147 protein-coding genes, 2 tRNA genes, 1 other RNA gene and 1 riboswitch are annotated in these 183,867 nt (G+C 57.1%); of the genes, 93 read left to right on the top strand and 57 right to left on the bottom strand.

Annotated features, from left to right (window positions below; genetic code table 11):
* Window positions 1–52: 52 nt before the first annotated feature.
* From AD949_RS09225 to AD949_RS09250, 5 genes are all read left to right on the top strand, one after another.
* Window positions 53–3,250, top strand: coding sequence for a plasmid replication protein, CyRepA1 family (locus tag AD949_RS09225; RefSeq protein WP_048835774.1), 3,198 nt, complete (start codon window positions 53–55; stop codon window positions 3,248–3,250).
* A 1,643-nt stretch (window positions 3,251–4,893) separates the two neighbouring features.
* Window positions 4,894–5,229 (top strand): hypothetical protein, encoded by a 336-nt coding sequence (locus tag AD949_RS09235; protein WP_048835772.1) that lies wholly within the window; start codon window positions 4,894–4,896, stop codon window positions 5,227–5,229.
* The gene (locus AD949_RS09240) at window positions 5,229–5,432 is read left to right on the top strand and encodes a hypothetical protein (protein WP_048835771.1); all 204 of its coding nucleotides are present in this window, start codon (window positions 5,229–5,231) and stop codon (window positions 5,430–5,432) included. Before AD949_RS09235 ends, AD949_RS09240 begins: the two co-directional genes overlap by 1 nt.
* 40 nt (window positions 5,433–5,472) lie before the next feature.
* The gene (locus AD949_RS09245; RefSeq protein WP_141325413.1) at window positions 5,473–5,838 is read left to right on the top strand and encodes a hypothetical protein; all 366 of its coding nucleotides are present in this window, start codon (window positions 5,473–5,475) and stop codon (window positions 5,836–5,838) included.
* On the top strand, window positions 5,835–6,473 hold the full coding sequence (locus AD949_RS09250; RefSeq protein ID WP_048835769.1) for a hypothetical protein: 639 nt from the start codon (window positions 5,835–5,837) through the stop codon (window positions 6,471–6,473). The genes AD949_RS09245 and AD949_RS09250 overlap by 4 nt, the downstream gene beginning before the upstream one ends.
* Before the next feature lie 647 nt (window positions 6,474–7,120).
* Here the strand turns inward: AD949_RS09250 and holA are convergent.
* The 9 genes from holA to AD949_RS09300 form a co-directional block, all read right to left on the bottom strand.
* Window positions 7,121–8,134: a DNA polymerase III subunit delta gene (gene holA / locus AD949_RS09255; RefSeq protein ID WP_048835768.1), complete on the bottom strand. Its 1,014-nt coding sequence runs from the start codon at window positions 8,132–8,134 to the stop codon at window positions 7,121–7,123.
* 24 nt (window positions 8,135–8,158) lie between these two features.
* Window positions 8,159–8,857, bottom strand: a complete 699-nt coding sequence (locus tag AD949_RS09260; protein ID WP_048835767.1) for a lipoprotein — start codon at window positions 8,855–8,857, stop codon at window positions 8,159–8,161.
* Entirely contained in the window at window positions 8,857–11,517 is a 2,661-nt protein-coding gene (gene leuS, locus AD949_RS09265; protein ID WP_048835766.1) for a leucine--tRNA ligase, read from the bottom strand. The genes AD949_RS09260 and leuS overlap by 1 nt, the downstream gene beginning before the upstream one ends.
* Window positions 11,518–11,567: 50 nt before the next feature.
* The gene (locus tag AD949_RS09270; RefSeq protein ID WP_048835765.1) at window positions 11,568–12,107 is read right to left on the bottom strand and encodes a DUF3576 domain-containing protein; all 540 of its coding nucleotides are present in this window, start codon (window positions 12,105–12,107) and stop codon (window positions 11,568–11,570) included.
* Between the two features lie 64 nt (window positions 12,108–12,171).
* A complete protein-coding gene (locus AD949_RS09275) occupies window positions 12,172–14,334 on the bottom strand; it encodes an AfsR/SARP family transcriptional regulator (protein WP_048835764.1) in 2,163 nt (720 codons plus the stop codon).
* A 141-nt stretch (window positions 14,335–14,475) separates the two neighbouring features.
* On the bottom strand, window positions 14,476–15,609 hold the full coding sequence (locus AD949_RS09280) for a lytic transglycosylase domain-containing protein (RefSeq protein ID WP_048835792.1): 1,134 nt from the start codon (window positions 15,607–15,609) through the stop codon (window positions 14,476–14,478).
* A 94-nt stretch (window positions 15,610–15,703) separates the two neighbouring features.
* Window positions 15,704–15,964: a hypothetical protein gene (locus AD949_RS09285; protein WP_052944557.1), complete on the bottom strand. Its 261-nt coding sequence runs from the start codon at window positions 15,962–15,964 to the stop codon at window positions 15,704–15,706.
* Window positions 15,965–16,248: 284 nt separating this feature from the next.
* The gene (locus AD949_RS09290; RefSeq protein ID WP_048835763.1) at window positions 16,249–18,690 is read right to left on the bottom strand and encodes a membrane-bound PQQ-dependent dehydrogenase, glucose/quinate/shikimate family; all 2,442 of its coding nucleotides are present in this window, start codon (window positions 18,688–18,690) and stop codon (window positions 16,249–16,251) included.
* 663 nt (window positions 18,691–19,353) lie between these two features.
* On the bottom strand, window positions 19,354–19,554 hold the full coding sequence (locus tag AD949_RS09300; RefSeq protein WP_048835761.1) for a hypothetical protein: 201 nt from the start codon (window positions 19,552–19,554) through the stop codon (window positions 19,354–19,356).
* 239 nt (window positions 19,555–19,793) lie between these two features.
* On the opposite strand from AD949_RS09300, the gene AD949_RS09305 reads away from it, so the two are divergent.
* A complete protein-coding gene (locus tag AD949_RS09305) occupies window positions 19,794–21,443 on the top strand; it encodes a carbohydrate porin (RefSeq protein WP_244463358.1) in 1,650 nt (549 codons plus the stop codon).
* 34 nt (window positions 21,444–21,477) lie between these two features.
* Here the strand turns inward: AD949_RS09305 and AD949_RS09310 are convergent, their stop codons facing one another.
* The gene (locus AD949_RS09310) at window positions 21,478–21,999 is read right to left on the bottom strand and encodes a DUF721 domain-containing protein (protein ID WP_082064703.1); all 522 of its coding nucleotides are present in this window, start codon (window positions 21,997–21,999) and stop codon (window positions 21,478–21,480) included.
* A gap of 10 nt (window positions 22,000–22,009) precedes the next feature.
* Here AD949_RS09310 and mutY point away from each other — a divergent pair, with 10 nt between their 5' ends.
* The 4 genes from mutY (at window position 22,010) to AD949_RS09330 (ending at window position 26,286) form a co-directional block, all read left to right on the top strand.
* Entirely contained in the window at window positions 22,010–23,068 is a 1,059-nt protein-coding gene (gene mutY, locus AD949_RS09315; protein WP_048835760.1) for an A/G-specific adenine glycosylase, read from the top strand.
* Between the two features lie 8 nt (window positions 23,069–23,076).
* Window positions 23,077–24,114 carry a ferrochelatase gene (hemH, locus tag AD949_RS09320; RefSeq protein ID WP_048835759.1) on the top strand — a complete coding sequence of 346 codons (1,038 nt, stop codon included), beginning with the start codon at window positions 23,077–23,079 and terminating at the stop codon, window positions 24,112–24,114.
* Window positions 24,115–24,444: 330 nt separating this feature from the next.
* Complete coding sequence (locus AD949_RS09325; RefSeq protein ID WP_048835758.1) at window positions 24,445–25,896, top strand: alkaline phosphatase family protein; 1,452 nt, start codon at window positions 24,445–24,447, stop codon at window positions 25,894–25,896.
* A gap of 18 nt (window positions 25,897–25,914) precedes the next feature.
* Complete coding sequence (locus AD949_RS09330) at window positions 25,915–26,286, top strand: c-type cytochrome (protein ID WP_048835757.1); 372 nt, start codon at window positions 25,915–25,917, stop codon at window positions 26,284–26,286.
* 9 nt (window positions 26,287–26,295) lie between these two features.
* Here AD949_RS09330 and nth read toward each other — a convergent pair whose 3' ends face one another.
* Entirely contained in the window at window positions 26,296–27,114 is an 819-nt protein-coding gene (nth, locus tag AD949_RS09335) for an endonuclease III (protein WP_082064698.1), read from the bottom strand.
* Window positions 27,115–27,290: 176 nt separating this feature from the next.
* On the opposite strand from nth, the gene AD949_RS09340 reads away from it, so the two are divergent.
* Together AD949_RS09340 and AD949_RS09345 are read left to right on the top strand one after the other, a co-directional pair.
* The gene (locus AD949_RS09340) at window positions 27,291–29,084 is read left to right on the top strand and encodes an ABC transporter ATP-binding protein (protein WP_048835756.1); all 1,794 of its coding nucleotides are present in this window, start codon (window positions 27,291–27,293) and stop codon (window positions 29,082–29,084) included.
* A gap of 342 nt (window positions 29,085–29,426) precedes the next feature.
* On the top strand, window positions 29,427–32,084 hold the full coding sequence (locus AD949_RS09345) for a TonB-dependent receptor plug domain-containing protein (RefSeq protein WP_244463357.1): 2,658 nt from the start codon (window positions 29,427–29,429) through the stop codon (window positions 32,082–32,084).
* A 202-nt stretch (window positions 32,085–32,286) separates the two neighbouring features.
* On the opposite strand, the gene AD949_RS09350 is transcribed toward AD949_RS09345, so the two are convergent.
* Together AD949_RS09350 and AD949_RS09355 are read right to left on the bottom strand one after the other, a co-directional pair.
* Window positions 32,287–33,933, bottom strand: coding sequence for a dihydroxyacetone kinase subunit DhaK (locus tag AD949_RS09350; protein ID WP_048835755.1), 1,647 nt, complete (start codon window positions 33,931–33,933; stop codon window positions 32,287–32,289).
* A 473-nt stretch (window positions 33,934–34,406) separates the two neighbouring features.
* Entirely contained in the window at window positions 34,407–35,288 is an 882-nt protein-coding gene (locus AD949_RS09355; RefSeq protein ID WP_048835754.1) for a LysR substrate-binding domain-containing protein, read from the bottom strand.
* Window positions 35,289–35,412: 124 nt separating this feature from the next.
* Between AD949_RS09355 and AD949_RS09360 the strand changes: the two genes are divergently transcribed.
* Entirely contained in the window at window positions 35,413–36,942 is a 1,530-nt protein-coding gene (locus AD949_RS09360) for a UxaA family hydrolase (RefSeq protein ID WP_048835753.1), read from the top strand.
* A 351-nt stretch (window positions 36,943–37,293) separates the two neighbouring features.
* Here the strand turns inward: AD949_RS09360 and thiC are convergent, their stop codons facing one another.
* Entirely contained in the window at window positions 37,294–39,165 is a 1,872-nt protein-coding gene (gene thiC, locus AD949_RS09365; protein WP_048835786.1) for a phosphomethylpyrimidine synthase ThiC, read from the bottom strand.
* A 452-nt stretch (window positions 39,166–39,617) separates the two neighbouring features.
* Between thiC and AD949_RS09370 the strand changes: the two genes are divergently transcribed.
* The gene (locus AD949_RS09370) at window positions 39,618–41,108 is read left to right on the top strand and encodes a sugar porter family MFS transporter (protein WP_048835752.1); all 1,491 of its coding nucleotides are present in this window, start codon (window positions 39,618–39,620) and stop codon (window positions 41,106–41,108) included.
* A 93-nt stretch (window positions 41,109–41,201) separates the two neighbouring features.
* Here the strand turns inward: AD949_RS09370 and AD949_RS09375 are convergent, their stop codons facing one another.
* Window positions 41,202–41,993: an acetoin reductase gene (locus AD949_RS09375; RefSeq protein WP_048835785.1), complete on the bottom strand. Its 792-nt coding sequence runs from the start codon at window positions 41,991–41,993 to the stop codon at window positions 41,202–41,204.
* Window positions 41,994–42,432: 439 nt separating this feature from the next.
* On the opposite strand from AD949_RS09375, the gene AD949_RS14135 reads away from it, so the two are divergent.
* A complete protein-coding gene (locus AD949_RS14135) occupies window positions 42,433–43,236 on the top strand; it encodes a glycosyltransferase family protein (RefSeq protein ID WP_158319952.1) in 804 nt (267 codons plus the stop codon).
* Between the two features lie 266 nt (window positions 43,237–43,502).
* Here AD949_RS14135 and accC read toward each other — a convergent pair whose 3' ends face one another.
* The 3 genes from accC to aroQ are packed head-to-tail and all read right to left on the bottom strand — an operon-like array spanning window position 43,503 to window position 45,759.
* Window positions 43,503–44,846 (bottom strand): acetyl-CoA carboxylase biotin carboxylase subunit, encoded by a 1,344-nt coding sequence (gene accC / locus AD949_RS09380; protein ID WP_048835751.1) that lies wholly within the window; start codon window positions 44,844–44,846, stop codon window positions 43,503–43,505.
* Window positions 44,846–45,307, bottom strand: a complete 462-nt coding sequence (gene accB / locus AD949_RS09385; RefSeq protein ID WP_048835750.1) for an acetyl-CoA carboxylase biotin carboxyl carrier protein — start codon at window positions 45,305–45,307, stop codon at window positions 44,846–44,848. Before accB ends, accC begins: the two co-directional genes overlap by 1 nt.
* Window positions 45,304–45,759 (bottom strand): type II 3-dehydroquinate dehydratase, encoded by a 456-nt coding sequence (gene aroQ / locus AD949_RS09390; protein WP_025829366.1) that lies wholly within the window; start codon window positions 45,757–45,759, stop codon window positions 45,304–45,306. The genes accB and aroQ overlap by 4 nt, the downstream gene beginning before the upstream one ends.
* 268 nt (window positions 45,760–46,027) lie before the next feature.
* Here aroQ and AD949_RS09395 point away from each other — a divergent pair, with 268 nt between their 5' ends.
* Complete coding sequence (locus AD949_RS09395) at window positions 46,028–46,645, top strand: septal ring lytic transglycosylase RlpA family protein (protein WP_048835784.1); 618 nt, start codon at window positions 46,028–46,030, stop codon at window positions 46,643–46,645.
* A gap of 108 nt (window positions 46,646–46,753) precedes the next feature.
* On the opposite strand, the gene AD949_RS09400 is transcribed toward AD949_RS09395, so the two are convergent.
* Window positions 46,754–47,740, bottom strand: coding sequence for a YihY/virulence factor BrkB family protein (locus AD949_RS09400; RefSeq protein WP_048835749.1), 987 nt, complete (start codon window positions 47,738–47,740; stop codon window positions 46,754–46,756).
* A 452-nt stretch (window positions 47,741–48,192) separates the two neighbouring features.
* On the opposite strand from AD949_RS09400, the gene AD949_RS09405 reads away from it, so the two are divergent.
* Window positions 48,193–49,323, top strand: coding sequence for a type III PLP-dependent enzyme (locus tag AD949_RS09405; protein ID WP_048835783.1), 1,131 nt, complete (start codon window positions 48,193–48,195; stop codon window positions 49,321–49,323).
* 170 nt (window positions 49,324–49,493) lie between these two features.
* Entirely contained in the window at window positions 49,494–50,210 is a 717-nt protein-coding gene (locus tag AD949_RS09410; protein ID WP_048835748.1) for a YfdX family protein, read from the top strand.
* A gap of 68 nt (window positions 50,211–50,278) precedes the next feature.
* On the opposite strand, the gene AD949_RS09415 is transcribed toward AD949_RS09410, so the two are convergent.
* On the bottom strand, window positions 50,279–51,154 hold the full coding sequence (locus AD949_RS09415) for a sulfurtransferase (RefSeq protein WP_048835747.1): 876 nt from the start codon (window positions 51,152–51,154) through the stop codon (window positions 50,279–50,281).
* Window positions 51,155–51,363: 209 nt separating this feature from the next.
* On the opposite strand from AD949_RS09415, the gene AD949_RS09420 reads away from it, so the two are divergent.
* Window positions 51,364–52,410: an aldo/keto reductase gene (locus AD949_RS09420; protein WP_048835746.1), complete on the top strand. Its 1,047-nt coding sequence runs from the start codon at window positions 51,364–51,366 to the stop codon at window positions 52,408–52,410.
* A gap of 136 nt (window positions 52,411–52,546) precedes the next feature.
* On the opposite strand, the gene ccmB is transcribed toward AD949_RS09420, so the two are convergent.
* The 3 genes from ccmB to AD949_RS14140 are packed head-to-tail and all read right to left on the bottom strand — an operon-like array spanning window position 52,547 to window position 54,080.
* Window positions 52,547–53,215, bottom strand: a complete 669-nt coding sequence (ccmB, locus tag AD949_RS09425) for a heme exporter protein CcmB (RefSeq protein WP_082064697.1) — start codon at window positions 53,213–53,215, stop codon at window positions 52,547–52,549.
* Complete coding sequence (gene ccmA, locus AD949_RS09430; RefSeq protein WP_082064696.1) at window positions 53,212–53,880, bottom strand: heme ABC exporter ATP-binding protein CcmA; 669 nt, start codon at window positions 53,878–53,880, stop codon at window positions 53,212–53,214. The genes ccmB and ccmA overlap by 4 nt, the downstream gene beginning before the upstream one ends.
* A 50-nt stretch (window positions 53,881–53,930) precedes the next feature.
* Window positions 53,931–54,080 carry a hypothetical protein gene (locus AD949_RS14140; RefSeq protein WP_156475927.1) on the bottom strand — a complete coding sequence of 50 codons (150 nt, stop codon included), beginning with the start codon at window positions 54,078–54,080 and terminating at the stop codon, window positions 53,931–53,933.
* Window positions 54,081–54,143: 63 nt separating this feature from the next.
* Between AD949_RS14140 and acnA the strand changes: the two genes are divergently transcribed.
* From acnA to AD949_RS09450, 4 genes are all read left to right on the top strand, one after another.
* The gene (gene acnA, locus AD949_RS09435; protein ID WP_048835745.1) at window positions 54,144–56,837 is read left to right on the top strand and encodes an aconitate hydratase AcnA; all 2,694 of its coding nucleotides are present in this window, start codon (window positions 54,144–54,146) and stop codon (window positions 56,835–56,837) included.
* An 82-nt stretch (window positions 56,838–56,919) separates the two neighbouring features.
* Window positions 56,920–57,666 carry an amino acid ABC transporter ATP-binding protein gene (locus AD949_RS09440; RefSeq protein WP_048835744.1) on the top strand — a complete coding sequence of 249 codons (747 nt, stop codon included), beginning with the start codon at window positions 56,920–56,922 and terminating at the stop codon, window positions 57,664–57,666.
* A 62-nt stretch (window positions 57,667–57,728) separates the two neighbouring features.
* Entirely contained in the window at window positions 57,729–59,216 is a 1,488-nt protein-coding gene (locus AD949_RS09445; RefSeq protein WP_244463361.1) for an ABC transporter substrate-binding protein/permease, read from the top strand.
* A gap of 228 nt (window positions 59,217–59,444) precedes the next feature.
* Entirely contained in the window at window positions 59,445–60,350 is a 906-nt protein-coding gene (locus tag AD949_RS09450; protein WP_048835743.1) for a LysR family transcriptional regulator, read from the top strand.
* A 50-nt stretch (window positions 60,351–60,400) separates the two neighbouring features.
* On the opposite strand, the gene AD949_RS09455 is transcribed toward AD949_RS09450, so the two are convergent.
* The 3 genes from AD949_RS09455 to AD949_RS09465 form a co-directional block, all read right to left on the bottom strand.
* Entirely contained in the window at window positions 60,401–61,369 is a 969-nt protein-coding gene (locus AD949_RS09455) for a hypothetical protein (RefSeq protein ID WP_048835742.1), read from the bottom strand.
* 61 nt (window positions 61,370–61,430) lie between these two features.
* Window positions 61,431–62,714: an AAA family ATPase gene (locus AD949_RS09460; protein ID WP_048835741.1), complete on the bottom strand. Its 1,284-nt coding sequence runs from the start codon at window positions 62,712–62,714 to the stop codon at window positions 61,431–61,433.
* Entirely contained in the window at window positions 62,711–63,304 is a 594-nt protein-coding gene (locus AD949_RS09465; RefSeq protein ID WP_048835740.1) for a hypothetical protein, read from the bottom strand. Before AD949_RS09465 ends, AD949_RS09460 begins: the two co-directional genes overlap by 4 nt.
* Window positions 63,305–63,531: 227 nt before the next feature.
* Here AD949_RS09465 and rimP point away from each other — a divergent pair, with 227 nt between their 5' ends.
* The 5 genes from rimP to rbfA are packed head-to-tail and all read left to right on the top strand — an operon-like array spanning window position 63,532 to window position 69,509.
* Window positions 63,532–64,116 (top strand): ribosome maturation factor RimP, encoded by a 585-nt coding sequence (gene rimP, locus AD949_RS09470; RefSeq protein ID WP_048835739.1) that lies wholly within the window; start codon window positions 63,532–63,534, stop codon window positions 64,114–64,116.
* Window positions 64,117–64,146: 30 nt separating this feature from the next.
* A complete protein-coding gene (gene nusA / locus AD949_RS09475; RefSeq protein WP_048835738.1) occupies window positions 64,147–65,679 on the top strand; it encodes a transcription termination factor NusA in 1,533 nt (510 codons plus the stop codon).
* 25 nt (window positions 65,680–65,704) lie between these two features.
* Entirely contained in the window at window positions 65,705–66,358 is a 654-nt protein-coding gene (locus AD949_RS09480; RefSeq protein ID WP_048835737.1) for an RNA-binding protein, read from the top strand.
* Complete coding sequence (infB, locus tag AD949_RS09485; RefSeq protein ID WP_048835736.1) at window positions 66,355–69,042, top strand: translation initiation factor IF-2; 2,688 nt, start codon at window positions 66,355–66,357, stop codon at window positions 69,040–69,042. Before AD949_RS09480 ends, infB begins: the two co-directional genes overlap by 4 nt.
* Complete coding sequence (rbfA, locus tag AD949_RS09490; protein WP_048835735.1) at window positions 69,039–69,509, top strand: 30S ribosome-binding factor RbfA; 471 nt, start codon at window positions 69,039–69,041, stop codon at window positions 69,507–69,509. Before infB ends, rbfA begins: the two co-directional genes overlap by 4 nt.
* A 12-nt stretch (window positions 69,510–69,521) precedes the next feature.
* On the opposite strand, the gene AD949_RS09495 is transcribed toward rbfA, so the two are convergent.
* Entirely contained in the window at window positions 69,522–69,974 is a 453-nt protein-coding gene (locus AD949_RS09495) for an Lrp/AsnC family transcriptional regulator (RefSeq protein ID WP_048835734.1), read from the bottom strand.
* A 135-nt stretch (window positions 69,975–70,109) separates the two neighbouring features.
* Here AD949_RS09495 and alr point away from each other — a divergent pair, with 135 nt between their 5' ends.
* The 3 genes from alr (at window position 70,110) to AD949_RS09510 (ending at window position 74,557) form a co-directional block, all read left to right on the top strand.
* A complete protein-coding gene (gene alr / locus AD949_RS09500) occupies window positions 70,110–71,255 on the top strand; it encodes an alanine racemase (protein ID WP_371277375.1) in 1,146 nt (381 codons plus the stop codon).
* Between the two features lie 26 nt (window positions 71,256–71,281).
* On the top strand, window positions 71,282–72,541 hold the full coding sequence (locus AD949_RS09505) for a D-amino acid dehydrogenase (RefSeq protein WP_048835732.1): 1,260 nt from the start codon (window positions 71,282–71,284) through the stop codon (window positions 72,539–72,541).
* Between the two features lie 507 nt (window positions 72,542–73,048).
* Complete coding sequence (locus tag AD949_RS09510; protein WP_082064700.1) at window positions 73,049–74,557, top strand: glucoamylase family protein; 1,509 nt, start codon at window positions 73,049–73,051, stop codon at window positions 74,555–74,557.
* Between the two features lie 43 nt (window positions 74,558–74,600).
* Here the strand turns inward: AD949_RS09510 and AD949_RS09515 are convergent, their stop codons facing one another.
* From AD949_RS09515 to AD949_RS09535, 5 genes are all read right to left on the bottom strand, one after another.
* Window positions 74,601–74,993: a VOC family protein gene (locus tag AD949_RS09515; RefSeq protein WP_048835731.1), complete on the bottom strand. Its 393-nt coding sequence runs from the start codon at window positions 74,991–74,993 to the stop codon at window positions 74,601–74,603.
* A gap of 59 nt (window positions 74,994–75,052) precedes the next feature.
* Window positions 75,053–76,708: a fumarate hydratase gene (locus AD949_RS09520; RefSeq protein WP_048835730.1), complete on the bottom strand. Its 1,656-nt coding sequence runs from the start codon at window positions 76,706–76,708 to the stop codon at window positions 75,053–75,055.
* Window positions 76,709–76,750: 42 nt separating this feature from the next.
* Entirely contained in the window at window positions 76,751–77,299 is a 549-nt protein-coding gene (locus AD949_RS09525) for an SspB family protein (protein WP_048835729.1), read from the bottom strand.
* 238 nt (window positions 77,300–77,537) lie between these two features.
* Window positions 77,538–77,871, bottom strand: a transfer-messenger RNA (tmRNA) gene (ssrA, locus tag AD949_RS09530).
* Window positions 77,872–77,938: 67 nt separating this feature from the next.
* Window positions 77,939–78,628, bottom strand: a complete 690-nt coding sequence (locus tag AD949_RS09535; RefSeq protein ID WP_052944556.1) for an HPP family protein — start codon at window positions 78,626–78,628, stop codon at window positions 77,939–77,941.
* A gap of 247 nt (window positions 78,629–78,875) precedes the next feature.
* Between AD949_RS09535 and thyX the strand changes: the two genes are divergently transcribed.
* From thyX to AD949_RS09550, 3 genes are all read left to right on the top strand, one after another.
* Window positions 78,876–79,787, top strand: a complete 912-nt coding sequence (thyX, locus tag AD949_RS09540; protein WP_048835728.1) for an FAD-dependent thymidylate synthase — start codon at window positions 78,876–78,878, stop codon at window positions 79,785–79,787.
* 10 nt (window positions 79,788–79,797) lie between these two features.
* Window positions 79,798–80,073, top strand: a complete 276-nt coding sequence (locus AD949_RS09545; protein WP_048835727.1) for a hypothetical protein — start codon at window positions 79,798–79,800, stop codon at window positions 80,071–80,073.
* A gap of 150 nt (window positions 80,074–80,223) precedes the next feature.
* Window positions 80,224–80,505, top strand: coding sequence for a hypothetical protein (locus AD949_RS09550; RefSeq protein WP_048835726.1), 282 nt, complete (start codon window positions 80,224–80,226; stop codon window positions 80,503–80,505).
* A 132-nt stretch (window positions 80,506–80,637) separates the two neighbouring features.
* Here the strand turns inward: AD949_RS09550 and AD949_RS09555 are convergent, their stop codons facing one another.
* Window positions 80,638–81,795, bottom strand: a complete 1,158-nt coding sequence (locus AD949_RS09555) for an Mrp/NBP35 family ATP-binding protein (RefSeq protein WP_048835725.1) — start codon at window positions 81,793–81,795, stop codon at window positions 80,638–80,640.
* A 207-nt stretch (window positions 81,796–82,002) separates the two neighbouring features.
* On the opposite strand from AD949_RS09555, the gene AD949_RS09560 reads away from it, so the two are divergent.
* The 10 genes from AD949_RS09560 (at window position 82,003) to AD949_RS09605 (ending at window position 95,798) form a co-directional block, all read left to right on the top strand.
* On the top strand, window positions 82,003–83,139 hold the full coding sequence (locus tag AD949_RS09560; RefSeq protein ID WP_048835724.1) for an OpgC family protein: 1,137 nt from the start codon (window positions 82,003–82,005) through the stop codon (window positions 83,137–83,139).
* Window positions 83,140–83,222: 83 nt separating this feature from the next.
* Window positions 83,223–84,791, top strand: a complete 1,569-nt coding sequence (locus tag AD949_RS09565; RefSeq protein WP_048835723.1) for a DegQ family serine endoprotease — start codon at window positions 83,223–83,225, stop codon at window positions 84,789–84,791.
* 49 nt (window positions 84,792–84,840) lie between these two features.
* Window positions 84,841–85,866, top strand: coding sequence for an FUSC family protein (locus tag AD949_RS09570; protein ID WP_048835722.1), 1,026 nt, complete (start codon window positions 84,841–84,843; stop codon window positions 85,864–85,866).
* An 86-nt stretch (window positions 85,867–85,952) separates the two neighbouring features.
* Window positions 85,953–86,936 carry a quinone oxidoreductase family protein gene (locus AD949_RS09575; RefSeq protein WP_048835721.1) on the top strand — a complete coding sequence of 328 codons (984 nt, stop codon included), beginning with the start codon at window positions 85,953–85,955 and terminating at the stop codon, window positions 86,934–86,936.
* Between the two features lie 531 nt (window positions 86,937–87,467).
* A complete protein-coding gene (locus tag AD949_RS09580; RefSeq protein WP_048835720.1) occupies window positions 87,468–88,226 on the top strand; it encodes a hypothetical protein in 759 nt (252 codons plus the stop codon).
* Between the two features lie 134 nt (window positions 88,227–88,360).
* On the top strand, window positions 88,361–89,551 hold the full coding sequence (locus AD949_RS09585; RefSeq protein ID WP_048835719.1) for an acyltransferase family protein: 1,191 nt from the start codon (window positions 88,361–88,363) through the stop codon (window positions 89,549–89,551).
* A gap of 696 nt (window positions 89,552–90,247) precedes the next feature.
* Entirely contained in the window at window positions 90,248–91,939 is a 1,692-nt protein-coding gene (aspT, locus tag AD949_RS09590; protein WP_048835718.1) for an aspartate-alanine antiporter, read from the top strand.
* 26 nt (window positions 91,940–91,965) lie between these two features.
* Window positions 91,966–93,555, top strand: coding sequence for a bifunctional aspartate transaminase/aspartate 4-decarboxylase (locus tag AD949_RS09595; RefSeq protein WP_048835717.1), 1,590 nt, complete (start codon window positions 91,966–91,968; stop codon window positions 93,553–93,555).
* Window positions 93,556–93,672: 117 nt separating this feature from the next.
* Window positions 93,673–94,776, top strand: coding sequence for an asparaginase (locus AD949_RS09600; protein ID WP_048835716.1), 1,104 nt, complete (start codon window positions 93,673–93,675; stop codon window positions 94,774–94,776).
* A gap of 32 nt (window positions 94,777–94,808) precedes the next feature.
* Window positions 94,809–95,798 carry a hypothetical protein gene (locus AD949_RS09605; protein ID WP_052944555.1) on the top strand — a complete coding sequence of 330 codons (990 nt, stop codon included), beginning with the start codon at window positions 94,809–94,811 and terminating at the stop codon, window positions 95,796–95,798.
* Window positions 95,799–96,431: 633 nt separating this feature from the next.
* Here AD949_RS09605 and ilvD read toward each other — a convergent pair.
* Window positions 96,432–98,315 (bottom strand): dihydroxy-acid dehydratase, encoded by a 1,884-nt coding sequence (gene ilvD / locus AD949_RS09610; RefSeq protein ID WP_048835714.1) that lies wholly within the window; start codon window positions 98,313–98,315, stop codon window positions 96,432–96,434.
* 268 nt (window positions 98,316–98,583) lie between these two features.
* On the opposite strand from ilvD, the gene pstC reads away from it, so the two are divergent.
* The 5 genes from pstC to AD949_RS09635 all read left to right on the top strand — a co-directional run bounded on the left by pstC (window position 98,584) and on the right by AD949_RS09635 (window position 103,079).
* Window positions 98,584–99,567 (top strand): phosphate ABC transporter permease subunit PstC, encoded by a 984-nt coding sequence (gene pstC, locus AD949_RS09615; RefSeq protein ID WP_052944558.1) that lies wholly within the window; start codon window positions 98,584–98,586, stop codon window positions 99,565–99,567.
* An 80-nt stretch (window positions 99,568–99,647) separates the two neighbouring features.
* Complete coding sequence (pstA, locus tag AD949_RS09620; protein WP_371277376.1) at window positions 99,648–100,460, top strand: phosphate ABC transporter permease PstA; 813 nt, start codon at window positions 99,648–99,650, stop codon at window positions 100,458–100,460.
* Between the two features lie 20 nt (window positions 100,461–100,480).
* On the top strand, window positions 100,481–101,287 hold the full coding sequence (pstB, locus tag AD949_RS09625; protein WP_048835776.1) for a phosphate ABC transporter ATP-binding protein PstB: 807 nt from the start codon (window positions 100,481–100,483) through the stop codon (window positions 101,285–101,287).
* Between the two features lie 17 nt (window positions 101,288–101,304).
* The gene (phoU, locus tag AD949_RS09630) at window positions 101,305–102,009 is read left to right on the top strand and encodes a phosphate signaling complex protein PhoU (protein WP_048835712.1); all 705 of its coding nucleotides are present in this window, start codon (window positions 101,305–101,307) and stop codon (window positions 102,007–102,009) included.
* Window positions 102,010–102,056: 47 nt separating this feature from the next.
* Window positions 102,057–103,079: a retroviral-like aspartic protease family protein gene (locus AD949_RS09635; RefSeq protein ID WP_141325407.1), complete on the top strand. Its 1,023-nt coding sequence runs from the start codon at window positions 102,057–102,059 to the stop codon at window positions 103,077–103,079.
* A gap of 97 nt (window positions 103,080–103,176) precedes the next feature.
* On the opposite strand, the gene AD949_RS09640 is transcribed toward AD949_RS09635, so the two are convergent.
* On the bottom strand, window positions 103,177–104,526 hold the full coding sequence (locus tag AD949_RS09640; RefSeq protein ID WP_048835710.1) for a hypothetical protein: 1,350 nt from the start codon (window positions 104,524–104,526) through the stop codon (window positions 103,177–103,179).
* Window positions 104,527–104,747: 221 nt separating this feature from the next.
* Between AD949_RS09640 and rplM the strand changes: the two genes are divergently transcribed.
* The 3 genes from rplM (at window position 104,748) to AD949_RS09655 (ending at window position 111,071) form a co-directional block, all read left to right on the top strand.
* Window positions 104,748–105,224: a 50S ribosomal protein L13 gene (rplM, locus tag AD949_RS09645; protein WP_048835709.1), complete on the top strand. Its 477-nt coding sequence runs from the start codon at window positions 104,748–104,750 to the stop codon at window positions 105,222–105,224.
* A 5-nt stretch (window positions 105,225–105,229) separates the two neighbouring features.
* The gene (rpsI, locus tag AD949_RS09650) at window positions 105,230–105,715 is read left to right on the top strand and encodes a 30S ribosomal protein S9 (protein WP_025827670.1); all 486 of its coding nucleotides are present in this window, start codon (window positions 105,230–105,232) and stop codon (window positions 105,713–105,715) included.
* A 376-nt stretch (window positions 105,716–106,091) separates the two neighbouring features.
* Complete coding sequence (locus tag AD949_RS09655; protein ID WP_082064699.1) at window positions 106,092–111,071, top strand: Hint domain-containing protein; 4,980 nt, start codon at window positions 106,092–106,094, stop codon at window positions 111,069–111,071.
* 112 nt (window positions 111,072–111,183) lie between these two features.
* On the opposite strand, the gene AD949_RS09660 is transcribed toward AD949_RS09655, so the two are convergent.
* On the bottom strand, window positions 111,184–112,749 hold the full coding sequence (locus AD949_RS09660; RefSeq protein ID WP_048835708.1) for a S10 family peptidase: 1,566 nt from the start codon (window positions 112,747–112,749) through the stop codon (window positions 111,184–111,186).
* Window positions 112,750–112,900: 151 nt separating this feature from the next.
* Here AD949_RS09660 and AD949_RS09665 point away from each other — a divergent pair, with 151 nt between their 5' ends.
* Entirely contained in the window at window positions 112,901–113,749 is an 849-nt protein-coding gene (locus AD949_RS09665) for a type 2 periplasmic-binding domain-containing protein (RefSeq protein ID WP_061504656.1), read from the top strand.
* Between the two features lie 71 nt (window positions 113,750–113,820).
* Here the strand turns inward: AD949_RS09665 and AD949_RS09670 are convergent, their stop codons facing one another.
* Both AD949_RS09670 and AD949_RS09675 read right to left on the bottom strand, forming a co-directional pair.
* Window positions 113,821–115,590, bottom strand: a complete 1,770-nt coding sequence (locus AD949_RS09670) for a DEAD/DEAH box helicase (protein ID WP_048835039.1) — start codon at window positions 115,588–115,590, stop codon at window positions 113,821–113,823.
* Window positions 115,591–115,704: 114 nt separating this feature from the next.
* Window positions 115,705–117,561, bottom strand: a complete 1,857-nt coding sequence (locus tag AD949_RS09675) for a hypothetical protein (protein ID WP_306453598.1) — start codon at window positions 117,559–117,561, stop codon at window positions 115,705–115,707.
* 257 nt (window positions 117,562–117,818) lie between these two features.
* Here AD949_RS09675 and AD949_RS09680 point away from each other — a divergent pair, with 257 nt between their 5' ends.
* The 12 genes from AD949_RS09680 to AD949_RS09735 all read left to right on the top strand — a co-directional run bounded on the left by AD949_RS09680 (window position 117,819) and on the right by AD949_RS09735 (window position 128,110).
* Complete coding sequence (locus tag AD949_RS09680) at window positions 117,819–118,220, top strand: VOC family protein (RefSeq protein ID WP_048835040.1); 402 nt, start codon at window positions 117,819–117,821, stop codon at window positions 118,218–118,220.
* A gap of 58 nt (window positions 118,221–118,278) precedes the next feature.
* On the top strand, window positions 118,279–119,091 hold the full coding sequence (gene dapF / locus AD949_RS09685) for a diaminopimelate epimerase (RefSeq protein WP_048835041.1): 813 nt from the start codon (window positions 118,279–118,281) through the stop codon (window positions 119,089–119,091).
* The gene (gene mtaB, locus AD949_RS09690; RefSeq protein ID WP_048835042.1) at window positions 119,088–120,332 is read left to right on the top strand and encodes a tRNA (N(6)-L-threonylcarbamoyladenosine(37)-C(2))-methylthiotransferase MtaB; all 1,245 of its coding nucleotides are present in this window, start codon (window positions 119,088–119,090) and stop codon (window positions 120,330–120,332) included. The genes dapF and mtaB overlap by 4 nt, the downstream gene beginning before the upstream one ends.
* Before the next feature lies 1 nt (window position 120,333).
* A complete protein-coding gene (ftsY, locus tag AD949_RS09695) occupies window positions 120,334–121,278 on the top strand; it encodes a signal recognition particle-docking protein FtsY (protein ID WP_048835043.1) in 945 nt (314 codons plus the stop codon).
* 133 nt (window positions 121,279–121,411) lie between these two features.
* Window positions 121,412–121,711: an AtpZ/AtpI family protein gene (locus AD949_RS09700; RefSeq protein ID WP_048835044.1), complete on the top strand. Its 300-nt coding sequence runs from the start codon at window positions 121,412–121,414 to the stop codon at window positions 121,709–121,711.
* A gap of 58 nt (window positions 121,712–121,769) precedes the next feature.
* Complete coding sequence (locus AD949_RS09705) at window positions 121,770–122,519, top strand: F0F1 ATP synthase subunit A (RefSeq protein ID WP_048835045.1); 750 nt, start codon at window positions 121,770–121,772, stop codon at window positions 122,517–122,519.
* A gap of 53 nt (window positions 122,520–122,572) precedes the next feature.
* On the top strand, window positions 122,573–122,797 hold the full coding sequence (locus tag AD949_RS09710) for an ATP synthase subunit C family protein (RefSeq protein WP_003624142.1): 225 nt from the start codon (window positions 122,573–122,575) through the stop codon (window positions 122,795–122,797).
* A 48-nt stretch (window positions 122,798–122,845) separates the two neighbouring features.
* Window positions 122,846–123,427: a F0F1 ATP synthase subunit B family protein gene (locus tag AD949_RS09715; protein ID WP_082064614.1), complete on the top strand. Its 582-nt coding sequence runs from the start codon at window positions 122,846–122,848 to the stop codon at window positions 123,425–123,427.
* Between the two features lie 33 nt (window positions 123,428–123,460).
* Window positions 123,461–123,955 carry a F0F1 ATP synthase subunit B gene (atpF, locus tag AD949_RS09720; RefSeq protein ID WP_048835086.1) on the top strand — a complete coding sequence of 165 codons (495 nt, stop codon included), beginning with the start codon at window positions 123,461–123,463 and terminating at the stop codon, window positions 123,953–123,955.
* 25 nt (window positions 123,956–123,980) lie between these two features.
* Complete coding sequence (locus AD949_RS09725) at window positions 123,981–124,736, top strand: glycosyltransferase family 2 protein (protein WP_048835047.1); 756 nt, start codon at window positions 123,981–123,983, stop codon at window positions 124,734–124,736.
* Window positions 124,730–126,409 carry an ArnT family glycosyltransferase gene (locus AD949_RS09730; protein WP_048835048.1) on the top strand — a complete coding sequence of 560 codons (1,680 nt, stop codon included), beginning with the start codon at window positions 124,730–124,732 and terminating at the stop codon, window positions 126,407–126,409. Before AD949_RS09725 ends, AD949_RS09730 begins: the two co-directional genes overlap by 7 nt.
* 291 nt (window positions 126,410–126,700) lie before the next feature.
* The gene (locus AD949_RS09735; RefSeq protein ID WP_048835049.1) at window positions 126,701–128,110 is read left to right on the top strand and encodes a hypothetical protein; all 1,410 of its coding nucleotides are present in this window, start codon (window positions 126,701–126,703) and stop codon (window positions 128,108–128,110) included.
* Between the two features lie 164 nt (window positions 128,111–128,274).
* Here AD949_RS09735 and AD949_RS09740 read toward each other — a convergent pair.
* Window positions 128,275–128,350, bottom strand: a tRNA-Thr gene (locus AD949_RS09740).
* Between the two features lie 170 nt (window positions 128,351–128,520).
* On the opposite strand from AD949_RS09740, the gene AD949_RS09745 reads away from it, so the two are divergent.
* From AD949_RS09745 to AD949_RS09755, 3 genes are read left to right on the top strand one after another with little or no spacing between them, the layout of a single operon-like run.
* On the top strand, window positions 128,521–130,002 hold the full coding sequence (locus AD949_RS09745; RefSeq protein ID WP_048835050.1) for a paraquat-inducible protein A: 1,482 nt from the start codon (window positions 128,521–128,523) through the stop codon (window positions 130,000–130,002).
* Between the two features lie 44 nt (window positions 130,003–130,046).
* Complete coding sequence (locus AD949_RS09750) at window positions 130,047–131,702, top strand: PqiB family protein (protein WP_048835087.1); 1,656 nt, start codon at window positions 130,047–130,049, stop codon at window positions 131,700–131,702.
* Window positions 131,703–131,705: 3 nt separating this feature from the next.
* Window positions 131,706–132,416, top strand: a complete 711-nt coding sequence (locus tag AD949_RS09755; protein ID WP_082064611.1) for a PqiC family protein — start codon at window positions 131,706–131,708, stop codon at window positions 132,414–132,416.
* A 92-nt stretch (window positions 132,417–132,508) separates the two neighbouring features.
* Here AD949_RS09755 and purF read toward each other — a convergent pair whose 3' ends face one another.
* From purF to metH, 4 genes are all read right to left on the bottom strand, one after another.
* Entirely contained in the window at window positions 132,509–133,987 is a 1,479-nt protein-coding gene (purF, locus tag AD949_RS09760) for an amidophosphoribosyltransferase (protein ID WP_048835051.1), read from the bottom strand.
* Window positions 133,988–134,033: 46 nt separating this feature from the next.
* On the bottom strand, window positions 134,034–134,558 hold the full coding sequence (locus AD949_RS09765) for a CvpA family protein (protein WP_048835052.1): 525 nt from the start codon (window positions 134,556–134,558) through the stop codon (window positions 134,034–134,036).
* A gap of 15 nt (window positions 134,559–134,573) precedes the next feature.
* Window positions 134,574–134,978 (bottom strand): hypothetical protein, encoded by a 405-nt coding sequence (locus AD949_RS09770; protein ID WP_048835053.1) that lies wholly within the window; start codon window positions 134,976–134,978, stop codon window positions 134,574–134,576.
* Between the two features lie 151 nt (window positions 134,979–135,129).
* The gene (gene metH / locus AD949_RS09775; RefSeq protein ID WP_048835089.1) at window positions 135,130–138,636 is read right to left on the bottom strand and encodes a methionine synthase; all 3,507 of its coding nucleotides are present in this window, start codon (window positions 138,634–138,636) and stop codon (window positions 135,130–135,132) included.
* Window positions 138,637–138,724: 88 nt separating this feature from the next.
* On the opposite strand from metH, the gene AD949_RS09780 reads away from it, so the two are divergent.
* The 7 genes from AD949_RS09780 (at window position 138,725) to AD949_RS09810 (ending at window position 150,927) form a co-directional block, all read left to right on the top strand.
* A complete protein-coding gene (locus tag AD949_RS09780) occupies window positions 138,725–139,147 on the top strand; it encodes a hypothetical protein (RefSeq protein ID WP_048835054.1) in 423 nt (140 codons plus the stop codon).
* Between the two features lie 140 nt (window positions 139,148–139,287).
* A complete protein-coding gene (locus AD949_RS09785) occupies window positions 139,288–141,543 on the top strand; it encodes a peptidase domain-containing ABC transporter (protein WP_048835055.1) in 2,256 nt (751 codons plus the stop codon).
* Window positions 141,544–141,546: 3 nt separating this feature from the next.
* On the top strand, window positions 141,547–143,001 hold the full coding sequence (locus tag AD949_RS09790) for an HlyD family type I secretion periplasmic adaptor subunit (protein ID WP_048835056.1): 1,455 nt from the start codon (window positions 141,547–141,549) through the stop codon (window positions 142,999–143,001).
* A gap of 46 nt (window positions 143,002–143,047) precedes the next feature.
* Entirely contained in the window at window positions 143,048–144,835 is a 1,788-nt protein-coding gene (locus AD949_RS09795) for a tetratricopeptide repeat protein (RefSeq protein ID WP_048835057.1), read from the top strand.
* Between the two features lie 47 nt (window positions 144,836–144,882).
* On the top strand, window positions 144,883–147,963 hold the full coding sequence (locus AD949_RS09800; protein ID WP_048835058.1) for a glycosyltransferase: 3,081 nt from the start codon (window positions 144,883–144,885) through the stop codon (window positions 147,961–147,963).
* 94 nt (window positions 147,964–148,057) lie between these two features.
* Entirely contained in the window at window positions 148,058–149,317 is a 1,260-nt protein-coding gene (locus AD949_RS09805) for a hypothetical protein (RefSeq protein ID WP_048835059.1), read from the top strand.
* A gap of 74 nt (window positions 149,318–149,391) precedes the next feature.
* The gene (locus AD949_RS09810) at window positions 149,392–150,927 is read left to right on the top strand and encodes a glycosyltransferase (RefSeq protein ID WP_048835060.1); all 1,536 of its coding nucleotides are present in this window, start codon (window positions 149,392–149,394) and stop codon (window positions 150,925–150,927) included.
* Window positions 150,928–150,966: 39 nt separating this feature from the next.
* Here AD949_RS09810 and AD949_RS09815 read toward each other — a convergent pair whose 3' ends face one another.
* From AD949_RS09815 to AD949_RS09830, 4 genes are read right to left on the bottom strand one after another with little or no spacing between them, the layout of a single operon-like run.
* Entirely contained in the window at window positions 150,967–151,560 is a 594-nt protein-coding gene (locus tag AD949_RS09815; protein ID WP_048835061.1) for a PqiC family protein, read from the bottom strand.
* Window positions 151,557–152,513 (bottom strand): MlaD family protein, encoded by a 957-nt coding sequence (locus AD949_RS09820; protein WP_048835062.1) that lies wholly within the window; start codon window positions 152,511–152,513, stop codon window positions 151,557–151,559. Before AD949_RS09820 ends, AD949_RS09815 begins: the two co-directional genes overlap by 4 nt.
* Before the next feature lie 6 nt (window positions 152,514–152,519).
* Window positions 152,520–153,302, bottom strand: a complete 783-nt coding sequence (locus AD949_RS09825) for an ABC transporter ATP-binding protein (RefSeq protein ID WP_096430441.1) — start codon at window positions 153,300–153,302, stop codon at window positions 152,520–152,522.
* A gap of 1 nt (window position 153,303) precedes the next feature.
* Complete coding sequence (locus tag AD949_RS09830; protein WP_048835090.1) at window positions 153,304–154,467, bottom strand: MlaE family ABC transporter permease; 1,164 nt, start codon at window positions 154,465–154,467, stop codon at window positions 153,304–153,306.
* Window positions 154,468–154,653: 186 nt separating this feature from the next.
* Between AD949_RS09830 and truB the strand changes: the two genes are divergently transcribed.
* The 4 genes from truB (at window position 154,654) to AD949_RS09850 (ending at window position 159,804) form a co-directional block, all read left to right on the top strand.
* The gene (gene truB, locus AD949_RS09835; protein ID WP_048835064.1) at window positions 154,654–155,571 is read left to right on the top strand and encodes a tRNA pseudouridine(55) synthase TruB; all 918 of its coding nucleotides are present in this window, start codon (window positions 154,654–154,656) and stop codon (window positions 155,569–155,571) included.
* Window positions 155,572–155,595: 24 nt separating this feature from the next.
* Window positions 155,596–155,865, top strand: coding sequence for a 30S ribosomal protein S15 (rpsO, locus tag AD949_RS09840; protein WP_043549310.1), 270 nt, complete (start codon window positions 155,596–155,598; stop codon window positions 155,863–155,865).
* A gap of 307 nt (window positions 155,866–156,172) precedes the next feature.
* Window positions 156,173–158,323, top strand: coding sequence for a polyribonucleotide nucleotidyltransferase (pnp, locus tag AD949_RS09845; protein WP_048835065.1), 2,151 nt, complete (start codon window positions 156,173–156,175; stop codon window positions 158,321–158,323).
* Window positions 158,324–158,385: 62 nt separating this feature from the next.
* The gene (locus tag AD949_RS09850) at window positions 158,386–159,804 is read left to right on the top strand and encodes an NAD(P)H-dependent flavin oxidoreductase (RefSeq protein WP_048835066.1); all 1,419 of its coding nucleotides are present in this window, start codon (window positions 158,386–158,388) and stop codon (window positions 159,802–159,804) included.
* 214 nt (window positions 159,805–160,018) lie between these two features.
* Here AD949_RS09850 and AD949_RS09855 read toward each other — a convergent pair whose 3' ends face one another.
* Window positions 160,019–160,204, bottom strand: a complete 186-nt coding sequence (locus AD949_RS09855; protein WP_048835067.1) for a YqaE/Pmp3 family membrane protein — start codon at window positions 160,202–160,204, stop codon at window positions 160,019–160,021.
* Between the two features lie 210 nt (window positions 160,205–160,414).
* On the opposite strand from AD949_RS09855, the gene gyrA reads away from it, so the two are divergent.
* The 4 genes from gyrA to AD949_RS09875 all read left to right on the top strand — a co-directional run bounded on the left by gyrA (window position 160,415) and on the right by AD949_RS09875 (window position 164,777).
* A complete protein-coding gene (gene gyrA, locus AD949_RS09860; protein WP_048835068.1) occupies window positions 160,415–163,264 on the top strand; it encodes a DNA gyrase subunit A in 2,850 nt (949 codons plus the stop codon).
* Window positions 163,261–163,794: a pantetheine-phosphate adenylyltransferase gene (gene coaD / locus AD949_RS09865; protein WP_048835069.1), complete on the top strand. Its 534-nt coding sequence runs from the start codon at window positions 163,261–163,263 to the stop codon at window positions 163,792–163,794. The genes gyrA and coaD overlap by 4 nt, the downstream gene beginning before the upstream one ends.
* Before the next feature lie 43 nt (window positions 163,795–163,837).
* On the top strand, window positions 163,838–164,332 hold the full coding sequence (locus tag AD949_RS09870; protein ID WP_048835070.1) for a peptidylprolyl isomerase: 495 nt from the start codon (window positions 163,838–163,840) through the stop codon (window positions 164,330–164,332).
* Between the two features lie 369 nt (window positions 164,333–164,701).
* Window positions 164,702–164,777, top strand: a tRNA-Lys gene (locus tag AD949_RS09875).
* 162 nt (window positions 164,778–164,939) lie between these two features.
* Here the strand turns inward: AD949_RS09875 and AD949_RS09880 are convergent.
* On the bottom strand, window positions 164,940–165,863 hold the full coding sequence (locus AD949_RS09880) for a LysR family transcriptional regulator (RefSeq protein WP_048835071.1): 924 nt from the start codon (window positions 165,861–165,863) through the stop codon (window positions 164,940–164,942).
* 108 nt (window positions 165,864–165,971) lie between these two features.
* Window positions 165,972–166,094 carry a hypothetical protein gene (locus AD949_RS14640; protein ID WP_257007555.1) on the bottom strand — a complete coding sequence of 41 codons (123 nt, stop codon included), beginning with the start codon at window positions 166,092–166,094 and terminating at the stop codon, window positions 165,972–165,974.
* Window positions 166,095–166,350: 256 nt separating this feature from the next.
* Between AD949_RS14640 and AD949_RS09885 the strand changes: the two genes are divergently transcribed.
* From AD949_RS09885 to gcvP, 6 genes are all read left to right on the top strand, one after another.
* A complete protein-coding gene (locus tag AD949_RS09885; RefSeq protein WP_048835072.1) occupies window positions 166,351–168,645 on the top strand; it encodes a tetratricopeptide repeat protein in 2,295 nt (764 codons plus the stop codon).
* A 155-nt stretch (window positions 168,646–168,800) separates the two neighbouring features.
* On the top strand, window positions 168,801–169,265 hold the full coding sequence (gene speD / locus AD949_RS09890) for an adenosylmethionine decarboxylase (RefSeq protein ID WP_025825026.1): 465 nt from the start codon (window positions 168,801–168,803) through the stop codon (window positions 169,263–169,265).
* A gap of 94 nt (window positions 169,266–169,359) precedes the next feature.
* Window positions 169,360–170,232: a polyamine aminopropyltransferase gene (gene speE / locus AD949_RS09895; protein WP_048835073.1), complete on the top strand. Its 873-nt coding sequence runs from the start codon at window positions 169,360–169,362 to the stop codon at window positions 170,230–170,232.
* 60 nt (window positions 170,233–170,292) lie between these two features.
* A riboswitch (glycine riboswitch) is annotated at window positions 170,293–170,382 on the top strand.
* Window positions 170,383–170,553: 171 nt separating this feature from the next.
* Complete coding sequence (gcvT, locus tag AD949_RS09900) at window positions 170,554–171,687, top strand: glycine cleavage system aminomethyltransferase GcvT (protein ID WP_048835074.1); 1,134 nt, start codon at window positions 170,554–170,556, stop codon at window positions 171,685–171,687.
* Window positions 171,688–171,739: 52 nt separating this feature from the next.
* Window positions 171,740–172,105 (top strand): glycine cleavage system protein GcvH, encoded by a 366-nt coding sequence (gene gcvH, locus AD949_RS09905; RefSeq protein ID WP_048835075.1) that lies wholly within the window; start codon window positions 171,740–171,742, stop codon window positions 172,103–172,105.
* 57 nt (window positions 172,106–172,162) lie between these two features.
* Window positions 172,163–175,081 (top strand): aminomethyl-transferring glycine dehydrogenase, encoded by a 2,919-nt coding sequence (gene gcvP / locus AD949_RS09910; protein WP_082064613.1) that lies wholly within the window; start codon window positions 172,163–172,165, stop codon window positions 175,079–175,081.
* A gap of 104 nt (window positions 175,082–175,185) precedes the next feature.
* On the opposite strand, the gene AD949_RS09915 is transcribed toward gcvP, so the two are convergent.
* The 7 genes from AD949_RS09915 to AD949_RS09945 all read right to left on the bottom strand — a co-directional run bounded on the left by AD949_RS09915 (window position 175,186) and on the right by AD949_RS09945 (window position 180,824).
* Window positions 175,186–176,316, bottom strand: a complete 1,131-nt coding sequence (locus AD949_RS09915; RefSeq protein ID WP_048835076.1) for a metallophosphoesterase — start codon at window positions 176,314–176,316, stop codon at window positions 175,186–175,188.
* Between the two features lie 72 nt (window positions 176,317–176,388).
* Window positions 176,389–176,958, bottom strand: coding sequence for a TetR/AcrR family transcriptional regulator (locus tag AD949_RS09920; protein ID WP_048835077.1), 570 nt, complete (start codon window positions 176,956–176,958; stop codon window positions 176,389–176,391).
* A 5-nt stretch (window positions 176,959–176,963) separates the two neighbouring features.
* The gene (locus AD949_RS09925) at window positions 176,964–177,428 is read right to left on the bottom strand and encodes a nuclear transport factor 2 family protein (RefSeq protein WP_048835078.1); all 465 of its coding nucleotides are present in this window, start codon (window positions 177,426–177,428) and stop codon (window positions 176,964–176,966) included.
* A gap of 144 nt (window positions 177,429–177,572) precedes the next feature.
* Window positions 177,573–178,355 carry a CHAP domain-containing protein gene (locus AD949_RS09930; protein WP_048835079.1) on the bottom strand — a complete coding sequence of 261 codons (783 nt, stop codon included), beginning with the start codon at window positions 178,353–178,355 and terminating at the stop codon, window positions 177,573–177,575.
* Between the two features lie 304 nt (window positions 178,356–178,659).
* The gene (locus AD949_RS09935) at window positions 178,660–179,010 is read right to left on the bottom strand and encodes a RidA family protein (protein ID WP_048835080.1); all 351 of its coding nucleotides are present in this window, start codon (window positions 179,008–179,010) and stop codon (window positions 178,660–178,662) included.
* A gap of 84 nt (window positions 179,011–179,094) precedes the next feature.
* Window positions 179,095–179,736, bottom strand: a complete 642-nt coding sequence (locus AD949_RS09940; RefSeq protein ID WP_048835081.1) for a nucleotidyltransferase family protein — start codon at window positions 179,734–179,736, stop codon at window positions 179,095–179,097.
* Complete coding sequence (locus AD949_RS09945; RefSeq protein WP_048835092.1) at window positions 179,730–180,824, bottom strand: XdhC family protein; 1,095 nt, start codon at window positions 180,822–180,824, stop codon at window positions 179,730–179,732. The genes AD949_RS09940 and AD949_RS09945 overlap by 7 nt, the downstream gene beginning before the upstream one ends.
* Window positions 180,825–180,987: 163 nt before the next feature.
* Between AD949_RS09945 and AD949_RS09950 the strand changes: the two genes are divergently transcribed.
* The 4 genes from AD949_RS09950 to AD949_RS09965 all read left to right on the top strand — a co-directional run bounded on the left by AD949_RS09950 (window position 180,988) and on the right by AD949_RS09965 (window position 183,716).
* Window positions 180,988–181,401 carry a host attachment protein gene (locus tag AD949_RS09950; protein ID WP_048835082.1) on the top strand — a complete coding sequence of 138 codons (414 nt, stop codon included), beginning with the start codon at window positions 180,988–180,990 and terminating at the stop codon, window positions 181,399–181,401.
* A 102-nt stretch (window positions 181,402–181,503) separates the two neighbouring features.
* Entirely contained in the window at window positions 181,504–182,157 is a 654-nt protein-coding gene (locus AD949_RS09955) for an MBL fold metallo-hydrolase (RefSeq protein ID WP_048835093.1), read from the top strand.
* Window positions 182,158–182,191: 34 nt separating this feature from the next.
* Window positions 182,192–182,671, top strand: coding sequence for a DUF192 domain-containing protein (locus tag AD949_RS09960; RefSeq protein WP_048835083.1), 480 nt, complete (start codon window positions 182,192–182,194; stop codon window positions 182,669–182,671).
* A 64-nt stretch (window positions 182,672–182,735) separates the two neighbouring features.
* Window positions 182,736–183,716: an NAD-dependent epimerase/dehydratase family protein gene (locus tag AD949_RS09965; RefSeq protein WP_048835084.1), complete on the top strand. Its 981-nt coding sequence runs from the start codon at window positions 182,736–182,738 to the stop codon at window positions 183,714–183,716.
* Window positions 183,717–183,867: the final 151 nt, after the last annotated feature.

Here is a 183,867-nt window from a genome sequence, read left to right on the forward strand (position 1 = left end):
TTGAATCACACTTCAGCGAATTTCCAAACAGGCTCTTAGAGAATCCGAGCGGATGTTTCGTCTGTTCACGGGTAATCCGGCGGGGCACGGCACCTATGTGGCGGAGGCTTCCGGGGCGACCACGTCCCGGAAGAAGGTCGAGATCAAGAAGACTGCTCGGACCATTAAGACGCCTCCGACAACCGACCTCTGGCAACAGCATATTGATGGCACCCGGCCCTTGGGCATCGTTCCCGTTATGCCGGATGGTACTTGCCATTGGGCCGGTATCGATATCGACGAATACGATCTCGTTCATACGGACATCGTCAAGGCACTGGCCGAAAGAGATTTGCCGGGTATCGTCTGCCGGTCGAAGTCGGGCGGGGCGCATATCCTGTTCTTCTTCAGCGAACCGATAAATGCCGGGAAGGTAAAGGCTAAGCTGAAGGGTGTGGTGGCCGATTTGGGTTGGCCTGCTGATACAGAGGTATTTCCTAAACAGGATATCCCCAATATCGGGAACTGGCTTAATATGCCTTACTTCGATGCCGAGCACGGGACGCGCTATGCAGTTCTTGCAGACGGCAGAGGGATGTCGCTCTATCAGTTTCTCAAAGTGGCTGAAGCGGGCCGGATCACAGAGGCGCAATTCAATATCCTGAACGCGGCAGAGGTAGCCCCGTCCTTTCAACGGGAAGCAATACCTCTGCGTGAACTGACTGACGAAGAGAAGGCTCTTGTCGAACGGACTGGGGGCACAGAAGCGGCTCTCGGGGAACTGGACGCAGCGGTTGCCCGTATCACAGATACTGCTGAGGGCGGTCGAAATAGCCGCGTTTTTGCCTGCTCCGCACGTATCGGAGAGCTTGTTGGTGGTGGAGAGATAGACCGCCCCTTTGCTGAGAAGAAACTAATTGCAGCGGGAATTACGACCGGATTGCCTCCGGGGGAAGCCGTTCAGGTCGTCCACAATGGGCTGAACACGGGGATTAGGAATCCCCGTAACGCTGTGACCGTTGATTGGAAAAAAGCCGGGATGTTGTCCCGTCGGGTTCCTTTCCTTGTAGATATAGACAGCGCCGCACAAGGAAGTCCGACAGCGCGTGCGTGGGTAGAAAGACTGGTTGCGGAGCGTAAGGCGTTCATTCTCAGCACCATGAGTATTCCGCCCGAGGCACGGCAGAGGCACCTTTATGAACAGAGAGCTTCGTTGCCTGACTTGAAAGCGGAGGACTACCGGGGTGTCATCATTCTGCGTGCGCCCATGGGGCAGGGGAAAACTAAGGTTGTGGGAAGACGCTTTGCTGACTGGGCCAAGAGCCGTCCTGCTGCTGAGGTGCCTGATCCTCTGGGCGACGGTATGCGGACGCAGAAGCCGGGATTCATTGCGCTCTGTCATAGGGTCACGCTCACGGGGAGTCTGTCCGGTGTTCTTGATGTCACTTATTATAAAGATGCTGATGGGCAGGAGAGTGATCTGGCAACATGCCTTCCGTCATTGAAAAAGTCGGAGTTTTCCGGAGTAAGGGACGCCTGCGAGTATATTTTCATTGACGAAGTCTCGCAGGTTCTTCGGTTTCTTGCTTCTGACATCAACGACAGAGCCATTTACGAGGCGCTCAAGGATGTGGTCCGTCAGGCAAAGTGTGTGATTGCAGCCGACGCGGGGGCAGATGCCCGGACCGTCCGCTTCCTTGAGGAATGCCGACCGGGAGAAACCTTTCGTATCATTGATGTGACCCCAGAACAGCGACCTGAGCTGGATGTCGAATATCTGGTGCATAGTGGTCGGGGAGCCGCCTCTGCCATTTGGGGCAGAATAGATGCTGAGTTGGATGCAGGCGAGCGGCTATGGGTTTCATGTGAGAGTGTGAAAGAAGCCAAGGCCCTGACAGAGCATCTTGTTAATCAGGGGCGCAGAGTATTGGGTATCTGGGCAGAGAATAAATTCAACCGGGACCAAGAGACTTTCCTCCTCGCGCCGGAGACCGAAAGCCGGAAATATGATGTGGTCGTGCACTCTCCGGTAATTAGTTCCGGCATTTCTATTGAACATGGAAAGAACGAACATTTTACCTTCGGGGTGTTTATTGGGGCAGGTTATACCGCAACCCCAGCAGATGCGGCGCAGATGATGCGGCGAGTTCGTTATCTGAAAAAGTTGATTGTCTCTCTTCCGGAAATAAATAATCTCAAGCAGCGCGATGACCTTGAAGGCTACCTGAAAGGGCAGCGGGAAGCGGCGCGGCTGGCCGGGGTAGATGTCCTCTCTTATGATGAATTCCGTGCGGAGGTGTCTGTTGATGATGCGAACAGTAGAGCAGACTTTGGCAACGGGCTCCTCTGGGTGTTGGAGGAGATGGGAGCCAGTATTCGTAGGGGTAATGCGGATACGGATGCAGTCCTTGCGGAGGAACGCACAGCACTTCGGGTAGAGGGTGAGGCAACCTATGTGCTTGGCGTGCAGAATGCGTCAGTGATTGATGGTGATCGCTTCAATGAGTTGAAGCTGACGGAAAGGATTACTGAAGAACAGCGATACGAGCTGGAGGCATTCCGTATTAGGGAAGGCCTGAATGTTGCTGACCTTGATGATGCGACTATTGCGCTGTGGGATCATGGCCGTGGGGTGGGTGTGCTGGACCGCATGGCGTCGGCCAAGGGGAAAGAGGTGCCGGACAGCGGGGAGATGACCATCTCGAAGCGAAAGCTGTGGAGCCAGATACGAGAAGCCTATGGACGCATTCTTGCCGGAGTGGACCTGAAGGAAGGGGTGCGGGTTAGCAAGGAAGAGGCGCAGGGGATAGCAGACCGAGCTTGGGATGAACGGTTCTTGATGGCACATCTCGGCGTTGTGCCTGTGAGGTGGCGAGTGGATGCGAAGCGGCGCTCTGCTTATCTTGAAGTCAAGGATATTTTCCTCCGGTTGGGACTGACCTGCAAGACCATCCGCAACCGGCGTGCCGGGACCGAATCCTACGCGGTGGCCGGGGTCGATACGGTGTGCCAGATGGTTGGGTATCGATGGGCTCCCGAACGCTGGGACGGGCCGCTTTTCGGGGGTTCTAATATAAGAGAATTTAAAAAACCGGCCCGTCAGACTACGCCGGAACAACTCCCGCTACTGCTCCCGGCTAACGATGACCCGAACCTTTGGCCGGAGTTTACGGAAAAGCCTTCTGCAATCTTTCCATGGATGGAAATCAACCCGGCAGATCTCCCGGACTTCATCCGGAGCGATCCCGCATTCTGGCAGATGGCAACGTAATCAGACGGACGAATTCCATTTCGATACAGCAACTGTCGTAGTAAAATAATCCTTGTGAAAAGGAGAGCATGAGATGAATGAAGATACTGTCATCATGCGCATGCGGGAATAGAAAGACTGACTCAGTGTGATGGCGACCCACGCTTCGAACGCGCAGACAGGATTGCCGATGCCATTCCGGCATTTCACAGAATATACGCGGACCCCGATCGGATGGACCTTTGCGTTCCCGCCGACCAATATTTTGGCTACATGCTGGGGATCATGAATAGTCTTCCTGAATGGCTGCGAGGCGGCTTGATGGACGCACATGAAGCCCAAATACACCGCCGGTTGGCTCTGCTGCCACGTAAGACAGTCGGATGATCAAGGAGGCGGAATGGGAGTCATCCCTGCGAGAGCGTAAGCAGTCCGCAGGGCTCCTCCTACCTCCGGTTCGGTAAGGGGTAGCGCGTTACGTGGGCCATCCTTCCTGCGTCTGCTCTGTCCTTTGGGGAGTCTGTATCGTTGCGAAATATGCCTTTAGGCACTCTCGGTCTCCCCGGCTTATTCGGGAGCCACTGAGATGGACCGTCCCTATCGCTTTGCAGCCCCATAGGGTGCCTTTGCGGGCAAGCACCCGGCCTTTCTCCCCGTGCAAAGACGGTTCGCTCTGAGTCAGCCAGTTAAACGTCCCCAACCCTATAACAATCAGGCATTCTGGTCGAAGTGCCCGCACAATACGTTCTGCATTTTTTCGGCTGAAAATCTCAAGATCAATGCGTAGTGTTTTCGGTATCCTATTCCAATCAGCGATACTTGGAGCTCGAAAGAAAATAGCGTTAAGCCCGGAGCATCGCGCCACCACTTCCGGCTCCCAAATCGCCCTCACTTGTCTGGCGAGCGGCCATTCCTCTGTCGCGTAGTCGCAGGTCTCCGGCCACGTCTCATGATGATCGGCACAGTCAATTGTTCGTCCACCCGGCTGATACCCAAGAAACAGAAACGGTGCATCGACCACCGGAGGGCCGTATAAGATGCGAAAGCCAAGGGCGTATTTACCAAGAGATTCTTCACATTGACGATAGTAATCATTGGTGGCCGCATAGACACTTTGGCATATGTCCTCGGCAATTTGGTTGTACATTACTTTGCCTTTCTGTTGGCAAAGGCGAGCATTTTCCGGTGCGGGGGTCAAGACTGGCGTTGCAAGCGCCGTAGCAGACCGCTGGGTCGGTTGTAGAAAGGGATAGACCTAAGTCCTTCGGAAATTCCTGTGAGGAACCTGTGGCCTGCTGGCATCCTCTAGCGCTGATGCACGATAAAATGGGTTAGTAAACATTACCTATTTTCGACCATACTTACGCCACTCCCGCCCTTCTGTTTACTGCTCTGATTGGTTGTTACCAAGAGCGGCTCTAAGGCTGGCTGTTACATATCTGTTCTCTTAACTCACTGTCAAAGAATGCTAATCATGGAAAAATTGGCTTCTAGAGTGGCCTCCAAACCTTCTGAATTGTTTCTCAAGAAAAATAAAAATTCTTTTTCATATCAAATAATATCAAAATACGTTTCGATTACTTTTTAATAATTACACGCTAAATAGAGGGTGGTTAGACCCGATTACCATCGTGTTAGGGGATGATTACAATTGGAGGCCCTAGATGGCAGTTTCAAAAATTAAGAAAGAACTGGGACCTTTTACCAAAAGCGACAGTCGATTGATCGCTGATGGCAGAAGCGCACCGGCTCGTCGGTATCGTAAATATATCAAGGCACTCAAACAGGATTTTGGAGAAAACCTTCAGCCGACTCAACAGCTTCTTGTCGAACGCACCGCCATGATGCTCACCCGGTTGCATTACCTCGATAATCGCATTCTCATGGATGATGAGTTCGGGCAGCACGATAATAATCAATATATCGCGTGGCAGAACGCTGTGCGTCGGAATCTTGCCGAGCTGGAAGCAACCCGTAAATCAGTATTGGGAGTGTGGTGATGAGTGTTCCCGGCGATGACTACGTGCAATGGAGCCAAGGACAGATTCCCGGTCTGACCGGGAAAGAATCCCATATCGAACTGGTTAAATACCATCTCGAAGCAGCTCAAACATTTCTGGAAGAAGCAGATTCTGCCTCAGATGTCGTGGGATTGGTGATTGAAGCGCTCGATCTTCTTTATGGCGTTAGGCCGGGAGGATAGCCGATGCTACGATTTCTGAAGAAAAATTATGGATTTTCTCATGGCTTTTAAAAAAGCGAGATCTAATTCTGTTCGGCGTATCCGAACTTTTGATGCGCCAATCACGGCCTTTTTTCGACGGAAGCACGAACGCACAGGAGGTCGCGGTAGCACCAAAGATAAACCGATGCCTATGTGGACGCAGCATGTCGCCCCGACCAATTCAGAGGTCAGCATCCCGTCCATTCGGAAGAACAGCTCTTCTGCCGTGGGCTTGGTTCTGAAGAAACAGCAGGACCGAGCAGACGAGATCCACAACCCAACCCCAGAAGCGAACAGGCCGCAACTTATCCCCCAGAAAGGCGACGAAAACGCCACCCGGCTTCAATACATCATTCGCCGCGCTAAAGAGTATTGGAATAAATGATGAACAAACTACAGACCAATCTGGCAGCGGCTAAGAACCGCTATCAGGATACTCTCAAGGCTTTGGACGAAGTCGGTGCCAGGCAAGTCAAGGCTACTAAAATCGTCTCCGCGCTTCAGGCTGAGAAGGACTCTCTTGTTGCCGTCCATGAGCAGGTCAACAACATCCGGCTTGATGCGATGGAAACAGGTAAGACCACGGTTTATCTCCCGGTTGAGTTGTCAAAGAAATATGAGCGGTTGCGGGAGATTGACGAAGTCCTTCCGACAGCTCTTCGCCGGAAAGAATCCCTTGCTAAGGAAAGAGCGGTCACTGCGGCGGCTGTAGAGGATGCGAGTGAGGCTGTTCGCCGGGAAGCCGGGAGTATCCTTGCAGCGGAGCAGGCAGATGTCTGGGAGCGAGCCAAGGAGCTATGGAGCGAGTATGTTGAGACGATCCGAGAGGTTCTTGTTCTTGGCTCTACCGGGCATGGACGTTATCCATGGTCCGAGATAGCTGAACATCTCAATTCTTTGACGCCTTCTGCTTACAGGGAACTGAACGGGGAAGGGGTAGCTAAAACCAATGTTGGGCGAGAGAAGGTCCGGCAGAGGTATGCTGATCTCATCGCTCCGTTGGGTGCAGCACCCTCCTGAAAGAAAAAACCCCTCCGCCGTGAGGGCTGCGGAGGGGTTTCATCGAAGATTCACAGAAAGAAACCCGACCGGGAAGAGCCGGTCGTTAGCCCCTTTATAGCCCGACAAGCGCCCTGCGACTAATTCATATTTTACGGCGAGTAGATAGTTGGCCTTGCGTCTGTGCCGTTTAGCGAGCGGAGTCGTAAAGGCGGGCGTTAAGAGGGGCGGGTAATACGGCCATCCAATTAATCTATTGTTTTATAAAGAAATTTTTCCAAAGATTGGTGTCCGCGACGGGATTCGAACCCATGGCCCCAGGATTCTTGCCACTTCGGTTTTCACCGCCACCCGGCTTTGCTCCCTGTATGAAGGGGCCGGGTGTTTGTGGTCTGGACTGTCCCTTTGCCTTAAGCTGTTTCCAGCCCGTAGGCACCGCCCGTCCAGTCTCTACACCTTCCGCCTCTGTTGCCAGAGGGCGGCTTGGCTCGGGATCGGCACGGCCTGAGCAGGCCAGAGCGTTCCCCGAATTTGAGCGGATACACCATGGAGTTTCCCGTCATGGCGCCCAATTACCTTAGGAATCCTGTGCTCTATCCTGCTGAGCTACGCGGACACACGCTGGCGTTTATACTCAAAGCCCTGTGCAGGAGCAAGGGTAAGGGTGCCTAGCGGCGGGAGGCGAGCACCGCCCGGGCCGCAAGTCCGGCCACGTAGCGTTTGCAGAGGAGTTCGTCCGGTGCGCCAGTCTGCTTGCAGGCAAGCTCCAGAGCCTGTGTTTCCTGCACCGCCTTGGTCAGGGCATGGAGTGGCCAGAGATCGACTGCCCGGTTGAAACTGGTAGTGCGTTTGAAAAAAACAGGGGGACGTAGGCTTTTGATGGCGTCACTCCGGCTAGCGCCATCCTCCATGGCTGCCCGCACACGCCGCAGGCGGTGCAGGTGGGAGAGAAAAGTGCGGGCAATGGCAATCGGGCTGATGCCCTCCGCCAGTGCGCGCTCGATGGCCAGATCCGCTTCTGTCCGGCGCCCTTCCGTGGCGGAAAAAGCGGCGTCTTCCACGGAAACGCTGCCCGCATCGCCAATGCAGGCATGCACATCGTCCAGTGTAAGAGTGCCTTTGTCGCCTGCATAGAGCGCCAGTTTTTCCACCTCGCTCCGGGCAGCACTCCGGTCTGCGCCCAGTCGGCCTGTCAGCCAGTGCAGGGCGTCCTGATCGATGCGGACTGTGTGGCTGGCCAGCATCTGGGTGATGGTTGTTTCCAGCGTGCGGCCTTCTTCGGGGTAGCAGCCTACGCTTGCGCAGTCTGGATGCTTTTCCAGCAAGGCGCGCAGTTTGGAGCGCGACGGGAGGCCCGGTGCTTCCAGCACCACCAGCGTATCCGTCTTCTGATCCAGCACATGGGTGATGGCTTTCAGCAGGCCATCTCCGGCATCACGCACCCGCACGGCGCGCCGGCCGCCCATCAGGGAGAAAGCGGTGGCTTCCTCTTCCAGCCGGTCATGCGTTTCCTTGTCCAGAACCGCTACACGGAACGGGTCATCAACCGATCCAGCAATTTGTTTGACGGCATCCTGCGCGCGTTCACGGATCAGCCCTGTATCCTCACCATGCAGCAGGATTACCCGCCATGCGCCGGGGTCCCGGGTTACGCGGGGCAGGGTTCGGGCATCAATTTTCATGGGGCCGCCTCCCGCCCGGAACGGTTACAGACCGCCGGTCGGGCTGGGGGAGCCACGCCCTGTGGCCATGTCTGGAATAGCATCATCGCCTTCCTGCTCCATGGGCGCATCCTTTTCAGAATTTGGAATGGCATTGGGCATGGGGTAGAAAGCTTTGGGGCCTTGTGTGCGTTTTTGCGCCGGTGTGACTTGTGTGCGGAACCATGTTGCCACCTGCTGGGTGACCTGATCCGCCAAAGTTTTGGCAACACGGCCCGTTGTCGTTTCCCCATTCAGGGTCTGGGCAAAATACTGTTCGTAGGTTGCTGTGTATCCATCCAGCGCGGAGGCATCGCCCTGTGCCAGAAGTTTGGGATACTGTTCCACGCTGAAGAGTGTCCAGTGCGCATGGGCGTTCATACGCACACGGCCGGACGTATTATCCGAATGGATATCCAGAGATTCCCACCCTATGGAGGGCTGGACAACCAGCTTGTAGCCGTCTGGATCCTCCGGGCCATCTCCTGCCATGTTCTGTTGCAGCGCAAGACGAACCTGTTGGCCCATCCGTTCCGGAATATTGGCAACGTAAACGCGTTTGAGTTCCGCATTGATTTGCGGCGCATCTTCGCGCTCACCATAAAGAGGCTGAAAGCCGCACCCGCTCAGCGCAAGAGGGGCTCCTAGCAGTAAAACTGCCAGCGAGCCATTCAACAGAGAGTGCGTGAAGCGGGGTCTGGACATTAGCCTGCCGTTACAAAATTGACGATACGGTTGGGCACGTGGATACGTTTGACAATCCGTTTGCCCTCCAGCAACCGGGCCACGTTGGGTTCGGCTTCGGCACGGGCGATAACGGCCGCACTGTCTTCATCCGGCGCGGCATCAATCTTGCCGCGCAGCTTGCCCATAATCTGCACAGCCAGCGTGACCTGCGTGGCGGCCAGCAGGCTCGGATCTGCTTCCGGCCAAGGCAGTTCCACCACCATAGTCTTACCCGGCTCCAGCAGCGCAAACATTTCCTCCGCCAGATGCGGCATCATGGGGGCGCAAAGCTGGCAGAGAACGCGGGCGGCTTCACGCCGGGCAAAGGCGATGCCGTCCAGTTCCGGTGTTTTTTCCGCATCGGCAAGGGCCGAGGTCAGTTCATGAATACGGGCCACGGCCACGTTGATGGTGAAGGCTTCCAATGCTTCCGTGACGGCCGCAATGGTGCGGTGTGTGGCACGGCGTAATGTATCGGCTTCCGAGGCGATATCTGCCGGGCACGTATTCTGAGCCGGGACGGTTTCTGCTACAGTGCGAACAAGGCGGAACAGGCGCTGCGCAAAACGCGCGGCACCGGAAACCCCGGCCTCTGTCCATTCCATGTCGCGTTCAGGCGGGCTGTCAGACAGAACGAACCAGCGGGCAGTATCTGAACCAAAGCGTTCAATAATCGCTTCGGGGGAGACGGTGTTGCGCTTGGACTTGGACATTTTTTCCACGCGGCCAACCGTCACGGCGTCTTCCGTGCCGCGTTTGACAGCACCCTCGGGGCGCAGATCAACCTCTTCCGGATACAGCCAGTTGCCTGCCGCATCCTTGTAACTCTCGTGGTTGACCATGCCTTGCGTAAACAGTCCGGCAAACGGCTCGCTCAGGTCCAGATGGCCGGTCTTACGCATGGCGCGGGTAAAGAAGCGCGCATAGAGCAGATGCAGAATGGCGTGCTCAATCCCGCCAATATATTGGTCAACTGCCAGCCAGCCATCGGCGGCGTCGCGCACGGTCGGGGTTGGGGCATGCGGGGCGGTGAACCGCGCAAAATACCATGAACTGTCAACAAATGTATCAAACGTGTCGGTTTCACGCACCGCAGGCTTGCCGCATTTGGGGCAAGCCACATGCTTCCATGTTGCGTGGTGGTCCAGCGGGTTGCCGGGTTTGTCGAACGTCACATCTTCCGGCAGTTTGACGGGCAGTTGCGCATCCGGCACCGGCACAGGGCCGCAGCTTTCACAATGAATGACTGGAATGGGGCAGCCCCAGTAGCGCTGGCGGGAAACACCCCAGTCACGCAGACGCCAGTTGACCACACCTTTGCCAACGCCAAGCTCTTCCAGCCGGGTAATGGCTTCCTTGCGGGCCTCTTCCGTGGAGAGACCATCCAGAAAGCCGGAATTGATCAGGGTACCGTCGCCAGTAAAGGCGTTTTTGGTAATCGCGAAGTCGGCCTGATCTTTTCCCTGCGGCAGGACAACCGGCGTGACGGGCAGATTATATTTGTGCGCGAAGTCCAGATCGCGCTGATCCCCCGAGGGGCAGCCGAACAGCGCGCCGGTGCCGTAATCCATCAGCACGAAATTGGCGATCCAGATCGGAAAGCTTTTGTCCATGAAAGGATGGTTAACGCGCAGGCCCGTATCAAAGCCGCGCTTTTCAGCCGTTTCCACAGCCTCAACTGATGTGCCGAGGCGGCGACATTCCGCGATGAACTCGGCGGCGTCTTTATTGCTCTGGGCAACGTAAGCAGCCAGCGGGTGGTCCGGCGCAATGGCCAGAAAGGACATGCCGAATAGCGTATCCGGGCGGGTGGTAAAAACCTCGACCGCGTTCAGATTGCTGTCCAACCCCTCATTGGTCAGCCCTTGCGGGGGCTGATGCAGGGAGAAGGTGATATGCGCGCCTTCCGAGCGACCAATCCAGCGTTCCTGCATGGTGCGCACGCGGTCCGGCCAGCGATCCAGCGTTTTCAGGCCATCCAGAAGGTCTTCCGCAAAATCAGTGATTTTGAGAAACCACTGGGAAAGTTTCTTCTTCTCAATCAGAGCACCGGAGCGCCAGCCGCGCCCCTCCACAACCTGCTCGTTCGCCAGCACGGTCTGGTCAATCGGGTCCCAGTTCACCCAGCTTTCCCGGCGTTCCACCAGACCAGCCTGAAGGAAGTCCAGAAACAGCTTCTGCTGCTTGCCGTAATACTCCGGCAGGCAGGTGGCGATTTCACGGTCCCAGTTAAGGGAGAAGCCAAGGCGCTGGAGAGTGGCGCGCATGGCGGCAATATTTTTCAGCGTCCAGTCTTGCGGGTGCACTCCGCGTTCTCGCGCGGCATTTTCGGCAGGCAGGCCGAACGCGTCCCACCCCATGGGGTGCAGCACGGCATAACCACGGGCGCGCTTGTAGCGGGCGACCACATCCCCCAGCGCATAGTTGCGCACATGGCCCATATGGAGCTGGCCAGAGGGGTAGGGGAACATTTCCAGCACGTAGTATTTGGGCTTATCGGCCGGAGGGACATCCGGCACGGTAAATACACCGGCCTCATTCCACGCTTTCTGCCACCGGGGCTCAACGGTCTGAAAATCGAAGGAGACCCCGGTTGCGGGGTGCGCCGGGGTGGTGGACGTGTTGGCAGGCTGTGTCATGGAACTCGCGCGGGTCAAATTTTAAAATTCAGGCCGGAAAAGCCGGGACGTTAGTCGTCCCGGTTGCCGTTATCCGCGCGCAGCTTGCGTGCGCGGGAGAGAATGCGGGCTGCAATATCGGAAGCCGTATTGGCAGCGGGCGGGGTATCCACCCACTCATTCCCCTGCTGGACCTGCCGGAACACGGTCAGGCGCAGCGCATCGGACCGCAGGCGGCGGTCAAGGATGAACGCTGTCATTTTAAAGCGTTCGCCGTGGGCGGCGGGCGGGGTGTACCAGTCTGTCAGGATAATACCGCCTTCCGCATCCGCCGTGGCGACCGGCATGAAGGAGAGCGTATCCAGCGTGGCGCGCCACAGATAGGCGTTTACGCCGCCTTTCAGCACATCTTCACCCCCTGAAGCGCCGCGATCTTCATGCAGAAGATGGTTGCGCGGGGCGGTCAGGTCATTACTGCTGTGGGGGCCGCTGGAGCAGGCCGGCAGAAGCAGGAGGCTGGAAAGGGCAACGCCGGCCAGCCAGAAAGCAGGCCGTGAGCCGCTGGAGGCAGAACCGGAAGCGGAAGGGCAGGGCATGGGGCGACGTGGCATAATGTCGATACGGCTCCTTCGGCGGTGGGGCGCCGATGTTCCCCGGCCTGCCTGCTGCTCAGGGTCAGGTCCGGCTCATGGTCGGGTGGGTCTTGGCTCCCTTCATATCCTGTCGGGGCAATCCCGCCAAGCGTCTGCTTGCGCTCTCTGCGGACAGGGGGCGTAAGGGGGCTGGGCCACTTTCTAGAAAGCCCCCTTTTTTCAGGGCATCAGTCAGCAGTTTCAGGTGCTGGGGCTGTAGATAAGTATAGTGGGCTTCAATGCGTGAGGCTGTAAGTTCTGGTTGGAGCAGGTTGAGCCGCTCGGCATATTCATCCGCCAGCGCATGTTGGCCCAGCACACAGGCCGCTGCCAGTGCAGGGAGCAGAATGGCTGTGCGATTCGGGTTTGTAATCAGCATGTTTCGGGCTTTTTCCAGCGCCATTTCATGCTGGCCAGCCAGAAAGCAGGAAACAATCAGATTATGGTCCGCTGTTATGGTGATTGGCATAAACGGCACCATGTTGAAAAAGTCCATGTAGATCTGCGCGGCAGGAACCAGCTCTCCGCCTGTCAGCGCGTAAAACCCTTTCAGCAGGATAAAGAGACTGTCCTGCGGGTCGTCCAACTCCGTCTTTATCTGCTGGAGGAGCGCGAAGGCTTCATCCCGCCGCTGCGTATAGAGCAGGCCTACGGTCAGCAGGTAACGTGCGTTGATGCTGGTAGGCATTAGGGTCAGAGTTTTGCGCATCAATTCCACAACCGGGGCCATCAGGCTGGCTATGGGAGCATCCCACTGCTCAAAGGCGCTTAGAAGCAGGTAATTGCCGTGTACATACAGGATAAAAGCTTCCTCCGGCGCGCGGGTTTCCGCGCGGTGCAGGAGGTCCTCAATCACACCACTGATAGTCGGGTCATGCCGCTGGCTGAGGTTGAAGGCGCGCAGGGCCATGCCGATGGGAGCGAGTTCGGCCAAAGGTTTGCTGCCCAGCCTGCGGGATTCTGTCAGCAGGAGGGTCCAGACCAGCACGGAGGAGATACGGTTGGACAGGCTGTTGAGGTTTTCCTGCGTAAAGGCCAGCCGGTATCCCCAGACAATGGCCCCGTTCAGGCGTGTGTCAAACGCTTGAAGGGTAAGGTGCGCTTTGCCATCCTGCTGCGATGTCAGCGTGACGCTGAGAATAAAATCCGTCCCTTTCTGTTGGAAAACGTCCAGATCCTCAGGCGTGGTGGAGGGGAAGCGCTGCGGCAGCATGATCACATCGAGAATACCATGCCGGACCATGGACAGGCACAGTTCATCCCGGAAATCTTCCGCAAGGCTGATAACAGCCGGATCCGTTATGCTGTCAGGGCAGGAGAAGAACACAAGCGTGCTGATATGCGTGTTGCCGTACAACGGCTGGCGCGGGGCGGGTATGGCTTCCGGTTCTACGGGGCTTCTGCTTGCCCAGATTGGTAGGCGGCGTTCACCCGGCGCGGCAAGGGGGGTGACAGTTTTATAGCGTGTGCTGCGAATTTCAGAAATCAGCCGCATGGTTTCTTCACCCGGCGGGGCGCCCACGGCGTCCTGAAAGGCGCGAATGCAGGTTTCCGCGCTCAGAAGGGCAGTACCCTGTTCCCCGCAGAGCGTTTCCGAGAGAATACGAGTCCGCCATGCGGCTTCATGCAGCGGTTCCATACGCAGCAGACGGCGGGCGGCATCCCGCGCTGTCGTGGGGTCCGGCGTTGTGACCAGCAAAGCTTCCAACTGATGCAGAACATGCTGGCGCATGCGGGTGCGCTGGTCCGCCAGCCAGAGCGTAAAGGCCGGGTCTACGGTGCTCAGGTTTTCCAGCAGGGGGGACGGAGCATCGGGCAGATTCAGCACGTTGCCCGGTGTGCATGTCAGAAACCGTTCAGCATCCACACTGGTCAATCCCGGCAGAAGGGCAAGAGACTGGCGCTGCACATCCAGAACCGATACGCCGAGCGGGTTGAGCGCGTCTTGCAGGCGGTGGATTTCCTGCCGGAGGGACGCCCGAGCCTGTTCGGTGGAGCGTTGGCTCCACAGGAGTTCCGCCAGCCGTGTACGGGCTACGGGCCGCCGGTCCGACAGGGCGAGGATAGCCAGCAGCCCCTTGGTTTTTGTCCCGTTGGGCAGCAGCGAATCATCCGCAAGAGAGATGACATCCATGTGGCCCAGAAGGCGCACACGCAGGATGGCGGTTTCAGTCTTGTGAAACCCCGGTCTGTTTACAGTGGGCATGACTCATAATGTCCGTTATCTATAACCGCATTATCCAAAGAATACCTAGGTAATGCGAACAAGATTATGGTCTTGTTAAGGTGATCTTATATAAGAGCTATAGTCTTATAAGAAAAATCTTAACAAGCAGTGGAAAAAATATTATTGCTCTACAACCAGAATACAGGACAAACCCTGTTGACGAAGCTGTGAGCAGACGGGGCCGGCCTGTGTCGCAGGCAGGCCCGCCAGCCGTGTTCGCCAGATCTGGCGGCCATTTGTGGCAGGGATCATCTCAATCCGGTTCACCGCGCCAGCCAGAGTGCTGGAAGACTGTCTGGCAAGGGCCGCAGCTTGAAGAGCGCGTTCCTGCGTGGAAAACGCCCCGATCTGGATCATGGCATTCCCGCCCGTATCCTGCTGCCAGACTGTAGTGGCAGCAGGAGGGGGATCGCCGGCCTGAGCAACTTCAGGAGCCGTCAGCGCCTGTCCGGCGGCGGCAGTGCCTGAACCGGATGAGACCGCAATATCTCCATCAGACGTGTAGGGCACTGGGGATGCCAGAGTATTAGGCTGTAACGGTGGCGCTCTGCCAGTAACCGGGGTGGCGGAGGCAAGCTGTGTGGCGGGGGCCGTCGCCGCAACCACACGATAGGCCGGTGTGCCCACCGGGATACCGCTCGGCCCGGAAAGGACAGGGCTCGGCGCAGGCGCATACGCCATTTGAGGTGTGGTGGTGATGGCCGGAACCGGGTCATTCAGATGCGGGCTGACAGCCGCCAGATAGGTGCGCGCGTAGGACGGCAGGCTTGCGCCACGGCTACGATGGTTTTCCTCGCATTGCGGGCCGCAATTATAGGCGGCTACAAAACCCGGAGACCCAAAGCGGTCATAGAGTTCACGAATATAGCCACTCCCCGCCATGATGTTGTCATGCGGGTTGTAGGGGTCCGAGCCCAGACGGTAGCGTCTGGCGAGTTCTCTGTAGGTATCAGGTTTGATCTGCATTAGGCCGACTGCTCCGTGAATGGAGCGGGTGAGCCTGCCGTGCATATACTGATGGCCGCCGGATTCCTGCTGCATAATGGCGCGAATCCATGACTGGGGAATGGAAAAGCGCGTAGAGGCTTCCTGAATGTATGGTCTCCATGCATCAACAGCCGGGCCGGGTGCACGGTATGAAGAGCGTGTTGGCCCGGCGCAGGCAGACAGTGCCGCCAGCCCGCCAAGAACCAGCGTGCCAAGCGCACGCTTTCTCTTCTGGGCTGTTTCGGGAAGAAGAAAAGTCCGAACCATGCGGGCATGGTGCCTCTCCTGAAAGCTGGATGCAATCACAACCTGTGCCGGTTGCCGCATTGCCGTGTGGGGAAAAGCGCAGGGCTTGAAAAAATCAGGTTGTCCGGCGCGGGGGTTTTGCCCGGGTCTGCTTATCCGCGGACTGGTGGATGCTTGTGGTGATATCGCGCATCAGCTCCGGGTTCGTGCGGCGGATCTGGCCTGCTCGCAGGATGCTGGCGGCGTCATTGTTGGGGGTGGTTGCCCACTCTTCCAGAAACTGAAGGTCTGAAAGGCTTTCCCGCCCGTGGCGGCGTAGGGCGCGGCGGGCAGCAGTGGTACGAATTGTCGGAGCGTGCTCCGTTTTCATAAGCATAGTCTGGGTCCTGTTGGTCGTCTGATCATGCGGCTGGCTGCTTTCTGGCAGGACAACCGCGAGGCTCGGACACAGCACTTTTTTATTGAAAGAGGGTGTGCCGAAGGGTCCTGCTGGACCTGTTTGCGGAGGCTTTAACGCACCAACAATGTGTCATTTTAAAGAAAAATCTAAAAATAAAACAAAAACCTATGAGGAACATTACGCGCTTTTGCGGTCAGGACAAAAAAAATCCCCACAAAAGTGGGGATTTTCTTGGAGTCTATGCTTTATCTTTCAAGCACTTACTTGGCAGTAGCGTCATCCGGCAAAGTGTAGGCGATAATATAGTCACCAACATCCGGAGAATGACTCATGCCGCCGGCAGAGATGACCACATATTCCTTACCCGTCTTGGGAGACCGGAAAACGAGAGGGGCAGCCACAGCACCAACCGGCAGGCGTTCCCGCCAGACTTCCCTGCCTGTGCCAGAGTCCAGCGCGCGCAGGTAATAGTCCTGAGTGCCCGCAAAGAAGACCAGACCAGAGGCGGTGGAGGTCGGCCCGCCCAGAGTTGGCATGCCCATGGGGACCGGCAGATGGGTTTTGATACCCATCGGACCCAGATCTTGCGTTGTGCCCATGGGCACCTGCCACAGCATCTTTCTGGTATGCAGATCAATGGCGCTCATGGTGCCGAAGGGCGGCGTATTGCAGGGCACTTGCAGCGGAGATTGCAGGATATCAATGCGCACCCCGGCATAAGGGCCAGCCACCTGCGGGCGGATAGTGCCCATAAAGCCCGGCACTTCATCCGTTGAAACCTTATATTTTTTGGCTTCTTCACGGTTTACCAGCGTCATGCGCAGGGGCATGCGCATGTCATTCACAAACAGGATACCGCGCGCTTCATCAATGGAGATGCCGCCCCAGTTCATGCCGCCCAGCAGGCTGGGCCACTCGATATAGGGTTTTTCACCCGGCGGGGTGAACGGACCTTCATAGACCGAATCCTTGAACATGATCCGGCAGTAAAGCTGGTCAAACGTGCTGACACCCCACATGGAGCTTTCCGTCAGCGGGTCTGCGCCGATGGTCGGCATCCCGACAGAGAAAGGCTGGGTGGGAGACAGATGCTCGCCCTGTGCGGATGGAGAGGTCGCCACGCGGCGTTCCTGCACTTCCGTTACTGGCTGGCCGGTACGGCGGTCCAGAACAAAAATATGTCCTGTCTTGGTGGTCTGGATCAGGGCGGGGACTTTTTCTCCCTGCGCATTGGTCACATCATACAGCACGGGCTGAGACGGCAGGTCATAGTCCCACACGTCATGATGCACAGTCTGGAAAACCCACTTCGTTTTTCCGGTGGTAGCATCCACGGCCACAATAGCCGCCCCGAATTTTTCCTTTACCGCGTTGCGGTCTCCACCCCAGTAATCGGGCGGGCCATTGCCGGTGGGCAGGTAGACGAGGTTCAGGTCTTTATCATAGGTAGGAATGGTCCACACATTGGGGGTTTCCAGCGTGTAGGTCTGTCCTTCTGCAGGTGCGCCGGTATTTTCCGGGTCTCCCACATCCCACGCCCAAGCTAGAGCGCCGGTCCGCACATCATAGGCGCGCACAACGCCGGAGGGTTCACCGTGGACAATATCACGGACCCAACCACCAATAACGGCAACATGCCCCATCACAACCGGAATGGAGGTGGGGTGGTAGCGTTTGCTCCCTTCAACGGGGCCCATCTGCTTTTTGAGGTCAACAGTACCGTTTTCGCCAAAACCTGAGCACAGTGCTCCGGTATGCGCATCCAGCGCGATAAAGCGAGCATCCACTGTGGAAACCAGAATACGCTGGTGGCACATGGGGGCGGCTTCATCCGCAGTCTTGTCTTCAGCGGTCAGGCTGGTGTCCTTTGTGGCATCGTAATAGCCAACACCGCGACAGGTCACATGCTCAGCCGTATGGGCCTTGGGGTCAAACTTCCAGATTTCTTTCCCTGAGTCGGCTTCCAGAGCGGTAATCAGGTTTTCCGGGGTGCAGGAATACAGCACATTGCCAATCTGCTGCGGGGTGTTTTCATCCACGCCAGCGCCCGGACCATGTGTTCTTCTGCCCGTATGGTAAACCCACGCGACTTTCAGCTTGCTGACATTTTTCGGCGTAATCTGGGTGTAGGGTGCATAACGCGTTCCCTGCGCATTCCGTCCGAAAAACTCCCAGTCATCAGATGCGTCAGGTTTGCCCGCCTGTGCAATCTGGGAAGGGGATGGAGCAGCCGCGGGGTTGCTGATCTGCCCATGGGGGTAAAAGGCTTCCACGAGTGTAACCAGAAGACACCCGACAAGACCAAGGCCACCAAAGACGCTGCCGCGGCGAATAGCCGTGCGTGTTGCAGGGAAGGTCGCAACAGCCCACAGGCTGAGGGCAAAGAGAATAGCCGGCACAACAAGACGCGGCAAAAGAGCCCAGTAGCCAATTTCTGGCGTGTCACACAGCGCCCAGATAAAGGTTGCGGCAAAAATGACCACAGACACAGCAAGTGTGGCGCGATGTTTGATGAAAACAAGAAGAGCCAGCGCACAATACGCTAACCCGGCCAGCAGATAATAAGCTGAGCCACCCAGCATCAGCAGCTTTGCGCCACCATAGGTAAGAGTCAGACCCGCGGCGAGGCTGAGGACTGAAAAAAGGGCACGATAAATGCCACCGAGTGGAGAATGGTGAACTGCGTGTTGAGTGCCACCCATGCTATCCCTCCAATATGAAAATCGTCCTGACAGCAAGGTGCCCGGCCGAGGTTGCGACTAAATCCAGATGCGCTGGTTTCTTGATGAAGACGCCTCTCGACGGACCATGGCCTGCGTGAAAAGTCTTTATCATTTTGCCCAGAGAAGCGGAAAATGCTCTGTGTCTAAAATGTCTGATCCTGTCAAGAAGGAGGCAAGGTAAAACCATTAATAAAAATGGAGATTTTTTCATGATTTTTTTTGATATGGAGGAGATGGCTCCCTTGAGTGCAAGGTTCTGCCGAGGATCAGGTTTTTTGCTTTGTGGTGAGGATAACGTTTCGGTGAGAGAGGGGGGCTTTACCATTATCTGCTCTCTTGGAACAAGTAGCCTATTTTGAGGGCTTATAAATTTATAACTATATGATAAACAATAATTTTATTTGAATATTTGGAAAATTCAGAAGGGTGGGAAACAGTCTTATCCATATAAAATAAATATGGACTATCCCTGTTTCATATATTGGACATTATCCGGGTTTCAGCGTTTTAAGAGCCTCATGCATAGCAACGAATGACAGCTAAAGTTTTTAGGAATGAACATGCCTTCTTCTCGCTGAGTTGTCTTACCTTTGCGTAAGGAGGCATAAGGGCGAGTAGGAGAGTATTGTCCTAATAATAGATTTATGGTTCACGGCTTTTAGAGATAGCCTTCCATGAATTTTTCCATGTGCGTTTCTCATCTTGATAGATAGTAAAATCTTGGCGTGCCTGTGCGGCTTCTTTGTGGGTATTTCCATACATTTTGAAAAATAACATATTTGTGTTGTAAGTTTTTGATATTTTTAAAAAGTTTTTATAAAAACATGCTATCGCACCTTCCATTCTTTACTGATGAAAGGTGCTGCGTTCTGGCTAAGGAATATTCTTGATATTTGATGATTTTCACAGAAAAATTTTCTGTTTTTTGTGAAAAAATGAATACAGAATTCGTCGCCCAGAACACCGATCTTGTTAGGTCATATCGGCATTTTTCCATCGGATAACTGAGTGCTTTCTGAGCAGAGTGCTCATACTTAACCTATGGTCATGTCATGTATCATAAACGTTGTGCAGGCTTTTTCATGCCTGAATGTTCATTGTCTTTATGGAGCGTTCTGTATGCGGGGTGCCTGCTAACAAGCCTTTCAGTTAGTGTTGCGCATGCCGATGGCACTGTTATGCAGCAGGACCAGAACAAGAAAACTGTTTATAAACCGTTTGTTTCTGCAAAAAAAAATCAGGGTGATTTGTCTCTTCCAGAGGCTAGTGTACTTGTGCGGCCCAAGGATTCTCCGCTTCCGGCAAGCGGTGTTCCCGTAGCCCCATGGCCCGGTCTGGCAACAATGGATGTTCCCAGTGTGGATGAATACCAAAGTGGCAAGACATTCCACAAAATGGAGCTGGATGCCCTGACAGGGAAAGAAGGAGTATCGTGGCTTCTGCCCTCGGAACTGGATGCCCAGCGCCGGACTGATATGGATGACCCCTATTATGTACCCACGGCCGGGAGCGGCCATCTGGTTCCACAAATTATGCCATTCCGGGAAAGATTACAGAAAAAAGGGTTTGTTTTCTCCTTTGCATATAAAGGAGAGGCCATGGCTAATATCCATGGCGGCATGCAGCGCGGTATGGATTACGTGCATGAACTGACCCTGCAAATGAATTTTGATCTGGGAAAAATGGCCGGGTGGAATGGCTGGTCTGTCCATACTTTGTTGATGAACCGCGCCGGGCGTGAGGTCTCGCATGATCGCGTGGGAGACTATTACGTAAATCTTATGGAAGTGTATGGGCTTTCCGGGCACGTTGTCGCGCATCTGGTCGATTTTTATGCGGAAAAGAAATTTCTTCAAAATCGCATGGATATCACATTCGGGCGTATGTCTCTGACGCATGTTTTTGCAACATCACCCCTGATCTGCTCCTTTATGGTGACATGCTCTGCCCCTGTGGCGCTCAAGGTCGATCCGGGCTTTGCTGTCTATCCCAAAGCAACATGGGGTAGCCGTGTACGCTTTCGCCCCACGCGGGATACGCTGGTGCAGTTGGGGGCTTATCAGGTCAGTCCTCTTTCGGGTAACCCGAGTGGCTGGGCATGGGGGAGTGAGAACACTACCGGCCTGATGTTGCCGGTGGAGTTTACATGGCAACCCTTCCTGACACGAAACCGTCTGCCCGGACATTATGTTTTTGGGTATGCGCATGATACGTCACGTTACCCGGACGTTCTGGGGGCGGCACCGGCAAACCGGGTGATTGCAACAGGGCGACTGCACAGCGCGCCAATGGATATGTTCTGGTTCGAGGGCGACCAGATGATTTACCGTAAAGGTGGCCGTAACCAGATGGCGGGCGGGTATCTTATGGCGGGGTATATTCATAACACGCCGCACGTGTCCTCCATTTCAGATGAGGCTTATGGCGGCCTTTCCTTCAATGGTGTCATTCCGTCTCGTGTTACAGACAGATTGGGTATTTTATATTCTTGGTATCATGTTAGTCACCGGAAAGAGCTGGGGCAGATCTATGCGCGGGATGCTGGGCTTTCTCTAGGAGCACAGGTTCTGGCCCCGCAGACAGACTCTCATGTGATTGAGGCTTATTACGCGATTGATACCGCGCCCGGTGTGCTCATACAGCCTGAGTTCCAATATATGATCCGCCCCGGAGAAACCTCTCGCAGGCCGGATGCTGCATTGGTCGGATTGAAAGTAATCTCTAACCTATAAAAATTTTTCAAAAAAGAAAATTCAGGAAAGGTTTTCAGCGTTTTCCCTTTTCCTGCGCAATGTGCGCGCCTAAGGATTCCAGAGCGTCGCGCAGCGGGCTGTCTTCCATCTCTGGTAAAGGGTAGGGGCGGGAGGGCGTTACTGGCTTACGGCGTCCCGTCAGGCGCTGTCCGGCGGCCGGGTCCTGCACAAAACGCAGGCGGGCCACCAGAGCCTGCCCGCACCATGTGTTGATCCGGGCAATGAGCGCATCGCTCAGGTGCTGAAGTTCCATGGCGACGGGCCCCGCGCAGGCAATGCTGAGTGTCCCGGCAGAAAGTTTGCGCGGAGTGGTAACGGCGGCATGGGCGGGGCCAACAATATCCCCCCAGTCCGTAAAAAGCTGCACTCCGGCGGGTGAGCGTTTTTTAAAAGCTGGGGCCGTCACGTTGGGTAGCAGGGCCGCCAGACTGCGGGCCGTCATGGCGCGGCGGGGCGGCTCAGGCGGCGCTTCCGCTTTTTTGGTAGAGGCAGTTTTGCGCCCGGTTGTCTTGCCGGGGGCACTCTCCTTCGTCATAACACTCTCCGTGAAAAAGCCATCCGCCCAACCCCTGCTTGACTGGTATGACAGACATCGCCGCACTCTGCCATGGCGCGCGGAGGTGGACCAGCAGGCTGATCCGTACCAAGTCTGGCTGAGCGAGATTATGCTCCAGCAGACAACGGTTAAAGCCGTTGGCCCCTATTATCAGCGTTTTCTGGAAAAATTTCCGACCGTTGAGGCACTAGCCGCGGCGGAGCGGGATGACGTGCTCTCCGCATGGGCCGGGCTGGGCTATTACTCCCGCGCCAGAAACCTCCATGCCTGCGCGCAGCAGGTCATGGCGCTGGGGGGCTTCCCGCAGGATGTTGCCGGGTTGCGCGCATTGCCGGGGGTCGGGGCTTATACCGCAGCGGCAGTGGCAGCCATTGCTTTCGGGGTGCCGGTCGTGCCGGTAGATGGCAATGTGGAGCGCATTACCGCCCGTCTGTTTGCGGTGGAAGAGCCTCTACCTGCCGCCCGCAAGAGACTGGCGGAACTGGCGGAAGGCCTGAATACGGAGAGAGCCGCACAGGCGCGTCCATCTGATTTTGCCCAAGCACTGTTTGATCTGGGGGCGTCCTTATGTTCCCCGCGCACCCCAGCCTGTAGCCTGTGCCCTTGGCGGGAGAACTGCGCGGCTTACAAGGCCGGAATTGCCGCCACCCTGCCGCGCAAGGCTCCCAAAGTGGCCCGCCCCGTGCGTTATGGCGCGCATTTTCTGGCAGTAGATGCGGCGGATCAGGTTCTGCTGCGTAAAAGGCCGGAAACCGGGCTGCTGGCAGCTATGACGGAACTGCCCGGCACGGACTGGCGTTCGGAGCCTTGGCCGGAGAGCGAGGCTGTCGCGCAGGCACCCTGCGCGGCGGACTGGCAGGTCTGTGGCGTGGTCCGGCATGTCTTTACGCATTTTACGCTTGAGGTCACGGTATACGCTGCGCGGGTGAAGCATTTTTCCAATCAGGCCGTGCAGTCGGGGTTTCTGGCACCGGTAGGGGGCGTTGGCGGGCTGTCATTGCCCTCCGTCATGCTCAAGTGCATAAAACTGGGGCTTAAAGCTCTGTAAGAGGTTCCATGGTCTTCCACCACATCCCTGCTCGCAAACATCCCGCTGGTGCCGTGCCGCCTGAAGGCCGTCCGGGTATTCTGCTGCTTAATCTGGGCACACCGGATGATACGGGTTATCGGGCCGTGCGGCGGTATCTGTCTGAGTTTCTGTCAGATAGGCGGGTAATTGAAGGCTCCCCAGTGCTCTGGCAGCCAATTTTGCAAGGGGTTGTGCTGACAGTCCGCCCCGGCAAGAGTGGCAAAGCGTATGAACGTATCTGGGATAAAGACAAGAACGAAAGCCCTCTGCGCGGCTATACACGCGGGCAGGCCGACGGGCTGCGGGCGCGGTTTGCAGCAGAGGATGTGCCGGTTGTCTGGGGGATGCGCTATGGCACACCGTCCGTTGCCGCAGGCGTGCAGGACCTGCTGGAACAGGGATGTGACCGTATTCTGGTCATGCCGCTTTACCCGCAATATAGCGCCACAACCACCGCCACGGCGAATGACCAGTTATTCCGGGCTTTAATGCAGTTACGGAACCAGCCCGCCCTCCGCACGCTCCCGGCCTTCCCGGATGATGCAACCTATATTGAGGCGCTGGCCAACTCTGTCCGCAAAACCATGGCGGAACTGGCAGCCCCCCCGCAAATGCTGGTCGCGTCCTTCCATGGTCTACCGCAGGAGTATGTGGATAAAGGGGATTCTTACCTCGCCGATTGCCAGAGAACGGTAAAAGCCTTGCGTGAAGCGGTAGGAATGGATGAGGCAACCCTGCCGCTCACCTTCCAGTCCCGTTTTGGCCCGACCAAATGGCTGGAGCCTTACACCGCGCCGTTTATTGCTGGCCTGCCGGAAAAAGGCGTTAAGCTTATTGCCGTGATCACGCCCGGTTTCATGACGGATTGTATTGAAACGCTGGATGAAATTGGCAATGAAGTCTGTGAGGATTTCATGAAAGCGGGCGGAGAAGAGTTCACCCTTATCCCCTGCCTGAATGACAGTGTGGAAGCGATTGACGTGCTGGAGCAGTTGGCGCGGCAGGAACTAGCCGGCTGGCTGTAACGATGCTTCATCCTGTTTTCGGGGGAGGAGGAATAGTATCCTTTTCCCCCATTATAAATAATAAGAGGATTTCTAAAACAGCGTTATTTTAGAAGATTAAAATAAAAATTATAGATTTTTGTGACACTTTTGTTGCATGCGGTCTCATCGGTTGCAAAATCTCATTAAGGGGTACACTGCGTAGCCTGAATGGATACAGACTTGGTTTGTATCTTATCCGCAAAACACACATTATTTTTGTGTCTCGTTATTGTTGCCGGTCATGATGCGCAGGCTTTTCTGCTGAAGAGATCGGCATGGATAGATGATAAATTCAGGACGTATCGTGCCATGTTTCGCTCAGGTTCCTCAACGCGCCGCCGCCTGATAACCGATGCCGCGCGTCTGGCCGCTTTTGCCTCCGCGGCTACTCTTATGCCGCCCAATGTGCGCAAACTCATGGCCCAAACGCCTAAACGAGCAGGTTCACTCAAAGATATTAAGCATGTCGTGCTGCTCATGCAGGAAAACCGGTCTTTTGATCATTATTTTGGCACGTTGGCCGGTGTGCGTGGGTTTAATGACCCGGACGCCCTGACACTTAAAAACGGTAAAAGCGTTTTTTACCAACCGGACCCAGACAATTACCATTCAGAGTATTTGTTGCCCTTCCATCTGGATACCAAAACAACCAACGCCCAGAAGCTGCCCTCTACCAGCCACGCATGGAACGTCCAGCATGCGGCATGGAATGGCGGCAGAATGGATCAATGGCTGCTGGCGCATCGGGTGGTTGATCGGGATAATGCCCCTTACGTCATGGGGTATTTCAAGCGTGAAGACATCCCTTTCCATTATGCTCTGGCAGACGCGTTTACAATTTGTGACGGCTACCACTGCTCGGTTCTTGGGCCCACGGGGCCTAACCGCCTGTATTACATGAGCGGCATGATCGACCCGGCTGGTACAGGCGGTGGTCCTATTACCAGCAACATCCAGCCCGAAGAGGGCTTTGGCTGGAAAACCTACCCGGAACGGCTGGAAGAAGCTGGAGTAAGCTGGCGGATTTACCAGTGCGGCAAACCGGGGCACGGTCGGCCGTTTAACCAGTTGCAGCATTTTCGGCAGTTTATGGATGCCCCGCGGAGTTCACCCCTTTACCGTAAAGGTGTGCCAGACCCCTCAGAAGGGGAGTTTGAATACGATGCCCTGCATGATCGTCTGCCAACGGTCTCTTGGTTGTGTCCTCCCGGTTGGGCGTGTGAACACCCGGATCATCTCCCAGCCGCAGGGGCCGAGTTTATCGCACAAAAACTCAACGCTCTGGCCGCCAACCCGGATGTTTGGGCAAAAACAGCCTTTATTTTGAACTATGATGAAAATGACGGCCTGTTTGACCATGTGCCGCCGCCTTTTGCTCCCCGTGGCACCGCCGGTGAATATGTTGAGGACTGGCCTATCGGGGCTGGTTTTCGTGTGCCCTGCCTTATCATTTCCCCTTGGACTGTGGGTGGCTGGGTGTGCAGTGAAACATTTGACCACACATCAACCATTCAGTTCATTGAGCAGATTACGGGCGTGCGGGAACCGAATATCAGCCAGTGGCGTCGGGACACGTTTGGTGACCTGACATCGGCTTTCCGGTTTGGTGCCGCTCCGGAAGCTGCCCCAACACTGCCACCTACAGCAGACCTGCTCAAACAAGCCGAATATGCAGCGCAACATTTTGATGATCCGGTTTTTCCCGACAAGCATCAGGTTGAACCGATGCAGGAACCCGGCACACGCAAGCGCATAGACTAGTTAAAGGGGAGCGAGGCCATGCACGCCATCACCTACGCCACGCGCGTTCTGGCGTTCTGTCTGCTCTCGGTCCTGCCTGTGCAGGGCTGGGGTGCAGAACAGACGGAGGGCGGCACCACTGCCCAACAGCAGGTGGCTCAGGGTATTGCCTTATACAAACAGCGTTGCGGGGTCTGTCATGATGTTCCCTCCCGCAGTCTGGATGATGCCCCACGCCTCGCAGGACGTGCCTTCGCGCATAAATGGCTGACACGACCCGAGGCGTTGTTCCTGAAAATCCGCTACGCGATGCCGCAAGACAATCCCGGCACCTTGAGTGATGAGAACGCCAAAGCGCTGGTCGCGGCCTTATCCAGCGGCCAGATTAGCGGGAAGGCTCCTGTAAAATAACGTCAGACCTTACAGTGCTTGACGCGGTAGTGTCTGACGTGGGGGCTTGATAACCGGCCGGTCAGTTTTTTCCGGATACAGGCAGGGCTCGCTGGCTGCACACCGCCAGCATTCCGGCTTGCGGGCTTTGCACACGTAACGGCCTTGCAGGATCAGCCAGTGGTGAGAATCGCGGATCATCTCCTGAGGGATGCGGCGTTCAAGGGCTGCCTCTACGGCTTCCACTGTCTTGCCTCTCCCCAGCCCCGTGCGGTTGGCAAGGCGGAATACGTGCGTATCCACCGGCACGGTTGGTTGATGAAAGGCCACATTCAGCACCACATTGGCTGTCTTGCGGCCTACCCCGGCCAGAGCTTCCAACTCTTCCCGCGTGCCGGGCACCGTTCCATTGTGGCGGTTCAGTAACTGGCGGGAGAGTTCCACCACATTTTTTGCCTTGTTGCGCCACAGGCCAATGGTGCGGATCAACTCACCCACCCCGTCCTCTCCCAAAGTCACCATGGCTGCTGGGTCGGGTGCTGCGGCAAACAGAGCCGGTGTGACGCGATTGACGGAGGCATCTGTTGCCTGCGCGGAGAGCACGACGGCAATCAGCAACGTAAAGGGCGTGCTGTAATGCAGTTCTGTTTCCGCATCTGGCCATGCGCGCTCTAGGTCAGTCAGAAACTGCCTGATTTCAGGCTGCGTCATGTCGCGCGGCGCTGTCGCCTTGCTCTCTGCTGCGGCAGACTTCTCGGGTGCTGCGGTTTTTGCGGTCTTGCGTTTAGCCGCAGGGGGTTTTGTAAGTTTTGTCTCTGCCTTGGCAGGGGAGCGTGTCGGTCTGGCCATGCGAAAACTCTACTCCGCGGAGGGGTGCCGCGTCCATCTTCGGGCAGCGTGAGCCGGAAAATCGCACAGTCCACAGCAAAGCCGGACTGTTTGCCAAAGACTGGCCCGCACGATACAGACAAGGACCGAGACCTCAGCCGGGGTCCGCCAGTTTTCCCTTTTTTCGGATTGTTCTGATGAGTACCTCCTCTTCCGATGCGGGTCGTGCCGTGCGGGGGCCAAGCCTGTTTGTGGATGTCCTGAAGTTTGTCATGCGGCGCTGGATGGACTTTCCGCGCCCGCTGGCCGCAACGCTCATTGGCGTTCTATTCGCGACTGTGCTGGATGTGCTCATGCCCGTTCTGGCCGGGCGTCTGGTGTCCGATGTGGCGCAGCCTGCCGAGCAATCCGGCCTGACGCGGGATGCGTTGTGGATGCTGGCGGGCATGGCGGCCTGCGGCGTAGGTAATGTGCTGGGCAAGCGCGCGGCGTATCTGGGCATTACGCATCTCACCACGCAGGTCATGCAGAAAATTATCGGGCAGGCCTTTGCGCATGTGCAAAAACTGTCCACGGACTGGCATGCCAATACGTTTGCAGGCTCTACCGTGCGGCGGCTGACACGCGGCATGTGGGCCGTGGATATGCTGGATGACACCTTATTGCTGATGCTCATCCCGGAAGCCTGCCTGCTGGTGCTCACGACGCTAGTGCTGGCATGGCACTGGCTGTTTATGGGCTTGCTGCTGGGTGTGTTGTCAGTGGTGTTTATTACCTGCTCCTGCTTGCTGACGCTGCGTTATGTCGCGCCGTCCTCCCGGCAGGCCAACCAGTGGGACAGCAAGATGGGGGCGGCGCTGGCGGATTCCATCACCTGCAATGCGGTCGTGAAGGCCTTTGGCGCGGAAGAGCGTGAAGAAGCGCGGCTGATGCAGGTGGTGTCTGAATGGAAAAAGCAGACCTGCCACACATGGACACGCGGTACCAACAGCGCCAGCATTCAGAACCTGATGGTCACGGGGATGCGCGTCATTCTCTCCGGCGCTGCGGTGTGGCTATGGCTGGATGGTCAAGCCGGACCGGGTGATCTGGCCTATGTGCTGACCATGACCTTTCTGGTGCAGGGCTACCTGCGCGACATTGGCCAGCAGGTTTCCGTGGTGCAGCGTTCCGTGAATGAAATGGAAGAACTGATTGAACTGTGGCGGACTGAACCCGGCGTGAAAGATCAGCCTGTGGTGCAGCCTTTTGCCATCCGCGCGGGGGAAATCCGGTTTGAACATGTCTCGTTCCAGTATCCCGGCCAGAACCGCCCTATTTTTACAGACCTCACCCTGACTATCGCACCCGGCAGTCGCGTTGGGCTGGTCGGGCCATCCGGCTCCGGTAAATCGACCTTTACCAAACTCTTGCAGCGGCTTTACCCGCTGAATGGTGGCCGGATTGTCATTGATGGCACGGACATCGCCACCGTCAGCCAGTCCCGCCTGCGGTCGGAAATCGCCATCGTGCAGCAGGAGCCGACCCTGTTCCATCGCAGTCTGGCAGACAATATTGCGTATGGTCGCCCGGAGGCCACGCAGGCGGATATTGAAGAAGCCGCCCGTCTGGCCAATGCGTCTGACTTCATTGCGCGTCTGCCTGATGGGTATCAGACGTTGGTGGGGGAACGGGGCGTGAAGCTCTCTGGCGGGGAACGCCAGCGCGTAGCTATCGCCCGCGCTTTTCTGGCGGATAATCCCGTTCTGGTGCTGGACGAGGCCACAGCCAGCCTTGATTCAGAATCCGAATCTCTGGTGCAGGACGCCATGCAACGGCTGATGGAAGGCCGCACGGTGATTGTCATTGCGCATCGTCTGGCCACGGTGGTTGATCTGGACCGTATTCTGGTGTTCGAGCACGGGCAGGTGGTGGAAGATGGCCCGCATGCCCAACTGGTGCAGAAACCGGATGGTCTGTATCGCAGGCTCTATAACCTCCAGTCTCTGTAGAAAATAAGGCGGTTTCAAAACGTCAGAGGTTCGGGCTGGCGAGGTGCTTTTGTGGCGGCACTGGTGTCTTTACGGCCACGAGGCTGTGGCATCGGGGCCAAAAGCCAAGCCTTTCAGGTGCTAAAAAGCACGCCGGACCCAATATAAAAACGATATCGAAACAATATCTTGCGGGTGTCTGAGCCAGAGCGGGGCGTCTCCTCTGCTCTGTTGCAGGATCACCACACATCCGTAACAATACGAAAAAAAACGCACCTTCCCTAATTGCGCATTTTTTGGAGTGTTATACATAAATAACACGAGATGTCTGCTTGTCAGGTATGGGTTGAGGAGCGTTCTGCTGTGCGCAAAAATTTTCCGTCCGATAGTCTTGTTCTTCAGGTCCATTCAGCGCAGGGACGCTCACTGGTTGGCAGTCGCGGCTTTTCCTTTGCATTGCTGGCAGCCACTCTGCTGTCCGGCGTTGCCGGAGGGCAGGCGCTTGCTGCGGAGGCACAGCATTCCGGTAAAGCCGTAAAACATACGGCCCGTGCTGTGGTGCCCCATAAGGCTGCCGGGCAGGCTGCGGCGCCTCCAGCCTCTGGCACGGTTTCTGTCGGGGCTGCTCATGGGTCCGCTTCCTCCTCACCGGCCACGCGTTCTGCCAATCTGCGCACCGTGCGTGGTGCAGTCGTCGCTCCCGGGCCCGTTGCGGCGGAAGGCGAAGAATCTGTGGTTGTAACCGGCACGCGTGAGGCCGGTGGCCGTAAGGCGCGGGAAAGTCTTTCTCCTATTGATGTTGTGTCCGCCAAACAGCTCAGCCAGACCGGGCAGCCCAATCTGCGCGAGGCTCTGGCCCAGCTTTTGCCATCCCTCACTATGCCGACCGGCGGGTTTGATAGCGGCGCGCTGACGGATTCCATCAGCCTGCGTGGCCTGAACCCGAATGAAACGCTGGTGCTGGTGGACGGGAAACGTCGCCACACCACAGCCAATATCTATGCTGACCCCGGCCCCCAGCAGGGCTCTACTGCTGTGGATATCGATATGATCCCCATGGCGGCCATTGACCATGTGGAAGTGCTGCGCGACGGGGCCTCCGCCCAGTACGGGTCAGACGCCGTGGCGGGTGTGGTGAACATTATCCTCAAAAAGCAGGATCATGGCTTTCATGCGGAATCCATCTCCGGCATCACCGCCGCCAAGGATGGTTTCCAGCAAGGCGTGTATCTGGATGGCGGCGCGAAGCTGGGCGACCGTGGCTTTGTGCATGTCAGTGGTGATTTTTATCACACGGATCATACCTTCCGCAGCGCGCCGGACGCTCGAACCGGCCAGAAGAACAACTATGTTCTGGGCCAGCCGGAACAGACGCGGGAAAGCGTTGCGATCAATGCCGGATATGACCTGACGAACAGCATCCAGCTTTACGCAACCGGGACTTATGCCCATCGCCATGCGGAATCTTTCCAGAATTTTCGTCTGGGCAGCTCTCTTGCAAAATATCCCGGTTATGCCGCCATTTATCCGTGGGGCTATTCCCCCGTGGAAACCAACGAAGAAAACGATTTTGGCATAACTGTTGGCGTTAAAGGGAAACTTATTGGCTGGAACTGGGATCTTTCCACAGTTTACGGGCGGGATTTTGACAGTATCGGGCTGAACAATTCTGCTAACCTCTCTCTTGAGAAAGATACCGGCCGCACTCCCACGCATTTTGATGTGCAGGGCTTTAACAACTCCCAGTGGAGCAACAATTTCGACCTGTCCCGCAAGTTCAAACTCTCGGGCTGGCCACATGCCATCAACGTCGCGGGTGGAGCGTCCTACCGGTATGAAAGCTATTCCATCGGCACCGGCAGCGCGGACTCCCTCTATGGCGGCGGGTCCGATGCTATGGCGGGCACCAACGCGGGCAACGCGGGCAATTTCAGTCGTGATGTTGTGGCCGGGTATGTGGATGTTTCCACAAATCTGACACGCCACTGGCAGCTGGATCTGGCTGGCCGCTACGAGCATTATACGGATGTAGGGGATACGGAAACCGGCAAGGTCTCCACGCGCTATGAGGTCTCCCCGCGTCTTGCCTTCCGCGCTACCATTTCCAGCGGTTTCCATGCGCCGACACTGGCGCAGGAGCATTACAGCGCGCTGGCTATTTCTCCCACGGCGGCGCGTGGCCTGATTGCCGTCAACTCACCCGGTGCGCTGGCCAATGGCGCGTCTCCCCTCAAGTCGGAACGCTCAACCAACGCCAGCGGCGGTATCGTCATGGAGCCGTTCCACAAACTGCATGTGACTGTTGATGTGTATCAGATCAACCTACGGGATCAGATCATGCCGGGCGGGCAGGTGTATGGTGATCAGGCGCGTAGTGCCCTTCAAATGAACGGCTTTAGCCTGCCGGATGGTTCGGGGGCATGGGCTCCGGCCTCTCTCTCTACCCACTGGTTTGCCAACGTCGCCAGTACCCGCACGCAGGGGCTGGATCTGACAGCCACTTACCCGACCCAGTTGGGTGACATTGGGCGTATTGACTGGGATGTGGCGATTAACCTCAACCGGACCCGCCTCTCGCATCAGGGGACGGACGCGCAGGGGAATCCGTTGATGAATGCGCAGAGCGTTGCGTATCTCACCACAGCGTATCCCCGGAGCAAGATGATTTTTGGCGGACGCTTTACAAGTGGCAAATGGACCGTAGGCGTGCATGAAATCCGGTACGGCCAGACCACCTCTCAATTGACCTATTACGGCGGTGCAGGGAACACCAACTCTCTGTCCAGCACACAGTTCAGAGAATTCCATAATACGCCAAAATTTATCACTAATCTGGAAGTTACCTATCGCGTGCATCCAAGACTGGCGCTGACACTCGGTGGGAACAACATGTTTGACGCACGCCCCAGCCGCGTGCCGGACAACAACCGTTACCTCGGTGCGCCGCAATATTACATGAGCACGTCCCAACTCGGGATGAATGGCGGATTTTACTACCTGCGGGGCGATGTCAATTTCTGATCGTGGTGTGTGTAAAGGCTTAAGAAACACCCCGGTTAAATCAGACACTATCCGGGCTCTGCTGCGGATATGTGTCTGAAGACCGTGCGCCGAATGGTCTGACGACGTTTCAGGTTGCAGTCATAAAAAACGCCTGTGTGCTTTGGAAAAATCCTCTGCACACAGGCATTTTTTATGATGATTCTGAAGAGGGTAAAAACGGTCAGTCCCTGCTGGCAAGGGCTTCAAACAGGCGGGCAATGGCTTCCGCGCCGGGGTCGGGCACGTTGGCCAGTTTTGCATCCGGCACATAGGAGGCGCGGCCCGCGTTGGCGTGTGTCATGCGCCCGGTGGCGTCAGCGCCTGCACGCGCAGCCTGAGCCGCCTCCGCCAGTGTGCCACGAGCAGCTAGAACCGTAAAAGCCGGGTGCAGGGCATCAATCATGGTGCGGTCACCGGGTTTGGCTCCTCCATGCTGCTGCATGGTGGTCAGGCCCTCCAGCAGAGCGGCGCTCCACGAACCTGTGCTGCGTCCGGCGGCGGAGAACATGATGGAGAGCAGCACACCGCTGGACCCACCCGCATGGCGGGCCAGAACGGCGCCAAAGGTGGCGAACAACTCCTGCGGGTTGGCCAGCGGCAGGCGGTCAACAGTTTTCAGAATTTCCTGAGCCCCTTCTGCAAAGGTTGACCCGGCATCTCCATCCCCAATCTGGGCATCCAGAGCGTTCAGGGCGTCCGCGTTGCTGATCAGGGTCTGAGCGGCGTGCCGGATCATCGCCTCAACCTCGGGTGCGCTGGAAGGCGGGAAGCGGAAGGTTTCCGGCAGGGCGGGCAGCGGGCGCACGGTGGGGGGCGCAAAGGGGGCTGCTCCCGGCCATGCAGCGGGTTCCACCGGCGCGTTCAGGGCAGCGCGGATCTCCTCGGTCAGCGGGATGGCGGTCAGGGAGAAGCCGTTCATGTCCAGCGCTGTCATCATCGGGGCTGGGCCGATGATCAGGTCCGTCATACCAGCCAGATCGGTTTTGGCAAATGCGTTGAGCAGCAGTGTCATTTCAAGAGGCGGCACGCTGCCGAGCATGTTGAGCAGAATCCCGTAGCGTTCATGCTTGCCAGAGGCGTTTTTGGCCGGGAGCGCCCGTGCCAGCGTGTCCGCTGCGAGTGCCATCAGGTCGTCCGCCTTTGCCAGCGCAATCTGCTGTGCGCCCGGTTCCCCGTGAATCCCAAGGCCCAGTTCGGCCTGTTCCGCTGTCAGGCGGGTTGCGTGGGCGGGGTCATAGGCGTTGCAGTCTGTCAGCGAGAGGCCGATGGAGGAAATTTGCGCGGCCGCAGCGCGGGCGCGTTCCGCAACACGAGCCAGAGGTTCACCCTGACTGGCGACATACCCGGCAACTTTATGCACGAGAAGCGTGCCCGCCAGACCGCGAGCAAAGCGGTTATCGGGCAGGGCAATATCATCCCCCACCACAACGGTTTCCACCTGATAGCCCATGCTGCGGGCCTGTTCGGCCGCTAGAGCAAAATTTAGACGGTCGCCCGTATAACTTTTAATCACCAGAAGGCAGCCGGCCTCGCCGGTTACGGCCAGAATACCTGCCAGAATGGCGTCCACACTGGGGGAGGCAAAAAGGGAGCCGGAAACGGCGGCATCCAGCATACCTGCGCCAACAAACCCGGCGTGCGTGGGTTCATGCCCAGCCCCACCGCCGGAAATAAGAGCGACATGCTCAGGATTACGGTCTTTTCGCAGCACAACGCGAATATCAGGGTATCCATCCAACCGACACAGATGCTGCCCCATGGAAGAGCGCAGCAGGCCATCCAGAGAGTCCGTGACAAGGGTTTCGCGAGTGTTGAAAAAACGCTTCATTAACTGTCTAGTCCTGTCATTGCGCTGAAAAGCTGATGTTATGCCAAATAATCATCAGCATAGGGTTAGCATGTTCCGGCTCAAAGAGCGCGCGTGTTCAATGATACATGCCTATTTTTATCTATCTGAACCAGCGCGATACGTAAGAGTCTATTGGGAAATTTTTTCTGATATGAGTCAAGCTCTGGATAGGGGCGCTAGGGCATCAAGACGCCTGATGTAAAAGCAAGAGATTGTGATACTGGAAAAAGGTCATCGGACGCACGCGCCAGAGTGCCGCTCAGATGGACGGGCCCCCAGATTGTCAACCTGACCCCGGCAGCGTCCAAAAAATCTAAGAGCGTCATCCTCCACGTGCCGGTTATTCCATGCAAACCGCAAGATCCGGTCGGGCACGCTCAAACCATAAACGACTATCAAGAAATCAAATATAGTCGGTCGCCCATGAGAGTGGCAAAACAGGCTTAAACACCTTATGCCATATGTATAACATTCTGTAGCCATTCTAGTAAAAGATGCACATTCTCATTCTTCACCTTCTCTTCTCGATAAACAATGTAATACCCGTATTCGGGGATGGCTTTAATAGGGGTGATGGGAACCAACTGTGAACTATGATCGAAGCGAGCGAGCAACGAGGCACGGACCAAGGTTACTCCCCGTCCTTCCTGAGCAGCCTGATACATCATAGAAAAATCACCAAAATATGGACCATCTATAGGCTCTGGCCATGATAAACCTGCGGCTACAAACCATGGTTTCCATGGCTCCAATGGACTTCTTAGTATGGTGCATCGGGCTAAGTCTTCTGCCGTGGAAAGATTATACGAGGTTATGAAATCTAGTGTTGCAGCAGGAAAAATATCTGATTTCGTAATCATAATGCTCTTCATGCCGGGATAATTCCCAGTTCCAAAGCGGATATAAATATCTGCCTCTTCTGCCGTGATATCCAGTCCAGAAGAGCTGAATTCAATGCTAATCTGAACTTCAGGGTGTTTCTGAGTGAAATGCTGTATTTCGGGCCATAAAACGAGACGAGCAAAAGAGGGTGGTGTGCTGATTGTCACATTAGTTTCGGGTGTCTGCGTCAAAAGAGGAAGTTTTACTTCCTCTAGGGCTGCAAGAGCGCGGCGTACAGCAGGAATATAAGCCTCCCCTGCCGAAGTAAGGACGAGTGACCGAGCATGCCTGTGAAAGAGAGGAAAGCCGGTCAGTTCTTCCAGAAGCCCGATACGATGACTGACGGCGCTTCGTGTCAGAAGTAATTCTTCTGCCGCTTTACTGAACGATTTATGCCTGACGGCACTTTCAAATGCGTAAAGTGTATGGAGCGGGGGAAGGCGGCGTTGCATCGGAGGCGTTTACCTTCGGTCTATGGGTGAAAAAACTTTGACAGATAGGTGCAACGATTTCAACCCAATGAATTTTAAATTGCTCTTATAAATCAAGAAAGAAATTTAAAAAGGTGTGAGAAAAATGTCTGAGAATACACGGATCATAAAATTAAATCCTGTGGACGAGGTTGCGATTGCTAAAGTGACCATTCCCTCTGGTAGCGTTCTAGAGGATGCAGGGGGAGTGCGTACGGTTACCGAGATACCCGGGGGACATAAAGTTGCTTTAAGAAAAATACAGAGCGGTGACCCTGTACACAAATATGGCCAGATAATAGGCTTTGCCACACAGGATATTGAGCCCGGTCAGCATGTACATGTTCAAAACCTCTCTATGGGACATGATTTTGAGCGTGATTATGCTTTTGGCAAAGGGGTGAAGCCGCCACTTGAGGTTAATGAACAGCTGACTTTTAACGGCTATTTACGCCCGGATGGTCGGGGAGCGACCCGGAACCTCATTGGTATTGTCAGCACGGTTAATTGTTCCGCGACGACAGTAAAGAAAATTGCTGAACATTTTGTTCGTTCAGATAGTCTTGACCGATATCCCAATATTGATGGGGTTGTTCCAGTTACTCATGGCTTTGGATGTTGCATCGATACTAAAGGGGAGGGTATTCAGCAACTCCGGCGGACAGTTGGCGGTTATGTGGTGCATCCAAATTTTGCGGCCGTCCTTGTTATTGGGCTGGGGTGCGAAGCAAACCAAATGGACGCTATATTCATGACGGAAAAAGTGAGCCCCGGTGCCCGCTTGATTCCTCTTGTCATGCAGGAAGAAGGCGGAACCCAGAATACTGTAGATGCTGGTATTGCTGCTATTGAAAAAATTCTTCCAGAAATTAACGATGTTAAACGTGAGAAGCTTCCCCTGTCACATCTTGTGCTTGCTTTACAGTGTGGTGGGTCAGATGGCTATTCCGGCATTACGGCCAATCCAGCACTTGGGCATGCGGTTGATCTGTTGGTTGCGCAGGGAGGGTCAGCGATTTTAACGGAAACGCCAGAAATTTATGGTGCGGAGCATCTGCTTACCCGCAGAGCTGTAAGGCGCGATATTGGTGAAAAACTGGTGGACATTATCCATGGGTGGGAGCGTTACGCAGAGCGTGAGCACGGGAGTATTGATAACAACCCCACGCCGGGAAACAAAAAGGGGGGGTTAACAACCATTTTGGAAAAATCTCTTGGTGCCGTAGCCAAAAGCGGCTCCACCGCGCTAAAGGGCGTTTACAAATACGCTGAGCCTGTTGATGCGCAGGGATTACTGTTTATGGATGCTCCGGGATACGATCCTATGGGGGCGACGGGGCAGATCGCCAGCGGTGCAACTCTTTTGGCTTTTACAACAGGACGAGGTTCTTGTTTTGGGTCACGGATTGCCCCGACAATCAAAATCGCCACCAATACTGATATGTATAATCGCATGCAGGATGATATGGATATTAACTGCGGTCGTATTTTGGATGGAAAGTCCAGTGTTACGGAAATGGGTGAAGATATTTTCCGCGCCATCATGCGTGTTGCCTCAGGTGAACAGAGTAAAAGTGAAGCCCTTAATGTTGGCAATGAGGAAATGGTCCCATGGATGATTGGTGCTCAGATGTAATGCCGTTTGTCGTTAAAATTCGTTATATAATTGATGGGTTTGTGATCTGATGTCAGTGAACTGATGTCTGCGGGCAGGATGCAGCGAATGTATCCTGTCTGTTCGAGTGGTAAGCGCAAAGGATTAGCACGAGTAAAGCTGTTCGTTGCCCGTCTCTCCAACGCGCCCACGCGATGCTTCTCTTTCAGGAGCCTAACAATCTGCTCCTGCGTAAAGCATGCTTTTCTTGACCGCCTGCCTTCAATAAGCCGAGCGGACTTCGGTTTGAGGATATTTTAGCGGGCAAGGTCAAGTTTTTGGAAAGATCAGGATCCCCCCACTGCATTTTTTGCAGCGGGGGGTAGGGAAACCTTATTCCGCAGGAACGTAGACTTTGCCGCCTGCTTTACGGAACTCTTCGTTTTTCTGCTCAATGCCTGCCATACGGGCGGCATCTTCTTTCAGATCTTGACTGATGCGCATGGAGCAGAATTTCGGGCCGCACATGGAGCAGAAATGCGCGGATTTATGCGCTTCCTTCGGCATTGTCTCGTCATGATACGCACAGGCCGTATCCGGATCGAGCGACAGGTTGAACTGATCCTGCCAGCGGAAGGAGAAGCGGGCGCGGCTCAGGGCATCATCCCGCGATTTTGCTGCCGGGTGTCCTTTTGCAAGATCGGCCGCATGGGCTGCAATACGGTAGGTAATGACGCCAGTTTTCACGTCATTCCGGTCTGGTAGGCCCAGATGCTCCTTGGGTGTCACATAGCAGAGCATGGCCGTGCCAAACCATCCGATCATGGCGGCACCAATGGCTGAGGTAATGTGGTCATACCCCGGTGCAATATCGGTTGTCAGCGGACCAAGCGTATAGAACGGGGCCTCGCCACAGTCCCGCAACTGCTTGTCCATATTCTCTTTGATCTTGTGCATGGGTACATGGCCCGGCCCTTCGATCATCACCTGACAGCCTTTGTTCCACGCAATTTTGGTCAGTTCACCCAGCGTTTCTAGTTCGGCAAACTGTGCCGCATCGTTCGCATCGGCGATGCTGCCGGGGCGGAGGCCATCGCCTAGAGAGAAAGAAACGTCATACTGGCGCATGATGTCGCAAATCTCTTCAAAATGCTCATACAGGAAGCTTTCCCGGTGGCCGTTCAGGCACCAGCTTGCCATGATGGAGCCGCCGCGAGACACAATGCCGGTCACGCGGTTGGCTGTCAGCGGCACATGCTGGAGGCGAACACCAGCGTGGATGGTGAAGTAGTCAACTCCCTGTTCGGCCTGTTCAATCAGCGTATCGCGGAAGACGTCCCAACTCAGTTTACTGACATCTCCCCCCACTTTTTCAAGTGCCTGATAAAGTGGCACGGTGCCGATGGGGGTGGGGGAATTGCGCAAAATCCAGTCCCGAATATTGTGGATGTTGCGACCTGTGGACAGGTCCATAACCGTATCCGCACCCCAGCGGATGGACCAGACCAGCTTTTCCACTTCTTCCGCAGCGGAGGATGTGACCGCTGAGTTACCGATATTAGCATTCACTTTCACAAGGAAATTGCGGCCAATAATAACAGGCTCAAGTTCCGGGTGATTGATGTTTGCCGGAATAATGGCCCGGCCACGGGCAATTTCTTCTCGCACAAATTCCGGTGTAACGAAGGACGGAATGGCGGCATCAAAAGAGTTGCCATCAGCAAGCCTTCCTGCGGCCTCTTCAGCAGCTTTCAGGCGGCCCAGATTTTCGCGGTGGGCCACATAAATCATCTCTTCTGTGATGATCCCGGCTTTTGCAAACTCATACTGCGTAACCGGCTGACCAGCCTGCCCCTGAAGCACGGTGTGCGGGGCGGGGCAGGGAGCAACAAGCTGTTCACCCTGCGCGCCCCCATTATCTTCCGGTTTGACCGCGCGCGGCGTGGCCTGCACCAGATTGCGTTTGGCAAGCCATTCCGCGCGGGGTTTGGTCAGGCCAGCGCGGACGTCAATCTGCGCGCCTTCATCCGTATATGGGCCGGATGTATCATAAACCCGCAGTGGCGGTTCATTGGCGGACGAGTCCAGCAGAATTTCGCGGAACGGCACGCGGATGTCAGGGCGCCCTTCCGGACTGGAATAGATTTTTCTGGAACCGCGAATAGGGCCGGTTGTCACTTGGCCGGGGGCCGGTGCGGCGGTGTTAGCGGGCTTCGGGTTGCCCGTAACAGCCTGTGTGGCTGTTGTAGTATCAGTTTGGGTCACAGCGTTCTCCTCTGCCCAGAGGAGGACAGAGGCCGGAAGCGGGACTGCTGCATGGGGCGCGTAATGCGGTCCTTCAGCGGCAGCATCTTCTGGCACCAGTCCCTCCGCCGGTATGATCCGGATCAGGTTCCCCACCAGAGGCAATATGCTTCTGGTGGCAGGGTCACCACGCGTCCTTGCGGGACAAAGTGGACTCTCAGTTCCTTGCCGGAACCCCCCTTGGTCTATGCGGATGAGCAGATAGCTATCAGGGCTGACCTGTCAAGAAAAAATAGGTCGAGGTGTGGTGTTGTGATGGGGCGTTGAGATGTGTCTGGCGCACTCCGGAAAAACTGTTTTGAAGACGAAAAGAAAGCGTTGAAAATCCAGATCAGAAGACCTGTCTGATTTCCAAACAATAAAAAAATTTCATTTCCGATGCAATCGTTACAGAAGTGTGGTATTAAGTGACTATGCAGTCAGAAACAAGCAAAGCTCAGGACGCAATTTCGAGCGTCGAAATCTCCCCTCATGCGCATCGTGTCTTATGGGTCGCGGCAGTTGTTGCTGCGATATGCGGAGGACTTTACGGATATGATACGGGTATTATTTCCGGCGCCCTTCTTCTTATTACAAAAGATTTCCATTTAAGTGCCGGTCAGGCAGAACTGGTAACCTCTGCCATTCTTGTTGGGGCGGTTATTGGGGCGTTGTGTGTCTCGTGGCTGTCTGAACGGTTTGGCCGGCGTAATTCCGTCATGGTCGTGACAGGCGTCTTTGTGGTGGGGGCTGTCGCCTGTTCCCGCGCACCGGATGTAACATCTTTGATTATTGCCCGCGTTTTTCTAGGGCTTGCCGTTGGTGGTGCCACGCAGGTGGTGCCGACCTATATCTCGGAACTCGCCCCGGCCAGTAAGCGCGGCAATCTGGTCACCATGTTCAACGTCGCGATTGGTGTCGGGATTTTCCTTGCAAATCTCGTTGGTTTTACCATGCGAGATGCATGGGGCTGGCGTCCGATGATTTCCGTTGCGGCCCTGCCTGCGGCATTTGTTTTTGTGTGCATGTTTTTTCTGCCCAAAAGCCCGCGCTGGACAGCGGAAAATGAAGGGCTCAGCTCTGCTGTTGAACAGCTCAGTCGTGTTCGGAATTCCCGCAAGGCTATCCGTCGGGAAATCCGGGAAATTCATGAAAACGCTTCCGGAATTGAGGAGGATGAGCGCGGCTGGAAAGGCTTAATGCTGCCATGGGCCCGCCCGGCAGTTATCGCTGCTCTTGGCATTGCCTTCTTCACGCAGGCCGGTGGTCTGGAGATGATGATTTATTACGCCCCGACCTTCCTTTCGGATGCTGGGTTCGGAAATTCCGCTGCCCTTATGGCCAGTCTGGGTATTTCCGTGGTCTATCTTGTCATGACTCTGCTTGGCTGCATTTTTGTGGACCGGATTGGCCGCCGACGTCTGGTGCTTATCATGGGGCCGGGCTCAGTGCTGAGTCTGGTTGGGCTTGGCATCATGTTCGCCCTCCATCCGGATAAGGGCAGCGTAGGGAGTTGGGCGATTATCGCATTCCTGCTGCTGTTCATGATGTTCAATGCGGGTGGTATTCAGGTTGTGGGTTGGCTGCTGGGGGCAGAACTGTTCCCGCTGCCCATGCGTGCCGCTGCAACCAGCGTACATGCCGCCATGCTGTGGGGGGCTGACCTGCTGGTGACGTCCACGGCGCTGACCCTCGTGCAGAGTGTTACGCTGGGTGGCACCATGTGGATTTACGCAGGGGTTAATCTGGCGTCCGTTCTCTTTGTCTATTTCTTCGTGCCGGAAACAGCTGGGGCAACGCTGGAGGATATCGAGATTGCCCTCCGCCGCGGCGAGTTCAAGCCGCGTGTCGGGCAGGACCCGCGTATTCGCTCTTACGATGAGGAAGAAGACGAGCAACCTGCTCAGGCAACCTCAGCAGCCTGAGGCAGGCACCGTAGAACAGAAATGGAAGAAAGGCTCCTGCGGGGGCCTTTCTTTTTATCTGCACCTATGAGTGCAGAGGGGCCAGACTGTTCCTCAGCGGAAAACCAGTCCGCCATCAATCATCACGGACTGGCCTGTCATATAGTCTGCATCCGTGCTGGCCAGATAGGAAACAAAACCGGCCACGTCCTCCGGTGTCTCAACGCGGCCCAGAGTGATACCCTCAACATATTTCTTGTAGGTTTCGCCAATTTCGGCACCCGTTGTTTCCGCCATACGGCGGTCAATTTCCGTCCACATGTCCGTGCCCACCACGCCGGGGCAATAGGCGTTAACGGTAATGCCGGAGGAGGCCAGTTCCTTGGCGGCTGCCTGTGTCAGGGCGCGCACGGCAAATTTTGTGGCGGAATAGATGCCCAGAAAAGCATAGCCTTCATGTCCGGCAATAGAGCAGGCATTGATAATTTTGCCACCACTCTTCTGGTTTTTAAAAGCTTGCGCCGCCGCCTGAATGCCCCAAAGCGTGCCCTGCACATTGATGCGGAATATGGTCTCCACGTCCTCCGCTGTGGCGTCCAGCACCGCGCCCACCTGTGCGATGCCGGCATTATTGACCATGATATCTACATGCCCGAACACTTTGGCGGCGTCCTGCACCGCAGCAAAAACATCCTCGCGCTGGCTGACATCCGCCGTCTGCACATGGGCCTTGCCACCAAATGCTTCAATTTCCGCCGCAACGGCCTTCAGCTTGTCTTTTTTGAGGTCTGTCAGCACGACGGCAGCGCCGTCACGCGCCAGACGTAGGGCGATACCGCGCCCAATTCCCTGAGCAGCCCCGGTGACAATGGCGGTTTTCCCAGCCAGTTTTTCTGAAAGAGACATGGTCTGATCTTTCTCCTGAAAGCGCATTCTGCGCGGTTTTCAACGCAGGAAAAGCCAGCGGGTTTGAGCGCGGTCAAAAAAGGGGCTTATCACAGGTTTCTGAACTTTCACGAAACCCTGTCAGCTTTGCAAATCCTGAAAAGAAGATGGCTCATAAGATGCGGTCTTTTGATGAAATGGTCTTCTGGTACCATCCAGCAGTATGCAACTCGCTTGCAGTCAACATCTCACTGAAAGGCATATATTTGATATTTGGCGGTTGTGGCTCACATATGCCGACAGCACATCACCGACATTGCCGAAGCCCGATTTTCCGGACCTGTTGAATGGGAAATAAGCAATCATGTTGAGAGAGGATGGGTTTACGGGTTAGGTTATGAGTATTCCCCTCTAACGAACATTAATCGTTATGAAAGTCTGACCAATAATGACACCAGCCATGCCCCGAGTAGCTGTAATGACCAAAGCGTATCAAGAGCATACGATGCTACCGCTTTGGGTAAAGCATTATGAAAAATTGGTCGGTCGTGACAATCTTCTGGTGCTCGATCATGGTAGCAGCCCTGCTATCAACATCAACGGCGTACACACTGAGCGTTTACCTCGTGGCCAAGTTGATGAGTATGATTATATCGAGATATTATCATTTTGGCAGCGTAAGCTGCTTTCAGACTATGACTGGGTTATTACAACAGATACGGACGAATTTATCGTTCCTAACCCACAACTTTTTCCGAGCCTACACGCAATGCTGCGAGATACCCCGTCGGGGACACGTCGCTGCGTGGGCTGTGAGGTCATTGATCCCGGCAATTCCAGTCAGCCACTTGATTGGTCTTTGCCAATTTTGCGTCAGAGACCGCTCGGTGTGCTGTCAAAATGGTCTTCTAAGCCGGCGGTTTCTTCCGTTCCGACTGACTGGATGCCGGGTTTTCATACGGCACATACACCATCGACCTTTGATCATGCGCTATGGCTATTTCATCTAAAATACGCCGATGAACAGCATCTTATGGCACGGTTGGCACTGACTCGTACACTAGACTGGAGTGTCAGATCAGTAAAGGAAGGTCTGGGTGGTTCGCATCGCGTGCCGGATATCGCCATGCGTCGTGCTCTAGCGCGTTACCGGTCGACCATAGCACCGGGAACTCTTGATGATGTTTTAAGAAAACACTCAGATCCTGATACGCTTACTTCTCCGATGATGGCGATTCCCGACGTTTTTCTTGATTGCCTTTAAGTCTGGCCAAACGTTCTGGGGGCTTCAACGGGTAGGCGTTTGCCCCTTGCCCCTTGCCTGCTGTTGAATGGGTGGCCATAGCCCCCTTCCATTCCGCACTTGTTTGTTTGCCCATCGCGCAGGAGCGGTGAGGGGGAGCAAAGACAGTCTGCCTGTCTTCGGTCGTTAAATCGGAATGTTTTAGATTTCTGTGGCGTCCTGCGGGGGTTTGAACCCGGCCTGCGGTTCCCTGTTAAGGGGCGCAGGCCGGGGGAGGCGGACCCGTGTTAGTGCGGGCGCGCGGTAAACTGTTCCAGCCAGTGGATGGTGTAGTCCCCCCGCTGGAATTCAGGGTCGGCCAGAATGCGGCGATGGAGCGGAATGACGGTCTTGATCCCTTCCACCACAAATTCATCCAGCGCACGATACATGCGGGCAATCGCCTCGGCCCGTGTAGGGGCGTGGACAATCACTTTCGCAATCATGCTGTCATAATACGGCGGCACCTTGTAGCCAGTGTAGAGTGCGCTATCGATACGCACGCCCAGACCGCCCGGTGCGTGATACACTGCCACGGTGCCGGGGCACGGGGCGAAGGTATCCGGGTCTTCCGCGTTGATACGACATTCAATGGCATGGCCGGAGAAGGTCACGTCGGACTGGGTGTAGCCCAGCTTTTCCCCGGCGGCGAGGCGGATCTGCTCACGGACCAGATCAACATCACACACCATTTCCGTCACCGGATGTTCCACCTGAAGGCGGGTGTTCATCTCAATGAAGCAGAACTGGCCATCCTGATACAGGAATTCCAGCGTGCCCGCATTGCGGTAGCCCATTCTGGACAGGGCTTCCGTCACCGTTTTGCCAATGGTGTCCCGCTGTTCCGCCGTAATGGCCGGAGAGCCAGCTTCTTCCAGCAGTTTCTGGTGGCGGCGTTGCAGGGAGCAGTCACGTTCCCCGAAATGCACCACGTTGCCGTAGTTATCGCCCAGAATCTGGAGTTCGATATGCCGGGGCTTATCGAGGTATTTTTCCAGATACACGGCATCGTTGCCGAAGGCCGTGCGGGCTTCCGTACGGGCAACACTCCAGGCTTCCTCAATCTCGCTGGCGTTGTGCGCGACTTTCATGCCGCGCCCGCCGCCGCCTGCCGTCGCCTTGATCAGGACGGGATAACCCACCTGTTCTGCTACGGTCCGGGCTTCTTCCAGACTTTTCAGTTCCCCGTCAGAACCGGGGACCAGCGGCACGCCGAGCGCTTCCATGGTGGTCTTGGCGGTAATTTTATCGCCCATCATGCGGATATGCTCCGCCGTCGGGCCGATAAAGGTCAGGCCGTGAGCTTCCACCGTTTCCGCAAAATCTGCGTTTTCAGACAGAAAGCCATAGCCGGGGTGAATGGCTTCCGCCCCGGTGATGGTGGCCGCGGAGAGAATCGCAGCTACGTTCAGGTAGGAATCCCGTGCGGCTGGCGGCCCGATGCACACGGCTTCATCCGCCAGACGCACATGCATGGCGTCTTCATCCGCTGTGGAATGAACCGCTACGGTTTTGATGCCCAGCTCCCGGCAGGCGCGCAGGACACGAAGAGCGATCTCGCCGCGATTGGCGATGAGGATTTTGGAAAACATCACTCGATAATGGCGAGCGGCTGGCCAAATTCCACCGGGTCACCGGAGGCGACGAGCAGGGTTTTCACCGTGCCGGCTTTGGGGGCTTTGATCTGGTTGAAGGTCTTCATCGCTTCAATCAGCAGCAGGGTCTGGCCAGCGCTGACAATCTGCCCTTCGCTGACAAACGGGGGAGAGGACGGGTCCGGCGTGAGATACGCCACACCGACCATCGGGCTGTTGACCGCACCCGGATGGCGGGAGAGGTCCGCAGGGGCTGCGGCCACGGGGGCGGCGGGCGCTGCAACGGGAGCCGGCGCGGCGGCGACTGCGGCCGGAGCAACAGCCTGCACGGTCGCGGGGGCGCGGGCCACCCGGATGCGGCTGTCTTTCTCCGAGACCTCGATTTCAGTCAGTCCGGTGTCGGTCAGAATTTCGGCCAATGCCCGAATGGCATCTGCGTCCACGAGCAATCCGCTCATTGGTCATCCTCATCTAGAATAAGATCTGTCATTGCCTGCAATGCCAGAGAATACCCCGCCACGCCTAGCCCACAGATAACGCCAACAGCGGCGCGGGAGACATATGACATGTGGCGGAACGGCTCACGACGGTGAATGTTGGAAATATGAACCTCAATCACGGGCAGGTCTGTGGCTAGCAGAGCATCCAGCAACGCCACGGATGTATGGCTGTATCCCGCCGGGTTGATGATAATGCCGCGCGCGCGCTTGCGGCATTCCTGCACCCAGGAAATCAGCTCCCCTTCAATGTTTGTCTGGCGGAAGTCGATCGCCAGATCCAGCTTGTCAGCCGTCTGAATGCAGATCTGCTCCACGTCATCCAGAGTGGCGCGGCCATAAATTTCAGGCTGGCGCTGGCCAAGCATATTCAGGTTGGGGCCGTTAAACACAGCGATGAGGGGTCTTTCCATAGTGTTCCGGGCCGTAGCACGAATGCTGGACCGCATCCAAGAGAAGAGATGCCTTACCCCCTTAATCCTGATTAAAAACGTCTATAACCTTTTATAACGGCCTCGACCGGTTGCGGTGGAATGGAGGCACGGATGCCACGTTTTTGCCACGCCGGCGGGGCATGCAGGGGGAGAGCTAAAAGGTTTCGGCAGGCAGAAAGCAGTTGCTTTTTGTGCTGTGTCCCGGCTTTACTGGCTGGGTGAAACGGAAAACGGAGTAAACAAGCGGATGTCAGCCCTACGCCGGGCACTTCTGGGAAGTGTGATTGTTATGGCCTCCATGGCTTCTGTCTCCACTGCCAAGGCAGCGGGTGAAGGACAGGGGAAGACCGCTTGGGCCGACTCCGTTCAGCAGGCTCTGTCCTCGCGCGAGGAGCAGGACCCGACATTCACCGCGCCTGAAACAGGGCTGCGTGCGCATATGCACCGTTTCCAGAAAGGGATGGCAAGCTGGTATGGTGGGCGTTTTCACAATCGCCATACATCCTCTGGTTCCCTGTTTAATAAAGCCAACCTGACGGCTGCCCACCCGACGGCCCCGCTTGGCAGCAAGCTGCTGGTGACGTCGGAAGACACCGGTCGCTCCGTTGTCGTGACGGTGAATGACCGCGGTCCTTACAGCCATAACCGGATTATTGATCTGTCACAGGCCGCAGCGGCCCGCATTGGTATGTTGGGCGCAGGTGTTGCGCATGTGAAGATTGAAGCAGCACCGATTGAAGTGGCGTCCGCACCGCAGGACGGCGCAGAGTCTCTCGAAGGCAGCACGTTGCAGATGGATGCCGCCAGCGCGCCGCACGCCGTGCTCGCTCTGCACCGTGCTCGCGTAAAACACCTTCGGCATTAATAGGTAGCGTCTTCGGACGTTACAGAGAGATTATAAAGAAGGCCGGTCAGGACTAACCTGACCGGCCTTCTTTATATGTGCCTGTCGGGCCTTGCCGCCCGAATCCGTTTAGAACGTCAGGGGCTTGCGGCGTTCCCCGCGCGCATAGATTTCCATTTCAGCATTGAGTTCCGCCCCCATCAGCACAACCCATGCGCTGACGAAAAACCACATCATAATGGCAATCACGGCACCCAGAGGTCCATAGGTCGCGTTGTAGCTGGCGATATGGGCCACGTAATAAGAAAAGCCAAATGCCACGATAATCCATGTGCAGGTGGCAAACAGTGCCCCCGGCATCACCCAGCGCCACAGGCCCGGCGTTTTACGGTCTGGCCCGAATCGATATAGCGCGGACAGGGCCAGAATCTGGAACAGGAACATGATCACCGGGCCGCTCGACCGCGCCAGAAATTCAATGGACCCCGGCGGTGTAGGAATGTGCAGCCACGCGGGCAGGTTGAGCAGCAGCGGAAGGGCCACCATCAGGGCCAGCGTGAGGGCAGCCCCCAGAACGGCGGATAGGGTCATGGCCAGTGCTGTGAGTTGAAACACAAAGAAATTTCGATTTTCCTGTGTGTTGTAGGCAATATTCAGCGCTGACAGAATGGATTTTGTGGCGGCGGACGCGGACCACAGCGCGACACTCAGGGAAATGACAAGGTTAAGGGTCAAAGAACTGTGCGGCTCTGCCACCAACGTCTGGATACGGTCATAAATCAGCGCATAAGCCCCCGGTGGTAGCAGGCTTCGCAGCACTTCCAGTTGGGGGGTGACTGTCTGTACATCAAACGCCAGTCCGTAGATGGAAATCAGCGAACTGATGGCCGGGAAAAGCGACAGCGTGGTATAAAAAGCGCAGCCTGCGGCCACCAGCGTCGTGGGGCCAGAAATCAGGCTTTTAAAGGTCAGCGTGAAAATGGCCTTCCAGTCCTTCCACCGCATGGCGGAAGGGCGAGAAAATTTGGGACCATTTTTTGAAGTCTCCGCACTCTCACCTGCTGTCTGGGTAAGGTCATGCTGACGCGGAGCGGCTGGATCACAGAGAACCTGCATCGTTTGGGAAGCATCCTTTTTTGGCGTGTGGCATCGCGCCTGAGGGGGCCGAACCGTGGGATGCCGGGCCGGGGGCCGGGCGTGCTGTAACGGGCGGTTCCCTTCACGGAAGAAAAGGGCGTTCTGCAAGAAACAACGGTGCTCTGCAGACGTGAAGAAACCGAATGCAGCCGGTTTTATAGGCCTTAAAGCTCGTTTTCCATGTTTTTTTAAAATGCGCGATTTTTTCACTTGCGCTTGTGGCGCTCTGGCCTCATATGCACCCCCCTACGCAGCAACGCACGTGCCACTGGCCCTTTGAGGTTACGCAACGACGTCAAGCGTTCTGGCAATCTGGGTTTTTCTTGTTTTGGAAAGCCCTTCTCTGGTCGCTGGTCCGTTAGACCGTTTCGCAACTCCTCCTCGCGTATTTCTTAAAAAGCGATGGAGCCTTTTATTGGGGAATGGGTGGGATGAATCCCAAAATCGCCCGTTTTTTCGCTGAGCAAAAGCCAGCAACGCCTTGCCTCGTCGTCGATGTCGATCAGGTTGAGGCGCGTTATCACGCCCTGACACGCGCTCTGCCGCATGCGCGGGTATATTATGCCGTCAAAGCGAATCCTGCCATGCCGATTCTGAATCGGCTGGTGGGGCTTGGCTCCTGCTTTGATGCCGCCTCTTGGGAGGAAGTGTCTCTGTGTCTGGAAGCCGGTGCTACGCCAGACGCTATTTCTTTTGGCAATACAGTTAAAAAAGTCACCGCTATTCGCGCAGCATATGACGCTGGCGTGCGGATGTTCGTTTTTGACTGCCGGGAGGAACTGGAAAAGCTGGCGGCCCATGCGCCGGGTTCCCGCGTTTATTGCCGCCTGCTGGTGGATAATGACGGCGCGGAATGGCCGCTGTCCCGCAAGTTTGGTACCACGCTCGACTCCGCGCGGGAGTTGATGCTTCTGGCGCGGGAACTAGGGTTGGACCCGTATGGCCTGTCCTTCCATGTTGGCAGCCAGCAACTGTCTTCCGATGCGTATGAGGTCGCGATTGCGCGTGTGGCCGCGCTATTTACAGACCTCAGCGCAGCCGGGCTGGACCTGCGGATGGTGAATCTGGGCGGCGGATTCCCGGTGCGTTACCGGGCCGATGTGCCGGAAATTGACCATTTCGCACAGGCTATCAGCCACGCCATGACCACTCATTTTGGCAATGCGTTGCCGGAAATGCTGGTGGAGCCGGGCCGCTTTATTGTGGGTGAAGCCGGCGTTGTGCGCTCGGAAGTGGTGCTGGTCAGCCGCCGTGGGCGGGAAGACGGGCCGCGCTGGGTGTATCTGGATATTGGCCGTTTTGGTGGCCTTGCGGAAACGGAAGGCGAATCCATTCGCTATGCTATCCGCACGGCGCGGGATGGGGCACCCACCGGCCCCGTCGCTATTGCAGGCCCAACCTGTGATGGTGCGGATATTATGTATGAAAAGACAGCCTACGACCTGCCGTTGGGGCTGGAAGCAGGTGAACAGGTGGAACTGGACGCCACCGGCGCTTACGTGTCCACCTACTGCTCTACCCGGTTCAATGGTTTTCAGCCGCTGACCGAGTATTATATCTGATATGTTCTAAATGGGAGGCAGCCGGATAAGCGGCTGTCTCCCCCGGTTTACGCCTCTCCCGCGCTGACCAGACAGCACCACAGCCCAGCCTTGTGCGGGGCTGCCTTTGCAGATCGGCTGATCTGGCTCAACACTTGTCCGAACTTTGACGATGAGTCTGGAGAGATTTCATGAAAAAAACAGGACTGCTGCTCGCGGCCCTTCTGGCCTCTGCACTGCATGTGGGACCGGGTTTTGCTCAGACACCCAGCCCCGCAACGCCTGCGGCCTCCGCTTCTTCCGCTGGAGCGGACGCTGCGGCGCAGGATTTTGGCCGTCTTTCAGTCGATGGTGGTACGGCTTCAGAAGATATCGCGCTGGCGCGTCAGGCTATCTTTGATGGGGCTCTGGATGCTGCAAGCCGTCTGATTGACGATGCCAGCATGGCGCTTGAGCGGGCGCGGGTGGATAATACGGCTTTCCAGAAAGCGGAAACGGACCTTCAGCCAGCCAGAACCAAAACGACGCATTCCACTCATACATCTTCTGCCAGCAGCGCTCCCGTGGCTTGGCTGCCGGTTGATGGAGAACTGGTGCTGAATGAGTCTATTGAGCCCACCCCGGAAAAGACCGCAGCAGTTGCTGCCGCCAACCGCCATCTGCGGGCAGGAAACACCGCGCGGGCAGGGGAAGTGCTGAAAGTCTCCGGCATTGATGCGGATTATATTATTGCCGCCGTGCCGCTAGAACAGACCCGCAAAGACGTGGCCCGCGCCGCAAAATTTATCAAAAGCAATCCGTATAAAGCTAGTGAAGCTCTGCGTGATGCGCAAAACGCTGTCCGCTATGCCGCGGTCAATGTGCAGGCCGCATCCCAGCAGCCTTCACCAGTTCCGCAGGCAAAATAAGTGCGCTGTTAAAGGTGGATGAAGTGGGGAGAGCCTCTGGTTACACTACGTAACCAGAGGCTTTTTCTTTAGGCTTTCAGCAGGCGTGCAGCAGCTTTAGGTAGGCCGTCTTCAATCGGTAACGCGGTGTTGCGTGACCATTCATTCCAAGACCCCATATAAATGCGCAGCTTTTTAAAACCAGCCTGAGAGAGCGCCACATAGGTATTCGCAGCGCGTGCGCCCTTGAAACAGTAGATGATAATATCATCTTCGGGCGTCAGCCCACGTGAGGCGGCGAGGGCAAGAATCTCTTCGCAGAACCGAAAAGAGGCCTGCCCATCTGATATTTTCATGAAATCATACCATTCGATCCACACAGCGCCCGGAATGCGACCCTTGCGCGGTGCGAAATCGACCCCGTAAGGAGAAGAGCTTTCCCCCAGCCACTCCACCTTGTCCCGGTTATCAAGCAGATGGATCGCAGGATCAGTCAGAGCAGTCAGCACATCTTGGTAGGTGGCCATCAGGTTAGACTGAATGCTGATGGGGAAAACGGTTTTTTCAGGCGTGGTGGTTTGTGTTGTCAGGGTGCCACCAGCCTGCTTCCATGCCATCAGGCCGCCATCAAGAATGCCGACTTTCGGGTAACCGAGATAGTTCAAAATCCAGTAGCCACGGCAGGACCCGCCATAACGTGTATGCAGGGCGTCTTCATAAATAATAGCGGTTTTCTTGCCGTCGAGACCATAGCTGGAGAAGAGGTCAGCAAATTTGTCCTGAAGGGTTTTAAGGCCTTCTTCGGTTGTTTCAGCAAGATAGGTGAAAATATCTGGCATATTCACCGCGCCGGGCAGGTGGCCAGCTTCAAAATCCTTGCGGTCACGCACGTCAATAAAAACGGCGTCTCCGGTAGAGATCAGGTCCTGAATCTGTTTGGGTGAAAAAAGGACAGAGTCCGGCATTCGATTTCTCCAGATTTGTTGGGTGCGTGGAGTTTATCAGCCTTGGCGCGGTGGCTCCAGAGGGCTCAGAGGCGTTGCCGTTATGAGATTTATCGTGGGCTCTTAGTCGGCTGTCATCATAGTTTCAAAGAAGCTTTGGCGGCGGTGGGTGGGAAGATTGCCCATTTCAGGATATAATTTTTGTTCCCCATCCCCCAAGGAGCTTTCCCATGCAGTATCGTGAACTTGGCCGTACCGGCATTCTGGTCAGTGAACTCTGTCTGGGTACTATGACATTTGGCCAGCAGAATACAGAAGCGGAGGGGCATGCCCAGCTTGATCTGACGCTCGAACATGGCGTCAATTTCCTTGATACCGCCGAGCTTTATTCCATTCCCCCGCGTGCTGAAACCTATGGTGCGACGGAAACTATTCTGGGGAGTTGGCTGAAAGCGCGTGGTGGCCGGGATAAACTTATTCTGGCCAGCAAAGTGGTGGGGCGGAGTGCCTCCCCGTGGTTCCGGCCCGGTGGAGAGGAAGTGCGTCTTACACCGCGCCAGATCCGCTACGCGCTGGAGCAGTCTTTACGGCGGCTGGGTACGGATTATCTGGATCTCTACCAGTTGCATTGGCCAGACCGAAAAATCGGTTTGTTTGGAGAAGGTGGCACAACTTTTACAACCGTGTCAGACGTGGATGAAGTTCCATTGGAGGAAACGTTGGGTGTGCTGGGCGACCTTGTGGCGGAAGGTAAAATCCGTCATGTCGGTCTTTCCAATGAGACCGCGTGGGGTGTCGCAAAATCTCTTGCCTGCGCTAAAGAGGGTGCTCCTCGTGTCGCGTCCATTCAGAATGCTTACAATCTGATTAATAGAACTTTTGAAATTGGTCTGGCGGAAATGGCGCTGCGGGAAAAAGTTAGCCTGCTGGCCTATTCCCCGCTGGCACAAGGGTATCTGACCGGTAAGTATCTGAACGGCGCGCGCCCAGCTGGAGCACGCACCACTCTGTTCAACCGTGGGCAGCGTTATGAAAAGCCGGGTGTGGATGTGGCGGTGGAAGCGTATATCAACCTTGCGCGGGCCGAGGGGCTCGACCCTGTGCAGTTGGCGCTGGCGTTTGTGACCTCGCGCCCGTTTGTCACGTCCAACATCATCGGTGCGACAAGTCTGGAGCAACTCACCACAGCCCTGACATCCGTAACGGTGCAGATCACGCCGGAACTGGAAGCAAAAATCAACGCGATCCATCAGGTTCATTCCAACCCGGCTCCTTGACGGGAGCTAGTCCAGACAACTGACGCGGGCGTTGAAATCGATAAAGGCCCATCTGCCGGACTTTCAGCGGATGGGCCTTTATGTGGATTTGTTTATGAGACAACCGGCTTGATAGAGCCCGGCGAAACCCTGAAGATTATTCCACCGCCGCCCGCAGCCCCGCCCCGGCAGCCAGTGGGCATAAGGGAATGGCGGCGGTAAGAAACGCGCCCAGTAATTCCAGATCGGGTGCCCACGGTAGGCCGGTGCGCGCGGCGTCAATCGCTGCCGCTCCAAAAATCAGCGCGGGTGTGATGAGTGGCAGCACCAGCAATGGTAGCAACACGCCGCCCCGGCGCGCGCCCAGAACAATGCAGGCCCCCATGCCGCCGATCAGAGACAGCACCATGGACCCCAGCAGAAGGCCCGCCAGCAAAATAGGCAGTGTGGTGGTGGGCAGCCCGAGCATGATGGCTAGTGGCACGGCCGCCAGCAGGAGCGGCACACCTGTGGTCAGCCAGTGCGCGGTTATTTTGGCGAGGGCGACCAGTGATGGCGGTAGGCCTAGCAACAGGAGTTGATCGAGCGATCCATCTTCCAGTTCCGCCCCAAACAGACGGTCCAGCGGCAACAGGGCGGCCAGCAGGGCACAGACCCAGATAATGCCGGGGGCCATATGCCGCAGCAGGTCCGGCGAGGGGCCAAGGGCCAGCGGGAACAGCGTGCCCGTTAGTATAAAGAAGAGAACGGCTCCCAGCGTATCAGCCCCATGCCGCAGCGCGAGCCGAAGGTCCCGCTGCACAACCGCGCAAAACAGTTCCATCATGCGGCGTCTCCTGTCAGGTCGGCCTCATCCGCGCCCCACCAGCCCCGACTTTGGTCCGGCATGCCGGGCAGGTTCAGATGGCTGACGTCTCCCAAAGGGAGCGGCACATGCGTTGTAGCAACCACAAGGCCGCCCTGCGCGCGGTGCGTGGCGATGGCGGCTCCCAGTAGGTCTACGGCAGCGGCGTCAAGCCCGAGGCTCGGTTCATCCAGCAGCCAGAGCGGCGCCTGAGCCAGCAGCACACGGGCCAGAGCGGTCCGGCGTTTCTGGCCCGCAGAGAGCAGGCGCGCAGGCAGGGTGGAGAGATGGAGAAGGTCCACAGCTTTGAGAGCTGTCTTTAGGGCAGCATCTGTATCCCCGCCACCCGCGCGGGCAAACAGGGCCAGATTTTCCTGCACGGTCAGACTCGGCTTCAACGCGTCCTGATGCCCCAGATAGGCAACGCGGGCGGCGTGGGCAGTTCTGTCCTGCGTAATGGGCATGCCATCCCAGAGCAGCGCACCGCCGTCCGGGCGGCGCAGTCCGGCCAGCACGCGCAGCAGGGTGGATTTGCCCGCGCCGTTGGGGCCAGTCAGCAGCAGCGCGCCGCCGCGCTCAAGGCTCAGGCTGACATCATCCAGCACCAGCCGGTCTCCCCGGAAAACCGAGAGAGACTCTGCCACCAGCCGGGGAGAGGCCTCTGAAAAAAGCTCGGAGATGGGACTTCTCCTTATTGTTACCAGTTAAAGACCGCAAAAGCGGGGGAGTTCGCGTTTTCGTGGTCACGCGCCCGCTTGTGCCGCGCCAGACTGCCGGTATGTTCTACCGTCATCGGGATATCAAGTCGGCCGCCCGGAAGACCGGGTGAGTGCAAAACGCCGCACATGGCGGCGTGCCGGCTCCGGAACGTATCACCAGCCATGGGCTGTGATCGGGGAGAAGGGTTACTATGAAGACGGTTGGGCACGATTCACTTAAGACAGGTCGCACGCTCTCGGTTGATGGCAAGACCTACCATTATTTTTCCATTCCCGAAGCGGCAAAGACCATTGGCGATGTAAGCCGTCTGCCTGTTTCGCTGAAAGTGCTGCTGGAAAACGTGCTGCGCTTTGAAGATGGCCATTCCTATAACGTGGATGACGCCAAAGCGATTGCTGGCTGGCTGCCGCAGGGAAGCAGCACGAAGGAAGTGCCGTTCAAGCCTTCCCGCATTCTGATGCAGGACTTTACCGGCGTGCCGGCAGTGGTCGATCTGGCCGCCATGCGCGACGGGATTGTGAAGCTGAACGGCAACCCGCAGAAGGTGAACCCGCTGGTGCCGGTCAATCTGGTGATTGACCACTCCGTGATGGTGGATGTTTACGGTTCTCAGGACGCGCTGCAGAAAAATATCACGCTGGAATTCGAGCGGAATGGTGAACGCTATGCGTTCCTCCGTTGGGGTCAGGAAGCGTTTGAAAACTTCTCGGTTGTTCCGCCGGACACGGGCATTTGCCATCAGGTGAACCTCGAATACATCGCGCAGGTCGCATGGACCGCCGAGGTGGGCGGTAAAGAATATGTCTATCCGGACTCCCTGTATGGCACGGATAGCCACACGACCATGATCAACGGTCTGGGCGTTCTGGGCTGGGGTGTTGGCGGGATCGAGGCTGAAGCCGCCATGCTCGGCCAGCCGATTGCCATGCTGGTGCCGGACGTGATCGGCTTCCGCCTGACAGGTAAGCTGCCTGAAGGCGCGACCGCAACCGATCTGGTGCTGACGGTTACGCAGATGCTCCGTAAAAAGGGCGTTGTGGGCAAGTTTGTTGAGTTCTTTGGCCCGGCTCTGGACCACCTGCCGGTGGCTGACCGTGCGACTATCGCCAACATGGCTCCGGAATATGGCGCAACCTGCGGCTTCTTCCCGGTTGATACGCTCACGCTCGACTTCCTGCGTGAAACTGGCCGTGACGAACACCGCATTAAACTGACAGAAGAATATCTGCGTGCGCAGGACATGTTCCGCACGGCAGAAACACCAGAGCCGGTCTTTACCGATGTTCTGGAACTCGACCTGTCCACCATTGTCCCGTCCATCTCTGGCCCCAAGCGTCCGCAGGACCGCGTGGTGCTGAAGGAAGCCAAAACCGCCTTTGAAAAAGAGCTGACCTCTTCTCTGGGCGTTCCGGCTAACGACGCGAACAAGAAAGTGCCGGTTGCCGGGACCAATTATGAAATTGGTCAGGGCGATATCGTCATTGCTGCTATTACCTCATGCACCAACACGTCCAACCCGGCTGTGCTGATTGCCGCAGGGCTCGTGGCCCGCAAGGCCCGCGCACTGGGCCTGACGCCGAAGCCGTGGGTGAAGACCTCTCTGGCTCCCGGTTCTCAGGTGGTGACGGACTATCTGGACCGCTCCAAGCTGTCTGAAGATCTGGACGCTCTGGGCTTCAACACCGTGGGTTATGGTTGCACCACCTGTATCGGCAACTCCGGTCCGCTGCCGTCTCACATTGTGGACGCCATTGAGAACAACGACCTTGTGGCCGTTTCCGTTCTGTCTGGTAACCGCAACTTTGAAGGCCGTATTTCCCCCAACGTGCGCGCCAACTATCTGGCCAGCCCGCCGCTGGTGGTTGCCTACTCCCTGCTGGGCACCATGCGGAAGGACATCACGACCGAACCGCTGGGCACCTCCAAAGACGGCAAGCCGGTTTATCTGAAAGATATCTGGCCTTCCAACAAGGAAATCGCGGACCTGATCGGCTCTTCCATCAACCGTGAAGAGTTTATCAAACGCTACAAGAACGTCTCCAAGGGCACCAAAGAGTGGCAGGACCTCAAAGTTGCCACCGGGTCTGAAACCTACAAGTGGGACCCGAACTCCACCTACGTGCAGGATCCGCCGTATTTCAAAGACATCACACCGGAGCCCGCTCCGCGTGGTGGCATTGAAAACGCCCGTATTCTGGCCCTTCTGGGTGACAACATCACGACCGACCATATCTCTCCCGCCGGTGCCATCAAGAAAGATTCACCTGCTGGCCGGTATCTGATGGAACACGGTGTGGAACCGCGTGACTTCAACTCCTACGGCTCACGCCGCGGGAATGACCGCGTGATGGTCCGTGGCACCTTTGCCAATATCCGCATCAAGAATGAAATGCTTCCGGGCACAGAAGGGGGGCTGTCCAAGCACTTCCCGGATGGCAAGGAAGGCGCGATTTATGATGTCGCCATGGAATACAAGAAAGAGGGTACTCCTCTGGTTGTGTTCGGTGGCAAGGAATACGGCATGGGGTCTTCCCGTGACTGGGCTGCCAAAGGCACTCTGCTGCTGGGCATCAAGGCCGTGATTGCGGAAAGCTTTGAGCGTATCCATCGGTCCAACCTTGTGGGCATGGGCGTGCTGCCCCTGCTGTTCAAGGAAGGCACAACGCGCCAGACCCTGAAGCTGAAGGGTGATGAAACCATCACCATCAAAGGTCTGGAAAAAATCACCCCGCGTATGGACGTCACCATGACGATCACACGTGCGGATGGTTCCACGCAGGATGTACAGCTTCTGTGCCGCGTCGATACACTGGACGAAGTTGAGTATTACCGGCATGGTGGCATTCTCCAGTATGTGTTGCGTGGGATGACCAAAGCTGCCTGACGATTATCCAGTTCCCTCGGGACCTCAGAACGCCGGCCCGGATAACTCCGGGCCGGCTTTTTGCCTTGAAAATGAACCTGTTGTGCTAGATGCACACAATATTCATAAAAGCTTTGGCGAGGGTGCCATTCTGGGGGGCGTGTCCCTTCAGGTGCGTAAAGGGGAACTGGTTTCCATTATCGGTCCCTCCGGCTGCGGAAAATCCACGTTTCTCCGCTGCCTGAATTTTCTGGAAATTCCTGACCGTGGCACCATTAATGCCATGGGCGTTACCATAGCGCGGGATGGCGGCCCGTGGCGGCGTGCGGATGAGCATGTAGCCCACCGGCTCCGTACCCATGTCGGCATGGTTTTTCAAAACTTTAATCTTTTCCCTCATCTCAGTGTGCTTGATAACGTCCTGCTTGCCCCGCGTGTTGTGAAGGGTGAGACCGGACCGACCGAGCGAGATGAAGCCATGGCATTGCTGGAAAAAGTTGGGCTGGGCCGTGTGGCGCAGCGGTATCCTGTCTCTCTGTCAGGCGGCCAGCAGCAGCGGGCGGCCATTGCGCGTGCGCTCGCCATGCGCCCCGAGATCATGCTGTATGACGAACCGACTTCCGCACTTGACCCCATTGTGGCGGAGGAAGTGCTGGGGGTGATGCGCAAGCTGGATGATGAAGGCATGACGCAGATTGTGGTGACGCATGACATGCGGTTCGCACAGGTGGCCTCGGACACAATCGTGTATATGGATGGTGGCCATATTATTGAATCCGGTCCACCAGAAACACTCTGTGTGGACCCGGCGGATGATCGGACCCGGCGTTTTTTAAGGACTGTTTTGTGAGACACGGCATGCGGCGCCATCTGGCCCGTTTTTTAACCGTTCCGCGCTGGATTATGTGCGCAATGGTGGTGCTGCTGGCCGGGGGAGTTATGTCTCAGGCAGCCCATGCGGATCAGCCATTGCGCTGGGCGGCGGATGCCTCAGCCGATGTGCCCTTTACGTTTCATGACCCGAATGACCAGTCCCGCCTGACCGGGTTTGAATATGACCTGATGCAGTCTCTGGGGGAGCATCTCCATAAGCCTCTGCAATTCGTGCAGAATGACTGGGACGGGCTGATTCCCGGTTTGCAGCGCGGCCTGTATGAAATGGTGATGTGCGGAATTGAAATCACGTCCGAACATGCCGAAGGGATTGATTTCAGCGCACCTTATTATGTGACGTCTGAGCGGATTGTCACGCGCCGCAATGGTCCGGCCCTGACGGGGCTGGAAGCGTTGAATGGTCATGCGGTTGGCACCATCAAAGCGACGCAGGCCGAGCGCATTCTGGCCAACCATCCTCAGGTGCAGATGCGCACCTATGATGAAGAAACCAATGTTTTTATGGATCTGGTCAATGGTCGCACGGATGCCGTGCTGATTGATGGCCCGATTGCCCAGTATTATGGTGCTACCAACCCGGACCTTCAGGTTGTGGGGCAGCCGATTGGCACAGTGTCTTACGGCATTGCCTTTGCCAAAGGGCAGAATGCCGCGCTGCGGGAGCAGGTGAATGCCGCTCTGGAAGTCATGAAAAAAGATGGCAGCCTGCATCGTATTCTGGCGCGCTGGAATTTGTGGACTCCGCAAACAGCGGCTTGGGCGGAAGATACCTCCACACCGACGATTGAGCCCGTAAACTGGAATGACTACGTTGCCGCCCTGCACGGTTCTTCCGGCTGGCGGGCCAAAACCGCGCGTTATGTCAGCTTTTTACCGCTTCTGGCCAAAGGCGCGGTGCTAACACTTCTGGTTTCTCTCTGCGCTATGGTGTTGGCGGTCGGGCTGGGGCTGACACTGGCATTGTTGCGGTTGTATGGACCGGCACCTCTGGCCACACTCTCTTCGCTGTATGTCGAGATTGTGCGGGGTACTCCCCTGCTGATCCAGATTTTGCTGATCTTCTACGGTCTTCCACAATGCGGCTTGAATCTGTCTCCCTTTGTGGCCGGGGTGCTGGCCCTTGGACTGAACTACGCGGCGTATGAAGCTGAGAATTACCGGGCCGGATTGCAGTCCGTTGCGCGTGGGCAGATGGAAGCGGCTCTTGCGCTGAATATGACGCATGTGCAGTCCCTGCGTTATGTCGTGGTGCCGCAGGCCTTCCGGTTGGTGATGCCCGTCATGACGAATGACTTCATCTCCCTGCTGAAAGATTCCTCGTTGGTCAGTGTGATTACGCTGACCGAACTCACACAGACCTATATCCGGCTTTCTTCCACCTATTTTGATTATTTCGGGACCGGTCTCATGGTCGGTGGAGCTTATCTGCTGCTGGGTCTGCCCTTTGTCCGTCTGGCCCGCATGGCGGAGAAAAAGCTTTCACAACCCCACATCAGGCGGCGTTAAACCCGCCTGCCAATGCGCTTAGGGCATGGCGGAGCAGAGAACACACACACTTGTCTCGCCAGAGGGCATGCGCCACACATAAAACAAATAACCTAATAGGTTTGGGTTATCATCTGTTTCTGTCTGAGGATATGGAGCGCACGGGTAAAAGCCGAACTGCGCTGGTCTGACATTTCCTGAGGCTGCGGCGGGTTATGGCGGAATTTCTGCAAAAAAGTCCGGGATTTAATGGATCTTCTTTCAGCATTGCACAGCTTTGTCCGTGTTGCGGCCACAGGCTCCTTTTCTGCTGTCTCCAGAGAGACAGGGGTTAGTCAACCAACAATTTCCCGCCACATTGCGTTGCTGGAAGCGCATTACGGAACAACGCTGTTCGCGCGCACCACCCGCAGCCTGATGATGACGGAAGATGGCCGCAGCCTGCTTCCGCACGCCTATGAAGTGCTGGAAATTCTGGAAACGGCGGAAACCGTGCTGGGGCGCAGACGTGCTTCTGTCTCCGGTTTAGTCCGGCTGGGGATGACCACCGCTTTCGGCTTATACTTCACCAGCCGTCTGGGGGAGTTGCTGGAGCGGCATCCTGATCTTTCCGTTGAAGTCGTGATCAGGGACGGCTTTGGCGATCTGGTGGAAGAGGGGCTGGATCTGGCAGTACGTGTTGGAGATATTGCTGAAGGTTCTCTGATTGCCCGTAAGCTGGGTGTGGTCCGCAAGTGGCTGGTCGCGTCCCCCGCCTGTCTGGCACGCTGTGGTACGCCACAGCACCCTAGAGAACTCCCCGAATATCCCGCTATTGTCTATAATTACGGCGGAGGTCGGCATGACTGGAATCTGTTCCGGGATGAAGAAGAAAGCGTGATTGCGCCCTCCACTGTCTTCCGCGCCAATAGTAGTGAGGCCGTTCTGTCCGCCGTTCTGGCGGATATCGGCATTGGCCTGTTGCCGGAATTTCAGGTGCGCGCGGATGTGGAGGCTGGCAAGCTGGTCAGGCTGTTTCCAGACTGGCGTATTCCAAACCTGCCGTTCTACGCCGTGCATACCGGCCCACGGACGCTCCCGCTCCGTACCCGCACGGTGATGGATTTTCTGGTGGAAGTTTCTTCAGAAGTGCTGCGGGACGATCTGCCCGCCTGATTGATAAAGCGGGCAGCGGCAGTTTAATCGTCTGCCGCTCCGTCGGGGTTTTAACCGTGAAAGCCGGGGTCTGCGGCAGCAGCGCGCGGGAGTGGTTCTGTACTGTCCAATTCCCCTTTGTAACTTTTGCGCAGATAAGGCAGCCAGCCTTTCAGCCACGTATCCGTCCGACCCACAAAATCGGCCACGACAGGGGCATCAGCCATCCCGGCATGGGACCAGTTCTCCGGGGACCCCGGCACAACCGCTTTTGGTCCCGGAATGGCTGGGCTGATCAGTGTGTGGATGGTCGCAAAATCCACGCCTTTGCCGGATGTGCTTTTTTCAATATGCGTCCATCCGGCATCCACCAGCACCGGCGGGAGCTGAAAGCCCATCATGCCCAACCGTTGTAGAGCGGGCGGGATAAAGAGCGGACTGCTTAGCATGCCTTGGAGTGCCTGATTGGATGTCATGAACAGATTGTTCACCACCTTGATGGGTGAGGTCATCCAACATTCTGTCCGGCTTCCATCCTGCGGCAGGTCTCCAATCGTAAAGTTGAAGGTGCTGTGGCACTGGGCTTCGAGTTGTTCCGTCGCGGCGGCAGGAAGAGACTGCGTTGTAGCCTGCGCGATCAGGAAGCCGGTGACCGCCCCCTGCTCGGAGCGTACAAAAATGGAGGTTAGAACCTCCCCGTGTTCCACATCATCCTGATAATTCAGAACCGGGTGCCATTTGCCCGCAGGTAGCGGAAGCTGGCGGCCCGCAAAGGGGATTACGCCTTCAAACTGCGCATCCATGGGCGGCTGGGACACCATGCGCCGCCCTTCATCCTCAGCATTGGATTGAGCGTCTGTGCCCGGCGTAGATCGCCCCAGCATGTGGCTGACTTTGGACGTCAGGCTTCCGTAATAAGGCAGACGGTTGACGAGCCACGGGGCCGGAAACAGCACGGAAAACACCCCGCACACACCGGTGGTAATCAAAGCCGTGCGCCACAGGGGCGCCCGTTGCCAGAGGCGGGTAAAAGCGGACATGCCGGGTGCTCAGTTCAGAAAGAAAATCAAAGGCGGAGGGTGGTCAGCAAGCAGCCCGCCCTCAGGGTGTGAGGCGCGCATGAATGGCGTCCCCGTTGTCAGGCGTGCCATCGGCAATTTTGGCGGTAATCGTGCCGTCATCTTCCCGTACAATGCGCACCATCTCGGCTCCCTGCTGGCGGGCCACAATCAGGGACTCACTGATCATATCTTCAATAGAGCGTACCAGATCACGCGCGGAGGCCGCATCGCCCATACGGCTCTGGCGACGCATTACGTCCATCAGCAGCCCGGCATCAATGCCGCCGGTTTCCACTTTCAGGCCGTAGCTTTCAATCATGCCTTCAATTTCCAGAGCGGAAACGCGGGCAATATCCAGCCCCTTCAGCGCACGGAACACAAAAATGCGGTCCAGACGGTTGAGCACTTCCGGCGCAAAGCCAGCCTGACGCAGGGCTTCAACCGATTCGGCGCGCATGCGGTCCGGGTCATTGTGCAGGCGGTCGGAAATTTCCGTCAGCGCATCTGTCGCGATGTTGGACGTCAGCACAAAAATGCAGCGGACAGTGGAAATCTGCTGGCCGGTGGAGGCTTCTGTCACATGGCCGTCATTCCATGCGGTCAGGAATTTCTTGAAGACATCCGGATGCGCTTTTTCAATTTCATCCAGCAGCACCACGGCATCGGGCTTTTCCTTCAGGCCGCCGGTCAGCTTTCCGTAGGTGTCGGAACCCACATAACCTTTGGGGGAGCCAAAAAGCTGGGTGGCGGCATGCGGGCTGCTCATTTGCGTCATGTCAAAATGTAGCAGGGGGCGCTCAAGCTGGCGGGCCAACTGTTTGGCAAGATAGGTTTTGCCGGTGCCGGGGGGGCCAGCCAGCAGGAAAATCCCGACCGGCTTCCCCCGAACCTGCAACGCCAGACGGCGGCGGAGCTGGGTGGCAATATCCTCACAGACCTGATCCTGCCCAATCACGCGCGCGCGCAGGTTGGCGGCCAGTTCCTCGGCATCAATCGTTGTTTCCCGCTGTTCACGCGCCAGCATTTCTTCCAGCGCGTTGCGGTTGGTCAGTCTGGCAAGAACGTCCATCATCCATCCCCGTCGGCGTAACAGGCCTTTGCGTGCGAGTCGCTCAGCACGAGTTTCAAATAATAGCCCCCCGATTGTCAGGAGCCCGCCAAAAGTAGCCAGTACGGGCCAGGCAGGCGCACACCACTCCATAAAGTGGGTAAAGGAGGCTAGCGAGAGATGCAGGCTGATGGCCATCTGGACGCTGGCGAGCACCAGAAAGATAACCATCATCAACGGCATCAGCCGGTTGAGAGCCGGGAGAAGGCCTTTCATTGTGCAATCACCGTCAGGCCAAGTGTGTCGCCCTGATGCATAATGGGCAGAGCCTGCGGGCCAAACATGGTCACAACGCCACTCCCTATCCCGACAATGCCGGGGTCTGATGAGGGAATGATATCAACATTTCCGCTAACTGTAATGGGCAGAATGAGCACGGTCGGTTTAGGCTGGAGCAGCACCGTCTGGCGTGTCGTGCCACAGAGAACAGTCACGGTGCCGCCCGCGCCGGTGGCATCAAAAATTGGCATGGCTACCAGTCGGAGCTCCCGTCTTTTCACGCCTGCCAGAATGTCGGCTTTTTCCTTTTCGGAAAAGCTGGTCATGGCCAGAGCCTCTTCGGCTTTGTCCTGTGAAATCAAGGAAAACTGCACACCGGGGCGTGGTTGGCTTGAACCCGTAGTCTGGTCAGTGCTGCCTCCAGCAAGAGGGGCTGTGGTGTTGCCGTTGTCTGAGTCTGCATAATGATAGCCAGCTCCGGCCACCAGAGCGCAGGTTGCCAGCGCGACCATGATGAGGCGCAAAGGAGAGGATTTTTCCTCTTTTTGGGGCTGTGCCTTGTATGCGGGGTCAGGCGAATGAGTCATGGACTAATCAGACATATCCACGCGGAAAAGCGCAAGGGCTGAGGCCGCAGCAAAAGCGGGAAAAAGGGATAAGTCTGATTAATTTCTTTTTCACGAATTCGGAAGTGTGCAGCAAGCGACTCTCACTCTGCTCTTGCAGCATGGCGGTGTATCCCCTACATGGGGGATCATCCTTTCATTGAATTCAGAAATTTGGGGGGTGGCCTTGACGGGCCGCCTTTTTTGCATTGGACGCTGATCTGCCTGCCCATTCCGGCCTTGAGGCCCGGCTTGTCGCCCTTGTGGCGCCAACGCTGGAAGACATGGGCTATGAAATTGTCCGCATTGCGGTACTGGGGCGTGAAAGCCCGACCGTGCAGATCATGGCGGACCGTGCCGATGGTTCCCTGATCAATGTGGACGACTGCGAACGTATCAGCCATGCCGTAGGCGCTGTGCTGGATGTGGAAGACCCCATTCCGGGAGCGTGGACGCTGGAAGTCTCCTCTGCGGGAATCGACCGGCCGCTCACCCGTGCCAAGGACTGGAACCGCTTTGCCGGGCATCAGGCCAAGGCGGAAGTGCTGGTGCCGATTGATGGCCGCCGCCGGTTTTCCGGTGTTGTGCTTGGGGCGGAAGATGGTATTGCCCGGCTGCGGCTGGATGATGGCACCGAGGCCGCCCTGCCGCTGGAGGAAATCCGGCGCGCAAGACTGGTCCTGACAGATGCCCTGATTGAGGCGAGTGCGCAGATGGCGCGCCCGGTCGAGACGGGTGAAGAAGAAAAGAGCAAGGTCGGGGAAGAAAATCCGGCCGGGCGCAAGTTACACTGATCAAGCCGCCTGCTTTGGAGAGCTGAGAGTATGGATACCTCTGTTTCCCGTCCTGAACTGCTGCTGGTTGCAGATGCTGTCTCACGCGAGAAAGGAATCGAGCGTGAGGAAGTTCTGGAGGCCATGGAACAGGCCATCCAGAAGGCCGGTCGTGCAAAATACGGGCACGAAAAAGATATTCGCGCGACTATTGACCGCCGGACCGGGGACGTACGCCTCTCCCGCTGGACGGAAGTTGTCGAGACGGTAGAAAACGAAGAAACCCAGATCCTGCTGGCGATTGCCAGCAAGTTCCAGCCTGAGATCAAGGCGGGTGAATATCTGGTTGATCCGCTGCCGCCGATTGATTTCGGTCGTATTGCCGCCCAGACCGCCAAGCAGGTGATTGTCCAGCGCGTGCGTGAATATGAGCGCAAGCGCCAGTATAATGAGTTCAAGGATCGCGTAGGCGAAATCATCAACGGCACCGTCAAGCGGACTGAGTATGGCAACCTGATGGTTGAAATCGGGTCCGCGGAAGCGCTGCTGCGGCGTGATGAGCTGATCCCGCGTGAAAGTTTCCGCAACTCGGACCGTGTGCGCGCTTATATCTATGACGTGCGTGACGAACCGCGTGGCCCACAAATCTTCCTCTCCCGTACGCATCCGGCCTTTCTGGCCAAGCTGTTTGCGCAGGAAGTGCCGGAAATCTACGATGGCATCATCGAGATCAAGGCCGTGGCGCGTGACCCCGGCTCCCGTGCGAAAATGGCTGTTATTTCCCGTGATGCGTCCATTGACCCGGTCGGTGCCTGCGTTGGGATGCGTGGCTCCCGCGTGCAGGCTGTTGTGGCCGAATTGCAGGGTGAAAAAATCGATATCATCCCATGGAGCCCGCAGGCTGCTACCTTTGTGGTGAACGCCCTTGCTCCGGCTGAAGTCAGCAAGGTGGTGATGGATGAGGAAGCAGGCCGCGTTGAAGTCGTGGTGCCGGACGAGCAGCTTTCTCTGGCTATCGGGCGTCGTGGCCAGAACGTGCGTCTGGCCAGTCAGCTAACCCGCTGGGATATTGATATTCTGACGGAAGCCGAAGAATCCGAACGCCGTCAGGAAGAATTCCGTCGTCGGACCAACCTGTTTGTGGAAGCGCTGGACGTTGATGACGTCATTGCAGGGCTGCTGGTCACAGAAGGATTCCACACGGTTGAAGAACTGGCCTATGCTGACCCGGACGAACTGATCGGGATCGAAGGGTTTGACGAGTCGGTCGTTGCAGAGCTGGTTCAGCGTGCTGAAGGGTATCTGGTGCGTCAGGAAGAAAACCTTGATGCCAACCGCCGTGAACTTGGTGTGACGGACGATATTGCCAATCTCGGGGTCTTCACAAACCAGATGCTTGTGACGTTGGGTGAAAAGGGTGTAAAAACCCTTGACGACCTCGCGGACCTTGCTGGTGACGAGCTTGTCGAGATTCTCGGGTCCGATGCCATTGAGGAAGAGGCTGCCAATGAAATCATCATGGCGGCACGTGCTCACTGGTTTGATGGAGAAGAGGGTAAGCCTTCCGATCAGGACGAGGGCTAAGAGGGTACTTCGGGCCTGACGAACAATGAGTGGTGATTTGCCCGAAGCGTATGATGATGAGAAAGGTCCTCTGCGGCGTTGTGCAGTCACGCGCGAGCAGGGGCAGCCCTCCCAGATGATACGGTTTGTGGTGTCACCCTCTGGTGTGGTGGTGCCGGATCTGGACGCGCGTCTTCCCGGTCGGGGAATATGGTTGAGCGCGCGGCGGGATGTGTTAGAACAAGCCCGCAAACGTGGTGTGTTTGCACGCGCCGCGCGGTGTCAGGTTACGGTGCCGGAGGATCTGCCTGCTCAGGTGGAGGTAGGTCTGCACCGGCGGATGGTGGAACTTCTTGGGCTGGCGCGGCGTGCCGGGCAGTCCATAAGCGGTTTTATGAAGGTGCGGGAGTGGGTTACACAGCGTCGTGCTGGTGTGATTGTTCACGCATCGGATGGAAGCAGGGATGAACTTGGGCGGCTCCTATCGGGTGCTCGGGACCTTCCTGTGGTTGAGGCGCTTTCGACAGAAGACCTTGCAAAGGTTTTCGGGCGGGAGCGAGTTGTGAATGCGGCGCTGGCGGCCGGGGTTCTGGCCTCGCGTCTGTGTTGTGAGAATAAGCGTTTTTCGGGGGTTGCTGATGGCGGCTCCCGGGTTCGTCGGACCTTTCCGGCGGATGGGTGTGAACAGGCGGGTCAATGAGCGAAGGCAAGGATCAGGATCAGGGCAAGGGACGTTTGTCCCTTCGACCGGCAGGGCGTTCGGAAGTCGGACGGACGGTCGATGCCGGGTCCGTGCGGCAGAGTTTCAGCCACGGGCGTTCGAAGGTTGTACAGGTTGAGGTGCGCAAAAAGCGTGGCCCCGGTACTCCTGGTGGCGCTGGTGGTCGAGGTGCCGGTGGACGGGCCGGGGGTGGTCGTACCCTGACGGCTGCTGAACTGGCCATGCGCCAGCGTGTGCTGGTGGAACAGGCAAATGCAGCCGCTGAGGCTGAAAAGCGTGAAGCTGAACGGCGCGAGCAGGAAAAAATTCAGATCCTGTCTGCGGCGGAAGAAGCGCGTCGTCGGGAAGAAGACGAAAAGCGCGCCGTTGAAGAACAGGCTGCGGCACAGGTTGCTGCGGAAGAAGCCGAGCGTAAGGCTCGTATCGACTCCATCAAGCCGATTGAGTCGAAAGGCCCTGTTGTATCGGCCACGCCGATCCCCGGAGAAGTCACGCTTGCTCCGCCGGTCAGCCGCCTGAAGCCTCTGGCTGAACGCGCCATCATGCCGGCGCGTCCGCTTAAGCCGGCAACGCCGCGCCCGCAGCCTGCTGCGAGTGCTGCGACTACTGATGAAACATCCGCTGCCCAGACTCTGCGTTTGCGTGGTCGTGGTACCGAAGGGGAAGATGAACCCCGTCGTGCGCCCGCGCGCCGTCCGGGTGGGGGTGGCGCTGGTGCTCCGCCAAACCGCAAGAGTGCTAGCCCGCGTAAAGGGGATGCTGGACGTCGCGCAGGCCGGATTGACGTGCAGGCCGCGATTGAAGGGGATGATGACAAGACGCGTTCACTCGCATCTGTCCGTCGCCAGCGTGAGCGTGAACGCCGTCAGGCTGAACTCGAACGCCTGCGCGCCGATCAGGTCCGCGTGGTGCGTGACGTTATTCTGCCGGAAACCATCACTGTACAGGAACTTGCCAACCGTATGGCGGCCCGTCAGGGTGAAGTCATCAAGGCGCTGATGAAAAACGGCGTTATGGCAACTGTCACGCAGAGCATTGATGCTGATACGGCTGAACTGATCGTGGAAGAATTCGGCCACCGTGTGCGCCGTGTTTCTGAAAGCGACGTTGAGCTGGGCATTGAAGGCCTTGATGATCAGCCCGAAGAGCTGAAGTCTCGTCCGCCAGTTGTGACCGTTATGGGCCATGTTGACCATGGTAAAACCTCTCTGCTTGACGCGCTGCGCACCACGGATGTGGCCGCAGGGGAAGCGGGTGGCATTACCCAGCATATTGGCGCGTATCAGGTAACGTTGAAGTCCGGTGCGAAAATCACGTTCCTTGATACCCCCGGTCATGAAGCGTTTACCGCCATGCGTGCCCGTGGCGCGTCCATTACGGACGTGGTGGTGCTGGTGGTGGCAGCGGATGACGGCGTGATGCCGCAGACGATTGAAGCCATCAAACACGCCAAGGCTGCGAATGCGCCGATTATCGTGGCGATCAACAAAATCGACAAACCGGGTGCCAATCCGGAGCGTGTGCGGCAGGAATTGCTGAACTACGAAATTGTTGTGGAATCCATGAGCGGTGATGTGCAGGACGTTGAAGTGTCCGCCACTAAGCGTATGGGTCTTGAGCAGTTGGAAGAAGCCATTCTTCTGCAAGCCGAGATTCTGGACCTGAAGGCAAACCCGGATCGGTCTGCTGAAGGTGCGGTGATTGAAAGCCGTCTGGATCGTGGGCGCGGTTCTGTGGCCTCTGTGCTGGTGCAAAAAGGCACCCTGCGCAAAGGTGACATTGTTGTGGCCGGGTCTGAATGGGGCCGTGTGCGTGCGTTGATTGATGACCGTGGTCGTCAGGTAACAGATGCAACACCGTCCATGCCGGTGGAAATTCTGGGCCTGACAGGCGTGCCGTCTGCCGGTGCACCGTTCGTGGTTGTGGAAAATGAAAACCGCGCCCGTGAGATTTCCGAGTTCCGTCAGCGGAAGCTGAAAGAGCATCAGGTTGCTGGTCAGGTTGCCGCGCGCGGCACGCTGGATCAGATGCTGGCGCGTATTCAGGCTGGTGAGCAGAAGGAAGTCGCGGTTCTTATCAAGGCCGACGTGCAGGGCTCTGCTGAAGCTATTCAGACAACGGTCCTTAAGCTGGCGCATGAAGAAGTCGCGGTGCGGGTGCTCAACGCAACGGTGGGGCAGATCACGGAAAGTGATGTGCAGTTTGCCAAAGCGTCTGATGCCATCATCATTGCCTTCAACGTGCGTGCCACGGCGCAGGCCCGCACACTCGCCCAGCGCGAAGGTGTGGAAATTCGCTACTACTCCATCATCTATCAGGTGGCGGATGACGTGGAACAGCTGGTGCGCGGCAAGATTGCGCCCAAGCATCGCGAGAAGTTCCTGGGTTATGCCGAAATCCGTCAGGTTTTCGATATTACCAAGGTCGGCAAAGTGGCCGGGTGTTACATTACGGAAGGCGTGGTCAAGCGCGGCTGTGGTGTGCGTCTGCTGCGTGATGGCGTGGTGATCCATCAAGGTGATCTGAGCCAGTTGAAGCGCTTCAAGGACGATGTGAAAGAAGTGGCCAAAGGCTACGAATGCGGTCTGTCTTTTGCGGGGTATAATGACCTGCGCGAAGGCGACGTGGTCGAGTGCTTTGAAAGCGAACTGGTGCCTGCATGAGCCGTCGCAACGGATCAGGCGGAGCAGGGAATACGGGACCGGCGGGATATCTCGCCGGTCTTTCTCCTTTAGGGCCATCCCAGCGCCAGTTGCGCGTGGGGGAGGAAGTGCGGCGTGTGTTGGCGGAACTTTTCGCCCGTACCACATTCCGGGACCCGGATTTGGCGGATGCCACGGTAACGGTCACGGAAGTGCGGCTGTCACCGGATTTTAAACACGCGACAGTTTTTGTGGTGCGTCTTGGCCGCAGTGATATTGATACGCTGCTGCCTGCCCTCAAACGGGTCTCACCATGGCTGCGCACACAGATGTCGCACAAGTTGCGTCTGCGGGCAGCACCGGAACTGCATTTCCAGCCAGACACCACGCTGGATGTCGCCATGCATATGGATTCTCTGCTGAAATCTCCAGATGTACAGCGGGATCTGACAGCCAAAGAGTTGAATGAGGAAGAGCCGGAAGACTGACCTTCTGGTTCTTCAGCTTTTCCATGGCTGAACAACGGGGCGGATTGCAAAGTTGCTTTGAATCCGCACTACCCCCGGCATCCGGGAGAGTTCTTCCTTATGAATGCGTTCGTAATCTGACATGTCACGTGCTTCCACGCGGAGCAGGTAGTCGGCATCCCCAGTCATGAGATAGCATTCTTTCACGTCCGGACATTCTCGCACGCGGCTTTCAAAGCGGCGCAGGCAGTCATCCGTCTGGCGTTCCAGTGTGATCTGCACAATGACCGTGGACATGCTGTGCACCGCGTTCTTATCCACAATGGCGCGGTAGCCCTGAATAATGCCTTCCTGTTCCAGAATTTTCACCCGCCGCAAACAGGCGGACGGGGAGAGCCCCACTTTTTGCGCGAGCTCGGCATTGCTGATGCGCCCATTGTGCTGAAGGTGGCGTAAAATCGAGTCTGTCAGCCGGTCGAAGATCATAGGGCGATATCCTGCTTTTTTTCGCAGATTATAGAGGTATATGGCAAGCTTGTCGTATTTTATGCGGCTGATCGACAGGATATTCCATGGGCTTTTTGCTAAAGTTTTGGAATCGGAATATTTTGGATGGTTGCTGTGGCGTCTTCCTGTGCTTCTGTTTCTTCCGGCTGGCCGGCGCATCGGGCCGGGGCAGTCCTGACTATTGATCTTGCGGCCATAGCGGCCAATTATCGCCTGCTGGATGCCAGAACGCCGGGTGCTGTCTGTGCCGCTGTGGTCAAGGCGGATGCCTATGGTCTGGGGGCTGCACAGGTGGCTCCAGTGCTGGAACAGGCTGGGGCGCGGCATTTCTTTGTCGCGCATGTGGATGAAGGTCTCGCTTTGCGCCAATGGGTTTCTCCCGCGGCGCATATCACTGTTCTGCATGGTGCGCGCCCGGAGGCCGTAGAGGATTGTGTGCAGGCCGGCCTGCGTCCGGTTCTGAACTCTCTTGAGCAAATCAGCCAGTTACAGGAACTTGCCAAGAAGCTTGGTCGCCCTCTGGATGCGGCGTTGCAACTGGATACCGGGATGTCCCGCTTTGGCTTATCCGGGCAGGATGTCCACACGCTGGTGCAGGAGCCGCACCGGCTGGATGGGCTGACACTCAGCCTTATTATGAGCCATCTGGCCTGCTCAGATACACCAGCTAATCCTGCAAATGCCGCCCAACTGCAAACATTGCGGGCCTATGCAGCCCAGTTACCAAAAGCGCCGCTGAGTCTGGCGGCATCGTCGGGTATTTTTCTGGGGCAGGCATTCCATCAGAATCTCGTCCGTCCCGGTGCTGCTTTGTATGGCATTGCCCCTAATACTTATGGACCTAATCCACTTGCCTCAGTTGTGAAGTTGCGTGCGCATATCCTGCAAATTCGTCACCTCTCCAAAGGTGAGAGAGTGGGATACGGGCTAACGTGGCAGGCGGATGGCCCGCGCCGCGTGGCGACCATTGCCACGGGGTACGCGGATGGCTTTGCACGGCAAGGCGCGGAAAAGGGCTGTGCATGGTTTAAGGGCCAGCGCCTGCCAGTTCTTGGCCGGATTTCCATGGATTCCATGACCGTGGATATTTCCGCTATTCCAGAAGGGCAGATTGCTGCTGATGATAGGGTGGATCTGCTGACCGATACGTACGGCGTTGATGCCGTGGCAGCAGCGGAAGGCACCATAGGGTATGAGGTGTTAACGTCTCTTGGGCGGCGCTATCATCGCATTTACAAAAATACCCAACAGAACATCTGAATTTTTAAAATACAAAGGTTAAGGCCATGAAGGTTATTGTTCTTGGTGGTGGTGTTGTCGGTGTGACATCCGCTTGGTATCTGGCACAGGCCGGGCACGAGGTAACGGTTGTGGAACGCCAACCAGAATCCGGTATGGAAACAAGCTTTGCCAATGCCGGGCAGGTTTCACCGGGCTATTCCGCGCCATGGGCCGGGCCGGGTGTGCCGCTGAAATCCATAAAATGGCTGATGATGGCGTACCGCCCCTTTGTGTTCTGGCCCATGCCGGACCCGCATTTGTGGACATGGCTGGTGCAGATGCTGGAAAATTGCACCTCCGCTGCGTATGACCGCAACAAGGGCCGCATGGTGCGTCTGGCGGAATATAGCCGGGACGTGATGATGGACCTGCGGGCCAACACAGGTATCAAGTATGATGACCGGCAGCAGGGAACTCTTCAGGTCTTCCGCACCCAGAAGCAGCTTGATGGCGCGGCGCAGGATATTGCGGTTCTTAAACAATATCAGGTGCCCTACGAAGTTCTGGATCGGGCGGGTTGCGTGCAGGCTGAACCCGGTTTGGGGGAGACCGCCAATAAGATCGTAGGCGGCCTGCGTTTGCCGGGTGATGAAACGGGGGATGCCTTTAAATTCACGCAGCGTCTGGCCGCCATGGCGGAAGAGGCTGGCGTTACGTTTATGTATAATACCCGTATTAAACAGCTTTTATCTGAAGGGGGCCGTATTACGGGTGTGGACACCAATAAAGGTGTTCTTTCCGCAGAGTCGTATGTGCTGTCTCTGGGGAGCTTCTCACCGGCTCTGGTGCGTTCTCTAGGGATAAAACTGCCGATCTATCCGGTAAAAGGCTATTCTCTGACAGCAGATATTACCAATGCAGACCACGCGCCGGTTTCCACAGTTATGGATGAAACTTTCAAAATCGGCATCACTCGTCTGGGCGACCGCGTACGTGTTGGCGGAACGGCGGAGTTGGCCGGGTTCAGCCGCCGTCTGCGTGCCCCGCGTCGCGCAACGCTGGAACATTCCGTGACAGATTTGTTCCCCGACTGCTGTGATGTACCGGGTGCGTCCTTCTGGACCGGCCTGCGCCCCATGACGCCGGATGGCACGCCTGTTATCGGGCGCACCGGGTTTGAAAACCTGTTTCTCAATACGGGTCATGGTACGCTGGGTTGGACCATGGCCTGTGGTTCTGGCCGGGTTCTGGCTGATATCATGTCTGACAAGAAACCGGACATTGCGTATGAAGATCTGAACATTTTCCGGTATAGTCATTCATAAATATTTTTTCATGACGATGGTATTTTTATAAAGAGCATCGTCCTTCATGCTCTGACATGCGCCGCTTGCCCAAAAGGCAGGCGGTTTTGTTACGTCTTCGTATTGGGTATGTTGGCTATGCATTGGCGTGGGGTCTGCCTTTTTTCAAAAAACTGTAAACCCAACGACGCAGGAAAAATGCTCTCCTGCAAAAAAAATGTTTTCCGCTGGCGGATGACATGGATCCGCCTGTTTTCCCTGTTGATGTAGAAGGCGAATAAGGTTGTTCATGTTGCTCCTGATGTCGTCATAGGATGGGCCTTGGTCGTTATGCTGCCAGACTGGTTTTTCTTACCTTCCCGTTTTGCCTCATCTTTTCTTCAATCCTGTCGTCTGATTCCTCCCTGTGTTGGGCGGTGTTCTTCTGGTGTCAGCCTGCTTGCTGTGGCGGCAGGGCTTGCTCTGCACCCTGTAGGCGCACAGGCGGTAGACGCCCCTGATACGGAAACTCCCGCTGTTCAGCCCGCCATGCCGCCCATCCCGGCATCGCCTTCCACCAGCCAGCAGCGGCAGGCAGCCCGTCTTTCCACCAGTGTGGTCTTCAAGCCAACGCGCGCGGATATGGCGCTGATTGAAGATTTGGAACATCGGACATTTCTCTGGTTCTGGGAGGCGGGAGATGCACAGACAGGGTTGGTGCCGGACCGGTATCCGTCAGACCAGACTCAGGCTAGTGTCGCGTCTGTCGGCTTTGGGCTGACAGCTTATGGAATTGGTGTGGAACGCGGTTACATTACCCGCCAGCAGGCCATTGAGCGCACGCTTAATACCCTACGTTATCTCTTCAGATTGCCGCAAAATGACAGTACAGAAAACGCTTCAGGCTATCACGGATTTTTCTATCATTTCCTGAATAAAGATACAGGCCTGCGCTTTAATAAAGATATTGAACTCTCCAGTATTGATACCGCTTTGCTGATGCAAGGTATTCTCTTTGCGGAAAGTTATTATACGCAGAACACACCGCAGGAAGCGGAAATTCGCACTCTGGCCAATGCACTTTACCAGAATGTTGACTGGACATGGATGCGCCGCCCCGATTTGCGGTTGAGCATGGGGTGGTCACCCGAGCGCCAGTTCCTGCCCAATTATTGGGAAGGCTATAGCGAAGGGATGATGGCCTATATTCTGGCACTTGGCGCTGAGAAGCATCCGTTGCAGCCGGCTTCATGGCAGGTGTGGTTGACGACGAATGACCGGCGTTGGGGCGAGTATTATGGTCAGACCCTCCTGAATTTCGCGCCCATGTTCGGCCACCAATACACCCATTCGTGGATTGATTTCCGCGGTATTCAGGATGATTGGAACCGGGAGAAGGGAATCGACTATTTTGAAAATAGTCGTCGCGCGACGTACGCCCAGCGCACTTATGCCATGACCAACCCCGGCAGATGGCAGGATTATGGGAAGGATGTCTGGGGTCTGACGGCCAGTGACGGGCCGGGGGAATTGACGCAGACGGTTGGTGGTACGCCGCGCCGGTTCATGTCCTATGCCGCGCGTGGAACCGGGCGGGATTACACGCAGGATGATGGCACCATTGCCCCGACAGCGGCTGGTGGGTCCGTTGCCTTTGCGCCCGAAATCGCCATTCCGGCCCTGCGGGAAATGAAGCACCGTTACGGGGGGCGTATCTACAGCCGATATGGATTTGTAGATGCGTTCAACCCCAGCTTCCACACAGCAGACAAGTCTTTCTGGTCTGACACCGCCTATCTTGGCATTGATCAGGGGCCGATTCTGTTGATGATTGAAAACTGGCGCAGTGGACTGGTGTGGAACACCATGAAACGTAATCCCGCCATCCGGGAGGGGCTGCTGAAAGCTGGTTTCCGGGGTGGCTGGCTGGGGGATAGAGCGGCAACGCCTGCTCCGGCCATTCATGCCAGTGCCCCAGCCTCTGTACCGTCTGCTCCGGTCAGCCAGCATGCTCATGCCCATCTGCCTGCGCATAACGGCGCACAGCAGACTGGCTGATCTCAACTGCCTGAGACCGAGACCGCTTCCGCTTCCGGGGCGATTATCCCTGATAGGACGCGATTTCGATCAGATTCTGGTCTGGGTCGTGGCAATAAACGGATGTGATAGGCCCCAGTGCGCCCAGCCGGGCTATGGGGCCTTCCACAATGGCGACGCCACATTTTTCCAGATGTTCAATGATGTCATCACTGGTCACGGCGGTGACAAAACACAGGTCATTCCCGCCGGGCAGGGCGTGCACGGCGGTGTTCCATCCCGTGGCATCCTGCGGCCGGAGGTTGAGTTTCTGGCCGCCAAAACGTAGGGCTGTGCGGTTGTTGCGCCCGTATTCCTCCCGGTCCATACCCAGCACACGCTGGTACCATGAGGCAGAAATTTCGAGGTCTCTTACGGTCAGGACGGCATGATCCATCCGGTCAACGGTAAAGCGCATGAAGCAACCCGGCTCCTCTGGCTGGCCCGCCTTCCCATAAGGCGGGCCGTCTGACCCTGTCAGCTTAGTTCAGCGTAGAAGTCATTTCCTTTGTCGTCGATAACAATAAAGGCGGGGAAGTCCTCAACCTCAATTTTCCACACGGCTTCCATGCCGAGTTCGGGATACTCCAGCACTTCCACCTTGCGGATGCAGTCCTGCGCGAGCCGTGCTGCCGGGCCACCGACAGAGCCGAGATAGAAGCCGCCGTAGGTCTGGCAGGCATCTTTGACAGCTTTTGAGCGGTTGCCCTTGGCCAGCATGACGTAGGAACCGCCAGCAGCCTGAAACTCGGCCACATAAGAGTCCATGCGTCCGGCTGTGGTGGGGCCGAAGGAGCCAGTGGCCATGCCTTCCGGCGTTTTGGCGGGCCCGGCGTAGTAAACCGGATGGTCCTTCAGATATTGCGGCAGGCCCTCACCCCGTTCCAGCCGCTCACGGAACTTGGCGTGGGCAATGTCACGCGCCACAACAACCGTGCCGTTCAGGGCAAGGCGGGTTTTGACCGGATAGCGGGAGAGTTCCTTGCGAATTTCGTCCATCGGGCGGTTGAGGTCGATTTTAACGGCCTCGCCTTCCAGATGTTCATCCGTGGTTTCGGGTAGGAAGTGGGCCGGGTCGTGTTCCAGCTCTTCCAGAAAGACGCCTTCCACCGTGATGCGCGCCTTGATCTGCCGGTCAGCCGAGCAGGACACACCCATGCCCACCGGCAGGGATGCACCGTGGCGGGGCAGGCGAATCACGCGGACATCATGGCAGAAATATTTACCGCCAAACTGCGCGCCAATGCCCAGCTTGCGGGTGAGTTCCAGCACCTTCTGCTCCATCTCCACATCCCGGAAGGCATGGCCGGTCATGCTGCCGCTGGTGGGCAGGCTGTCATACCAGTGGGTGGAGGCCAGCTTGACGGTTTTAAGCGTCTGCTCGGCGGACATGCCGCCAATCACAATGGCCAGATGGTACGGGGGGCAGGCGGAGGTGCCGAGCGTTTTGATCTTGCTGTCCAGCCATGAGAGCAGTTGCTGCTCGGACCCCAGCAGGGCGCGGGTTTCCTGAAACAGGAAAGTCTTGTTGGCGGAGCCGCCACCCTTGGCCACAAACATCAGATCAAACTGTTCATCATGATGCGTGGCGGGGCTTGCGAAAATATCGCACTGCACCGGCAGGTTGGTGCCGGTGTTCTTTTCCTCGAACATGCTGAGGGGGGCCATCTGCGAATAGCGCAGGTTGGTGCGGGTATAGGTTTCATACACGCCTTTGGAGAAGGCGACTTCCTCATCGCCCTCCACCCACACGCGCTGGCCTTTCTTGCCAAAAACAATGGCTGTGCCGGTGTCCTGACACATGGGCAACACGCCCCCTGCGGCAATACAGGCGTTTTTCAGCAGGTCCAGCGCCACGAAGCGGTCATTGTCCGAGGCTTCCGGGTCTTTAAGGATACTGGCAAGCTGTTTGAGGTGGGTAGCGCGCAGATAATGCGCCACTTCATGAAAGGCTTGCGCCGTAAGTTCCGTCAGGGCTTCCGGCGTGATGTGCAGGATGGTCTTACCGCCACATTCCGATGTGCTGACACCGGCGATATCCACCTTCCGATAGGACGTTGTGTCCTCTCCCAGCGGGAAAATGGGGGAGTAGGTAAAGGCGGGTACCGGGGGGCGAGGGGGCTGGCTGGTCATGATATGCTGAACTCTCCATCGGCCTGCCCCGAAAAATGGGGCTTAACCGGGTGATGGCCCCTTCTTGCGAAAGGCGTCAAGACTGACAACCTGTGAGGAGGTGTCACTTTCCGCTGAGCCACTCTCTTCTTTTTCAGCCAGAGCTGTTGGCGTGGCCTCCGCCAGAGGGGCTGAGGCTTCTTCTGGTTCCGCAGGCATGAAGTGCAGGCTGAACTGAATGGAGGGGTCCGCAAAACCGGTAAAGGCACGCACGGGAATTTCCAGAATCGAGCCCACACCCCCAAAGGACAGCCCAACGGAGACCTTGCCTGCTTTGCGGTCCACAGTCAGGTCCCAGAACTGATGTTGCAGCACGATGGTCATTTCGTGCGGATACTGGGCACGGAGGCGGTCAGGGATGATGACACCGGGCACATCCGTGCGGAATGTCAGGTAAAAATGGTGTTCGCCCGCAAGGCCTTCGCGGCTGACATGCTCAAGGGCGCTCAGCATCACGCCGCGATAGGCGTCTTCCAGCCAGCGTTCATAAGGCAGCAGGCTCTCGGGCGGGAAGGCGCCGTTTTCGGGGGTGTTATCGTGGTCATCGGCCATGACAGCTCTCCTCGTTCTCGCCAGCGGACGGGGCCAGCGTCTTGCAATATCACGTCTGCCGTCAGCCATGCGTGAAAGAGGGGGGAAGTGCAAGTCGGCACGGCATAATTCTGCAACACGGCGGACTGTTAAAGAGTCGATTCTGGCGTGTTCAAAAATGCTTGAGCTGCCTTCGGTCAGCCCTACGATTTTTGGAAAAACCTGATTTTGAGCAGGGAGCCCGCCATGTAGGCGGTAAAGTGGGAGGACTTCTGTTGCCCGGTGCCCTCCCGAACCGCGCTTATCGCTTATGCAGCGACAGCGAGCACCTCAGTGTTATCATTGGCACTTGTATGTTTAGCCCGATAACGGCGGTACAATGCCGGGCAAAAGGAAGGTCTTTACCACGCGTGTCGAGCCTGTTTCGTCCCCATCCGTCCGAGCCTGAAAGGCCGGATTGTAACTGGTGGAGACGCCGGGTACTGCCCCCGGGTCCACAACGATTATTCCACGTTCCGTTTATCACCATAGCCAAGGGGCAAGCCCCTCCTGCAGTGCTGAACATAAGGAGTGCTAGGAGCTTTTGCAAGAGTGACCGTAACCGTTCGTCCGGGCCGGGTTAGCAGGGTTTTAGAGCCGCACCCATGGCGCGTGGCGGCTTCAGGTTGGCAGACGTTCTTTTTTATGGGCTTCCGCCAGCACCAGAAGCCGTTCGAGATCTTCTATTTCAATATCGAATGTTTCCCCGGTTTTCTGGAGTGCGGCCAGAATGTCCTCATGCAGCAATCCGGCGGCAGTTTCCGTCTGGGGGGAGACCGGAACAGCATGATGCGGATAGCTGTGGCCAGAGAACCGATGAAACAGCATGCCCGTACAAACCAGAACGACGGAGTTCACCCCAACAGGCACCAACGGGAACAGAAAGGCCGTCTCCAGCCCTGTCGTGGACGGATGCATCAGCACAGCCGTTAGAGCAGCAGCGCCACCCGGCGGGTGGAGCGAGCGCGTGACACTCATGACGAAAATTGCCAGCCCGACGGCCAGCCCCGCTGCAAGCATCGGCTGAGAAACCACCAGACTGACCAGTACACCAACGGCTGCGGACAGAGTATTGCCCATAATCACAGCCCGAGGTTTGGCGAGCGGGCTTGCGGGCACGGCAAAAACCAGTACGGAGGAGGCCCCAATGGGGGCGACAATGGCAGGCAAGCTGGCAGGCGCTACAAGGCCTGTTAGCGCTAGACAAGCGCTAATACCGCACACAGCACCGGGGCCTGCCGCCAGAGCAAGCGGGGGGATGGAACTGCCGCGTGCCGGAAATGACGGCAGAAAGGGGAAAAAATTGCGCATACCTTATAAGTATCCGTCCGGCTTTGTCGGGAGTGCCGCGTTATGGGCTGGAATTATGAAGTTCGTTGTTTATATCAGCAGAATAAACAGTCTGTGCAAATTCTAAAATCCGGTGCCATGCTCTGCCGGAAACTGTCTAATCAAATATCATTATGAATTAATAAACATGGTTTATGATGATCTACCAAGCACGATGTGCGCGAGATCACTCATTCCCGAACCGCGTATTTTGCGCTAGGGAGAAGACATGTCACTGACCGATGCTCAACGCGCCGAAATTGCGGCGCACGCCCAAGAAACCAGTTCCACCCGCCGGCCGACCGTGCCCGCGCTGGAAGCCATGCTGTATGAACCGCAGGAGGTGCTGGACCACGGCTTCCTCCGCGTGATCGACTATATGGGGGATGATTCCGCCATTGTGCAGGCCGCCCGCGTTTCTTACGGGCGTGGTACCCGCAAGGTGTCGGAAGATGCCGGGTTGATCCGGTATCTGATGCGGCACCGTCATTCCTCGCCGTTTGAAATGTGCGAGATGAAATTTCACGTCAAACTGCCGATTTTTGTGGCGCGGCAGTGGATTCGTCATCGGATGGCCAGCGTGAATGAATATTCCGCCCGCTACTCCATTCTCGACAGTGAATTCTATATCCCCGCACCAGAGCATATGGCCGCCCAGAGTGCCGTGAACCGGCAAGGCCGTGGTGACGTGCTGGCCCCGGATGACGCCGCTGCGGTCATGGATATTCTGCGTGATGACGCCATCCGCACCTATCGCAATTATGAAACCATGCTGAGCACGGAAGAAGACGGGTACGGTCTGGCGCGTGAACTGGCGCGTATCAATCTGACGGTGAATACCTATACCCAGTGGTACTGGAAGATAGACTTGCATAACCTGATGCATTTTCTGGCCCTGCGGTTGGACCCGCATGCCCAGTATGAAATCCGGGTGTATGCGGAAGCCATGCTGAAAATCCTGCATGCGTGGGTCCCCCAGACGGCGGCGGCTTTTGAGGATTATCGCCGTGGTGCGGTGACATTCTCCGCCGGAATGCTGAAAATTGTCCGGCGCATGCTGGCGGGCGAGGCTGTGGAGCAGGCTGGCTCTGGCCTGAGCAAGCGTGAGTGGGACGAAATGATGGCCGTCCTGAAAGGCTGATTTCCAGCCCATGAAGGAGAGCCCCTTTCAGGATGAAGAGTTTGAGGAGGATGCGGAGGGAAAAACCGCATCTTCTCCGCTGCTTGCGCCTTCTGGGGAACTGAGCGGATTGCGCCCACCCTCTGCGCGGCTGCCGAGCTTCACGCCGTTTATTATAGTCGCTGTTTTGCTGATGCTGGTCTCGGCTGGTTTGTTTTTTACGGCACCGAAAAATATGAAGCCTCAGCACCTGCATGTGTGTGAAACACAAGGGCCAGAGAGCCATAAAACGCTCTGTCTTCATTAAAAATTGACAGAAGTATTCGGTTCCGTGTTTGCTGCGCAGGTCAGCCTGTCAGGATGGAAACTGGTGGCGCGGCTTTGCTTTTCTGTATGGTCAACAACGTCAGCATTTCGCGGTTGACAGGTCTTTGCACAGAAAACGGATTACAGTGAAATGTCTCTTTTTACGCCAAAATTTTTACGCACATTTTGTCTGGCTGCTGGTGGAGCAGCCCTGCTTGGCACTTTGACCCCGGCGCATGCAGAGGATGATCTGCGCAAGAAACAGACAGAAGCCTGCAAGGGCGATGCCATCAAACTGTGCGCGCTGGCCATTCCGAATGAAAAGAAAATTACAAGTTGCATGGAGCGCAAGAAGGACAAGCTCAGCCCGCAATGCAGAGCGTTTTTTGATAAACCTGCCGGGAAAAAGAAAGCACCTGCCGCAAAGCACTAAAAAAAGCGGTCAGCCCCATTCTGGAGAAAAGGGCTGACCGGCAAAAGTGTCTAGCGGAGGCGGTAAGACAGTCTTGGGAATGCTCCTGCGCGGTGCAGGAGGAAGCACTTCAAGGACTGTATCGGTTTTTTGTTATTGAGAGTGTGCAACCGATATTTTCTCTGCGTGCAGAAGAGCCTTTGCCGTAACCTGTGCAATACGGCGGAAGGCTTGTGCGCCCTCGCTGTCTGGCGCGCTGGCAACAATCGGTGCACCGGCATCGCCCGTTGCGCGGATATCGGCCAGCAGCGGGACTTCCCCAAGGAAGGGAACGCCCAAAACTTCCGCTTCCTTCTTTGCGCCACCATGGCCAAACAGTTCCGTGTTGTGGCCACAGTTCGGGCAGCAGAAATAGGACATGTTCTCTATCAGGCCGAGAACAGGAACCTTCATTTTCTCAAACATGGTCACACCACGCCGGGCATCAATCAGGGCGATGTCCTGCGGGGTGGAGACAATAATGGCGCCTGCCAGCGGCACCTTCTGCATCAGGGAAAGCTGGGCGTCCCCTGTGCCCGGAGGCATGTCCACCACCAGCACATCCAGCGGGCCCCAATCCACATCCGTCAGAAACTGATTGATAGCTCCCATCACCATCGGGCCGCGCCAGATCATGGCCTGTTTTTCATCCACTAGCATACCGATGGACACGGCGCGGATCCCCCAGATTTCCATGGGTTGCAGGCGGCCTTCCCGTGCTTCCGGCTTGGTGCTTGTGCCCAACATGCGGTGCAGGGAGGGGCCATGAATATCCGCGTCCATCAGCCCCACGCGCAGCCCTTCCTGCGCCAGACCAATAGCCAGATTGGTAGCGGTGGTCGATTTACCGACCCCGCCCTTACCGGATGCGACGGCGATAATGGCTTTTACATCCGGCAGTACCTGCGCATCGGCAGCCGGGGGCGTGCCACCAAACGGGCGATGGCCACCACCGCCCGCGGCTTTGGGTCGTGCAGGCGGCGGGGCTGCCGGGGCGCTGCCGGGTGCGGCGGGAGCCCGATGGGCGGTGAGAATAACCGTGGCTGTTTGCACACCCGGCAGTTTTTCCAGCGCGGCTTTTGCCTCATCACATAAAGGGGCTAGGGTTGTGGCCTGCTCTTTGCTGGCGGCCAGCGCAACACTCAGCCGACCGTCTTCCAGCCGAAAGCCGTCCAGTTTGCTCAGGGCCAGCAGGGAGTGGCCGGTGTGTGCGTCCCGCACGGAATCCAGCACACGAGCAATGTCATCATGATGAAGGGGGGAGGATACCATTGTTTTTGTCCTGACTCTGGCTGGCGGTGTGGCACAAGGGGCCTGTTGCTCTGTTGGCAATAGCATGAGACTGCTGCCGTCAAGGGGGAGATGAAGCCCTGTGATACTGCCCCCATAGTTTTGACGCTTTTTTCGGAAATTCGGTACGGGTAAGGAAAGAAGCAACCACCACCCCGCACACTCCGCCCCGCGATTGAAAGCTCCGCTTTGTCCTCAGCCGTAACGCCTTCATCTCTGCCTCCTGTTACCCGTTCCGTGCGGGATCACCGGATTGATGCCATGCGGGGCGTGGCTCTGCTGATGATGTTTGTGGACCATATTCCACAAAACCTGCTCAACCGTTTTACCATGCGGAATATCGGCTTTGCCGATGCGGCGGAAATTTTTGTGCTGCTGGCAGGCTATGCGTCGTGGCTGGCTTACGGGCGCGGGTTCCGGAAATACGGGGTTGCTGTGTGTCTGGGCCGGATCTTCCGCCGCTGTGTGCATCTGTATATCGGCCAGACCCTGATGGTGATGGTCTATGTCCTGACAGTGCGTGTGTGGCGGCATTATACGCTGGTGCCGGTGGATTTTCTGGAGCCGGAACTGGCGCACGGGTTGAGTTGGGTCTGGCGCGTCATGATGTTTGATGCCCTGCCGAGCAATCTGAATATTCTGCCGCTCTATATCGTCCTTCTGGCCGGTTTCCCGCTGTTTTATGTGCTGATGCGCATCCATCGCTCTCTGGCGTTGCTGCTGTCAGGGGCCATGTGGATGCTCGTCAATCTGGATCCCGGCTTGAATCTACCCAACTGGCTGGACCCGGATGGCTGGTATTTCAACCCCTTCGCATGGCAATTCCTGTTTGCGCTGGGGGCGTCCGCCTCTGCTGAAACAGAGCGCCGCGGGGCGGACTTCCCGCGTATGGACCTGCTGGCCGGGTGCTGTGTGCTGTATCTTGTGTTTTCAGCGCTTCAGGCGTTTCCATGGTTGCTGTGGGGGCTGCCAGACCTGCGGCCTTTCGGCGCGATGATCATGCCGGAAAAAAGCTGGCTCTCGCCTTTGCGCCTGCTGGATGTCATGGCTATTTTCTACCTCGTGCAGTCTTCCGCCAAAGCGCGCAAATGGGCGGCGGAGACCCGTACTGGCCAGCTACTGGCGCGCGTGGGGCGGCATTCTCTGGAGATTTTTGTGGTCGGCACGGTGCTGGATCTCTATGCGCGCCTGCTGTTCAGCACCTTTGGCGATGGCTGGCTGTTGCAGATTGTGGTGAACGTCGCAGGTCTGAGTATTCTGTTCGCTCTGGCAGCCGGACTGGATAACTACCGTAAGCGCAAGCGCGCCGCACAGGCGGCCGGATAAGCAAAACAGGCTGACGGTGGAACAGGATCGTGCGATAGACTAAGGTCAGCTATGATTTCTGTCGTTTGAGAGTATTTTCACCCATGCGTCTGTCCAGTCATCTCCTTCGTGCCGGTTCTCTGTCCTGCCTGCTGCTGGGCGGGGTTTCTGGCCCGGTTACGGCATGGGCGGCGGAGGGGGCGGCTCTACCTGCCGCGCCGCAGGCTCCCGCTCCAGTGCAGGGGGCGGGCCGGTTGAGTGGTGCGCCGGACAGTTTTGCGGATTTGGCTGCTCGCCTGCTGCCTGCCGTGGTGAATGTCTCCACAACGCAGACCGTTAAAAGCGGTTCGGATGACGATGAGGAGGGGGACGGCGGGGATGACCAGCTTCCCCAGATGCCCAACTTCCCGCAGGGGTCTCCCTTCGAGAAGTTTTTTCATGACTTCATGAACCGGCAGAACAGCCCGGACGCGCCGCCGCGCCGGATGCAGGCGCTGGGTTCGGGTTTTATCGTTGATCCGGCAGGCTATATCGTGACGAATAATCACGTCATCCGCCATGCCGACAAGATTACGGTCACCCTACAGGACAATACAGTGCTGACAGCCCGTGCCGTAGGCTATGATGACCGCACCGACCTTGCGCTGCTGAAAGTGGAAAGCAAGAAGCCGCTACCCGCCGTACATTTTGGTGATAGCGACAAACGCCGGGTGGGGGACTGGGTTCTGGCCATTGGCAACCCGTTTGGCCTCTCTGGCACTGTCACTGCCGGGATTATCTCCTCCCGTGGCCGTAATATTGACCAAGGCCCGTATGATGACTTCATCCAGACGGATGCGCCCATCAACAAGGGCAACTCCGGCGGCCCGCTATTTGATATGGATGGCAACGTGATTGGCGTGAACACGGCAATTTACTCCCCGTCCGGTGGGTCTGTCGGGATCGGGTTTTCCATTCCGTCCAACGAGGCGAAGGGCATTGTGGAGCAACTCCGCAAGACCGGCAAAGTCTCCCGTGGCTGGCTGGGTGTGCGCATCCAGAACGTGACGCAGGATATTGCGGATGGTCTGGGCCTGAACCCGGCGCGGGGCGCGTTGGTGGCCGGGGTGGAAAAGGACGGTCCTGCGGCCAAAGCCAAGTTGCAGACTGGGGATGTGATCCAGACGCTGGATGGCCAGCCGATTGAAGGCAAGGCGCTGCCACGCCTGTCCGCGCAGTTGCCGGTGGGGACTGTGGCGCATTTGGGCGTGTGGCGTCATGGCAAGATGGTGGATGTGCCCGTAACCATCGGGATACTGCCGGAACCAGCAGCGGAACCGGATGCTAAACCGGCTGTTGCCCCTAAGGGCGCTGCGGAAGTTAGCCTTAACGTGCTGGGCTTTTCTGTCGGGCTGCTGGATGCGGCTGCGCGCCAGAAATACAACCTGCCATCCAGCCAGAAAGGCGTGCTGGTTACTTCCGTGAAAGATGGCGGTCTGGCTGCTGACCGTGGCCTGCGGGAAGGGGATGTGGTGACGGAGGTGCAGCAGGCGGAAGTCACCAGCCCGGCAGACCTCAAGAAACGTATTGAAGCCGCACAGAAGGCCCACAAAAAATCCGTTCTCCTGCTGGTGCATGATGCGGATGGTCTGCGCTGGGTGCCGTTCCCACTCAATGGTGAAGACACGCCCTGAGCCGGTTTTGCGTTCTCTGCCGGTCTTGTAAAAGCAGCACAGGGTTTTGATGTCTCTGAAATTTTTGTCGGCACCTTGGCTGGGCAACCCTGTTGTCCGCCAGACCATCAGACTTCTGGTGTCCGTTGGGCTGTGCGGGTTTGTCACGCGGCTCACGCATTTGCAGGAGCCGGGGTGGGCGTTGATCACCTCGGTGATTGTGACCCAAAGCAGCATCAAGGAAACGCTATCCAGCGGGCGCTACCAGCTTGTCGGCACGCTGATCGGGGCGGCGGCAAGCATTCTGCCTATCACGCTCATGCTGTATCGCTGGCCGCTCTGGGAGTCCTTTGCGCTGGCCTTTGTGCCGCTGGCAGTTCTGGCCTCATGGAAGCCTGATACGCGCATGAGCGTGGTCACGCTGATGATCGCCACCCTGTTTGCCACGCCGAATGACCCCTATCTAATGCCGGTTGAGCGCGTGCTGTCCATTCTGATAGGGGTGGGTGTTTCTATGTTGGTGACATATGTTGTGCTGCATGAACAGGCACGCCGGGATGCGTTCCGCAATGCGGCGGCGACTGTGCGCCAGATTGTCGAAATGCTCACACAGGCGCACACTCATGAAATGGACTGGTCGCAGATTCAGGATCTGAATGATGCCAGCGTAGCCTCCCTGCGCAAGGTGCAGAGTGCGGTGGAGGAAGCGCGCCGTGAACATTGGCGACCGTTGGAAAAACGGGACCCGATGTTGGCGGAACTGCCCAAAATTCTGCGGCAGTTGCAGATGGATGCGCTGGTGGTAACCCGTGCGGTACTGATGGCTGGCCAGACGCCTGCACACGGAACGGATGATGCGATAGACCCGCTCAGCCCCGGCCTGATGCGGGCGTTTGGCTGGATTATCGACCGGTGTGAAAGCGAGGGCGTTGCCCGTACGGGTGAGGAATATCGCGTTGCGGCGGGCGTTATGACCGGCTTGCCGGATGATGACGGGCAAGGTGAAGAAATCATGCGGTTTGTCATGGGGGTTTTACGGACGGACCTAAAAACCCTTATCCAGCTTCTGGCGGATGATGACACAAAAAAAGCCTAAGTGCGGCAGGGTCGCGGCACACATCTTTCAGGCTTTGAGGCACTCAGGTCCGGTTGAGGCTTTTTTGGTGCAGGGAGTATTTTACCATGAGTGATGAAACCAATACCGTCATCCGCGTGCATGACACAGGTGGTCCCGGTGTCCTGAGTGTGGAAAGCCAGCCCGTGCCCAAGCCGGGGGCGGGCGAGATCCTGCTGCGGCAGGAGGCGATCGGGGTCAACTTTATTGATACCTATTTCCGCTCCGGCCTGTATAAATTTCCCTCTCTTCCCGCCATTCCGGGCATGGAAGGCGCTGGCGTGGTTGTGGCTGTGGGGCCGGGCGTTACGGACCTCAGCCCCGGTATGCGGGTGGCCTATGCCGGTGTGGCAGGAGCCTACGCGCAGTATCGGACGATTGCGGCGGAGCGCGTGGTCGTGCTGCCGGACAGTGTGTCCAGCCAGACCGCTGCCGCTGTCATGCTGCGCGGGCTGTCCGCGCATATGCTGCTCCGGCAGGTTTATCCGGTGCGGCAGGGGGAGACCATTCTGGTGTATGCGGCAGCCGGAGGGGTTGGGCAGTTGCTCTGCCAATGGGGCCGGCATCTGGGTGCCCGAGTTATTGGTGTGACCTCCACCAAAGAAAAAGCTGAGCTGGCCCGCGCCTGCGGTGCGTCGGATGTGGTGATTGGCACGGATAATCTGGTCCAGAGCGTGCGGGACTTGACTGGCGGCGCCATGCTGCCGGTGGTGTATGACAGCATCGGCCGGGATACGTTTGAAATCAGCTTGTCCTGTCTGGCCCCGCGTGGGCTGATGGTCAGCTACGGCAATGCATCCGGCCCGGTAACGGGGCTGGATGTCGGCACATTGGGAACACACGGGAGCCTCTATCTCACGCGGCCTGCCCTGACGACCTATATTGCTGAAAGATCAGACCTTCTGGCGTCTGCGGCGGAACTGTTCCGCCTGTTGGAGGCGGGGGTATTGCAGCCCTCCATCGGGCAGCGTTTTGCCCTGACAGAGGCCACGCAGGCGCACCGTGCTCTGGAGTCGCGCAAGACAACCGGCAGCACCATTCTGTTACCTTGAAAGGGGCAAGGACCGCCTGTGTGGTGATGGGTCAGGGAACGATGGGGTGCCCGATGTGTTTTTTAAAGAGGTGCCGATAAGGGCGCTGGCATGTGTCTGTTAACGCATGACGGGCTCTGGCGGATGGGTTAGACTAATCCGTCTGCCCGAAGCATCGGGTGGCCAAAAAGAATACAAGGATCGTTTGATATGCCGAAATGTCCGGTAAAATGCCCGAAATCCCCCTGTATGCGCGGTCTGCTGATTGCTGGTCTGATTGCAACAGCGGTTTATTTCTTCCGTAAGAAAAAGTGCTGCGGCTAAGTCTGATTGCTTATCAGGCGTCCCCAGATTTCAAAGCCCGCCCGGTGCACGCCGGACGGGCTTTTTTCTGTTGGTGCATAGGGCAGGGCGCAGGAATAATCTGTTGAGGCAAAGCAATGTGCTGGCGGTGGGTTGTGTTATAATCCCGGCCCTGTATCAGACTAAATTCAGTGTAACTGCTGTCTGCATCCCTGTGTTGTCAGACTGATTTCAGAAAGGATAAGGGCGTTGCATCCTATCGTCTCCCGTCTTGCTTCTCTGGCTGCAGGGTCCGTGGCTGCATGTGCGCTGACAGTTGGTGGCGTTGTGGCCGCTGGCCTGCCATCAACAGCACATGCGCAGGCTTCCGTGCTGCTCAAGAACCAGACCGCAAAAGCTGTTGTGGAAACCGTTGACCATGAGGCCCGTGAGCTTCTGCTGCGTGAAGCCAACGGGCACCTGATCACCATTGAATACGGTGCGTCCGTGCGGGACCTGCCGCACGTGAATGCTGGTGACAAGCTGAGCATCCGTTTTGTGGAAACACTGGGCGCAGACATTGCTGCTCCGGGCAGTCCGCTGCCGGAGTCCACCCTGACAACCGCTAAAGGCTACGTGCATGGCCACCCGCGCGGTGTGATTGCTGCATTCCGTCGTGAGCGTGCCACCGTGCAGAGCATTGACCTGCCGACCCACACCCTGTCCTTCGTGACAACGGATGGCGAGTCTCACGTTGCTGTGCTGCGCATCAAGGCGATGCAGGAGTTCATGGCATCCCTGAAGGTGGGCGATGTGATCGACATCACCCGTATGGAATCCATTTCCTACGTGATCCTGAACGACACAACCGCTCCGGCGGCAGATGCAGCGTCTGCTGCGGGGGTTACGGCCCCGGCAGTTCCCGCAGCTTTGAGCGCCCCAGTGAACGCCCCAGTGAGTGCTCCAGTGAGTGCTCCAGTGAGCACCCCTGCGGCACCGTCTGCTCCGGTCGCTGCTCCGGCTCAGTAACGCTCCGTATTTTTGCCGAGCGTGCAGAAAGGCGTCCCATTCGGGGCGCCTTTTTCTTTATGGGTAAAGCACCACAAATTGACCTGATTTTTTGTCGTAAAATCGACCTGTTTTTGATGGATCTGTGATGTGTGATGACACTGTTCATTCTCCCCCTCGCAAATCAGGGCAGAAACGCAGGAATTGATGTCCTGCGCGGTCTGGCGATACTCATGGTTGTTGTGAATCATGTTGCAATCAGACTGCCGCTGGAAAAAACCAGTGTCGCGGCCATTCTGCCCTACCGTGTGATGCGTTTTCTCACACATCAGGGTTACCACAGCGTTTTTGTGTTTTTTGTCATTTCCGGATTTCTGATTACATCTGGAATACTCAGGCGCTGGGGCCGTTTGCGGTCTATTCAGCTTCCATTTTTCTATGCTCGGCGCTTTTCCCGTATTGTTCCCTGTCTGCTTGTCCTGCTCAGCATCCTTGTTGTGCTGGATGCCTGCGGTGTGCCGGACTTCACGATTGATGGAGCAGGGCAGACTCTTGGCGCGGCTCTGGCATCAGCATTGGGGCTCTATCTGAACAAGTATGAATGCTGGACAGGATACCTGCCTGCAAACTGGGATGTTCTGTGGTCTCTTTCCATTGAGGAACTGTTCTATCTCATTTTCCCCGTGATCTGCCTGATGCTGCCACGGTCTGACACATGGCAGATGATCCTGTTTGGAAGCGCGACCCTCGCTCTGCCCATTGCCATGCATCTGATGGCCGGAGAGACTGATATCTGTCGACATAAAGCCTATCTTCCCGGCGTATCGGCGCTCTCCGCCGGTGTGATCGCGGCTCTTCTTCTTACCCGGTCGGATTGGATGGGGCGGTCCGCTGTCACGCTTCTGGGTTGGATGGGTGTTGTCGGGATTTTTCTAAGCTGTGTTCAGGTGTATTTTCTGCCTGACCCTGTAGCGGATGATCTGACAGTCGGATTAACACTGAGCACCGGGGCGTTGCTGATTGCCCTCTCCAAAGGCTGGGGTGCCGTGTTGAGGCATAGAACCTTGGCGTGGGTCAGATCCTGCGGCGTCATGAGCTATGAGATTTATCTGACCCATATGTTTTTTGTGCTCGGCCTTGTGCGGGCGTATCACGCTACCGGATTTTCAGAGCGAGCCGCATGGGTCTGTTACCCGCTGGCTCTTGGGGGCGCATGGTTGCTCGGATATGGAACGGATCGGTTCTTATCCTATCCTGCGGAGCATAGACTACGGGCTCTGTTCACGCGGTGGTTTCCAACTCCGGATAAGCGGCTCGGGGAGCACGAAGTAAATCCATCCCCTTAAACTAACTAGGTATATTTAGGGTTTTTGCTACGAAGTGTGCCAGTCGGTTCCACGAGCTTAGTGCTATCAGGCAGAGAAAAAGGCGAGCGCATCCGTTGGGTGTTTCATGGAATTGGTAGTCAACGTGCCCAAACAGGAGTCGTAGGTGGGCACTCAATAGCCTGTGCATTCACTTCACTCACGCTGCGGTCAGAGGTCGCAACGGGAGTGGAAACGTAGAGAGTGATGTCTTGCTCTACGTCAGTGCCCACAATGGAGCGGCAGCCTTCGCTGAGAGCAGCATGTCGCTTGCGGACGTATGCCGGTGGGTAAAATGTTCATCAACATCCAGAAACTGGATAGCCGTTTATTTAGAGCATGATGAAAAAATACAGGTCACAATTCAAAGTTGGGATATTTTTATATTTTTCCAGAAGCTGAAATGCAGAGAGACTGCCTTTTCATTAAAAAGCCAATAAGGAATAATTTTTTACATAGCCAATTAACATATTATTAATGATTTTGGTTTGCCTCATACCTCTAGCATGAAGTGATATAAATTAAAAATTTATAGAAATTCATAAATAAAAATAGATTGTTATTTTATCAGAATGTAAAAAAGAAAAATTAATTTATTGTCATTGACTTTAATCATTTACCTTTGAATTTCATAAGTATTAGAGTTCACTCGAAAATATATTACAAGGGAACTTTATTGTGCACGCATTCACTGCATTATTATCTAATTTGTTTAGTGCGTGTCCGGAAATTGCTTTGTTCCTTGCCCTCGTTCTGGGGTGCTGGGTTGGGCGGTTTCGCTTTGGCTCATTCCAGCTTGGTGGGGTGGCGGGATCGCTCCTGATGGCAGTCCTTATCAGTCAGGTCGGGGTGCATATTGATTCTGGCATCAAGGCCGTCCTGTTCGCTCTTTTTATCTATGCTGTCGGTTACCAGAGTGGGCCGCAGTTCTTTCGTTCCTTGGGGCGGCAATCGCTCAAGGAAATTCTGATGGCTGTTGTGCTGGCTGTTACGGGTCTGATTACCGTTGTGGCTGTGGCCCGTCTTTTCCATCTCGATAAAGGGCTCGCTGCGGGGCTGGCCGCTGGTGGGCTGACCCAGTCCGCTATTATTGGGACGGCGGGCTCTTCTCTTGAAAAAATAGGTCTTCCGCTTGCACAGGTGCAGCAGCTTCAAGGCAATGTCGCTGTTGGGTACGCCGTAACGTATATTTTCGGCTCCATTGGACCCATCCTCCTGTGTGTCAATGTGCTGCCTTGGTTTATGAAGCGCAGCATCCGGGAGGACGCGATCCGTGCGGAGGCCGAACAGGCCGGTGGCGTGCATGTGATGGGGGAAGGCGAGGTTTCTGCTTTTCCAGACCTTGTGGGGCGCGCCTATCGTCTCACACAATCTGATCTGACAATCGCGCATGTCGAAGGTCTTGCTTCCGGCGTGACGGTGGAACAGGTGCTGCGTGACGGTAAGCCGGCTGGCGCGGCACCAGATGTTGCCCTCCTTCCGGGAGATCAGCTTCTGCTCGTCGGGCACCGTCAGGCGGTGCTCGCTGCGGGCCAGCAGATTGGGCAGGAGATTGGGGATGTCGCTGGTCTGGATCTCTCGCTGATCCGCCGGGATGTTGTTTTGTCTCGCAAGGACTTTGTGGGGAAAACAGTAGATCAGTGCGTGCAGTCTCTTTCTGCTTCCGTGCGGCATGGCGTTTATCTTGTCGCCCTTTCTCGCGCAGGAAAGACTCTGCCTGTGACCGGATCAATGCAGGTCAAGGATGGAGATATGGTGACCCTCCTTGGTACATCATCCGATGTGCAGCGGGCTGCAACACAGATTGGCACCATTCTTCTCCCAAGCATCAAGACCGATCTTGTTTTTCACGCGTTGGGTGTTGCTCTTGGGCTGCTCATCGGGCTGGGCGTGGTGCATATGGGTTCCGTGCCTCTCACACTGGGGAGCGGCGGTGGGGCTCTTCTCTCCGGCCTGTTGTTTGGCTGGTATCAAAGCCGACATCCGACTGTGGGAAACATGCCGCAGGCAGCATCAAGTTTTCTGGTTGATTTCGGTCTGGCTGGTTTTGTGGCCGTTACGGGCCTGCAAACAGGTCAGCAGGCTATTGCCACCATCATGCAGCATGGCATCACGCTTTTTCTGCTTGGCGTCGTTGTCACGCTCGTGCCGCTTATTATAACCATGTTCTTTGGCCGTTATGTGCTGCGTTACAATAATACGGCCATTTTTGCTGGTGCTCTGGCGGGGTCTCGCAGTGCCAACCCAGCCTTTGGCGAGGTGCTGAACAAGGCCGGTAATGCTGTCCCCACCACACCGTTTGCCATTACGTATGCAGTTGCAAACGTGCTGCTTACGCTCCTCGGGCCACTCGTGGTCGCATTTTCCTGAATACTGACGAACAAGGAAACGTAATAATGTCTATTGATTATTCGAAATTTCGCGACCTTAGCCCATTTGAGCTGAAAGATACGCTCATCAGTCTGGCTTCCTCCAAAGCTGATCGCGTTATGCTGAATGCTGGCCGTGGCAACCCGAATTTTTTAGCAACCCTTCCGCGCGCCGCGTTTTTCCTACTTGGGCAATATGCCTTGTCTGAAGCACGGCTTTCTCTGTCCTATCTGTCTCCGGGGCTTGGTGGCACGGTGCGTATCAGTGGGATTGAAGCGCGTTTTGACCATTTTATTGAAAGCAATAAGGATAAAGAGGAAGCAGCACTTCTCGGGCACGCGCTAAGCTATATTCGTGACCAGATGGGCCTGCCTGCGGATACGTTCCTTGTGGAAATGGTGGAAGGTATTCTGGGTTGCTATTATCCCACGCCGCCCCGCATGCTGGCGCTGAGTGAAAAAATTGTGGCGCAATATGTGCTGCGTGAAATGGTGGGTGGCAGAGTTTCTCTGGAGTCCACAGACCTTTTCGCGACCGAAGGCGGCACCGCTGCCATGGCCTATGTGTTTCATTCGCTCAAGCAGAACAATCTTATCAAAAAGGGAGATAAGGTTGCCATTGGTATGCCGATTTTCTCTCCCTACATCGAAATTCCGCAGCTCGAAGAATACGGTCTCGAGGTTGTGCCCGTGCAGGCAGACCCGTCTCTGGACTGGCAGTATCCGGATAGCGAGCTGGAAAAACTACGTGATCCCGCCGTTAAGATATTCTTCTGCGTTAACCCGAGCAATCCTCCATCCGTCAAGATGAATGACGAGTCTTTGGAGAAAATTGCGACCATCGTCAAAGATCGTCCGGATCTGATGATTCTGACAGATGATGTGTATGGCACGTTTGCTGATGGCTTCCGGTCTCTGTACGCAGTTTGTCCGCGCAATACGATTCTTGTTTATTCCTTCTCCAAATATTTTGGTGCGACAGGCTGGCGCTTGGGCGTGATCGGAATGCACAAGGATAACGCCCTTGATGCAAGCCTTGCTCAGCTTCCTGCTGACGTTAAAGCCGCACAGGCAAAGCGTTATGCCAGCCTGACGATGGAGCCTGAGAACCTGAAGTTTATTGACCGTCTGGTTGCTGATAGCCGTGCTGTGGCTCTTAATCACACCGCCGGGCTTTCCACGCCGCAGCAGGTCCAGATGGTTCTGTTCTCGCTCTTTGCGTTGATGGATCATGAAGGCCGTTATAAAGCGACCCTTAAAAGTGTTATTCGCAGACGTGAAGAAGCACTTTATCATGAACTGGGTGTGGCCCCGGCAGAAGATGCAAATGCGGTGGATTACTACACACTGATTGATCTGGAAGATACGTGCCGCACTCTGTATGGCGAAGACTTTGCCAAATGGATGCTTGAGCGTGCTAGCACAGGTGAAATCCTGTTCCGTGTTGCGGATGAAACAGGCATTGTTCTGCTGCCGGGTGCCGGGTTTGGCGCAACACGCCCCTCAGCTCGGGCGTCTCTCGCTAACCTGAATGAAGTGCAGTATGCAGCAATCGGACGCTCGCTGCGTAAGATGGTTGATGAATATCACGCTGAATTTGTAAAAAATAAATCCTGATAACAGGGTCAATCCGGAAGAAGAGTGTTCTTCTTCCGGCAGGCGTGTTCATTTTAAATTGTGAGGCAGGGGCTCCAGAGTATCCCGTTATCACTCTTTACTGGAAAGACTGATTTTATGGTTTCTGTGCGTGTCCTGTCTCTTCTCGGTACAATTCTGACCGCCGTGAGTATGCAACCCGCTCTTGCTCATGCAGGACAAGTGGGATCTGCCATCGCGACTATGCATAAACAGGATTCCTTGCCTCGTGTGTTGGTTCTGGCAACCGGAGGCACGATATCTGGAAAAGCCGATACACGTTCAGCTATTGGCTATGATGCGGGTGCGGTGAGTGGCCAGCAACTGATTGCAGGTGTGCCGGGCGTGGAAAAGCTGGCACAGTTACAGGTGGAGCAGGTTTCCAATATCGCCTCCCAGAACATGAACAATCAGGTCTGGTTCAAACTTGCGGAGCGTATCCGGCAGGCATTTGCAAAAAATGAAGCAGATGCTGTCGTCATCACGCACGGAACCGACACAATGGAAGAAACCGCTTTCTTTCTTGATAACGTGATTAGGGTTTCCCGTCCCGTTATTCTTACTGGGGCCATGCGGCCCAGTACGGCTATCAGTGCGGATGGTCCCGCCAATATGTATGAAGCCGTGAAGGTCGCGGCAGATCCGCAGGCTCGTGGGCGTGGTGTACTGGTTGTTTTGAATGACGCAATACAGTCTGCGCGTGGTGTAAGCAAAATGCACACCACAGAACTGCAAACATTCCACTCACCAAATCTTGGCGTGGTTGGTTATGTGGACCCGGCAACAGTGCGTTTCATTACTGCCGTTAAACCACGGCAGCCTCTTGCCCTTCCGGTCGATCATATGCTGCCGCAAGTGCAGATTGTGTATGGGCACGCAGATATGGATGCACGGCAGATTGATGATGCTGTGAAAGATGGTGCGCGTGGCATCGTTATTGCCGGAATGGGAGACGGCAATGTTTCTGATACCGCTTTGGCCGGAATGGAGCGGGCGCGAAAGGCGGGCGTTGTTGTTGTGCGATCTACGCGCGTTGGCAGCGGCTTTACCAATCGGAACGTGGAAGTGGATGACGACCGGTACGGTCTGGTTGCGTCCATGGATCTCAATCCACAAAAAGCACGCATACTCCTTCAGCTTTTATTGGCTAATGGAAAAACCACACCTGAAGATATTCAGTCGGCCTTTCAGGCAGGTTTATGAACCGGTAAACTGGAACGAGTGAGTTTAAGTCAATGAGAGTAGACAGTAAGCAGAGGAGGGCGAGAGGCGGAAAAGTCTCTTTGAAAAAAGCTTTTGTCTGCCTTTTTGTATTTCCTGCAAGTGTGGCTTCTGCGCATGCTGCGCAATGGTATACAGGGTCACTTGTTTCCCCATCCGGCACAACGACAAAAGGGGTTCTGAATGTTGAACCCTATTTTTCCTATAGTCAGCCATTAGGTAGTTTTGGGCCACATGGCACGACATTGCCTGCAACACATCCCATGCAGCGCATGTTTTCTAACTCTACTCTCTGGAAATACGGAATTTTTAAAGACTTCAGTATCCAAGTGCACACTGTTGTTAATTATGGTTGGAAACATGGAGATGGTCATTCTCACGGTCCTAAAACCGGAGATGTGCCTGTTGATCTGATTTATCGCTTGGTAAGGCCAGATGCCAAGCGTTACATTCCAGCATTCAATCTGTTTGTCGGAATGATTTTTCCAACAGGTGATTACAATAAACTTGGCGATAAACAGGATGGTGTGGGGAGTGGTGCGTATGTGTTCCGTACTGCCCTAACAGAACAATCGACATACACACTGCCCGGCAACCATGAACTACGCCTGCGTGTGTGGAACTGGTTCCGCCGCGCCGTGACATCCGCAAAGCTCGTTGATACGACGGGTTATGGCACCGCGCATGGTTTTCGTGGGCGGGGGCAACCGGGTATGAGTGGCCAGTCGGGTTTTTCACTGGAATATGGGCTCAGCCAGAAGTGGCTTCTGGCAATGGATATTGCGCGGGACTGGTCGAACGGTTCTACGTTGCGCGGGCATGACGCAGAAGGCAAATATATCCACAAGATAGGCTCGGCGGGAACAGATTGGCAGATTGCGCCAGCCTTTGAATATAACTGGAATGCTAACTGGGGCATTATTGCCGGATCCGCTTTTTATTTTGCTGGCCATAACAAAAGTATTCAGGTGTCACCGCAGTTTGCTATTAATGCCATGTTCTAGCTGTTTGGTTCCTGTATTTATCTGTGCTCTGCATGAGTGGAACGCAGCATTGCTGCGTGGAGACTTCATGGGAGCGTCACGGTTGGACGCTGCACGGGCAACAATACGGTGATTGGCGGCTTTGCTCGTAACGTTAGGCTACGAGTGCGGAATAATCCAAAAGCGGAGGAGAGATGGCGGGTCCTCACACGATCTATGAGCGAAAGGTCTGCTCTCAAAAGCCTGCTCGGTAGCCTTGTTCGATGAGGCGGAGCGACGGGCATGGTGTTTCGTCGGGATACGCTACTTTCTCGGTGTGATTACATGATCTTCAACATCCCGCAGAACATTTCATGGTCAGTTTGCCATTCAAACGGGCAAACTGAACGCTGGAGTTTTAAGCATTCTCTCCATCCATGAAGCAATGACTTGGTCGTGCGGATAAGCCGCTCGACCAAGGATGCAATTTTGGTAGGCGTTAGGAGGTGAGGGTAAGCCTCAATGATTTTCAGAATTTCGCGCGAAGACTCATGACCTTGAGAGCTCTCATGTTCTATAAGCCATCCGCAAAATCTGGGTGTCAGACCCTGCTAATTCATTATCAATCGAACCATCAAATCCCGACACCCAAAAGAGAGGCTTGTTCTTACGAGCTTACCGCGGCGTACGCCGGGTCAACTGCCCGACATCCCGCACGGCGCCACGGGCCGCGCTGGTGGTGAGGGCCGCATAGGCTTTCAGGGCGGTGGAAACAACACGGTCCCGTTTCGGCTGCCATGCGGCGTTGCCTTTGTCATCCATCCGTTCACGCCGAGCGGACAGTTTGCTGTCTGGCACGGCAACGGACAGGCGACGGTTGGGAATGTCGATCTCAATCTGGTCACCTTCTTCCACCAGACCAATCACGCCGCCTTCTCCGGCTTCCGGGGAGATATGGCCAATGGACAGGCCCGAACTACCACCGGAGAAGCGGCCATCCGTAATCAGGGCGCATTTTTCCGCAAGCCCTTTGGATTTCAGGTAGCTGGTCGGGTAGAGCATTTCCTGCATGCCGGGGCCGCCTTTGGGGCCTTCATACCGGATGAGGACAACATCACCCGCCTGAATTTTATTTCCCAGAATGGCGGCAACCGCGTCATCCTGACTTTCAAAAATGCGGGCAGGGCCAGTAAAGGTTTCAAGGCCCGCAGCCACACCGGCGGTTTTCACAATCGCGCCGTCCTCGGCCAGATTGCCGTACAGTACGGCCAGACCGCCATCCTGATTATAGGCATGCGTCCCGGCCCGAATGGCGCCGTTTTCCTGATCCGTATCCAGTTCCTTATACAGGCTGGACTGGGAGAATGCCTGCGTAGTGCGCACGCCACCGGGGGCAGCGCGGAAGAAGTCCCGCGCCTTCGTGTTGTGCGCGCTTTCGTTCTCTGCGTTTCCAGCGCCGCGGATGTCCCATGCGGCCAGCCCGTCTTTCAGCGTGGCGGCATGGACCATCGGGATTTCATTATGCAGCAGGCCGAGCCGATCAAGTTCGCCCATAATGGCGGGAATACCGCCAGCCCGATGCACATCTTCCATATGCACATCAGAGCGGGAGGGGGAGACCTTGCACAGATGGGGCACCTTGCGGGAGAGGCGGTCAATATCCTGCATGGTGAACGGCACCTCGCCCTCATGCGCCGCAGCCAGCAAATGCAGCACCGTGTTGGTGGAGCCACCCATGGCGATATCGACAGACATCGCGTTTTCAAATGCCTTCATGGTGGCGATGCTGCGGGGGAGAACGCTGGCGTCATCCTGCTCGTAATAGCGCCGGGCCAGATCCACAATGCGTTTGCCGGCTTCCACAAACAGTTCCCGGCGCGCAGCGTGGGTCGCGACAAGTGTGCCATTGCCGGGCAGGGAGAGGCCAAGGGCTTCCGTCAGGCAGTTCATGGAATTGGCGGTGAACATGCCGGAGCAGGAGCCGCAGGTGGGGCAGGCTGAACGCTCAATGGCCTGCGAGTCCGCTTCACTCACACTGGGGTTAGCGGCAGCGACCATGGAGGTCACAAGGTCAGCCCGCTGCTCGATGTCATCCAGCGTGACGCGTCCGGCTTCCATTGGGCCACCGGAGACAAAAATGACCGGGATATTCAGCCGCATGGAAGCCATCAGCATGCCGGGGGTGATCTTGTCACAATTGCTGATGCATACCAGCGCATCCGCGCAATGCGCGTTGACCATGTATTCCACGGCATCGGCAATCAGTTCGCGTGAGGGCAGGCTGTAGAGCATCCCGCCGTGGCCCATGGCAATGCCATCATCCACCGCAATGGTGTTGAACTCGCGGCCAATGCCCCCGGCTTCCGCAATGGCTTCGCACACAAGCTGGCCCATGTCCTTAAGGTGTACGTGGCCGGGCACAAACTGCGTAAAGGAATTGGCAACGGCAATAATCGGTTTGCCGAAGTCGGAGTCCTTCATACCTGTGGCGCGCCACAGGCTGCGAGCGCCAGCCATGTTGCGGCCATGAGTGGTGGTGCGGGAACGATAACCGGCCATTGCGGGAGTCTCTCTGGTCAAAACTGCAAAACGATAAATTAAGCGGCCCGATCTGAAGCGGGCCGACAAAGCGGGCACATACCCTACGCCATAAGTGGGGCTGTGTCAGCGGATGTGGAAGAGGTTTCGGACATATTTGGTTTAAAAGTGCTACAATTTCATGACATTTGTTGCGTAAGGTGGAGTTTGTTAAGGCCTCTGGTTGCAGGCAGCCGGGTGGTTCAGTATTGCTCCCAATTCCCGGCCTGAAGATCGGAACGGAGTGCAGATGAACGGAATAGCAGAGCAGCCAGTGCAGGCTGCACCGCCTCAGATAACCCGGCGCTGGGACGGCGATGCCCTGTTCAGGACGCTGGTCGTTTTGACAGGGGTGAGTGTGCTCATTGCATTGGGCGCTATTATTACCGTCATGGTCACGGGGGGCTGGAAAGCCTTTTCCACCTTTGGGCCAAGCTTTTTCGTTACCGCCATCTGGAACCCGGTCACCCAGCATTTTGGCGCTGTGGCCCCCGTGTTCGGCACATTGGCTAGCAGCTTTCTGGGGCTGGTTATTGCGGTGCCGCTGGCGTTTGGCACGGCCTTCTGGCTGACCTCTCTGGCGCCACCTGCGGTCTCCTCCGTTATCGGTATGGCCGTGCAGCTTCTGGCTGCTGTTCCCTCCATTATTTTCGGCATGTGGGGCTTTTTTGTGTTGGTGCCGGTCATGGCGCATTATGTGCAGCCGACCGCGCGCCATCTGTTCGGCCATGTGCCTGTTCTGTCCGCGCTGGTCAGTGGTGCCCCGTTTGGCACCGGTCTGCTCACAGCCGGTCTGGTGCTGTCCGTCATGGTCGTGCCGTCCATTACCGCCGTTATGCGGGATGTGTTTGTGTCCATGCCGACCGTGCTGCGTGAGAGTGCTTACGGTCTGGGGGCTACCCGCTGGGAAGTCATGCGTCAGGTCGTGCTGCCGTGGTCCCGGCAGGGCGTTGTGGGGGGCATTGTGCTGGGTATGGGCCGTGCCATGGGGGAAACCATGGCGGTGACGTTTGTTATCGGGGATAGTAACCATATTGGCTGGTCCCTGTTTGCTCCGGCTAACACCATTGCGTCTCTTATTGCTCTGGAATTTCCAGAAAGCCCGGCAGGCAGCCTCAAGCTGTCCTCGCTGATGGCGCTGGGTGCCATCCTGATGGCCATTTCCTTCGTGACGCTCTGGATCTCCCGCATTCTGCTGGCCAGAGGGGAAGCACAGGCAGGAAAACGCTCATGACGAGTTCTTCACTGTCTCCGTCTCTGTCTCAGCCCGCGGACCGGCCGCAACGTTCCGGCGTACAGGCTTTGCGCCGCAAGATGGTCGATAAGCTGGCAACCGGCATGAGCTGGCTCGCTATGCTGATTGTGGTGTTTGTACTGGGGTCCATTTTATGGACACTGCTTAAAAACGGCCTGCCGGGACTCACGCTCTCCCTCTTCACCCACTCCATGGGGGCGCCGGGGGGCGGGGGTGGTCTGGCAAACGCGATTGTTGGCAGTCTGCTGCAAACGGGCCTGTCCATTCTACTGGGTGCGCCTGCTGGTCTGCTGACCGGGATTTTTCTGGCTGAATACGGGGCGGATAGCAAACTGGCGCGCACGGTCCGGTTTGTGTCGGACATGCTGCTTTCCGCGCCGTCTATCCTGATCGGCCTGTTTATTTACATGCTTCTGGTTGAGCCGTTCGGCCACTTCTCCGGTTTTTCCGGTGCGGCTGCACTCTCCCTGATGGCCATGCCCATTATTGTTCGCACAACGGAAGACATGCTGCGGCTTGTTCCTGTGTCCATGCGTGAGGCCGGGATTGCGCTGGGTGCGGCGAAATGGCGCGTTATTCTCTTTATCTGCGTTCGGGCCGCGCGCGGCGGCATCATGACCGGCGTGCTGCTGGCTATTGCCCGTGTTGCGGGGGAGACGGCACCGCTGCTGTTTACCTCACTCGGAAACTCCGAATGGTCTCTGGATATGCGGCGGCCCATGGCCAGCCTTCCGGTGGCTATTTATCAGTATGCAGGCTCCGCTTATCAGGACTGGATGCAGCAGGCATGGACGGGTGCCCTGCTGGTCACGATGGGTGTGCTCATTATTAATATTGTTGTGCGGGTCGGCATCCGCGGAGGACGGTCATGAACGAGAAACCCACGCAGGCTATGCCGTCGGTTGAGGTGGCGGCTGAGGCATCCGCATCTGCGGTCTCAGGCCGTCCCATTGCCATTCAGGTCAATAATCTGGACTTTTATTATGGCAAGGCTCACGCGCTGCATAACATCACGATGGGCTTTCCCGAACGCAGCGTGACGGGGATGATCGGCCCGTCCGGCTGCGGCAAATCTACCCTGCTGCGTGTGTTGAACCGGATGTATGACCTGTATCCGGGCCAGCGCGCTACGGGGGAGGTTATGTTTGCCGGTCAGAATATTCTGGGAACCGGGCTGGACCTGAACGCTCTGCGCTCCCGCGTAGGCATGGTGTTTCAGAAGCCGACACCTTTCCCAATGTCGATTTATGACAATATTGCCTTCGGTATTCGTCTGCATGAGCGTGTTTCACGCTCGGAAATGGATGGGCGGGTGGAAGATGCGCTGCGTCGTGTCGCGCTGTGGCCGGAAGTGAAAGACCGCCTTCAGGCGTCCGCTACGGCTCTGTCCGGTGGTCAGCAGCAGCGTTTGTGCATTGCCCGTACCATTGCCGTGCGCCCGGAAGTGATTTTGCTGGACGAGCCGACCAGTGCGCTGGACCCCGTCTCCACAGCCCGTATTGAAGAGCTTCTGGACGAACTGAAAACCGAGTTCACGATTGCCATTGTGACGCACAACATGCAGCAGGCGGCCCGCTGTGCGGATCAGGTCGCGTTCTTCTATCTGGGAGAACTGGTGGAAGTGGATAGCACAGCGCGGATGTTCACCACCCCGCGTGAGAGTCGTACGCAGGATTACATTACCGGCCGCTTTGGCTGAAGAGGGAGGAGACACTCATGGGCAACGAACCCGCGCATACCGTCACCCGATATGATCAGGAGCTGGACCGTCTGCGTGGGCTTGTCGCCCGCATGGGTGGTCTGGTGGAGCGCCAGACGGCACGCGCCATCGCCGCTGTCGTTGATCAGGATGAAGACGCCGCTCTGGAACCGCCGGAACTGGATGTGGAGGTTGATGCTCTAGAGCGTGAGGCGGAAAGCCTTGCCATCCGCATTCTGGCCCTGCGTGCGCCGATGGCGGTGGACCTACGCGTGATTATCGCTGTGCTGAAAATCACCGGGGATTTTGAGCGGATTGGGGATTATGCCTCCTCCATCGCCCGCCGGGCGCTGAAAGTAGAACCGCTGGATGGCGCGCTGTCCTTCGGGGCGCTGCGCAACATGGCGCGTCTGGTGCAGGAAAACCTGCACCGTGCGATTGAAGCCATGGTGAATAATGACAGCGAATGCGCCATGCAGGTCTGGGGTTCCGATACCGCAATTGATGAACTCTATACCGCCATGTTCCGTGAGCTGGTGACGTATATGATGGAAGACCCGCGCAAGATTAGCCCCTGCATCCACCTACTGTTTGTAGCCAAAAATCTGGAACGCATCGGGGATCACGCCACCAATATTGCGGAGCGTGTTTATTACGCAGTGACAGGGGAAATGCTCCCGGCACTGCGTCCGCGCGGCGGAGCCGCTAAAAAACCCGGCTGAGGTGTTCTACTTACGTCCTGCCGTGACGACTGGAAGAAGGACAGGGCGTGCGTAAAAGAGTGTTGATCGGCATGGGGTCTCTGCTGGCATTGGCCGCGTGCGCAGAGCAGGATGGTGTGTGTCAGATTGAGACGCTGGGTGATCTGCCGGTTCTGAACAAATACGGCTCACCAATCGTCGGGGTGACAATCAACGGGCATGATGCCGCGATGATTGTGGATAGCGGTGCCGATCTTTCCATGATTTCAGAAGGGCCGAGCAAAGCTTTCGGGCTATCGGATACCGGGCGTATCCTTAACCTCAGCGGCGTGACAGGAGGAATGCTCGCTCCTGTTATGGAGGCTGACAAGATGGGCCTTGGGTCCGGCACGAGTGGTAAGGTGTATCTCACTCAAGCCAAACGCTCGTTTGGTGGTATGATCGCGGGTCGGCCTATAGTGGGGTTGTTCGGGGCGGATTTTCTCGGAGCCTATGATGTCATGTTCGACCTGCCCGCCGGAAAAATCGGGCTTTATAAGCTAAGCGGTTGTAAAAATCCTACCCCTACATGGGAAGGCCCGTCTTCAAAAGTGGACTGGTATCGTCTTGGCTTGCATGGGCGCCGGATTGGCATGACCATGCGTCTGAACGGAAAAAATATTGATGCCATGCTGGATAGCGGCTCTTGGCACACGACTGTATTGCCGGGGCAGGCTCGCAGGGCTGGTGTTTCCAAGGACGCGCTTGCACAGGATTTTCCCCTGACATCCAGTGGGGTAAATGGGGAGCGTAAAAGCGGTGGCCGTCTACACCGCTTCGCCAGCCTTCAGATCGGGGATGAGATATATCCCAACCCGATGCTGGGCGTGGAAGCTCTTGAAACGGATGGCGATGCTCTTCTGGGGGCAGATTTCCTGCGGCACAACCGGGTGTGGATTTCCTACCGGCATGAGGAACTCCATATTCAGCGTCTTAAGCCGCCGGAGCAGGATCACACGTTTGAGCTCAAGATAAAGCGTAAAAATACGCCCGGAGCTGTGGTCGTGCCGGTCCAGAGGCTTCCTTCCGCTCCGCCTGTGACCAGCCCTTAAAAGACAATTTCAGCAAAGAACGGTAGCGCCAGAGGGAGCCGTGCCAAAGGGAGCAGGGTCAGGGGAAAAAGGCCTGACACTGCTCTTTTTGTTGCTTTCAGGGCGCTTTAATTGTCAGGCCAATCTGCTGCGCAATCTGCGGTGCGGAGGGCAGCATGCTCAGGCTGGCGGCAATAGCCATGAGAGGCACAGGTTGCTGCGGGCGGAGCGTGAGGGTGAGCGGTCCGTTCCCCGGATGAGCCAGATAATTAGCAAGCTGGGGCATAGGGGCGTTTGGCGCACTGCCTTGCGGAACCAGACTGCTCTGGAGGGATGCCGTAAAGTCCTGCGGGGTCATGCCGCGCGTTCTGGCAAGATTTTCCAGAACCTTGGAGACAAGACCATGATCCTTGTAAGAGAGGTTCATGCTCAGCACCTGCATCTCCGCAGCACCTGCGGAGAGCATGGCGAGAGTCGTCGTCTCACTGAAGTCCCCATCCAGTGTCAGGCGGCCCATATCCGGGGCTTCGATACTGAATGTGTCAACGTGAAGTTTGTTGCTCTTATAATCATGCGTCACGTTGAGCACGAGCGAGCCCCGGAAATGGTCATAGCCCAGCGTAGGCAGCAGGGAGAGGCTAGGGACGGCAGGCCAGAGTTCCAGCCCCTGAAGGCTTGAGACTTCCTGTTCTGAAGCGTCCGAATGTGTTGCGTGGGAAGACAGTTTGGCAACACGCAGCAGAGGGCTGGTGCTGTCTATGCTCAGCGCTTCCACCTGAATATCCCGCACACCATTAAGCGGCTTGTACGGCGTGTTGTAGGTGACGCTGTTGTAAAGTCCTGCCAGATCCACACCGTCCAGCAGCAGAGATTTTGCAGCAATCTGGCGCTGCGGGGCAACGCTGGTGGCGAGCCGGAGGTCTCTGGCATCCAGATGAGAGGCTTCACCAATCCCGTAATTATCCAGCGTCAGGCTGGACGCTGTGATATCGGATTGCAGGCTGGCGATGAACCCGTGCAGTTTCCCCGCAGAGACATGCCCGATTTCCAACGTCTGGGGCGGGGTGCCGTGCTTGTCATCCCCGTTGCCCGGCAGTGTGACATCCTCCAAAGCAAGGTTATCCAGACGCACGTTGCCGGACGTGTCGGTAAACTGGAATGTATGGAAGGTGAGATGACCGATTCGTTTCGTCTCATCCCCTGCGGTGCTGACTTTGGAAATTTCCGCGTCATCCGCCGTAATGGTTTGCTGCCCCTGCCGGAAGACCAGTGCGGTGAATTTTACACTCCGCCCCAGCAGGCCGGGCCATGCCTTCTTATAAGTGAGGGAAGCATCCGGACCCAGTGTCTGACGGAAGCTGTCGATACTTTTTTCCAGCATGACATGCTCGGCGTGGCGGGCGGCCAACCAGCCAACACAGGCAAGGGCTGCAACACCAGCTACTGTAACAGGGACATGTTTCTTCACCCGGTAGGAATCCTGCTTGTTTTAACAAAGGAAGTCTTCAACGCCTTCTCCCTGTAATGCACAGGCGGGGGGTGCTGCAAGTCTGGGAACGGTATTATATTACCGTATGAAAAACTGTTGATTTTACGGGGGTGAACGCCGATTGCTCTTGACGAAGTCGGTTTGCGCCCGCATAAGGCGCCCATCTTCAAAGCCTATAGTCTTAACGGAATCACACTCTCATGAAGACCACCCTCTCGCTGAAACCCGCGGAGGTGACGAAGAACTGGATCCTGATCGATGCCGAAGGCCTCGCTCTTGGTCGTCTGGCCGTCATCATCGCGAACCGCCTGCGCGGCAAGCACAAAGCTCAGTTCACCCCGCACGTTGACTGCGGTGACCACGTTGTTGTCATCAACGCCGAGAAAGTGGCGCTGACGGGCAACAAGGCTGGCCAGAAGCTGTTCCACTACCACACGGGTTATCCCGGCGGTATCAAGACCCGCACCATTGCACAGCGTCTGGGTGGCAAAAACCCTGACCATGTTGTGGTGAAGGCTGTTGAACGCATGATCACCCGTGGTCCGCTGCAGCGCCAGCAGATGCGCAGCCTGCATGTTTATGCCGGTGCTGAGCACCCGCATGACGGCCAGCAGCCGCAGACGCTGGACGTGGCTGCCATGAATCGCAAAAACGTCGTTAACGCGCAGAAAGGCTGAGCATCATGTCTGAAACTCAGGAACGTACAGGCACGCTGGCTGATCTGAAAGACGTGGTTCCCACGGCTCCGGAAGCCCCTGTGTATGAAGTTAAACGCGATGCGCAGGGCCGCTCCTACGCAACGGGCCGTCGTAAAGACGCTGTAGCCCGCGTGTGGATCAAGCCCGGCAAAGGCGACATTACGGTTAACGGTCGTCCCGTTGGCACGTATTTCGCACGCCCCGTGCTGCGCATGCTGCTGACTCAGCCCTTTCTGGTAGCTGACCGCTACAACCAGTTCGACGTGGTTTGCACGGTCGTTGGTGGTGGTCTGTCCGGTCAGGCTGGCGCTGTTCGTCACGGTATCAGCCGCGCGCTGACGCATTACGAACCCGGCCTGCGCAGCATTCTGAAAGCTGCTGGCTTCCTGACCCGTGATTCTCGTCAGGTTGAACGTAAGAAATACGGCCGCGCCAAAGCCCGTCGTTCCTTCCAGTTCAGCAAGCGCTGATCCGGCAAGGGCGAGCAGCTTACACGCTACGCCAGAAAAAGGCGGGAGAGGGAAACCTCTCCCGCCTTTTTTGTTGCCTGACTGTTCCGCGTGGATGTTATTTTTCTAATGCCCACAATGTCAATATTAATATGACATTTAACTACCAAATATTCATTCGTTAAATAAAAATGGCATTGAGAGCAAAAAAGTCCCGTTCGTCCAGCGTCAAGATATGTTATAGCTATATAAAATTAAATAAAAGTAACTGCATGACATAAAAGAAAGAAATTATAAGGAAATCAAGATCAAATTAACGAACTGAAAAAATATGACCGTTTATATTGTATCCAGTGGTGTGGTCGCTTCTTCTGTAGTTCTCACGTCCGGAGTGGGGATGGAGGTTCTTTCCGGAGGTGTTGCCAGCAACACAACCCTGTTCTCCGGGGGGATTGAAGTGATTTCCGCTGGCGGGACGGCGGTCGAGAACAACGTGGCGGGCGGCCGTGTCCAGACGCTGGGGCTGGATAGTCATGCTTCTGTCGTGGCTGGAGAGATTGACGCTCTTGCGAGCGGCGCTGTTGTTTCCGCGGCCAATGTCACCGCACAGGGAACCATTGCGGCTATCTCCGGTGGCATTCTTTCTGGAAACACTATTGGTCTCGTGGGAACTGCTTATGCAGGTCCGGAGGGAATTGCTTCCGGCAATGTGATAGACGGAGGCTATGAAATTGTAGGCGCGGGAGGTCTCGCGCGTAATGAAACCGTTATTGAAGGTGGCCGGGTTATTGCCACAGGTGCGGGTGCGTTAGTTGATAACAGTGTTGTCAGTAATGGTCTGATTTTTGCACAGAGTGGTGCTGTTGTTTCTGGAAATCATGCCTGTTCTACCGGACAGATTAATGCCAGTTCTGGTGGTTCTGTCACCGGCAACACATTTGACGAGAACAGTATTGGTGTTGCGTTTACGGGCGGCTCTGTTTCTGCCAATAATTTTCATGGCAGTGCGCAGGCCCAGGCCAGTTCTGGTGGTTCTGTCACCGGCAACACATTTGACGAGAACAGTATTGGCTTTGCGTATACCGGCGGTTCTGTTTCCTCCAATAACTTTCAGGGCAATGCACAGGCGCAAGCTAGTTCTGGTGGCTCTGTAACAGGTAATACCTTTAACGATGACAGTATTGGTGCTGCGAATATCAGCGGCGTTGTTTCCGCCAATGATTTTCATGGCAAGGCACAGGCCCAGGCCAGTTCTGGTGGTTCTGTAACCGGCAACACTTTTGATGAGACCGGCCTTGGCATTGCGTATACTGGCGGTTTTGTTTCTTCCAATAGTTTTCATGGTAGTGCGCAGGCCCAGGCCAGTTCTGGTGGTTCTGTAACCGGCAATACATTTGATGGGACCAGTATTGGTGTTGCGTATACTGGCGGTTTTGTTTCTTCTAATAGTTTTCACGGTAGTGCGCAGGCCCAGGCCAGTTCTGGTGGTTCTGTAACCGGCAACATATTTGACGGGAACAGTATTGGCTTCGCGTATACTGGCGGCATTGTTTCTTCCAATGATTTTCATGGCAAGGCACAGGCTCAGGCCAGTTCTGGTGGCTCTGTCACTGGCAACACATTTGACGAGAACAGTGTTGGCGCTGCATTTATGGGCGGTTTTGTTTCTTCCAATAATTTTCAGGGAAAGGCACAGGTCCTAGCCAGTTCTGGAGGTTCTGTAATAAGCAACACATTTGACGGGAACAATGAAGCCTTTGCGTATACTGGCGGCATTGTTTCTGCCAATAATTTTCATGGCAATGCGCAGGCACAAGCCAGTTCTGGTGGTTCTGTCACGGGTAACCTTTTTGACGGGAGCAGTATTGGTGCCGTGTTTGCGAGCGGTCTTTTTTCTTCCAATAATTTTCATGACAATGCGCAGGCACAAGCCATTTCTGGTGGTTCTGTAACAGATAATACATTTGACGAGAAAAGTGCTGCCTTTGCGTATACGGGTGGTTTTGTTTCCTCCAATAATTTTCAGGATAATGCGCAGGGCATAGCCAGTGCCGGTGGTTCTGTCACGGGCAACCTTTTTGACGGGAACAGTATTGGTGTCGCGTTTGCGGGCGGTCTTGTTTCTGCCAATACCGTGCAGGGCATGGCACAGGCGCAGGCGAGTTCAGGTGGTATTATCGAGAATAATACACTTCTTGGTTCGGCAAAGGCGGTGGTTTTTTCTTCCGGTGTCTCTCAGAATAATATTCTGGGTGGGTCTTCCTCAGAGACCGTCTCTGCTGGTGGTCTGGCTGTTGGTGAAATTCTGCGCGATTCCGGCACGGAACTGGATGTCATTGGCGCAGGTGCCGTGGCGTCTGGCACGCAGGTTCATTCTGGAGCCAGACTGTGGGCTGGATCTTCAGGTTTTCTGTCTGCGAACATGATTTCCGGTGGAACCGAGCAGGTTGACAGTGGTGGGCAGGCTCGCGGAGATACGTTGTTGTCGGGTGCCTTTCTGGATGTGTTCGGGAGTGCCGACCACATGACGCTCGAAAACAGTATTGTGGGCGTTGAATATGGCGGCACACTGACCAATACGGAGATCACCTCTGGCTCTACTCTGGAGATGCTTGATAGTGGGACGACCACGCTTAGCAATGTATCCATCGACATTGGGGCGAAACTTCAGTCATGGAACCAGACTGATGAACCGTCCCAGTTCACCGTAAGCGGTAATCAGCTCATTATCAGCAATCAGGGTGGGCAGCAGACGAAGACCCTTACCATCAATGCCACACCGGAGCAGCTTCTTCAGGTTGCTGTGGTTGATGGGAGCACCGGTCTGTTTGAGCTGGAAGAAGGCACACCCTGTTATTGCCGTGGGACGCTGATTGCGACGGACCGGGGTGACGTGCCGGTTGAGTATCTGAAAATAGGAGATCAGATCCGCACATTGCGTCATGGGTTCCGGCCTATCCGCTGGATCGGGCGGAGGGCGTATTCCGGGCAGTTTGCCGCCGGTAACCGGGACGTGCTGCCGGTGACGTTCCGTGCGGGCTCGCTGGGCAAAAATCTGCCGCAGCAGGACCTGTCTGTCTCCCCGCTGCATGCCATGTATCTGGATGGTGTTCTGGTGCCTGCCGCAGCTCTGGTGAATGGCCGTTCCATCGTGCAGGCCAAAGCGATGGATGAAGTGGCGTATTTCCATATCGAACTGGAAAGCCATGACGTCATTTTCGCGAATGGGGCGGAATCGGAAACCTTTGTGGATGATGGCTCGCGCGGCATGTTCCATAACGCCGCGGAGTATAACCGGCTTTACCCGGACGCCGTGCAGCAGGCGGTGGCTTACTGTGCGCCGCGTGTGGAGGAAGGGGCGCGTCTGAATGCCATTCGCCGCAAGCTGAATGCGCTGACTGGCAAGGTCAGGCCGGGTAAGGGGCCGCTGGAAGGGTATCTGGACAGCGTGACACGCACCCGCCTCGCGGGCTGGGCCGTCAACCCGGAAACGCGCAAGCCGGTGCGTCTGCAAATTCTTGATCGTGGCGTGGTTCTGGGAGAAGTAGTGGCGAACCAGCCGCGTGCTGACCTTGGCCGGGATTGCGGGTTTATTTTTGAGGTTCCGGGCGGTCTCTCCCCACTGGAGAGGCATGTGCTGGAAGTGCGCCGGGTAGACGACCACAGCGTGCTGGGCAACTCGCCGTGGATGCTGGATCAGGCCGGTATGCAGCCTCTTAACGCCGTGGTCGCGTCGCGACCGGCTTCTCCGCTCAAAGGGTATGTGGATACGGTCAGCCGTGACCGTCTGGCGGGTTGGGCGTTCAGCCCGACGACACCGGATGAACCGGTTGCCCTACAGATTCTGGATAATGGCCAGCTTGTGGCGTCTGTTATCGCCAATGCGCTGCGCCCGGATGTGCGGAACGCCGGGGCATGCCCCACGGCGCAGTGCGGGTTTGATGTGCTCTTCCCGGCCATGCTTTCCCCCTTCACCCGGCATGTGCTGGAAGTGCGGCGGGAGCAGGATGGCGCGATGCTGGGTAAACCGCATGTGCTGGAACCTGTCGGTGCGTTTGACCCGGCTCTGGAAGATGCGGTGAGCCGCGCTGTGGCGTCGGTTTCCGGAACGGCGGATCAGGACCATATCCTGTCCTTCCTGTTCGGGCAGGTGGAAAAATTGGCTCAGGCCAGAGCACAGGCGGATAGCGGGCAGTATGAGCGTGATATGCGCGGGCTGCGGGCGCGGCGCGGGCTGGCGACGGCGGCTCTTCCGCCCCGGCGTCGTCTGCTGGTAATTGACAGCCTGCGGCCCGATACCGGGCGGGATGCTGGCTCCCACGCCGTGTTATCCCATATTCAGGCGTTTCAGGCGCTGGGGTATGAGGTCAGTCTGGTTGCGGCAGACCAGATGACGGGTGCGGAAACCCTGCGTGATGCGCCGGATGTGAAGGTTCTGGTTGGCCCGGTCTATCATTCGGTGGAAGATGTTCTGCGCCGTCAGGCTGGTAGTTTTGATGTGGTCTATCTGCATCGTGCGGACAATGCGACGCGCTATCTGGCTCTGGTACGGATGCACCAGAAAAAGGCCCGCGTAGTCTACAACATTGCCGATCTGCATTACCTGCGTCTTGCCAGACAAGGGCAGGTGCAGCAGCGGCCGGAAGTGCTGGCGCGTGCGCAGCGGATGAAGCTGGCGGAATATGCCACCATGCTGCAGGCGGATGTCGTGCTGACGCATTCCGTCACGGAAGCTGAACAGATCCGGGCGGATGTGCCGCAGGCCAATGTGCATGTTGTGCCCTGGGCTGTGCCGGTGCGTGGCAGGGTGCCGGGTTTTGCCAGACGCTCCGGTGTGCTGTTCCTCGGGAACTACGCCCACGCACCGAATGCGGATGCAGCCCGCTGGCTGGTGGAAGACATTATGCCACGGGTCTGGAAGCAGGATCGGTCCGTGACCTGTCTGCTGGCTGGCGCGGAAATGTCCGACAGCATTCATGCTCTGGCGCGTCGTGGTGTGGAAACGCTGGGCCGCGTGGAGGATCTGAACGCTCTGTTTGACAGGGTGCGCCTCAGCATCGCGCCGCTGCGCTTTGGCGCGGGCATCAAGGGCAAGGTGCTGGACAGCTTTGCTGCTGGCGTGCCGTGTGTGATGACGCCTGTTGCCGCGGAAGGTTTGTTGCTGCCCAAGGGGATGATGGCGGGGCTGGTGCGGGAGAACTCGGAGGATCTGGCCCAGCAGATTCTGAGCCTGCACAAACGGCCTGCCCCCCATGCCAGCCTGTGTCGGGCCGGACGCACCTTCCTGCGCGAGGGCTGGATGGAAACAGACGTGCAGCAGGCTCTGGTGGCCGCGCTTCAGCCTGTCTCGCAGGGTGTTCAGATTCTGGCAGGTTAAGCTGCCAGTCTGACAAAAGACCCCTTTGCGCGAACAGTGCGAAGGGGAAGACCTCTCCCGCAACGCAGAACGGTGCGGGAGAGGCAGTTACACTGCCCACGGTGCCAGAAAATCAGGGTGCCAAAAAGGCCTTCACATCGCGCGCCAACGCAGCGCGGCTGTCTGGGCGGGTATAGAGCATATGCCCGCCGGGATAGGTATGCAGGCCGATGCGGTTGCGGCCTACGGGGATATGTTCCGCCACCCAGCGTGCGCTGGCAAACGGGCAGGCCAGATCATAATACCCATTGGCAATAAAGATGCGCAGGGTCGGGTTTAAAGCCAGCAGGCGGCGCAGGATGGGAATCTGATGGGCCATTGGCTCACCGTCTCCCCGGAAGTCCCAGGCGGCATTCACCTTCATGCTGAGCAATTCGTAAGACAGGTCGGTCCGGTAGTTTAATGTTTTTGCCGCATAACTCTCAAATGCGCTGCCATAGGCACGGCCAAAGCCGGAGAGGGTCGGGTCTGGGCTGTCTCCATTATCCACACCTTCGGGGAACGGGTCCGCAATGGAGACGGTGGCGTCATACAGCGTATAGAGCCGTCCATCGCGGCTGCGGACATCGTGCGCCATGGGCTGCGGCTGGCCGCGTTCCTTGGTAATCACGTCCTGCGGCAGGCCGGTGTGGGTGGCAACCTCTTCGTAAAAATCACGCGCCGCATCGCCCGTGGGCGGGGTGTTGGCTAGTGTGGAAAGATACGGGCCGAGTGCATAATGGTAGGCTTCATCCAACTGATGTGCCGCTGTTTCCGGCGCCAGCTTGTGCTGCATGGCCAGTTTGGCGGCTTCAAAAGATGGCAGCGTGAGGGCTGAGGCCAGAATGCTGTTCCCGGTGTCCAGAAGCCCCATATCCAGTGCGGGAGAAATCATGATGATGCCGTTCACCATCAGATTCTGTTGCCGCGCCAGTGACTCCGCCACCTCAATGGCGCGGATGCCGCCGTAGCTTTCCCCTACCAGATAGCGCGGGGAGGTCAGGCGGCCATTGGTGTCGGCCCAGAGCTGAATGGTTTTGGCAAAGGCTCTGGCATCCTGTTTGACGCCATAGAAGGTTTTGTCCGCTGTTTTCGGGTCTGTCGGGGTGGACCAGCCGGTGCCGGGGGCGTCAATAAACACCATGTCGGTATCCGGCAGCCAGCTATCCGGGTTGATGCCGAGGCGGGCATTGGCACCATCGGTCGGGTTGCCTGCCGGGAAGGTGAGTGCTGTGGGACCAGCGGCACCCAGATGCAAATAGGCCGTGGCACCGCCGGGTCCGCCATTGAAGAAGTAGGAAACCGGGCGCTTTGCCGGGTCTGCGCCATCCTGCGTGTAGGCCACATAGAACATGCGCGCGGTGGGTTTGCCTGCGTCATCCCGCAGTACAAGAGTGCCAGCCCGCGCGGTATAGGTGAGCTTGTGGCCGGAAAACGTATCCGTGTGGTGGGTTACCGCATCATCCGGCAGTAGGGCCGCGGCTCCGGTAAACGGTGTGGTCGCTGCTTTTGGTGCTTCAGGGTGGGTCGTAGTGGTTGGCGGGGTGGAAGGGGCAGCGTATACCGGGGCGGCAGACAGGCAAAGGGCGGTCGCAAAAGCAAGTGCTGCTCTATTTTGAAGCCTGCGTGTGTGTTTGCAGAGTAAAAAAGGCTTGATCATCTGAGTTTAGTCTCCAAACACAAAAGAAGATACGAAGGTATGAAAACAAGTCTGACCTGTTGTGGCAGGATTGGCTATTTTTTGACAAATTTTTTTGTCTAAAACAGACCCATCTTCCTGATGATGATCGGGAACTATGGAAGGAATATTTATGCGGTTCATTCGGAAAATCGCCGTTATGAGTTTGCCTCTTGCAACGGCTCTCGTCTCATCCACGGCCGCCTATGCAGATCCTTGCGCCTCCCTTTCCTCCTGCGCACAGCAGCAGGTGCAGCAGGGAGTGGAGAATACGCGGAACGCCGTCAAGACTGATGCCAACCAATTTTCATCCAATCTGAAAAATGCTGGCCAATCCGTGCAGGATCAGGCGAAGGAACGCTGGAACAACGCCAGCGAGGAAACCCGCAAGAAGTGGGCAGCGCAAGGCGATAAGCTGACCAAGGCTGAGCAGAACGCCAAGGACAAGTGGAATAACGCCAGCGAGGAAACCCGCAAGAAATGGGCAGCGCAAGGCGACAAGCTGACCAAGGCTGAGCAGAACGCCAAGGACAAGTGGAACAACGCCAGCGAGGAAACTCGTAAGAAGTGGGCAGCGCAGGGCGACAAGCTGACCAAGGTTGAGCAGAACGCCAAGGACAAGTGGAACAACGCCAGCGAGGAAACTCGTAAGAAGTGGGCAGCGCAGGGCGACAAGCTGACCAAGGCTGAGCAGAACGCCAAGGACAAGTGGAACAACGCCAGCGAGGAAACCCGCAAGAAGTGGGCAGCGCAAGGCGACAAGCTGACCAAGGCCGAGCAGAACGCCAAGGACAAGTGGAACAACGCCAGCGAAGAAACCCGCAAGAAGTGGGAAGCGCAACGTGACAGCGTGACCAATGCGGGCAAGACTGCTCAGGACAAATGGAATAATGCCGGGCAGAATGTGAAAAACGCTTGGAAAAATCAGAAAGACCGCATCAATTCTGACTGGAAAGACGCCACGACACTCCCGAAGCTCTAAGTCGCGTCCCTCTTAGACAAGAAAAAGGCCCCTTCCTTTCGGGAGGGGCCTTTTTTGTGCGTCTGAGATGCTCAGAAGCTTTTGCGTTTGCGGCTGCTGGACGGACCGCTTTTGCTAAAGCCACCGCCACCGCTCTTGCGAGGCGGACGGCCAGCACCACCCGGACCACCCGCAGAGCGGGGCGGACGACCGCTATCCCGGCTGGCACCACCACGCGGCGGAGCGGAGGGTTCGACTGTGATTTCATCAGCATCGGCACCGGCGGCGCAGGACTGGAAGCGCTCGGCTTTATCCTGTGCAATTTCTACCAGTGTGTGGTCCGGCTGAATGCGGATGGCCCCAATATCCTGTTTGCGGATACCGCCCAGACGGCAGAGCATCGGCACCAGCCATTTCGGGTCAGCGCGGTCTTCACGCCCAACAGAGAGACGGAACCATGTGCCCGGCTCACGCGGGCCACGGCTCTCACCGTCTTCATCGTCCCGACGGGTGCGTTCACGCGGGGCTTTTTTGACAGAGCCCGGAGAAATAACACGTACGCTGGTGGGTTCCGGCAGATTTGCGCGCCACATGGCAATCAGAGCCGCGGCAAGCTGATCAGCCGAATGGGCTGCTGTCAGCTTGGTAATCAGCTCATGCATGCTGCCAGCTTCCGGCACGGTAATGGAGAGTTCCGGGGCGGACAGAAGGCGTTCCGCGTCAGCTTTGGCGATATCGTCCGGCGTCGGGGCACCGCCCCATTCGGCCGTAACTTTCGCGCCTTCCAGCAAGCGTTCAGCCAGCCGTCTGCGTGAGGGCGGAACCAGCAGCACACAGGTGCCCTTGCGCCCGGCGCGCCCAGTGCGGCCTGAACGGTGCAGCAGGGTTGCGGGGTTGGACGGCAGGCTTGCGTGAATGACCAGACCGAGGTCCGGAATATCAATACCGCGGGCCGCAACGTCGGTAGCAACACAGACGCGGGCCTGACCATGGCGCAGGCTTTCAATGGCGCGGCTGCGTTCGTTCTGCCCGAGGTCACCGGAAATGGCGACGGAGGAGAAGCCACGCTGCGTCAGAATACCCTGCAACTGCCGCACGGCTTCACGCGTATGGCAGAAGACGATGGCGGTGGGGGATTCCATCTGGCGCAGAACGTTGACGATGGTGTTTGCCATGTCAGACTGGTCCGTCAGAATGGCGCGATAGGTAATGTCCGTATGCGGGGCGCTGCCGGTTTGCGTATCAATACGCAGGGCGTCCGTCTGGTAACGGCGGGCCAGATTGGCAATGTCCCGCGCAATGGTGGCGGAGAACAGCAGGGTGCGGCGTTCTGGCGGGGCGGCTTTCAGCAGGGTTTCCAGCTCATCCCGGAAGCCGAGGTCAAGCATTTCATCCGCTTCATCTAGCACCACGGCGCGCAGGCTGGACAGCTTGAGCTGCCCGCGGGAGAGATGGTCACACAGGCGGCCCGGTGTGCCGACAACAATATGGCAGCCCGCGTTCAGCGCACGGGCTTCCACCCGCGGCTCCATCCCGCCAACGCAGGAAACAATGCGCGCACCGCTGGAGGCGTACAGCCATTCCAGCTCGTTCCGCACCTGCAGGGCGAGTTCACGCGTGGGGGCAATCACCAGCGCCAGCGGCGCGCCCGGTGCGGGGCAGCGGCCATTGTCATCCAGCAGGGTGTTCGCCATGGCCAGACCGAAGGCGACGGTCTTACCGGAGCCAGTGCGGGCTGAAACAAGAAGATCCCGCCCTTCGGCGTCAGGAGCCAGAACGGCGGCCTGAACCGGGGTTGCGGATTCGTACCCGCGAGCGGCAAGAGCGCTTGCAAGAGAGGCGGGGGCATTCTGAAAAGGCATTCTACTTTAGGTCCAGGCAACAAGATGTATGGGGGGATAAAGGTTCCCCGCATAATGGCCAGAGGCCTGGCCGGAGAACTTTTGCCCTGAGCGCTTATTGGTAAGCGTGGTGTGTTACTGGAACGGCAGATAGCGGAAGTCCAGAAATATCTGACTCATGCTTGTATCCGGACCACCGCCCTGACCCTTCCACGCATCCCTGCGGGAGTAGGCAAGCTGGGCGCCGGCTTCCACCGTTCCGTAATGACCTTTAAAGAAGCGGTACCATGCGCCCACGGTTGCTTCCATCACGCTGCGGGTGTTGGCCGTGCAGCCCAGAGTGGAGAGTTCCGTCTCACACCCGAGGTTGGAATAGTTCGGGTTTCCGTAGCCATACGCGCCGCCGCCATAGTTGGAATAGCGGCGTCCGGCCTCCTGATACCCAAAGAAACCATATACATCCACACGCTGGGTAGGATGCGCGATAATCCCGCCAGTGGCCTGAATGGAGGGGATGGGGGCCACGTCGCCATCAGCTTTCAGCGTGGCGTCGGGCAGCAGCACGGAGCCGTAGCGGCCTATGCCGACCCCGGCCAGACCGGCCAGACGCATTTCTACCGTGTGCGGCACAAGTGGCAGCACCATGGAGCCACCGCCGCCGCCAGCAATGGCGGTATTGTTGTGGCCCTGCCCGAGGGACGCTACCCGGTCATGCGGGAAATGCAGGATGCCCACGGCTTCATAATGGCCCCAGCGCGGGTCCCACGCCACTTTGCCGATCACATCCGGCGCAATTTCGTTAGAGAACGGGGCGTTGTTCGTCAGCCCGGTACCGTTGCTGCTGATAGTGGCTGTTTTGCCATTGGGCAGTGTGACGGTGCCATCGGCGTTGGCAAAGCCGGTCGTGTCATACAGCGTGGCGGAGTTTTCAATAGAAAGCCCGAGCCATAGGCGGTGCTGGAGAAAATCCTTCACAAACCGGAACTGGAGCTGCCGCGCCCATGTCTGACCAGCCAGCATAGAGGACTCGATGGTTTCCGGCAGACTTTCCTGACGAGGCACAATACCGATACGGCCCGGCGTGAGCATGCTCCATGCCTGACCAGCGAGGAAATGGAAGTCCAGATCACTATTATCATACGCCAGATAGGCCTGCCGCATACGGAAGGCATAGCTGTTGCTTTCATAGGCGTCGGTCGTCGCGGCACCTGCCCCGAAATCCATTTCAAAAAAGCCGGAAATGGTGGAGTGCGTATCGACGTTCCCGCGCGCCATGAGCGAGATGCGGCTATAGCGCGCGCTGCCTTCAAAATTGTTGGTATGGTAGCGGGACTCGTTGGGATACGGCATGTCCTGCCAGTAGTTGAAGGTGCCGGAGGGTACGTGGCGGTTTTCCACCACGGCGGAGGCATCCAGAAAGCCGCCCAAAATGAGGGTGACCGGCCCCATATGGAACACGCCGTGGTCACCCAGCGCACCAGCCGCCTGCGCGCCAGCGGTTTCACGCGCATGCGGGCCAACACTGTTTTCGGCAATGCGGGAAATCATGTCTTCCGCGCGGTGGCCAACCACAGCCTCGACATCCGGGTGGTCATCCCGCCCGGAGAATACAGGTTGCGCGTCCGGTCCCGTGCCATGCCGTCTGATGTGACGCGGCACGGTCATGGCGGTTGTCGTGGTATCGGCGGATTCAATGCCTACGCCGCCTGCTCCGCTCTCCGGTGGCAAGCCCGGATGCTCGCCACCCAGCCCACCTGTGCTGTTACGGGCCGTGGTAAGTGTATGGTGGCGACTACCGTCCGCCACGGATTTTGTGGCAGAACCGCCGCCATGCCCCAGAGCGGCCCGGTGGGCGGCAATCTGCTTTTGCATGCCAACCAGCGCTTTCTGGAGTGCTTTCTGCTGCTCCTGAATCTGCGCCATCTGGTGTTCCAGCGCCTCCAGAGAGGCCGTTTCATCTTCCGCGGCGTAGGCTGTGGCGGAAAGCTGCATGCAGAGCAGTCCTGTCGCCAGTATAGTGCCAACACTAAGCCGTATGCGCATCTGGCGAGATGCCTGCATGGGCAGAAGAGAAAAGGTGGCCATGTCTTTAAATATTATCTCCGGGGCGGATGAGGTCATTGCTTGAAACCATTTTGCCAAGCCTTGCGTAAAGATTATTTTTTTAAAAAATAATTTCAGCACGACTTGCTTCCGCGTTATGAGCACGGCCTCTTTTTAACCAAGCCGATATCAGGGAGGACTGTGTTGTGGCGAAAATGATCCATTCCATGCTGCGTGTTCTGGATGAGCAGCGGGCGCTGGCGTTTTACGAAACCGCTTTTGGCCTCAAACCGGTGGAGCGGCTGGTGTTTGACAGCTTTACACTGATCTATCTGGCGAATGACGAGCAGACGTTTGAACTGGAGCTGACCATCAACCATGGCCGGACTGAACCCTATGCTCTGGGCGATGGCTACGGGCATCTGGCGGTTTCGGTGGATGATCTGGCGTCCGAGCACGCGCGGCTGGACGAGGCGGGCTTTTCCCCCACGCCCATTAAAACGCTGGAAGCCAATACGCGTATTATCGGCACCTTCTTTTTTCTGACCGATCCGGACGGATATAAAATTGAGGTGCTGAGCCGTGGTGAGCCGGGCCGTTTTCTTTGAGCCACACAGTTCTGCTCCGCAATGGCATTAGGGGCTGAACTGCCTTATAAGGCGCGCTATGCAGACCTCCTTTTACAAGATGCACGGGCTCGGGAATGATTTTGTCATTTTCGACGAGCGTGCCGGGCACCTCTCCCTCACCCCTGCGCGGATTGCAGCCCTTGCTGACCGCCGCAGAGGCGTTGGGTGTGACCAGTTGGTGACCTTGCGCCCAGCCTGTGCGGAGGGCGCGGATGTGTTTGTGCGCTTTTTCAACCCCGATGGGTCAGAGGCCGGAGCCTGCGGCAATGCGTCCCGTTGCGTGGCGGATCTGGTGTTCTGGCAGACCGGCAACCGTACCCCGGTGTTGCAGACGCGGGCAGGGACGCTACCGGCCCGCGTTGAGCAGGATGGTCTGGTGACAGTCGATATGGGCACCCCAAAACTGGATTGGCAGGCTGTGCCGCTTGCGGCGGAGATGGACACACTCCATCTGCCTCTGGCGGGAGACCCAGCCGCGGCGTCTATGGGGAACCCACACGCAACGTTTTTTGTGAAAGATTTTTCGATGCTCAGCCATGGCAGTGCGCTGGAGCATGACCCGCTCTTCCCTGACCGCGCCAATATTGGTTTCGCCCGCATAGACAGCCCGGAGCGCATACGCCTGAAAGTGCATGAGCGCGGGGCAGGAGTGACGGAAGCCTGCGGGTCCGGAGCCTGTGCTGCGGTGGTCAATGCTGTGCGGCGCGGGCTGGTGGCGCGTCGCTGCACCGTGGAACTGGATGGTGGCATTCTGGAAATCGAATGGGCAGAAAACGGCCATGTGCTGATGACAGGCCCAGCGGCGATGGCCTTTGAAGGTCGGGTGGATCTGGCCACCTACGCCCCATGACCCGCCCGGAAATTCTGACATTCGGCTGCCGGCTGAATACGTGGGAAAGCGAAGTCATGCGCGAGCATGCGGCGGCGCTGGAAGATGTAATTATCGTCAACACCTGCGCGGTAACGGGTGAGGCCGAGCGGCAGGCCCGTCAGGCTATCCGTCGCGCACACCGTGATAAGCCCGATGCCCGGATTGTGGTCACGGGCTGTGCCGCGCAGATCGACCCGGACCGCTGGGCCGCCCTGCCCGGTGTCACGCGCGTGCTGGGCAATGAGGAAAAGTTGAAGGCGGAAAGCTGGGCCCCTGCCGCCCTGAACGAGCCGCTCGCTGTGTCCGACATCATGGCCGCCAAGGAAACCGCCGCCCATTTGGTCACGGAGTTTGTAGGCCGGACACGGGCCTTTGTGCAGGTCCAGCAGGGGTGTGATCATCGCTGCACGTTCTGCATCATTCCCTTCGGGCGCGGGCCGTCCCGCTCCGCGCCGGTCGGGGTGGTGGTGGAGCAGGTGCGCGCCCTTGTCGAGTCGGGCTATCGGGAAGTCGTGCTGACGGGCGTGGACATGACCTCATGGGGGGGGGATCTGCCGGGTAAACCGACCCTCGGCCAGTTGTGCCGCCGGGTGCTGGGGCTGGTGCCGCAGCTTGAGCGGCTCCGCCTGTCCTCGGTCGATCCGGTGGAAATTGACGAGGATATCTGGCGGCTTCTGGAGCATGAGCCGCGCTTCATGCCGTATCTGCATCTCTCGCTTCAGGCTGGGTCGGACCTCATTCTCAAACGCATGAAGCGCCGCCATCTGGCGGAAGATGCCGCGCGGGTTATCGCGCGGGCGCGTGCCATGCGCCCCGATATTGGTATCGGCGCGGATGTGATTGCCGGGTTCCCCACGGAAGATGATGCACTGTTTGAAGAAACGCGCGCCTTTCTGGAAGCGCAGGGCGTGCCGTATCTGCATGTTTTTCCATACAGCGAGCGTCCGGGCACGCCTGCGGCGCGTATGCGGGCCGTGCCGGTGCCCGAGCGCAAGGCGCGGGCGGCTAGCCTGCGTGACGTCGGGGCGGTCGCGGCGGAACGCTATTATCAAAGTCTGCTGGGGCAGACTTTGCGTGTGCTGATGGAAACGCCCACATCCGGGCATAGCGAACAGTTTGCTCCAGTCCGTCTGGCGGACGGTGAGGCGGAAACGGGTGAGATTATCAGTCTGCGGGCTGTGGCGGTGGATGCCGCGGGCCTGCTGGCGGAAAGGGTTTGAGATGGCGCTAGGTTTTTTTTCACGCCTTAAGCAAGGGCTGTCCCGCTCAACGCAAAAGCTGGGCGGTGGGCTGACATCGGTTTTCACCAAGCGCAAGCTGGATGATGAGGCGTTGGAAGAACTGGAAGATCTGCTGATTACAGCAGACCTTGGCCCCAGCGTAGCGGAGAGGATTATCGACTCATTCCGCAGAACCCGTTTCGGCACGGAAGTGACGGATGAGGAAATCCGCAGTACGCTGGCCGATGAAATTGCCAGTGTGCTGGAGCCTGTCGCCATCCCCTTCACGCCGGACCCGGCCCATAAACCGCATGTGGTGCTGGTGGTGGGTGTGAATGGGGTGGGGAAAACCACCACAATCGGCAAAATGGCGCGCTACTTCACCGATCAGGGCAAAAAAGTCATGATGGTGGCGGGAGACACGTTCCGCGCCGCTGCCGTGGAGCAGTTGCAGGTGTGGGGTGAGCGGACGGGGTGTCCGGTTATTGCCGGTGCGCCGAATGCGGATGCGGCGGGTCTGGCCTTTGAAGGGCTGAAACGTGCAAAGGCGCAGGATGCTGATCTTCTGTTTGTGGATACGGCGGGCCGTCTGCACAACAAAAGCGCGCTGATGGAAGAGTTGGCCAAAATTATTCGCGTCATGCGGAAATTTGATGAGACAGCCCCGCATTCCGTCCTTCTGGTGCTGGACGCCACCACCGGGCAGAACGCCATGGAGCAGGTGCGTGTGTTCCGCGAACTGGTCAATGTGACCGGCCTCGTCGTCACCAAATTGGATGGTTCGGCTCGCGGCGGGATTGTCGTAGCGCTGGCCGATAGTTTCGGCTTGCCGGTGCATGCCGTGGGTGTGGGCGAGCAGGTGGAAGATCTGCGTGCTTTCTCCGCAAAGGATTTTGCCAAAGGGCTGGTCGGCACGCCGGACGCGGAGGCAGAAGGCGCATCCTGACGCAGGCGGAATAGTCCCGCTATGCGCTTTTTTTGCATGGGTGACGGATTTTCCGCTCAGTGCTACGGATGCTTCCTTGACAGGATATGGCAGCGCCGTTAGCAAGCGCCTGCACCCCTCTGGAGTGCGAAGTATGGGTGAAGACAGCGACGAGTCTTTCGCTAGGCGACTGAAAGAGGCGGAACGCCGCTCCGGTCGGGTAGAGGAAGCCGAAAAAGCCAGTAAAGCGGATAAGGATGAACAGTCCTTGCCAGCTCTGGCGCTCAGAGCCGGGACGGAAATGGTTTCCGCACTGGTGGTTGGGGTCGCGGTTGGCTGGGGGCTGGACCATTGGTTCCACACCCGCGCCATTTTCACGATCGTCTTCGCACTGATGGGTGGGAGTGCGGGAGTGCTGAATGTCTGGCGGCTGGTAAAGCCACCGGAGCAGTGAGTTGGAAAGCTGAAGGTCCGGCAGGATAGTCCGGGCACAGTGGAGTGGGAGAACGGTTTTGGCGGGCGGTTCCAGTATCGACGTACTTGGTCAGTTCGAGCTTCATCCCGTTCTTGGCGGGCTTGGTGAGGCACTGCGCTTCAGTCAGTCACCTCTCTACATGATCATGGCTGCGTGCCTTGTTCTGGCTTTCCTGTATTTCGGTATGCGTCCTGCCGCTGTAGTGCCGGGGCGTTTTCAGGCTGCCGCCGAGGTGTGCTACGAATTTATTCACAGCATGGCGGTTGATACGATCGGGCCGGAAGGCACAGCGTTTTTCCCGTTTATCTTCACGCTGTTCTTCTTCATTCTGGCGGGGAACTATATCGGCCTGCTGCCTTTCTCTTTCACTTTTACCAGTCATATTGCAGTAACGCTGGCTCTTGCGGTCATGGTTTTCCTGCTGACGGTCATCGTGTCGCTCAAGGTGCAGGGCTTCCGCTTTTTCGCGCACTTCATGCCGGCAGGGGCCAGCATGTTCCTCGCGCCGCTGCTGATCCCGATTGAGATCCTGTCCTTTCTCTCTCGCCCCGTGAGCCTGTCCATCCGACTGTTTGCAAATATGGTCGCCGGACACGTCATGTTCGAAATTTTCGCAAGCTTTGTCATCATGCTCGCCGGCTTTGGCGTCGTGGGTGATGTGTTTGCGATAGGGCCTATTGCCATTAACGTGGCGCTGGTGGCTCTTGAGTTGCTTGTTGGTGTGCTGCAGGCCTATGTGTTTGCCATTCTGACGTGCATCTACCTGCGGGAGGCCGTGGCTCACTGAGCTGCTTTGCCCGTTTCGTTTGAACTGTACTTTTTAACAAGGAAGTGACTGATATGGACATCGCTGCAGCCCGGGAAATCGGTGCAGGTATCGCCGTGATCGCCCTCGCCGGCGTTGGTATCGGCCTCGGCAACATCTTTTCAACGCTGGTGAGCAGCATTGCTCGTAACCCGGCTTCTCGTCCGCATGTGTTCGGTCTGGGCATGCTGGGCTTCGCGCTGACAGAAGCTATCGCGCTGTTCGCGCTTCTCATCGCGTTCCTGATCCTGTTCGTCTAATAAAACGGTAGGAAAAGGGAGGCTTTACCTGTGGGTGTCATGATGAAGATTGTCCGTGCCGGTTTACTCGCTACGGTATCCGGCGTGTCTCTTCTGGTAATGGCTGCACCTGGTGCACACGCCGCAGGGATGCCTCAGCTTGATTTTCACAACCCTCTGGTGACCGGTCAGGTCATCTGGGGGGGTGTGATCTTCCTTGGCTTTTATCTGGTATTGAGCCAGATCATGCTGCCGCGCGTTGGGCGGGTTCTGGAAGACCGGAGCAAGCGCATCTCGGGTGATCTCGATGTTGCACGCTCTGCCAAGCAGGATGCGGACAAAGCTGTGGCGGAACTCCAGCAGGCGCGTAAAGACGCCATGGCTGAAGCTCAGGCCAATCTGCAGAAAACGCTGGATGCTGAACAGCAGGCGGCGGATAAAAAGCTGGCGGACATCAACGCCCGTCTTTCAGCTGAAATTGCCGATGCTGAAAAACGTATTGCTGCCGAAAAAGCTCAGGCTTTCGGTACGCTCAAAGAAATTGCCGCGGATACCACCCAGGCGCTTGTAAGCCGCCTGACAGGTGTCACGCCCGACGCCCAGCTTGTGGCGCAGAAGGTTGACGGCGCGATCGCGCACCAGAATATCTGACCGGCTCCGGGAGAATTTATAGTCATGTCTGGCATTTTTCACGAAGCAGGTTTCTGGGTCGCTGTTTCTTTTGTTCTGTTCTTCGTCTTCTTTGGCCGTAAGGTCTGGGCGCCGATCACAACCATTCTGGACAGCCGCGCAGCGCGTATCCGGCATGAGTTGGACGAATCCGCTCAGTTGCGCCGGGAAGCCGAGCAGATGCTGGAAGATGCCACGCGTGAGCGTGAGCAGGCGCTGGTTGAAGCCAAAACCATGGTTGAACAGTCTCTGCATCATGCGGCCGTGTTGGCTGAAAAAGCCCGTGCGGAAGCAGAAGCTGCTGTAGAGCGCCACGAGCAGATGGCGCGTGACCGGATTGCTGCTGTAGAACGCGCGGCCATCAAGGAAGTGCGTCAGGCTGCGGTTGATGTGGCGATTGAAGCCGCGCGCGGTGTTCTGGGTCAGTCTCTCGACCAGCAGAAAGCCGAAGCACTGGTTGATCAGGCTATTGCGAACCTGCCGACCGCGCTCGCACGTCGTGCAGCCTGATCGCTCGTTTGCTGATTGATCTGGCTTGAACGCGCGCTCTTCTTCCCGGAATGCTGTCACTCCGGTTCTGAGTATCGTTATTGCCGTTCTGGATGAACGGGATAATCTCCCGTTTGTCTGTCAGGAACTGGCGGAGGCTCTCGAGCACCTGCCGGAAACTGAAGTTGTTTTTGTGGATGATGGCAGCCGGGATAATACCGTGGCCGTCCTCCAGAAAATGCGGGCCGAAGTTTTGCCCGGCCTGCGTGTTCTCTCCCATGATCATTGCTGTGGAAAATCCGCCGCTTTGCGCACCGGTATTACAGCCGCGCGTGGTGAATGGATTGCAACCATTGATGGTGATGGTCAGGATGACCCGCGTGAGCTGATTGATCTGCTCCGGCTGGCCCGTTCCGCCAACGGCACACCACCGCTGGTGGTGGGTGTCCGTAGGAAGCGGAAAGATGGTTGGTCCCGCCGGTTTGCTACCCGGTTTGCCAATGGTCTGCGCCGCCGCCTGCTGCGGGATGACTGCCCGGATACGGGCGCGCCTATCAAACTTTTCCAGCGGGAAGCGTTTTTGAAGCTGCCTCAGTTTGAGGGGCTGCACCGCTTCCTGCCTGCGCTGCTTGCGTCTTATGGCGTGCCGCTGCTGTGCCATCCGGTCAAGCATCGCCCCCGCCTGCATGGCCAGTCCAAATATACCAATTTCAACCGTGCGCTCGTGGGTATCCGCGATCTGCTGGGTGTCATCTGGCTGCGGAACCGTACCCGCCTGCCGCGTTCGGTTCGCGAATGCTAACTCCACGCTGGGGGCAGCGAAGCCTGTCCGGGCGTGCGCTGGCTTTGCTCGGTTTATTCGCGTTTTTCCTGTTTCTGCCCGGCCGGGCCTCCACCCCTCCGTTTGACCGTGATGAGCCGCGCTATATGGAAGCGACGGCCCAGATGCTGGAGAGCGGCAATTTTGTGGATGTCCGCTTTCAGGACAAGCCCCGCTATCTGCAACCCGCCGGAATTTACTGGCTGGAAGCGGCTTCCGTTGCCGCGACCGGCACGCTGAAAAGCCGCGCCGTGTGGGCCTACCGTCTGCCATCCCTGCTGGCGATGACAGCCTCTGTCGTGCTCACTGCTTGGATGGCGTCCGTCCTGTTTGGCGCGACTGCCGGGTTGGGGGCGGGGATGTTGCTGATGGTTTCTGTGCTGGTGACGGCAGAAAACCGGATGGGCACCATTGATTCCACCCTGCTGCTTACCGTTCTGCTCGCGCAAGCTGGCCTGTTACGGGCGCTGTGCGACCGTGAGGCGGGACGTGTCACACCTGTTAAGACGGCTCTGCTCTATTGGGGTGCTATCGGGTGCGGGCTGATGCTGAAGGGGCCGGTTATTCTCATTCCGTCTCTGGCAACCCCCCTCTGTCTTGCGGCTGTGGAACGGAATTTCAGTCTATGGCGCAGGCTCCGGCCTGTGTGGGGCTGGCTGGTGTCGCTCGCTATTCTGCTGCCGTGGTGCGTGGCGATTGGTGTGGTGAGCCACGGCGAGTTTTTCCGTCGTGCCGTGGGGACCAATTTTCTGGGTAAGGTCGCATCTGGCCAGCAGGCGCATGGTTTACCGCCCGGTTATCATCTGCTGGTTTTTCTCATCGCTTTCTGGCCGGGCTCTTTTTTCGCGGCGGCGGCGTTGCCTGCTGTCTGGAAAAATCGGGCACTTCTGCCCGTAAAATATCTGCTGTGCTGGATTATCCCGCATTGGGTGGTGTTTGAGGCGATTGCGACCAAACTCCCACATTACGTCCTGCCCACTTATCCGGCGATTGCCATCCTGACAGCGGGCATGCTTGCGCAGGGTTCCCCGGTCTGGGCTGGCTGGCCACGAGCCCTCTGGGCGCGCTTTGGGTTGGGGGTTTATGGCGTGTTGTGGGCCGTTGCCGGCGTTGCGCTGGCACTGGCAGGCCCCTTGCTGCTGTGGAAGCTGGAGCACGTCGTCTCCCCTGCTGCTCTCATTCTCACGGCGGGTAGCCTACCGCTGCTTGGGCTTTCCATATTTTTTATCTGGCGTTCGGAACTGCGTAAGGCTCTGTTGACGAGTGCCGCCTGCGCGATGCTGCTTTATACCGGGCTGTTTCTGGTTGTCGTGCCGCGCCTGCAAAGCATTTGGCTGGCACCGCGCCTGACAGCGCTGGCCCAGTCTCATCACCCTTGCGCCGAGATGGACGTCTCTTCGGTGTCCTTTTCAGAACCCAGTCTTGTGTTCCTGATGGGCGGTAAAGTGCATCTGGAAGGGCCGGAAGATGCAGCCCGCCGGATGCTAGGCAATGAATCCTGCGCTGTGGCTCTGGTTGATGTGCAGAAGAGCGAGGCTTTCTTAGCCTCTCTTGGCCCGGCCCGTAGCCGTGTGCGAACCTATGGATCTGTCACCGGCGTCAATTATTCCAACGGGCACCATCTGACAATCAGCCTGTATGGTTTTGGTCAATAAAAAGACGGCTTCAAAAAGATCATTGTTTGTAGACTATCCGGCCAGTAAGACGGTTTCTTCTTTTCCGGGGCGAAGAGACGCCATTTTTCTTTTTAAAGATGCCACTATAACCGGCTATTTCAAAATTTCGTAGTTGAGGGCAGACAGGGGCTTCTGGTGTTGAACAGGCGGCTTTGAGTTCTGACCCTGTGGCATTGGGACAAACAGGCCTCGTCGTCAGGCATAAAAGCTCCGCCAGATTGATCTGGGCGATTTTTAGAACGGTCTTTCAAATATCTGGATACGGACTCTATGGTGCAGGCGTTTTCATATCTGACAAAATTCTATGATCCGTTTTCAGGCGCCCTGAAATCCAGAGAGCAAGTCAGTGCTCTTTTTCAGGGATTTGGCATTTTTCTGGCTGTCATTCTGCTTTTTCTGACAACGTCAGGTGCCGTACAGACCATCTATTTTGAGCATGATGACTGGCCTTTTATGACCAGACTGCTGCCAGACATGGCGTCTTACACCTCGCCTTGGGACAAAACGCTGTTTGAAGGGCGGTGGGTAAACTGGTTCTGGTCTCTTGAGGCGCGGGCTTTGCCTGCCAGATTTTTATATTGCCTTTATATGCTCGGATATGGCCTGTTTTGCTGGCTTACTGCCTGTCTGCTGGTTTCAAAAATTTCCTACAGAATACTCCTTGCGTTCCTGCTGTTTTTTTCAGTTCCGTTTTCCATCCTCTCCCTTTGGCCCGCCACGTTGACGCCTATGGTGTGGCTGTCTGCCCTGTTCATATTTTCAGTTTTAACGCTGGGATTTAATTTCTTTCTCTTTTCACTTTATAATATTCTCATATTTCTAAGCTATTCACCCATGATTTCGTCAGTAACGCTTCTTGTTCTGGCAGTTTTTCCATTTTTCTGTCTGGAAATAGTCCTGTTTTACGGGCTGTCCTATCTTGCGGGTATTTTCACAAGCTTTTCTCTCAATAAGATTTTTCATGGGACATTTGGAATTGTTTTGGAAGGCTGGCGTCATCCGCATCCTCTCCATGGTCTGAGCGACCTCAAGATCAATAGCGTAAAAGTTTTCCAGTTCTGGCTTGAATCCCTCCAGACTTACGAAATGGAATTCGCCATTTCGTTTTTGCTCATTATTTCCGCTTTTTATTTCAATAGAAAAACGGTCATTCAATTCATTCTTGGCGTAGGCCTTGTTTTTCTGTGTGAGTCGCTGCTTCAGGTCTTTTCGGGGGCCGATAGTCCCGTCAGGTCAACGTACTGGATATGGTGCTTCTTTATTGGCTCCTTCGCTCTTTTCATCAGAACGGTTGAGCCTGACAGCAGACTGAAAGGGTGTGTTGTTCTTGCCGGGGCTTTGCCCATTCTGTGTAGCGGTGGTCTGCTCTGGTTTAAGACGATTCAGGGGTACGCGAAGGTTTCGCACTATGAATCTTATCTCAGGAACCGGATTGTATCGACTGGGGCGACCACGGTGTATGTGTGCGGCGATGTACAGACTGTGCCAGCGTTGAAATATCAGGCCTATCGCGCGGTGCGCTTAGCGATGTGGAAGCTGTATGCCATTAACCTGCGCCCCGGCCCGGATGCCGTGTGCAGCGCGGTTGCTTCCTCACCGTGGACGGATATTCAACTCATGCCGGACCATTCTGCGGTTGTGCGCTTTCCCGCTGGAACATTGGATACGGCGGCGTTCTGAGCCCACGTTTCCGGGGTTTGTACGGGCTCAATGCGGGGGGATTTTTCCCCCTATGCCGACAATGCCTGATCCCGGACGATACCTTGCGGTCTGGCGTAAATGCGTAAGGAGGCCCTGCATTCTTTGCGAGAGATAACTGTAATTTATTGTCGGGAGACTGAAAGTGGTGCCCGCTGGCGGATTCGAACCACCGGCCCCATCATTACGAATGACGTGCTCTACCAACTGAGCTAAGCGGGCATACTCACTTTCGAGGGGCTGGGTATCATAGCAGTTCAGGAAACGCAACGGGGGCGGGCGCGGAAATCAGAAGATATTTGCAGCCCGACGCACCCTGTGCGGACCCCGCATGGCTGCAATCTTATGGCATAGCTATTACGTTCAGGGGGTTTTCGTTCTAAGGTCACATCATGAGCGTGTCGCAATTTACCGCCCTGATGCGTGAAGCCGTGATGCCTGTTCAGGATACATCGGTGGATAACACCCGGCACGTTCAGGTTCTTGAAGGTGTTATGGAGTGTCCGTGTTGCGGGCTGACCCAAAAACTGCCGGAGCTTAAGCCCGGCACACAGGCGCGTTGCTCGCGCTGTAGCCAGTTACTTGACCGACGCAATAAAACTGCGCCCATCGCAACACCTCTGGCCTTCTGCGTTACGTCCGCCGCGCTGTATGTGGCCATGCTATTTTCTACCCTCATGATGCTGGATTTGTACGGTCGGCAGCGTACGGTGGACATCATCACCGGTCCGATTGAACTCCTGCATGAAGGCTGGGGCGAGGTTGGTATTCTGGTGGCCATTGCTACCGTTCTGGCCCCCGGCATTGTTATCGCCATGATGGGGATGATCCTCACCGCGTCCCTTCGGCCAAACCTACCCGCATGGGTGCCTCATCTGATGAAGTGGTATGAGGTGCTGCGCCCGTGGTCCATGGTGGAAGTCTATATTCTGGGCGTCTTTGTGGCCTATACCAAGCTGGTGGATCTGGCGTTTGTGGAGGTCGGGGCGGCGGTCTATCTGGTAGCCGGGCTGATGGTCTCCATGGCCGCGACGGACGCCACGCTGGATACGGAAATCATCTGGCGGCATCGCAAGATTGATACGTTCATGCGGCCTATGAGCGGCCCACGCCTACCGCTGACCTTTGTAGCCGTGGATGCGCAGGACCCTCTGACTCCTTCCGCCAATCGGGTCTCCTGCCTGTCCTGTGGTCTGGTGCTGGAGTTTGACCATCCTATCAAACCTACGGAGCCGTCAGGCTACTGCCCCCGGTGCGGGCATGTGGTGCGGCACCGCAAGGCGAACAGCATGAGCCGCTCGGTGGCGTTGCTGGTGTCTGCCATTGTGTTCTATCTACCAGCCAATATTTATCCAGTCATGACAGTTATTCGCATGGGGGCCGGGACCGGCCATACCATTGTGGAAGGGGCGATAGAACTGTGGGTGGACGGGATGATCCCTCTTTCCCTGCTTGTGATATTTGCCAGTGTGACCGTGCCGGTGCTTAAAGTGATTGGCCTGTCTTATATGGTGGAGACAACACGGCATAAGTCGCACAGGCATCTGCGGTTTAAATCCAAAGTCTATCGGGTGATTGATATTATCGGTCGATGGTCGATGATTGACGTGTTTATGGTTTCTATTCTTGTCGCAATGGTGCGTTTTAACCATATGGCAAGTATTACAGCCAATGGCGGGATGGTTTGTTTTGCCGCTGTTGTGGTGTTGACAATTTTTGCGGTCCACACATTTGACCCGCGTTTAATGTGGGATGCCGCAGGTAAAAATGGGGATGCAGCACTTGCCCGCACTGGCGGCAGGCGCCGCAAGCGTGGTCAAACCGCTACGCAGACCAGTGGATATCAGGATAACATGGAGCCGGACAGGGCGTGAACGGACAGAATCATCATCAGTCTCCCGACGAACAGGACAGCACCATGCCGGATGCTGTCGTGCGTCGTATCCGGTTTTCCATTATCTGGATTATTCCCATCATATCCGTGTTGATTGCGGGCTTTCTGATCTGGAAAAGCTTTGCCAATGACGGGCCGGAAATCACGGTCATGTTTGACACAGCCGATGGCCTGACCAGTGGCCAGACGCAGGTGAAGAACAAGGCTGTGGTGCTGGGCACCGTGCAAGGCATTTCCCTGACGGATGACCTGCGGCATGTGAATGTCCGCATCCGCATGAACGCCGGGTCCAGCCCCATGCTGACAGATAAGGCCCGCTTCTGGGTGGTGCGCCCGCGCATTAACGGGGCCAGCATTACCGGGCTGGAAACGCTGATGTCTGGCGCATATATCGCGTTTGACCCCGGCCCGGACGGCAAGGAAGCTGATAAGGGACACCGCAAGACGGACTTCCGGGGCTTAGAAGCGCCTCCCGGCGTCCGGTCAGACCAGCCGGGCCGTACCTATACGCTGATTACACCCACCATCGGGTCTATTGGGCAAGGGGCACCTGTCTTCTTCCGTGATGTGGATGTGGGAGAAGTGCTCGGCTACACCATGCCACCGGGGGGTAGTGGCCCCATTCTGATCCAGCTTTTTGTGCGGGAACCTTATGACCATTACCTGTATCCGGACACCCGGTTCTGGAACGTGTCCGGTGTGCAGGTCGGGTTTGGGGCTGGTGGCCTGAAAGTGCAGATGCAGTCTCTTCAGGCGCTGTTCTCTGGTGGGGTGGCCTTTGGCCTGCCGCGCGACAAGGACAGAACATCAGGGGACGAAGCCCCGGCTGATACGGTCTTCAAACTGTATGACAGTCAGGCTGATGCTGAAAGTGCGGGCTACCACGAGCGCGTACCACTGGCCACGTATGTGACCTCCTCCGTCAAAGGGCTGGCACCGGGCAGTCAGGTGACCATGTTCGGGATTCAGATTGGCAGCGTGACGAGCGTGAAGCTTGATCTGGACCAGAAGGCTGGTCATCCGCGCGTGCGCATCGGGATGCAGATCCAGCCGGAACGGGTGCTGTCCGCCAGTGAAATTCGCCACGGTGCGCTGATTGATACGTTCCGTACACTTGTCGCCAACGGTCTGCGGGCTTCGACGGACAGCGCCAGCCTGTTGACGGGCGAGAGCATGATTGCACTCAATTTTGTGAAAAATCCGCCGCCTGCCACCACTTCTATGGAAGGGCAGACGCTGGTTATCCCCAGTCAGGCTGGCGGGATGAGCGGCATTATGGACTCCCTCTCCACCGTGGCTTCCCGTCTGGCGGCCATGCCGTTTGAGCAGATTGGGGTGAACGCCAACAGCTTGCTGGCTAATGCGGACAAAACGCTGACCAGCCCAGAAGTCAAGCAGTCTCTGGTTAGCCTGAAAGAGTCCCTGAAAAACCTTCAGGCCATGAGCACGCAGTTGCAGCATGGCATGGGGCCGCTAATGCAACGCCTGCCGGAAATGACCAATCAGCTTGACCAGACTCTACAAAATGCCAACCGCCTGCTGGCAGGCTATGGTGGGAACAGTGATTTCCATCGGAATCTTCAGGGCATGGTCATCCAGCTTGGGCAGGCCGCGCGGTCTCTGCGCTTCCTGTCCGAGTTCCTGACCAACCATCCCACCGCGCTGATATCGGGACGATAAAGCATGACGCTCTCTTCTTCCTCACGCCGCCTTCAGGCGTCGCTTCCCCGTCGTAATCTGTTGCTGGGGGCTATCGGGCTGGGTGTGATGGCGACAACGCTCACGGCCTGCTCCAGCGGAGCGGGGCCGACGCTCTACACGCTCTCCGTTGTGCCGGGGCAACCCGCGCCGGGTGGCCCGCGCTTTGTTGAAGTGCGGCAACCCACCATTGCCTCCGGGCTGGACCGGGACCGTATTGTAACGGCAGATACCGGCTACAAGCTGACGGTTTCACCCAATGATGCGTGGGGGGATTCTCTGGCCGGGCAGATTAGCCGCACTCTGGCGGGGGATCTGGCCCAGCGCCTGCCGGGCACCAGTGTCTTTGCGGAAAATGATGCTGTCTCGACCGAGCCTCAGGCTTATGTGGAACTGTCCGTCACACGCTTCTCCGCCGGTCCGTCCGGCGCGGTGCAGATTGAGGCCGCGCTGTCTGTTAAGGGCGCGCAGGCCGGTGCGCCAGATACCAGCGGTCAGTTTTATATGCAGCGTGTGCTTGTGCAGGCTCCGGCGGCTTCTCTTGGAACTATGGGGATGGTGCAGGCGCTGAGCCAGCTTCTTGGTCAGATTGCAGATCAGGCCGCCACCCAGTTGCGGATGATGCCGCCTGCGCCACTGGGTGCCAGTGCAGAGCCAACACCGGAGTCTGTACCGAAATCGCGGCATCCGAGATAAAACCCGCCCCAGCCAAACCTAAAAAGGCTTGGCGAGGCAGGCATAAAAAAGGCGGCCCGGAATGGGGCCGCCTTTTTTGTTTTGGATCAGCTTCAGGCTGAGTCGGCGCCGAATTCCCGATCATGGTCGATCAGCGGAATCGGGTAGTCCCCGGTAAAGCAGGCATCGCAATAGCGCGTACGGTAGGCATCCCGGCTTTCATGGCCCATGGCGCGGTAGAGGCCGTCCAGCGAGATAAAGGCCAGACTGTCCACACCAATCAGTTTCGCCATCGTGGCAACGTCATGCTGCGCGGCCAGCAGGTGGCTCCGCTCTGGCGTGTCGATCCCATAGAAGCAGGAATGTTTGGTAGGCGGGGAGGAGATGCGCATATGCACCTCCTTGGCACCAGCAGCGCGCACCATGTCCACAATCTTGCGGGACGTTGTGCCACGCACAATGGAGTCGTCCACCAGAATAACCCGCTTGCCATCCAGCGCCGGGCGATTGGTGGAGTGCTTCATTTTCACACCGAGATTCCGGATATGGTCCGTAGGTTCAATGAAGGTGCGGCCGACATAATGATTACGGATAATGCCTAGCTCAAACGGAATACCACTGGCTTCCGCATAACCCATGGCGGACGGCACGCCGGAATCCGGCACCGGCACCACAACATCGGCCTCTACGCCGCTTTCATGCGCCAGTTCTTTGCCGATCTGCTTGCGCACGGCATACACTGGCAGGCCTTCGAGCACGGAATCCGGACGGGCGAAGTAGATATATTCAAACACGCAGAAATGCGGTTTGGTCTCACCAAACGGACGCAGGGAGCGGATGCCGTCATCGGTGATAATCACCAGTTCTCCGGCTTCCACATCGCGCACAAACTCGGCGCCGATAATGTCCAGACCACAGGTTTCAGACGCCAGAACCCAGCTTCCGTCCTTGCCGTCCTCGCCCGGCAGGCGGCCCAGCACCAGCGGGCGCACACCCATGGGGTCGCGCACGCCCATCAGGGCGTCCTCGGTCAGCACGACCAGAGAATAGGCGCCTGTTACGCGCTTGAGCGCGTCAATCAGCCGGTCTTCCACTGTGGCGTAGAGAGAGATGGCAATCAGATGGATAAAGACTTCCGTATCCATGGTGGACTGAAACAGGCAGCCACGGCGGATAAGCTGCTCACGCAGGGAATCGGCATTGGTCAGATTGCCGTTATGCGCCACGGCCAGACCACCAAAAGCGAAGTCTCCAAACAGAGGCTGCACATTGCGCAGGAGCGTGGCCCCTGTGGTGGCGTAGCGGTTGTGGCCAATGGCGCGATCCCCTTTCAGGGTCGCCATGACGCGGGGGTCGTTAAAGACATCTCCCACCAGCCCCAGCCCACGGTGGGAGTGGAAGTGGCCATCATAGGAGACAATACCGGCGGCTTCCTGCCCCCGGTGTTGCAGGGCGTGGAGGCCAAGCGCCGTCAGTGCGGCGGCATCCTTGGCATTCCAGATACCAAAGACGGCGCATTCTTCATGAAAATGGTCGTCATCATGGCAAGCCGCACCCGCAGGTGCGTCAGGGAGGGTCGGGTGGGAGAGCATCGGTGCGCAGGGCCTCCGCAAGTAGCCGGCATAGGGCCGCAAGAGATCACAAGGTGGCGTCATGACCCGTGGAGAGATTTGGTGCAACCCCTTTCGCACTGAAAACCGGCAGGAAAGGTTGGATATAGGCTGCACCAGCGCGAATATAAGGGGTCAGTCGTCCATTTGCCTCAAGGCTGGCCATATCTTCCGGCATCATCAGCCACTGGGCAGCCAGAAAAATCAGCACAACAAGTAAGCCGCCCCGTATGACGCCAAAGCCACACCCCAGTGTGCGGTCCAGCCCGCTGAGGGCTGTCAGATGCACCAGTCGGACAATGATGCTCGAAAGCAGGGATACAGCAATCAGCAGGCCGATCAGCAGAATGGCAAAGGCGGCGGCACCCGCAGCGAGATGGTTGAAGAGGTAGGGTTGCGTCCATGGAATCAGCAGCGGGTAAAACCGGCAGGCCAGCAGGATAGCCAGTATCCATCCGCCAAGGCCTAGCGCCTGCCGGGTAAAGCCGCGCCAGAAACCGTGCAGGGCGGAAAGACCCACAATCACAAGGGCAATACTATCAATGGCCGCCATCGGGGCTTTGGTCTTTCAGGGAAGCTTGCTGGTGGAAATCCGCCATGGGCGGGCGACTTTCCCGTTCAGCTTCTTGCGGTGCGGTGGCTGATTGAGGCGCAGGAACACTTCCCCGATTTCAATGCGGCGCAGCAGTTCCGTCCAGACATCATTCGGGTCCACCCCTTCCTCGGCCCAAACGGCTTCGAGGCTGCGCAGGAAGGTCGCACTCTCCCGAATAATGTCGGGATGGTTGCGTGCGATAAAGGCCGCAGTGCACGCCATGGCATGTTGCCCCATGGTTTGGCCCAGCCGCTTGATAACAGCCTGCTGCTGGGCTGGCCGTGCGGCTTCTGAGGCGGCCGTGCGGGGGTGCGCCGCAGCAGAGGTCTGCCCGGAAGCAAGAGGATGGCGGGCTTTGGGGTCAGACGCGTACGGCATTCCGTGATGATGGGCAGGAGATGCGGCACTGGTCAACCTTGGATGAAAAAATCGCACTCCACCGGTGTCGTTGGGGCGTGGGAGATAGCTAGCCTCTGGGTGCCCGGCGCCCCTTGACCAGAAGGGCGTTGCAGAGTTGGGCGCGTGTTTGTCAGATCGTGAAATATTTTGCGTGCTTGTTGAGGACAACTAGCGCGGAGGTGGACTGTTCAGGGTGGAGTTGGTCTCCATCTGTCAAGGAAACCCCAATCCGTTCCGCATCCAGCAAGCGCAGAATGGGGTGCTGGTCTTCCAGACGCGGGCAGGCCGGATAGCCAAAAGAATAGCGCGACCCGCGATAGCCTTGCTGGAGCAGGGTATCCATATCCCGCGCATCCTCTCCGGCAAATCCCAGCTCAGACCGGATGCGCTTGTGGGTATATTCCGCCATGGCTTCCGCCATTTCGACGGAAAGACCATGCAGATACAGATAATCCTGATAGCGGTTTTCTTCAAACCAGTCGCGCGCCATGTCGGAGGCTTTCTGCCCGACGGTGACAACCTGTAAGCCGACCACATCGCGCTCGGCATCATGAATGTCCCGCACGAAGTCGGCAATGCACTCCCCATCGTCACGTGGCTGGCGCGGCAGGGTGAAGCGAGCGGCTTCCGTGGTGCCGTCTTCTTCAAACAGCACGAGGTCATTCCCGTCGCCTGCGGCTTTCCAGTATCCGTAGGATGCCTGCGGGTTCAGGATGGTCTCTTTCGCCGTCAGATCCAGCATGCGGCGCAGAATGGGGCGCAGGTCCTGCTTGGCCCATTTCAGGAACTCTTCGAGCGAGCGCCCCTGTTTGCGGAAGCCCCACTGAAACTGATAGAGCGCGCGCTCGTTCAGGAACGGCAAAATGGCTTCTGGTGTGGCTGTCAGTACACGAGACCCCCAGAAGGGCGGGGTCAGCGTCTGTTCATCCGCCGTCATGCGTGCGCGGCGGAGGCGGGCGGCTTCCGGGTCGATCGGAGTGAAACCACGGGTTTCGGCTTGTTCCGGCGCACGGGCATTGCGCCGGGTGGCTTTGCCTTCGCGCTTTTTGCCCACAGCGGCCAGATAGTCGTCAAAGCCTTTCTGCGCGATCTGGTCCATCAGCGTCAGGCCGTCAAACGCATCCCGCGCATAGGCCACGCGCCCGGTGGGGGCGTAGGCGGCCACGCAGTCTTCTTCCACATAGTTGCGGGTCAGGGCCGCACCGCCCAGCAGCACCGGCACATCCAGCCCCGCACGGGAGATTTCTTCCAGATTCTCCCGCATGATGACGGTGGACTTCACCAGCAGGCCAGACATGCCAATGGCGTCGGCTTTTTCCGCACGAGCAGATTCAATCATGTCGGCCACAGGCACCTTGATACCAAGATTGACCACGCGATAGCCGTTGTTGGTCAGAATGATATCAACCAGATTTTTGCCGATGTCATGCACGTCGCCTTTCACGGTGGCGAGCACGATGGTGCCGCGCTGCTGGCCTTCCGCGCGTTCCATATGCGGTTCCAGATGCGCGACAGCGGCTTTCATGGTCTCGGCGGATTGCAGCACAAACGGGAGCTGCATCTTGCCGGAGCCGAACAGTTCGCCCACCACCTTCATGCCGTCCAGCAGCACGGTATTGATAATCTCCAGCGGCGGCATCTTGGCCATCGCTTCATCAAGGTCCGCTTCCAGCCCCTTGCGGTCCCCGTCCACAATGCGGTCTTTCAGGCGTTCTTCCACAGTCTCGGCGCGTTTGCGCTGCACAGCTTCGGAGGCTTTACGGTCAGCAAACAGGGCCAGCAGCTTTTGCAGCGGGTCGTAGTCTTCTGTCCGGCGGTCAAAAATCAGGTCTTCCGCGACTTTCACTTCTTCCGGTGCAATCATGTGCAGAGGGCGGATTTTGGACACATGCACAATGGCTGCGGTCATGCCCGCTTTCACCGCATGATCCAGATAAACGGAGTTCAGCACGGCACGGGCCGCCGGGTTCAGTCCGAAGGAGATGTTGGACAGACCCAGCACAATCTGGATATCGGGGAAGGCCTCGCGGATCATGCGGATGCCTTCCAGCGTCCACAGGCCCAGCTTGCGGTCATCCTCCGCACCCGTGGCGATGGTGAAGGTCAGCGGATCAATCATCAGATCCGACTGAGGTAGACCGTATTTTTCGCAGGCAAACTCTACAAGGCGCGTGGCAATGCGCAGCTTGTCTTCCGGGCGGCGTGCCATGCCGACTTCATCAATTGTCAGCGCCACCACCGCCGCACCAAACTTGCGGGCCAGCGTCATGCGGTCCGATGCCGGGCCTTCTCCATCTTCAAAATTGATGGAGTTGATGATGGGTTTGCCGCCATGCAGCTTCAGCGCGGCCTCAATCACCGGGGTTTCGGTGGAATCAATCACCAGCGGCGCGTTGACGGAGGAGGTGAAGCGTTTGATGACCTCATCCATCTCCGCCCGCTCGTTCCGGCCGACAAAGGCGGTGCAGATGTCCAGCGCGTTGGAGCCTTCGCCGGTCTGTTCACGCCCTAGAGCAACGCAGCCGTCCCAGTCATGCGCTTCCTGAAGTTCGCGCCATTTTTTGGAGCCGTTGGCGTTACAGCGCTCGCCGATGGAGAAATAGGCGTTTTCCTGCCGCAGGGGCACCTGCGTGTACAGGCTTGCAACAGAGGGAATCCACACGGATTTTTTCGGCACAGGGGCCGGGCGGTGCTGCCCGGTGCCTTCCGCACGGCGGCGCAGCATGGCGTCCAGCGCCGCAATATGCGGGGTGGAGGTGCCACAGCAGCCGCCCACCATGTTCAGCCCGTCTTCCACAATAAAGCGTTCGACCCATGTGGCCATATCTTCCGGGGAGAGCGGGTAGTGGGTCTGTCCATCCACCAGTTCCGGCAGCCCAGCGTTGGGTTGGACGGAAATCAGACGGGGCCAGTTTTCAGCTAGCCAGCGGACATGCTCCGCCATTTCCTGCGGGCCGGTGGCACAGTTCAGCCCCATCAGATCCACATCCAGACTGTGGATGACGGTGGCGGCGGCGGCAATGTCCGGGCCGACCAGCAGCGTGCCGGTGGTCTCGACCGTGACCTGCACGAAGATCGGCGTGGTGGTGCCCATTTCCGCACGGGCGATTTTCATGCCGTTGACGGCGGCCTTGATCTGGAGCGTGTCCTGACAGGTTTCAATCAGGATCGCATCCACGCCGCCTTCAATCAGGCCGCGTCCTTGCTCGGCAAGGGCGGCTTCCAGCGTGTCATAATCCACATTCCCTAGAGACGGTAGCTTGGTGCCCGGCCCCACGGACCCCACAACATAGCGGGTGCGGCCATCGGCAAAGCTTTCCGCCGCCTCTCGCGCCAGAATGGCGGAATTGCGGTTGATCTCGCGTGTCTTGTCAGCCAGATCGAATTCACTCAGAGTAATGGGAGAGCCACCAAAGGTATTGGTTTCCACCATATCCGCGCCGGCTTCAAAATAGCCGCGATGGATTTCCCGGATCAGTTCAGGGCGCGAGAGTGTCAGGATTTCAGTACAGTTTTCCTGCCCCCAGTAATCCCGTTTCAGGTCCAGATCGAGCATCTGAATGCGTGATCCCATGCCTCCGTCACACAGCAGGACCTGATTGCGCAGAGCATCGAGAAGGGGAAGACGAGCAGACATGGCACCCATAAATTACAAAAAACGGGAAGAGGAACCCCAGTCGGACGCCGGTCCGGAGGGGAGAGTGTTATTTCAGAGAGCGGCATCTGTGTCCACCAGTCCGCTTCTCTGGACCGGGCCGAAAGACAGACGTGTGCGGTTGCGTGTGCTGTCTCTGGAGGAGGCTGATGTGCAGGCGCAGCCCGATGGTCTGGCCGTTTTTCTCGGAATTGTGCCATCAATGGCTCAACAGGCCGGATGGGGGAGTGTCCGCTTATGGACGGAGCTGGAAAATGGGGGCGATCATGGCGCCGGGTGTGCCTGCTGTCCGGTGAGTGGTCATCTGGGGCGGTTTCTGACCCGCCTAATACAGGAACGGGCCAGAGGTGAGTGCGTTTTTTTTAACAGACTCAGTCTGATCTGTTCGGCGCGCGATGTCGCCGCTCTGGTCAAGCGACTTCATGCGGATCCTCTGATTTTTTCTCTGTATGGGCTGGAGGCTGTTTCCAGCCATTTTTCATGTTCTTGTTGAAAAAATAACACATTGCAGTGAGATTAAAACAGAGAAAGACTTTGAGCTCCTTCCCACTCCCTGTCATAAGGGTTTTCGCTCGCAAGTTGGCCATTTGAAGCGGCTGGGCGGCGTTTTGAGGTTTTGCCAAAGGGTTGTTCGTGAACCAGACTGATCATGTGCCTGAAGTTTCTGGCCCTTCTTCTGATACAGGCCACGAAAGTGCCTCCCGTTTAAGCCCCTCAATGATCCGCCTGCGGGCAGTTGTTGCAGCTGCGCGGTTCCACGGGCTGGAACTCGATATTCGTGATTTTGCAGTGGACCCGGAAGAAGACAGCCCCTCACCGGCTACTCTGGTGCGCTGGTTGGAAGAGCAGGGCGCGGTCGCTAAAGGGATGCGCATCAAATGGCGGTATCTGGTCAAGATGACCAATTCGCCGCCGATCGTTCTGATGTTCCGTGATGGGTCTGCGGCGCTCATGGTGAACGCGGACCCGGAAAAAGGCGTCGTCTGGCTGCGTGATCCGCTTAAAGACGAAGCGGCAGCTCCTGTACCAGTTGATGAACTGCGTCTGAGCCGAATCTGGACCGGGGATGTCCTGCTGATCAAGCGGCGTCGGGATCAGTCGGAAGCAGATGCACCCATCAATATGGCATGGTTGGCAAAATTAGTGCTGCGGGAAAAACGCTCCCTGCGTGATATTGCTATTGCATCCATGACCCTCAGTATTCTGCAGATTTTTCCCCCTATGATCGTCATGCAGGTCATCGACCGCGTGGTGAATTATAAATCCATGTCCACGCTGATCTCGATCAGTGGAATTGTTGTGGTTTTTTCAGTTTACGAAATATTGTTGTCTTACGGTCGTCGTGAGTTGTCTCTGGTACTGACAACACGTGTTGACTCACGTATTTCTTTGCATGTGTTCAGTCGTCTGGTGTCTTTACCGCTAGAATATTTTGAACGGCAGCAGGCGGGGAACCTTCTTGGTCGTGTCATGGCTATTTATAAAGTCCGTGATTTTCTGACAGGAAAACTCATGACGACCTTCCTCGATATGTTCACGTTGGTTGTTATTCTGCCGTTTCTGTTTTATCTCAGCTCTACCCTTGCATGGATGACTGTGGCTGCCGCAGGCGGTATTGGTCTGATCGTGGTTATTTTCATGGGGCCTGTCGCACGTGTCATGTCGGCTCAAATGCAGGCAGAACGTGAACGCGGGGCAATTTTGTATGAAACGGTTGCTGGTATCCGAACCCTTAAGACTCTGGCATTGGAAAATATGCGTAAGCAAGTCTGGGATGATGTCACCGCAGTTGTGATTCGTTGGAAACTGGCAGTCGGCCGTATGTCAAACTGGCCCCAAACGTTGGTGATGCCGCTGGATCTGTTTATTAACCGCGGCATTATCATGATTGGTGCTTATCTGTCGCTCGTAAGTCCTACTTCTGTTGGTGTGGGTGGGCTGGTCGCTTTCATGATGCTTGGCGGACGTGTTGCCTCACCGTTGGTTAGTTTTGCAAAACTTCTGGATGATTTTAACGAAGTTATGACGGCATTGAGTGAAGCCGCTTCCGTTTTGAATCAACCAACGGAGACCAAAGCTTTGACCACAGGGATGCGTCCTGTGATCAAAGGCGCTCTGTCGTTCGATGGGGTGGATTTCACCTATCCGGGCTCAACCTCCAAAGCGCTGAATAATGTGAATTTTGAGGTGCCTGCCGGGACCATGCTTGGGCTGGTCGGACGAAGCGGCTCCGGGAAATCCACGATTACCCGCCTGCTTCAGGGCGTTAGCCGGTCCTATACGGGGTATCTGAAGCTGGATGGGATTGATCTGCGGGAAATCAACCTTACACATCTGCGGCGGTCTTTTGGTGTCGTGCTGCAGGATAACTTCCTGTTCCGTGGCACTATTCGTGAAAATATTACCGCAGGGCGTCCGGGTTATACGATTGACGATGTTGTGCGTGCAGCACGTATGGCCGGAGCCGAGGAGTTTATTGAACGGATGCCTGCGGGCTATGAGACCTTTATTGAAGAAGGCTCCACCAATATTTCCGGCGGACAGCGTCAGCGTCTGGCCATCGCTCGTGCGGTTATTACCGATCCCAAGCTGATGATTCTGGATGAAGCGACGTCAGCACTTGACCCGGAAAGTGAAGCTCTGGTGAACGCTAATCTTGAGCGCATCGGCAAAGGGCGCACCATGGTGATTGTCTCACACCGTCTGTCTTCGCTGGTAAACTGTGACCAGATCTGTGTGATGGATCATGGGGCCGTGGCTGATATTGCGCCTCATGATGTTCTTCTTGAGCGGTGTGACATCTATCGTACGCTGTGGATGCAGCAGAATCGTCATACGACAGGAAAAGCTAATCCCGGGTCGTCTTCTCTGGTCGCGGAGGGAGAATAAGCCATGAGTGAACAGGATATTGTGCCCTCAGGGCAGACGACGGGGTCCGAAGTTGGCACGGAGAATGAACCTGTTTTTCTGCGTCAGGCGGATGATCCGTACGCTCAGGGAGATATGCCACCCGCTCTGCTGGAGTTTCATTCTCCTACAGCAGCGCTGGTTAATATGCCGCCAACGCCCTCTGCGCAGTATATAACATGGATTGTTGGTGCGTTGATCGTTTCATCCGTTACCGTGATGACCGTTTTTCCGTTGGACCGGGTGGTTTCAACGCAAGGGCGGCTGGTTTCGACGGAGCAGACGCTTCTGGTCCAACCTCTTGATACCTCCATTATCCGTTCCATTGATGTGCGGGAAGGTGACTTCGTTCATAAAGGTACAGTTCTCGCGCATCTGGATCCGACGATGTCTGGCGCGGATATCGAGAATATGCGCGCCCAAAGTGATCAATATCAGGCTGAGGTTGATCGTCTGACGGCAGAAACACAGGGCCAGACATATTCTGTCGATCCTAAAAACCCGTCATCTGTTCAGCAGGCAGAGGCGTTTGTGCGGCGTAAGGCGGAATTTGACGCCAAGGTCCGCAATTATGACAAACAGATTGCCAGCCTGCAGAATCAGTTGCAGAGCGCTCAGGCCAGTGCCGCCATGTATGCTGCGCGGGCCAAGGTGGCTGCGGATGTACATAAAATGCGGATGCAGTTGCAGAAAGATCAGGTAGGCAGCAAGCTGTCCACGCTGGGTGCGCAGAATGAACTGATGGAAGTTGAGCGTTCCCAAATTGCGGCGCAGCAGGAAGCAGGTAGCACACGGAACAAACTGGCGGCTCAGGTTTCGGAGAGAGAAGGCTATATCCAGAACTGGAAAGCTGAAGCTTATCATGATCTGGTCTTGGCGGAGCATCATCTTTCTGAAGCGAAGAGTTCGTATCAAAAAGCGGTTTTGCATAACAGTCTCGTCACGCTGAAAGCGGATGAAGACGCGATTGTGCTGAATATTTCCAAAGTGTCAGTTGGCGCAGTGCTGACAGCGGGCGAAAAAGTGATGACTCTGGTTCCTGTTGGGAAGGGGCTGGAGATCGAAACGGTCATGTCCGGTAAGGATGTGGGGTTTGTGCGTCTTGGGGATAAGGCGCTGGTCAAGTTTGCGACATTCCCATACCAGCAATATGGCGGTGCGGATGCGACTGTGCGGACCATCAGTGCAGACTCTTTTGTTGGCAGTTCCAGCGGGTCGAGTCAGCAGGATAATGAAGTAACACCTGATAGTAGCAGCAAGGAGTTTTATCGTGTCCGCCTGCGCGTGGATCGTTATACGTTGCATGGTGTACCGAGCTTCTTCCATCCGCTGCCCGGTATGCCGGTGACAGCTGATGTCCGCGTTGGGAAGCGGACCATCATGCAGTATCTGCTGAACAGCTTCATGCCGTTGATGACAGATGGCATGCGCGAACCCTGAGCATGGTGCGTAACGGTCTTGAGCTTGCTCGCAGAAGGAGCATGTTATGCTAAAAAATCTGATTAGTCGGCTTTTTGGGCGCAAAGTAGAAACGCCTGTTGATTCCCGGCTTGCTCAGGCCAAAGTTTTTCTGGAGCAGGAAGAGGCTGCGAAAGCCTTTGCTATTTTCACGGTTCTTGCTCGGGAAGGCCAGCCGGAAGCGCAGTATCTGGTTGGGCAAGCTTATCTGAACGCGCAGGGTGCGCCTCCCAATCTGATTGAAGGGGCCCGCTGGACACGGCGTGCCGCTTTAAAAGGTTGGAACAGGGCAGCCTTTATTCTGGCGACGCTTTATCTGCACGGTCTTCCAAAAGAAGTTGAAGAAGGGGATACCCTTTCATCCGTTTTTGAAGACTATAAGAAGCGCGAGAAACCGCAGCCGGACTATTACAAGGGCGCGCGCTGGGCCAAGCAGGCTGCGGAGGCGGGTGATGCGGATGCGCAGGCTCTGTATGGCTATATTCTGAGTGCTGGGCCTGACGATCTGCGCGATCCTGAACAAGCACTGTTGTGGTATCAGAAAGCAGCCGATGCCGGATGCCTGCAGGGCAGTCTGGGTCTGGGTCTGGCAGCGCTCAAAGAGGCTCAGACGTACGAGCAGTATGCCTATGCAGCAGCTGAGTTACAGAAAGCTGCGGATGGGGGGCTGGGAACGGCCCTCTATCTGATGGGTGTGATGACCGAGCGCGGGACGGGTGTTCCTCAGAACGATGCTTTGGCGACGGCCTATTTTGGGCAGGCTGCCGAGAAAAAAGTCCGGGGTGGACAAGCAAAATACGGCGTTGCCCTTATGGCCGGCAAGGGTATTGAGCGGAACAGAGACCGCGGTGAAAGCTGGTTGCGGAAAGCGGCTCTAGCCGGTGATGCAGAAGCTGCGGCCATTCTGGGTGATTGGTATGGTCGAGGGATAGATCTTCCCCCTAACTATGCGGAAGCCATTTCATGGTATCGTTTTGCGTCCGAGCATGGGCATGCTGCTGCAAGCCATACGCTTGGCTCCATTTATATGGCGGGTGTCGGTGTTCCGAAAGACCCGGAAGCCGCAGCATACTGGTTTAAACTGGCAGCGGAGCAGGGCGATAAGCATGCCTCGGCTGACCTCGCCAATCTCGTGCTGGAAGGAGACGTGCCCAGAGAGGATGGGCGTGCCCTTATGGAGTTCTACAAGAACGCCGCCGAGGAAGGAGATCTGCTCGCGGCTTTCAACTTCGGTGTCTGTCTTGCACAGGGTGTTGGGGTTGAGAGGGACGAGGAAGAAGCGCTGCACTGGCTGCATAAAGCCGCGGAAAAAGTGGTGAATGCCCAGTACTGGTATGGACAGATGTTGCTGCAGGGGCGCGGCATTGCGCAAAATCCTGTAGAGGGGCGGGCATGGATTAAGGCTGCGGCCGATGCAGGAATGGCGGAAGCAGAAACTGCTTATGCTGATCTGCTGGTCACGGGCGTGGGTGGTCCGAAAAATCACGCTGAGGCTCTGCGACTTTATAAACAGGCTGCGGAACGCGGCACGGTATCGGCTATGTTCTCTGTTGCCGCATTATATGGTGGTGGCCATGATGTGCCGGAAGACAGGGCCATTGCACGGGAATGGTTTCTTAAGGCCGCCGAGCATGATCATCCAGCAGCCCAGCTCATGATTGCCCGATATTATGCGAATGGTCTGGGCGGTGAAAAAGATATGGAGCAAGCGCGTCTGTGGTACCGTAAGGCAGAAGCGCGGAACGTGACACAGGCTAGTGCGGAACTGGCTCATATCGGTACCGGGGGTACGGCCCCTCTGCCCGCAGAAAGCTGATCTCGGCACAGGGCGGATGAGGTGGTGAAGAAAGAGCGCGCCGTCTGATGGAACAGTCCGGTAAGACACAGGGCGTACGCTCTGGTTTTGTCACTCAGGAGGACCGGGCGGCATGGGAGATGTGGGCCAGCGCGCGCGCTCAGGCAACTTTTCAGCAGGGTAACGAGGCCTGGCAAGCTGGTCGAGAGGCTGAGGCGTGGGACTGGCTGGAACGGGCCAACAGGCAGGCGCGGGATAACCCGCATGTTATGCTTGCGCTGGCACTGGCGCGTCAGGCTGTTGGCGATATTCCCGGGGCTCTTAGTCTTCTCAATGCTCTTCTGGAGCGTTTCGATTTTCGGGAAGGATGGGTTCTTCTCGCAACGTTTCATCAATCCATGGGGAATGGTTCTGCCGCAGTTTTCGCATTGGGCCGGATTTTATCCCAGTTTGCCTGCACGCCCGAGATTGTAAAACTTGCCGATAAAATCACACAGTTGAACGGCCTTGCTGGTTGGTGCGGCATGCGGGGTGACGGAATGCTGATGCTGGGTGGCGCCGTTGCGCAGGATGTGCCTGATGTTCGGTTGGACGGTCGCTCTGTAAAAGTAACGCGGAAAAAGGAAGGGTGGCTTTGCCCTGCTGGATGGCGGCAGGCGAAAACTCTGGACATTTCTTTTTCCAAGCAGCCATTTTTGATCGGAAATCCAATTCAGCCCACTGCCATTGTGCGGAGTGAGGGGTTGGTGGAATCGGGTCCAGACGGGCTGACAGGTTGGGTCTGGTTGCCGCATGATGCGGACCGCGTCCCTGTCGTGGAAATACAGGATATTTGGACAGGCGCTGTCCTGCATAGAATAAAAGCGGAAAATTTCAGTAATTCTGTCACTTCCGATGTGCCGTTGGCGCGGTACCGTGCCTTGAATTTTCCAAGAGAGAGCCTGCCGGATGGACCTGTGCGGGTGGTCGGGCCAGATGGGCGAGATTTGGCAGGAAGTCCGCTTGATGTGGGGTTGGAGCAGCGCTCTGCCACTCAGATTGCCCAAGGTCTTGCCGCTAAATTTTTGGCGGGAAAAAGAGTAAAACCTAAAAAAGAGTTTCCGGGTTTTGTTTCCATTGCGGTGCAGGCGAAGGTGACGGAGACGCCGCATTTCTCCGTCCAGCAGGCGGAGGTGGCAATCGTCATTCCGGTCTATTGGGATAAAGTGCGTACATTAGACTGCCTTGAAGCGGTTAGGCAGACGGTAGACGCTGAAAAAATTCCTGTTGTTATTGTGAATGATGCTGCACCTGACCCTGATTTTTCTCAGGCGGTGGATATTCTTGCAAAGCAGGCGGGTTTCCGTGTGCTGAAGCACGAGCGTAACTGCGGGTTCCCCTCAGCCGTTAATACCGGCTTGAGGAGTGTTGCGGGATATGACGTTATTGTGCTGAACAGCGATACGCTGGTGGCCGAAGGCTGGGTAGAAGAGTTGCAGCGAGTTGCTTATGCAGCGGATGATACCGGTACAGTCACGCCATTTTCTAACGATGCCAGTATTTTATCCTACCCTTCACCAAATAAGAAGAATCCGGTGCCGGACCTTGCACAAACGCAGAACCTGATGGCGCAGGCGCAGGCCGCTAATGCGGGGCAGTGGGCGGAAATCCCGACAGCAAACGGGTTCTGCATGTATATCCGGCATGATTGTCTGGCGCAGACAGGCCTGTTGCGTGACGATGTTTTCGCGCAAGGCTATGGCGAGGAAAACGATTTTTGCATGCGGGCCCGTGTGCTGGGCTGGCGGCATCAGGCAGCGTTGGGCGTGTTTGTTGCCCACGTGGGTTCAGCCTCGTTCGGGGGAACGCGTGCGGGGTTGATGCGTCGGAATGAAGCGATTCTGAACCGCCTGCACCCCGGTTACCATGAGATGATTGCAGCATGGATCGGAAAAGATCCTTTGTTTAATGCACGTCGCCGGTTTGATCTGGTGCGGCTCCGTGCGGGGACTGTAAACAAAACCTCTACGCGAAAAAGCCGAAAGCGGCGCTCTATGGTGCTGGTAACGCATGATTATGGCGGCGGTGTTGAACGCGTGGTGCAGGAGCGCGTGAAGGAACTATCACGGCAGGGAGTGCGCCCACTTGTGGTGCGCCCCACTGGCGGTGGGTGTGTGCTGGAAGATGGAATGGCCAAGGCCGCCGCTTATCCCTCGTTGCAGTTTCGCCTGCCGGAAGACTGGGCCTTGCTGACCCGCCTGTTAAAGGCGGAGGAGGCCGTGGGGGTGGAAGTGCATCACATGGCTGGGCATGACCCGATGCTGTATGGCCTACCGGATGCTCTGGGTTGCCCTTATACGGTCCATATTCATGATTATATGTGGTTTTGTCAGAGAATTTCTCTAATGGGTCTCAAAGGGCGATATTGTGGTGAGCCTGATCTTGCCGGATGCGAGAGCTGTATCGCGCTGCTTGGTTCGAAGCTGGAAGAAGATGTTCCGGTTGCATTTTACCGCACACGGTCCGAAGCTTTTTTGAAGGCCGCACAGGCTGTTTATGCCCCTTCGCGGGATACTGCCCAGCGGATGCAAAAGCACTATGCTGGCCTGAAATGCTTCGTGCGTCCTCTGGAAGATGATGTCCTGCTATGCGCGGAAGGTGCCGCTCTTGCGCAGACGGCGTTCCCGGTGCCGGACACGCGCGTTCCGGGCGTGGCTGTTCTGGGGGCTGGGCGACGTGAGCGCGTCCGTGTTTGCGTCATCGGCGGGATCGGGCAAGAAAAAGGGTATGATGTGCTGCTGGCCGCGGCGCGGGATGCCGCGGCGCGTGCTTTGCCACTCGAATTTGTGATTGTTGGCCATACGCCTGACGATGAGGCTCTTCTCCGCACAAATCATGTTTTTGTCACGGGAGAATATCAGGAGGATGAAGTCATTCCGTTGATTGCCTCCTTGCAAGCGGATTATGCGTTTTTGCCCTCTGTCTGGCCGGAAACATGGTGTTTTACGTTGGGGTTGGCTTGGAAAGCTGGTCTGAAGGTCGTCGCGTTTGATCTTGGTGCGCCTGCTGAGCGTATCCGTGCAACGAAACAGGGTTTTTTATTAAAGACAGACCTTTCAGAACAGGCCCTGAATGACGTATTGATACAACATGGACGCAAGGGTGCGTAGGAGCCGGAACGTCTCTGCGTAATAACCTTTTCTTTACCGGCTCATGATTTTTTGATTTACAGTTTACCCGTATCGTCACGATGGAAGAAATTTTATGTCACAGACCAGCCAGACACCTGCCCCACAGCGGATTTCTGATCTCAAGGTATCGGGCCATCTGATGACACTTCAGACTGGCCTATTCTGCGTGTTTCACGCACCGGGTCAGCAGCCGCCCACGTCTGTCGGGCTGCCGGGTGTGCGTATTTCTCAGCCGCCGGTGCGGGATGAGGGCAATATCAGCATTGTGACATTTGATGAAGATGGTTGGCTGGGTGGCCAGAATGGCGCGGCCCTTATCCGGGTGCAGCAGGGACCGGCTCAGGTGTTGGTAACTGTCTATCAGGAACTGGGTTCTCCCCATGATGCCCCGCGCCTTCAGGTTGTGCAGCTAAGCCACAACGCTAATGCTGGGCCGGTTGCGCAGCCCATGGCAGCCACTCCGGCGGTTCAGGCTCCCGCACAGGCGAAAGCGCCGGTTCAGAATACTCCAGTTGAGGTCGAGTCCTCCCCATATGCGGCGGAAATCGGCGCCCACATCCAGCGCCGTGGTGATGTGATGTCCCGCGTTGGGGAGTGGATGGGTGAGCCGGGAAGCCATGCGTGGATTGAAGGCTTTGGTATTGCGCCCACCGAAATGATTGGCGCTGATGACATTGAATATCAGGCGGTTCTAGGCAAGGGCTGGCTTTCCCCTTGGGTTGAAGGCGGCAAATATTGTGGCAGCCGGGGCATGGCGCTGCCTATTCTGGGCCTGTGCATCCGCCTGAAAGGCAAGGCTGCAAGTAAGTTCATCTGCCGTGTGACGGCAACCTTTACGGATGGAACCCGTGTTGGCCCGGTTGATACGGGTGAGCCGATTGAAACGGCAAGCCTCGCGCCACTGGAAGCGTTCCTTGTGGAAATTCTAACGCGTGAAGATGGTGGCCGGGGTAAAGGTAAAAATCAGCGGAGCGGCAAGGGCCGGAACGCCGCTGCGGAAGCAGAGGCTGCGGCAGATTTGGCCGCTCTTCTGGAAGAGGAAATTGCGGAAGCCGAAATTCTGGAAGACCTTGAGGAACTAGAAGCCGAAGCTGAGGCGGGCGAAGAGTTCGAGGTGTTTGTAGAAGAGCGCCCCACAGCAAAGGGTAACCGTAAGCCGCGCGGCAACCTTGCTGCTGCCAAAGGCCGTGCAACCAAAGCGGTTGCGGCGACACCTGCTCCAGCAAAAGCTGCGGGTCGGCCCCGGAAAGCTGTTGCCGAGGCTAAAGCAGCACCAACCAAGGCTCAGCCCGCCGGGCGTGGCCGCGGCCGCAAGCCGTCTTCCCGACGTTAAAAATCCTAGAAGGTCCGGTCTGAACAGGCCGGACCCGTCCGGGAACGTGGTGGCATAACAATACAGGCAATCCCTTGAAGTATCTTTTTATTCACCAGAACTTTCCCGGACAGTATTTGCATCTCGTGCGTCATCTAGTTCAGGCTGGTGGGCACGAGATTGTTTTTATCAGTGAAGATAACGTCAATCTCATTCCCGGTGTGCGGCGTGTCATTTACCGTATGCCCCGCCATGCCACAGAGCAGACGCATCCGGGCGCGCGGGAGTTTGATCTCGGGCTGGTGCGGGCCGATGCCGTGGCGAAAGCCGCAGGTACTCTCAAAACATTGGGGTTTGAGCCGGATATTATTATCGGTCATCACGGTTGGGGGGAGTTGCTGAATATTCAGGATGTCTTTCCCGGTGTGCCGGTGCTGGGCTATTTTGAATTTTATTATCATGCAGAGCCGGGCTTTGATGTCGGGTTTGACCCGGAATTCCCCATGGACCCGGCCATGATGCCGCTGGTGCGGGCCAAAAATGCAATCAATCTTCAGGCACTAACCTCCCCCGGTTACGGACAGACCCCGACGGAATTCCAGAAAAGTGCTTACCCCGACTGGGCACAGGATAAAGTGACAGTCCTGCGGGAAGGGGTTGATCTGGAGCAATGCTGTCCCGACCCTTCGGCGCACCGCCGCAAGTTCAGCATCAAGGACGTGCATGTTTCTCCCAAAGAGAAGCTGATTACCTATGTTTCGCGGGATCTGGAGCCGTATCGGGGGTTCCATGTTTTCATGCGGGCGTTGCCGCGGATTCTGAAGGAGTGCCCCGAGGCCCGCGTAGTCATGGTCGGGGGGGATGGCGTCAGCTATGGCGCACGCCTGCCGTCTGGCACGTGGCGGGAGAAGTTGCTGGAAGAACTGGCCGGGGAGATTGACCTCTCCCGTATCCATTTTGTGGGCAAGGTTGCCTATACGGATTTTCTAGCACTCCTCCAGCGGTCCGATGTGCATGTGTATCTGACCTATCCGTTTGTAGCTTCATGGTCCCTGCGTGAGGCAATGGCGGCTGGCTGCGCGATTGTCGGCAGTGCCACGGCTCCGGTTGAAGAATTTATTGAAGATGGCGTAACCGGACGTCTGGTGCCGTTTACTGAGCCGGACCGGATTGCTGAGGGTGTTCTTGAACTTCTGACTGATACGCGCACCGCGAAAAAAATGCGGCAGGCCGTGCGGGCTGAGGCCGAGCGGACGCTGTGCATGAAGGCGTATCTGACTCAGTATGAAGACCTGATTGACCGGCTCATCGCGGCGCATAAGCCAGCAAAAACTGCCCAGCCTACCGTTTCCCAGAACAGTACGCCCCGAAAAGGAAAAGTGCTGAAAGATACGGTAACAGCCGAACAGGCCAAGCCGGTTAAAGCAGCACGTCAGTCAGCAAGCCGGAAAGCGGCCCCTGTCCGGGCTACGGCGAAGCCGGCGGCTCAGGCTGTCCCGAAAAAAGCGCCGCGCACGGCTCACGCTGCCAGCAAAACAGCATCAAGCGTGACCAAGGCCAAAGACGTGGCGCCGACCCGGAGTGTGAAGTCAGCCGGACGGAGCAAAAAGGTGGGTCGGGCTGGGTCCTGACCCGTAGCCCCTCAGTGTTCAGTCTCGTTCTCAGTCTGTTCAAGCGTGAGGTGGGACAGACTGGTTGACGTGGTTGGCCAGTTCAATAATCAGCTTGCGCATCAGCGCCGCCACGGCGGCATCCGTGCTGACATCGCCGGTTTCAGCCAGATGCACCCGGTCACGGATTAGCGGTTTGTTGGGGTCCTGAGGCAGAACCGCCCAGTTGGCGTCCAGTACGGCCGAGCCATTGGCGTCCACATCCAGACGCGAGATATTGACCTGCACCCGCAGCGTAGCGGCATCGGACAACGGCTGGTCCGTAATCAGTTCGTTGGGGTGGTGGAGGGCAATCTGGTTGGTAATCAGATCGGTAATGCCCAGAGAGAGGCGTGTAGCCCAGCGGGATTTCGGGCTACGCAGAATTTCCTCTCCATTTCGCAGCACAATGTCCTGCGAATCCAGATAATCTGGAATTACGGTCCGGCTGATTTCTATCGTGCTTGCGCGCGGGGAGAGATGCGGCTGCGTGGCTTCCTGATCAGACGGCATACCCAGCGTGTAAAGCCGCAGTGGCGGGGCGGCGCAGGAACTGAGCAACGTGCAGCCGGACAGCAGGGCGAGGCAGGAGAGGCGGCGCAGAGAGAGCATCATGGACGGCGTCCCATCAGCAGGAGTTGCGGGTTGCGTTCAACATCGCTTGAAAATCCGCGGAGGGACGCGGCCGCAGCCGCAATGTCGCGCAGGGCGGCGTCCAGATTGGCGCGGTCTATGGAACGCGGGGAGAGGATGGTCTGGAGCGTATCCAGTGTTTTGGTGGCGGAAGCCAGCGTTGCATGTACGTCCGCGCCCCGGTTGGTCAGCTGGTCGGTGCTGGTTTGCAGCAGCTTGTCCATTTTCAGCAACGTGACATCCAGCTTGGCCTGAAGGTCCCGGATGGCGTCGGTCGCAGCTTGAACGGTGCCTTGCGAGCGGTCGGTCGTCACCTTCACGCTGGCCAGCAACGGTGGCAGGTCTGTGTTCATCTTGTCGCTCAGCGTCTTGATGGACAGCAGCGTGGCGTCGGCATGGCCTGCAATGTCTTTTAACGGCAGGTCGCTCAGCGTGTCCTTCAATTTTTCCATGGTGGACAGGCGGGCGGGGATTTCCAGCTCGCTCGTAATGCGCGGGTGCAGGATGGCGGGCGTGGATTTATCAAAATCCAGTTCGATATTGGACTGCCCGGTTACAAAACTTTGCAGGTTGAGTTCCGCGCGCAGGCCGTTGGCAATCATTTCCGGCATACTGACTTTGGTGCCGCCCGGGACATCCCGCACGATATGAATCTGGTCCGGTTCCAGTGTCAGCAGCACAGGGATGTAGGCTTTGCGGTCCAGCGGATCAAAACGCAGCGTAATACTTTTGACGGAACCGACCTTAACCCCCCGGAAATTGACAGGAGCGCCCACGGCCAAGCCGGTAATGGAGTTCTGGAACACCACCACAGCCTCGCGCGAGGGGGAGAAGAAGCGCATATGCCCAAACAGCATGATAATCGCCAGCGCCAGCGCGCCACCGCCTAGAACAAAAGCGCCGATCAGGGTTTTACGGTTTGTGCTTTCAGCCATGATCGTTCAGCCCTTCGTCTCATCTGTTGGGGAAATGTCCGCCTGACGGTTCATAAAAGCCATGACCTCAGGGATGGTGCAGTGGTCCCGCAGGTCTCGTGGCGCCCCGTGCGCAATGGGTTTGTGCGTTACGGCATCCAGAAAAATGCCGTCATCCGCAATGGCAAACAGGCTTGGCAGTTCGTGGCTGACAATCACAATGGTGGCCCCAAGCCCGTCCCGCAGGGTTAGAATCAAATTGTCCAGTCGGGCGGAGGTAATAGGGTCCAGCCCGGCGGAGGGTTCGTCAAAAAACAGAATATCGGGGTCCAGCGCTATGGCGCGGGCAAGACCGGCGCGTTTGCGCATACCGCCGGAAATTTCAGAGGGCATGAGGTCAATGGCCTGCTCCATGCCCACAAAACCCAGTTTGAGTTCCACCAGACGGCGGATAACGTGGGGGGGCAGGGTGGTGAACATCTCCAGAGGCAGGGCGACATTTTCCCCGACTGTCATGGAACTCCACAGTGCCGCACTCTGAAACAGCACGCCAAAGCGGTGGTTGATGTCCGTGCGGCGTTTGTCGTTCTGTGCCCAGTAATCTTCCTGCCCGACCAGAATCTGTCCGGCTGTGGGGCGTAGCAGACCGATCATGCTTTTGAGCAGTGTGCTTTTCCCGCAGCCGGAGCCGCCCATGACGGCAAAAATGGAGCCGCGTTTCAGGTCAAAGGACACATTTTGCTGGATGATCTTGGGGCCAAAGGACAGGCGCAGATCGCGCACAGAAATGATGGTTTCTGACGGGTTCATCTCAGATCCCCAGCGCCGTGGCCATGACGGCGAAGATCGCATCCATAGCGATAATACCCACAATGCCGATCACCACCGCGCGTGTGGCGGCAATCCCCACATCCGCGGCACTTCGTCCGGCCTGAAGGCCTACGCGGCAGGCGGCCAGCGCAATAAAGCTGGCAAAGAAGAAGGATTTTACAAAACCAAACACAAATTCCCGCAGGGCAATTCCGTCAAACGTTGTGTTCAGATACCCCATGGGGGAGATGTCCATCATGCTGACGGACACAACAAAACCACCGAAAATCGCAATGAGGGTGCCGTAGATATACAGGAGCGGCATCATCAGCCCGAGTGAGAGAATGGACGGCAGCAGGATGTAGCTGGACACCGGGATGCCAAACACCTGCAAGGCGTCAATTTCCTCATTACCCAGCATGGTGGAAATGCGCGCGGCATAGGCCCCACCGGTGCGCCCGGCCATGACAATGGCGGTCATGATGGCGGAAATCTCTCGCGCACAGGCAATGCCCACCAGATTGGCGACATAGATTTCCGCCGCAAACCGCCGGAGTTCCACCAGCCCGACAAACGCCAGAATGGCCCCCACCAGAAAATTCACGATCCCGACAATCAGCAGCGCAGACGGACCAGCGTTCCAGATGTCGGAGGCCAGATCCTTCAAGCGCATCCCGCTTTTGCCCGTCAGAGCCTTGCAGGCGCCCTTGGCGGTTTCCAGCGCCAGTTCCGACACGGTGCCGGTTTCATTCAGGATGGCCAGCGTGTTGCCGCCCACACGTTCCAGCAAAGGCGGCTTTTTATGATTGGCGGCTTTGCTGGGTGCGGGGGCATCCGGCAGCAGCGCCAGCAGGCGCTGGGCGGTGGGGGGCAGACCCTGCGGGTCAAACTGCACTCCGGCATGGCTGGCGGCCTGCTTGACATCCCACAGGAAGGACACAAAGGCGGAATCCCACCCGGTTATGCCCTGTGTTTCGAATGTTAGCGTGCCCTGTGTCTGACCTAGTCCGTCTGGCGGGAAAGGGGCCATGCCGCCACTCTGTACGGTCCATGTACCCCGCAGTGTAAGGCATGGTACATTGGGCTCCCCTTCCAGTGTCCAGACAGGTTTTTCAGGGGGCTGCGCTGCGTACTGTGGGGCAGTATGGGAGGTTGGGTCAGTCATGATATGCGGCGACATTAGGGCACACGTTTCCACCTGACCACCCCCGCCAAAGGGCGTGGCGGCCATGATCAGGGAGAAGAGCTGGCAGCGGGCGGCCATTGCGGCGGGGCTGAGGGTCCGCTAGATGCAGCCATGCTTTGACTGGTGTTCTCACCGGTTTTCTAAATTTTACGACGGGAGTTCCCCATGCGACGCAGACGTGGCCGCCCTCTGGATGGCTGGCTGGTGATCGACAAACCTTCCGGGGTGACCTCTACCCAGATGGTAGGTCGGGCCAAACGCATTTTTGATGCGCAGAAGGTCGGGCACGGCGGCACACTGGACCCTCTGGCCACAGGTCTGCTGCCTCTAGCCTTTGGCGCGGCCACCAAAACCGTGCCGTATATTATGGATGGCACCAAAATCTACCGCTTCACGCTCAAGCTGGGCGAGGCCCGGGACAGTGACGATGCCGATGGCAACGTAACAGAGGTCTCTGACGTGCGCCCGACGGATGATGAACTGCGGGCAGCCCTCCCGGCGCTGACGGGGGATATCATGCAGGTGCCTCCGGTCTTTTCCGCGTTAAAGGTGGCGGGGGAACGGGCTTATGATATGGCGCGGGAGGGCCGTCCGCCAGAATTGCCGCCGCGCCCTGCGCGGGTTGACCGGTTTGAACTGATTGAGCGGCCCGATGCGGATACGGCCATTTTCGAGGTCGAATCCGGCAAGGGTGTGTACATGCGCGCGCTCGCGCGGGATGTGGCGCTGGCCTGCGGCACTGTGGGCCACATAACCGCGCTGCGCCGCCTGCGTGTGGGGCCTTTTACGGAAGCTGATGCGATTGTTCTGGACAAAATTGTCCTAAACGACGAAAACCCCCATGCCTCACCGGAACTGCTGCGTCCGGTCTCGACCGCGCTGGCCGACATCCCGGCGGTGGCCCTGACCAAAGATGAAGCAGTGTCCTTGTTGCACGGACAGGCGCTCAGCCTTGTCGATCTGATGGATCGTCTCCCTCAGATTGATGATGAAGACGCACCTATTCGGGCCATGGAAGGGGGGCGCGTATTGGGCCTTTGCCGTCGGGAAGACGGTTTCCTGCGCCCTGTACGGATTCTCTAGAACCTTCTTTGTATGGAGACAGTGATGTCGATTACCGCAGAACGCCGCACCGCAGTTATCAGTGAATACCAGACCACCCCCACGGATACGGGTTCACCGGAAGTGCAGGTTGCAATTCTGACTGAGCGCATTGTTAACCTGACCGAGCATCTGAAAACCCACGCGAAGGATTTCCATTCTCGCCGTGGTCTGCTCATCCTCGTTGGTCGTCGTCGCAGCCTGCTCGACTACCTGCGTCGTAAGAGCCAGAGCCGCTACGAAACGCTGATCGGTCGTCTCGGCCTGCGTCGCTAAGACCAGAGTTAAGGTGTAAAGGGTGCGCGCACGCGGTTAGACCGCAAGCCGCACCCTTTCCCTTTTTGGGGCTATTGTGTGATGATGGCCCTACGCGCGGAAACCATGCTGGTTTTTGCGTTTGAAAATAGTAAATGGCCACAGGTCTGAGTGCGGGATCATGATCCCGGCGGGCCACGGCGTTTCCGACCACATGGCGCCTGGGTGGTTTTGCCACCAGTCACCATGCCGTCCGAGGCGCTGTCCGCTCCTTCGGTTCTCCCCCGCCTGTTCGTGTGGCCTTGAGTAAAATGTAAGGCAGAACTGAATGTTCAATTACTACCGTAAAGAAATCGAATGGGGCGGCCGCCCGCTGGTGCTGGAAACCGGCAAAATCGCCCGTCAGGCCGATGGCGCCGTGGTTGTCACCTATGGTGAAACCGTTGTGCTGTGTACCGCTGTAGGTGCGAAATCAGTCAAGCCGGGGCAGGACTTCTTCCCGCTGACTGTGAATTATCAGGAAAAAGCCTACGCTGCGGGCAAGATCCCCGGTGGCTTCTTCAAGCGTGAAGGTCGTCCGTCCGAGAACGAAACCCTCGTCTCCCGTCTGATCGACCGTCCGCTGCGTCCGCTGTTCCCGGAAGGTTTCCGGAACGAGGTGCAGGTCATTGCCACCGTGCTGACGCACGACATGGAAAATGACCCCTCCATCCCGGCGCTGATCGGCTGTTCCGCTGCGCTGACACTCTCCGGTATTCCGTTCTTCGGCCCGGTTGGTGTCGCCCGCGTTGGCTTCAAGGACGGTGCGTTCATCCTGAACCCCACACTGGAACAGATGGCGGATGCTGCTCTGGATCTGGTCGTGGCGGGCACGGAAGAAGGCGTGCTGATGGTTGAATCCGAAGCGTCCGAACTGTCTGAAGATGTGATGCTGGAAGCCGTGACGTTCGGTCATAAGGCTTTCCAGCCGGTGATCGAAGCCATTATTTCTCTGGCTGAACACGCGGCAAAAGCACCGTGGGATCTGCCGGAAGAATCCAAGGAAACGCAGAAGCTCCGCACCCGGATCGACAAAGTCGGTCGTAAGCTGATTGCTGATGCTTACAAGGAAAAGAAGAAGCAGGCCCGTTACGAAAAGATCGGCGCTGCCAAGGAAGCGATTCTGGCCAAACTGGCTGAAGAAGAGCTGGATGTGGCCGCTGCCAAGCCGATGCTGAAGGATCTGGAAGCCGACGTGGTCCGTACGTCTGTGCTCAAGACCGGTATGCGTATTGACGGGCGTGATCTGGTCACGGTGCGTCCGATCGTGTCTGAAGTCGGCATCCTGCCGCGCGCGCATGGCTCTTCCCTGTTCACCCGTGGTGAAACGCAGGCGCTGGTTGTGACCACGCTGGGCACCGGGCAGGATGAACAGGTGATTGATGCGCTTCAGGGCGAATATCGCACCAACTTCATGCTGCACTACAACTTCCCCCCCTTCTCTGTGGGCGAGTGCGGTCGTATTGGGTCTCCGGGCCGTCGTGAAATCGGGCATGGCAAGCTGGCATGGCGCGCTATCAACCCGCTGCTGCCGAGCCGTCAGGAGTTTCCGTACACGCTGCGCGTGGTGTCTGAAATTACGGAAAGCAACGGCTCGTCCTCCATGGCGACCGTCTGCGGCTCCTCTCTGGCTCTGATGGACGCCGGTGTGCCGCTGAAGCGCCCTGTGGCCGGTATTGCCATGGGTCTGATTAAGGAAGGCGAAGACTTCGCCGTTCTGTCCGACATTCTGGGGGATGAAGATCACCTCGGGGATATGGACTTCAAGGTAGCAGGTACCGAACAGGGCGTGACCGCCCTGCAGATGGACATCAAGATTACGTCCATTACGCCGGAAATCATGAAAATCGCGCTCGGTCAGGCCCGCGATGGCCGCCTGCATATTCTGGGTGAAATGAGCAAGGCGCTGACGGAAGGCCGCACGGACGTGTCCTCCACCGCTCCGAAAATCACTACCCTGACGGTACCGCGCGAAAAGATCCGTGATGTCATCGGCTCTGGCGGTAAAGTTATCCGTGAGATTGTTGAATATTCCGGCGCGAAGGTCGATATCGGGGACGATGGCACCATCACCATCGCTGCAATGTCTGACGAGCAGGCACAGAAAGCCATTGAACGCATCAACGGCATTGTGGCTGAACCGGAAATAGGCCGGATTTACAACGGTAAGGTTGTCAAAACGGCTGACTTCGGCGCGTTCGTGAACTTCATGGGCGCACGCGATGGTCTGGTTCACATTTCCGAACTCACGCAGGGCCGCGTTGGTAAAACGACTGACGTTGTCAAGCAGGGTGATGAAGTGAAGGTGAAAGTAATCGGGTTTGATGACCGCGGCAAAGTAAAGCTGTCCATGCGCGTTGTTGATCAGGAAACGGGTGCAGACATGACAGACGCCGTGGGGGCAAAGCCCGCACGTGCTCCTCGCCGGGATGCTGAATAAGCATCCCTCAGGCGATTTCTGACCAGCATCCGGCTTTTGCCAGATAAGACGATAGGACAGTTATGAAGGCGATCAACGCAGTTCGCATGGGGGGCGTGGACGTCCTGCCGCTGGTAGAAGGCGGCAAGGGGGTTTCCGTTTCAACAGGCGTTTCAGCCGGAGCATGGGCTGCAGCGGGCGGGGCCGGTACGGTCTCCATTGTGAATGCGGACAGTTACGATGCAGCCGGAAACCCGGTCCCGCAGATCTATCATGGCCGGACCCGCAGGGACCGGCATGAAGAACTGGTGGACTACGCCATTCGTGGCGGTATTACGCAGGCTGAAATTGCGCATGACATCGCGGGTGGCCGTGGGCGTATCCATGCCAATATCCTGTGGGAAATGGGCTCAGCGGAACGCGTGATCCGGGGGGTTCTGGACGGGGCCAAAGGCCTCATCCAAGGGCTGACCTGTGGCGCGGGGATGCCGTACCGCCTGTCTGATATTGCTGTGGAATATGGGGTTTATTACTATCCCATCGTGTCCTCCGCACGGGCGTTTAACGCTTTGTGGAAGCGGGCTTACAGCAAGAGCGCTGACCTGCTGGGCGGCGTGGTGTATGAAGACCCGTGGCGGGCAGGCGGCCATAATGGCCTGTCCAACACGGAAAACCCCCTTAGCCCGGAAGATCCCTACCCGCGTGTCGCGGCATTGCGTAAACTCATGCGCAGCTTCGGGCTGGACGAGACCCCCATCATCATGGCGGGTGGTGTCTGGTGGCTGGAAGAATGGGAAGACTGGATTGGCAACCCGGAGTTGGGGCCGATTGTTTTTCAGTTTGGTACCCGCCCGCTGCTGACTAAGGAAAGCCCCATTCCGCAGGCGTGGAAAGACCGACTACTCACCCTGAAAGAGGGTGATGTCTATCTTAACCGCTTCTCGCCCACGGGTTTTTACTCCTCGGCCGTCAACAACAGTTTCCTGCAGGAACTGCGCGGGCGTTCTGAGCGGCAGGTGGCGTTCTCGCCGGAAGCCTTGGGGGCCCATACGGCGTCCTATGGCGTGGGCGCGCGCAAGCGGGAAGTGTTCGTGGCGCAGGAAGATTTCCAGCGTATTCACAACTGGGAGGCTCAGGGCTTTACGGAGGCCATGCGCACCCCGGATTCCACGCTGATTTTTGTCACACCGGACCGGGCGCGGGAAATCGTGGCCGATCAGGTTGCCTGCATGGGTTGCCTGTCCGAGTGCAAGTTCTCCAACTGGAGCCAGCGCGCACCGGATTACAGCAACGGGCACAAAGCAGACCCACGGTCCTTCTGCATCCAGAAAACGCTTCAGGCCGCCGCTCATGCCAGCGGGCCGAATGCGGCTGATGTTCTGGACCATAATCTGATGTTTGGCGGCACCAATGCGTGGCGCTTTGCAACAGACCCGTTCTACGCCAACGGTTTTGTGCCGACGGTTGCGCAATTGATCGAACGGATTATGACCGGGCGTTAAACCCAGTTTCGCGCTGTGAAGACCGCCGGTGTGCAGGGTAATGCCTCTACACCGATTTGTCTGTTCATCTGATAAAAAGGCCCGCCAGTGTGATCTGGCGGGCCTTTTTTACGTCTGTGTCGCCCGAGGCGGCTGACACCGACAGAGTATGTATTGAAACGCTATGCAAGACGGCTCACTTAGTCCGCTCAAGAGCCGCCGGTTCGAGCAGGGTTTAGCGGCGTGAGCGGGCAATCTTTTTATCGGTTTCATACTGGCTCAGCGCATAGACGGACCAGATGGCGGCCGGAATCCAGCCAATAATCGTAATCTGCAAAATCAGGCAGATGAGGCCAGCAATAGGCCGCCCAATGGTGAAGAATTGAAGCCACGGCAGTAGCAGGGCAAGAAGAAGGCGCATGATTTATCTCCTGTTCCGTAGGTCAGAGGGTAATGCCTGACAGGATGGCGGGCTGGCGGGCGGAAAACAAGCCCGGAGCACAGCCCCTAGGTGCCTCAGTCTTTGTGTGCTAGAAGGAAAACGCAGGGCAGACCGATGTTTGCCCTCCTCTATTTCAAGGCGTGCCCGGCGTTTGGGCAGGGTGCGCGGCCATGACAAGACGGATGGACCTTGACCGAGATTTCTGACCAGCCGGGATCGCCGGTATCTTCTGACCTTCTCCCCGTTACCATTGAGGAGGAAATGCGTTCCTCCTACCTCGCTTACGCGATGTCGGTGATTGTCAGCCGCGCCCTGCCGGATGTGCGCGATGGTCTGAAACCCGTGCATCGGCGTATTCTCTACGCCATGCATGAGAGCGGCTTTACGCACGATAAACCCTACCGTAAATCGGCCCGTGCGGTCGGTGATGTGATGGGTAAATACCATCCGCATGGTGACGCCTCGATTTATGATGCCATGGTGCGTATGGCGCAGTCTTGGTCCATGCGCGTCAAGCTGATTGACGGGCAGGGGAACTTTGGGTCGGTCGATGGGGATAGCCCGGCGGCAATGCGTTATACGGAAGCGCGTCTGGCCAAGGCCGCGACCTTCCTGCTGACGGATATCGACCGCGACACGGTCGATTTTCAACCCAACTACGATGAAAGCGAGCATGAGCCTACGGTTCTGCCCGCAGCCTTCCCCAACCTGCTCATTAACGGTGCCACCGGTATTGCCGTGGGCATGGCCACCAATATTCCGCCGCATAACCCATCAGAAGTGATTGATGCGACGCTCGCGCTGATCGAAAAGCCCGAGATGGAGCTGGACGAACTGATGGAGCATATGCCGGGTCCGGACTTCCCGACCGGCGGCATCATCCTTGGTCGCTCCGGTATCCGCAGTGCGTTTGCCACCGGGCGTGGCGCGGTGATTATCCGCGCCCGCGCCGAGGTTGAGGAAATCCGGAAGGACCGCAAAGCCATTGTGGTGACGGAAATTCCGTATCAGGTGAACAAAGCCACCCTGCAGGAGCGCATTGCCGATCTGGTGCGCAACAAGCAGATTGAAGGCATTTCCGACATCCGAGATGAATCGGACCGCTCGGGCATGCGCGTGGTGATTGAAATCAAGCGCGATGCCACGCCGGAAGTGGTGCTGAACCAGCTTTATCGCTTCACGCAGCTTCAGACGTCCTTTGGCGTGAACATGCTGGCGCTGGATGGCGGCAAGCCACGCCTGATGGGGCTGAAGGACGTTCTTCAGGCGTTTATCGCCTTCCGTGAAGAAGTCATTTTGCGTCGCTCACGCTTTGACCTGAACAAAGCACGAGATCGCGGGCATATCCTCGTTGGTCTGGTTATTGCGGTCGCCAATATCGATGCCGTCATTGCCCTGATCCGCGCTGCTCCGGACGCCGCTACCGCACGTGAATCCCTGATGGCTGCAAGCTGGGATGCTGTTGATGTCGCGCCGCTGCTGGCGTTGATCCATGATGACGGCAACGAGATTATTGATGGCAAAGTCCGCCTGACGGAAGCACAGGCCCGTGGAATTCTGGAACTGCGCCTGCAACGCCTGACCGGGCTTGAGCGGGACAAGATTCAGGGCGAACTGTCTGACGTTGCGAAGCGCATTAATGAACTGCTGGAAATTATCGGCAGCCATATCCGCCGCATGGAAGTGCTGCGGGAAGAAATAATGGCTGCCCGCGCTGAGCTGGCTACACCGCGCGCAACCGAAATTTCCGATTATGCGGGTGATCAGGATGATGAAAGCCTGATTGAACCCGGCCAGATGGTTGTCACCATCACGCGCGAAGGCTTTATCAAGCGCACCCCGCTGGATGTCTATCGCGCCCAGAACCGTGGCGGCCGTGGCCGCACCGGGGCGGGTACACGCGGGGATGATATTCTGGTGCGCTCCTTCAATGCGCATACGCACCAGTGGGTGATGTTCTTCTCCTCCGGTGGCAAAGCCTACCGGGAAAAGGTCTGGCGTCTGCCGGAAGCAAGCCCGACGGCCAAAGGCCGCGCACTGGTCAATCTGCTGCCGGATCTGGGGTCGGACACCATTACAGCCGTGCTGCCGCTGCCGCATGATGAGGAACTGTGGGAATCCCTGCACCTCGTTTTTGCAACGGCAAGCGGTGGTGTGCGCCGTAACCGCCTGAGCGATTTCAAGAATATCCGCTCTTCCGGCCTGATCGCCATGAAGCTGGATGAGGGCGATAGCCTGATTGGTGTTGCAACCTGTCGGGAAGGGCAGGATGTGTTTCTCGCGACCCGCAAGGCGCGTTGCATCCGCTTCCAGATTACGGACGAGACGTTGCGCGTGTTCGCCGGTCGCGGGTCTTCGGGTGTGCGTGGTATCAGGCTGGCGGAAGGCGATGAAGTCATCAGCCTTGCTGTCCTCAACCATGTTGAGGCCACGGTGGAAGAGCGGTCTTCCTACTTGCGGATGGCTAACGCCAAACGTCGTGCCGAAAACGCGGCTGAGGGTGAAGAAGAAGTCGAAACCCCGGTGGTTGAGGCAGATGAGGAAGAGGCCGCATCCGGCACAGCCCTGCTGACACCCGAACGCTTTACACAGCTTGAAGAGGCGGAAGAAATTCTGCTGGTGGTGAGTGATGGTGGGTTTGGCCGCCGGTCTTCTGCGTATGATTACCGCGTAAGCGGGCGCGGTGGGCAGGGCATTACCAACATGACCTTCTCCGCCAATAAGCGTGGGACGGAAGTGGCGGCAACGCTTCAGGTGCTGGATGGCACGGATGTCATGCTGGTGACGGATGCTGGCCGTCTCATCCGTGTGCCGGTTGATCAGGTGCGTGTCATGTCCCGTCAGGCCAGCGGTGTCACGCTGTTCCGCCTCAATGAGGAAGAACGTGTGACCAGCGTTTTCCCGGTGATGGATGATGAGGACGCCGGAAGCACGGAAGAAATCGTACCGGAGGCAGGCACCGCTCCGCCAGCAGCATTGTCTGCGCCATCGCAGGATAAAGACGGTGAGGACAGCACCTCTTCGGATGATGAAGCATGAGTGAGAGCGCCTGTGCTGCCCCCCGGCGCATAGGCTTTTACGCGGGGACGTTTGACCCCGTAACCACCGGGCATCTGGACGTGATTGAGCGGGCTGCCCGTCTGGTTGACCGTCTGGTGATTGGCGTTGCGAAAAATCCGGGCAAAAATCCGCTCATGCCGCTGGAAGAGCGGGTGGAGTGTGTGGAAGAAGCCTTGCCTGCCATTCGCAGCCGGGTGGGGGGTGAACTGAAAGTCGTCTCCTTCGATTCCTTGCTGGTGGAAGCCGTCAAGGCGCATGGCGCGTCTCTTATTTTCCGCGGTCTGCGGGTGCTGACGGATTTTGATTATGAAATTCAGATGTCTGGTGTAAACCGCCGTCTGGCACCGGATATTGAAACAGTTTTTCTCATGGCGTCTGAAAGAACACAGTTCATTTCATCACGCCTTGTGAAAGAAATTGCCGGGTATCACGGGGATATTTCCGAATTTGTGACCCCCGGCACCCAGAAACGCCTGCTCGCCCGGCTCAAGGCGCGGGCGGCGGGGTAACAGCCCTTCGGGGACTGTGCCCAAGTGTTCAAGGAGAAGTTGTATGACTGCCGACACAGATAAAAATGATCTGATTTATATGGATGTGCCCGAAGGCCGCGTGGTCATCCGCCTGCGTCCGGACATTGCGCCTCTCGCGGCTGAGCGTATCCGCACCCTGTCTGCTCAGGGCTTTTACGATAACGTGCCGTTCCATCGCGTTATTTCCGGCTTTATGGCACAGGCGGGTGACCCGACGGGAACCGGCACGGGCGGCAGTGACCTGCCTGACCTGAAGGCCGAATTCACGCGGGATGCCAAATTCCTGCGTGGCACGCTGGGTATGGCCCGTACGTCTGACCCGAACAGCGCCAACAGTCAGTTTTTCATCATGTTTGAGCCGTCTCCGCATCTGGATGGCCAGTACACAATTGTCGGTGACGTGATTGAAGGCATGGAGCATATCGACAAAATCAAGCGTGGTGCTGGTGGCTCCGGCATGGTGAAAGATCCGGACCGGATTAAAAGCATGCGTCCGGCTTCTGCTGAAAACGCCTGATTTCAGAAATTTCTTTCTGATGTCTGAAAAACGCGGTCTCCAAGGGGGCCGCGTTTTTTTTATGCGGTGAGAGACTATTTACCTTCTTAAAAAAGGATTTTTCCTGCGCGGATCTCAGGGAAAATTTTCTGCATAGCGTGTCGTGATGTTTCGGAGCCTACCATGATTGATGCCGTGTACAGGCCTGCATGCTGGAGCAAAAACAGCGAAGAGATTGATCGCCGCATAGCCGGAATATGAGGAAAAATCCTATTTTCTGGCCGGAATGTCGCCTCATCGCTTGACACACTAGGAATGATCCGTTTAGACAGCCTCCAGCAAACACGTCCGGCGGCTCAGGCTTCTGCGAAAGTTTGCGAACCAAGGTGTGAGCCGGTAGCTCAGTCGGTAGAGCATTCGACTTTTAATCGAATGGTCGAGGGTTCGAGTCCCTCCCGGCTCACCATTGTTCCAGTTTATTGGTAGAAAACTGGTTTTCCCAAATTACTATAAAATGACGTTAAGCAGAGCATCTGTACGCCAGAGTGCGTGTAAGTGTTTGCGTTGCCATTGCCACGTCGCACACCAACCATCCCGACTGATTGGCCGCTGGCTCTTCGTTGCATGTCTAAGGCATCTCTTCGTCCCACGGCGGTACAGGCCCATATCGGGCAGCCAGAAAATCAATCATGGCCCGGACTTTTAGCGGAGTTGTCAGGCCGGGTGCGTAAACGGCGTGTAAAGGTGGCCCGAGGGTAGGCGGCACGTCCAGCGTCACAGCTTGCAGGCTTCCGGCCTTCAGCGCATCGGCCACAATAAAAGTAGGCTGATAGACGAGTCCTTGCCCGGCAATGGCCGCCTCACGCAGCACGTCACCATTATTGGCACAGAGCGGGCCGGAGATGTTGATAACGTGTTCTCCCTGTTTGCCAAAACTCCAGCGGGAGGCACTGCTGGTCGCTTCCCCCAGCGTATAACTCAGGCAAGCATGCTGGCTGAGTTCCTCTAGTGTGGTTGGGGTGCCTGCTCGCTCCAGATAGGCAGGGGCGGCGCAGACCACCATGCGGATATCCGCCAGTTTGCGCACACGCAGGCTGCTGGGGCTGAGCGCGCGGATGCGGAGCGTCAAATCCCAGCCTTCCTCAATCAGATCAACCGTGCGGTCATTGACCCCGAGTTCGACTGTCACCAGTGGATGCAGGCGGCTGAATTCCGGCAGGAGCGGGGCCACATAACGGATTGCGAAGGAAACCGGAGCATTCAGACGCAGGCGGCCCCGGGGCTCACGTCGTTGTTCAGTGACCGTTTGTTCAATTTCTTCCAGTTCAGGCAGAATTTTCTGGCAGCCATCCAGAAAAAGTCGGCCCGCTTCCGTCAGGGAAAGTTTGCGCGTGCTTCTGTGAAAAAGCGTGCTGCCCAGACGGGTTTCCAGCGCATTGATATGTTTGGTCACCATAGTCTGGGAGAGCGAGAGCGCACGCCCGGCACCCGTAAAGCTACCGGTTGTGACAACTTTTACAAAAACCTGCATGCTCGTAATGCGGTCCAGCATAAAACACTCACAGGTTATAAAATCAGCCCAGACAGAGCGGTTGGGCACCGCTCTCCTATATAAAAGGCTGTTTTAACTCTCAGCAAGCTTTCGGTCTGATGTGGAAGATCAACGCAGCATCGGGCGCGGTGGCGTCGGGTTATGGCCATGATACTCGTTATTCCAGTCCGGTCGCAGCCCATCATGATGATGGTGACGATAATCACCAGCCCCTGCGCATATCGTCAGCATACTGAGGAGGGCTATAAAGAAGAGAGTAAAAAAGAAGATATTTATAATTTCCTTTATGAAATGAAACGATAAATAGAATAAAGGAAACTATATAGAAGTTTTATTTGTCCTGAAGGTGCGGGTATTTATAGACTATTTCCATACTGTGAAGAGATGGTTTTTGCTTTTGTCAGGGATATGGAAAAATGCAAAAAAGACGTGCCCATGCCGTTATGGGGCATAAGGATATGGAAAGCCTGTGTCAGGAGAGAAAACAATGCGCAGGATTGTGGTCTGCCTGATACTGACGCAGGCGCTTGCTCCGTGGACTGGTCTTTCACCGCTTCCCTCTGCGCATGCGGACACGTCTGTCCATACCAGCCTTCCCCACGCCAGCCTGTTTTTGCCGTGTGATGCTCAGACAGGCGTGGCCGCATTCTGGTCCGGGCCAGAGTTTATCGTGGTGGCAGATCAGCCAGTTCCGGCTATGCTGCATGTGTCCGGCAAGGGATTATTTTCCCAAGCGGATGTGACTATGCTGGATACGGCCACAGTCATCCGGTTGCATCTGCCTACGCATCCGCAGGTTTCGCTTTCCCGCCAGTCCGATGGTTGGCTTTTGCAGGAAGTAACCGCTGGAAAGGCTGGCATTGCGTCCAGTCCCTCCGTTGGTGTGGTGTCAGTGCTCAGGCCGGGCGCTGTGCTTTTTCCACAAAAACAACCGGGACGTCTTGTGACGTTCCCTGACCCCGCCTCCGGCGGGCGATTGCTCATCGCGCCGTCGCGCGAGCAAACGGGCGGTGTTGCACAGGTGGTGCAGGCGGTGGGCTATGCCGTAAGGCCTTCACTGGAGGGCATCGTAATTTCTGCGGCATCTCCTCAAATCATGATGCGCAGGACCGCAGAAGGTGCGGTGCTAGATGCTGTCGCTTTGCAGCCGCTTCCCGTGGGCCAGAAGGAGACAGCCAGTGCAGACACCGAGAATGGTGCGGAACAGGACCGGGAATGGCTTGGCCTGCTGAACACCCAGAGCGGGCCAGAACCAGTATCGCGTCTGGCATCCGCACAGAGAGCGTTTGCCGCAGGTAAGCCGTGGCTGGCTTTGCGCACTCTGGAAAAACCGCCCCCGCAGAATGCACCTGCGGAGACCAATGCGGAAAAAACAGCCGAAACATTTCTGCACGCGGCTGCGTCTCTTTTGGTTGGGCGCGTTGGGCAGGCCGAAGCCCTGAACACGGCCTATTTTGGAGATGCGTCGGCCACGCGCGTCTGGCGCGGATTGTATTTGATGCAAGCAGGCCAGAGCAGCCGTGTGGCCTCTGTGCTGCTGGCGGCAGGATTTGCGCAGATGCAGACCTACCCCGCCGCAGTGCGTGCGCTCATTCTACCGCAGGTTGCAAATTACATAGTGCAATTTGGCGATGCGGCCTCAATAGATCAGCTCGGTCCCCTCCCGGATGATTCGGCGTATGATCTCGCGCGCGCATTGGTGCAGGCACGGGCCGATCAGACAGAAACGGCCCGCGTGGCATTGGAAAATCTGACAGCCTCTTCGTCTTCACAGACAGCAGCCTATGCCCGCGCGGCTCTGGTCGGCCTGATGCTGGATAAGGATATGCTTGCCCCCGCTATGGCCGCAGAGGCCTATGGCAAGTTGCTGGATAATGATGGCCAACCCGCAGCCCTGCCTGCGGGACCAAAAGCCCGAATCAGGCTTGGGCTGGCGCACGCGCTAACCTTGGCCGGTCAACCGCAGGAGGCTCTCGCGGTGCTGGACAAAGTGCAGGCTCAGCCGGATGCCCCGCAGGATGTGCTGTCCGATGCCTATCAGGCCGTTTTAAAGGCGCTGATTTTCCCGTCAAAGCCCCTGCAAGATCCCCCTTCAGCCGCACAGCCTATGGCGCTGAATACAACAACCCGCTTCGGGCTGATTGCCTCGCATCTCTCCCATGTCATGGAGTGTGCCGGAAAGGCGAAACTTCTGGACGGATATGGCCGTCTGCTGTTGCAAGCCGGACAGGTCGATGCAGCGATGGCAGCGCTTGGGCAGGCTACGGTGTTGCAGGATAATCCTATCGCGCGGGCTGAAGCGGACGACTTGCTGGCACAGGCCGCCTTGCATGCGCACCGGCCAGATGTGGCGCAAAGAGCACTGGATCGGGCTGCGGGTATCCCCTTGCCGGATGACCAAGCAACCCAGCGCACGTATGATATGGCTGGCCTGATGGTTGAACGGGGAGAGGCAGCCAAAGCCCTCTCTTTGCTGGCGCAGGACGAAACAGATGCCGGGCTGGATTTGCGCGGCAAATTGTATGAATCAGAAAAACGTTGGCCGGAGGCCGTGCTGGTGGTGGGCCGTCTGGCGGCGCGCGGTTTGCCGGAAGAGGGCGTTCTGACAAACCCGCAGCAAGTTCTGGCTCTCCGCTTGGCAACGGATGCCGCCGCTGCGCAGGATTCGGTCACGCTGTCCCGTTTGAAAGGCTGGCTGGCAGGCCGGACCTTGGGCCGTGAGCGCGATGCCCTGTTTGCTATGCAGCTACAGAGTATCAAGCTCGGTAGCTCTGCGTTGTAAGAAAGGCTTAAGCGTTTTCATGCTGTTTTTTAAAAAAAATCAAATGTGAACAAGATAATGCTTGTAAAGCGGGGGCCGAGTCCTTAGTTCTCGCGCTCTTGGCCCAAGGGGGCGATCCCGCCCAACAGGCTATCTACTGGTTTGGGGGTACGTCGATGAACGCACTTGCTCAACTGGGGATGGTCTCGGAACACCCGAGCAATAACCAGGCAATTTCTGTTCCGGTCTCGTCTGACGATGATCGTAAGGATTACTTCGTCGTAAAAGATGGCGAGAAGTTTGCAGGTACACACCTGCTGGTTGATTTGTGGGATGCCACAAATCTGGACGATCCTGAAAAGATCGACCGCACTCTGTGTGAAGCCGCACTTGCGGCAGGTGCGACCATTCTGCACAGCCATTTTCACCATTTCACGCCCAATGGCGGCGTGTCTGGCGTGGTTGTGTTGGCCGAAAGCCATATTTCCATCCACACATGGCCGGAGCGTGACTTCGCCGCCGTGGATATCTTCATGTGCGGGGCGTGTGACCCCAATCTGGCGATTCCCGTGATGCAGCGCCTGTTTCAGGCCAAGCGTCTGGAAGTGGATGAACAGCGTCGCGGACGCGTCGCCCTGTAAGCATCTCACGGCTATAGTCTGTGGGGTGTCTTTTTCCGGCAGGGGCCAGAGCATATGTTCTGGCCCCTGACCGCTGAATCAGGACTAAAAAATCATGGCCGATCAATGGATTGAAGAAACCCTGTATGACAACTGGGGCCAGCGCTTCCGTGTCAAACAGGAACTTGCCCGCACCCGCAGTCCGTTTCAGGACATTGTGGTGTTTGAAAGCGAATCGCACGGGCGTGTGCTGCTGCTGGATGGTGTGGTGCAGATCACTGAAGGCGATGAATTCGTTTATCAGGAAATGCTGACCCACGTGCCGCTCTTTACCCATGCTGCCCCGCGCAACGTGCTGATTATCGGCGCGGGAGATGGCGGTGTGCTGCGGCGCGTGCTGGAACATCCGGGCGTTGAAAAAGCCGTGATGGTGGAAATTGATGGCGCTGTTATTGAGCTTTCCAAACAATTTCTCCCCAATATTGCTGGCAATGCGTGGCATGACCCACGGGCCGAAGTGATTGTTGGCGATGGGATCGACTACGTGACCCGTGCTGCGGATGCGTCTTTCGATGCCATTATTGTGGACAGCACCGACCCGATTGGCGTGGGGGAAGTCCTGTTTACAGACTCGTTCTATGAACATTGCGCCCGCGTGCTGACGGCGGAGGGGGTGATCGTCAACCAGTGTGGCGTGCCCTTCATGCAGGCGGATGAACTGCATGAAACCAGCCTGCGCCGCGCAAAGTTCTTCCCGCATGTGTCGGCTTACGTAGCGGCTGTGCCGACCTATGTTGGCGGGTTCATGACACTGGGCATTGCCTCCAAAGGCACAAGCCCTGCCGGGCAGGATGTCGCCGCCGTGCGCGCTCGTGCTCAGGCATCCGGTATTTTGGGAAAAACCCAGTATTGGACGCCTGAAATCCACGTTGGCGCATTCAATCTGCCGCCTTATATCGCAAAGAATCTGCCTGCGGATAAAGCGTAAAGATTACCAGAGTCTCACGGGAACCTCGATTGACTTGCTAGCGCAATGATGTCACGGTTCTGACCGCGCAGAGGGAGAGACCGGTCCTGCACCGGCGCCGAAGGAGCAACCGCCCCGGAAACTCTCAGGCAAAAGGACCCTGCGCGGTTAACTTCTGGAGAGAGGCGCCTGTGCGTCCGCCGACGGGATAGCGATCTCAGGCAAAAAAACAGAAGGGGCAGACGGATTATCCTGGTCCGGGGCCCCTTATGTTGTCTTACGTCGTGACCCTTTTTACAGCGTGTGAAACCCGGCCCCAACCTCTTACGGAAGGCTGCGGCCATGAGCGCTGATACTCTCCTTCATACCCCCCTCTACACGCTGCATACGGAAGCAGGCGGCAAGATGGTGCCGTTTGCGGGCTATGCCATGCCGCTGAATTATGCCGATGGCATTATGGCGGAGCATCGGCATGTGCGTGAACATGCAGGCCTGTTTGATGTCTCTCACATGGGGCAGGTGCGCCTGCGTGCGCGCTCTGGCGGCGGAGAGGCCGCAGCCCATGCGCTGGAACGCCTTGTGCCTGCGGATATGGTGGCGCTGAAAAATGGCAAGCAGCGCTACACGCAGTTCACCAATGAACAAGGCGGCATTCTGGATGACCTGATGGTTGCCCGGATGGGGGACTCCCTCCTGCTGGTTATTAACGCCGCTTGTAAGGATGCCGATATCGCGCACCTCAGGGCCGCACTGACCGACTGCGAGATTGAGGTGCTGGATGATCGCGCCCTGCTCGCCCTGCAAGGCCCGGAAGCCGAAGCGGCTCTGGCCGTTCTCGCCCCTGCCGTGCGGGACATGAAGTTCATGGATGTGCTGGAAGTGGACGTGGATGGCACGCCCTGCGTCATTTCCCGCTCCGGCTATACGGGGGAAGACGGGTTTGAAATCTCCGTCCCCGTTACGGAAGCCGACCGTGTGGCCCGTAAGCTGCTGGAACAACCCGCTGTAAAACTGATCGGCCTTGGCGCACGCGATAGCCTGCGTCTGGAAGCAGGCATGTGCCTGTATGGTTCCGATATTGATGAAACCACGACCCCGGTTGAAGCAGCACTTGAATGGTCCATCCAGAAAAGCCGTCGTCGTGGCGGCGCGCGCGCAGGGGGCTTCCCCGGCGCGGATGTGATTCTGGCGCAGCTTGAAGAGGGCGTCTCCCGCCGCCGCGTGGGCCTGCTGCCGGAAGGCCGTGCTCCGGTGCGTGGTGGCGCGCCACTCTATGCGGATGCCGCGTTTACAACCCCGCTGGGTAAGGTGACGTCCGGTGCGTTCGGCCCCACGGTGGAAGCGCCGGTTGCCATGGGCTATGTCGCCACGGACCACGCTGCCCCGCATACGCCCGTGGTGGCGGAACTGCGTGGCCGTGCGGTGGCGGCAACTGTTCACACCCTGCCGTTTGTGGCTGCCCGTTTCAAACGGTAAGGCCACGTTTTTCCCATTTTTTTATTAAATCGTTTTATGGAGTGCTGACCAGATGACCCTGTATTTCACCAAAGATCATGAATGGCTCCGCGTAGAAGGCGAGACCGCCACAGTCGGCATCACCAAACATGCCGCTGAAGAGCTGGGTGAACTGGTGTTTGTGGAAACCCGTGACTCCGGCACCGTGGTGAAGGCGGGTGACTCCGTCGCCGTGGTGGAATCCGTCAAAGCGGCATCCGACATTTATGCCCCTGTTGATGGCGAAGTGCTGGATAACAACCCGCAACTGTCTGATGACCCGGCTCGCGTTAGTTCTGACCCGGAAGGGGAAGGCTGGATTATCAAATTCCGCCTGTCCAACCCGGAGCAGCTTGCTGCCCTTATGGATGCAGACGCCTACGCCGCTTTTATCGCCTGATAAAACGGTATCGGGAAACGTCTTTACTACTGCTTAGCTTTTTCAGGATACCTCTGCATGTTCTCCATTGCTTCCGGTTCGGGCCGCGCGACTGGCTCTTCTGTTGATACTCTGCCGGCCTTCGCGGGCCTTCAGCCGGAGGCAGGGCCGTTCGTGGGCCGCCATATCGGCCCCACGGAGGATGATCTGGCGGTTATGCTTAAAACCGTTGGGGCATCTTCTCTGGACGCTTTGATGGAGGAAACCATTCCCGCTGCCATCCGCGCGACAAAGCCTATGGGGATTGGTGCTGGCTGGACGGAAACCGCCGTTCTGGACCGCCTGCGGGAACTGGCCGATCAGAATCAGGTCATGACGTCTCTCATCGGGCAGGGCTATTATGGCACCATCCTGCCCGCCGTGATCCAGCGGAATATTCTGGAAAACCCGGCATGGTATACGGCCTACACGCCGTATCAGCCGGAAATCAGTCAGGGCCGTCTGGAAGCACTGCTGAACTTCCAGACCATGATTACGGAACTGACAGGTCTGGATATTGCCAACGCGTCCCTGCTGGATGAAGCAACGGCGGCGGCAGAAGCCATGGCGCTGGCGCGGCGTGTGGCAAAATCCAAAGCCACCGCGTTCTTTGTGGATGCGGACTGCCACCCGCAGACCATTGCCGTCCTGAAAACGCGGGCCGAGCCGATGGACATCACGCTGGTTTACGGCAACCCGCTGACGGATCTGGTGCCAGCGGACGTATTTGGCGCTCTGTTCCAGTATCCCGGCACATTCGGCACTGTGGCGGACCCGCGCAGCGTGATTGAGGCCATCCATGCCGCATCCGGCATTGCCGTGATGGCGGCGGACCCGTTGGCGCTGACCCTGCTGACCTCGCCGGGGGAACTTGGCGCGGATATCGCCATCGGCTCTACCCAGCGTTTTGGTATCCCCATGGGCTTTGGTGGCCCGCATGCTGCTTATATGGCGGTGCGGGACGCGTGGAAGCGCAGCATGCCGGGGCGTCTGGTGGGTGTGTCTGTCGATAGTGCTGGCCGTCCGGCCTACCGTCTGGCGCTCCAGACGCGCGAGCAGCATATCCGGCGAGAAAAAGCGACCTCCAACATCTGCACCGCACAGGTTCTGCTGGCTGTTATTGCCGGGATGTATGCGGTCTATCACGGGCCGGAAGGCCTGCGCGCTATTGCCCGCCGCATCAACGGCCTGACCGCCACACTGGCCGCTGGCCTGCGGGCGCTGGGCGTTACGGTGGAAACAAACGCTTTCTTTGATACGATTACGGTGCAGGCCGGAGCCGGGGTGCAGGACATTCTGGCTCGTGCCCGCTCTGCTGGCATCAATCTGCGCGATGCCGGGCATGGCCGCATTGGTATCAGTCTGGATGAAACCAGCTCCGCGCAAACGGTCGCCTCTGTCTGGTCCGTATTCTGTGCGGAGCAGGGCCGGGTTGACCAGATGGCCGCAGCATTGGTTCCGGCGGCAAGTGTGATTCCGGAAGCACTGGCGCGTGAAAGCGCTTTCCTGACACAGCCGATTTTCAGTGCATGCAGTTCCGAGACGGATATGCTGCGCTATCTGCGCCGCCTGTCTGATAAGGATCTGGCGCTGGACCGCACCATGATCCCGCTCGGCTCCTGCACCATGAAGCTGAACGCCACGGTGGAAATGCTGCCCATCACATGGCCGGGCTTTTGCGACATCCACCCGTTTGCGCCGCAGGATCAGACGGAGGGGTATAAAACCCTGTTTGCTGATCTGGAAAAATGGCTCTGCGCCATCAGCGGGTATGATGCCGTTTCTTTCCAGCCGAACTCCGGCGCACAGGGTGAATATGCCGGTCTGCTGGCCATCAGCGCTTATCATCGCGCACAGGGCAATGCTCACCGCACTGTCTGCCTGATTCCGGCCTCCGCCCACGGCACCAACCCCGCGTCTGCCCAGATGGCGGGCATGCAGGTGGTTGTGGTGAAGTGTGACGCGGACGGCAATATCGACCTTGACGATATGCGGGCCAAGGTGAAAGCCCACGCGGCTGATCTGGCTGCGGTGATGATCACCTATCCCTCCACCCACGGCGTGTTTGAAGAAAGCATGCGTGAAATCTGTGATCTGGTGCATGAAGCCGGTGGTCAGGTTTACGTGGATGGCGCGAACATGAACGCGCAGGTCGGTCTGGCGCGCCCGGCGGATTACGGTGGGGATGTCAGCCACTTCAACCTGCATAAAACGTTCTGCATCCCGCACGGCGGCGGCGGACCCGGCATGGGGCCGATTGGCGTGCGTGCCCATCTGACCCCGTTCCTGCCGGGAAACCCTGCGGATGCGAATACCGAACTCGCCGTGAGCGCTGCCCCGTTCGGCTCAGCCTCCATCCTGCCGATCTCGTGGGCTTATATCCGCCTGATGGGGGATGAGGGCCTTCAGCGCGCCACGCAGGTCGCCATTCTGAACGCTAACTACATTGTCAGCCGTTTAGCCGGAGCCTATCCGGTGCTGTATCGCGGGGCTAGAGGCCGGGTTGCGCATGAGTGCATTCTCGACCTGCGCCCTCTGAAAGACATCGCCGGGGTCACGGTGGATGATATGGCCAAGCGTCTGGTCGATTACGGTTTCCATGCGCCGACGGTCAGCTTCCCGGTGGCTGGCACCTTCATGATTGAGCCGACGGAATCTGAAGGCAAAGCCGAACTAGACCGGTTCTGTGATGCCATGCTGGCCATTCGGGAAGAAGTCCGGGCAATTGAAGACGGCAAGATCACTGCGGAAGAGTCCGCCCTGCGCCATGCGCCGCATACTGGCAGCGTGGTAACGGCAGAACCGTGGACGCAGGCTTATACCCGTCAGGATGCCTGCTTCCCGCCGGGCGTTAAGTTCGCCACCAAATACTGGCCGCCAGTTGGCCGTATTGACAGCGTGCATGGTGACAAGAACCTGATCTGCTCTTGCCCTGATATTGCGGAATGGATGGAATAAACTGTTTTCCATAAAGACATTATGAAAAAAGGCGGCTCCATGATGGGCCGCCTTTTTTATTGAAATGGTCGGTATAAAACGCGCTGGAAGCAGGTGTCTTCCCGCTACCTGCCCTCCGGCATCTGATCAGACCGCAGGCAGAAACGCGTTATTTCTGGCGGGCAGGCAAGCCGCAGGGCAAAACCGGGCCAAAGACCAGTGCCATTGCTGACATAGAGCGTCATACCTCCAACAGCGTAACGGCCAGAAACAAAGCCGTTATTACCGCGCGCCACAAGACGGGCAAGGCCCGGCAGCATGCCCCCGTGTGTGTGGCCGGACAGTTGCAAGGCAACGCCCTGCGCGGCGGCTTTTTCTGCCTCGCGTGGCTGGTGGTCCAGCAGCACAACGGGGGCAAGGGGTGGGCGGCCTGTCAGAGCCGCTGGCAGATCTGGTCCGATCTGGCCGTGGCCCGAAGCAGAAAGGTCTGTCACCCCTGCAATCACCAGATGCGTGCCATTGCGAGTGAGAACTGTGTGGGCATTAAGCAGCATGGACATGCCAAGGTCCGAGAGGTGGCGCATCCATTCCGCGTAATCAAAAAAATATTCATGGTTGCCGGGAATGGCGAACACACCGTCCGGCGCGTGCAGGTTTTGCAGCGGCGCACTATCTGCATGGCGCATGGCAACGGAGCCATCAATAAAGTCTCCGGTAACAACAATCAGGTCCGCCCCGGCAGCATTGGCGCGCGTGACCACGGCCTGTGTCCAGCGTGCGGGAAACAAGCGGCTGATATGCAGGTCACTGAGCTGGAGCAGGCGGTAGCCCTCAAAAGCAGGCGGTAGGCCGGGAATTGTCACCGTAACGTCGCGGATTGGCGGGACCCGGATTGCGCCCGCAACAGCGACGGCAGCCAGCAGCCCAGCCGCCCCGGCAGCGGCAAAGCGCACAGAATCGGGGATGGAGACAAATTGCCCCCGCACCACCGCCTCAACCAGTGCGCCAACATCCAGCACGATCTGCAACAAAGCCAAAAAAAGAATGGCCCCGAACGCCCAGTTGAACAGGATAATCACCGGGCGTGGAAATTCCGGCACAAAGACCGAGCCGGAAGAGAGCTTACACCAGAAGAGATATTGCGACGCCCCCAGCATAAGAAACGCCAGAGAGATTTTTAGTGCCAGAGGCAGGGCCAGTGGCCAGAGCCAGTTCAGGATAACAATCAGGCACGGCAGAGAAGCAGTCAGCAGCAAAGCGATTGGTTTCCTTAACAGCTATGGCAGAGGCGGTGTCTGAAGTCTCTGGCTGGGCAGCCCGCCGCATGATTATTCACCGCTTTTGGCGGTCTGTCTGCTGCTCATCTCGTTCAGGATACGATCAAAAACATCTGGTGCATCCAGCGCCCGCGCCAGCACAATAGCGCCCTGAATACCGGCTACAATCTGCTCCGCATGTTCGCGCGCGGCCTGATTGGTCTGCTCCCTGTGGCGCAGGGCGATGGCAAGTGCCTCAACCCAGCGGGCAAAGTAACGCCGGATGGCCTCGGCAAATCGGTCCCGGCTGTCACTCAGTCCCAATAACCCGACCAGACAGACACGCTGGCCAGAGGCAAAATAGGTCCGCACGGCTGTAAACATGGCGTCAATCGCCACGTCCGGAGAGGCCGCGTTTTGCAAAGGTTGGAAAATCTCTGTTTCAAACCAGAGGTCGATACTAGCCAGCACAGCGACCATCATCTCCTCTTTCCCGCCGGGAAAGAAGTGATAGAGGCTGCCTTTGCCCAGCCCTGTGGCCTGCGTTATCAGGCTTAGGCTGGTACCCTCATAGCCATGCTCGCGGAAAACTTCGGCCAGAAGGGGGAGAATATCGGCTTTTTCAGCAACGCTACGCGCCACGAGCCTTAAAGTCCCAGCGCGCTTAGAGAGGGAAAATCATCCGGGCGGCGCGGCCCGGTCCAGAGTAGTTTCCGGTCAACCTGAAGGATGGGCAGGTCATTGATGGAGGCAACACGCCTGCGCATCAGGCCGTTATCCTCAAATTCCCACAGTTCATTGCCATAGGACCGGAACCATTCGCCTGCTTTGTCATGCCATTCATAAGCGAAGCGCACCGCCATGCGGTTCAGCCGGAATCCCCAGAGTTCCTTGATCAGCCGGTAGTCCTGTTCCTGCTGCCATTTGCGGGTCAGGAAGGCGATGATGTCCTCCCGGCCCTCAATAAATTCAGTCCGGTTGCGCCAAGAGCAGTCCGGCGTATAGGCCTGCGCAACATGCGCAGGGTCGCGGCTGTTCCAAGCATCTTCTGCCGCACGGACTTTTTGCGGGGCTGTCTCTTCGGTGAATGGGGGGAGGAGAGGTCTGGTCATTGCGCTTTCTTTGTACTGATCGGTTCATTGTTTACCTATCAGTACAGAAAGCACGCAGCAAGAAAAATGCGGATACAAAAAAAACCGCCGCCGGATAAGCCGGGGCGGTTCTTATTGCTGAACCCTCAGGAGAGGCGGAAGGCCTTACTGCTGGCCATCAAAGGTAATAGCGTTGTCCTGCGCGCCACTGGTGATGGGGTGCGCATTTTCCGGAGCCTGCGCCAGCTGGGTTTCGCCACCCTGTGCTCTGGCTTTCTTGGCCCAAGCCATCATCACATCGTTACGGCGGTTGCCATGCTCACCCGGTGTGCGCGGGTAAATAAAGCCGTAGGTCGGATAAATGGAGCCGTAAGTGCCTGCGCGGTTGTTCAGTGCGACGCGGACGGCTGACCAGTCATTGTTGGGGGACACATCAATCACTGGCACGTTGTGGCTGATACCAGCCTGTGCCCAGTGAGACTGGTCAATAATGATTGTGCGGCTGTTGATAACGCTGCGCACCACGGCCACGTGGCCCAGTGGCATACGGCGGATGCTGCGGAAGTTCAGCACGCTACCCGTTTCCGGTGCGTTGCCGCGGTCATAAACGCCAGCGGCATTGTGCCACCAGTCCCGCGCGTTGCCGTGCAGCATCACTTCAGAAGCGGATTTTGCGTAGGCAACACACTGAATCACGTGACCACCACCATAGTTGCGGCGGGCAACAAACCGGCGGCCTGAAGCCGGGTGCCAACGGCCAGCGGCATAACGGCCTGCTGCGTGGTAGGATGCGGAAGAAAAGGTGATTTTATGCAGGGAACTACTGCGGTGCCCGTGGCTTACAGAATGACGGGCCTTGGCGGAGGCAGGCTGAACAAAGGCGGATAACGACAGAAGAGAAACAACGGCCATCGCGAGGTTAAATTTTCCGGGCCGTTTCTGTCGCATCTCAGCGTGCCTTTTCTTGCATCACGGTTCAGTCAATGTGGGGTTCAGGTATAAACATCTGCGCAAGTCAGGCAAGCGTTCATTGCGGGGCAAAATTGCATCGGGTCGGGTTTGATGAATCCGTCCCCCTCAAAATAAGAAAATAGGAATAAAATCCTATGACCTGCCACGGCATTGCCCAAATTCCGGCACTTCCGGACAATATTGGAAAAAGTTGCTGATCTGTTCCAGCCCCATGGATTCGACCTTGCTGTGGCAGAGATGCCACGCTGATGTGAGACACATGGGGCTGGAGATAGACTGGTTATTTCGTTGTGGTAACCATAATTTCGACCAGAATACGCGGGTCTGCCATCACGGCCTGCACGCAGGCGCGGGCAGGGGCCGCATTTTCCGGCAGCCATGCGCTCCAGATTTTGTTCAGGGCATCACGGTCCTTGATATCTTTCAGCCAGATCTGGGCCTGAAGCAGGCGGGTGTTATCCGTGCCATGCTGCTCTAGCAGGGTGTCGATCTGCTCGAGAATGTCACGGGTCTGGCCTTCCGCATCGGCATCCAGATTCCGGGCGACAACGCCCTGCGTGAAAATAAAGCCGTGATACTCAACCGCAGCGGAGAGAATCGGGTTGGGGTTGGTGCGCAGAATTTTGCTCATAAGGATCTCTTCTGGTTTTCAGCGCAGGCGCTGGCCGGCTCCGTGCCGACAGACCCTCAGTTTTCGGGGTGTGTGCCCGTGCGGTCAACCGGGGAGCTGCGCGGAGCGGGCATAAGCGGCCAATCGTTCCGGGGTATCAAAATCCACCAGTTCCTCCATGCGGGCCGCAACCCGATGCACGGCTGGGCCGAGAGCGCGGAGAATCGCCCGTCCTCCCTGATCACCCTCTACCGCAGCAAGAGCCGGAAACTGGCTGGCGTCCCACACAACAGGATTGCCCGGTTTGCCGTCTCCCCGGTCTGGTGCCGTGGCCGGAGCCTTGAAGGTGGCGTGGTCGCGCAGGAGGGCGTTAAGCAAGGAGACCGAAACAAGGGGCATATCCCCTAGACACACCAGCAGGGCCGACGCCTGTTCCGCCTGCGCTGCCTCTACCCCGACTCGCAGAGAGGCGGAAAGTCCATCCCGTGCGTCCTGCGCAATCCGTATTTCCAGTCGGGGGGGGGCTGGAAAAGCCATATTTAAAAGAGAAGAGAGGTCTGCCCGGTCCGGTGGTAAAATGACCACCACTTTGCCCACGTTGCTCGCCAGAACAGTTGCGGTGGTGCGTACCAGCATGGGCACACCCTGCGCATCAGGCGCCAGCAGCTTATGGACCGGGGCTGTGCGGGAGGAGCGGCCCGCAGCCAGAACAATGGCCATCGGCGCGTTTTGAGGGTGCGTTACCATCCCGGATTGTCCGCTAGTGCGGCCTTGCGACGCACCGCGACAATTTGTGCCAGAATAGAGAGAGCAATTTCTTCCGCGCCAATTGCGCCAATTGCCAGGCCGACGGGACCATGGATCCGGCTAATCTCTTGCTCGGAAAACCCGAGTTCACGCAACCGCGCAACCCGGCTGGCCTGTGTTTTGCGTGATCCCAGCGCCCCTATATAAAAAGCTGGGCTGCGCAGGGCGACTTCCAGAGTCGGGTCGTCCAGTTTGGCATCGTGAGTCAGCGTGACAATGGCGGTCATGTCATCCACCCCCAGTTCTTCAAGGGCGTCATCCGGCCATTCCGTCAGGAGCGTTTCCCCAAGAATAAAGCCGGGGAAGCGATCCGGGGTCGCCAAGGCGGATCGCGGGTCAATCACAACCGGGGAAAAACCCGTCATGCGGGCCAGAAGGGCGAGATGCTGGGCAATATGCACAGCGCCCACAATCAGCAGGCGCGGTGGGGGTGTGAGAGGCTGCAAAAACCAGTCCATCCCCTGTGCATCGGTTTCATTCCGGCACCGGCCAGATTCTAGACTGGCCAGAGCAGAAGGCAGCAATTCCGCTGGAAAGACGGGGGTGATCTCGTCAGGTAATGCCCCCATCAGTAGTGTATGCTTCGCGCCATCCAGTGTACGGGCCAGCAAAACACCTTCCCGGGCATTCTGGCGCGCGCAGGCTTCAGCCAGCAAACCTTCTGGCAGCGTGCCGGACGGGCAGGCGGAGGAGTTGATAGCTTCTACCAGCACATCCAGCTTGCCCCCGCAGGCCAAGCCGACTTCCCACGCGCGGGCGCTGGTCACGCCGTAGGACAGCACTTCCGGCGGCGCGCCAGCCATAATGGCCTGTGCTGCGGTAATCACATCGGTTTCCACGCATCCGCCGCTTACAGACCCTTCTACCCGGCCGGTGCTGCTGATGGCCATCAGGCTGCCTGCCGGTCTGGGAGAACTGCCCCACGTCCCGACAACAGTGGCAAGCACTACGGCATGGCCTTCAAGCACCCAGAGAAGGGCATGGTCCAGAGGTGTCAGCGGCTGGGGGGCGGAAAGAGGAACAGTCATAAGACCCAGTCTATACCAGCCCTTGCTGGTTGTGCCCACGGAATGAAGGGGGAGTCTGGCCTGCCTTTGTGGAAGGTTTCCAAGGGGGCAGGGGCTTGATACGCAGAGAAAGAACGCCCATGTCATAACGCATGTGCTTTTGAGAGCCTTGAGGAGTAATTTTATGGTCCAATCACAAGACGGTCGCGTTATTTACGTTGTGGCAGATGGTGGGAAAGTGCGCTTCCTGCATGACAGCGAAGGCAAAATGCACGACGTGCAGGACTTCGACAGCGAAAAGCACGAAGCGACTCCGGGCAAAATGCCAACAGGCGCGACCCCGAAAGACGCCGCCAAAGACGGCTTTGCACGCGTTGTGGCTGACCGTATGAACGCTCTGATCAACAGCGGTAAGGCAATTGACGGCTTTGTGCTGGCCGCTCCGGCGCCTGTGCTGCATGAAATTCGTCAGCATCTGAGCAAGCCTGCTACGGCCAAGCTGATCAAGACGTTTGATAAAGACTTTACCAACATTCCGGCCCATGATCTGCGCAAGCATTTTGATATCCCGGCAACTGGCTGGGTTCTGCCTTCCTGATTTTTTAAATCAGGAATTAAAGTTTGAAAAACTGCCCGTGCTTTGCATGCGGCAGTTTTTTTTTCAAAGGAGCCTGACGCCGTGCACTTAATCTATCCCGGTATGCAATTGCAGGTTCTGCCTGTTACCCCGTTCCGCCAGAATTGTTCTCTGCTGTGGGATGACGCCACCCGCCACGCGCTGGTTGTGGACCCCGGTGGGGATGCGGATTTCCTGATGGACGTCATCCGCAAGCAGAATCTGACGGTGGATGCGATTCTCATCACCCACGGTCATCTTGATCATGCGGGCGGTGTCGCCCCGTTATGCCGCGCTCTGGCGGAGGCGCAGGGCAAGGCACCAGAGGTTATCGGGCCGGATAAGCAGGACGACTTTCTGTTATCCTCCATTGTTGATCAGGCCCGGCACTTCGGTCTGCCCGGTCTGGAAAATGCAACAGTGGACCGATACACGCAGGATGGAGACCGTCTGGACCTGCTCGGCCGCAGTTTTCTAGTCCGCCATATTCCCGGCCATACGCCCGGCCATGTTGTGTTTGTGGATGAAGACGCTGGTTTCATTTTTGCAGGGGATACACTGTTTCGTGGTACAATTGGCCGTACGGATTTTCCTTATGGAAATAGTTCCCTCTTAATAAGCAATCTTAAGGAGAAATTACTTCCACTTGGAGACAATATGGTCATTATGCCGGGGCACGGTGGCGCGACCTCATTAGGTGAGGAACGTAAGAACAATCCGTTTCTTCGTGCCGACTAACAGGAGTTTGTGAGTGAAAAAGGGTATTTGCGGCATGGTCGCCACCTGTCTGGCAGCGGGCCTTCTGCTGGGAACCGGTCCGGCTCGGGCCGATGAGATGGGGGAACCCACACAGGCTCAGGCAACACTGCCGAAGGAAAACCTCACAATTGCCTCAGCAAGTGGTCGTCATGTTTTCTCGGTAGAACTGGCTACAACCCTTCGCCAGCAGCAGGTGGGGGAAATGTTCCGCACGAGCCTACCTGCGGATAACGGCATGTTGTTCTTGTGGGCCACCCCGCAGCAGAGCGATATGTGGATGGAAAATACACTGGTCCCGCTAGACATCGTCTTCATCGGGACAGATCATCGGATTCAGGCCATTGCAGAAAATGCCGTGCCACGCAGTCTGGCTCATATCAGCAGCCATGGCCCGGTGACGGCCACGCTGGAACTGGCGGGTGGTGTTACGGCCAAGTTAGGCATTACTGTGGGTGATCGGGTGGAAGCACCGTCTCTGGAGAAAAAATCCTGACACAAAGCATTCTGGCTACGGGGTGCATTCAGCCCCGGCGGCGGGAATGTAACGGGGCAGTAGCGTGACGTTTTTAGTAACCGGGGCAGCCGGATTTGTTGGCTATCATGTCAGCCGGGCGCTTTTGGACAGAGGGGAGCGGGTTATCGGAATCGATAACCTCAACTCATATTATAGCCCCGCACTCAAGCTGGCTCGTCTGGAGCGGCTTGGGCAGGCGCCGGGTTTTGTATTTCACCAGTTTGATCTGACCCAGCCTGACGCGCTGAATACTTTGGCAGCGCTAGAACCCGATATTCGGGGTATTTTCCATTTCGCCGCGCAGGCTGGCGTGCGCTATTCCATGCGTGACCCGTATGTGTTTGCGGATAGTAACGTGCTCGGCCATGTCGCTGTGCTGGAGTTTGCCCGCAAACTGAAGCGGCTGGACCATCTGGTCTATGCCTCCTCCTCATCCGTCTATGGGCGGAATACGTCCATGCCGTTCCGTGAAACGGACAGGGTGGATGAGCCCGGCTCATTTTATGCTGTGACAAAACGGGCGGGAGAACTCACATCCTCCACCTACAGCCATCTCTATGGTCTGCCGCAAACAGGCCTGCGGTTCTTTACGGTTTATGGGCCGTGGGGTCGTCCGGACATGGCCTATTACAGCTTTGCCCGCGCCATTGTACGGGGGGAAGACGTCACCCTGTATGAGGGCGCTGGGCTAGCGCGAGACTTCACCTATATTGCGGATGTGGTCGCGGGCGTTCTGGCTGTGTTTGAAAAGCCGCCAGAAGCAGGGGAGGCGCGGGTGCTGAATATCGGCAACCACAGGCCGGAATCCGTGCGCTATCTTGTCTCTCTGCTGGAAGCCGAGTTGGGCCGGAAAGCGAATCTACGCCTTTTGCCGCGCCCGCAGGCCGATGTGGAAAAGACATGGGCCAGTATTGACGCCATTCAGTCTCTTACCGGCTGGCACCCCACAACCGTGCTGGAAGACGGCGTGCAGCGCTTTGTCTCGTGGTTCCGCACCTATGAAAAGCTCACGCTTAACGCCTAAATCCAAAAAATGGATTTTCTTTAATGATTAAAAGAGGCGCCTGAAGGGGTTTTTCAGATGGGGTGAAACTCGATTCAGTCCCGGTTTCCCGCCAGTCTGAATAAAATTTTGAAGCGTGTTGACAGTGAGTGTTTGATCGCTTAGAAACCGC

The organism is Acetobacter orleanensis, from assembly GCF_001581005.1.
In the GTDB taxonomy this organism is placed as follows: domain Bacteria; phylum Pseudomonadota; class Alphaproteobacteria; order Acetobacterales; family Acetobacteraceae; genus Acetobacter; species Acetobacter orleanensis.

Bases quoted from the DNA above. Each gene is read 5' to 3' on its own strand.
- AD949_RS09225 (WP_048835774.1), top strand. From the start codon at position 53: ATGTTTCGTCTGTTCACGGGTAATCCGGCGGGGCACGGCACCTATGTG.
- AD949_RS09235 (WP_048835772.1), top strand. From the start codon at position 4,894: ATGGCAGTTTCAAAAATTAAGAAAGAACTGGGACCTTTTACCAAAAGC.
- AD949_RS09240 (WP_048835771.1), top strand. From the start codon at position 5,229: ATGAGTGTTCCCGGCGATGACTACGTGCAATGGAGCCAAGGACAGATT.
- AD949_RS09245 (WP_141325413.1), top strand. From the start codon at position 5,473: ATGGCTTTTAAAAAAGCGAGATCTAATTCTGTTCGGCGTATCCGAACT.
- AD949_RS09250 (WP_048835769.1), top strand. From the start codon at position 5,835: ATGATGAACAAACTACAGACCAATCTGGCAGCGGCTAAGAACCGCTAT.
- holA (WP_048835768.1), bottom strand. From the start codon at position 8,134: ATGAAAATTGATGCCCGAACCCTGCCCCGCGTAACCCGGGACCCCGGC.
- AD949_RS09260 (WP_048835767.1), bottom strand. From the start codon at position 8,857: ATGTCCAGACCCCGCTTCACGCACTCTCTGTTGAATGGCTCGCTGGCA.
- leuS (WP_048835766.1), bottom strand. From the start codon at position 11,517: ATGACACAGCCTGCCAACACGTCCACCACCCCGGCGCACCCCGCAACC.
- AD949_RS09270 (WP_048835765.1), bottom strand. From the start codon at position 12,107: ATGCCACGTCGCCCCATGCCCTGCCCTTCCGCTTCCGGTTCTGCCTCC.
- AD949_RS09275 (WP_048835764.1), bottom strand. From the start codon at position 14,334: ATGCCCACTGTAAACAGACCGGGGTTTCACAAGACTGAAACCGCCATC.
- AD949_RS09280 (WP_048835792.1), bottom strand. From the start codon at position 15,609: ATGGTTCGGACTTTTCTTCTTCCCGAAACAGCCCAGAAGAGAAAGCGT.
- AD949_RS09285 (WP_052944557.1), bottom strand. From the start codon at position 15,964: ATGCTTATGAAAACGGAGCACGCTCCGACAATTCGTACCACTGCTGCC.
- AD949_RS09290 (WP_048835763.1), bottom strand. From the start codon at position 18,690: ATGGGTGGCACTCAACACGCAGTTCACCATTCTCCACTCGGTGGCATT.
- AD949_RS09300 (WP_048835761.1), bottom strand. From the start codon at position 19,554: ATGGAAGGTGCGATAGCATGTTTTTATAAAAACTTTTTAAAAATATCA.
- AD949_RS09305 (WP_244463358.1), top strand. From the start codon at position 19,794: ATGCCTGAATGTTCATTGTCTTTATGGAGCGTTCTGTATGCGGGGTGC.
- AD949_RS09310 (WP_082064703.1), bottom strand. From the start codon at position 21,999: ATGACGAAGGAGAGTGCCCCCGGCAAGACAACCGGGCGCAAAACTGCC.
- hemH (WP_048835759.1), top strand. From the start codon at position 23,077: ATGGTCTTCCACCACATCCCTGCTCGCAAACATCCCGCTGGTGCCGTG.
- AD949_RS09325 (WP_048835758.1), top strand. From the start codon at position 24,445: ATGTTTCGCTCAGGTTCCTCAACGCGCCGCCGCCTGATAACCGATGCC.
- AD949_RS09330 (WP_048835757.1), top strand. From the start codon at position 25,915: ATGCACGCCATCACCTACGCCACGCGCGTTCTGGCGTTCTGTCTGCTC.
- nth (WP_082064698.1), bottom strand. From the start codon at position 27,114: ATGGCCAGACCGACACGCTCCCCTGCCAAGGCAGAGACAAAACTTACA.
- AD949_RS09340 (WP_048835756.1), top strand. From the start codon at position 27,291: ATGAGTACCTCCTCTTCCGATGCGGGTCGTGCCGTGCGGGGGCCAAGC.
- AD949_RS09350 (WP_048835755.1), bottom strand. From the start codon at position 33,933: ATGAAGCGTTTTTTCAACACTCGCGAAACCCTTGTCACGGACTCTCTG.
- AD949_RS09355 (WP_048835754.1), bottom strand. From the start codon at position 35,288: ATGCAACGCCGCCTTCCCCCGCTCCATACACTTTACGCATTTGAAAGT.
- AD949_RS09360 (WP_048835753.1), top strand. From the start codon at position 35,413: ATGTCTGAGAATACACGGATCATAAAATTAAATCCTGTGGACGAGGTT.
- AD949_RS09370 (WP_048835752.1), top strand. From the start codon at position 39,618: ATGCAGTCAGAAACAAGCAAAGCTCAGGACGCAATTTCGAGCGTCGAA.
- AD949_RS09375 (WP_048835785.1), bottom strand. From the start codon at position 41,993: ATGTCTCTTTCAGAAAAACTGGCTGGGAAAACCGCCATTGTCACCGGG.
- AD949_RS14135 (WP_158319952.1), top strand. From the start codon at position 42,433: ATGCCCCGAGTAGCTGTAATGACCAAAGCGTATCAAGAGCATACGATG.
- accC (WP_048835751.1), bottom strand. From the start codon at position 44,846: ATGTTTTCCAAAATCCTCATCGCCAATCGCGGCGAGATCGCTCTTCGT.
- accB (WP_048835750.1), bottom strand. From the start codon at position 45,307: ATGAGCGGATTGCTCGTGGACGCAGATGCCATTCGGGCATTGGCCGAA.
- aroQ (WP_025829366.1), bottom strand. From the start codon at position 45,759: ATGGAAAGACCCCTCATCGCTGTGTTTAACGGCCCCAACCTGAATATG.
- AD949_RS09395 (WP_048835784.1), top strand. From the start codon at position 46,028: ATGTCAGCCCTACGCCGGGCACTTCTGGGAAGTGTGATTGTTATGGCC.
- AD949_RS09400 (WP_048835749.1), bottom strand. From the start codon at position 47,740: ATGCAGGTTCTCTGTGATCCAGCCGCTCCGCGTCAGCATGACCTTACC.
- AD949_RS09405 (WP_048835783.1), top strand. From the start codon at position 48,193: ATGAATCCCAAAATCGCCCGTTTTTTCGCTGAGCAAAAGCCAGCAACG.
- AD949_RS09410 (WP_048835748.1), top strand. From the start codon at position 49,494: ATGAAAAAAACAGGACTGCTGCTCGCGGCCCTTCTGGCCTCTGCACTG.
- AD949_RS09415 (WP_048835747.1), bottom strand. From the start codon at position 51,154: ATGCCGGACTCTGTCCTTTTTTCACCCAAACAGATTCAGGACCTGATC.
- AD949_RS09420 (WP_048835746.1), top strand. From the start codon at position 51,364: ATGCAGTATCGTGAACTTGGCCGTACCGGCATTCTGGTCAGTGAACTC.
- ccmB (WP_082064697.1), bottom strand. From the start codon at position 53,215: ATGATGGAACTGTTTTGCGCGGTTGTGCAGCGGGACCTTCGGCTCGCG.
- AD949_RS14140 (WP_156475927.1), bottom strand. From the start codon at position 54,080: ATGTGCGGCGTTTTGCACTCACCCGGTCTTCCGGGCGGCCGACTTGAT.
- acnA (WP_048835745.1), top strand. From the start codon at position 54,144: ATGAAGACGGTTGGGCACGATTCACTTAAGACAGGTCGCACGCTCTCG.
- AD949_RS09445 (WP_244463361.1), top strand. From the start codon at position 57,729: ATGGTGGTGCTGCTGGCCGGGGGAGTTATGTCTCAGGCAGCCCATGCG.
- AD949_RS09450 (WP_048835743.1), top strand. From the start codon at position 59,445: ATGGATCTTCTTTCAGCATTGCACAGCTTTGTCCGTGTTGCGGCCACA.
- AD949_RS09455 (WP_048835742.1), bottom strand. From the start codon at position 61,369: ATGTCCGCTTTTACCCGCCTCTGGCAACGGGCGCCCCTGTGGCGCACG.
- AD949_RS09460 (WP_048835741.1), bottom strand. From the start codon at position 62,714: ATGAAAGGCCTTCTCCCGGCTCTCAACCGGCTGATGCCGTTGATGATG.
- AD949_RS09465 (WP_048835740.1), bottom strand. From the start codon at position 63,304: ATGACTCATTCGCCTGACCCCGCATACAAGGCACAGCCCCAAAAAGAG.
- nusA (WP_048835738.1), top strand. From the start codon at position 64,147: ATGGATACCTCTGTTTCCCGTCCTGAACTGCTGCTGGTTGCAGATGCT.
- AD949_RS09480 (WP_048835737.1), top strand. From the start codon at position 65,705: ATGAGTGGTGATTTGCCCGAAGCGTATGATGATGAGAAAGGTCCTCTG.
- infB (WP_048835736.1), top strand. From the start codon at position 66,355: ATGAGCGAAGGCAAGGATCAGGATCAGGGCAAGGGACGTTTGTCCCTT.
- rbfA (WP_048835735.1), top strand. From the start codon at position 69,039: ATGAGCCGTCGCAACGGATCAGGCGGAGCAGGGAATACGGGACCGGCG.
- AD949_RS09495 (WP_048835734.1), bottom strand. From the start codon at position 69,974: ATGATCTTCGACCGGCTGACAGACTCGATTTTACGCCACCTTCAGCAC.
- AD949_RS09505 (WP_048835732.1), top strand. From the start codon at position 71,282: ATGAAGGTTATTGTTCTTGGTGGTGGTGTTGTCGGTGTGACATCCGCT.
- AD949_RS09510 (WP_082064700.1), top strand. From the start codon at position 73,049: ATGCCGCCCATCCCGGCATCGCCTTCCACCAGCCAGCAGCGGCAGGCA.
- AD949_RS09515 (WP_048835731.1), bottom strand. From the start codon at position 74,993: ATGCGCTTTACCGTTGACCGGATGGATCATGCCGTCCTGACCGTAAGA.
- AD949_RS09520 (WP_048835730.1), bottom strand. From the start codon at position 76,708: ATGACCAGCCAGCCCCCTCGCCCCCCGGTACCCGCCTTTACCTACTCC.
- AD949_RS09525 (WP_048835729.1), bottom strand. From the start codon at position 77,299: ATGGCCGATGACCACGATAACACCCCCGAAAACGGCGCCTTCCCGCCC.
- AD949_RS09535 (WP_052944556.1), bottom strand. From the start codon at position 78,628: ATGCGCAATTTTTTCCCCTTTCTGCCGTCATTTCCGGCACGCGGCAGT.
- thyX (WP_048835728.1), top strand. From the start codon at position 78,876: ATGTCACTGACCGATGCTCAACGCGCCGAAATTGCGGCGCACGCCCAA.
- AD949_RS09545 (WP_048835727.1), top strand. From the start codon at position 79,798: ATGAAGGAGAGCCCCTTTCAGGATGAAGAGTTTGAGGAGGATGCGGAG.
- AD949_RS09550 (WP_048835726.1), top strand. From the start codon at position 80,224: ATGTCTCTTTTTACGCCAAAATTTTTACGCACATTTTGTCTGGCTGCT.
- AD949_RS09555 (WP_048835725.1), bottom strand. From the start codon at position 81,795: ATGGTATCCTCCCCCCTTCATCATGATGACATTGCTCGTGTGCTGGAT.
- AD949_RS09565 (WP_048835723.1), top strand. From the start codon at position 83,223: ATGCGTCTGTCCAGTCATCTCCTTCGTGCCGGTTCTCTGTCCTGCCTG.
- AD949_RS09570 (WP_048835722.1), top strand. From the start codon at position 84,841: ATGTCTCTGAAATTTTTGTCGGCACCTTGGCTGGGCAACCCTGTTGTC.
- AD949_RS09575 (WP_048835721.1), top strand. From the start codon at position 85,953: ATGAGTGATGAAACCAATACCGTCATCCGCGTGCATGACACAGGTGGT.
- AD949_RS09585 (WP_048835719.1), top strand. From the start codon at position 88,361: ATGACACTGTTCATTCTCCCCCTCGCAAATCAGGGCAGAAACGCAGGA.
- AD949_RS09595 (WP_048835717.1), top strand. From the start codon at position 91,966: ATGTCTATTGATTATTCGAAATTTCGCGACCTTAGCCCATTTGAGCTG.
- AD949_RS09600 (WP_048835716.1), top strand. From the start codon at position 93,673: ATGGTTTCTGTGCGTGTCCTGTCTCTTCTCGGTACAATTCTGACCGCC.
- AD949_RS09605 (WP_052944555.1), top strand. From the start codon at position 94,809: ATGAGAGTAGACAGTAAGCAGAGGAGGGCGAGAGGCGGAAAAGTCTCT.
- ilvD (WP_048835714.1), bottom strand. From the start codon at position 98,315: ATGGCCGGTTATCGTTCCCGCACCACCACTCATGGCCGCAACATGGCT.
- pstC (WP_052944558.1), top strand. From the start codon at position 98,584: ATGAACGGAATAGCAGAGCAGCCAGTGCAGGCTGCACCGCCTCAGATA.
- pstA (WP_371277376.1), top strand. From the start codon at position 99,648: ATGGTCGATAAGCTGGCAACCGGCATGAGCTGGCTCGCTATGCTGATT.
- pstB (WP_048835776.1), top strand. From the start codon at position 100,481: ATGCCGTCGGTTGAGGTGGCGGCTGAGGCATCCGCATCTGCGGTCTCA.
- phoU (WP_048835712.1), top strand. From the start codon at position 101,305: ATGGGCAACGAACCCGCGCATACCGTCACCCGATATGATCAGGAGCTG.
- rplM (WP_048835709.1), top strand. From the start codon at position 104,748: ATGAAGACCACCCTCTCGCTGAAACCCGCGGAGGTGACGAAGAACTGG.
- rpsI (WP_025827670.1), top strand. From the start codon at position 105,230: ATGTCTGAAACTCAGGAACGTACAGGCACGCTGGCTGATCTGAAAGAC.
- AD949_RS09655 (WP_082064699.1), top strand. From the start codon at position 106,092: ATGGAGGTTCTTTCCGGAGGTGTTGCCAGCAACACAACCCTGTTCTCC.
- AD949_RS09660 (WP_048835708.1), bottom strand. From the start codon at position 112,749: ATGATCAAGCCTTTTTTACTCTGCAAACACACACGCAGGCTTCAAAAT.
- AD949_RS09665 (WP_061504656.1), top strand. From the start codon at position 112,901: ATGCGGTTCATTCGGAAAATCGCCGTTATGAGTTTGCCTCTTGCAACG.
- AD949_RS09670 (WP_048835039.1), bottom strand. From the start codon at position 115,590: ATGCCTTTTCAGAATGCCCCCGCCTCTCTTGCAAGCGCTCTTGCCGCT.
- AD949_RS09675 (WP_306453598.1), bottom strand. From the start codon at position 117,561: ATGCAGCTTTCCGCCACAGCCTACGCCGCGGAAGATGAAACGGCCTCT.
- dapF (WP_048835041.1), top strand. From the start codon at position 118,279: ATGCAGACCTCCTTTTACAAGATGCACGGGCTCGGGAATGATTTTGTC.
- mtaB (WP_048835042.1), top strand. From the start codon at position 119,088: ATGACCCGCCCGGAAATTCTGACATTCGGCTGCCGGCTGAATACGTGG.
- ftsY (WP_048835043.1), top strand. From the start codon at position 120,334: ATGGCGCTAGGTTTTTTTTCACGCCTTAAGCAAGGGCTGTCCCGCTCA.
- AD949_RS09700 (WP_048835044.1), top strand. From the start codon at position 121,412: ATGGGTGAAGACAGCGACGAGTCTTTCGCTAGGCGACTGAAAGAGGCG.
- AD949_RS09710 (WP_003624142.1), top strand. From the start codon at position 122,573: ATGGACATCGCTGCAGCCCGGGAAATCGGTGCAGGTATCGCCGTGATC.
- AD949_RS09730 (WP_048835048.1), top strand. From the start codon at position 124,730: ATGCTAACTCCACGCTGGGGGCAGCGAAGCCTGTCCGGGCGTGCGCTG.
- AD949_RS09735 (WP_048835049.1), top strand. From the start codon at position 126,701: ATGGTGCAGGCGTTTTCATATCTGACAAAATTCTATGATCCGTTTTCA.
- AD949_RS09745 (WP_048835050.1), top strand. From the start codon at position 128,521: ATGAGCGTGTCGCAATTTACCGCCCTGATGCGTGAAGCCGTGATGCCT.
- AD949_RS09750 (WP_048835087.1), top strand. From the start codon at position 130,047: ATGCCGGATGCTGTCGTGCGTCGTATCCGGTTTTCCATTATCTGGATT.
- AD949_RS09755 (WP_082064611.1), top strand. From the start codon at position 131,706: ATGACGCTCTCTTCTTCCTCACGCCGCCTTCAGGCGTCGCTTCCCCGT.
- purF (WP_048835051.1), bottom strand. From the start codon at position 133,987: ATGCTCTCCCACCCGACCCTCCCTGACGCACCTGCGGGTGCGGCTTGC.
- AD949_RS09765 (WP_048835052.1), bottom strand. From the start codon at position 134,558: ATGGCGGCCATTGATAGTATTGCCCTTGTGATTGTGGGTCTTTCCGCC.
- AD949_RS09770 (WP_048835053.1), bottom strand. From the start codon at position 134,978: ATGCCGTACGCGTCTGACCCCAAAGCCCGCCATCCTCTTGCTTCCGGG.
- metH (WP_048835089.1), bottom strand. From the start codon at position 138,636: ATGTCTGCTCGTCTTCCCCTTCTCGATGCTCTGCGCAATCAGGTCCTG.
- AD949_RS09790 (WP_048835056.1), top strand. From the start codon at position 141,547: ATGAGTGAACAGGATATTGTGCCCTCAGGGCAGACGACGGGGTCCGAA.
- AD949_RS09795 (WP_048835057.1), top strand. From the start codon at position 143,048: ATGCTAAAAAATCTGATTAGTCGGCTTTTTGGGCGCAAAGTAGAAACG.
- AD949_RS09800 (WP_048835058.1), top strand. From the start codon at position 144,883: ATGGAACAGTCCGGTAAGACACAGGGCGTACGCTCTGGTTTTGTCACT.
- AD949_RS09805 (WP_048835059.1), top strand. From the start codon at position 148,058: ATGTCACAGACCAGCCAGACACCTGCCCCACAGCGGATTTCTGATCTC.
- AD949_RS09815 (WP_048835061.1), bottom strand. From the start codon at position 151,560: ATGATGCTCTCTCTGCGCCGCCTCTCCTGCCTCGCCCTGCTGTCCGGC.
- AD949_RS09820 (WP_048835062.1), bottom strand. From the start codon at position 152,513: ATGGCTGAAAGCACAAACCGTAAAACCCTGATCGGCGCTTTTGTTCTA.
- AD949_RS09825 (WP_096430441.1), bottom strand. From the start codon at position 153,302: ATGAACCCGTCAGAAACCATCATTTCTGTGCGCGATCTGCGCCTGTCC.
- AD949_RS09830 (WP_048835090.1), bottom strand. From the start codon at position 154,467: ATGACTGACCCAACCTCCCATACTGCCCCACAGTACGCAGCGCAGCCC.
- truB (WP_048835064.1), top strand. From the start codon at position 154,654: ATGCGACGCAGACGTGGCCGCCCTCTGGATGGCTGGCTGGTGATCGAC.
- rpsO (WP_043549310.1), top strand. From the start codon at position 155,596: ATGTCGATTACCGCAGAACGCCGCACCGCAGTTATCAGTGAATACCAG.
- pnp (WP_048835065.1), top strand. From the start codon at position 156,173: ATGTTCAATTACTACCGTAAAGAAATCGAATGGGGCGGCCGCCCGCTG.
- AD949_RS09850 (WP_048835066.1), top strand. From the start codon at position 158,386: ATGAAGGCGATCAACGCAGTTCGCATGGGGGGCGTGGACGTCCTGCCG.
- AD949_RS09855 (WP_048835067.1), bottom strand. From the start codon at position 160,204: ATGCGCCTTCTTCTTGCCCTGCTACTGCCGTGGCTTCAATTCTTCACC.
- coaD (WP_048835069.1), top strand. From the start codon at position 163,261: ATGAGTGAGAGCGCCTGTGCTGCCCCCCGGCGCATAGGCTTTTACGCG.
- AD949_RS09870 (WP_048835070.1), top strand. From the start codon at position 163,838: ATGACTGCCGACACAGATAAAAATGATCTGATTTATATGGATGTGCCC.
- AD949_RS09880 (WP_048835071.1), bottom strand. From the start codon at position 165,863: ATGCTGGACCGCATTACGAGCATGCAGGTTTTTGTAAAAGTTGTCACA.
- AD949_RS14640 (WP_257007555.1), bottom strand. From the start codon at position 166,094: ATGCTGACGATATGCGCAGGGGCTGGTGATTATCGTCACCATCATCAT.
- AD949_RS09885 (WP_048835072.1), top strand. From the start codon at position 166,351: ATGCGCAGGATTGTGGTCTGCCTGATACTGACGCAGGCGCTTGCTCCG.
- speD (WP_025825026.1), top strand. From the start codon at position 168,801: ATGAACGCACTTGCTCAACTGGGGATGGTCTCGGAACACCCGAGCAAT.
- speE (WP_048835073.1), top strand. From the start codon at position 169,360: ATGGCCGATCAATGGATTGAAGAAACCCTGTATGACAACTGGGGCCAG.
- gcvT (WP_048835074.1), top strand. From the start codon at position 170,554: ATGAGCGCTGATACTCTCCTTCATACCCCCCTCTACACGCTGCATACG.
- gcvH (WP_048835075.1), top strand. From the start codon at position 171,740: ATGACCCTGTATTTCACCAAAGATCATGAATGGCTCCGCGTAGAAGGC.
- gcvP (WP_082064613.1), top strand. From the start codon at position 172,163: ATGTTCTCCATTGCTTCCGGTTCGGGCCGCGCGACTGGCTCTTCTGTT.
- AD949_RS09925 (WP_048835078.1), bottom strand. From the start codon at position 177,428: ATGACCAGACCTCTCCTCCCCCCATTCACCGAAGAGACAGCCCCGCAA.
- AD949_RS09930 (WP_048835079.1), bottom strand. From the start codon at position 178,355: ATGCGACAGAAACGGCCCGGAAAATTTAACCTCGCGATGGCCGTTGTT.
- AD949_RS09935 (WP_048835080.1), bottom strand. From the start codon at position 179,010: ATGAGCAAAATTCTGCGCACCAACCCCAACCCGATTCTCTCCGCTGCG.
- AD949_RS09940 (WP_048835081.1), bottom strand. From the start codon at position 179,736: ATGGTAACGCACCCTCAAAACGCGCCGATGGCCATTGTTCTGGCTGCG.
- AD949_RS09945 (WP_048835092.1), bottom strand. From the start codon at position 180,824: ATGACTGTTCCTCTTTCCGCCCCCCAGCCGCTGACACCTCTGGACCAT.
- AD949_RS09950 (WP_048835082.1), top strand. From the start codon at position 180,988: ATGGTCCAATCACAAGACGGTCGCGTTATTTACGTTGTGGCAGATGGT.
- AD949_RS09955 (WP_048835093.1), top strand. From the start codon at position 181,504: ATGCAATTGCAGGTTCTGCCTGTTACCCCGTTCCGCCAGAATTGTTCT.
- AD949_RS09960 (WP_048835083.1), top strand. From the start codon at position 182,192: ATGGTCGCCACCTGTCTGGCAGCGGGCCTTCTGCTGGGAACCGGTCCG.